We start from the raw sequence: 228,672 nt of genomic DNA, 5'->3' as shown, positions 1-228,672 counted from the left end.
TGGGAGGACGGCCGACGGGCTCACGGCGAGGCGCGAAATGCGGAAATCGCGCTGGTCTTCGAGGTGGTCACCGCCGCGACGGGCTTCACAGATCACGACCCTATGGCACTTCGGCGGCGTTGTGGTGCCGGGTGCGCGTGCCGCATTTCCTCCTATAGCTACTGTCCAGTAACATTTCCTGCACGGGCTGGGGTTCAGCGTCGAACACAGAGGGAGGTCCTTGCGATGGACGTGCTTGTCACCGGAGGCGACACCGACCTAGGACGCACGATCGCGGAGAACTTTCGCAACGCGGGGCACCAGGTCGTGATCGCAGGCGCTCGCCGCGACGAACTGGACGTCGCCGCCAAAGAACTCGAAGTCGACGCCATCGTGTTCGACAACACCGATGCGGCGAACCTGGAGACAGCGCGGGACCACTTCCCGCACCACCTCGACACCATCGTCAATGTGCCCGCGCCACGCTGGCAGGCCGGCGATCCGCGGATGTACTCCCTCTCCGATCTGGCCACGGCGTGGCGCAATGCGCTCGACTCGACGATTCTCTCCGCCGTCCTGACCGTGCAGATTCTCGGTGACCACCTGCGTTCGGGGGGGTCGATCATCACCGTCGTACCCGAGCACCCGGCCGAGGGCAGTGCTGAGGCCGCCATCAAGGCCGCGGTGTCCGACTGGACGGCGGGGCAGGCTCAGCACTTCGGCATCCGCGGCATCACCGTGAACGCGGTCGCATCGGGCCGGAATGCCGAACCCGGCTACGACGGTCTCTCGCAGTCGCCACTTTCGGTGGCCGAGGAGATCAGCCGGCTCGCTTTGTTCCTGACAACGCCGGCCGCCCGACACATCACCGGTCAAACGATGCATGTCAGTCACGGTGCGCTGGCGAACTTCGGCTGAATATTCCTTCGTTCGCCGGTAGCTAAAGCGGGGTGACCGCTCCGGTTAGTTGTGGTTACGTGAAGGTGTGACCATCAAACTCGGACTCCAGATCCCCAACTTCTCCTACGGCACCGGCGTCACCGAACTTTTCCCCACCGTCATCGCGCAGGCTCAAGAAGCCGAAGCCGCAGGCTTCGACTCCGTCTTCGTGATGGACCACTTCTATCAGCTGCCCGGCCTCGGAACGCCCGACCAGCCGATGCTCGAGGCGTACACCGCCCTCGGCGCGCTGGCCACCGCGACCGAGCGTGTGCAGCTCGGCACGTTGGTGACCGGAAACACCTACCGCAACCCCACCCTGCTGGCCAAGGCGATCACGACGCTCGACGTCATCAGCCAGGGCCGGGCCATTCTGGGCATCGGCACCGGCTGGTTCGAGCTCGAGCACGACTCACTCGGCTACGAGTTCGGGACGTTCACCGACCGCTTCAACAAACTCGGCGAGGCGCTGGAGATCATCCTGCCGATGCTCGCGGGCGAGCGGCCCACGGTGAACGGCAAGTACTACCGCACCGTCGAGGCCATGGCCGAACCCCGCTTCCGCGACCACATCCCACTGATGATCGGTGGCAGCGGCGAGAAGAAGACGATCCCGCTGGCAGCCAAGCACTTCGACCACCTGAACATCATCGCGGGATTCGATGAGTTGCCCCGCAAGCTGGCCGTGGTCAAGGAGCGTTGCGAGGAGATCGGCCGCGATCCGGCCACGCTCGAGACCAGCATGCTGGTCATCGCGCTCATCGGCGACGGCATCTCCGAGGACCTGATTCCCGACGACTTCAAGCAGCAAGCGGTGTACGGCACCGCCGAGCAGGTCGCCGAGCAGATCAAGACCAAGGTGTTCGACGCGGGTGTCACCGGCGTGATCCTCAGCCCGGTGACGAGCCTCGACGGCTACCACCCCGGCCACGTCACCGCCGTCGGCGAGGCGTTGAAACCGGTTCTCGCCGGCTGATTCCACGCGCTGACGTGGGAAACAACACAGCCAAACCGTGCGTGTATCGGAGGTTCGGGCGACTACCGTAGTGGGTAGAAATAGCACGTGAAGCACCGTCGAGGAGCCCGACAATGAGCCATCCCGGAGCCACTGCAACCGACAGGCACAAGGTCGTCATCATCGGTTCAGGGTTCGGCGGGCTGACCGCTGCCAAAGCGCTCAGGCGTGCCGACGTCGACGTGAAGATGATCGCCAAGACGACTCACCACCTTTTCCAGCCGCTGCTGTATCAGGTGGCGACCGGCATCATCTCCTCAGGCGAGATCGCTCCCCCGACCCGGATGATCCTGCGCAATCAGAAGAACGCGCAGGTGCTGCTGGGCAATGTGACGCACATCGATCTGGCGAATCAGACCGTCAGGTCGGAGCTGCTCGGGCACACCTACGTCACGCCGTACGACTCTCTGATCGTCGCTGCGGGCGCGGGCCAGTCCTACTTCGGCAACGACCATTTCGCGGAATGGGCACCGGGCATGAAGTCGATCGATGATGCACTGGAGTTGCGTGCCCGCATCCTCGGCGCGTTCGAGCAGGCCGAACGATCCAGCGACCCCGCCCGCCGCGAGAAGCTGTTGACGTTCACCGTCGTCGGTGCCGGTCCGACCGGAGTCGAAATGGCCGGGCAGATTGCTGAACTCGCCGACCACACGCTCAAGGGCGCGTTCCGGCACATCGATTCGACGACTGCCCGGGTGATCCTGCTCGACGCCGCGCCGGCCGTGCTGCCCCCGATGGGCGAGAAGCTCGGCAACAAGGCCAAGGCGCGCCTGGAGAAGATGGGCGTCGAGATCCAGCTCGGGGCAATGGTCACCGACGTCGACCGCAACGGCATCACGGTCAAGGATCCCGACGGCAAGTTCCGCCGCATCGACTGCGCGACCAAGGTGTGGTCGGCGGGCGTTTCGGCGAGCCCGCTCGGCCGCGACATCGCTGATCAGTCCGACGCCGAGGTCGATCGCGCGGGACGGCTGAAGGTGCTTCCCGACCTGACCGTTCCCGGCCATCCGAACGTGTTCGTGGTCGGCGACATGGCCGCCGTCGAAGGCGTTCCCGGTATGGCTCAGGGAGCCATCCAGGGCGGCAGGTACGCCGCCAAGGCGATCAAGGCCGAGCTCAAGGGTGCCAATCCCGCTGAGCGCGAACCCTTCCAGTACTTCGACAAGGGTTCGATGGCTACGGTATCGCGCTTCTCCGCGGTCGCGAAGATCGGCCCGGTCGAGTTCGGCGGCTTCATCGCCTGGCTCGCTTGGCTGGTGCTGCATCTGGTGTACCTGGTCGGATTCCGGCGCAAGATCACCACGCTGCTGATGTGGACGGTGACGTTCCTGTCGAAGAAGCGCGGCAACCTCACGATCACCGAGCAGCAGGCGTACGCCCGCACCAGAATCGAAGAGCTCGAGGAGATCGCCGCCTTGGTGCAGGATCCGGAAGAGAGAGCCGCCGTCTAGAGCCGCTCGCCCTGCCAGGTCGACAGGCAGCCGCCACGCGCCAGCGCGAGCGTCATGCCGGCGGTGTCAACTTCCGTTTGTGGGTAGTGCAACTCGCTGATGCAAGCCATCGGTGCGGCCAACTCGTCTTCGGCCACCGAACCGCGACCCAGCTCGATCCGATGCCGCAGTAGTGCAGTCCCGTCGACGTCGGCGTGTAGCGATCCGGACCAGAAGCCCTGCCGTTCATCGGTTCTCCCGATCTGGATTCGCTCGCGCAGCTTGACTCGGCCCGTTCCTTCGACTGCCAGCCGTGTCGACGTGAAATGCCGGGAAGCGCCCGCAACCACGGTCGGTTGCGGGTCCAGGTCGAGCTCGCCGGCGACCTCGAGAAGCCAATTCGCGTGTGACTCATGGGTGGCCGGACCGGGCAGCGTCATCGTCGCCGCGGCGGTACGCACGCGCAGCAGCGCGCCCGGTTGCACCACGATGCGCACACATATCGAGTCTCCACCGAGCGGGGTGGCCGCCGCCGACACCAGGTGCACGGTGTCGGGTTCGGTCTCCCGGGCCGCAATACCGCCGCTGGATTCGATTCGCGGCCGGCGGCCTCGATGCGCGACGACGAGGAGGTCGGATCGCATCAGACCGGGACCTTCAACTGCTCGCGCACCCACGTCAGCACAGCCGTCGCGGCGGGGTCTTCGGTCAGCGAGATCAACACCGCCGGACGGTCGCCGCGCACGGTGGCCGCGTCGCGGCGCATCACGTCGAGATCGGCCCCGACGAGCGGCGCGAGATCAGTCTTGTTGACCACCAACAGATCCGAGTAGGTGACGCCCGGGCCGCCCTTGCGGGGCACCTTGTCGCCACCGGCGACATCGATAACGAAGATCTGTACGTCCACCAGCCCGGATGAGAAGGTGGCCGTCAGGTTGTCGCCACCGGATTCCACCAGGATCAGGTCGAGCCGCTCGTTGCCCGCGATGAGATCGTCGATCGCGTCGAGGTTGGCGGTGATGTCGTCGCGGATCGCGGTGTGGGGGCAACCGCCGGTCTGCACCGCGGCGATGCGGACGTCAGGCAGAACGGCGTGGCGGCGCAGGAAGTCGGCGTCTTCTGTGGTGTAGATGTCGTTCGTGAGCACGGCCAACGACAGCTCGTCACGCAGTTGCCTGCACAACGCGGCGACCAACGCCGTCTTGCCCGAGCCGACGGGTCCGCCGATGCCGATGCGCAACGGCTCCCCCGGTGTCCGCCGGCGCTTGGGGCGGTCGGTGTGACCATGTGGCTGGCCGTCGAGGAAATGCGGTGGCTGGGGCGGCATTGGGCGAACTCTCTTTCAGGATGCGAACAGCGGTCGCTCGCGTTGGCTGTGCTTCTGGGCCAGCAGGTCGAGCAGCGGATCGGACAGGTCGGCCAACTCCTTACAGGCCATAGCCGAGGTCTGGTCGCACAACGCGGCCAGCTCGAAAGTCAGCGCCGCGACGTCACCCGGGTCCAGCGCCAGGAGCCGTTGCGCGGCCGTCGCCGATCCGGTCATCGTCGTGTAGACGACCGTCAGCGCCGTCTGTTGGAACTCGAGCCCACTGGCCGCACCGACGGCACCGGCCACGGTGGCGAGGTGCGGCGCGGCACCCAGTGATTCCCAGCGTTCGGCCGGCCAGACCCGTCGGGCGAGCCGCAGCAGACCGCGCCCTTGCGCCCGGGATGCCTGACGTGCGGCGGGTGCCGGTGTGCGGGCGTCGATCTCGGCGTCCGCACCGTTGACCGGCAGGCTTCCGCTGTGCACGGCCGCGGCCACCGATGCGGTCACCAGCCCGGTGGTGCGGATTCGCCGGATCAGGAAGGCCCGCAGCGTGACGAGGTCGCGGACCAGACCCAGGGTGACGGCCTCCTCGACACCTCCGGAGTGCACGTGGCCGCCGGTCGGCAGCCGCGAGTCCGACAGTGTCAGCAGTGTCGCCAAGTTCATCGGAACAACCTGTCAGAACAGGAAATAGCGTTGCGCCATGGGCAACTCGACGGCGGGGTCCTCCTGCCACACGTCGCCGTCGATACGGACGGTGAACGTGTCGGGGTCGACCTCGATTTCGGGCAGCGCGTCGTTGAAGGGCATGTCGACCTTGCCGACATTGCGGACATCCTTGACCGCGACGAGCCTGCGGTTGACGGCGAGTCGGTTCGCAAGCCCTTCATCTATGGCCTGGGACGAGACGAAATGCACCGAGGTCGCCGAAGCCGCGGCCGGAGCCGCACCAAACATCGGTCGCGGCAGTACGGGCTGCGGTGTGGGGATCGACGCGTTCGCGTCCCCCATTGCGGCCCAGGCGATCATCCCGCCCTTGAGCACCGCGTGCGGGCGCACACCGAAGAACGCGGGCTCCCACAGCACGAGGTCGGCGAGCTTACCCACTTCCACCGAGCCGATCTCATGGTCGAGGCCGTGCGCGATGGCCGGACAGATCGTGTACTTCGCGACGTACCGGCGGGCGCGGTTGTTGTCGGATTGATGGACGCCGGACTTGTCCCCCGCCAATGCACCCCGACGTCGCTTCATCACGTGAGCGGTCTGCCAGGTGCGGATCACCACTTCGCCGATGCGGCCCATCGCCTGGGAGTCGCTGCCGATCATCGAGATCGCCCCGATGTCGTGCAGCAGATCCTCTGCCGCCATCGTCGAGGGTCGGATGCGGCTCTCGGCGAATGCGAGATCCTCTGGCACCGAAGGGTTCAGGTGATGGCACACCATCAACATGTCGAGGTGTTCATCGAGGGTGTTGACGGTGTGTGGACGTGTGGGATTGGTCGAACTCGGCAGTACGTACGGTTCCGCGGCGACGCGGATGATGTCGGGCGCGTGGCCGCCGCCGGCGCCCTCGGTGTGGTAGGCGTGAATCGACCGACCGTTGATCGCACCGATCGTGTCCTCGACGAAACCCGCCTCATTGAGCGTGTCCGAGTGCAGGGCAACCTGCACTCCGGACGCCTCCGCGACGGAAAGGCAGGCGTCGATCGCCGCGGGGGTGGACCCCCAGTCTTCGTGCAGCTTGAAACCCGAAGCGCCGCCACGTAATTGCTCCCACATCGATTCGGCGCTGACGGTATTGCCCTTGCCGAGTAGCGCGATGTTCATCGGCCAGGCGTCCAGCGCCTCCAGCATGCGGCCCAGATGCCACGCCCCCGGGGTCACGGTGGTGGCCTTGCTGCCCTCCGCGGGTCCGGTACCACCGCCGATGATGGTCGTGATGCCACCGCCCAGGGCTTCCGCCATGATCTGCGGACAGATCAAATGGACATGGCAGTCGATGCCACCGGCCGTGACGATTCGACCATTGCCGGCGATGATTTCGGTTGACGGACCGACCACGAGATCGGGGTGCACGCCGGACATGATGTCGGGGTTGCCGGCCTTGCCGATCGCGACGATCCTGCCGTCGCGAATACCGATGTCGGCCTTGATGATTCCCCAGTGGTCGATGATCACCACGCCGGTGATCACGGTGTCGGGTGCGCCGTCGGCCCGGGTTGCCCGGCCCTGCCCCATCGACTCGCGCAACACCTTGCCGCCACCGAAGACCGCCTCGTCGCCGGCCAGACCCGGCCCGCCGCTGCGATCCTCGGTGATCTCGATGAACAGATCTGTGTCCGCCAATCGGATGCGGTCGCCGGTCGTCGGCCCGAAGAGCGCTGCATACCTGGCTCGGGAAATGGCGCTCATCGCTGCCCTCTGTTCTTCGCGCAGGCGCTCATCGGCGTCCTCTGTTCTTCGCGCAGGCGCTCATCGGCGCCCTCTGTTCTTCGCGCAGGCGCTCATTACGCATCATCCAATCGCCCGGGCGGTCGCAGGCTCAACCCATACACCTCGCGTGATCCGCCCAGGGGTACCAACGAGACCCGCTGGGCAACACCGGGTTCGAACCGCACCGCGGTGCCGGCGGGGATGTCGAGCCGATGTCCATGGGCGGTTGCACGATCGAATTGCAGGGCGGCGTTGCTTTGCGGTAGGTGCACGTGGCTACCGACCTGGACGGGACGGTCGCCGGTGTTGAGGATGTCCATCTCGACCCGTTGCGCGCCTTGGTTGAGCTCGATATCGCCGGTGCCGTAGACGATCTCGCCGGGCACCCACGATGCATGTTCGGCCGTCATGGGATCGGGTGGTGGACGGTGACGAGTTTCGTCCCATCGGGAAACGTCGCCTCCACCTGGACGTCCTCGAGCATCTCCGGAACGCCCACCATCACGTCGTCGCGGCTGAGAACCTCGCGGCCGCTGGCCATCAACTCCACGACCGTGCGACCGTCGCGCGCCCCTTCGAGGAGGTGATCGGTGATCACCGCAACGGCCTCGGGGTGGTTGAGTTTCAGCCCGCGCGCCTGGCGCCTGCGCGCCAGTTCCGCGGCGTACGACAGCAGCAACCTGTCCTGTTCATGCGGCGTTAATCGCATAGTCGGGGATACTGCCACGCCCCGCACCCCTCAGCAGCGCGAGAAAAGCGGCGGTTACTCGGGAGGCAGATTCTGCAGCCGCACCTGGCCTCTCGCCACGACGCGCTCGGTGTCGTCGGTGATGGTGATCAGCCACAGTTGCTGGCGTCGGCCGCGATGGATCGGAACCGACACCGCCGTCACCGTGCCCGCGGAGATGGCGCGCAGGAAGTCGGTGTTGTTGTTGACGCCGACGACGTGACCGCCGCCGTTCTCGCTGAGCCAGATCTGCCCCGACACGCTGGCCAGGCTCTCGATCACCGAGCAGTACACGCCGCCATGCACGATCCCCCACGGCTGCAGCAGCTTGTCGTTGATCTCGATACGGGCAGTGCCGCCGTCCGGGGTCAGCTCGAGGAATTCGAGGCCGATCTCCTTGTCGAATCCGGCGCCGAGACCGGTCGGGATTTCTGTGCTCACCCAGATTTGTCTACACGGTGACGTTCGGACCGCTGTGGTCGAGACCTGAAATGCGGAAGGGCCCCGCACAGTGTGCGGGGCCCTTCCTTCGTGTGGACCGGGAGTCTCTGCAGCCCTCAGGACTCCGGTGCGGTCCGGTGGTTCAAGTTCGTTCTGCAACAGCATAGGCAAGGCTGCCCTAATTTAGCAATACCTTCCCTGCCGCTACTGGCGGAATTCTCGTGGCGCCCCGCACGGGCAGCCCGAATCCGACCAGCGCGTCGAGCACAGCCTGGCCACGACGCATGCTCGTGAGCTCGCTGGACCCCGCCAGCAGGGGCACTTGCGTCGCGGCGCCCACCACCGCGGCACCGACGATGTGCCACATGGCCGCGATCGAGATCGCCGAATCGCTGACCTCGGCGAGCTTGCCGAACAACGGAGCAAGAGTGCGATGACTGCGGTGTGCAATCCACGTCGTCAGCGCGGCCTCGTTGGGCAGGGCGACGATTCCATCCCGGATGGCGCTGTGCGACCGGGTATTCGGACGAGCTCCGAAGAAGGGGTCATCGGGCAGTGCGCGCAGCGTGGGGTCGACGACACCGACCCAGTCGATCGCGCCCTCGGAGTCCACGTGCACCCACAGGTTCTCCAAGCCCGTGTCCCATGCGCGACCCTCGAGCACGAGCAGCGGCACCACCCGTCCGACGACCACGTGCGCCAGGGTCGCGGCGAGCTGCTGGGCCACCGCGGCACGACTTTCGGTCTCCTGGGCCGCGAGCTTGAACATCGAATGCAGCCGATCGGTCATCAGCGCCTGCGTCAACGGCCACCAGCGTCGCCGTGACAGATCTCCGATGACCGCGACACCGTAGACACGCGGACATTCGGGATACAGCTCGCGCAATCGGCGGCTCGATTCATGCAATGGCAGCGCCTGCGCAATGGCCATGCTCGAGATGAGCGGGTCGTCGACGACAACCGTCATAGGACCTCCCGATGTTGAGTTAGGTTAGCCTTACTATAATCAGGTCGACCGTTGGAGCCATACCCTGTGACTCGACTCACAAGGCCAGGCGAAGGCGCGGTGACCTGGAACGAACCAAGCCGGAACATTCCGTCGGGCGTGCGCGACAACGCGCCGAGCGGGGTCGTCCTGCGCGATACGACGCACGGTAGTAAACCCGTAGTAAGCTGGACCTACCGTCTCTAGGAGATGAACGAAGATGGCCAAGTTGACGCGTTTAGGGGAGCTCGAACGCGCGGTGATGGACCACCTGTGGTCCACGCGCGAGCCCCAAACCGTGCGCCAGGTCCACGAGGCACTCGCCGCCCAGCGCGACCTCGCCTACACAACGATCATGACCGTCCTGCAGCGGCTGGCAAAGAAGAATCTCGTCGTCCAGCACCGCGATGACCGGGCCCATCGCTACGCCCCGACCCACGGGCGCGACGAACTGGTCGCGGGGTTGATGGTCGATGCCCTGGACCAAGCTGCGGACTCGGATGACCGCGAGGCTGCGCTCGTGCATTTCGTCGAGCGCGTCAACGCCGACGAGGCGGCGGCGCTGCGTCGCGCGTTGTACGAGTTGGAGAGCAAGCACCGGATATCGCCACCCGCTGGCGAGCCGGGCACCGGCTGAGAGACACTTACAGCGTGTCGGCGCTGGCCTTCTCCATCATGGCGCTGGTCCTATCGGGACCGGTGCCGGCGATGCTGGCGCGGGCAAAGTGGCCGTCGCGGGCACCGCGGGCCGCGATCGTGCTGTGGCAATCCATCGCGCTGGCCGCCGTACTCTCGGCCTTCTCCGCCGGAATCGCCATCGCGAGCAGGCTTTTCGCGCCCGGACCCGACGGCAGGCCGACGTCGACGTTGGCCGGCGAGATCGATGCGCTCGGCTGGCCGCTGTGGATCACGTACGTGGCGGTGTTCGCGCTCACGCTGATGGTAGGGGCGCGTCTTGCGGTGGCCGTCGTCCAGGTCGCGATAGCGACGCGGCGCAGGCGCGCACACCACCGGATGGTCGTCGACCTCGTCGGCAAGTCCCATAAGTCCGGATTGCGCATCCTCGACGTCGACGAGCCCCTTGCCTACTGTCTGCCGGGCGTGCGCAGTCGCGTGGTGGTCAGCGAGGGCACCCTCACGACTCTGGCGGACAATGAGATCGCCGCGATCCTGTCGCACGAGCGCGCACATCTGCGGGCCCGGCACGACCTGGTGCTCGAGATGTTCACCGCGGTGCATGCCGCGTTCCCGCGTTTCGTCCGCAGCGCCAGTGCGCTGGATGCCGTGCGGTTGCTCATCGAGATGCTGGCCGATGACGCCGCGGTGCGTGCGGCCGGTCCAACTCCGTTGGCTCGCGCGTTGGTCGCCTGCGCCACGGGCCGCACACCCGCGGGAGCGCTGGCCGCGGGCGGACCCACGACCGTGACCCGCGTGCGCCGTCTCGGCGGCCGCGGCAACAGCCTGGGTGTGGCTGCGTGCGCCTACGTGGCCGCCGCCGCCGTTCTCGTGGTGCCCACCGTCGCCGTGGTCCTGCCCTGGTTGACCGAGTTGAATCGTTTGTTCACTGCGTAGCGCTTCTGTGTAGTAGGCCATCCCTGCACAACCAAAACGAAAGGCTGCCCGAATGAGCTCGTCTGAAAATCCCGCGAACGGCACCGCTCAGATCGGGGTCACCGGCCTCGCGGTCATGGGATCCAACCTCGCGCGCAACTTCGCCAGTCACGGATACACCGTGGCGCTGCACAACCGGTCCGTCGCCAAGACCGACGCGTTGCTCGCCGAACACGGCTCCGAGGGCAATTTCGTACGCAGCGAGACCATCCCGGAATTCCTTGCCGCGCTGGAGAAGCCACGCCGGGTCATCATCATGGTCAAGGCGGGCGACCCGACCGACGCCGTCATCAACGAGCTGGCCGATGCGATGGAGGAAGGCGACATCATCATCGACGGCGGCAATGCGCTCTACACCGACACCATCCGCCGCGAAAAGGCGATCCGCGAGCGAGGGCTCCACTTCGTCGGCGCCGGCATCTCCGGTGGTGAAGAGGGCGCGCTCAAGGGCCCGTCGATCATGCCCGGCGGTCCGGCCGAGTCGTACACGTCGCTGGGCCCGCTGCTCGAGGAGATCTCCGCGCACGTCGACGGCGTGCCGTGCTGCACGCACATCGGACCCGACGGCGCAGGGCACTTCGTGAAGATGGTGCACAACGGCATCGAGTACTCCGACATGCAGTTGATCGGTGAGGCCTACCAGCTGCTGCGTGACGCGCTGGGACTGAGCGCACCCGAGATCGCCGACGTCTTCGCCGAATGGAACTCCGGCGACCTGGACAGCTTCCTCATCGAGATCACCGCCGACGTGCTGCGGCAGACCGACGCCAAGACCGGCAAGCCGCTTGTCGACCTCATCCTCGACGAGGCCGAGCAGAAGGGCACCGGACGGTGGACGGTGAAGTCAGCGCTGGACCTCGGGGTGCCGGTGACCGGGATCGCCGAGGCGGTGTTCGCCCGCGCGTTGTCGGGCTCGGTGGCGCAGCGCAAGGCCACCACGGGTCTGGCGTCCGGCGATCTCGGCGAGAAGCCCGCTGATGCAGCACGATTCATCGATGACGTCAGCAAGGCACTGTATGCGTCCAAGATCATCGCGTACGCGCAGGGCTTCAACCAGATTCAGGCAGGCAGCGCCGAATACGACTGGGGCATCACCCCGGGTGATATGGCCACCATCTGGCGTGGCGGGTGCATCATCCGGGCCAAGTTTCTCAACCGCATCAAGGAAGCGTTCGACGAGACGCCCGATCTGCCGTCACTGATCGTCGCCCCGTATTTCCGTGAGGCGATCGAGGCCGCGATCGACAGTTGGCGCCGCGTCGTGGTGACCGCGACCGAGCTGGGCATCCCGATTCCGGGCTTCTCCTCGGCGCTGTCCTACTACGACGGGTTGCGCACCGAACGGTTGCCCGCGGCGCTCACCCAGGGCCTTCGCGACTTCTTCGGCGCCCACACCTACGGCCGCATCGACGCCGATCCGTCCGCGCGGTTCCATACGCTGTGGAGCGGCGACCGCAGCGAGGTCGAGGCCTAGAATTGGCCTGACATGAAGTTTCTCAATGGCCACCAGCCCGCGTTCGACCTGACCTACAACGACGTCTTCATCGTCCCCGGACGCTCCGATGTGATGTCGCGGATGGATGTCGACCTCTCGACATCGGACGGCTCGGGCACCACGATTCCGGTGGTGGTCGCGAACATGACCGCGGTGGCGGGTCGGCGGATGGCCGAGACGGTCGCGCGTCGCGGCGGCATTGTCGTACTGCCGCAAGATCTTCCGATCTCCGCGGTGCAGCAGACGGTCGACTTCGTGAAGAGTCGCGACCTGGTGGTCGACACTCCGGTCGTGCTCTCCCCCGACGACTCAGTGTCGGACGCGATGGCGCTGATTCACAAACGCGCGCACGGTGCCGCGGTGGTGCTGTTCGAGGGCAGGCCGATCGGCTTGGTCACCGAGGCGGGCTGCGTGGGGGTGGACCGGTTCACCCGAGTCCGCGACATCGCCATCACCGACTTCGTCACCGCGCCCGCCGGCACCGATCCACGGAAGGTGTTCGACCTGCTCGAACACGCGCCCGTCGACGTCGCGGTACTTACCGAACCGGACGGCACCCTGGCCGGTGTGCTCACCCGGACCGCCGCCATCCGCGCGGGCATCTACACACCTGCCGTGGACGCGACGGGCCGGTTGCGGATCGCCGCCGCGGTCGGCATCAACGGCGATGTGGGCGCGAAGGCGCGCGGTCTGGCCGAGGCGGGCGTCGACCTGCTGGTGATCGACACCGCGCACGGACATCAGCTGCGCATGCTGGAGGCGATCAAGGCAGTCGCCTCACTGGACCTGGGGCTGCCGCTGGTGGCGGGCAACGTGGTGTCCGCCGAAGGAACCCGCGACCTGATCTCAGCGGGCGCGTCGATCGTCAAGGTCGGCGTGGGGCCCGGCGCGATGTGCACCACCCGGATGATGACCGGCGTAGGCCGGCCACAGTTCTCGGCGGTGCTCGAATGCGCCTCGGCGGCAAGACAACTTGGCGGCCACGTGTGGGCCGACGGCGGTGTCCGTCATCCCCGCGACGTCGCGCTGGCCCTGGCCGCGGGCGCCTCGAACGTCATGATCGGCTCATGGTTCGCCGGCACTTACGAATCGCCGGGCGACCTCATGCGCGACCGCGAGGATCGGCCCTTCAAGGAGAGCTATGGCATGGCGTCAAAGCGCGCCGTCGCGGCGCGTACCGCCGCCGACGACCCGTTCGACCAGGCCCGCAAGTCGTTGTTCGAGGAGGGCATCTCCACGTCGCGGATGGGGCTGGACCCGTCCAGGGGCGGGGTGGAGGACCTGCTGGACCACATCACCTCCGGGGTGCGCAGCACGTGCACCTATGTGGGCGCGGGCAACCTCGTCGAGCTACACGAGAAGGTTGTGCTGGGTGTGCAGTCGCACGCGGGGTTCGCCGAGGGTCATCCATTGCCGACCGGCTGGTGAATCCGCCGGCCGGTCACCAACGGCTAACATGGACCCCACTCTTGACGTGTCTACTCGAAAGGGACCCAGTGCCGCAGGCACCCGTTGAGGCCGCGAGCTTGGGGGCAGAGCGGCCAGGCGACGAGCCGAACGACGCCGAGCCATCCCCTAGTCGGCCGGGCAACAGGCCCGGCGCCCCATCGGTGTGGACGCTGAATTCTCGATGACCCTCACGATGTCCTTGCTCTCCATCGGCGCGATCGTGCTGTTGACCGCCGGAACGGCGGTGTTCGTCGCCGCGGAGTTCTCCCTTACCGCGCTCGAGCGCAGCACGGTGGAATCCAATGCGCGCAGTGGCGCCCGCCGTGACCAGATGGTGCGACGGGCCCACCGGACGCTGTCGTTCCAGCTCTCCGGCGCCCAGGTCGGAATCTCGATCACCACCCTGGCCACCGGTTATCTGGCCGAACCCGTTGTCGGGCGGCTGATCCGGCCCGGCCTCGAGGCGATCGGTGTGCCCGACCGCTTCGTAGGCGGGCTGTCCCTGTTCGGCGCCGTCGTGATCGCCACGTCGTTGTCGATGGTGTTCGGCGAACTGGTACCCAAGAACCTGGCGGTCGCCCGCCCGGTGCAGACGGCGCGCTGGTCGGCGGGTCCGCAGCTGCTGTTCTCCGCCCTGTTCACGCCGTTGATCCGCGCAACGAACGGAACCGCCAACTGGATTCTGCGCAGGCTGGGCATCGAACCCGCCGAGGAACTGCGCTCTGCCCGCTCACCCCAGGAGCTGGTGTCGCTGGTGCGCAGCTCCGCGCGCAGCGGCGCACTGGACCCGGTCACCGCCGTGCTCGTGGACCGCTCTCTGCAGTTCGGCGAGCGCACCGCCGAGGAATTGATGACTCCGCGATCCAAGATCGAGGCGCTGGAATCCGACGACACCGCCGCCGACCTGGTCGCCGCAGCCATCAAGACCGGCTACTCGCGCTTCCCGATCATCGAGGGCGACCTCGATGAAACCATCGGCATCGCGCACGTCAAGCAGGTGTTCGAAGTGCCGCCGGAGCGGCGGGCCACGACCCCGCTGGCTCGCCTCGCGCTGCCGGTCGCCACGGTGCCCTCCACGCTCGACGGCGACGCGGTGATGGCCCAGATCCGCGCCAACGGCCTACAGACCGCGCTGGTCGTCGACGAGTACGGCGGCACCGCCGGCATGGTCACCATGGAGGACCTCATCGAAGAGATCGTCGGCGACGTGCGCGACGAGCACGACGTCGAGCCGCCCGATGTCGTGCCCGCGGGACGAGGCTGGCAGGTGTCCGGGTTGCTGCGCATCGACGAGGTCGCCGACGCCACCGGTTTCCGTGCGCCCGAAGGAGATTACGAAACGATCGGCGGACTGGTGCTCGAAAAACTGGGGCACATTCCGGATGAATCCGAGTCGGTCGAGTTGACGGCATTCGACCCCGACGGCGTCGCGCTCGACGATCCCATCCGATGGCTGGCCACGGTCGTGCGCATGGACGGCAGGCGTATCGACCTGCTCGAGCTCACCGAACTGGGCCGCCACAACTCAGGAGATGACGGCTGATGGGTGGCGACATCTTCGGTGTGCTGCTGACCTTCCTGCTGCTCGGCGCCAACGCGTTCTTCGTCGCCTCGGAGTTCGCGCTGATCTCCGCGCGCCGCGACCGCCTCGAAGCGCTCGCAGAACAGGGCAAGAAGAGCGCGGTGACCGTCATCCGCGCCGGCGAGAACCTGTCGCTGATGCTGGCCGGCGCGCAGCTGGGCATCACGATCTGTTCGATCCTGTTGGGCCGTGTCGGCGAACCGGCGGTCGCACACCTGCTGGAGAAGCCGTTCGGGCTCGTCGGCATTCCCGACACGGTGCTGCACACGGTGTCCTTCTTCGTCGCGCTCGGCGTCGTGGTGACGATGCACGTCCTGCTCGGCGAGATGGTGCCGAAGAACATCGCGATCGCAGGACCGGAGTCGTCAGCGATGTTGCTGATTCCGGTGTATCTGGTCTACATCCGGCTGGCCCGGCCGTTCATCGCCTTTTACAACTGGTGCGCCAACACCACGCTGCGGTCCTTCGGCGTCGAGCCCAGGGACGAGCTCGATGTCGCGGTTTCGACGGTCGAGCTCTCCGAGATGATCGCGGAATCGCGATCCGAGGGTCTGCTGGATCAGGAGGAGCACGGGCGGCTCACCCGCGCACTGCAGATCCGCGATCGCGTCGCCAACGACGTCGCCATGCCCCTGAGCAAGATCCGCGCCGTCCCGGTCGCGCGCGCGGGGTCCGGCCCCACCCTGGGCGCCATCGAAGACGCACTCGCCGAAACCGGCTATTCGAGGTTCCCGGTCAGCGATCCGGCCGGCGACTACGTAGGGTACCTGCACATCAAGGACGTCCTGCCGTTGGTCCACGACCCCTCCAACGAACAAGAGGTGCTGGACGCCTCGATGGTGCGGCCGCTGCCACGGGTGCCGGCATCGATGTCGCTGCCCGACGCGCTGTCGAGGCTGCGGAGGGACAACGCGCACCTGGCACTCGTCACCGCGCCCGACGGCAGCGTTTCGGCGATGGTGGCACTGGAGGACCTGGTGGAAGACCTGGTCGGCACCGTGCGTGACGGAACACATCGTGTGTGAGTCTGCGCACACCGACTGCCGATGCCGGGTGCTCGACGAGCACGACTGGACCCGCCGAGAGCAGCGTCATCGTGAGCGGGTCGACGGATTCCTGCGGTCGTTCCGCGCACCGGCCTCCGCGCCCCATCCGGTCTGGGATTTCCTGTTCACCTACTACAGCCTGCGTCCCCGACAATTGCGTGCGTGGCACCCAGGGTTCGGTGTGGCCCTCGCCGGCGATGCGGCGGCGCGCTACCTGGGTCGCAGCGGCTATGGACGTACGTCCGCCGGTGTGACGGTGAGTCGTGAGTACCTGACCGGCCGCGCCGACACCGTGCGCTTCATCGCCGGGTTGCTGCGCGCGACGGCGTCGCGGCCGGCGCGACTGAACTGCTTCGGACTGCACGAGTGGGCGATGGTCTACCGGGCGCCCACGGTGCGCCACGAGCGCGTCCCCCTGCGCCTCGGCGCCGCCGGAACAGATGCGGTCGTCGAATCAATGCCGTTGCGGTGCAGCCATTTCGATGCGTTCCGGTTTTTCACCAAGCCGGCCACCGAACGCAACAGCGAGCAACTGACCCGGGACGGCCAGGTCGGCTCCGAACAACCCGGCTGTCTGCACGCGGCCATGGATTGCTACAAGTTCGCCTACAAGCTGGGACCCCTCGTGGACTCCGCGCTGGTGATGGATTGCCTGGAGCTCGCCACCCAAGCCCGTGAGCTCGACATGCGTGCCAGTCCCTATGATCTTCGCGACTACGGATTCGAGCCGATCGCGATCGAAACGCCCGCCGGGCGTTCCGAATACGTTCGTATCCAGCAGCACGTTGCCGAGCAGGCAGCACCGCTCCGAGAGCGCCTGACCAAGGCGTGTGAGCAGTTGCTCGCGGCGGTGGACCCCGCTTCGGTCGAAGCGGAAGGCACCGGCGTGGTGCACGAGGGAACCGGAGCCGCCCCGGCGGCGACATCAGAGTTGGGCGCCGTTACCCGCGGGTAAGCTGGATCGACGGCACTGCGTTCGACGCGCCTTTGCGGCGAGGGAGGAAATATGACCGATCGCGTGAAAGTGGGCAACCTGCGTGTTGCCCAGGTGCTGTACGACTTCGTCAACGATGAGGCACTTCCCGGCACCGGCCTCGATCCCGACACCTTCTGGTCGGGCGTCGACAAGGTCGTCGCCGACCTGACACCGAAGAACCAGGAACTGCTCGCCCACCGGGACGATCTGCAGGCACGTATCGACAAGTGGCACCGCCAGCGCGTCATCGAGCCGATCGATCCCGAGGCCTATCGGCAGTTCCTCACCGAGATCGGGTACCTGCTGCCCCAGCCCGACGACTTCACGATCTCCACCGCGGGCGTCGACGACGAGATCACCACGACTGCGGGCCCGCAGCTGGTGGTCCCGATCCTGAACGCACGCTTCGCGCTGAACGCCGCGAACGCCCGGTGGGGTTCGCTGTACGACGCGCTGTACGGAACCGATGTCATCTCCGAAGACGACGGGGCCGAGAAGGGCACCAGCTACAACAAGGTCCGCGGCGACAAGGTCATCGCGTACGCCCGCCACTTCCTCGACGGCGCGGCTCCGCTGGCCAACGGCGCCTGGAGCGATGCGACCGGCATCAAGATCGACGAAGGACAGTTGATCGTCGAGCTGGGCAACGAGGGGTCGACCGGCCTTGCGACGCCCGAGCAGTTCGTCGGCTACACCGGTGAACTCGGTTCGCCCGCCTGGTCGGTGCTGCTGCGCAACCACGGCCTGCACGTCGAGATTCTGGTCGACCCGGACTCCCCCGTCGGCTCCACCGATTCGGCGGGCATCAAGGACGTCGTCCTTGAATCCGCGATCACCACGATCATGGACTTCGAGGACTCCGTGGCCGCCGTCGACGCCGACGACAAGGTGCTCGGTTACCGCAACTGGCTGGGTCTGAACCGCGGCGACCTCACCGAAGAGGTGGCCAAGGGCGACAAGACGTTCACCCGCGTGCTCAACGAGGACCGCACCTACACCACGCCGGACGGCGAGGGCGAGCTGACGCTGCCCGGTCGCAGTCTGATGTTCGTGCGCAACGTCGGTCATCTGATGACGAACGACGCGATCGTGGACGTCGATGGCAACGAGATCGGTGAGGGCATCCAGGACGCGCTTTTCACCAGCCTGATCGCGATGCACGGTCTGAAGGCGGACGAAGACGGCGTCACCAAGAACGGCCCGAAGGTCAACAGCCGCACCGGCTCGATCTACATTGTCAAGCCCAAGATGCATGGGCCCGACGAGGTGGCCTTCACCGTCGAGTTGTTCGGCCGGGTCGAGGACGTGCTCGGTCTGCCGCCGAACACCATCAAGGTCGGCATCATGGACGAGGAGCGACGCACCACCCTCAACCTGAAGGCCTGCATCAAGGCGGCACGCGACCGCGTGGTGTTCATCAATACCGGCTTTCTGGACCGCACCGGCGACGAGATCCACACGTCGATGGAGGCCGGCCCGATGATCCGCAAGGGTGCCATGAAGACGCAGCCGTGGATCCTGGCCTACGAGGACCAGAACGTGGACGTCGGCTTGGCCACCGGGTTCTCCGGGCGCGCACAGATTGGCAAGGGCATGTGGGCCATGACGGACCTGATGGCCGACATGGTCGAGCAGAAGATCGGTCAGCCCAAGGCCGGCGCCACGACCGCGTGGGTGCCGTCGCCGACGGCGGCCACCCTGCACGCGATGCACTATCACGAGGTCGACGTGTTCGCCGTGCAGAAGGAGTTGCAGGGCAAGACGCGGACCACTGTCGACGAGCTGCTGACCATCCCGCTGGGCAAGGAACTCGCGTGGGCGCCCGAGGAGATCCGCGAAGAAGTCGACAACAACTGCCAGTCGATCCTCGGCTACGTGGTGCGCTGGATCGACGCGGGCGTCGGCTGCTCCAAAGTGCCCGACATTCACAACGTCGCGCTGATGGAAGACCGTGCCACCCTTCGCATCTCGAGTCAGCTGCTGGCGAACTGGTTGCGCCACGGTGTCATCACCGAGGACGACGTGAAGGCCAGCCTGCGGCGGATGGCCGCGGTGGTGGACCAGCAGAACGAGAAAGATCCGGAATTCCGGCCCATGGCACCAGACCCAGACGGCAGCGTGGCGTTCGCCGCCGCGCAGGAGCTGATCTTGGCCGGAGGGGCTCAGCCGAACGGTTATACCGAGCCGATCCTCCACCGCAAGCGCCGAGAGTTCAAAGCAGCAAACAACGGTGGTTGATCCGATGACCCGTCGACGTAGCGAGCACAAGGGCTTCCGTGGGCAGGCATAGCATTCCCGACCCCGAGGATTCGGCCGGCGAAGAGCAGCACGAAGAACCGGAGACCACGCGCTTCGGCCAGTCCGGCGACTACCAGTCGGATTTCGGTCCTGGCTACCGAGAACCGGACTACGACGCACCGCAGTACCGCGAGTCCGAGCAGGATGCACCGGGGTTCTCCGACACCGGTTATCGCAGCGAGGATTTCAGCGACGCCGAATTGTCGCGCGCGGACCCCGACGAGTACATCTTCTACGAACCGGCTTCGTCGACCCCACCGCCGCCCAGTCGTCCCCGCTCGGGCCCGGCGCACGGCGGTGAGTGGGAAGGCGGCGAATGGACGGGCAGTCACCGCGCGGTGACCCCCGGCAGGCGGGGCGTCAGTATCAGCGTCATCGCTGCGCTGGTCGCAGTCGTCGTGGTCGTCGGCGCGGTCATCCTGTGGCGCTTCTTCGGCGATGCGCTGTCCGATCGCAGTGATGTCGCCGCCGCCCGGTGCGTGAACGGCGAACTCGCCGTCGCCGTGGTCGCCGACCCTTCGGTGTCGGACCAGATAAAGATCCTGGCGGACGATTACAACCGCAGCGCTGCGCCGGTGGGTGACCGCTGCGTGAAGGTCGGTGTCACGTCCGCAGATTCGGATCAGGTCGTCAACGGATTCATCGGCCAATGGCCCGCCGAACTCGGCGAGCGCCCGGCCCTGTGGATCCCGGCGAGTTCGATCTCGGCCGCCCGCCTCGAGGCCAGTGCCGGCGAGAAGATCATCAGCGACAGCCGCTCGCTGATCACCTCCCCCGTGGTGCTGGCAATGCGGCCACAGCTCAAATCCGCTCTGGGTCAACAGAACTGGGCCTCGTTGCCGACGCTGCAAACCAACCCCACCGCGTTGGACGGGTTGGGGCTTCCGGGCTGGGGTCCGTTGCGGTTGGCGCTACCGCTGTCCGGTGACAGCGATGCGTCATATCTGGCGGCCGAGGCGGTGGCGGCGGCATCAGCACCGGCCGGGGCACCCCCCAATTCCGGTATCGGCGCGGTGAACTCGCTGGTTGCAGGCCAGCCCAAACTCGCCGACAAGAAGGCCTCGACGGCCATGGACGCGCTGCTGAACGCCGACGATCCCGCGGCCGCGCCGGTGCACGCGGTCGTCGCCACCGAACAGCAACTCTTCCAGCGCGCCGCCGCACTGCCCGATGCGAAGAACGTGTTGGCGTCGTGGCTGCCGCCGGGACCGGTGGCGATGGCGGACTACCCCACGGCCCTGCTGGCAGGCGATTGGCTGTCGCAGGAACAGGTGTCCGCGGCCAGCGAGTTCGCCCGGTTCATGCGCAAACCAGAGCAACTGACCGAGCTGTCCGAAGCAGGCTTCCGCACCGAAGGCACTACACCGCCGGACAGCGATGTCACCGACTTCCCACCGCTGGGCGCCCCACTGTCGGTGGGTGACAACGCCGAGCGCGTCGCGCTCGCCAACTCGCTGACCGCGCCGGTGACCAGCCCCGCGGTCACGATCATGCTGGATCAGTCGATGCCCACCGACGAGGGCGGCGAATCGCGACTGGGGAATGTGGCGGCGGCACTCAACGCCCGACTGCAGGCGCTGCCGCCGAATTCCGCGGTCGGCCTCTGGACGTTCGACGGTGTCGAGGGGCGCTCGGAGATTCCGATGGGCCCGCTGTCGGATCAGGTCGACGGCAGGCCCCGGTCAGCGGCGCTGACCGCCGAGCTGGACGGACAGACGGCATCGAACGGCGGCGCCGTCTCCTTCACCACGTTGCGGCTCGTATACGACCAGGCCAAGCAGAATTTCCGTGCCGGCCAAAGCAATTCGGTCCTGGTCATCACCACCGGTCCGCACACCGACCAGTCGTTGAACGGTCCGGGGCTCGAGCAGTTCATCCGCGGAGCGGTCGACCCCGCCCGTCCGGTCAAGGTGAACATCATCGACTTCGGCCCCGACTCCGACCGCGCCACATGGGAGGCGGTCGCCGAGATCAGCGGCGGCAGCTATCAGAACCTGGCCGGCTCGACGGGCCCGGAGTTGACGTCGGCGGTCGCGACCTTCGTCGGCTAATGCGCGGCCAGCAGGCTCAGCGCGGCCCGGGTGAACTCCTCCGGCACCTCCACCTGCGGGTAGTGGCCGACACCGCGAAGCTCGATTACGGGAGCGGCGGGGCGCAGCTCGCGTAACCCGTCGAGCACATTCGCCGTCGCGACTGGGTCGTCGAGTGCCCAGACGAAGCTCAACGGTTTGGGCCAGTCCCGCACGGCGCCGTGCCACCGCGACGCGTACTTCACCCGCTCGTCGAGATACGCGATCAACAGATGTGCGATGCGGTGCCCGTCGTTGGCCGACCACAGCGCCCACTGCGCCTGCGCCTCTTGTTCGCTCATCGGATGGTCGGCGCTGAACAACCTGCCGAAGGCGCGCTGGAACGACGATGCGTTGGAAAGCCGGCTCAGGATCGGACCAAACGGACCGCGAAGCAGCTTCTGGGCCGGGCGCAGGCTGGCCCGGTGCAGGATCACGCTGCCGTTGCCGATCACGGCGCGTTGCAAGTCGAACGGCAACTGCCCCTGCAGATCTCGCGCCAGCAGTTCGGTGGCCACCGAGGTGCCCATGTCGTGCGCTATCAACTCCACCGGCCCCGAGGTGGTCTCCCCGACCACGGTCTGCACGATGTCAGCCTGCTCGAGCAGGCTGTAGCTGTGCGGACGCGGCTTGTCCGACAGTCCGAAGCCGAGGAAGTCCAGCGTCACCCAGGCCCGGTCACCCAGGTGCGGCACCACCCGGTGGTAGTCGTAGGAACTCGACGGGTAGCCGTGCAGCAGCAGGATGGTCGGGCCCTCGCCCGGCGCCGAGCGGACGAACACCCGACCGGCGGGCGTGTTCATCGAGCTGCCGCCGTCGCGCCACTCTGTCACGCTGGGGGGTAACACCTGACGAACCGTAATCAATGACGTCTGCGGAGGGATCGAAATTGCCGAGCGAGTTCACACCTGACCCTGAGCTGTACCCGTTCTCTCCGCGATGGTTCGACAGTTCACGCGGCCGGGTGCACTACATCGATGAAGGCGCCGGTCCGGTGATCGTGTTCTTTCACGGCAATCCGACATGGAGTTTCCTCTACCGCAACATCATCGCCGGGCTGCGCGATCGGTTCCGGTGCATCGCGCCCGACTACCTCGGCTTCGGGCTCTCCGAGCGCCCGTCGAAGTTCACGTATCGAATCGACGAGCACGCTTCCGTGATGGGTGAGCTCGTCGACCACCTCGAACTCGATCAGTATCTGAGCATGGGCCAGGACTGGGGCGGACCGATCAGCATGGCCGTCGGCACCGACCGCGCCGATCGGGTGCGCGGTGTCGTGCTCGGCAACACCTGGTTCTGGCCCACCTCCGAGTTGTCCACGAAAATTTTCAGCCTGGTGATGGGCTCTCCGCCGATGCAGTGGGCGATCACCAAGCAGAACTTCTTCGTGGAGCGGCTGATTCCGGCGGGCACGAGCACATCATTGGACGACGCGGTGATGGAGCACTACCGCGGGGTCCAGCCGACGCCAAAGGATCGTGCCGGGGTGGCGCGCATGCCGAAGGAGATCCTGGCGGCCCGTCCGCTGCTCGAAAGGCTCAGCCGCGACGTGCCCGCCAAACTCGGATCGAAACCGGCGCTGTTCGTCTGGGGCATGAAGGATTTCGCGTTCCGGCCCGGACCGAACCTTCCGCGCATGCGCGAGGCATTCCCCGATCACGTCGTCGTGGAGTTGGCCGAGGCCAACCACTTCATGCAGGAGGACGCACCGGGGCAGATCGCCGAGGCGATCATCGACCGCTTCACCTGACGCGCCGGGCGAACGTGGGTTACCCGCACACTGTTCGCGCGGCGGGCGTGCATCAGTCCCACACGCGGCCAAGTGCCAGCTAGGCGAACGCCTCCACCGGCGGGCATGAGCACATGAGGTTGCGGTCGCCGTACGCGCCGTCGATGCGACGTACCGGCGGCCACACCTTCGGGCGGTAGTTCTTGCCCAGCGGGTAGGCCGCCTGCTCCCGGGTGTAGGGATGGTCCCAGTCGGACACCAACAGGCATTCTGCGGTGTGTGGCGCACCGCGCATCGGGTTGTCGTCCACCGGCCAGGTGCCGACGGCGACGGCATCGATCTCGCCACGGATCGCGATCATCGCCTCGCAGAACGCGTCGACCTCGGCCAGGCTCTCGCTTTCCGTCGGCTCGACCATCAATGTTCCCGCCACCGGGAAGCTCATAGTCGGTGCGTGGAAGCCGTAGTCCGCCAGCCGTTTCGCCACATCGTCGACGGTGACGCCCGTCTCCTTGGTGATGGTTCGCAGATCGAGGATGCACTCGTGCGCGACCATGCCGTTCTCGCCGGTGTAGAGGACGGGGTAATGCTCGCCGAGTCGACGGGCGATGTAGTTGGCCGAAGCGATCGCGGTCAGCGACGCGGCACGGAGACCGCCGGCGCCCATCATCCGGATATAGGCCCAGCTGATCGGCAGGATCGACGCCGAACCATACGGCGCAGCGGACACCGCATATTTGTCCGGTAGTTCGTCGGCCAACGGATGGCCGGGCAGGTACTTGGCCAGGTGGGAGCGCACCGCGACCGGTCCGACGCCTGGGCCCCCGCCGCCGTGCGGAATGCAGAATGTCTTGTGCAGATTGAGGTGGCTGACGTCGCCACCGAACCGGCCGGGCCGAGCGAGGCCGACGAGCGCGTTCAGGTTGGCGCCGTCGACGTACACCTGACCGCCGGCGTCGTGCACGGCGGCGCAGATGTCGGCGATGTCGTGCTCGAACACACCGTGCGTCGACGGATAGGTGATCATCAACGCGGACAACCGATCCGCATGTTCGTTCACCTTCGCGCGCAGATCATCGAGGTCGACGTCGCCGTTCGCCCGGCACGCCACCACGACGACCCGCATCCCCACGAGCGCCGCCGATGCGGCATTGGTGCCGTGCGCGCTCGACGGGATGAGGCACACGTCACGGTCGGGTTGGCCGCGCTCGGCGTGATACGCCTGGATCGCCAGCAGTCCGGCGTACTCTCCCTGCGATCCGGCATTGGGCTGCAAAGACACCGCGTCGTAGCCGGTGATCGCGACCAACCACGTCTCGAGGTCGGCGATCAGCTTTCGCAGCCCGGGTGCGTCCGATAGCGGGGCGAACGGATGCTGGCGCGCGAACTCCGGCCACGTGATGGGCTCCATCTCCGCGGCCGCGTTCAGCTTCATCGTGCACGATCCCAGCGGAATCATGCTGCGGTCCAACGCAATATCCTTGTCAGCCAGCGACCGCAGATATCGCATCATTTCCGTCTCGGTGCGATACTTCGTGAACGCGGGATGGGTCAGGAACTCCGAGGTGCGGGTCGCGATGTCCGGTCCCTCGAACGCGCGACCGGCCGCGGCTCCGAAAGCCGACAGCACGGCGTCGACGTGTTGCGTGGTGGTGGCCTCGTCGCAGGACACCGACACGTGGTCGTCGTCGACCAACCAGACGTTGACACCGTGGGCCTTCGCGGCGTCGCGGATCTCCGCCGCCCTGCCGGGAACCCGCGCGAGCACGGTGTCGAAGAACGCGCGGTGTACGACCTCCACACCGCCAGCGGTCAACCCCGCGGCGATCGCGCGGGCACGCCCGTGCACCCGCCGCGCGATCGCCGACAATCCGTCCGCGCCGTGATAGCTCGCGTACATCGCCGCGATCACCGCGAGCAGCACCTGTGCAGTGCAGATGTTGCTGGTGGCCTTGTCGCGCCGGATGTGCTGTTCGCGGGTCTGCAGCGCCAACCGGTACGCCGGTGCGCCGTCGACGTCGAGCGAGACTCCGACCAGGCGGCCGGGAAGTTGCCTGGCGTGCTTGGCGTGCACTGCGAGATACCCTGCGTGCGGTCCGCCGAATCCCATTGGGACACCGAATCTCTGGGTGGTGCCGAAGGCGACATCGGCTCCGATTTCACCGGGCGGTGTGGTGAGCGTCATGGCGAGTAGGTCGGCGCCGACGGCGACGAGCGCGCCGCGGTCATGCGCCTGTGTCACCATCTCGCTCCAGTCGACGATCGCGCCGCTGGCCCCCGGCAGCTGCGCGATGACTCCGAAGAACGCACCCTCCGGCAGGCCCTGCGTGAGGTCGGCCTGCACGATCTCGATGCCAAGCGGCTCGGCACGGGTGGCCAATACGGCGGCGGTCTGCCGGTACACGTCGACGTCGACGACCAGCCGGTTCGACGATCCGCGGACCGCGCGGTGCATCAGGGTCATCGCCTCGGCGGCCGCGGTGCCCTCGTCGAGCATCGAGGCGTTGGCGACCTCGAGTCCGGTGAGGTCGCAGACCATGGTCTGGAAGTTCAGCAGCGCTTCGAGCCGGCCCTGGCTGATCTCCGGCTGGTAAGGCGTGTAGGCGGTGTACCACGCTGGGTTCTCAAGTATGTTGCGGCGCAACACCGGTGGCGTGAGGGTGTCGAAGTAGCCCTGCCCGATCATCGACACCGCGACGGTGTTGGTATCGGCGAGCGCGCGCAGTTCTGCCAGCGCTTCGTCCTCGGTGGCGGCCGGCGGCAGCTGATCCAGTCCCGGTGCCACCTGGGCTGTATCCAGCGAGTCGAGAATGCCGGCCGGCAGCGCCTTCTTGGCGAGTTCGTCCAACGAGCCCACGCCGATGGTCGCGAGCATGGTGGCAACGGCGTCAGCATCAGGTCCGATGTGACGTGCGGCGAAGGCGAAGTTCTCGGAGTCGGACACCTGCGTTTGCTCCAGACGCGTGAGGGTTGACGAACCGTTGGGTTCCTCTCCCTCTGTCGTCGGTGCCTGAGAGATTCGGCGACCCGCGCTGAACGCGGGAAATGCCTTTCCCCATGGGCGGGTAGGCGTGGACCTACCGCTTTCCAGAGGCATCGGGGCCATGTGCGGTCCTGGGTGCCTGAGAGGTTGACGGAGAGGTGTTGCTCCTTCGGCGTCCGTGGCTGGCAGCTACGGAACTCTCCCGCACAAGGGCGATGCGCTCACGAGTTTACCGGGACGGGGCTCATACCCACGCCGAGACTGCGGGTACTCGAGAGAAAGTCAGCCGATCTTGCGGTCGCGGTGCTTGCGCCGTGACGCCAGTTCGTCCTCGGGTGCGGCGATGGACTCGCCGCCGTCTGCCCGCTCACCTGGGAAGTCGGCGATGGCGCCGGTCAGCTCGCGCATCGCGCCGGACACCGCAATGCCGAAGACGCCCTGGCCACCCTGCAACAAGTCGACCACCTCTTCTGCCGAGGTGCACTCGTAAACCGTGGTGCCGTCGGAGAACAGCGTGATGTTGGCCAGATCCCGAACACCGCGCTGACGCAGGTGGTCGACGGCGACCCGGATGTTGTGCAGCGAGATCCCGGTGTCCAGCAGCCGCTTGACGATCTTGAGGACCAAGATGTCTTTGAACGAATAGAGCCGTTGGCTACCCGAACCGGCAGCGCTGCGGATGGACGGCACCACCAGCGACGTCCTGGCCCAGTAGTCCAGCTGCCGGTACGTGATGCCGGCAATCTGACATGCGCTGGGACCGCGGTATCCGACGAGCTCGTCGGGAACCGAGTCATCGGGGAAAAGACCCCCCTGGACGGGTGCGCTGGTAACGGTGATTCCCGATTCGGCGGGACCGCTGGTCGAGGACAGATCGAACTCCTCTTGACGTGGCGTGTCTCCCACTTTCGAATCCTCTCGCCGGTCGAACTCGCGTCTGTGACCTGCATGGCAGCACGTTTGCCCAAGCCCGAATGTGTCGAGCATACGCTTCCGCCGGGCCCGCGACTGCCCATCAGCAGGTCCGACCACCAAAGTATGGCTGCCCGATTAACGGTTTGAGGAAACCCGCGCCGCGTGTCGAGGACTACGAGACTCTTCCGTGACAAAGCTCACTGAAAGGCCCGCGCAAGGCGTCCCCGAAACGCTAGGTGGCCTTGAAGTCGTCGGGCGACACGCTGTCGAGAAACTCCTTGAACTTCTCGACCTCGTCCTCACGCACCGCACCGGTGGCTTCGTCGTCGTTCTCATCGGGAATCAGCAGGCCGGCCTCGGCGAGCACCGCCTCTTCGACGTAGATCGGCACCCCGACCCGCAGTGCGATCGCCACGGAATCCGACGGCCGCGCCGACACCTTGATGTCCCGATCGAAGATCAGGTCTGCGTAGAAGGTGCCCTCTTGCAGGTCGACGATGCGCACTTCCTTGAGCGAATGGCCAAGGGCCCCAATGACATCTCTGATCAAGTCATGGGTCAGCGGTCGCGCCGGTTCGACGCCCTGCTGCTCGAGTGCGATGGCCGCGGCCTCCGACTGACCTATCCAAATCGGCAAGTAGCGGTCGCCGTTGGACTCGCGCAGCAGCAGCACTGGCTGATTCTGGGGCTGCTCCACGCGAATGCCGACCACACGAACCTCACCCATCTGTGTCCGCCCTTCGCGCCGATAGCCTGCAAAATTTGAGTCTAATCCTCAGCGATCAAGAACGTCGCGCACCGCCGACTTGATCAATGACGTGTGCAGCGTGATGGCGAGCGCCGCCACTTCACGCGCCAGATCGTCGGCGCGGTCCCTGGCACCTGCCTTACCCGCCTTGACCACCGGCCCCGCGATCTGTGCGATCAGGTCGGACTGACGGTCGGCCGCCGATCGGAACGCGCGCAGGTGGCGCGCTTCGACGCCGTACTCCGCCAGCGCGCGGGCGCACTGGGCGATCGTCACGGAGTGCTCGTCGAAGAAGCCGGCCCGGCCGGGAGTGATCACGCCCGCCTTGACCAGTGCGGTGAGGAGTTCGTCATCGACGCCAGAGCGGTTCAGCAAATCTTCGCGTGACAGCCGTACCTGCGTCGGCGCGACGCCTGATACTCCGGCGCTGGAGTCTGGATCGTCGCCCGATACCGGCACCAAACGCGGTACCGCGTAAGCGGATCCGGCGTGCGGCAACTCGCCGTCGGGGTGGGCGTCCAGCTGCGCCTTGATGACTTTCAAGGGCAGGTACTGGTCGCGCTGGGCGGTCAGGACGAACCGCAGACGGGCGCAGTCGTAGGCGGTGAACCGCCGGTAGCCCGATGCCGTGCGCTCCGGCGTGACCAGTCCTTCGGCCTCCAAGAACCTGATCTTGGAGATGGTCACGTCCGGGAAGTCCGGTCGCAGCAGATCGAGGACCGCTCCGATCGACATCCCAGTCAGAGCGGGGGTGTCGGGCTGACTCATTTACTCGTCGCGAGTGCGCTCATCGGCCATTAGCCGGCGCCACCGTCGTCGTCACCCTTGGGCCCGGTCAGGAACACCAGGCGGAACTTGCCGATCTGCACCTCGTCACCGTTGGCGAGCACGGCGGAATCCACGGGCTCCCGGTTGACGTAGGTGCCGTTGAGACTGCCGACGTCGACGACCTGGAACTCGTTGCTTTCGAGCCTGAACTCGGCGTGACGACGGCTCACCGTCACATCATCGAGGAAAATGTCGCTATCGGGATGTCGACCCGCCGACGTGGTGGGCTGGTCCAGCAGAAATCGTGAACCGGCGTTGGGCCCGCGCTTGACGACCAGCAGGGCAGAACCGACGGGCAGGCCCTCGACCCCCGTGACCGCGCCTTCGGCGCCCGCCGCTGCCGGGGCGTCCAACTCGTTGAGAAAGTCCGCGCGGAAGACTGATGTCGTTTCCACGGTGACATCGTCAGACGTCTGGTCTGCCCCGGAATTCGGGTCCTTGTCCGTCACCCGCTGCTCCTCACTGGCCGCTGTGGCGATATGGCGATATCAGGCCAACCCTCAGCCGAAAGTTCGTCTTGTGTCGACCGTACCGCGAGGCGGACGTCGTTGTGTCCACCACCGCCGGATCCGCCTCTGGTTGGTTATCCGGTCTGCAGAACCCTAACAACCCGTCATTCGCTCACTGTGGCGCGGTAGCCGTCGGCGTCCAGAAGCTTGCCGAGGCCGTCGGCCAGCGCACCGGAGTCGACCTGCAGGTCCAGCAGCCAACCTGCGCCATAGGGGTCGGAGTTGACGAGCTGGGGATTGCCCTCCAGATCACCATTCACCGCAAGCACTTTCGCGCTGAGCGGCGCGTACAGATCCGACACCGACTTCGTGGACTCCACCTCGCCGAACGACTCGCCCGCGATCACGTCGGCGCCGACGTCCGGCAGCTGGACGAAAACGACGTCGCCCAACGCGGACTGCGCGTAGTCGGTGATTCCGACCCTGACGGTGTCGTCACCGGTGCGCTGCACCCACTCGTGTTCCTCGGTGTAGTGCAGGTCGGCTGGGATTTCGCTCACGGCGCTCCTCATTGTCTCCGGCTCACTTGACTGGCTGAGCGTATTGGCGAGGTTTCGGTTGCCGCAAGGCGGTGATGTCCACTCGGTCGGACTGCTGCACGTCCATCGCGCCGCCGACCCGCTCGACGCTGTCCTTTGCGCCGCCGGGAATGTTCATCGCCGCAGCCAGTGTTGGCGGATCACCAATCGCCAGAACTGAATACGGCGGGTTGAGCGTCACACTGTCGGCGACCAGCGCGCCGGGGCTCCCGACGACCCAGGTGTCCAGGCCGACGCGCACCGCCGATCCTCCCCCGCGGATCTCCATCGCTTCGGCCCCGGCGTTGCGCAGCTCGTTGATCACATCGAGCATCGTTTCGGCCGGCACTCCCGGGGTGGCGTCGGTGATGGTCAGCGTCACGCCCGGGCCGGTCGCGGGCACCGTGCCGATCAGGATCGACAGGGCGGCCAGCCGGGCCTGCGCGTTCTCGATCGCCGCTTGATCGCTGCTGCCGGAGGCCTGCAGTTGCGTCAGGGTGCGCTGCAGGTCGGTCACTTCGGTGTTCAGCGCCGCCTCGCGTTGCTGCAGGGAGTCCAGGAGCACCAGCAGGTCGGCGGGGCGGGCGGTCTCCAGCGAGTCACCCGATTCGGTCTGCCGCACCTGGGTGATGATCGCCAGCCCGAGCAGCACGCACAGCACCACAGCGAGCGCACCGAACACGATCTGCGACCGACCCCGCGCCGCGACGCCGACCACCCCACCGCGATGCAGCTCGCCGATCTCGGGCGACGGCGCATCCGGCGGCAGTTCGTGGCGGCCGTGCTGATCGGGCTCGGCCGAGTGCGCAGGGGTGTCGTCGGTCAAGGGGTCACGCACCGAACAGTCTGCGCCGCAGCGCGGCCGCGTTGCCGAAGATTCGGATGCCGAGCACCACGATGATGGCGGTGGACAACTGGGTACCGACCCCCAGTTGGTCTCCGACGTAGACGATCAGCGCGGCGACCAAAACGTTGAACACGAAGGACACCACGAACACCTTCGAGTCGAAGATGCGTTCCAGATAGGCGCGCAGACCGCCGAACACGGCGTCGAGTGCAGCGACGACGGCGATCGGCAGGTACGGCTGGACGAATTCGGGCACGTCCGGGTGGAACACCAACCCGAGGACGATGCCGATGACGAGTGCGGCAATCCCGATCACGACTGTGGGTTCATCTGCTGATCACTGCCCAATCTCCTTGGCGAAGTTGACTTCCCGAATCGGACTCGCCGGCAGGGTGAGCGCCTCTGAGGTGCTCACCTGGACTCCGACACCGTACGACGTTTCCAACAGCCGAAGCCGGTGCAGTCCGGCACTGCGATCGAAGATGTCCTGCATCGCGTGGGGCGGTCCGACGGCGAGAATGACGTATGGGCTGCTGATCGGTTGATTGTCGACGAGGATGCTGCCGCCCGCCTGACGGATCGTCACGTTCGGCCCGATGCGCACACCGCCGACCGAGACCGCCTCCGCGCCGCTGAGCCATAGCGAGTTGACCACCTGCTGCAGGTCGCGGTCGAGGATCACCTGTTGACTGCCGGGCACCCGCTCCTTCGACACGTCGGACAGGTCCAGCGACATTCCCGGATCGGTGACGGTGATCTCGAGTCCGGGCCCGATCACGGCGGTGGCCGCGGCGGCGAGGTTCGACTCGTCGAGTTGGCCGAGCAGTTGTTGACCGCGCGCGTCACCCTCGAGGCGTTGGCGCTGTTCGGTGTCCACCTCGGCGGCCAGGGCATCGCGTCGGCTCGACGCGTCGGCCACCGCCGCCTCGGCGGAACGCACGCTGCCGGACAGCACGTGCTGGGTCTCCCGCACGCCGGGTGCGGTGGACCGGGCCTGGCCGACCGCGGCGACGAACACCAGCGCAATCAACACCGCGCCCGTGATCTGCCACGCCCACGACTGCCACCGCTTGCGCTGCTGCCCCTGTTCTTTCGCCTCAGCGGCCGCCTGGTAGCCGGGATCCAGGTGGTCCGACAACAGGGAGCGCAGCAACGACGGCACCGGAATCAATGTCGGCCGATTCGCCACGTGGGCGCTTCGTCCGGCTTCCGGGTCGTAGCCGCCGAGCTGACTCATCATCACCTCCGGTGGCCTCAACGCCCCACTTTGGGCATTTGACGCATCACCATCGAAACCTGGATCAGGTACAGCACGCCCGACCACAGGTACATCAACAGACCCCAGATCAGGAACGCCCAGCCGCACGCGAGAATCACCCGGCTCCACAACGCATCCCACTGCCCGAGCAGAATGAGCGGAAGCCCCGACATCAGCGCGAACGTCGCCGCCTTCCCGATGTAGGTGACCGGCAGCGCGGTCAGCCCCCGAGTGCGCAACAGTGGCAGTGTCGCGGCCAGCACGACGTCGCGACCCAGCAGGGTCAGCACGATCCACCACGGCACCGATCCGTGAATGGCCAACGCGATCGGGATGGCGACCATGTAGATGCGGTCCACTGCCGGGTCCAGCAGCTCACCGAGCCGCGACGACTGATTATCGACCAGACGCGCGATCTTGCCGTCGGCCCAGTCCGAGAACCCGCTGAACATGAGCACGGCCACGGCCCATGCGTTTTCGTGCACCACCAGCAGCAGCCAGAGGAACACCGGCACCAGCACCAGACGTAGCGCGCTGAGCACGTTGGGCACCGTCAGTACCCGGTCGCGCGGCTCCTGCATGGATAGAACCTAGCGGAATACCCCCGGCAAACTCAGCGCCGACAAGGTGTCGTCGGCCAGCGGGTTGTCGTGCACCATGTATGTCCACGTCGAGGTCGGCCGGGCCAGCTTGGACAGGTCGACGCCCGGTTCGTCCTCGATCGAGGCCGCCGTGTCGAAGGTCTGCTGTGCGGCCTCGATCGCGTCGGCGGCCAGCGAGGCGAACGCGTCGACGGCCATCCGGTGGAATTCGTCGAGCGGGTTCTGCCTGCCGAGAGCCCGCAGATGGATGCTCTCCCGGATGTCAGCGAGGAACGCCAGGTGATCGGCCCAGCCGCGGTCGAGGTGGTAGAGCATGATCAGGCGGCAGATCTTCTCGAGTTTCTCCTCGCCGACCTGCTCCACCAGCTCGTCGTAGCGGTCCGGCGACAGCTCTTGCAGCTCGTCGCGCGCGGTCGGCGTGCGCAACAAGGTGTCGCGGCGCTCCACCAGGATGGCGCGCTGCTGAGCGATCAGCTGGTTGTAGCGCCACGTGTTGGCGTGCACGTCGAGCATGCGGCCCTCGGCGATGCGCTGCGCGCTGTCCAGGTAGCTGGCCGCCTTGGGGCTGACGATGCGGCCGTCTTCGTCGGTCTGCATCGGCAGTTTGTTCGCATCGAGGTGCGCCGCCACCACGTCGTCTTCCCAGCTGGAGAAGAACACCGACGATCCGGGGTCGCCCTGACGTCCGGCGCGTCCGCGCAGCTGATTGTCCAGCCGCTCAGTGTTGTGCCGCCCGGTGCCGATGACGTGCAGCCCGCCCAGCTCGGCAACGTCGTCATGGTCGGCTTCGTCGGACCCGCCGAGCCGGATGTCAGTTCCGCGACCGGCCATCTGGGTGGACACCGTGACCGATCCGAGCGCGCCGGCCTCGGCGATGACCGCGGCCTCCTCGGCGTCGTTCTTCGCGTTGAGCACGACGGCGGGCACCCCTGCCTTGACCAGTCGCTCGTGCAGGTCCTCGGACTCGGCGACGTCGCGAGTACCGACCAGCACCGGCTGGCGGGTCTGGTGCACCTCGACGATGTGCTCGACGATCGCGGCGGCCTTGGCCGCGGCAGTGACGTAGACGCGATCCTCTTCGTCCTCGCGAATGTTGGGAGTATTCGGCGGAATCGGCGACACACCGAGTTTGTAGAACTGGCGTAGCTGCTCGCCGGCCGCCAAGGCGGTTCCGGTCATGCCGCACACCGTCGGGTACCGGTCGATGAGGGCCTGCACTGTGATCGTGTCGAGCACCTCGCCGGTCTCGGTGGTCTCGATGCCCTCCTTGGCCTCCACCGCGGCCTGCAGTCCGTCAGGCCAGCGCTGCAGCTGGGCGATGCGGCCACGCGAGGAGTTGATGAGGTGTACGGCATTGTCACGAACGATGTAGTGCACGTCGCGTTGCAACAGCACGTGGGCGTGCAGCGCGACGTTGACCTCGGTGAGGGTGGAGCCGACGTGTTCCTCGGAGTACAGGTTGATACCGCCGAGCTTGGCTTCGAGCTTCTGCGCACCGCTCTCGGTGAGGTGCACGTTGCGGCTGTCGGAGTCGGTCTCGTAGTCCTTGCCCTCGGTCAGTTCGCCGACCATCCGGATCAGTTCGACTTTGGGCGTCTCGCGGTGCGTGGTGCCCGCCAATACCAACGGCACCAACGCTTCGTCGACGAGCACCGAGTCTGCCTCGTCGATCACCGCGACATCGGGGTTCGGCGACACCAGATCGTCGACGTCGGTGACCAGCTGGTCCCGCAGGACGTCGAACCCGATCTCGTTGACCGAGCCGTAGGTGACGTCGCATTTGTAGGCCTTGCGCCGCTCGTCGGCCGTCGAGTCGGCGGTGACCCAGCCGACGGTCAGGCCCAGCGCTTCGATCAGCGGGCCCATCCACTCGGCGTCGCGGCGAGCCAGGTAGTCGTTGATCGTGATGACGTGCACGTGCCGGCCGCCGATCGCATACCCCGCTGCGGCTATGGCACCCGAGAGGGTTTTGCCTTCACCGGTGGCCATCTCGACGACATCGCCCGCGAGCATCCGCAGTGCGGCCTGCAGCTGCACGTCGAATGGCCGCAGTGAGGTGGTCCGGACGGATGCCTCGCGCGCGATCGCCAGGAATTGCGGGATGTCCGCGGAATCGGCGAGGTCGTCGAGATTCAGCAGTTTGGCGGCTTTGAGCAGTTGCTCGTCGTCGAGGTCAGCGGCCTTCGCGTCGAATTCTGCCGATTCGCTCACCTGGGCCATCGACGAGGCCTGATCCCTGTCGGTGCTCGCGCCGAGCATCCGCCAGAACCGACTGCTGACACGACCTGAGGTGCGGGTTTTGGTCTTCGCCACAGCTTTACGGTACGCGGCCCGCCCCGGCGGGCGTGACCACACGTCGGCCGCCGGACGCCCGGGAGTCAGCCCGGGAGCCGGAAGTCGATGCGTACGGAGTCAGCGACCGCTTCGAACCCGATCCGCTGATAGATGGCGTTGGAAACAGGGTTGGCGAGATCGGTGAACAGCACGACGTCGGCCGTGCCGCTGCGATGTGCCAGTTCGACGGCCGCAGCGGTGACGGCCGATCCGTAGCCGTGGCCGCGGCGCTCGGGCGGCGTGAACACGGGGCCGATCCGCGACACGTCCGCCGCCGGCGCGCGGAGCATCGCCATGCTCACCGGAACGTCATCGACGGTCCACAGCGTGAAGCGGTCCCCCTTGCGCTCCGCGGCGTCGACGAACCGCCTGCCGGCCTCGTCATCGCGCGGGTGACCGAAGGTCTCGGCGTAGAACCCCTCAACCCAGTCGACCAGCAATCCGCGATCTTGGTCGGTGGCTCTACATGGGTCGCCCTGAACGCCGACCGGCGGCCGAAGCGAGCGCAACCGATAGAGCCGCTCTTCGACCGAAACGTGTCCTTCACTCCCGGTGAGCGCATTCCAGGCAGCTGCGAAACCCGCGGTCGCCGCGCGTGCGCCCCTGGCGCCGGCCAACTCTGGATTGACTCGGGCTACTTCCGCTGCGACGACGCCTGCGCTGTCGATCGGAAGTGCATTGCACGCCAGTGGGTACGGCGGCGTCTGGATCGCCGCCCCGATCAAGTCCCCGCTGTCCCACACGGTCAGCAGCAACGAACCGTCGGGAAGTTCGCCTGCCTGGAGCAGCGTCAATTCAATGGTGTTGGTGATCGGGTCGCGGCGATACAGAGGGCCCGCCATCGAGTTGAACTCGTCGATGGAATCGTGAAGCCGGACTTCCATCTGTCCAGCATGTGTGCCCGCCGCCCGGCGCGTCGAGTCAATTTCCGCGTGGTCGAGCGCGCTGAGCGACCGCATTTGTACGGATTGACCCGGCGTGTCGTGTACAGACACGGTCGCTCGCGCGGGGACGGGGCCGCCGGACGCCCGGGAGTCAGCCCAGATTGGAGCGGCGCGGGTATGCCACCGCCGGATCGGTCAGCGTGTTGACGACCGCAGGCAGGCCGGCGGCGAACGCCCGCTCCAGCGCCGGCCGCAGCTCGCCCGGCGTCGTCACCAGTTCACCGTGGCCGCCCAGTGCGGTGACGACCTCGTCGTAGCGGGTGCCGGGCCGCAACTCCGCCACCACCGAGTAGCCGTACAGCATCTCCATGGGGTGTTTTTCCAGCGCCCAGATCCCGTTGTTGCCGATTATCGACACCACGTGAACTCCGTGCCGCACCAACGTGTCCCACTCCATACCCGAGAACCCGAACGCACCGTCGCCTTGCAGCAGCACGACCTGCCGGTCGGGTCGGGCCAGCTTCGCGGCCAGCGCATAACCCGGTCCCGACCCCAGACAGCCGAAGGGGCCGCTGTCCAGCCAGGCGCCGGGCACATAGCTGTCGATGACCCGGCCCGCGTAGGAGCCGAAATCACCCGCGTCGATCACGACGATCGCGTCGCGGTCCAGCAGCTGGCTCAGTTCCGCGTAGACCCGCATCGGGTGCAGGGGCGTGCGATCATCGGCCAACTCGGCGGCCTCTGTTGCCCGCCCGGCGGCTTCGGTGGTGCGCAGCTCGGCGATCCAGGCCTCGTGATCGGATCGCGTCGCGCCCGCCAGCGCGGCCAGGGTGGTCGTCAGATCCCCGTACATTTCGGCGGCGACCTCGCGAGGATGCGGTCGGTCGGGTTGGACGCGGTCGGCCACGAGCAGGGTGGTCTCGGGTCCGAACACGCCGCCGAAGCCCAGCCGGAAGTCCATGGGCACTCCGATCACGACGGCAACGTCGGCCTCGCGCAACGCTTTCGACCGCGCTCGCGAAAATGCGAGGTCGTGATCGGCGGGCACGATGCCGCGCGCCATGCCATTCATCAGCACCGGGATACGCAGGGTTTCGGCCACGCGCAGCAGTGCGGTCTCGGCGTGGCCCCACCACACGTTGGTGCCCGCCATGATGACGGGCCGCTGGGCCTCCCTGAGCAGCCGGACGGCCATGTCGACGGCATCGGCGTCGGGCTGCACCGGCGCGGACGGACCTGCCAGCGCGCCCGGAGCGCCGTCGTCATGTGCGGTGCCGAACACGTGGTCCATCGGGAAGTCGACAAACGACACCCCCGTCGGCTGGCCGCCGAATCCCGCGGCGGCGCGCAATGCGTCGTCGATCAGCGAGCCGACGGCGTCCGGCGACTGCGCGGTCGCCGCGAACCGGGTCAGCGGCGCCACGAACGGCACGTGGTCGATTTCCTGCAGGGAACCCTGTCCCCAGCGCGCCGCGGGTGCGCGGCCACCGAGCACCACCAGTGGCGATTGGTTCTGCTGAGCGGCGGCCATTGCGCTCATCCCGTTGGTGACACCGGGTCCGGCGGTGAGTGCCGCCACGCCGGGTACGCGGGTCACCTTCGACCAACCTTCCGCGGCGAACGCCGCGGTCTGTTCGTGTCGGGTGTCGATCAGGCGAATGTTCTCGGCCTGGCAGCCGTCGTAGATGGAGAACAGATGTCCGCCGGACAGCGTGAAGATGGTGTCGATTCCGCTGGCCCGCAGTCGCCGGGCGATGAGGTGCCCGGCGTTGACGGAAAAGGCTTCGGATGTGGGAGCGTCGATGCTCATGGAGGCAGCATAATCAGCGCGTGCCGAACTCTGCGCATACGCAAGTACTCATCGCCGGCGCCGGCCCGGTCGGACTCGCCGCAGCCGTCGAGCTGACCCGCCGCGGTGTCGACTGCCGCATCGTCGATCCGCTACTGGAACCGGTGCAGTATGCGAAAGCTGTTGGTGTGCAACCGCGTACGCTCGAAGTTTTCGAATCGATGGGTCTGCTGGGACGCATTCTGGACGCCGCCATCGAGGTGCACGGGCAGATCGTATACGTCAACGGCGAGAAGGTCGGCCAGGTCGAGTTCGCGATTCCGTCCGACGTGCCGTTCGGGTTCATCGCGATACCGCAGTACGCCACCGAACGAATCCTGCGCGAGGAACTGGCCCTGCGTGGCGTCGAGATCGAGCGGGGGATCAGCGTCGCCGGTATCGAGCACGACACGGACGGTGTGAGCGTGACACTGTCCGGCGACGGTGGTGAGCGCACCGTCGGCGCCGGATATCTCATCGGTGCCGACGGTGCGCACAGCATCGTTCGCAAGACCCTTGGCCTGACGTTCGAGGGTGCAGCGTTCGAGGAGCAGTACATGCTCGGCGACGTCGAGGTGGACTGGTCGCTGCCACGAGGCTGGGCGCTGCGCGCAATGCATCAAACGGACGGCGCGACCGACGACCTCCTGGTCTGCATTCCGCTGCCCGGTCGCGGCCGGTACCGCATGTCGATGCTCGTGCCGCCCGAGCTGTCCGCCGCGCCGTCGCAGGGCATTGCGCACGGCTTCGAGGGCGACCGCAAGCCCGAGCTCAGCCATGTGCAGGCGGTGCTCGACCGGCTCTCCCCCGAGCCGGCAACTGCACGAAACATGCGCTGGTCCTCCGTCTTTCGGATCAGTCACCGCATTGTCGACGCCTACGGCCGGGGGCGGGTGTTCGTCGCGGGCGACGCCGCACACATCCACCCCCCGACGGGTGCGCAGGGTATGAACACCGGAATTCAGGACGCGCACAATCTGGCGTGGAAGCTGGCGCTCGCGGCAGCCGGCCGTGCGGCGCCCGGTCTGCTCGACAGTTATGACGCTGAGCGGCGCCCCGTCGGCGAGGAGGTTGTGGGCCGGACCGTGCGCAGTGCGCGTAAGGGCATCGGCGCCGACTCCACGGACGTCGATCACGTCATCCGTCGCGAGGCTCAGCTGCTGATCAACTACGCCGACAGCCCCATCGTGGGAGCCAACGCCGGCGGGCGGGCGCCCGATGCAACCGGTCTGACGCGCGCCGCGGTCACGGGGCCGCTGCGGCTTTTCGCCCTGTTCGGTCCTGGCCACACCCTGCTGCTGTACGCGGATGGCCGCGCAGGATCCGCCGACGTGGAGCAGTTCGAGCGGACCGCCGATGCCGCAACGGCCATCGCCGACGGCCATCTCGACGTGTATCTGGTCGCCGCGCCCGGCGCCGACGTCGCGGGCACGGTACTGCCGTTGGTGCGCGATGCGGGGTCGAATTTCGCGACGGCGTACTCGGCGACCGGTCATTCCAGCTTCCTCGTCAGGCCCGACGGATACCTCGGATTCGCCGGTGCGCACGATGATGTCGACAATCTGACGGCGCACCTGCGGAAGACGTTCAACTGAGCGCCGGGGGGTGTGGCTCGTCGTGGTCTTGGTTCTCGTCGGCCGCATGACGGAGTGGCGGCGCCAGTTCTGGCGTATCACGTCGGGCTACTCACCGGCAGGCAATTTGTTCACGGCGGTTCAGATCGGGTTTCAGGCGGTTCCGACGGCGCGGCACGGGCATCCGCGCCGGGTGCTATCTCGTGGGCCTGCTCACCGAGATGTACGTCGTTTCATCATGCGGTGGCGAATCTGGTTGCGCCACCGCTACATCGGTGATTGGCTCAGCGACTTCGCATACTCCCGTGCCCAGTTCACCCGTCGGCGGCATGGTGCCGCCCAAGGCGCAGTTGTGGATCGTGATCGCCTACGTGTTGGTGGTGACGATCGTCGCCTTCGTCATCCGCCGTCCGCTCGAGTTAGTTCAACGGACTGCGCACGTCGAACAGTTCCACGGCCGGCGACTGGAACTGATGGGCGAAGGCGATTGGCGGCTCGACAGCCTCGCCACCGAGACTTGAGACCACTAGTAACGCCGGTAACAGGCTGGCGCGGTACCTTGCCACAGTGGAAGAGGGAATGTTCGTCCCCACGATGGACTGGGGCAATGAGCTCCTGACATCGCTGCAGTGGGTCGGCCAGGCATGGTTGATCGCTGCGGTGGCGACGCTGTTGATCTGTGTCCTGATCGCCAAGTACACGGTGTGGGGTAGGCAGTTCTGGCGGATCACCGGCGACTATTTCAAGGGCCCGGACAGTGTCAAGGTCTGGCTGTGGCTGGCGGTGATTCTGCTGTCGGTGATGGTCGGCGTTCGGCTGACCGTGCTGTTCAGTTTCCAGGGCAACGACATGATGACCGCCCTACAGGCCGTCGCGGGCGGGTTGGCGACGGGCAACGACGAAGTCAAGAATTCCGGGCGCGACGGCTTCTACATGTCGATGATCGTGTTCTCGGTGCTGGCATTCCTGCACGTCGCACGGATCATGCTCGATCTGTTCATCACTCAGCGCTTCATGCTGGCGTGGCGCAGGTGGCTCACCGATCGGATGACGGGCGACTGGCTCGACGGTAAGGCGTACTACCGCGGTCGCTTCATCGACGACACGATCGACAACCCGGATCAGCGAATCCAGTACGACATCGACATCTTCACCGCGGGAGTGGGTGGGCTGCCGAACACACCGGGCAACACGTCGACCTCGACGCTGCTGTTCGGCGGGGTCAACGCCATCGCCTCGATGATTTCGTTCACCGCGATTCTGTGGAACCTGTCGGGGACGCTCACGCTGCCCTTCGTCAACTACGAGCTGCCCAAGGCGATGTTCTTCATTCTGATTGCCTACGTGCTCTTCGCATCGGCCATCGCATTCTGGGTGGGTCGGCCGATCATCTGGTTGTCGTTCCGTAACGAGAAGTTCAACGCGGCGTTCCGTTACGCGCTGGTGCGGCTGCGCGACGCGTCGGAGGCCGTTGCGTTCTATCGCGGCGAAGCCGCCGAGCGCACCGGGTTGCGCAAACTCTTCGCGCCGATCGTCGCCAACTACAAGCGCTGGATCAACAGGATGCTGGGGTTCTACGGCTGGAACCTGTCGATGAGCCAGATCATCGTCGTGCCGCCGTACCTGTTTCAGTTCCCCCGGTTCTTCGCTGGTGAAATCACACTCGGCGCCATGACGCAGACGGCGTCGGCCTTTGGCGCCATCGAGGACGGACTGTCCTTCTTCCGCAACGCATACGACGCGTTTGCGGGCTACCGCGCGTCGATCATCCGCCTCGACGGGTTGCTCACCGCGAACGAAGAGGGCAGAGCGCTCCCCGAGATCACGACCACGCCCTGCAGGGACGGCACCGTGGAACTCAAGGACATCGAAGTACGCACCCCCGACGGCAAGCAGCTTCTCAAACCACTCGGCTTGCGCCTCGAGGTGGGCGATACCCTGGCGGTCAAAGGCGAATCCGGCTCCGGCAAGACGACCCTGTTGCGCAGCCTCGCCGAGCTGTGGCCGTTCACCACCGGCACCTTGACCCGCCCGTGCGGACCCAACGAGACCATGTTCCTGTCCCAGATGCCGTACGTTCCGCTCGGCAATCTGCGCGCGGTCGTCAGCTATCCGAGCGAGGAAGGCGACATCGACGACCCGACCCTGAAGCGCACGCTGGAACAGGTGGCACTGCCGCACCTGGTCGATCGACTCGACGAAGTCGAGGACTGGGCCAAGGTGCTCTCCCCGGGCGAACAGCAGCGCATCGCGTTCGCCCGCATTCTGTTGACCAGGCCCATGGCCGTGTTCCTCGACGAGTCGACCTCGGCACTCGACGAAGGTCTGGAGTACCTGCTGTACACCCTCATTCGCACCGAATTGCCCGACACCATTCTGGTCAGCGTGAGCCACCGCAAGGCGCTCGAGCAGCACCACACTCATGAACTCGAGCTGCTCGGCGAGGGTGAATGGCGGTTCGGCCGGGTCGGAGGCGAGGAACCCGCGCCGGTCTAGGCCCGTGCGGCGTGCGTACCCGCACGGCGGCCGAAGAACGAACCTTCGCCGAGTTGGGTGCCGCTGGCATAGCCCTTGCCGTCCTGGGCGATGTTCGACGCGCAGGCGCCTGCGGCATAGAGGCCCTCGATGACGCTGCCATCGGAGCGCAGCACCTGTCCGTCGATCGACACGTCGAGACCGCCCATGGTGAATCCCGAGTACATCGCCACGCCCAGTGACAGATCGAACGCAGCCCACGGGCCGTTGTCCTGTGCCGCAACGTATTCCGGCTGTTTGTGGAAGTCCGGGTCGTCGCCGCGCGCGGCATTCTCGTTGTAACGGTCGAGTGCGGCGGCGAGCTTGCCCGCCGGAATGCCAAGTGCCTCTTCCATTTCCGCGACCGTCTCGAATCCGTCGATGAACTTGATCAAAGGCATCTCGGGCATCTGCATGTGTGCTTCGTCGACGATCAGGTATGCCTGCTGGTCGGGTTGTTCCAGGACGTACGCCGATGTGCGTGAGTGGTAGGAATCCTCGGCGACGAACCGCTCGCCCCGGTTGTTGACGATGACACCGGTCAGCAGAATCTCCGGCGGGTACGCGGCGGCGGTGATGAACAGCCCGTCGAGGTTCTCCGCCACGCCACCGGCCGATACGCCAAGGGCGATGCCGACTCCGTCGTCGTAGGGGTTGCCCAGGATGTAGGGCTCCACCTCGCCGTGGTGTTTGGTTTTCCGCTTCTGGCCGAGGGCCGGAGTGTGCTCGGCGACCATTTCGGCGTTCATCGCGAATCCGCCGGCGGCGATGACGACGGCCTTGGCTTTGATCGCCCCGGTTTCGCCGAAGTGCTTCCAGCGCACCCCGACCACTTTTTTTTGCCGGCCGTCGTCGGTGACTACCAGATTGGTCACGCCGGTTTCGTAACGGATCTGCACGCCTTGATCGGTCGCACGTTTCACCAGCAGGTCGATGACCATCGCTGCGCCGCCCAACTCCCCCGGAACCGGAACCGAATGTCCGCGCGGCGCCGGTTTGGCCTGCTCGCAGTACGGCCATACCTTCTCGTTACCGGTATAGGACAACCCCTCGGTGCCGGGTGGCACCACCACTTTGCCTTTCCAGAAACTGCGTTCGAACTGAAAGTCAAGTGCCTCAAGCCAATCGAAGTGTTCGACGCTTTGGTCGCAGTAGAGGCGAATCTTGTCGAGGTCCGGGGCGGCCGAGACGGCCACGAGATACTTGTACATCTCTTCGGCGCTGTCGTCGTGTCCGGTGGCCTGCTGCACCGCTGTGCCGCCGCCCAGATAAAAGTGGCCACCGGCCATCGCGCTGGTGCCGCCTGCCGCGGCCGCCTTCTCCAGCACCAGAACGTCGGCTCCCGCCGCCGCGGCGCTCACGGCTGCGCAGCCGCCGGCCATGCCGAAGCCGATGACCAGGACATCGACCTCGTCAGACCATGACTGAACATCGGCCGCGTCGACGGTGTCCGGAATGTCGAGAGCGCTCACTGTTGCTCCTGTTTCACATAGTCGAAAAATGACTTGATCTCGTCGGGGATGACGGCGATCTCGATGTAGGGCACGCCGGCGTCGGCAGCCGACAGGTAGGCGAACCGCATCCCGCCGGGCATGATCCCCTGCTGCACGACGGGGGTCCCGTTGGCTTCTGCGTCGCGCAATGCAGCGTCGAACGCCGCGGAGTCGGGTGCCTCGACACAGATGTGGTGCAGACCGGGTCCGCAGGTGTCGAGGAACTCGGTGTACACGCTCGGGCCGCCGCCGATCGGTGCGATCAGCTCGAGCTGGGTGTCACCGGCGTAGCTGAACGCGATGTCGGCGGTGAAGTCGGCGGGCGCTCCCCGGAAGGTGCACGTGTCGGGCGCGAAGTGGACGTTTGGTATCCGCACCCACTTCTTGGCACCCAACATCGTGGTCAGCGCCTTTTCGGTGACGTCGAGGTCCCGCGTCACCCACGCAATCTGGACAGGTGTCTGGGCATGCATCGGGTCGAGGATATCCCCGGCCGCCCCAGATGGCTAGAACGTGTTCTAGTTTTCCTCGCCGAGGTACGCCGCCAGGCATCGCCGTGCCATCTCGCGCGCCGTCGACGGGTCGGTTCCAAATGCGATGTTCGCGTCACACCACCTCTCGCCGGACAACGTGAGGAACCGCCGACCCTCGTCGGTGACGATCCACCGCTGACCGAACGACGGATCGATGGCCGCCCCGGTTGCGATGTGGATCGCGAGCCCGAGCACCATCGAATCCCAGCCCATCCCGACCGCGCCGGGCCCGAACTGGTCCCAGTGGTCGTCGACGTGGGCGATGTGCTCGATCACCAAGCGCGACCGGGTCGGGCCTTCGGCGCTGACGGTGACGTCGATCCAGCTGACACCTCCGCCGAATTCCCAAGTCGCAGTGAAGTTTTTGGGCGGATCGCAGGTCAGGACGGTGCCGCCCGCGTGACCCTCCAACTGGTAGGAACCGCCGACGGTCAGGTCGCCGGAAATGGGCATCAACCACCGGGGAATGCGCTCGATGTTGGTGACGGCGTCCCAGAGGTCGTTCTGCTCGGTGGCGTAGGACTGGCTGATGGTGACGACGTGCGCTTCCTCGGCATCGATGATGCGCGATCCCAGCTTGCGCTCGACGGCGTTGATTTGATGCTCGATGTCGACCTCAGTCATGGTGCCTTCCTTGGCTTCTGCGTTGTCGTTTGCCTCGTGCGATCTCGGTAGCAAGGGCGTCGAGTCGTGGCGCCCAGAACCGGCGGAAGCCGTCAAGCCACTCGTCGACGTCGCGTAGCGCCGCGCCGTTGACGGCGTAGAGCCTGCGCTGCCCGTCCGGCCGTACCGAGGTGAATCCGTTCTCGCGCAACACCTTGAGGTGCTGCGACACCGCCGGCTGGCTGATCGCGAACTCTTCCTGAATCTGCGCACCGATGGTCCCCGCCGACTGCTCGCCCCCGGCGAGTAGTTCGAGAATGCGCCGACGCACCGGGTCACCCAGGACGTCGAACGCGTGCACGGCTCTAAATTAAAGTAGCAGCTTATATAAGTCAATACTAAATTATCGGGTGAGCATCTCGATCAACAGGTTGACCTGGAGATCGAAGGCATCCCCCGGGTCGGTCAGCGTGTCCGCCCCGTACTGGCCGAACACCTCCAGGCTGATCGCCCCGATCAGCCCCGCCCACAGCAGGAAGCATTTGGCCACCGCGGAGTCGTCGCCGGAAAATTCGAACTCCTCGCGCACCCGGTCGAAATCCGACGACAACCGCTGCCCCACCGCGACTTCGGAGGTCGAGACATCTCCGGCCGCGATGCCCGCGGCCACGGCGCCGAACAGCGCGCCGACGACCCGCGTGCCCGGGCCGACGGTTCGGTCCGCCGGAGCGCGATACCCCGGCACCGGACTGCCATACAGCAGCGCCCAACTCGCCGGGTGATCGACGGCCCACCGCCGGGCGGCCTGCGCCATGACGAAAAGCCGGTCGCGCCACGACGCCTCGGAAGCGCCCGCGTCGTCCACCGCGTCGGCCAGCTCCGAGTAGGCGTCGACGAGTAGCAGCGTCAGCAGTTCGTCGCGGCTGGCCACGTACCGGTAGACCGCCGACGACACCATGCCGAGGTCGCGTGCGATCGCGCGCAGCGACAACCCCGCGGCACCTTCGGTGACCAGGTGGCGACGGCCGAGCTCGATGATCTGGCTCTCGATGCGGTCGCGCGTGTCCTGCCGCTTGCCCATGCCGCCAGTGTCGCACGAAACGAGATCACTGCTCTTGCTTTTCACGCTGAAGCGTGCCACCCTCGAAAGAGAGCACCGCTCTCGAAACGAAGGGGAATGTGATGTCCGCGCGCTACGACCAGCCCACACCCGCTGCCCGCGCCTTCAACGAACTGTTCCGTCTGCTCGCCGAGGCCGGCATCAGCATCGCCGGCACGGTGGCGGTGCGGATCCGGGGCCGAAGGACGGGCAAGCCTCGCGGAGTGGTCGTCAATCTGCTGACCGTCGACGGTCGCGACTACCTGGTTTCACCGCGCGGCACCACCCAGTGGGTTCGCAACGCCCGGGCGGCGGGTGCCATCGAGATGGGTCCGCGCTGGCGCAGCCACGAGGTGCACATCACCGAGGTCGCCGACGTCGCCAAGCCGGAACTGTTGCGGCGCTACCTTGATCGGTGGTTCTGGGAGGTGAAGGGACACGTCGGCGGACTGACACCCGAGTCCTCGGACGCGGAGGTGAGTGCGACAGCGCCGTCGATTCCCGTGTTCGAACTCCAGCGTTAGGGCACCGGCGCCGACGCCGCGGAGATGACGTCCTGGCTCGCCTGCTGATTGGCGACATGCCAGGACACCGCGGCGGGGAACTGGCCCCAGGTGCTGTTGAACATCCCGACCATCGCGGCCCTGCCGTCAGGCGTGATGAAGTAGACCGGCCCGCCGGAGTCGCCCTTCTGGCTCACCACACCGTTGGCCATCGTGAACCAGCCGTTGTAGACCGCCTGGATGTTCCCGCAACTCTCGCCCGTGACGACCCCGAAATGGCACACCGGCAGACCGGGTGTGGGCGTGACGCCGGGGTCGGACACGAGCACCAGGCCGCGCGGCAGAACGTTGTTGACAGCAACGTCGGGTGCGAGGCTGATTGCCTCCCAGTCGGTGATCTGATGGTTGGTGTCGATGGTGGCGCCGTCGGGGGTGTTGTCGCGGAACGACGCCTGCCGCCCGATGTATCTGCGGCCACCGTCCTGCACCGTGCCGTCGCCGCGGCAATGCCCCGCGGTATAGGCGACGCGTGCTCTGGGGTCGACGAATCCCAACGTGCACGCGTTGGTGCCCTGAATGATTTCCATGCCCGGGAACACGACGACGCCCGGATCGGCTTGCACCGGCACACCGGGGAGTACGAGCGCGCCGAGTGACGCCGCCACCGTCGCGAATACGCGTAACGAACGTCGGCGCATCGCCGCCCCCTTGGGTCTCAAGTGTGTAAAGGGTACCGGCGTCATGAGATGCCCACAGGCCGAGTGCGAGAAGTGATACCCGCGCCCGACCAGGAGCAATCACACAACTGGCGTACCTACTTCAGCCCATCGGCAAGGATCACAGAAGCGTTACAGAGTGGCAACGGCGGCCATTAAACAAGGGGGCGTCAGGAATCGAAGCCGAGGCCCAGCGCGTCGAGTGTCCGAAGAAAAATGTTGCGGCGCCCCGCCGAATGATCGGCGCGGTCCAGAGACCATCGCGTCGCCTGGACGCCGATGCTCGCGATCGGTTCGGGTGGGAACGGCAGCGGGCGTCGGCGCACCATCTCCAACTCGGTGCGCGGGGTGGGGATTCCGTCGAGCAGATCCAGGCACACGTCGGCCGCGAACCTCGCCGCGCCCACGCCAAGGCCGGTGAATCCGTTGACATACGCGACCCGGTCGTCGTGGGCGAGACCCCAGTGCGCGCAGAAGCGAGTGTTGGTGTCGATGGCACCGGCCCACCGGTGCGAGAACCGGACGTCGTCGAGTTGGGGAAACGTGATGAAGAAGTGCGCGGCGAGGCGCTGATACGTGTCGGCCCGGTCCTCGTAGGCGGGATCGACCTTGCCGCCGAAGTGATACACCGCGTCATAACCGCCCCACACGATGCGGTTGTCCATGGTCAACCGGTAGTAATGAAACTGGTTGGCGCAGTCGCCGATTCCCTGCCTGTTTCGCCACCCGATGCGGTCCAGCTGCGCGTCGGTCAGCGGCTCGGTCGCCAGCACGTAGTCGTAAACCGGAATGGTGTGCAACCGGTTGCGGCGCAACAGGCTCGGGTAGACGTTCGTCGCCAGCACCACCTGGCCCGCGGTGATGGCCGCGGCGGCGGTGTGGACGTGCAGCGCAGGGCCTTCGGACTCCAACCGGGTGGCGTTGGCGCGCTCGTAGATCTGCACGCCCGCGTCCGTGCACGCACGGGCGAGCTCGAACGCCAGCTTGGCCGGGTGCACGATGGCGCACGTGTCGGCACTGAACAGCCCCGCCAGGTAGGTCGGTGAGTTCGCCTCGGCGCGCACCTGCTGCGTGTCGAGGAAGTGGCCCTCTCCCCCGTTCGCGGCGTCCCGCAGCCAGTCGACCTGATGGGGTTCGGTGGCGACCGAGAGCATCCCGGTCCGCTGCCACTCCGTATCCAGCCTCAGACGTTCGATGTCGGCCTGCATGCCGTCGAGATTCTGGATGCCCATCTCGTCCAGAGCGTGGATCTCGTTGGGCCAGCGCGCTTTTCCGTTCTCGGCTCCGTGAGTCAGGCTGGCGTCGACGAATCCGCCGTTTCGTCCCGACGCCGCCCACGCGATGCGGTTGGCCTCGATGAGGACGATGCGCCGGTCCGGATTGCGCTCGGCGGCATGCAGTGCCGTCCAGAGCCCGGTGTAGCCGCCGCCGACCACGAGCAGGTCGCAGGTGATCGGTGCGGTCAGCTGAGGGTAGGCGGGCCGGGGAATGTCCAGCCACATCGAACTGAAGGAGCTTGCCGCAAGCGAACGTTCGATCAACCGGGGATCTACGGGGGCATCGAACACCGTGTGCACACGGCGGAGACTACGGGGCCGATGGCGGCGGTGTCGAAGAATCCGTTGCCGGGCCGGTGAGGATGACTGCGTGGCGCTCGTGGTCTCGGTGCGAACGGGCGCAATACGACGGTGCCTACAACGGCCGCGACACAGCTCGGGCGTCCTTCGAGGCCGTCGGGTTGCACCTCCTCGACGCCGCCCGGCGATTCGCGACACCGTGCGGGTCAACGGATGGCCGAGCGCGAGACGGGTCCGCTGTGCAGCGATGGTATGGCGACCTTATTGCCGATCGGTCGCCGGTGTTTCGCCAATCTGCCTGACGGCAGGGCGCAGGCCGCCTCCGCTGAAGCGGGTCAACACGGGTCCGACAATCGCGAGGATGAATACGTAGGGAGTCGCGACCGCACCGAGCTGCGGGATCGACATCGCGACCAGACCGATGATGACGAGTGAGAATTCCCCACGGGCGATCAGCGCCATACCCGCGCGCAACTGCCCGGGCCTGCCCACCCCGTCACGACGGGCGGCGAACCGGCCGGTCAACGCCTTCGTCACGGCTGTCACCGCCGCGAGCGCCAGAGCGGCGGGCAGCATCGGAATCAACTCCGCAGGGTTCACGGAGAAGCCGATTGCCAGGAAGAAGATTGCCGCGAACAGATCCCGCAGCGGGCTCAGCACAATCCGCGCGCGGTCCGCGGCGTCACCGGTCAGCGTGAGACCGACCAGGAACGCACCGACCGCGGCCGACGCATGCACGAACTCGGCCAGCGCGGCAACGATCAACGTCAGGCCCATGATTCGCAGTAGAAGCTGCTCGTTGTCAGGATGCGCTACCAGGCGGCCGAGGTGATGTCCCCAGCGAAGGGAGGCGATGAACGCCACCAGCAACGCGGCAACGGCGAACGTGACGCCGAGAATCGCCTGCCACCAGGTTCCGCCTGCCGCGAGGACCGCCAGCAAGGGGAGGTAGGCCGCCATCGCGAAGTCCTCGAGCACGAGAATTGACAGGACGGCCGGGGTCTCGCGGTTGCCGAGCCGGCGCAAGTCGGAGAGCAGCCTGGCGATGACGCCTGACGACGAAATGTACGTCACGCCGGCTAGCGCCAGGATCCCGACGCCGTCGAGCCCGAGCAGCCAGCCCGCGATCGCCCCGGGTGGCGCATTGAGAAACAGGTCTACCGACGCCGACGGCAGATGTCTGCGCAGGCTGCTGGCGAATTCGCCGATCGAGAACTCCAGCCCCAACACGAGCAGCAGAAGGACCACACCGATGGTTGCCCCGGCGTGAACGAATTCCCCGGCAGCGGGTATCGGTGCGACGCCGCCGTCTCCGAGCGCCAGGCCTACCAGGAGATACAGCGGGATTGGCGACAGTGCGAACCTGCGCGCAGCGCTGCCCAGCACAGTGAGCACCGTGAGGATGACGCCGAGCTCCAGCAGCAATGTCGCCGAGATCTGCACTGGTCAGCCTCTGGCGACGATGTCTTCGACGCCAAGGATGCCTTCCGCGGTGCCGATCACCACCAAAACGTCACCGGCGCGGAGAGTTTCGGCCGGACCTGGCGAAGCGAGGACCGCGTCGTCGCGCACGATCGCAACGATGGACGCGCCGGTGCGCGTCCGTGCCCTGGTCTCCCCGAGGGGGCGATTCGCAAATGGACTTCCGGGCTCGAGGACAACTTGTCCGGCGTCGAGGCCCGGGACTTCGCGGGTGAGGTCGGCGAATCGTTCCGCGATTCGCGGCGCACCCAGGATCTGAGCGAGGGCTTCTGCCTCGTCCTCGGTCAGTCGGAACACGTGCTGTGCCTGGTCGGGGTCCTCCTTTGGGTACACGACGATTTCGAAGTCACGGGTGCGTCGTGCGACCACGCCGATCCGGTCGCCGTCACGATTGTCGAATTCGTAGCGCAACCCGACGCCGGGCAGCAAAACCTCTCTGACATCCATGGCTCCATACTGCGGGCTGGAGCGCCGATCTATACGCGAACCTTTGCCGACCCTTCGTCGACGCGGCGTTCGGCGGGCAGCCAACCGGGCGGGCCGAAGGCGTAGCCCAGCTTGTCGCGGAACTGCGTGGCCCGCCGGACATCGCGGAAGATCGACACGTACTCGTGGGTCTGCAGCGTCCAGATGTTGTAGGTGTCGACCTGCTTGGTCAGCCCGTAGTTCGGGCGCACGTTCTCTTCCTTGAAGCTGCGGAACAGCCGGTCCCAGAGGATGAAGATGCCACCGTAGTTCTTGTCGAGGTACTGCTCGTCCATGCCGTGGTGAACGCGGTGATGCGACGGCGTGTTGAAGACGAATTCGATTGGCCGCCAGAGCTTTCCGATGCGCTCGGTGTGGATCCAGAATTGGTAGATGAGGTTGATGGAGAAGCTGGCGAACACCATCCACGGCGGCACACCGAGCAGTGGCAGCAGCGCCCGCAGGAACACGTCGCCGCTGATGTTCCACTTCTGGCGCAGTGCGGTCGCGAAGTTGAAGTACTGGCTGGAGTGATGGGCTTGATGGGTCGCCCAGATCAGACGGACGCGGTGGGCGATCCGGTGATAGAAGTAGTAGAGAACGTCGACGCCGACGATGGCGATCACCCAGGTGTACCAGGCGGTGGACGGCAGCTGCCAGGGTGCCACGTAAACGTAGAGCGCGGCGTAGGCCAGCAGGGCGACGGCGTTGAGGACGCCACTGGTGAGGATCGAGACCAGCCCCATCTTGATGCTCGCCCACGCGTCGGGCTTCAGATAGGCGCCCGCCGGTGCCCGTTCCGCCTCGTCATGCATCAGCTTTCCCGCACTCACCCACTCGATGATCAGCATGATGAGGAAGAACGGGATCGCAAACGTCACCGGGTCGTGCATGAGCGGCGGTAGCACGTCGGCCAAATTCGGAGTCCAGGCCCCATTCACGTCCAAGGTGACACCTCCGGTGGGAAAGTTTACGACGAAGCGGGGCGAGCGATGGGCCCACGCCCGAAGGGCAGGGGACGAAGGGAACTCGGAGATGCTCAGCGGAAGCTGAGCACCTCGTCGCCCCAGGCCAATCGCAGGTCACGGTCCAGATCGTCGACCACCCGCTCGGACGCGTCGATGATCAGCGACGCCCGATCCTCTTTGCGGTACGGACGCCACTCGGGATCCCCGGCCGACGCGGACGGCGTACCGTCTACCGCGAAGCTCATCCAGCGCCTGCGCATCCGCGCCGACACCGCCTTTCCCGCCTTGAGCCCGCCCAATTTGAACGTCGGGTCCTTCGGCCCGCCGACCAGGTTGCCCCACACATAGGGCAACTCGGTGGCGTGCGCCGCGCCGAGGCGCAACAGCCGCAGCATCGGGGGCGCAAAGTCGAACCGGTAGAGGTAGACGGGTGCGACCTCCCGATGGCCGTCGGCGAACCAGATCGACGGCATCCGGAAACCGATATCGCGGGCCACCCCCATGCCGATCGTCTTGGGCCTGCCCCGGTATGCGGTGCGGATCTGCGCTTCATCGGGCAGCTGCAGTGCCGGCTGCTCGGCGGCGATCTCGGTGAACATCGCCCGCAGCGCCTGCGGCGAGATCGGCATCAACGGCGACTTCATCCACCGGAACAGCGCGGCCTCGTGCTTGTTCGTGCCGATGATCAACGGGACCGGATGCGTGCGTCCTTCTCGGGCTAGCTTCACCGGGTGCGCGGGAACGATGTCACCGTCGATGATCGGCGCGAAGGCCAGTGTTCCCGGCCACCGGGCAGGCACTTCGTCGAAAACCTTCTTGGCGGCCGCCAGCACGGCGTCGATCGGAACCGAGGGCAGGCGCTGGACGTCGCCCCGCGCGAGATCCAGCGCATCGAGGAACAGCTCGGCGAAGCGGCGGCCGCGCTCAGAGTCGTAGATCGAAGTCGCCGGCGAACTCTGGGCGATGGCCGCCGAGAACAGTCCCGCGGCCGCGGGGCTCGCCAGCAGCGTGGTCACCATGCCTGCGCCGGCGGACTCGCCGAACAATGTGACCCGGGCCGGGTCGCCCCCGAATCCGGCGATGTTGTCGCGCACCCATTGCAGTGCGAACAGCGCGTCGCGCAAGCCGAGATTGGTGTCGAACCCGGCGCCGAAGGAGGACAGGTCGAGGAAACCGAGCGCGCCCAACCGGTAGTTGACCGTGACGATCAGCGCGTCGCCGCCGCTCGCCAGTGCAGCACCGTGATACAGCGATTGCGCCGATGAGCCGAGGATGTAGGCGCCGCCGTGCAGCCACACCATCACCGGTTTGCCGTCACCGGCCTCGGTATCCGACGACGCCCACACGTTCAACGTCAGGCAGTCGTCACCCTGCGGCGCGCCGAGGTCGATCGGGATCCTCGGATCGGTGGGCTGCGGGCAGACGGGTCCCACCCGCGTCGCATCTGCCGGCTCCGACCACCGTTGGGGCGCCTGAGGTGCCCGCCACCGCAGGTCGCCGGTCGGCGCCGCGGCATAGCGAATGCCCTTCCACACCTTGACCGTTCCGTTGTCGACGCCGCGTACGGGTCCGTAGCTGGTGTCGACGACCAGGGGCTCGACTGCCGGCACCGCCGGTCGCCGTTCGTCGGCACCGTGTCGCGTATTGGGCTCTGCTGTCATCGATGGACCTCCTCGATGGGAAAACAACCACTCCACAGTACGCGCGCGTACCGCATCTCCACCCGCGACGATGGTATATATGGTCGTGTGAGTGTCACATTCATACCGAAGCGGCTCCCCGCCGCCGAGAAGCTTCGCAACCGCATCGTGCAGGATTTCGAGAAGAGCGCTGGTCGACACGATGATCCGGCGGTCTACGGGGGGCCACCCGGCGATCCCGGGCTGATCGGGCCCGGCAGCATTTCGTGGGAGATCAACGCCGACCTGGCATCCGTCTCGCAGGCCGGTTTGCCGGCGATCGTGCTGGAGATCCTCCATCCGTCGGTGGTGGCGGGCGTTCAGGATCTGTCCAACTACCGCGAAGACCCATTCCAGCGGGCCCGCGCCACCCTGGGCTATGTGCTGACCACGACGTTCGGCAACACCGAGGCCGCGACCCGCGTCATCGAACGCGTCAAGCACGTGCACTCGTTCGTCAACGGCACTCGCCCCGACGGCGTGCCGTACCGCGCCCTGGATCCCGAGCTGATCGCCTGGGTGCACACGTGCATCCCGTGGATGATTCTGCGGACCTATGAACACACCAAACGCCCGCTGAGCCGCGAGGAACAAGACCGGTATCTGGCCGAGCAGGCGGTGATCGGCAGGTTGGGCGGCGCCGACTGGGTGCCGACAACGGCCGCCGAACTCGACGATTACGTCGACACCATGCGACCGAAGCTGAGCGTGAACGCGCAGACGCGTGAGTTCATCGACTTCTTGGCGACGTCGCCGTTCTTCCCCGACCTGCCAGGGCCGGTAGACCGGCAACTGCACCGATTCGCGATCTACGCGGGCATGAGCCGCGCCCCGGCGTGGGCACGCGAGCTCATCGGCTATGACCGCCCGTCCGCGCTGACCCGCCGGCTCATCGAGCCCGCCCTGCACCTCGACGCCCGGCACTTGCGGTGGGCATTCGGGACGCCGCGGTTCGCCGAGCTCGCCCGCCACCGTGCGGCAGGTGCGCGTCCGAAGGTCGCGGTGTCGTGATCCACGCCCAGCTCATCGAGGTCATCGGCGGCGCCGCGTCCGTCGGCAAGGCGGGCGGCAACGTGGACGAAGCGGCCGACCGGACCAGCCAGCGCATACTCGACTCCGCCCTGCAGGAAGCGGCAGCAGTTGGGCTGCAACGGATTACGGTCGAGGACGTGGTGCGCCGCGCCGGTGTGTCACGGATGACGGCTTACCGCCGCTACCCGCGTCGCGACGATCTGGTGGAAGCACTTGTTCGCCGTGAGACGCAACGGTTCCTCGGCGCCGTCGCCGATGCCATCGATGCCACCGAAGATCCGAACGAAGGGGTGGCCGCGGCGTTCATCGCCGCGGTCACGTTCGCCCGCGAGCATCCGATGCTGCGCCGCGCCGGTCACGTCGAGCCCGCTCCGATCGATTCGGCGGAACTGCTGAAGATGGGGTCGGCGTTCATCGCCAACTACATTCACGGTGACACGCCGGGCACGCCGCCACGGCAGGTCCGCTGGGTCGCCGACGTGTTCGCCCGGTTGTTCATCACTTATATCTCGACGCCGCCGGACGACCCCGACTTCAGCGATGACGCCGAACTCCGGCAGTTCGCCCACGAGGTGCTCACACCCATGGTCGAACGCGCAGTCTGAGGCCCATGGCATAGCTTGGTGCCGTGCTGAAGTGGGCGCTACTTGCGGGCGCAATCTCGACCGAGGTCGCCGCCACGCTGTCTCTGCGTGCCGCCCAGGATCATTCGGCGTGGCTCGCGGTCGTGGTCGCCGGCTACCTCACGTCGTTCGTGTTCTTGACGATGGTGCTGCGCGCCGGCGTACCCGTCGGCATCGCGTACGGAATCTGGGGCGCGCTGGGCACCGCGGTCACCGCGGTTCTGGCCGCCGTACTCTTCGGCGACCCGTTCACCTGGCCGATCGTCGCGGGCATCGGGCTCATCATCGCCGGGGTGCTGCTGATCGAGTTCGGTTCGCATCGCGCCGTGACCGCCGACTCATGATGTGGCTCGCGCTCGCCGGCGCCATACTCGTCGAGGTCGTCGCGACCCTGTCGCTACGCGCTTCGGAGGGTTTTCGCAAGAAAGCGTGGATCGCACCGATCATCGCCGGCTACCTCCTGTCGTTCTATCTGCTGTACGTGTCGCTGGGCCTGGGCATGCCGGTCGGCATCGCGTACGGCGTGTGGTCGGCGTGCGGCATCGCGCTGGTGGCGGTCATCGCGCGGTTCCTGTTCGACGAACCCCTGACTCCGATGATGGGGCTGGGCATCGTGCTCATCGTCTTCGGCGTGCTCACGATCGAGATGGTCACCGCCGGCTGAGCCGATGATTCAATCGGGGTCGCGCACTGAGCGCTCCGGCCAGTGCGATCGCCACCAGCCCGGCGACGGGCACGGACAGCAGGCCGATCCGCAGGCTCGTCGCATCGGCGATGACGCCGACGACCAGAGGCGCGCCGAAGAAGCCGATCCGCATCAGCCACGTCAGCACCGTCAATCCGCTGCCCGGGCGCAAGCCAGGCAGCTGGTCGGCGCGGTGCATCGCCGCCGGGATCAGGGTCGCTACTCCGAATCCCGCCGCAGCGAATGCCGCGATGGTGCCCGGAATCGAGGGGAAGGCCAGCGCGACCCCCATTCCCGCGGCCGCGAGGAGGCCACCGGCGCGAACCACCGCGCGTTCGCCGAACCTGTCGACAAGACGGTCCCCGATCAGCCGGCCGACGAACATGAACCCGACCAGTGCGACATAGCCGAACACCGCGACCGCCCCGGGCGCACCGAGGCTGTCACGCAAATACAGTGTTGCCCAGGAACTTCCCGCATCCTCGACGGTCGCTCCCGCGATGGCGAGCACGACGAGCGCGACCAGTGTCCCGCACACCGCTAAGCCCGCACCGGATCCCTGCCCTGCCGGCCGCGCCGGATGGTCGCCGTGATCGGCCCCCTTCAACAGGTACGGGTAGGCGATCAGCACGACGCCGCCGAACAGGACCGCCGCGATCGCCAAATGCGTTGCCCGGGATATGCCCACCGCGATCGCGCCGGCACCCATCACGCCGCCGATGATGGCTCCCCCCGCCCAGACCGCATGCAACGAGTTGATGATCGACCGGCCGTAATTGCGCTGCAACCGCAGCCCGTGCGCGTTCTGCGCCACGTCGGTGACCGCATCGCACGCTCCCGCCATGAACAACGCCGCGGCGAGAATCAGCGGGGTTCCTGCCAGGGCTGCAGCGACAACGAATCCCGCGAGGCCCAGGGTGCTGACGACTGCCACGCGCGACGATCGGTACCTGCGGATCAACGCCGCCGCGGAGAGGCCTGCCACCAACGCGCCCGCTGAGAACGCCGCGATCGCGATCCCGAACATCGTGTTGGACAGCTGCAAGTCGGTCTTGATCTCCGGGTAGCGAGGCAACAGGTTGGCGAACAACGCTCCGTTGCTCAGGAACAGCGCCGCGACCGCGACTCTGGCCCTTCGATGCTGCGCCACAACGGCGTCGAGCGATTCGGGCGCCATGTCCGGCGACACTACCGACCCCAGGACTCTAGGCTGACTGGTCGTGGCAGTGACCGACGATCACGAGGATCTGGACTATCGCTTCACGCTCGCCAACGAGCGCACCTTCCTCGCGTGGATTCGCACCGCGCTGGCACTGATCGCCGGCGGCGTCGCGGTCGTGCAACTGGTGCCCGCCCTGACCATCCCCGGAGTGCGCCATGGCCTGGGAATGACGCTGACCGCATCTGGCGGCGTCCTTGCGGTGCTGGCGGTGCTGCGTTGGCGTGCCGTGCAGACCGCCATGCATGAGGGCGGCGACCTGCCCCGATCCCGGATGCCGGCGCTGCTTGGCGGCGCCATCGTCGTACTGACCATCGCACTGATCGTCGTCATCGCGGTGCAGCCGTAAATCATGCCATCTCAACCGGAGAAGCCAGGATTACAGGCCGAACGCACCCAATTGTCCTGGGAGCGAACCGCGATCAGCTTCCTGGTCGCCGGAGCGCTGCCGTTGTTCGGCCGAGGTCCATTGGACGACGGGCGGATCGCACTGCCCGTGGTGGGAGCCTTGTTGGCAGTCCTTGTCGTCTGGCTGGCTCGCCGACGGGCGCACAGTTTCACGGTCGCGCCGAAGGCCGAGATCGTCCTACTTGGCTGCGCGACCGCGGGGTTCGCCGGGCTGGTCCTGATGATCGGTGCGCTCGAGTAGTTGCTCGCTGGTCTCCCACAGGTCGAGCGCCTTCTCACGGTCGTAGGAGTCGGTCGACGATGCGATCGGCCGCTTCCCTTCGAAGTACGACCCGGTGACGTCGTCGAACCGGGGATCGCAGACCAACGCCGCCAGGCGCGCGCCCGAGGCCCTGGTGCTGTTGACATTCGGCAGCACCCGCAGCAGTGGAAACAGGTACCGCCAGGCCCACCGCCCGATCGCCGAGTAATTGCGGGCCAGGCCGGAGCCGGGCATCAGGCCGGGATCGAACGCGTTGACCGTGACACCGTTGGCACCGCAGCCGAGCCGACGGTCGAGTTCGTACGCGTACAGCAGGTTGCACAGCTTCGACGTGGTGTACCGGCGGCGGCCGTCGACCGGTTCGTCATCCGCGGGATGCGCGAGGTCGGCGGCCCTGGTGTACCGCGGTGCGGGCATTCCCGTGGTCTTGGCCGGATCGTGGGTGCCGCTGGCGACGACCACGATGCGCGCCGGGTGGGCCAGGTCCGCGAGCAGGTCCCGCACCAGGGCGAAGTGTCCGAGATGGTTCACTCCGAAAGTCATCTCCACGCCCTCGGCGGTGTGTTCGGTGCCCGACACGACCTGAAGGCCGGCGTTGCAGACGATCGCGTGCAGCGGCGGCAGTCCGCGGCCGCGGAAGTCTTCGGCGAAGGCGTGGACCGACGTCAGCGACGCGAGGTCCATTTCGAGAACCGTGCACCGCGCCGGGTGGCCGGCCTGTTCGACCGCGTGCGCGCCGCGCGCCACGTCGCGCACCGCGAACACCACATGCCAGGTTGGGTCGCTCGCGAGAAGCGCTGTCGCGCATTCCAATCCGAGCCCGGCACTGGCACCGGTGATGATCGCTGTCTTGTTCGGTGTTGCGGTCACTTCTCCTCCAAGAGAGTCGGGATCAGGGCGGTTACGGTCTGATGCAGCCGCCGGTACATCCGGTCGACGTCGGTGGTCTCGGGCTCGAGATGGACCGCGAGGAAGATCCCGTCCGACAGCGCGACCGCCACCGCGGCGAGTTCATCCAGGACGCGCTGCGCCGTGCGGTCGGGAATGTCGGCGGGAAGCAGTTGTGCGATCGCGTCGCGAAACCGCGCGATCGCGGTGTCGCGGACCCGTCGCACCACTTCGGCGACCGCGGGATCGTCGCTGCGCTCCAGTGACAGGAGCAGGAACAGCCGCAGGAAATCCGGATGCTGTGATTGCTGGCGCACCACCGCGTCCAGCTGTCGTTCGACGGTGGCGTCGGCGGGTATGGCCGCGAAATACCGCTGGGCGCCGCGTTCCATGACGGCCGCCAGCACGCCGTCCTTGGATCCGAAGTGCCAGTAGATCGAACTCGCCGGCAGGCCGCAGGCCTTGCGGATGTCGCTGATGGACGTCGCGGCGTAGCCACGTGTGGCCATCAGCTTTTCCGTCGCGTCGAGGATCTGCTCGCGGGACTGCTCGCCCTGCTGCTGCTTTTTCGTCAACGTTCTATCTGTAAGGATCATTACAGACATACCGTAGGCGAGTTCACGAACTTTGTCGACCGCATTCACGCGCGCACATGCGGGTGAGACGCTGAGGCGATGACGGTGGACGGCGATGAGCGCTCGCGAGACGAGCAGAGAAAAGCTGCGGCCGATGCGTTGGTCGGCCTCTTCCCGCCGGGCACCCGCACCGACAGCGACGGGACCCTCGTGGTCGGCGGATGCCGCCTCGACGACGTGGCCGCGCAGTTCGGCACGCCGGCCATCGTCGTCTCCGAAGACGCGTTGCGTCAGCGGGCCCGCGACTACCTCAGCGCCTTCCGCAGTCGCTGGCCGCGCTGCGACGTGGCGTTCGCGTCGAAGTCATTCCCGTGCACGGCCGTTCAGCGGGTGATGGCCCATGAGGGTCTGCACCTCGACGTCGCGGGCGGCGGCGAGATCCGGACCGCCCTCAAGGCGGGCGTCGACCCGGCCCGGATTCTGCTGCACGGTAACGCCAAATCTGACGACGAACTGGGCATGGCTGTGAAGCACGGAATCGGACTGGTGGTGGTCGACAACTTCGACGACATCGACCGCCTCGAGCGCATCGTTCCGACGGGACATCAGCAGCCGTGCCTGGTCCGGGTCATCCCGGGCGTGGAGGCCGCCACACATGCCTCCCAGGCGACGGGGCACGCTGGGTCGAAGTTCGGCCTGGCGCCCGATGATGCCCGTGCCGCGATCGCGCGGATCGAGCGCAGCGCCAAGATGCGCCTCGACGGCGTGCACACCCATGTCGGCTCACAGCTGCTCAACGTCGAGCAGCTCGCGCAGGCGGTCGAGCCCATCGCGAAGCTGGGCACCTTCGAGGTGTACGACCTGGGCGGTGGGCTTGGCGTGCGCTACACCTACGCCGAGCACCCGCCGACCCTCGACGACTACGCCGACGCGATGGTGACTCAGGCGACGGCGCTGCTACCGGAGGGCAGCCGCATCATCGTCGAACCCGGCCGCAGCATGGTCGCCAACAGCGCATGCACGATCTACCGCATCACGACCCTCAAACGCGGCGTCGTCACGCACGTCGCGGTGGACGGCGGCATGGGTGACAACCTCGAGGTCTCACTCACCGGTCAGCGGTTCGAGGCAACGATCGTCAACCGGGTCGGTGGTGGCGAAACCGTCAGCGTTGTGGGACGGCACTGCGAATCGGGCGACCAACTGGTCGACGGCGTCGCGCTACAAGAACCATCGATCGGCGACCTGCTCGCGGTGCCCGTCACCGGGGCCTACTGCTACACGATGTCCAATCAGTACAACGGCGCCCGCCGGGTTCCGGTGGTGTTCACCCGCGCCGGTGCGGCGCGGCTGGTGGTCCGCCGCGACACCTGGGATGACCTGCTGATGCGTGACGTCGACTGATTGCGGGCAAGATAGTCGCATGACCGAACTCCCCGAGTCGCTCGTCGAGTTGGCGCGACGGTACGGCGTCGCAACGGAATACGAAGACTGGACCGGAAGGCGCATCACGGTCTCCGAATCCACACTGGTCGGTGTGCTCGACGCCCTCGGCGTACAGGCCGCCACCGACGATCGGCGCACCGCCGAATTGGCAGAACACGATCGTGACCATTGGTCTCGCGCGCTGCCGCCGGTGATCGTCGGCCGCGCCGGGTCGACGTCGTCGTTCTGGGTGCACGTCACCCACGGCGATCCGGTGAGGTTGTGGATCCGGCTCGAGGACGGGTCGGTCCGGATGGGTTTGCGCCAGCTCGAAAACAACCGGCCCCCTTATGATCTCGGTGGCCGACTGGTCGGCGAGGCGAGCTTCGAGTTACCCGCCGACCTGCCGCTCGGCTATCACGAACTGCATCTACAACTGGGAACGTCCGACATCAGTTCACCGATCGTCGTCTCCCCCGCATCGTTGGAACCGCCGACGGGACGGACGTGGGGGCTGGCCACCCAGCTCTACAGTGTCCGATCGCGAACCTCTTGGGGCATCGGTGATTTGACCGACCTCACCGATCTCGCCGTATGGTCGGCGTCTCGGCACGGTGCGGGCTTCGTCCTCGTCAACCCGCTGCACGCCGCCGCGCCCACCCCGCCGATGGAGCCGTCGCCCTACCTGCCGACCTCACGCCGGTTCGTCAACCCGATATACCTGCGGGTGGAGGCGATCCCCGAGTTTGCGTACGTCGAGAACCGGGGCCGCATCGTCAAGGCCCGGGCGAATGCGCAGGCGCGCGCACACAAGTCGCGCCTCATCGACCGTGACCGCGTCTGGAAGTACAAGCGCGCCGCCCTCGAGGCCGTCTACCGTGTGCAGCGATCCGCGGGCCGGGACCTGGCATACCAGGCCTACCGCGAGCGGCAGGGTCGCAACCTCGATGATTTCGCGACGTCGTGCGCCCTGGCCGAGAAACACGGCGGCGATTGGCACGAGTGGCCCGAGGAGCTGCGTCATCCCGAAAGCCCGGCCGTCGCCCGGTTCGCCGCCGACAACGCGGCGGCCGTCGATTTCCACCGCTGGCTGCAATGGCAACTCGACGATCAGCTGACCGCGGCGCAAGCGACGTCGGTGGCGTCGGGCATGGGGCTGGGCATCATGCATGACCTTGCCGTGGGGGTCGACCCGAACGGGGCCGATGCATGGGCCCTGCAGGACGTGCTGGCGTTGGGCGTCACCGCAGGCGCGCCGCCGGACGAGTTCAATCAGCTAGGCCAGGACTGGTCGCAGCCGCCGTGGCGACCCGACGAACTCGCGAACCAGGCCTACGAGCCGTTCCGCGCGCTCGTCAACACGCTGCTTCGGCATGCGGGTGGCGTGCGGATCGACCACATCATCGGACTGTTCCGGCTGTGGTGGATTCCGAAGGGCGCCCCGCCGACCGAGGGCACCTATGTGCGGTACGACCACGAGGCGATGATCGGGATCGTCGCACTGGAGGCCCACCGAGCCGGCGCCGTCGTCGTCGGCGAGGACCTGGGCACTGTCGAACCCTGGGTACGCGACTATCTGCGCGAGCGCGGCTTGTTCGGCACATCGATCTTGTGGTTCGAGTTCGACCGAGACGGTGACGGCGCGCCGCTGCGGGCCGAGCACTGGCGTGAGTTCTGCCTGTCCTCGGTGACCACCCACGACCTCCCCCCGACCCCCGGCTACCTCGCGGGCGAACATGTCCGGCTCCGCGACGAGCTCGGGCTGCTGACCCGGCCCGCCGAGGAGGAACTGGCCGCCGATCGTCGCCAACAGGCCGCGTGGCTCGACGAGCTGCGTCGGGTCGGGTTGTTGAGCGGCGATCTGGACGAGGTCGGCGTCGATCAGGTGGTCAGCGCGCTCTACAAGTACCTGGGCCGGACGCGGTCGCGGCTGCTGGCGCTATCGCTGGCCGACGCGGTCGGCGACCTGCGCACCCAGAATCAGCCGGGGACGACGGACGAATACCCGAACTGGAGGGTGCCGCTGACGGGCCCGGACGGCAGGAAAATGCTGCTCGAGGACGTTTTCGCCGACCCGCGGGCGGCCGCGTTGGGCCAGGTCATGCGGGCCGCGGTGAACGCCTAGGGGTAACCCCAGATGTAACGCGGAGCGCTTCTTCTCCGGTTTCACATTTGTCACGTCTGCGATATGTTCGCACCGCATCGACATAGGGAGACATTTCACGTGAAGAAGCTCGTTGTGCTGAGCGGAGGGCTCGTCGCAGTCGGCTCCGCCGCGCTGGTCGGAGCGGGAATCGCCATGTCCCAGCCGGGCGGCTCGAACTACATGAACGTCGTCGGTGAGCCCTATAACAAGGCGCTGCAGATCTTGAAGTCGCAGGGCTACAAGGGCTACTTCGGCGGATCTTTCGGCAGCGTGCTCTCCCAGGCCAACTGCCTCGTCGACAGCCAGAAGGTCACCTCGAGCGGTCGCATCCTGCTGATGCTCGACTGCAGCCAGGCAGCAGCCGACCAGCTCGAGCAGATGGGACCCGCGGGCGGTCCCCGGGTCGGCGGTAACGGCGTCACCACCGTGACCCCGACGCCGGTCGTGCCGATCCAAGGCGCCCCTGGCGCAGGTGCTCCGGCCGCGCCGCCGGCCTAGCCTTCGACCATGTGACGCAGGTTCTTCAGCGTCGCACCCATGTTGCGGCCGACCTGGCCGGCGGCCACGCGGTCCGCGATCAGCCCGAGGACGTTGCCCGCTGATTCATAGGCCAGCCGGAAGGTGACTTTGGTGCGGCCGTCGGCCGTTTCGCGCAACCGGAACCGTCCACGCTGTGAAACTCCGGTGAGCCCCACCCACGACAACTCGCGCGGCGGATCGAACTCGACGACCTCGATGACGCCGCCGATGGGGACCGACCCCACCTTCCAATGCACGGTGTAGCGGGCGCCGAGACTGGCAGGCTCGTCGTCGGCGGTCTCCCACCGTTCGAGGCTGGCCATGAATTCCGGGTAACAGTCGGGGTTGCTGACCACTTTCCACACCGCTTCGCGGTCGGCGTCGACCACGCACTGCCGTTGCACCCTCATCAGCCCAGCACCGGGAATCGTCGTTCGGCCGCCAGCCGGTCCACCCCGGCCTGCAGCGCGGCCTCCACCTTCTCGTGCACGACGTCGTCGTCGCTGCCGGCGATGTCGTCGGGCTCGATGGGGTCCTGCACCTCGATCGCGATCTTCGTCGGGAGGGGCAACCGCGGCACCATGTCGCTGACCGTCAGACCCCACGGCGGCGCCAGCAGAATCGGGACGCTCTTCAACCGGGCCATCTTGTCGACCATCAGCAGCTTGGCCAGCCACTGCCCGCGGTCGAGGAACAGCGCCGCCTCCTGGCCGCCAACGCTGGCGATCGGCACGATCGGGACCCCAGCCTCACGGGCGAGCTTGACGTAGCCCTTGCGTCCCCCGAAATCCACCTCGTGCCGCTGCCACGACGGCCGGAAGACTTCGTAATCACCGCCGGGGTACACCAGCAGCGCGGCGCCGGACTTCAATGCCAGCTCGGCGTTTTCGTGGTTGGCGGCCACAGTGCCGAACTTGCGCAACGAGCCGAGTCCCGGCATCGAAACGACGAGGTTGTGGGCGAGTTGATAAAACGGTCGCTCGACGCCGAAGTACGAACAGAACGCCAGCGTGAAGACGAACGTGTCCGGCGGGAGGTTGCCGCCGCTGTGGTTGCCGACCATGAGCACGGGGCCGTCAGCCGGAATCCGGTCCAGGCCGCGGACGTCGGCGCGGAAGTACAGCGATGCCAGCAGCCACAGTCCGGGTAGCTGCTCGCGGATGTAGTCGGCGTCGCGTTGATCCAGGTCGGCTTTGGGGACTCGAGAGACGACCTGGCTCCGGGTCCAGTTCAGTAGGTCGCCGACGCCCGCCATAGCGGTGTTATTGACCGTGTAAGCGAGCTTGAAACGCAATGCACCGATAAAACCCAGTACCCGCGTTCCCACCTACTTCCGGTAAGCTCCCGTGCACAACCTTCTCGTGGAGGAGTCCGCCATGGCAGCGTTGCCCGCTCCGGAGATCGACCCGGGACCGGTGCAGATCCAGGCCCGCAAGGTGCAGTTCGACCTCGCGGAGGTCCCGCTCGAGTGGATCCCCGGTCACCCGGTGGCGTCCACCATGATCAACCTCTTCAACGTCGTGCTGCCCTCCGCCGAACACTGGTTCGTCGAGACGTTCAACGAAGCGCTGCCGTTGGTCAAGGATCCCAAGCTCGCCGAGGACATCCGCGGTTTCATCGGCCAGGAAGCCACGCATGCCGCCGCCCACGACGACGTGATCCGCGACTTCCTCGTCGGCAACGGCGTAGACCCAGCGCCGATCCTCGAGATGGTCGAGTATCTGTTCGGAAAGGTCTTGGCGCCAACGACTTCCACGAATCCGAAGCGTCGGCTGACCAACCTCTGTGAGCGCCTTTGGATCATCGCCGCCATCGAGCACTACACGGCCGTCCTCGGCGACTTCGCGCTCAACTCCACCTGGGACGAGCACCGGGCCGACCCGACGATGGTCGACCTGTTCCGGTGGCACGGCAGCGAGGAGGTCGAGCATCGCAGCGTCGCGCACGACGTGGCGGTGTACTTCCACGACAGCTACCCCGCCCGCATCAAGGCCATGGCACTGTCCGCGTCGGCGATCTTCGCGTTCTTCCAGCGCGGTACCTGGTACCTGTTCAAGTCCGATCCCGCGAACGACATGTCGTGGTGGAAGATGCAGCGGCTGCGGATGCGCGACTCCGAACTCGGGCTGCTGCCCAAGTTCCGCGTGCTGTTCGGCTCGCAGACCCTGACCTACTTCCGGCGCGCGTACTCACCGGAGGAGATGGGCTCCACCGCGCAGGCCGTCGCCTATTTGGCCTCCTCTCCCGCGGCCCGCGCGGCGCACCTGTGATGGGGCTGCGCGAGCGCTACCGGCAGCTGCCGACCAACCCGCTCCGGCCGGGGCGCCGTGACGTGATGATGGGCGTCGCCGGTGCGGTCATCTCCGGGATGGATGCGCTGTCCGGAGTCACCCGACGGGTCAGGCTGCCGGAAGCATCCGACCGCACGCGACTGCTGCGCGTGGTCGACAGGCAGACGGTGGCACACGACGAGAACGTGGTGGCACTGACGTTCGCCGCCGCGGACGCCGGGTCGCTGCCCCGTTGGCATCCCGGTGCCCATATCGATGTCGGCCTACCCAGCGGACGGCTGCGCCAGTACTCGCTGTGCGGAGATCCCGACCGCACCGACGTGTACCGCATTGCGGTACGCAGGATTCCTGACGGTGGCGGGGGCTCGATCGAGGTGCATGACGCTCTCGAGGTCGGTGCGACCGCGACGACGCAGGGTCCCCGTAACGCGTTCCCCCTGACGGTGCCGGGTTACGGTTCGCCGACGCGGCAATTCCGTTTCATCGCAGGCGGTATCGGGATCGCGCCGATCCTGCCGATGCTGGCTGTGGCGCGGCGCCTCGGCGTCGACTGGTCCATGGTCTACGCCGGACGCACCCGCGACAGCATGCCGTTCCTCGACGACGTCGCAAAATTTGGCGCCGAGGTCACCATCCACACCGACGATGACGACGGGCTGCCGTCGGCGTCGGATCTGCTCGGCGACTGCCCTGACGGCACCGCGGTCTACGCGTGCGGACCCGCCCCCATGCTCACCGCGATCCGGTCCGAACTGGCCGGCCGCGACAAGGTCGAACTCCACTTCGAGCGGTTCGCCGCGCCGCCGGTGGTCGATGGCAAAGAGTTCGACGTCACGGTCGCGTCGACCGGCCAACAGATCCGCGTGGCCGCCGACGAGACCCTGCTCGCAGCGCTGAAGCGCGTCGATGTCGACGCCCCGTACTCCTGCCAGCAGGGGTTCTGCGGGACGTGCCGCACGCGCGTCCTCGACGGAACCGTCGACCACCGCGACACCCTGCTCACGGACCCCGAACACGAGAACCGGATGATGTTGATCTGCATATCCCGGGCCGCCGACGGGTCCCGTCTCACACTCGACCTCTAGCGGTATCTCGTACTATTCGCCCATGCCGCTGGCCGATGGCGCGATGTTCGCCGGTTACACCATCGTGCGACTCCTCGGCGCGGGCGGTATGGGAGAGGTCTACCTCGCGCAGCATCCGCGGCTGCCGCGCCGCGACGCGCTGAAGGTGCTGCCCGCGTCGGTGTCGGCCGACCATGAGTACCGGGAACGGTTCGACCGCGAGGCCGACATCGCGGCCACGCTATGGCATCCACGCATCGTGGGCGTGCACGACCGCGGCGAGTTCCAAGGCCAGCTCTGGATCTCGATGGACTATGTCGAGGGCACCGATGCGGCATGCCTGCTGCGTCAGAGCTATCCCGACGGGATGTCCAGAGGCGAAGTCGCCGAGATCATCTCCGCCGTGGCCGAGGCTCTCGACTACGCCCATCAGCGCAACCTGCTGCACCGCGACGTGAAACCCGCCAACATCCTGCTCGCCAATCCCGAGGCCAGCGATCAACGAATTCTGCTGGCGGACTTCGGAATCGCCCGCTGGACCAACGACATCAGCGGCTTGACGGCGACCAACATGACGGTCGGCACCGTGTCCTACGCCGCCCCCGAGCAATTGATGGGTGAGCGGCTCGATGGCCGGGCCGACCAATATGCGTTGGCAGCCACCGCGTTTCACCTGCTGAGCGGTAGGCCACCGTTCCAGCATTCGAATCCCGCAGTCGTCATCAGCCAGCACCTGTCGGCGACGCCGCCCGCGATCGGCGATCAGCGCCCGGAGCTGGCCGGGCTGGATCCGGTGCTCGCCAAGGCACTGGCGAAATCCCCGGCCGACCGTTTCGAGCGTTGCGCCGATTTCGCGCGAGCGCTCGCCCATCAGCTCGGGTCGAACACACCGGCGGATGTGGGCACCAGCCTCGCCGCCCCGGTGCCGACGCCCGCGAAAGCGCCCCGACGATCCCTCATGCGCGCCGGAATCGTCGTCCCGGCCATCCTGGCGGTGCTGCTGCTCGCAGCGATCGTGGTGGCTGTGTTCGAGGCCGGGCGTGCCGACAACGAAGATCGACCGGCATCCGCTGCGACCACCACCTCACCGACGCTCGCCAGGCCGACGTCCACGCCACTGTCCCCACCGCCGGAGCCGCCGTCGTCAACCCCGACAACGCCGCCGTCCCCGACGCCGACCACCACAGCCACGATCACGCCTGCACCCGCGGTCGTCGGCGCGAACTGCTCCCCCGTCGGCAGCACTGCCACGACGGCCGACGGCTCCACTGCGTACTGCTCGACCCTGCAGCCCACCGGCGACTCCGTCTGGTCACTCACCGAGGGCGACGTACCGAGTCCCACGGTCACCACCGAGCCGACCGAGGAACCGCTTCCATACGCCGAGGAGAACCCGGTGCGACTGTGCATGCAACAGACCGGCCAGACCCGTCGTGAATGCCGGATGGATATCCGGGAGAGCAACGGTCTGCCTCCGCTGCCATGAGCCTGACCACTGCCGACCGACTCGCGCTCGCCGACCTGGTGCATCTCTACGCATCGGCCGTGGACGACCGACGCTTCGATGACGTGGTCGAATTATTCACGCGCACAGCCGAACTGCGGCTACCTGATCCACCCCGCTCGTTAGAGGCGGTACGCAGCCACCATGGCCGCGACGGTGTGCGGTCCGCGATGGCGGCGCTAGCCGCCGTGACCCGCACCGAGCACGCGATTGTCGGCGAGGTGTACGCGCCCGGCGACCGCGCCGACTACGCGCTGGGCCGGATCACCTGCATCGCGCACCACTGGACGGTCGCGGGAGATCAAATCACCGACCTGGTATGGCATCTGCGCTATGACGACGAATACCTTCGGACGCCGGCCGGGTGGCGAATTCACGGCCGCGCGTTGACCATCAACGCGATCGAGACGCGGCCGGTTCGTCGCCTTCGAGCACCGAAACCAGACGGTCGAGCAGCGGCCGCTGACCCTTCAGCAGCTTCGACCGAGCCTGCGCCACGGGAAACCAACCCACCCGGTCGATTTCGGGAAACTCCCTGACCTTGCCCGAACCCTTTGGCCACTCGAGTTCAAAGGTGTTGGAGAAGGTGCCTTCCAGCTCGAGGTCGCCGCGGACGGCGAACGCGGTGATCACCTTGCCGCTGGGCTGTTTCACCGGCTGAAGGTCGATGCGCGGGCCTTCGGGTGCCCGTTTGCCCAGCTCCTCGGAGAACTCCCGCTGCGCGACCGCCCACGGGTCTTCGTCCTCGGTGTACTCCCCCTTGGGTATCGACCATGCACCGTCGTCCTTGTGCACCCAGAAGGGCCCGCCGGGATGGCCGATAAGTACTTCGAGTTCACCGTCGACGACGCGGTAGAGCAGCAGCCCCGCACTGAGTTTGGGCACCGCTCAAGCCTAGTGAGTACTCGCGCCAGTCAGTATTTGCGGTCTCCCTCGCTGCTGTCGAAGAACGCCCAGTCACCGTCATCGGACTTGACCTCCATGCGCCATCCGAGTTCCGGCTCGGCCTTCTGGTCGACGAACCACGCGTGTGCGTCGTCGGCGCTCTCGATGTCCTTCGTGTCGACAACGTCACCCTTGGGGTTCAAAACGCGATATGTAGCCATACCGGTTAACGTTCCCGCTCCGGGCGATTCCAATCAGTCCGGTTTGGGCATCGGGATGCCCTCGCTGGAGGAGAACCGCGCATCCTCCTGCGTCGAGAGCCCGAAGGACACGACGGACCTGTCGAAGAACACATCCGTCAGATAGGCCAGCGATACCGCCCACCGATTGACAAATCGCGGGATCGCGTAGATGTGGTAGACGCGGGTCACCACCTTGGCCGGGAAGCCGGACAGTTGCACGTTGAGTGGGTTGGCGACGGCGTAGCGCGGTCCGAGGTCGACCACCAGGCCCATGTTGCGATGCTTGTATGGCTTCGCTTTCCCATAACCCAGACTCGCTGCCACGTTGCGGGCCAACGCTTTTCCCTGCCGAGTGGCATGCTGCGCGGTCGGCGGGGTGATCTTGCCTGGCTGCGTGACGTCCGGGACCGCTGCCGCATCGCCCGCCCCGAACACGTCGGGGTGGCCGGGAACCTGCAGTTCAGTGGTGACCTTCAGGCGACCACGCTCGGTCGGTAGTCCGAGCTTCTCGATCAACGGCGCACCGGTCACTCCGGTCACCCATGCGACGGTGTGGGTGCGGATCAGCGAGTCGTCACTGAGCACAACGTGTTCGGCGTGGACTTCGGAGAGCGTGACACCGAGCCGCACGTCGATGCCGCGTGCTCTGAGCACCCGCTGCGCCGCCGCGCCGAGCTTCTCGCCGACTTCGGGCATGACCTGCTCGGCCAGGTCCAGCAGGACGAACTTCACCGCGGACGGGTCGAACCCCATCTGTTTCGCGGCCGAATCGGCAAGAGCTCGCAGCTGTACGGCCAGCTCGGTACCCGAGTACGACGCACCGACCACCACGACCGTGCGTCGCGCCTCGGCCCGGCCGGCGTCGTCGTCGACGTCGGCCAGTTCCAGTTGTTCCAGCACGTGGTCGCGCAAATACAGCGCCTCTGCCGTCGACTTGAGACCGCGCGCGTGCTCGGCCAGCCCCGGGATGTCGAACAGCCGGGTGACCGAGCCCGGCGTCAGCACCAACCGGTCCCACGCCAGGCTGCGCACGCGCTCCTCGGGGTCGGTGAACGTCACCGTCCGTCCCTCGAAGTCGACTTCGTCGACCCTGCCCCGGATCGCCTGCACGCCGCGCAGCGCGTTGGCGAGCGGTATGGCGACGAACCGCGCATCGACGAGTCCACCTGCCACGTCGGGTAGCAGTGGCGTGTAGAGCATGTAGTCGACTGGCGAGATGATCGTGATGTCGACCGAGGCCCCGGCTTGTTTGCGCATCTTGCGCGCTAGCTGACGGGCGCATTCGAAGCCGGTGAATCCACTGCCGACAATCACCACAGAAGTCATTGATTCCCACCTTACGGAACGAGGTCGCAGTGCCTAGTACCCCTGTTGCCGCTCATGATTCGTCCAGAGTCCCTTTCATTTCGCAGCACGGATAGCGGATGCTTGTTGACATGACGGGTCCCCTGCGCCGGTTCGATCCGTTCAGGCCGATCGACATGCTGACGTCACTGTGGTCGTCGGCAGCGACGGGCCCGGTCACCAGTGGCGCGGCGATGGCGTACCGGACGCTGTTCACGACGGTGCGCAGGCTGGTGGTGGGCCGCCGGCTCGCGCTGCGACTCGACGACGGCGTGCTCACGGTGACGGTCACGGAATTCGACTCCCGACTCGACGTCCGCGGCCTCGCGGTGGGACAACTCAACGACGTCCGCGTCGCTGTGCGCGACATCCGCTGGGGGGACCAGACGTTCGACAATGCGACGGCGGTGCTGCACAACGTGCACATGCGGCCTACCGCGCCGCCGGTCATGGTGGCCGCTCCTGTCGACCTGACGCTCGAGGTCCCCACATCGGCCCTGCACGATCTGTTCCGCTGGGCGGCACCGCGGCTGTCCGGTGAGGTCGGCAGCGACGGCATCGCGCGGCTGCGAATGGCCCGCCGCCCGATGCTGGGACACCTCGAGATCGACGCGCGCCTCGACGGTTCGACACTGTGGCTTCGTCCGCGTGTCCTCGTCGTCCGGCGTTCTCGGGTGGCGCTGCCGGCCAAGACACCGGCCTATCCGGTGCACCTGCCCGAGCTGCCGCACGGCTTGCGGCTCACCGGCATCCGCTTCGCCCCCGATGCGGTGTGCCTGTCGGCGTCGGTGTCGGAATGGCAGATGGATATGCCGCGCTCGCGACTGGAGGACATTCTCGGTCAGCTCAGCGTTGCCGGGGTACCGCTCAACCTCACGAGATTGACGCGCCTTCTCTAGCTACTCGTCAATGCCGTTGACGCATAGGCGATTCTGCCAACCACGGATCAAATTCTGCCAGCGGAATTAACACGCTGAACCGCCGGTTTAAGCATTCAGAGTTCACCTGAGTAACTCGGAGAGCAAGAAAGAAGGCAGTGTCGTGAACAGGATTGGATATGCCACCGCAGTCGTCGGCGGGTTCGCCGCCGCGATCATCGGAATGGCCGCCCCGGCCGCAGCCGCACCCAGCGGCTCGGACAAGCCGTACAGACCATCGGTCAGTTGCGGTCGCAGGGTTACACGGTGATCGTGAACCGTCTCGGAAACACCCCGCTGGATCGGGCCGAGGTCGTCGCGGTTCGCCAGGGCCAAACCTATACCCACATCAACGCAGGTCAAGCGGTTTACGGTAGCAACACCAACTACTCCACGGTGGAAGACAACATCGTCTACGTCGACGTGAAGTAACCCGTAGAACACCAGGAGGGGCATCCCATCGGGTGCCCCTCGCTTATTTTGCGACAATGCGTTTCTTGTGACCGAAATCGCTCGCTACCGAGAAGGGCCCGTGGAGGTCACGGTGTCGCTCGACGGCGACCATCTGACGTTCGCCTCGGCGTACGAGGATTTCGGCAGGACCATCACCGAGGAACACCGCATCGCGGAGCGCGATTTCGTCCTCAAAGGAATGGGGCCGTGGCCGTGGTTCGACCTCGGTTCCCGACGTGCCGGCGCGCTGACGGTGCTCGACGCGCTCGGGGCGGGTCGCCCCGCGTGGACCGAACCACTGGCGAGCAGCGACCTGGACCTGTTCGAGCGCGCGCATCGCGGTGACACCAGGGTCATCGAACTCCTGGCCATGGGTGCGGATCCCGACCCCGTCGACCCGTGCGGAGCGACCCCCCTGTGGTACTCGCTGCGCTCACTCGCCTCCGGCATCTCGGTTGCCCTCATCGACGCCGATGCCGATCCCGGCCGCCGTATCGAATTGTCCGCTCGGGGTGACAAATTCACCACGATTCTCCATGAGGTCGTGCGATGCGGTCGCACCGTGGCGCTACCACGCCCTCGCGCACGGTGTCGATCCGGGCCTCGTCGATTCCGAGGGGGCCACCCCGCTGCACGTGCTCAACGACGCGGCCGACACCGTCAACCCGGAGATCGTGCGCGCATTGACGCGTGCGGGCGCGTCGATCAACGCGCCGTTGCCGAGCGGGATGCAGCCGATCGAACTCGCGGCACGCAAGGTTCTGCCCACCACCGTGGCCGCGATGGTCGAGCTCGGTGCCGATCCGGCACGTGGCCTGGACGCGCTGCTGGCGTGGTGGGCCGTCGGCGCCACGTTCAACGCGTACCGGGCCGCCGCCGTCGCCGACATGGTCGGCCTGCTCCGCGCCGGTGGGGCCGCGGTGTCGCAGCGACACCGCGAACTCGCGGCGCAGGCCGGGGCGTCGGAGGTCGAGACGGCACTTCGCCGCTAGAGTTCCGGTGTGCCCGGGTACTCCCGATATGTCGCGATCGGCGACAGCCAAACCGAGGGGCTGTGGGACGGTGATGACGCCAGCGGCCTGGTCGGCTTCGCCGATCGTCTCGCCACGATCCTCGACTCCCATCACCCCGGTGTGACCTATGCCAACCTCGCCATCCGCGGGCGGCGGATCAGGGACCTGCTCGACGAGCAGCTGCCAGCGGCGCTGGCGCTGCAGCCTGATCTGATCTCGGTGTGTATCGGGATGAACGATGTGACGCGCCCCGGCCCGTATTTCGGCACTGCGCTCGCCGAGCTGGACGACCTGTACACACAGCTTGCCGCGTCGGGCGCGACCGTCGTGACGACCACGTTCCCGGACATCGCAAAGATCTTGCCGATCGGACGGGTGATCGCCGCACGCGTGCACCAGATCAACGACGATATCCGCAAAGCCGCAGTGCGGCATGGGTTCAGACTCGTCGACCTCTACGATGCGCCGTCGATGACGATGCCGGACACGTGGAGTCCGGACCGGGTACACGGCTCGGCCAAGGGGCACGAGCTGTTCGCCGCCGCGGCCGCCGAAGCGCTGGAGCTGCCCGGCAGCAACCACGACTGGGCGCTGGTCGACGGTCCCGTACAGCGTCCGTCGCTGCGGTCGCAAGCGGTGTCACAGATGTTGTGGACGCAGAACATGCTGATGCCTTGGCTTTGGTACCACGTTCGCGGCAGACCGGCCGGCGACGGCCGCGGCCCCAAACGTCCGCGGCTCGAGAGCGTGCCCGCCTAGCTAGAGCCCCAGAATCGACAGTGGGATCGGCAGTGAATCGAGCGAGCCCGGAGTTCCGATCGACGACATCATCGCCGGGCAGAACATGGAGATCGCGACGCCGGTGAACATGGTCGCCGGCCCGAGCGACATTCCGCCCGCCTCGGCCACCTTGCTGGTCACGTCGGCGGCGGTCTGACCGGGATCTGCGAGCATCGGGCAGACCTGCTGGCCGAGCGCCGCGGCGCTGGCCGGATCCACCGCGGTGACACCGGCCTCGGCCAGTGCCGCCACGAACGCGCCGTCGACCGGTTCGGTCTGGGCCGGAGAGGCCGCGACGACGGCGGCGGTGAGTAATCCCGTGGACAGGGCGAAGGTGGTGGCGAGTCTGCGATGCACGGGGCGAGCGTACGTGGCCCGAACGTCACATGCTCGACCAGGCGCCGTCGATGCTGTCCGCGACGTCGATGATCTTGGCCTTCTCCGAGGCCGGGCTGTCGATCTCCCCTGCGACGTGTGCCGCGATGAATCGCCGGATCTCTGCGTCGATCCCCCCGAGTATCCGCACCAGCTCCCCGCGCAGCGACTTGGACGTCACGTGGATCGAGATGTCGGACGCCCGGGGTTTTTCCACGTCGAGGATCAACAGCAGCGGTGCCGCAGCACGCGCGGTCGCACGCAGGGCGATCTCGCCGAAAACCATGAACTTGGGCTTGTCGATCCGCAGGTCGACAACCAGGTCGATCTCGATCGGGATCCGGATGGCGAAAGTGATCTGGTCGCCGACGTCGCGGGTCAGGCGGGGCTCCTGAATCCTGACTTTCGCCGTCACCTTGGCGACCTTGCCGGGCCCCTGGGCCATTGGGCCCATCTCGAATTCGTCGCCGGCGATGGCGGCGATCGCACCGCCGACGCGCGCTTCGGTCACGGCGATCTCGAAGAACTGGCGACCGAATTCCTCGTAGGTCATCTCATCGTCGACGGGCATGGTGCTCATACCGTCTCACGTCCGGTATTCGCACCGCGGCCAACGCGACCGAATCGAGACAACACCGCTGCTAGCGCTCCGCTTCGCTACGCGCTTCGGCTCCCGTCTCCCCCACATCCAGCGCGTCGTCGGAGGCCGTCTGACCGACATAAGCGCCGTCGTCTGCGCCGTCCTTTCCCGCGCGCGACCCGGCGACGTGGTCGTCGTTGTCGACGTCGGATTCGGACTTGTTGTCGTCTCGTGGGCTCATGCGCTGCGGTTACCCGGCGTCGACGTGCTCAAACGGTGTTCGGCCCGACCTCCGCAGGGTGAAACCAGCTCAGCCGTCGACGGGGTCCTCGGTGAAGTACCGGATTCTGCGGATGGCGAATGGTTTGGCGGTCACCTCGACGATGAGCACGTCACGGCGCCCGTCCCGGTCCAACCCCACGACCACGCTGTACCCGGAGGCGATCATCTTGCGGGGGCGCGCGGCTGCAATGCGCGACAGCAGTTCCGCGGTCGTCAACGGGAGGTCGTCACCGCTCGTCACGCGTGCTCCCTTGCCGAGCCAACGGCGCACCGCGACCTCGTCGCCCGCGCGTGCGTCGTCGAGGAATTCCTGTATCCGCCGCTTGCCCTGCGGACCGGTCCCCCGCAGACCTCCCAGGTAGCCGAGGACTCCGACGACGCCCTGATTCACGAGCAGGGCCCTCGACAGTTGCAGACCGGCGGGAAGGCCGCCGAACCCGGCACGCATGAACTGACCGACCATGGCCGGCAGCTCCCAAAAGGCCGACAGTGCAGCAATTTTCAGCCCGTCACCGCCCTCGCGTACGTCGTAGCGGATGTAGACCGGCACGTGCAACTGCACCGGTCCCATCGCAATATCGAGTTCGCCGTCGCGGAGGACCGTCGAGCCGGTGACGATGTCCGCGTCAGGGCGGTAGGTGATGTGGCGGGGCCCGATGAACGTGTCGAAGAATGCTCCGATCGCGCCCAGGCCCTGGTGGGGCTGCGAGCCAACCGGATCTTCAACTCGTCCGTCGGCGGTGAACAGGCCCACCCACTCGTTCTTGTCGCGGGCACCGGCTGCCGCCGGCGACCGCTCGGCGGTCGCCAGCACGTCCGAGCGTGTGAAAGCCATACCGTTGCCTACCACCCGTGTCGGCCCTAGTCGACTACTTCGCCACCTGCAGGCACACTGGGAATACGCCGTGCCGGAGCGCACGGGCGTGAGGAGGAACCGCTATGAGCAGGAACGGGCCGTTCGGGATCGACCCCGAGGAGTTCGACCGCGTCGTCCGCGAGGCGGGTGAAGGGCTGCGTGACGCCTTGGACGGTGTGGGCAGGTTCCTCAGTACCTCCGGCGAACGCGCAGGTTGGGCCAATTTGGTCGACGAGTTCACCCGCTATTCGCGTCCGAAACGGGAGCCGGAGACCACCGGCGAGACCGGCGACGGGGTTTGGGCGATCTACACCGTTGACAGCGACGGCGGCGCCCATATCGAGCAGGTGTATCCGTCCGAACTGGATGCGCTACGCGCGAACAAGAACAACACCGACCCCACCCGCAAGGTGCGCTTTCTGCCCTACGGCATCGCGGTCAGTGTGCTGGACGCATCCGAATCCCCGGCGGATGCCGGCGAGCCGGGTCCGGCGGAGGACGCCTAACCACCGAAGTGCCGGCGAATGCCCGCCAGCATCTTGGTGTGCGCCTTGACCGCTTCGCGGAGCGTCGTCGCGTGGAGGAGTCGCGGCGCGTCGATCGTCAGGCGCTCGACGAGCCTGGTTCCGATGTCGAGGGGTTCGAAGGACACCACCCCGTACAGGCGGACGCGGGGGAACTGGCGTGCCTGAGTGATCACCGGTCCGACTGACGCGACTCTGAGGTGGGCGGTGTAGCTCGTCGGCAGGGTCAATGGACCAAACGGGATTCGGTCTTTGACGCGGTAACTCTGGCAGTAGCCGTCGACCAGTTCCGTTCGCCCGGTCCTGTGCACCGAGACGACGAGCGGATGGACGGTCTTGATGTTGTCGAGGTCGATGTAGAACGCCCGCACGTCGTCAGGCGGCGCAGGTATGTCCTCGGACAGGATCCGCTCTGCGCGCATGGTCACCTACCGTCCGAGTCCATCGCGGCAACTCAGGTCCGGCTCGTGTCGCTGACACCCAGCACCCGTTGCATGTCGGGCTTCATCTGCTGCAGCTGCTGTCCCGCGTAGCCCCAGCTGTGGATGCCGTCGGGAAAGTTGAAGACGCCGTTGCTCCCGCCCGCTGCGACGTAGGCGTCGACAAACGCGCGGTTGGATGCGACCGCAAACCCCTCGAGGAATCCGAGTCCCGCGATGGGAGCCTCCGGGCTCGCCAGTGCCGGGTCTGTCGGTGTGCCGTTCCCGCAGTAGATCCACACACGGGTGCCGTTGGCAGCGAGTCTGCCGGCCTGAACGGTGGGATCGTTACGCGCCCACGCGGGGTCGCCCGGCGGTCCCCACATGGCTTCCGGATTGAAGCCACCGTTCCACATCATGGCCGTGCTGACCTGGCCTGGCTGAGCGGATAAGTTGAGAAAACCGGACAGTGATCCCGCGTAGACGAACTGCTGCGGATGAAAGGCGGCCAGGACCAACGCCGACGAGCCTCCCATCGAGAATCCCACGGCGGCGTTACCGGTCTGCCGAACCTGCTTGTTCGCGGCGAGCCACGCCGGAAGTTCCTGTGTAAGGAAGGTTTCCCACTTGTAGGTGGCGTTTTGCCCGTTGCCGACGGCGGGTCCATACCAGTCGCTGTAGAAGCTCGACTTGCCTCCGACGGGCATGACGACCGAGAGTCCGGAATCGCTGTACCAGTCGAATGCCGCGGTGTTGATGTCCCAGCCGTTGAGGTCTTCGCCTGCTTCCATGCTGTCCAGGAGGTACAGGGCCGGCGTATCCGGACCGCCGGAGAGAAACTCGACGCGGATGTTGCGACCCATACCCGCCGACGGGACCTCGAGTTGTTCGACCGGCAGATTCGGATTCGAGAAGGCATTCGCCGACGCGGATCCGCCCACGATGTCGACTAGGCCGGCTAACAGCACGGCCGCCGCCAATGCGACCGTCGAGCGCCTGACGCGGCCGGCTGAGTGTTTCTCGGCGCGCATGATCGGACCATACGCGGGCACGCCCACCCACCAGCGGTTTTTGACATACCGTCGCTATCATTATAAAAATAGGCAGATAGTCCACCAGGCGACGACGCAGGAATGGTGATGGACCGCGACCAGTTGATCGATCTCACTCGCCGCGCAGTGAAGCTCGCGCGGGACAAGACCACCGACCTCATGCCCACGGAGAGCACCGTCGCCGCCGAGACGTACACGTCGGCAGAGCGCCATGCCCGAGATGTGGCGATGTTGATGGCAAGCCCCCAGCTGGTCGGCTACGTCTCAGAACTCCCCCGGCCCGGCACGTATTGCACCAAGACGGTGATGGGCCGGTCCATTCTGCTGACCCGTGCTGCCGACTCGGTGGTACGCGCATTCGAGAACGTGTGTCTGCACCGGCAGTCGCGCATCACCGACGGATGCGGAGCCGCCCGCCGGCTCGCCTGCCCCTATCACTCGTGGAGCTACGATCTCAGTGGCAATCTAGCCGGTGTACCAGGCAAGGAGGGATTTCCCGAAACATCATCGGGCACAGCACGTTTGACCGAATTACCGGCCGCCGAATGTGCAGGTTTCCTGTGGGTCTCGCTGGATCGCGACGCCACACTGGACATTCCCGCGTTCCTCGGACCGCTGGCCGAGGAACTGGACTCGTGGGGCATCGGCCGCTGGTCGCCGTTGGGTGAGAAGGTGCTGGACTGCCCGATCAATTGGAAGCTGGCCATCGACACCTTCGCCGAGAACTACCACTTCGCCACGGTGCACAAGACGACGTTCGCGACGATCGCCCGCAGCAACTGCACAGTCTTCGACTCGTTCGGGCCTCATCACCGACTTGTGTTCCCGCTCAACGGTATTCTCGACCTCGACGAACTCCCCGAGGAACAGTGGGAGCCGCTGCAGGCGATGGTCGTCATCTACGCTTTGCATCCCAACATCGTCATCTCGTGCACCGTGGCCAACGGCGAGCTGTTCCGCGTCTATCCCAGCGATGTGCCGGGCCGTTCGATCACCGTGCACCAGAACTCGACGCCGCTGGATCTGTCGGACGAATCGACGGCCGCGGGCGCGGCTGCGGTATTCGATTACGCGCATTCGACTGTCCGCGACGAGGACTACGCGCTCGTCGCGGGACTGCAGGCCAACCTCGAGTCAGGAGTGCGCGAGCACCTGGTCTTCGGTCGCAATGAGCCCGGTCTGCAGCACCGCCACACGATGTGGGCCGAGGCGATCAGCGAGACAGCGCCACGATCAGATCGTCGACAAGCTCGGTGATCCCGGCTCCCGACGGGAGGATCTCGTCGCGCAGGTGTGCCACGGCTTCGTCACGTCGGCCGTCCTCGACCAGCGTGCGCAGTGCCGTCACGCGCTCCTCACCCACGGCGCTGGCGAGGACATCGACCAGTTCCCAGTCGCGGTAGAGCGCCAAAGACCTTTCGTAGAAGGCGAACCCACTCACCGGCTCACCGCGAAACGTCCCGCGATAGTGGAACGGGCCCTCCATGTATTCCAGGGGCAGGCCGTGTCCCGGCGCCGGCACCATCGGCTCACCGGTCAGGTCCAGATCGAGCTTGCGCGACGTCAGTCGGTGCCGGTCCGGCAGATATCTGGCCTTCGCCGGGGGCTTGTACAAAGTCCGAACCGCTTCGGGCCAGCGGACGTAGCTCTCGATGGACACCTCGATGTCGTCGGCGAACTCGGGGTCGACGCCGGGCTCCGGCGAGCTGGTGGTGGCGCCCGAAAAGGGTTGCAGCGAATTGCGATCGGTTCGATCGAACTGTCGCCAGATGCTCATGTCCACGCCGTTGTCGAGATTGATCGTGCGCCACTCGTGGGCGCGCCAGCGGACATCGCCGTCCGCACCACCGCTGTTGGCGATCAGCGGGAACCACTGCCGGTCGACGTGGCCCGCGGTGCCGCTGACCGGCTCGCTCGACGAACCCCACGTCAGCGTTCCCGTCATCGTCAGGCCCGTCTGCAGATAGGAGTAGGTGTCGGCCTGGCCGAAACATTCGATCCTGCCGCCGAACTCCGCGGCGCCCAGCGGCACCGGCGCCCGCGTCGGGGTCACATGCAGGTCCACCCTCATCTGGGCACCGGCCGCATCGGTGCCGACGAGCGTCACGTCATAGGTGTAGGGCACCAGGTCGCCGTTGTCGTCGCGACAGGTACGCCAGACCGCGCGACCGGCCCCGCTGTCATAGCTGATGTCGAGGCATTCGTCGACGAAGGTCATTTTGGGGACGGCCCCGGGTTCCATGTTCGCGGGCGGCATGTCGTAGTCGGTGTACGTGCCGTAGGTGCCTGCGTCGAGATCGAACAGCGCTAACGTGTAGAAGTCGGCGACGATATCCCCGAGCCCAGGGCGGTTCTTGTTGAAGATCGACAGGAACGCGTAGCCGCGGCCGCTCCGACCGGTCAGTTCGCCTGCCAGAAACCACGTGTCGGACTCGCACTGCGGGTGGTTGGCCTCAGCGGCCGGGAAATCGAGCTGACGGTCCTCCGGTACCAGCGCGAACGGGTATCGGCGCCAATCGTCTGATTGCGGGTGGTTCACGGGCCCTGCCTTTTTCACTATGTTTATATTAATAGCAACTTTAGGCGGTAGGACAGGCGGCGACATGCGATCCCTCAACTACGACAAGCTCTTCATCGGCGGCCGCTGGCTGACACCGTCGACGGATCAGCGACTCTCCGTGATCTCCCCACACACCGAGCAATCGATCGGCGAGACCCCGGAAGCGGCCCCCGCGGACGTCGACAAGGCGGTCGCCGCCGCCAGAACCGCGTTCGACGAGGGACCGTGGCCCCGACTCAGTGTCGGCGAACGCATGGAGAAGATCGAGAAGCTCGCCGCCATTTACATGGCCGAGACCGACGCGATCGCCGACCTGATCACCGCGGAGATGGGCTCACCCAAGAGCTTCAGCAGGCTGGGGCAGGGCGCCGGTGCTCTCGCCCAGATGCACCTCAACATGGCGACGGCCAAGGAGTTTCCGTGGGTCGAGCGACGCCCGGGATTGTTCGGCGATGTGCACGTACGGCGTGCTCCCGTGGGTGTGGTCGGTGCGATCGTGCCGTGGAACGTGCCGCAGTTCCTGATCATGCCGAAGATGATCCCGGCGCTGATCGCGGGTTGCACGGTCGTGGTCAAGCCCGCCCCCGAAACGCCTTTGGACGCCATGTGGTTGGCCGAGATGCTGGAGGAGATCGATCTGCCCGAAGGTGTCGTGTCGATCGTCCCGGGCGGTAGGGAGACCGGCGAAACTCTGGTCCGTCACCCCGGCGTCGACAAGATCTCGTTCACCGGATCGTCGGCGACGGGCAGGCACATCGCCGCCCTGTGCGGCGAACAACTCAAGCGGGTTAGCCTCGAACTGGGTGGCAAGTCGGCCGCCATCATTCTCGACGACGCGGACATCGACCACACGGTCAAGCATCTGAAGATGGCCAGCCTGATGAACAACGGGCAGGCCTGCGTCGCGCAGACCCGGATTCTGGTGAGCGAGCGCAAGCACGACGAGGTCGTCGACGCGCTCGCCGGCATGATGACCGGCCTGCAGGTGGGCGACCCCGCCGACGACGCCACCGACATCGGACCGCTGGTTGCGCAGCGCCAACAGCAGAAGGTGCAGGGTTACATCCAGGCGGGGCTCGATGAGGGTGCGCGAATGATCCTGGGCGGCAAGGACAAACCCTATGACCGCGGCTGGTACGTCCAGCCGACGCTGTTCGCCGACGCGACCAACGATATGACGATCGCGCGGGAGGAGATCTTCGGTCCGGTGTTGACCGTACTGAAGTACCGCGACGAGGCCGACGCCGTGCGGATCGCCAACGACACCGACTACGGGCTGGCCGGCTCCGTCTGGACGGCGGACGTGACCCGTGGTCTGGAGATCGCAGCGGAAGTCCGGACGGGTACGTACGGCATCAACATGTACACGCTCGACACGACCGCGCCGTTCGGCGGATTCAAGCAGTCAGGGATCGGCCGCGAATTCGGATCCGAGGGACTGTCGGAGTACGTCGAGTTGCAGTCGACGGTGAGCGCGAGCAAGCTGCCCGATCTCGCCTAACTCTTTTGCCGAGTGTCGTGTTGTGCCACGCTTCACGCCGGCGGTTTCAAGCGGTAGATGCAACAGCGGGTGGTTTGGACGGGTTGGACAGTAGTTCGTCGAGGGCTTCGGCGGGTGTTTTCCAGCTCAAGGTTTCGCGGGGCCGGCGGTTGAGTTTGGTCGCGACGTAGTCGAGGTAATCGGCCGGAAAGACCGATAGGTCGGTGCCTTTGGCAAAGTATTGGCGCAGTAGGCCGTTGGTGTTCTCATTGGTGCCGCGCTGCCACGGGGAGTGCGGATCGCAGAAGTAAATATTGAGCTCGGCGGCTTGGGCGATCGCCGCATGGTTGGCCATCTCGCTGCCCTGATCCCAGGTCAGTGTTTTGCGCAGGATCAACGGCAGTTGCGCCATTTTCGCCACGATCGCTTCCTGCACGGCCACCGCGGTGTGATCGTCGGGCAGATGCAGCAGCATCACAAACCGGGTCATCCGTTCGACCACGGTGCCAATCGCTGAACCCGAGGCAGTACTGCCCAGGATCAGATCGCCCTCCCAATGCCCGGGCACCTGCGGTCTTCAACCTCGGGTGGACGCTCACTGATGTTGACCATGTCGCGGATGCGACCACGGCGTTCATCGGGGCGGCGCTGGGGCTTACGCAACGCTCGCCCGGTGCGCAGACAGGTATGCAGTTCGCGACGCAGACTGCCTTTGCCCTGGACATAAATCGAGGTGTAGATGGTTTCGTGCGACACCCGCATCTCCACATCGTCGGGAAAATCCAGCACCAACCGCTTGGCGATCTGCTTGGGACTGTGCTCGTCGAGCAGCCGGGCCTGCACTTCATCGTGCAGCTTCTCGCTAACAGCCAGCTTGCCCGCTTTCGGGCGACGCGCCCGCCGATCAGAGTATGCCTGCGCCGTCAGCGCGCAGTAGCCCCGCGGCGCTGCGTACTCTGGCGTGCCCCGAACGCATGCTTTCGCCGATACCCTGAGTTGCGGTCCGGGTGATCGACGGTATGTCGGCCGTTGTTATCGATTTCGCGTTTGATTGTCGACGCCGGCCGAGGAGGTAACAGCCGGCTACCAATCGCACGCAGCGACTCATTGGTCGCCACGCCGATTTCGATCTGAATCCGATCCTGCAGCGTCATCCGCGGCTTCAGGCCCGATGAGCTGGGCACTACCGATCGTGGTTTCACCCCGCCAGCGTCGCGGAACCAGCGAAATCCCGTGCGCCTCGACACGCCGACAGCCCAGCTTGCCTCCTCGACAGTATGGCCATCACTGACATGCCTCCAGAACTGACGAACAACAGAGCTCAAAGTCAAAACAGACAACGCAACACGCCTCCACACGAATCAGAGACTGTTGCATCGACCCCTAGACCCCAAGGCCCGAAAAGCGTGTAATAACCCAACATTCGGCAATGAAGGAGCGACATAAAGCTAGCTGATCTCGAGGGTGACCTCTGCGGGACAACATAATTCGTCGCGCTGGTTGTAGACCGCGATCTCGAGGTCGACGAGCTGTCGGTGCACGTCACCCGTGGATTCGACGCGCTTGCCCACCACCCGGCCGCGGCCGACCATCGAATCGCCGGCATAGAACGAGCCCAGTAGCGAAACCTTGCGCCGCACCACCCTGCTGTAGGGCCCGGCCCACCCGGTGGCAATCCGATCGACGAAGCCCGCGGTGTGCATCGTGTTGACGAAAATCGTCGGCTGGCCGTGCCGTCGCGCGTAGTCCGGGTCGTAATGACCGGGAAAGTAATCCCATGTCGCCCCGGGGTTCATCACGACACGCTGATAGTCGATCGGGTCGACGACCTCCGCGAGCTCGGTCGGCACGACGATCTCGTCCCACGTCAGCCCGCCATACGGTGTCATGACGTTACCGCCGGGGTGAACCGGAACAACGTGTTTCGGTTGATGGCGACCAACGCCCCGTCGGCGCGGTGGAACCGATCACAGGTCTGCACGAAATGTCCGGTGCCGACACGCGTGGTCTTCTCCGGCGACACCGAGACGACCTCCTCGACGACGTGCAGGCGATCTCCTTCGAGGATGGTCGTGGGAAACTCGACTTCGTTGGACGCGTTGATGAATGTGGTTCCGGGCAGGGGCACGCGGATCGCGATCGACGGCCGCGGTGGCTCGCCGGTCGGCAACCACGGGGGCGGGATCAGCCAGCCCATCAGCAATGCCGGCGGCGCGAGCAGACCGCCCCACACCTCGCGGGCGAAGTCGGCGTCCCAGTAGGCGGGGTTCGGATCATGCACCATCGAGGCGAATTGCTGAATGCGCGCGCCGCTGACCGCCGTCCCGGCGTATCTCGGCTCCGTCCGGATGCCGACCATGCGCAGGGCGTCCTCGTAGGTGCCGTACGCGAACTCGTACCGAATGCCGTCGTTCACACGGGTAGCGCACTTTCGTGCGGCACGTGATCCCAATCGAGTTCGCGTGACGTGAAGTACCAGCCGCCGCGCTCGTAGATGAGCCGGTCGGTGAAGGTTCCGGAGGCCTGAAGTCGGTTGTCGCGCAGCAGCAATGCCACACATTGCTGGGTCGCGTCGACCCCATCTACGTTGATCTCGTGGTCCACGGTCACCAGCCGCGCCCCGCCTCCGCCGTCGAACGCCTTGCGCAGGTCGGTGAACGCCTCCCCCGCCCGCACGTACGTGGCGCCCGCGTGACGGAATGTCGTGATCCAGCCGACGAGATCGCCGTCCGAGTACAGCCGGTTGTGGCGTGCGTCCAGGTTGAGGATGGCTGCGCGTCCCGCGAGTCCGTCCATCACGAACTGCTGTTGGTATGTCAACGACATTTCATCTCCTACCGGGTGAGCACGTAGCCGTGCGCTTCACGGTCCCAGGCGCCAGGGCCCAGTCCCCTCCTGCGGAGCACATCCTTGCGGACGCGTCCGATGACGTTCTTGGGAATCTCCTCGACCGTCTCGAGGTAGCGCGGCACGCAGAAGTACGGCATGCGCGCCGAACAGAAGTCCAAGAGTTCGGTGAAATCCACTGTCGCACCGTCGCGCAACGTCACGACCACCAGGATGTCGTCCTCGCCGAGGTCACTCGGTATCGCGACCGCCGCCGCCTCGGCCACGGCCGGGTGGCCCATCACGGTCTGTTCGACCTCGACGGACGACACGTTTTCGCCGCGGCGGCGCAACGAATCCTTGGCGCGATCCACATAGGTGAGGTTGCCATCGTCGTCCAGCGAGCCCAGATCACCGGTACGTAACCACTCCGGGTGCGGATCGACGCTCAAACCGGTACTGCCGGGCGCCGACGACACATACCCCTCGCTCATCGCATGTGTCACCCGCGCTCGGCAGGCGATCTCGCCGACCGTACCGGTGGGCACTGGTCGCCCCTGACCGTCGATGATTCGCACCTCGAACGCCGGGTTGACCCGACCAGAAGTACCCGGTTCGCCATCATCGGAAACGCCCTTGTAGGCGATCGGGAACGCTTCGGTCATGCCGTACATCGTCACGATGCGGCAGCGGTAGCGTTCCTCGATAGCGTGGTACATGTCGGCGGTGATCGGCGCCGCCGAGATGAAGCGAATGCCGAGCTCGGCGTCTCGCGCCTCCGGGGGCAGGCGCGTGAGCATCGACACCATCGCGCCCGCGCCCGCGAAACCCACTGCACCGCAATCCCGTATCTCATCCCAGACTTGGCCGGGGTGAAAGGCCGCGGCCAGCACGCTGGTGCCGCCGACGAGCATGGGCGCCAGCACGGTGGGCGCCGCGCTGAGATGGAACAGCGGCATCGCGGTCCACAGTGTGTCGCCCTGCCGCAGTTCCCACGACGATGCGACGGTCGCCGCCGCCGTGAACAGGTATCCCCAGGTGGTGGCGACGGCCTTCGACGGTCCGGTGGTACCGGAGGTGAAGAAGAGCGCACCGATCTCGTCCGGTCCGACGGGGTCGACGTCGGGCGCCGTCACCGGTGCGGCCGCCAGCGCCTCGGTGAGCGAACAACCCTGCACGAGAACCGATCTCAGGGTGACTACGTCGTCCGCGACCTGGGTCAGTCGATCCCGGCGGTCAGCGTCGACGATTACCACCGCGGCCCGGGAAAGGTTCAGTGCGCGCGCGAGGAACTCGCCCTTGCTGGCGGCGTTCACCGCGGCGGAGATCGCGCCGACGCGGGCGGCGCCCAGCCAGAAGTACACCCACTCCGGACATGTCCCGGTGAACAGCGCCACCGTCTCGCCGCGCCTGACCCCGAGGTCGTAGAGGACGTGGGCGGCCGCGCACGAACGGTCGCGCATCTGCGCGAACGAGACCGGGCTTCCGGCGATCGACATCATCACCTGGTCGCCGTACTGATCTGCACGACGGTCGAGCACCTCAGGGACGCTGAAGCACTCAACGCCGAAGGCCGCGGGGTTCAGCGTGGCGTCCCGGCCACGGGGCATCACGCCCCCGCTGCCGCCGGATCGGGCTCACCGTCGACGGTGTACCCGAAGTCGATCGGCGATGGCTCTTCACCCGGATAGAACCGGTGCGCCCACCGCCGCAACGCCGCGTAGTCGCGCGCCTCCTCCGGTGCCAGGTTGGGCTTCTCGAGGTACTTCATGTTCTCCCAGGTGAAGAAGTCCTGCTTGATGACCTCCTGTTGCAGCGCAAGGAATTTCGCCGCGCGGCCAGCCGGCTTGTCGCCGGTGTCGCCGGGCTCTCGCACCGAGGCCTGGGTGTAGAAGTAATCGGTGTAGTCCTCGTCGACCGGTGTCTGACCCGTGACCTCGATGGTCGCGACCAGCTCCTTCGGAAAGCGCACGATGCCGAGGCCCAGCGAGTAGTTGTCGTAGATGATGTTGGCGTCGACGGGCCCGTCGGGGGTGAGCCACGTCGACGGGCGTCCGCCGCCGAAATTCGCGGTCACCGTCGCATGCAGGTGGTAGCCGTTGGCGTCGAACGACGTGGTGTTGGCGGCGCTGTCGGCCTTGTGCACGAACTGCACGTGATACGGATCGGCCGCGTTCTCGATGATCATCTGCGCGTGCACCTTGACCCGATTGAGCATCCGCGAATGTGGGTGCAGCGGGTAGTACTCGTCGGTTTCGAGTTCGGGCAGCACCGGTGGCTGCCAGTAGGGGGCGCGGCCGTGACGCTCGTGCCATACGACGATGAAGCCGTACCACTCCTGGGTGGGATAGGACTTGATCCTCACGTTCTGCTTGCAGCCGATCTTGCTGTACGGGATCAGTGCGTTGGTGCCGTCACCGCGCCACTCCCAGCCGTGCCACGGGCAGACGATGTGCTCACCCTCGACGGTGCCGCCGACGCCCATGTTCGCTCCGAGGTGCAGACAGTAGGCGTCGAGCACGTTCACCTTGCCGGACTTGGTGCGGAACATCACCAGTTCCTCGCCGAAGTAGTGCGCGCGCTTGACCTGACCGGGTTTCAGATCCGAGGCGAAGCCGACGATGAACCAACCCGTCGGAAAGCGGTACGTCGAGAGGCTGATCCCACTCGGGCCGAACTCGCGTTCAGATGGATCGATCTGCGGGTCGTGAACTTCTTCTTGTTGAAAAGACCCTGCCGTCATGCCGTATCTCCATCCGAGCGCACGATAACCGCAGGTCGTCAAACCTGCCCGTTGCCTATTTTTACTATTTTAGGCATTCTAGGTCAAGGACGGCGACGCGAGGAGAAGGCATGCCCACGACCACCCCGGTCGATCTGTCGAATTCGGCACTGTGGCAGAACGGTTTTCCCGACGACTTGTTCACCGAATTCCGTCGTGAGATGCCGATCTTCCACCACGAGCTGACCGACGGCGTCGCCAGCACGGTCAAACGCGACTTCTGGATGACGACCAAGCATCGCCACGCGCAGCGCATCCACCGGGATACCGACAGTTTCACCGCAGCCGACGGACCCCTGATTCAGGGAATTGGTCCCATCGGGTCGTTTCCGAATGTCATCACCATGGATCCGCCCGTGCTCACCAAGCGCCGTCGGGTGATGTCGCACGCGTTCACCCCCAAGGCCATCGGAAAGCTCGAGGACGGCATTCGGCGCCGCGCCGCCGCGATGGTCGACGGGTTACTCGAATCCGGCGGCGGCGACTGGATCACCGACGTCGCCGACGTGCTGCCGATGTCGGTGATCGGCGACATCGTGGGGATCCCCGACGAGGACCGGCCCCGCATCTTCGACACGCTCGATCGCATCCTCAAGGCCGGCGCGGACGGGAGCGAGACGACTACCGAGCAGCAGGAGCACATGGCGCTGTTCGGGGAGATCTTCACCTATGCCCTCGAACTCACCGCGGAGAAGCGGCGCAACCCCACCGACGACATCTGGAGCACGCTGACCACCGCGGTGGTCACCGACGAGAGCGGCGAAGAGTTGTCCATCCCGGCGAACGAACTCGAGATCTTCTTCTTCGTCCTCACCCTGGCGGGCAGTGACACGACGAAGAACGCGCTGGCCGCCGGACTTCAGGCCTTTGTGGCCAATCCCGTTGAGATACAGCGCTATCGCGACGACGAGTCGATCCGCGGGCGCGCGGTCGAAGAGGTCTTGCGGTGGTCGTCACCCGTCGCGTTCTGGACCCGCACCACGAAGGTGGACGTGGAGATGGACGGCATCACCATTCCCCGGGGCGAGCGCGTGGTGTCGATGCTGCGCTCGGCCAACCGGGATGACGAGGTGTTCGCCGACCCTTTCGCGTTCGACATCGGCCGCACCGATAATCCCCACGTCACCTTCGGGGGCGGCGGGCCGCACCACTGCCTCGGCGCCATGCTCGCACGCGCCGAGATCCGCGCAGCGCTCGACGAGTTGCTCCTGCGCGCCGACGACATCAGGCTCGGCGCCCCCAAGGTCACCTACCCGACCCTGGCCAACAACATGTCGATCTTCGACGCGATGACGATATCGCTGACGCCCCGCTGAGAGTCAGAGCCCTTTCGGTCTGGTGCCGATGACGCCCTCGGCCGCAAGGCGTTTCAGATCCTCGTCCGTCTGCGCGCACAGGCCTGTCAGCACCTCGCTGTTGTGCTGGCCCAGCCGTGGGGGCGGACGGTACAGCCAGGCGTCCATGCCGTCGAGCCGAGCGAACGGCGGACACGGGTACAGACCGGGTCCGGTGCTCGGATGGGTGAGCGGCTCGAAGAAGCCGCGGTGTACCAGCTGCGGGTTGTCGATCACCACGGACGGCGAAATCACCACGGCCGCAGGAATGCCGGCCGCGACCAGCCGCTCGACGACGGCCACGGCGTCCTGCGTGGCGAGCCATGGCGCGGGGTCGCCCTGACCGTTCATCAACGCGGCGAGCGCGTCCCGTTCGGCATCGGTGCGAACGGTCATGGCAATCCAGCTGTCGTCGCCCGCGCACCGGTAGATGTCCTGCATCTCGCCGGGGTGGTGCCCCTTGTTGCCGCGCCGCTCCAGGATCGTCCCGAACATCTCGAATTCCATGGGCTGCACGGCGGTCACGTTGAGCACACTCTCGACCATCGGCACCTCGACAAGTTGACCGCGACCGGTGCGTTCGGTGAACTCGAGTGCCGCCACGAGCGCGAACGCCGCGTGCGTCCCCGCCAGCGGATCGCAGGCGCCACGCGGGGCGACTGGGAGTCCGTCCGGCATGCCGGTCACCCAGGCGAGGCCCGCGATCTGCTCCATGGTGGGCGCGAAGCCCACCCTGTCGCGCCACGGCCCGGTCAGCCCGAAAGCCGGCATACGCACCATCACCAGCCGCGGGTTCAGTTCGAGCAACGCGTCTGCGCCGAGCCCGAATTGATCCATCACTCGCGGTGAGAAGTTCTCGATCACCACATCGGCCTGCGCGATCAACGATTTGATCAGACCGAGTCCGGCCTCGGACTGCAGATCGAGGGTGACCGACCGCTTGTTCGTGTTCATGGCGTGAAAGACCCAGCCGTACTCCCACCAGTCGTCGACGTCCTTGCGCATCCCGCCGGAGTAGCGGATGCCGTCGGGCCGCTGGATCGACTCGATCTTGATCACCTCGGCCCCGAACGCCGCCAGCGAATGCGTCGCCGATGGTCCAGCCCAGAACGCGGTGAAGTCGATGACCCGCACACCGGCCAGGGGGCGACCCGCCGTCGCGTCAGGTGTTGATCGCCTTGGTTCCCAAAGAGGTTCGTTGTCCGAGTCGCCGACCCCGGGTGCGGTCCGGATCGGCGACGGTGCGGCGACGGACATCAACCACGGCGGACGCGGTTGCGCAAACCCGGCCGGGTTCTCGACGTACACACCGCGCTCCCGCAGGTGATCCATCTCGCGGACGGTGGCGCCGTTTCCCAGCGCGGCGAGCGGCAACCTGAACAGTTGCCCCAGTTCGACGATCTCGGCGACGGTGCGCTCACGCATCCAAGGGTCGATGCGCTCGCGGATCCAATCGCGGTAATCCCATCGCCCGATCTGGAATTGCAGCTGGGGCACCTCGGTGAACTCCGGGCAGTCCACCATCGCCGCGAAGTCCAGCCACTGCTGCCCCGTCACCATGCTGATGCCGACGAAACCGTCTTTCGCCGGTTCGATCGACGGGACTTCGACCGAGCGCCGGACGTGCGGGGCGTTCAGCAGTTGCGAATGCAGCCACTCGCCGCTCTGCATCAGCGTGATCGCCTCGAGCATCGACATGTCGAGGTGCGCGCCGCGACCTCCTCGGCTGACCCCGCGGCGAGCGGCCAGTGCGCCGTAGGCTGCCCACACCCCGCCCTGGTACTCCCCCAGGTCGCCGCCGACGGAGATCGGTGGGCCCGCGGGATCGCCGCGAAACCCGGTGAGCCCGGAGTCGGCCTGCAAGGTGAACTCCGTTGCGGGGCGTTCGGCCCATGGACCCGTCCAGCCGAAGTCGGAGATGGTGACGATGACGAGGCCGGGCGACTTTTCGAGCAGGCGCTTCGGGTCGATCCCCTGCGCGGTCGCCGCGGCCCTGGTTCCCGTGACGATCACGATGTCCGCGCCGGTCAGCAGCTCCTCGGAAATGCCTGTCACGCTGCGCTTCCCGGCGTTCAGGTACGCGAACAGCGGCGCGTCCGCACCGTCGTGCGGCACGGAACCCGACGCGGTGAAACGGCGCAGCGGGTCACCGCCGGCCGGTTCCACCTTGATGACGTCGGCCCCCGCGTCGGCCATCAACTTCCCGCAATACGCACCCGCGATACGATCGCTGACCTCGACGACGCGCAGATCATGCAGCGGCGTAGGTGCTACATCTTCGACGTCACTCACCCGCTGAAGGCCTCCCTGGTTTCTTTGTCATATTAGTAACTTTTGTCAGATAGCGATTGCGTACACCCCAGGTAGCGGACGTTTCACTGTTAGCATTATCGGCGATATGACCACGCTGGGAATTGGCCCCGAGGCCCGCCGCCGGTTGGGATCGCGGCGGACGGCCGAGATCGTCGCCGACGAGCTCCGCAGGCAGATCATCGACGGCGAACTCGCCGACGGTGACTTGCTGCCCCGCCAGGAGGTACTCGTCGAGCAGTTCAGGGTGAGCCTGGTGTCGTTGCGGGAAGCCTTGCGGATCCTCGAAACCGAGGGTCTGGTGTCGGTGCGCCGCGGCAACCGGGGCGGTGCCGTCGTGCACGCGCCCGCCAAGGCCAGCGCGGCCTACATGCTCGGACTCCTGCTGCAGAGCGACACCGTTCCCCTCTCCGACCTGGGCGCTGCACTGCAGGAACTCGAGCCCATGTGCGCGGCGCTGGCGGCGCGGCGTCCCGACCGCGGCGACGAGCTCGTTCCGAAGCTCAAAGAGATCAACGCGCTGATGGCCGAGCGTATCGAGGACGGACCGCAGTTCACCGAGATCGGTGGGCAGTTCCACGACGAGGTCGTCCGCGGCTGCGGCAACCACACGATGATCGCCGTCGTGGGGAGCCTGGAGACACTGTGGACCGGTCACCTGAACTGGTGGGCCCAAGAGACCACGGCGCGCGGCGAATACCCGTCGATCAGTCAACGCCGCATCGCAATGTCGATTCACAACAAGATCTCCGACGCCATCGAAGCCGGCGACGGCGAGCGTGCCCGCAAGTTGTCAGCACGTCACATCGCCGACACCCAGACCTACTTCAGCGCCGTCGATCCCGAGCAGCGGATCGTGGCGCTGTCGCCGCAGGCACTGGCCCGACGCAAGCTCTGAGAGACCCGCGTGCGTAGTGCCTTGGTGACCGGCGGCAGCGGTGGAATCGGAAACGCGTGCGGGCGCAAGCTCGTCGAGCTCGGCTACGACGTCGTCCTGACTGCCAGGCGCGAAGAGCCCCTGCGCGCCGCGGCCGCGGCCATCGGTGCGCGCTACGCCGTCGCCGACGCGGCGCAGCCCGAGACGTTCGCCGCCGCAGTGGACGCGCTCGACGAGATCGATCTCGTCGTGCATGCGGCGGGAATTCTCGGCGGAACCTATGCTCGCAAGCAGACTTTCGATCAGTGGCGCGCGACGATGTCGGCGAACCTCGACTCGTGTTTCGTGGTCACGTCGGCGGCGCTGCCGAAGATGCGGCGGGGCTCACGCTTCGTGTTCATCTCGTCATCGGCCGCCCACGAACCGATGATGGCGCGGACGGCGTATTCGGCGTCGAAGGCCGGCATGAACGCGTTCGCGGGCGCGCTGGCGCGCGAGGTCGACCGCGACGGCATCAACGTACACATCGTCACCCCCGGGCCCGTCGAGACCGAGATGCTGCAGGAAGTGCCGTTCGAGATGTACGCGATCCGCGCCGCCGATGTCGCCGACGCCGTGGCCTGGCTGGACACCCTCGACCCATCGGTCGACCTGCCCGAAATCCGTTTGCACGCAATCACCCGCGGGCCGCACGCCCGCGAGCCCGTGGTCCCGCTGGAAGCCGAGCGACGCACCGCCAAACAGTGATTTCGGTGCGCATACGACCGCTCAGCGATCGCCAGCGCACCGAGATCACTCGCCAGGCAACGCCTTGACGGTGGCGGGCAAGCCGTAGAGCGCCGTGGCGTTACCGCGCATGATCCGCTCACGCTGGTCCGCCGGGAACCGCCTGATCGCCCAGTCCGGCGAGTCGTAGCTCCAGTGCGGATAGTCCGTGGAGAACATGATGTTGTCGCCGAGATCCATCATCTCGAGGTACTTGCGGTACTCGCCGAGGTCGACCTCCTCGAGTGGCTGGGTCGTGAACCGCACGTGCTCGCGGACGTAGTCGGAAGGCTTACGACGCACCTGCGGCAGATCGGCCTTGCGCTGCTCCCAGATTCGGTCCATCCGCCACATCGCGGGCAGCGCCCACGTGAAGCCACCCTCGACGAACACCACCCGCAAATCGGGATGACGGTCGAAGGCGCCGTCGAACACCAGGCTCATCAGATGCGACACATACAGGAGCGGCCAGGACGCGAAGAAGTCGTGCCAGTGCGCCGGGTTGCCGACCGGGTAGATCGGAATCAACTCGAACGGTGTCTGCCCCATGAGGTGGGTCGCGACGGGAAGACCATGGCGTGCCGCCGCCGCATACATCGGATCGAAGTGCGGGCTACCGAACGGGATCCCGCGGGTCTGCGGCGTCATGAGCACTTCGGCCATGTACGGATGCCCGGCCCACCGCTCGATCTCACGTGCCGCCGCTACCGGATCCTGGGCGGTGACGCTGATCGCGCCCCGCCAACGGCCGTGCCAGTTGGCCCCGCCCAGCCACACGTCGGCGAGCCAGTCGTTGTGGGTGGCCTTGAGGACGTCTTCAGCCTGCGGCAGCTGCGCGTCGCACATCGGTTCCAGCACAGCGATACTCACGCCGGCATCGACCAGCAGTTGCTTGGCTGCGAAATCCGGATCACTGCCGGCGACACCGCCGCCCGGCGGGCTGGCGTCAACCCGCAGTGAGTTCGTCTTGTACGAGTCCGGCGTGTCATAGAAATGCGGCACCGGCGAGACCGCATTACCCGACGGCCACAGCTTGTTTTTCCACTCCGCGGGCGCATACGACTTCAGCACGTCGGCCGACACCGGCAGCGGATGGACATCCGTATCGACGATCGTCACCGCAATGTCACGTGCGGCGGTCTTGTCCTGGACGTCCTCGACAGTCGTCATGTCAGGCTCCCTTCGACTGAGACGACCCCGTAGAGGTCACTTGCATTGCGCCACAGCACTTTCTCCCGTTGCACATCGTTGAGACCCACGACGGCGGCGTCGGGGCCGACGGCGGACCAGTGTGGGTAGCTCGACCCGTACATCAGCAGGTCGGCCTTGTCGGTGAAGTCCATCCACTGCTCGGCCTGGCTCTCGTCCGTCGGCCCGTCCAGCGCCGACGAACAGAATCGCACATGGTCGCGCAGGTACTCGCTGGGAAACCGGTTCACCCACGGAGTTTGATCCCGCATCGACATCCAGAACGTGTCGAGGCGCCACATGAGCGGCGTGAGAATGTCGTAGCCGCCATCGGCGAAGACGAATCGCAGATCGGGGTGTCGACCGAACATGCCCTCGACGATCAGCGTCGCCAGGTGGACGAACGAGTTCAGCGGCATGAATGCGGCATAGCCAGGATAGGTGTAGGCATGACCGGCGAACGTCGGCGCATGGTCAACACCGTTGCCGCCGTTGATGTGTACGGCCACCGGCAGCCCGTGTGCGGCGGCGGCCTCCCAGATCGGCTCGAACATCGGTTTGCCGTAGGGCTCACGCGACTGCATCGGGACGCCGACCTGAACCATCTTCGGGTGGCCGGCCAGTCGCTCGATCTCGGCGACCGCTCCCCTGACGTCTTCGGGGTTGACCCGGATCGTGCCGCGGAACCGGTTCGACGTGTCCGGATCCAGCCAGCGGTCGAGCAGCCAGTCGTTGACCGCCGCGCAGATCCGGCTGTTCAGCAGATAATCGGCGATGTTGCCGCGCGTCAGCGGATTGAGAATCGCGAACGCAACGCCGGTGCCGTCAAAGAGATGATGCGCCACGGTATCTGGATCCGATCCTGGATAGCCGTCGCCGTAGAGATCCTGGCGGTAGTCCCCGCCCGGCGCCTGGTACCACTGCTGCTCCACGTCGGGGATAGCGCGCAGCTTGTGCGGCGCCGACAGATACCGCCGGATCTCGGAGTTGAACCGGAAATGCGGCTGCACATTCGCGTCGATGATCGTCATGCCGTGAGATACACCTGTCCGTCCGCGACGTCCACCTCGTACGTGCGCACTCGCTTCTTGGGATCGGCGAGGCATTCTCCCGTGGTGATGTCGAACTCCCATTGATGCCAGGGGCAACGCGCGATCTGGCCTTCACGTACATGGCGGATCTGGTCGGGCATCGCCGGGTCGTACTCGGTGGTGCCCCTGACGTAGCCCAGACACAGCGGTGCGCCCTCATGGGAGCAGTAGTTCGCGATCGCGTAGAGCGACCCGTCGATGTTGTAGACCCCCACGCCGAACTTTCCGGCCTGAACTAGCTTCATCGTTCCCGGAGGCAGGTCTTCGACCGCACACACCGGTCGGCGCTGCATAGGACCTCCTCTCCCTTGACCTAGAATACTAAAATAGTAAAGATAGAGCGAACGACTTGCTAATGCTTGCCCGGGAGGCATGTGTGACGACCAGCACGGATTCGCATGATCAGCCGACCGCCCCCGATTTGGTGAACGATCCCTACCCCTACTTCGAGCACATGCGTAAGACGTCGCCGGTGTGGCGCGGGGCGCTCATGGAGAGCGACCTGATGCCCGAGGAGCTGAAGAACCCGGAGAACTGGACGTTGTTCGACTTCGACAGCGTCTTCACTGCCTTTCGCGAAGACACGGTGTTCGCCTCCGAGATGTACAACCAGACGATCGGGTTGGTGTTCGGGCCGACGATCCTCGGCATGGCGGGCAAGCAGCATCACGACCATCGCAGCCTGGTGAGCAAGGCTTTCAAGCAGAGTTCGCTCTCCAAGTGGGAACCCGAGGTGATCGACCCGATCTGTGATCAGCTGGTCGACGAGTTCGCCGACGACGGCCAGGTCGATCTCGTCAAGGCGGTGACGTTCGAGTTCCCCACCAGGGTCACTGCCGCGCTGCTCGGGCTGCCGCAGGAGGATCTGGATTTCTTCCGGAAGCTGTCGCTGGATCTGATCTCGATCACCGAGGACATCGAAGCGGGGCTGACGGCGTCGGTCGAACTGGGTACCTATTTCCAGCAGCAGGTGGATCAACGGCGAAGCCAACCGACCGACGACGTCATCGGCGACCTCGTCGCCGCGGAGATCGACGGGGAGAAGCTCACCGATGAGGCGATCATCTCGTTCCTGCGCCTGCTGCTGCCCGCTGGACTCGAGACCACCTACCGATCCTCAGGGAATCTGCTGCAACTGTTGCTGACCCATCCGGACCAACTCGAGGCGCTGCAGCGGGATCGCAGTCTCATCCCGGCCGCGATCGAGGAAGGGATCCGCTTCGAGACCCCGCTCGTGCTGGTGGCGCGCAACACCACCCGTGATGTCGAGATGCACGGCATGACGATCCCGGAGGGCGCGTCGATCACCTTGTGCATGGGCGCGGCCAATCGTGACGACAAGCGGTGGGAGCACCCCGATGTGTTCGACATCCACCGTCCGCGTCGGGCTCATATCTCGTTCGCCGGCGGCATTCACAGCTGCCTCGGGATGCACCTGGCCAGGGTCGAAACGAAGGCGATGTTGACGAGTCTTTTCGACCGTTTGACCGATTTCCAACTAATCGAAGACGACGATACGAAGATTGTCGGCATGCCGTTCCGCTCGCCCAAGCATCTGCCTGTCACGTTCCGACCGGTCGCATGAGGACTCGCGCAGCGATCCTGCACGACATGGGCCAGCAGTGGTCGGTCGAGGAGTTCGAGCTCGACCCGCCGAAGGCCGGTGAGGTGCTCCTCGAAATGGCGGCAGCCGGGCTGTGCCACTCCGACGAGCACATCCGCAACGGCGACATGTCCGCGTCCAACGAGGTGATGCAGTCCTACGGGCTGCCGTCGATGTTCCCGTTGATCGGCGGCCACGAGGGCGCAGGCGTGGTCCTCGAAGTCGGCGAAGGCGTCACCGAGTTCAAGCCGGGCGACCACGTCGTGACGTCCTTCGTCGCAGTGTGCGGCCGCTGCCGGTGGTGCAACTCCGGGATGGAGTACATCTGCGATATGGGCGCCCAGGTGATGATTCCCGGCATGCCCACCGACGGCACGTTCCGCCATCACACCTCCGACGGCCGCAATCTGGGCCATCTCTCCAAGGTCGGTGCGTTCTCGAAACACACTGTGGTGTCACCGGATTCGATCGTCAAGATCGACCCGCACCTGCCGCTGCTACCGATGGCGCTGCTGTCCTGCGGAGTGCCCACCGGTTACGGCTCCGCGGAGAACCGCGCGAAGGTGCGCACCGGCGACACCGTCGTCGTGATCGGGGTCGGCGGTATCGGCACCGGAGCCATCCAGGGCGCGCGCATCAACGGCGCCGCCCAGATCATCGCCGTCGATCCGGTCGAGTTCAAACAGAAATCAGCACTAGGGTTCGGCGCGACACACAGCGTGGCGTCCACCGAGGAAGCCGCCGATCTGGTTCGCGATCTGACCGCCGGCGTGATGGCCGACAGCGTCATCGTCTCCCCATCGCTGATCACCGAGGACGATGTACAGCCCGCGCTGAGCCTGACGCGCAAGGGTGGAACCTGCGTGCTGACCGGAATGACCAGGCAGCTCACGAGTTCCATCGGAATCAACCTGCAGGAGTTCATCCTGTGGAACAAGAACCTCGTCGGCACCGTGTACGGATCATGCAATCCCCGGGTGGACGTGCCCCGCTTCATCAAGCTCTACGAATCGGGGCAGCTGCAACTCGACGAGATGATCACCCGGCGCTACCGGCTCGACGAGATCAACGACGGCTACCGCGACCAGCTCAACGGCGAGATCGTGCGCGGCATCATCGATTTCAGCCTGGATTGAGTCACACGATACGTGACGTGCGGCCCTGCCAGTAGCGGTCGCGGATACGCCGCTTGTAGAGCTTTCCGTTGGGATCGCGCGGCAGTTCCGGGTCGAATTCGATGGTGCGAGGGCACTTGTAGGTCGCCAGGTTGCTACGGCAGTAATCGATCAATTCCGCTTCGAGTGCGGGTCCCGCGTCGACGCCACCGATCGGTTGCACAACCGCCTTCACCTCCTCGCCGAACTCGTCGTTCGGGACGCCGAACACCGCGGCGTCGACGAGCTTGGGGTGCATCACGAGGAGGTTCTCCACCTCCTGCGGGTAGATGTTCACCCCACCGGACACGATCATGAACGTCGACCGGTCGGTGAGATAGAGGTAGCCGTCCTCGTCGACGAACCCCATATCGCCAAGTGATCGCCAGCCGCGGTCGTTGGACACCGAGGCGGTCTTGGCCGGGTCCTTGAAGTATTCGAACGCCGGTCCCCCCTCGAAGTAGAGTTCCCCGGCGGTGCCGACGGGAACTTCGATCCCGTCGGCATCCAGCACATGCACGGGGGTGATGGGCTTGCCCACCGAACCCGGGTGCGCTAGCCAGTCCTCGGGACCGATCCCGGTGCCCGCGAATCCTTCTGTGCCCCCGTAGTACTCGTGGATGATCGGCCCGAACCACTCCATCATCTTGTACTTGACGTCCACCGGGCACGGCGCGGCGGCATGGATGACGCAACGCAGGCTCGACATGTCGTAGGCGGCACGGACCTCTTCGGGCAGCTTGAGCATCCGCACGAACATCGTCGGCACGAACTGCGCATGCGTGACGCGGTACGTCTCGATGTGCCGCAGTACGGCCTCGGCGTCGAACTTTCGCATCAGGATCGAGGCGGCGCCCACCCGGTGCACCGCCATCGTGTAGTTGATGCCCGCCGCGTGATACAGCGGTGCCGGTGAGAGGTAGACGCTGGACGAGGTCATGTCGTAGCGCTGGCCGAGCGAGTACTCGAGGACCTTCTGCGCCCACGACCCCTGGCCGTCGGTCGGCAGAGGGCGGCGAACGGCCTTGGGCCGCCCCGTGGTTCCCGAGGAGTAGAGCATCTCGGTACCGTCGCTGATCGGCGGCGCGTCGCCTGCCGATGCCAGCGCCGCGCCGTAGGCCGTCCAGCCCGGCAGCGCGGCACCCACGCTGATGTGCGCCACGACGCCCGGGTTTGTCTCCAGAATGTGGGCCGCCAGCTCAGGCATCGACTCGTCGATGAATACCGCCTTGGCCTCGGAGTCGTCGATCACGTAGGCGACCTCGTCCGAGGTGAAGTGCGTGTTGACCGCGCTGTAGTAGAGCCCGGAAAGCTGGCAGCCCCAGGCGATCTCGAAGAACTCCGGACGGTTCGGCAGTACCAGGGCGACGCCGTCGCCCGGCCGCAACCCGGCCTCGTGCAGCAGGGCGGCCACCCGCCGGCTACCCGAGTAGAGGTCGCCGTAGGTGATGGTTTCACCATCTGCGACGATCACGGCCGGTGAGTCCGCGGCCTCCGTCGCATGGTCAGAGATGTTCAACGGACACCCTTAGGTGGCGGCGTCGCCGTTCTTGGATGCGGCCGCCTGACGCTCGGCCATCTCCGAAGGCAGAATCTTGTCCGCGAAAACCCGCTGGATGAGTTCCTGGACGTCCCTACTGACCGACGCGAGCGCGACGAGGTCGTTGGAACTCTGCCAGTGCACCCGCATGCCCATCATCTCCCACGCCCGCTTGATGTTGGCCTTGGTGGCCAGCAACGTGGTGAGCGGTGCCTGGGCGATGTGACGGGCGATGGCCTCCACGCGCGCGTCCAGATCTTCCCGCTTGACGACCTCGTTGATGAGGCCGTACTCGAGTGCCTTGTTCGCGTCGACCGTTTCGGCGGTGTAGAGGTAGTAGGAGGCACGCCGCCAGTTCATGAAAACCCATGGCTCGATCGAGCATTCACCCGACGGCATCCCGAACCCCTGCAGCGGTGGATACGAGAAGTAGGCGTCCTCGGAAGCGATGGCGATATCGGTGGTCAGCCCGTAGTGGGTGCCGCCACCGACGCAGTACCCGTGGATCGCAGAGATGGTGGGCTTGGAGAACTCCCACAGATTCAGGATCGGCTTGACGAACAAGTCGGTCTGGGGTTTCCACGGCATACCGGTGGCCTTGAAGCCCTCGACGAACTCCGGGTAGTCGACGGCGTTGTTGCCGATGGCGTGCCCCGAGCAGAAACCCTTGCCGTTGGCCTTCAGGATCAGAACCTTGATGTCGTAATCGCGGTCGGCGTCCCGAAGCGCATCGTCGATCTCCTCGACCTGCTTCTGGTCCTGCGCATTGGCCTTCTCGGGCCAGTTCAAGGTGATGGACGCGATGGGACCCTTCTTTTCGAAGATGATCCGTTCGCGAGTCTCGTTGACGTCCATGGAAGAACAACCTTTCTGTGGTTCACGATGACGTGATGACGCCGATTTCAGCGCCGATGTCGTAGATGGTCCCTATCTCGCCGGTCCAGTTGACCGTGCCCGATGCGCCCGCTTCGATCTCCTGTTCCACCTTCTCGGTGGCCACCGTGAAGAGTGGGGCACCTTCCTGCACGTGCTCGCCGTCGTCGACCAGCAGCTCGGTCAGCTCCGCTTCGGACACCGCAACCGACGTGCGGGGGATGCGAATGACGAACTCAGCCATGCGCGCCCGCGGTGGCCAGTGTTTGCTGCGCGGCGTCGACGATCCGTGCTGCCGACGGAAAGATCTGCGCCTCCAGCGCCGCCGCCGCCGGCGTGGGAACGAACCGTGCGCCGACACGCTCGATCGGGGCGGTGAGTTCGCCGAAGCATTCGGCTTGCAGGGTGGCGACGATCTCCGCACCCGGTCCCGCGAACTGAACGGCGTCGTGCACGACCACCGCGCGGCGGGTGCGCCGCACCGAATCGACGATGGTCTCGACATCCAGTGGCACCAAGGTCCGCAGGTCGACGACCTCGGCGTTCACGCCCTGGCCCTGCAACTGTTGGGCGGCGGTCAGACATTCGAGCACGCTGCGGCCGTAGCTGATGAGCGTGACGTCGGATCCGGGCCGCTTGACATCGGCCTGGCCGAGCGGAATGGCGAAGCCAGGATCTGTTGGTACGGAGCCCTTCTGACTCTGCAGGCGGATCGTTTCGACGAACAGGCACGGATCTGGATCGAAGATTGCAGATGTCAGCAGACCCTTACCGTCGCGCGGGGTCGACGGGACGATGACCTTCATGCCGGGTATGTGCATGAACCAGGCTTCCAGGGTCTGCGAATGCGTTGCGCCGGTGGCCAGCCCGCCGTACACCTGGGTGCGCACGGTGATCGGCGCCGTCGTTCGCCCCGCCGTCATGAACCGCAGTTTGGCGGCGTTGTTGATCAGCTGGTCCGCGGCGATGCCGATGAAGTCCATGATCATGATCTCGGCGACCGGCAGCAGTCCGTCGATCGCGGCGCCGATCGCCGCGCCGACGATGGCCGCCTCCGATATCGGGGTGTCGAGGACGCGGTCGTGTCCGTACTTCGTCGAGAGTCCGGCCGTCGGGCCCGAAGCCCCCGGATCGGCGATGTCCTCGCCGAGCAGGAACACCCGGTCGTCGGCCGCCATCGCCTGGTCCAGCGCGAGGTTGAGCGCCTCGCGCATCGTCATTTCCTTCTCGTCCATTGGCGCCTACCTCAGACGGGATAGCGGATCGGGGACGCGTACACGTCGCGGTCGAGTTCGTCGATCGACGGCGCCTCGGCAGCGATCACCGTCTCGAGCGCCTGCTCGACCTTGATGAGGGCGCCCTCGTCGATACCGCTGAGCTCGTCGTCGGAGCAGATGCCGTTGTCTACCAAGTGTTTCCGGAACCGCGGCACCGGATCGGCCTCCATCGCCGCGGACAACTGATCCTTGGGGATGTAAGGCATCCGGTCGCCGAAGTAGTGGCCGCGGAAGCGGAATGTCACACACTCGACGAAGGTGGGACCATCGCCGTTGCGTGCCTTGCCGATCGCTTCGGCGAGCACATCCAGCACGGCGAGCGGGTCATTGCCGTCCACCTGAATACCGGGCATCCCGTATCCCGCGGCACGGTCGGCGACACGGCCGAGCTTCATCGTGTCGTGCGTGGGCGTCATCTCCGCGTAAAGGTTGTTCTGGCACACGAACACCACCGGCAGGTCCCACAGGGCCGCCATGTTCGCGGCCTCGTGGAACGATCCGGTGTTCGTCGCCCCGTCTCCGAAGCTCACGGCCGTGACGCGGTCGATGCCTTTGCGTTTCGCCGCCATCGCCAGCCCGACCGCAACCGGTGGACCGGCCCCGACAATGCCCGTGGACAGCATCACGCCCTTGTCGGGTTTCGCGATGTGCATCGTGCCGCCCTTACCGCGGCCCGCCCCGACGGTTCGCCCCATCATCTCGCCGTAGATTTCTTCCAGCGGAACGCCTTTGCCGATCAGGTCGTGCAGCCCGCGGTAGGTCGTCACCAGCTGATCGTCCTCACGCAGCGCGACACCCATGGCGGCCGCGATGGCCTCCTGGCCGCGCGACGGCCAGTACACGCACATGAACTCCCCGGTGCCGATGCCCTTGGAAAGCCTGTCGTCGGCGGCCTTCATCAGCACCATCAGCGCATAGATGCGGCGCTGCACATCTGCTGAATGAGTCACGGGCCCAGCGACCCGATCTCGCGGTACACCTTGGGAATCGGCTTCGGATCCATGGCGAGGTTGTCCAATCCCGTCATGGTCCCGGTGGCGCCGAGTTCTCCGAGACGCTGCACGGCGGCGTCGAGGTCGTCGCAGTCGAGCTCGTAGATCGCGATGAAGGGGCCGTCGCCGTCGTTGGGCGCGAACCTGCGCGCCGACACGATGCCGTCCACCGAGAGGATCTGCGCCAGATGTGTGTCGTTGTACCACTTGTGGTACTCGGCTTCACGATCCGGCGACGCCGGCATCGTCTCGACGTACATGATCCCTCTGGGCACCTGTGCTGCTCCCCTCTCCTACGGGCCCGACCACGGCTTGATTTTCAGCAAGCCCCCGCGTCGACGAATGCCTGTGGGGATAGCCCCGCGCTCATCGGGCAGATCCCGGCGCTGGCGATCTCGGTGTAGGCGCAGATGTCGACGGCGATGATGTCGGCGCCCTCGGCGGCCAGCGTTCGCGCGTGTGACCGTCCTTGACCACGCGCAGCTCCGCTGACCAGGGCCACTTTGCCCGTCACCCTGCCCATGACCGAACCTCTCTGCCTGTTCGCCAGCGGTCGCTATACTACCTAAAATTATAAAGAAACCAATCAGCGCCAAGAGGACGCCGTGGACTTCTCATATCCAGCGGAGGTAGAGCCCTTCCGCAAGGAGTTGCGGACATGGTTATCCGCCAACCTGACCGACGAGGTGAAGAGCGCCGACCGGCATCGCGGGCGCGATCCGCAGGCCTTCGAGACGCTTCGGAGGTGGGATGCGACCCTCGCCGATGCGGGCTGGGGCGCGGTCTCCTGGCCGCAGGAGTACGGCGGCCGTGGAGCGACGGTGCTCGAGCAACTGGTCTATGCCGAGGAAACCACGCGAGCGCGAGCACCCATGCCGCTCAACGTGATCGGCATGAACAACATCGCGCCCGCGATCATGCAATACGGCAGCGAAGACCAGATGCGCCGGTTCCTCCCCAGAATGATGCGCGCCGACGACATCTGGTGTCAGGGCATGTCCGAGCCCGAAGCGGGATCCGATTTGGCGTCGCTGCGCACCCGCGCCACGCGTGACGGTGACGATTTCGTCGTCAACGGCCAGAAGATCTGGACCTCGCTGGGCCACCGGGCCGACTGGTGTCAGCTGTACGTGCGCACCGATCCGGACGCTTCGAAGCACAAGGGCATCTCCTGCCTCATTGTCGACATGAAATCGCCCGGTATCGAGGTCCGGCCCCTGGTGACCATCAACGGTGCCGCCGATTTCGCCGAGGTGTTCTTCACCGACGTCCGCGTGCCCGCCAACGCCCTGCTCGGCCCGCTCAACGCGGGATGGCAGGTCGCCACGACGACCCTGAGCCACGAGCGGGCAGGTGCGGCGAGGCTGTACGCACAGATGGAGATGCAACTTGCCGACCTCGTCGCCGACCTCGCCGAACACGTCGTCGACGGCAAGCCGGCGCTCGACAACAGCGCGACGCTATGCCGGCTCGGCGACGTCGCGGTCCGCATCAAGTACCTCGAGTTGTTGTGCAAGCGCTCGATATCGGCGATGTTGCACGGCGGCGATGCACTCGGCTCGGCCAGCCTGGCAAAGAGTGTGTGGGCCGAACTGGGGCAGGACCTCGCCGAGCTGGCGTTCGACGTGTTCGGGCCGCTCGGCAGCGGCGGCCGATGGATGGACCGTCGACTCTCGTCGCGCTCGTTGACCATCGCAGGTGGGACGACCCAGATCAACAAGGGCATCACCGCGACCCGCGTGTTGGGGCTGCCAAGGCGATGAATCTCGAACTCACCGACGAGCAGACCGCCCTACGGGACACCCTGCGGCGCTATCTGGCCGAAAAGGCAAGCCTGGCAACATATGTCCGACCGATGCTCGGCGACGAGGTCACCGGAGCGGATGGGGTCTGGCGTGGGCTGGCGGCGATGGGCGTGACGGGCTTGCTGGTCCCCGAGGAGCGCGACGGCGCGGGCATGACGATGGTCGAGGCCGGGGTGGTCGCCGAGGAACTGGGGGCCGCGTTGTACCCGGGTCCGTGGATTTCCACCGCCGTTGCGTCGACGCGAGCCCTGGTGCGGACCGGTGCCGACGGGAATGCGGCCGTATTGCTCGCCGGCATCGCGGACGGTTCCACCGTCACGACCATCGGGCCGCTGGTCGGTCCCCGCCCGGCAGCGATAGACGGCCCCAGACTGCACGGCAGCGTCACCGGCCTGCCGGACGCCAACGATGCCGACGTCATCCTGGTGTTCGCCGACGAACCCGACGGCATCGGGTTGTACTCGGTCGACACCTCGTCCGAGAGCATAACGATGGCGTCGTGCGTGCACGTCGACCCGACCCGCGTGCTGGCGGACGTCACGTTCGACGGCACGTGCGCCCGGCGGCTCGCGTCCGTGCCCGCGGACGTGCTGCGGGCGGTCATCGACGACGTCGTGATCGCATACGCCGCCGACGCGCTCGGTGCGGCGACCACCGTGATGAACCTCGCCATCGAATACGCCAAGGTGCGAAAGCAATTCGATCAGCCGATCGGAAGCTTTCAAGCCGTCCAGCATCTGTGCGTCGACATGTACGAGGCGACCGAACTCGCGCGTAGCGGAGTCATCCACGCGTTGTGGGCCGCCGATGCGGCCGATCCCGCGGAGCACCATCTGGCCGCCCTGCGCGCCAAGGCGTTCGCCGGCCGGCTGACCGCGGTCGGCGATACGGCGATTCAGGTGTTCGGCGGTATCGGCTTCACGTGGGAGCACGACGCGCACCTTTATCTGAAGCGACTGTTGGGGTGGAGCGGATTCCTCGGTGCACCGGACCGGTATCTCGAGGAAGTTGGAAAGGAGTTGGTGTGACCGGAGTTCTCAGTGGTGTGCGTGTCGTCGAATTGGCTTCGTGGACATACGTTCCCTCGGCCGGCGCGGCGCTCGCCGACTGGGGCGCCGACGTCATCAAGGTCGAGGACGTCAAGGCGGGCGATCCGGGTCGGGCACTGGTCATCGGTGGATTCACGAAGGAGAACGCCAGGGCGCACATCGATTTCATCCTCGAGATCGGCAACCGGGGCAAGCGCAGCATCGCCGTCGACATCAAGTCCGACACCGGCCGCGAGTACTTCGGACGCCTACTGGCCACCGCGGACGTCTTCCTCACCAATTGGCTGCCCGGGGCGCTGGAGCGGGCCCGGCTGACCGTCGATGACATCCGCTCGTTCAATCCAGACATCATCATCGCTCGCGGCACCGGAACCGGAGTACGCGGACCCGATCGTGACAAAGGCGGTTTCGACGCGGCCACCTACCTATCCCGCGGCGGGGTGTCGTACACCATGACGCCGTTCGGCACGGAGACGCCCGCGGTGCAGGGGCCCGGGTTCGGTGATCTGCAAGGTGGGATCACGCTCGCCGGGGGTGTGTGTGCCGCGCTGTTCCATCGCGAGCGCACCGGAGAACCGAGCATTGTCGACTCGTCTCTGCTCGCGCAGGCGATGTGGACCATCGCGCCGTCGATCTCGGTCGCCGACCTCTTCGACATCGACGGCATCCCCGGCGCGCCACCCGGCCTGGCGATCAACCCGCTCGTCAACCGTTACAAGACCCGTGACGGCCGGTGGATCCAGATGGTCTTCCTACAACCGGACCGGTTCTGGGCGGGGTTCTGTGAGCGGATCGGCCTGCCGGAACTCGCCACCGACGAACGCTTCGTCCCGTCCAGCAATCTGATCGCCAACGCCACCGAGGCTTGCGCGCTCGTCGGAGACCGTCTGGCCAGCGAGGATCTGGACCACTGGCGCAAGGTGCTCGCCGACGAACCCGGTGTGTGGGCCGCGTTGGCCACGCCGAAGGAGACACTCAACGATCCGCAGGTCAGGCCGAACGGCTACGTCGTCGCCAACGTGGATGACCAAGGCAACGAGTATCAGATCGTCGCCGCGCCAGTGCAATTCAACGAAACCCCGCCGCAGGGGGCGCGGGCTCCCGAACATGGACAGCACACCGAGGAGATCCTGTTGGAGCTCGACCTCGACTGGGACGACATCTCGGCGGCCAAGGACAGCGGAGCGATTCTCTAGGAGACGCCAATGAAGCTCGAAGCGGTCATCTACGAACGTGAGCCGCCGATCGCGCGGATCATTCTCAACCGCCCGGACAAGGCCAACACCAAGGACGCGCAGCTCGTGCAGGAGGTCGACGCCTGCCTGCGGGAGGCCGACCGCGACAAGGACATCAAGGTCGTCATCCTGAAGGCCAACGGCAAGGGGTTCTGCGGCGGGCACGTCGCACGGTGGGGTCCGGACGAGAATCCCTACCCCGATTTCGGGGACACGTTCGAAGATCTCTACAAGGGCACCGCCGACTTGTTCCTCTGGCCGACGCTGTACCTGTGGGAGTTCCCGAAGCCGACGATCTCGCAGATCCACGGCTACTGCATGGGCGGCGGCATTTATCTCGGCCTGCTCACCGATTTCTGCGTCGCATCCGAGGATGCGTACTTCCAGATGCCGCTCGCGCAGAGCCTCGGCGAGCCCGGTGGCCACACGATGATCGAGCCGTGGCTGCTGATGAACTGGCATCGCACCATGGACTGGCTGCTGCTGGCGCCCACGCTGTCCGCGCAGGAGGCTCTGGAGTGGGGCTTGCTGAACAAGGTGGTGCCCCGCGATCAGCTCGAGGACACCGTCGAGGAGATGGCCCGCAAGATCGGCCAGATTCCGCTGACCACGTCAATGGCGGTGAAGAACAACGTCAAGCGGGCCTACGAGCTGATGGGTATGCGGGTGCATCTTCAGGTGAGCCACATCCTGACGAACATGGTCGGCGCGGCCACCGACGTTCAGGAACGACGGCGTTTGTTGATCGAATCCGGCAAGAAGCCAAGGGATTTCATCGAGGAGCAGACGTGAAACTTCTTCTCGCGAACAGACGTAAACCTGCCCTTTTCCCGTCGAAAATGGGCAGGTTTGCGTCTGCTCGGCGGTAACTACTGACCGGCGGCGTGGCGGGCGGCGACATACCCGAAGATCATCGTGTTGGCGATGCTGCCGCCTGCGCCCAGATAGTTCCGGCCCATCACCGTCGCGGTGATATTGCCTGTCGCGTAGAGACCTTCGATCACCTGGTCCTGCTCGTCCAACACCTGGGCGTGCTCGTTGGTGATCACTCCCCCGCACGTCCCGACGTCGGCGGGGAACACCCTGGTCGCGTAGTACGGCGCTGTGTCGAGCGGTCCGACCGCGGCGTTCGGCTTGTAACCCGGATCGCCGAGGCAGATGTTGTAGGCCGACTGCCCACGTCCGAAGTCGGGGTCAAGGCCCTTGGCGGCGAATTCGTTGAACCGCTTGACCGTCTGCTCCAACGCGTCGGCAGGCACATCCATTTGCCGTGCCAGATCGGCGATCGTTGAGGCGCGCTTGACCGCGCCCTGTTCGATCAGGGACTCCGACAGGCTGCGCTTCTTCAGCGGATTCGCCCCCGACACGTAGCGCCGGACGTAGCCCTCGTCGAACACCTGCCAGCAGGGCACCGCCTTGTTCGCGTACATCGCCTTGCCGACTTCGACGTAGGAGTTCGACTCGTTGCAGAACCGCTTGCCGGTGCCGTCGACGTAGATGGCGCCGGGCCGCTGCCGTCCAGATCCCAGCGACGCCGCCCCGGGATCCTGAATGAAGACCATAGGTAGCCACCATGCTTCGTCGAGCAGGTCCGTCTTCGCACCCAGCGCCATTGCCGTCTGCAGTACCTCCCCGGTGTCGCCGGCGTTGGCGATCGACCACTTGCCCTCGTTGGGCTGGTCGCCGCTGTATCGGCGGCGCATGTCGGCGTTGCGGCTGAACCCGCCGGCGGCGAGCAGCACCCCCTTGCGCGCCTGGATGTTCATCGTCGTGCCGTCGCGCGTCACGCGCGCGCCGACCACCCGCCCGTCTTCGACGATGAGGTCGTCCATGGCGGTGTCGGTCCAAATCGGTGGCTGGCCGCTTACTCCCACTGACGGCTTACCGTCGAAGTTCATCAGCGCCTTCAGGATCTGCCCGATCAGCGACGCACCGTTGGTCAGGATTTCACGGTTTCGGAGGCGGGCCGCCCTGGTGCGCAGGAACACTCGCATCGCGATCCCAAACGCCCGGGACGAACGGTTGAAGTACTGCACCGCGCGCAACTCGTTGGTCTTGATCACGAACCCGTAGTTCTTGGCCATCGACGGCTGGATCTTGTCACTCCAATCCCCGAGCTGCGCTGCGTCATACGGGATGCCCTCAACCGAGCGCCCGGCGGCGTTGCCACCCTTGTGGTTCGGGTAGTAATCGCTCCAACCGGGGCACCGCACCAGCCGGACACCGTTGTCGACAAGCAGGTTGATCATCGCGCTACCGGCGGTCAGGAATGTCTCACGGCGCGCGACCGACGACGCCTCCCCGATATCGCCGACCACGTCATCGAAATAGGCCATGCCGTCCTCGTGGGAGTCGGCAATTCCGCATGCACGCATCAGCGGGTTGTCGGGCAGCCACACCATGCCGCCCGACATTCCGGTCGATCCGCCGACGAGACTCTGCTTTTCGACCACCAGCGGTTCGATCCCCGCATCGAGCGCGGCCAGGGCAGCGACCATTCCGCCACCGCCACTCCCCGCTATCAGTAAGTCGACGGACGCGTCCCAATTCACCATGCGCGAACCTTCTCCGACAGCCCGAGCTCGGCGACGGGCACGTCGATCGTCGTATTGGTGCGCTGTATGGCGGGCACCAGCTGGTCGTACGGCAGGCCGGCGATGAAGCCATCGATGACTCGCTCGAAGTTCGAGATCAGGCCCTCGATCTGGTCGGACAGCCGCATGTACTCGAATCCCTTGGCGTGCAGCCCCTTCTGCTGCCGAGGCAGGTTCGAGAAGTCCTGGGCCGGAATCATCGGCCAGCTCGGATCGTCGGGAGCCAGCGGTTGCGGCGCGGCGGGCTTACCGGGCGCTCGATCGTTCGGGTAGCGGGTGAGCGACCAGACCTCGAACAGCGTCTCCTCCGGCCCTAGGGGACGAATGCGATACGACGACGCGCTGCTGTACTGGGGAAGGATGAAGTAGTGCGGGAAGCAGAACCCGATCGGGTCGATGACGCGTCGCCGCTCCAGATCGTTGAGGTCGGGAAAATCGCAGTCGCGCGCCCTGTGCCAACTGGTGACCGCATCATTGACCGCGCCGCGCCAGGTCGCCATCGCTTCGGCGGGATCGTCCGGGAGCGACATGTGTTGCAGGCCTTCGGCAATGCGGATGTCGTTCTCGTGCGTCATACCGCCCATGCCGGACCCCAGCGTTCGCATGAAATACAGGCTCGCCTGCACCACCGGATGTACCGACGACGAATCCGGGCTGTACGCCGACGGCAACAGCTGCGGGTGCGTTTGGGGGACGTGGTAGCCCTCCATGAAGGCCGCCGTGGCCAGCTTCCAATTCACGGGTAGCAGGCAGGATTTCCACCACTCGGTGCGTAGCGCCTCCACCTTGAATTCGTCGTGGCGGGACCCGAACGGCTCGATGCAGTCACGCAGCGGGGGCGCATCGTCGTCGAGATTGATCCACGCGCATCCGCCCCACAGCTCGCATCGCACCGGCGTCAGTGCGAGATCATCGGCGTCGAGGTTGGCGTCGTCGAACATTTCGGAGCGCAACACGAAGGTGTTATTGCCGTCGAGTCCCCAGCACCACCCGTGGAACGGACAGACGAAGCTGCGACGGGTCCCGCTACCCTCGATGAGCTTCATGCCGCGGTGTCGACACGCGTTGTAGTAGGCACGCACGGTGCTGTCGTCGACGCGAACGACGATGATCGACTGGTCGAGGATCTCGTACTCGACGAAATCGCCCGGCTTGGGGACCTCTTCGAGGCGGCACGCCATCTGCCAGACCCTCGGCCAGAACAACTCCGTCTCCAGCGCATAGAAGTCCGGGTCGAAATACCGCTGTTTGGGGATGCGGTCCACGCTGCGCACCGCCCACGGCACCGGCAGCGGTGTCCACTCCACATCGGTCATGCACTCACCCCATCACGCCCCCGCGGACAGTTTTCCTATCTTAGCAAAAATAGCAAGACGGGCCGGAGCGCACGGCAACGGAGTTGAGACCGCCGCGCCTCAGTTCAGGGAGTAGAACCGCTGGGCATTCAGCCCGCCGATCTTCGCGCGGGAGTCCTCGCCGATATCCGGCCGACTTCTCAAATGCTCTGTGCTGTGCGGCCATTCACCATCCCAGTGGGGATAGTCGCTGGCGAACATGATGAAGTCGTCGCCGAGTACATCGATGACGCCGGGCAGGATCGGCTCCTCGGGCTCGCACGTCGTCCAGATATTCCCCGCGCGCAGGTACTCTCCCGGGTCGCGCTGCCAGCCGCCGTCGATCCAATGGCCGCGCTTCTCGAAGTGTTCGTGCAGCCGGTCGATGAAGAACGGCACCCATCCCACCCCGGCTTCGAGAAACGCGACCCGCAGGTCGGGATGCCTGTCGAAGACGCCACCGGAGATGAGCGCGGTCATCGCCGTCATCTGGTCGAACGGGAAGCTCACACAGTGCACCTGGATGTAGTTGGTGAACCGGTCGACGCCCACTTTCGGCAAATGCATGCCCGGGGCGCCGTGGATGCCCAGGGGCATGTCGAGTTCGACGGCGGCGGCATAGAACGGATCGAGGTCGGGATGGTCGAGGTTGCGTGTCTTCAGCGCCGGCGGGACGTGGCTCGCGACGAGTCCGAGGTCCTTGGCCTCACGCATCACGTCGACCGCCACAGCGCCGTGTTCGATCGGGGTCACCGCGATTCCGCGCAACCGCCCGCCCGACGAGCGGCAGTAGTCGGCGATCCACTGGTTGTACAGCCGCGCGAAACCCGCGGCGAACTCGGGGTCTTCCAGCGTCGGCACGCACAGTCCCAGGCTCGGGTACAGCACCATCGTGTCGATCTGGTCTCGGTCGGCGTCTCCGAGCACGCCTTCAGGAGATGAGTAGTCGATGCCCGGCGCCGTCGACAGACCGTGTTCCCGGGGACAGCCGGCGCCCGGACCGTCGGACTCCGGGTAGTTGCGGCCCTCGATGACGAGGGCTCGTCCGTCTTCTCTGGGCACGATGAGTTCGGGCCAGCGCCGCATCGCCTCGACCGCAAGCGATGCTCCCTCGGCGACGTGACCGTCGGCGTCAATGATCCTCATTGGTGGATGCTAGAACTACCACCATGCCAAGCGAGACCATCCAGCAATTACTTCGCGAACGCGCGACGTCGGACTCCGTTGCGGTGAAGTACGGCGACGCCACGTGGACCTGGCGTGAACATCTGAGCGACGCGTCGGCCCGCGCCGCCGCGCTGCTCGCCATCGCCGACTACGACCGCCCACTGCACGTCGGCGTCCTGATGGGCAACAGCCCGGAATTCCTGAACCAGATGGCTGCCGCGGGCATCGGCGGCTATGTGCTGTGCGGCATCAACTCGACAAGGCGAGGCGATGCGCTGGCGGCCGACATCCGGCGCGCCGACTGTCAGATCGTGGTGACCGATGCCGAACATCGGCCCTTACTCGACGGTCTCGACCTCGACGGAGTGCAGGTCCTCGACACCTCGACCGACGACTGGGCGCGGATGCTCGAGTCCGCCGGTGACCTCACGCCCTTCCGCGAGGTCGAACCGATGGACACCTACATGTTGATCTTCACGTCGGGGACGAGCGGCAACCCGAAACCCGTACGAGTGTCGCATTTCATGGTGTTGATGTCGGGCCAGGCCCTCGTCGAGAAGTTCGAGGTCTACGAGGACGACACCTGCTACCTGTCGATGCCGCTGTTCCATTCCAATGCGTTGGTGGCGGGCTGGGGCGTGGCGCTGGCCAGGGGCGCGGCGATGGCGCCCGCGAAGTTCTCGGCGTCGAGCTTCGTCGAGGACATCCGCCGCTACGGCGCCACCTACATGAACTACGTCGGCAAGCCGCTGGCCTACATCCTGGCCACGCCCGAACAACCCGGCGACGCGGACACGACGTTGCGCATCGCGTTCGGCAACGAAGCCAGCGACCGGGATATCGAAGCGTTTCAGCGGCGCTTCGGCTGCACGGTGTGGGACGGGTTCGGCTCCACCGAGAACGCCGTGATCATCACGCGCGAGGAGGGCACGCCGAAAGGCTCACTCGGTAAAGGGTTTCCGGGGGTGGCGATCTACAACTCCGAGACCGTCACCGAATGTCCGACGGCACAGTTCGACGCCGACGGTGCAATCATCAACGCCGACGAGGCGATCGGTGAACTCGTGAACACCGACGGGCAGGGCTTTTTCACCGGTTACTACAACGCCGACGATGCGACCGCCGAGCGCATGCGCCACGGCATGTACTGGTCGGGCGACCTGGCCTACCAGGACGCCGACGGCTGGATCTATCTCGCCGGCCGCAGCGGCGACTGGTTACGCGTCGATGGTGAGAACATGGCCGCCGCTCCGATCGAGCGCATTCTCATCCGATTGCCCGATATCAACCTGGTCGCCGTCTATGCGGTGCCGGATGAAAGCGTCGGCGACCAGATCATGGCGGCGATCGTGCTCAACGACGGCGCGACGCTGACCCCCGAGGATTTCGCGGCTTTCCTTGCCGCGCAGTCCGACCTGTCGCCCAAGGGTTGGCCGCGATATGTGCGCATCGCAGGCGAGCTGCCGACGACCGCGACGCACAAGGTCCTCAAGCGGGAACTCGCGGCGCAGGGCCCGACCGCAGGTGACGGCGAACTCTGGGTGCGGGACCCGCGCGGCACCCGCTACGAGCGCGCCTAGACAGCGACTTGTGCACGTTTAGGCGCGGTGAGCGCTCCTAAACGTGCACAAATCGCAAGTTTTAGTACTGGCCGAGCGGACGGCAAAGGTTGGTGATCGGGTTCCAGTACTGACCGGGCGCACAGTTGAGCGGCACCGAGTTCTTGCAGGTGTTCGAACCTGGATCCCAGTACTGCCCCGGCGGGCAGTTGAGGGGCTGCGCCCCACCGGAGGCTGCCGTAACGACCGAGAGAATGGGCGCGCAGACAGCCGCGACGATTGCCGGACGAATTAGCTTTGACATGCTCATCAGCTTTGCCCGATTTCGGCGCTTTCAAACCGAAAGCAGTTCCGCTCAGCCCACGACGATCCGCAGCTTTTCCCAGCCGCGAACGGTCGATGTCGGTGCGAGCTGCGCGGTTTCGTAGTCGATGTCCCACTCCGGCCACCGGTTGAGCAGCTCGTCGAGCGCGACACGTCCCTCGAGCCGGGCCAGGTTGGCGCCCAGGCAGTAGTGCAGACCCTTACCGAATGTCAGATGCGAACCGCTGCGGTGGATGTCGAAGGTATCGGGATTCTCGTAGCGCTCCGGATCGCGATTGGCGGCGCCGAAGAGCAGCAGCATCGCACTGCCGGCGGGCACCGTTTGTCCGTAGGCCTCGAAATCCTTTGCCATGTAACGGGCTACGTGCGGTCCCGTCGGCTCGAAGCGCAGTGTCTCGTCGATCGCGGGGATCAGCAGCGAGCGGTCAGCCGCGATCTCGCGGCGCTGATCCGGATGTTCGGCCAGCACCTTGGCCAGCCAGCCGATGAGCCTGCCGGTCGTCTCGTTGCCCGCGCCCGCGACCACCTGGGTGTAGTGCAACACCTCCTTGCGATGCAGCTTGCGCGTCACCCCGTCCTCGTCGGTGAACTCGACGTTGAGCAGCGCCGTCATCAGATCGTCGGAAGGGTTCTTCGAACGCCACTCGACGTAGTCGGCGTACATCCTGCCGTCGGCGATGGCGTCGGCCTTGGCGACCTTCATCGGCGCACCCGGCTTGGTCCGTAGGTTGGCGTCGTTGCGGTCCCGGAAGCCGACCTGGTCGGATTCGGGGATGCCCAGCAGCATCCCGATCACCCGCATCGGCATCATCGCGGCGAGTTCGGCCACGATGTCGAAGCTCTCGGAACCGACAAGGGGGTCAAGGCAATTGATGCAGTAGTTGCGAATCTGATCTTCGATCTCGGCCATTCGCCGCGGCGTGAAGACCCGCGACATCAAGCCGCGCAGCATGGTGTGGATCGGCGGGTCTTCGAACATCATCACGCCCTTGGGCATGTCGAAATCCGACTTCACCAGTTCGAGGATGTCGCTGCGCTGATTGGAGAACGTTTCCCAGTTGTTCAGGGATTTCTCGACGTCGACGTAACGCGACAGCGCCCAGAAGTCGTAGCGCTCGTTGTAATAGAGCGGCGCCTCCTCGCGCAGCCGCGAATACGTCGGATACGGGCTCGCCACGATGCCGACGTCGTAGGGGTCGTAGTACACCTTGGTGTCATCAGCGGTTCTCACGTCAATTCCCTTATTTCAGAAGGCTGCCGGCGTCGACGGGCAGGGTGACGCCGGTGATGTAGCGAGCTTCGTCGGAGGCCAGGAACAGCACCGCATTGCTGATGTCGACGGGCTCGACCCACGGGATCGGCAGGAAGTGGAACGACTGGCAGATCGGCGCCAGGTCGTCGGGGCCCGGGTTTTCCAGGTCGGGCCGAAACAGTTTGTAGGTGGGCTCGTTCATCAGGAGCGGCGTGCACACATGGGTCGGGTGCACGGTGTTGACGCGAATGTTCTTGGCGCCCAGTTCGACTGCGAAAGTCCGCATCAGGCCGACGACCCCGTGTTTGGCGGCGATGTAGTGGCCGACCTGAGGGTAGGCCTTCGTGCCGCCGACCGAACTGGTGATGATGATCGAGCCGCTGCCGCGGGCGAGGAGGTGCGGCACCGCGGCCTTGACCGTCTTCCACACTCCCCCGAGGTTGATGTCGATGGTCTCGTCCCAGATGTCCTCGCGCATCTTGTGCAACTTGACGCCGGTGGTGCCGATGCCGGCGTTGGCGACGACGATGTCGAGCCCGCCGAGTTGTTCGACGCCGCTGTCGAGGGCGGCCTTCAGCGCGTCGTAGTCGCGGACGTCCACCTCGGCGGTCACGATGCGACGGTCCAGATTCTTCACCATGTCCGCGGTCTCGGCGAGGTCCTCGGGCGTGGCGGCCGGCGCTGTCGAATCGTCGAAGCCCCGGCAGATGTCGATCGCGATGATGTCGGCGCCCTCCTGGGCCAGCCGTACCGCGTGGCTGCGGCCCTGGCCGCGCGCCGCACCGGTGATGAACGCGACCTTGCCTATGAGTCGACCAGCCATCCAGACGCTCCTCGATCGTTGGGCGAACCCTCTGTGGATAACTTGTTGGGCGATCGCCCAACATCTAGACTGCGGCCATGTCTAGCAGCACCACAGGTGAGCGGTCAAGGGGTGGACGCACGTCGGCGACTCGCGATGCCCTTATCAAGGCGACTGCCCAAGTCATGATCGAGGAGGGCTACGCTGCGGCGACGTCGCGGCGGGTGGCGGCCAAGGCCGGCGTCAAGCCCGCACTGGTGCACTACTACTTCCCGAGCATGGACGATCTGTTTCTCGCCGTACTGCGTGACGGCGCCGAGACCAATCTCGAGCGCCAGCGCCAGGCCCTCGCCGATGACGAGCCCCTGCACGCACTGTGGCGCCTGAACAGCACCCACGGGGCACGGCTGTTCATGGAGTTCATGGGGCTGGCCAATCACCGCAAGGAGATCAGAAGCGAGATCGCGGCCTATGCCCAGCGATTCGGCGACGTGGAGGAAAGCGCGGTCACGCTGGCGATGCGCGCCCACGGCGTCGACATGGGGGCCTTTCCGCCGGTGGTGATGTCTATGATCGTCACCAGCCTGGCGCGGATCGTGTTGCTGGAACGCGGGCTCGGCATCACCCGAGGTCACGACCAAGCCGAAGCCTTCATCGAGCGGTATCTGGAGCGGTTCGAACTGCCATCAATGTGACGGGAGTCACACCGTCCAGACGGTGGTGGGCAGCAGCACAAAAACTTGAGATAACCTGTGCCGGGTGAGAACTTATACGGGCTAAGTTACGCACATCTGATTCACAGCGACGGATACGAAACTAGAGGGCGCATATATGGGTGGCACGGGTCGGGGGCGATCGGCATGATCGGCCTCGCCAAGAAAATCTGGATCCCGATTGTCATCGTGATCGTCGTGGCCGTCGCAGGGTTCACCGTCCACCGCATCCGCACCTTCTTCGGCGCTGACGGCATCATCGTCACCCCGAAGGTCTTCGCCGACGATCCTGAGCCCTTCGACCCCAAGGTCGTGAAGTACGAGATCTTCGGTACCGGCTCATACGCGGACATCAACTACTTGGATCTGGACGCCAAACCTCAGCGCATCGACGGCGCCGGGCTGCCGTGGTCACTGACGCTGCAGACCACCGCCCCGTCGGCAGCCCCGAACATCGTCGCCCAGGGCGACGGGTCCTCGATCACGTGCCGTATCACCGTCGATGACGAGATCAAAGACGAAAGAACGTCGAACGGCTTGAACGCACAAACCTTCTGCTTTGTTAAGTCCGCATGAGCGCGCCCACGAACGAAACCCCGACCGACGCGTTCCGACGTTCCAATCACGCTGCGAGGCCGTTCATCCCGCGGATGATCCGCGCCCTCGCCATCCCGATCATCCTGGGCTGGATCGCCGTCATCGCCGTGCTGAATGTGGTCGTGCCGCAGCTGGAAACGGTCGGCCAGATGCGAGCGATCTCGATGAGCCCGGATTCCGCGCCGTCGATGATCGCGATGAAGCGCGTCGGGGCGGTGTTCGAGGAGTTCAACTCCGACAGCTCGGCGATGATCGTGCTGGAGGGCGACAAACCCCTCGGTGAGGACACGCGCGCCTTCTACGGCGAGATGATCAAGAGGCTCGAAGCCGACAAGAAGCATGTGCAGAGCGTTCAGGACTTCTGGAGCGATCCGCTGACCGCCGCCGGCGCACAGAGCAACGACGGCATGGCCGCCTACGTCCAGGTCTACCTCGCGGGTAACCAGGGCGAGGCGCTGGCCAACGAGTCGGTCGAGGCCGTGCAGGACATCGTCGACGGCATGCAGCCACCACCGGGCGTCAAGGCGTTCGTCACCGGCCCGGCCGCGCTGGCCGCCGACCAGCACATCGCCGGCGACCGCAGCATGCGCATGATCGAGGCCGTCACGTTCACGGTCATCATCGTGATGCTGTTGCTGGTCTACCGATCGATCGTCACCGTGCTCTTGACGCTGGTCATGGTGGTGCTGCAGCTGTCGGCCGCTCGCGGTGTGGTGGCCTTCCTCGGCTACCACGAGATCATCGGGCTCTCGACCTTCGCGACCAACCTGCTGGTGACGCTGGCGATAGCCGCCGGTACCGACTACGCGATCTTCCTGATAGGCCGATATCAGGAGGCCCGCGCGGCCGGCGAGGACAAAGAGCAGGCCTTTTACACGATGTACCACGGCACAGCCCACGTGGTGCTGGGCTCCGGCATGACCATCGCCGGTGCCACCTTCTGTCTGAGCTTCACCAGGCTGCCGTACTTCCAGTCGCTGGGTGTGCCATTGGCGATCGGTATGACGGTTGGGGTCCTGGCCGCACTGACACTCAGCGCCGCGATCATCACCGTGGCGGGCCGGTTCGGCACGACGCTCGATCCCAAGCGCGCGCTGAGGGTGCGCGGATGGCGCAAGATCGGCGCTGCCGTCGTGCGGTGGCCCGGCCCGATCCTCGTGGCGACGATCGCCCTGTCGCTGATCGGGCTGTTGACCCTGCCCGGGTACCGCACCAACTACAACGACCGCAATTACCTGCCTGCGGACCTGCCCGCGAACGAGGGCTACGCGGCGGCCGACCGGCACTTCTCGCAGGCCCGGATGAACCCCGAGCTGCTGATGATCGAGAGCGACCACGATCTGCGCAATTCCGCCGACTTCCTCGTGATCGACAAGATCGCCAAGGCGGTGTTCCGGGTACCTGGCATTTCGCGGGTTCAGGCGATCACCCGGCCCGACGGTAAGCCGATCGAACACACGTCGATCCCGTTCCAGATCAGCATGCAGGGCACCACCCAGCAGATGAACCAGAAGTACCTTCAGGACCGCATGGCGGACATGCTCGTCCAGGCCGATGAAATGAATAAGACGATCGCGACGATGGAGAGGATGTCCGCCCTCACCAAGGAGATGGCGGCAACGACACACTCCATGGTGACGAAGATGAAGAGCATGACAGTCGATGTGGCGGAACTGCGGGACAACATCGCGAACTTTGACGACTTCTTCCGGCCGCTTCGCAACTACTTCTACTGGGAGCCGAAGTGCTTCAACATCCCGATATGTTGGGCGCTGCGGTCGATCTTCGACACCCTTGACGGCATCGACACGATGACCAAAGACATCCAAGAGCTGATCCCCGATATGGAGCGCCTGGATCAGTTGATGCCGCAGATGGTCACGTTGATGCCGCCGATGATCGACACGATGAAGACCATGCGCAGCATGATGCTGACGATGTATGCCACCCAGAAGGGCATGCAGGATCAGATGGCGGCGATGCAGGACAACTCGTCGGCGATGGGCGAGGCGTTCGACGCTTCGATGAACGACGACTCGTTCTATCTTCCGCCGGAGGTCTTCGACAACGCCGAATTCAAGAAGGGCATGGAGAACTTCATCTCCCCCGACGGCAAGTCGGTGCGGTTCATCGTCGCCCACGACGGCGACCCGATGACGCCGGAGGGCATCGAGCGGATCGATGCGATCAAACAGGCGGCCAAGGAAGCGATCAAGGGCACTCCGTTGGAGGGGTCGACGGTCTACCTGGCCGGCACTGCGGCGGTGTTCAAGGACATGTCCGACGGCAGCCTTTTCGACTTGATGATCGCGGCCATCGCGTCGCTCGGCCTCATCTTCGTGATCATGTTGATCATCACCCGAAGCGTGGTCGCCGCCGCCGTCATCGTCGGCACGGTGGTGATCTCGCTGGGCGCCTCGTTCGGGCTCTCGGTGCTGATCTGGCAGCACTTGATCGGCATCGAGCTGCACTGGATGGTGCTGGCGATGTCGGTGATCATCCTGTTGGCGGTCGGCGCCGACTACAACCTGCTGCTGGTATCCAGGCTCAAGGAAGAGCTTCATGCCGGCATCAACACCGGCATCATCCGGGCGATGGGCGGCAGTGGATCGGTCGTCACGTCGGCTGGCCTGGTGTTTGCTTTCACCATGATGTCAATGGCGGTCAGCGAACTCACAGTCATCGGACAAGTCGGAACCACCATCGGACTGGGCCTGTTGTTCGATACCCTGGTGATCCGGTCGTTCATGACACCGTCCATCGCGGCATTGATGGGCAAGTGGTTCTGGTGGCCACAACGAGTGCGAGCACGACCGGTACCGTCGCCGTGGCCCAAACCGCCACAGCAGATGGCACAGGTAGGCCCGGAGGGAGGACAGCAGTGAAGCGTTTGTTAGCCGGAATCGGTGCCGTCGCAGCAGCATTGGTGCTCGCGTCGCCCGCGCACGCCGACGTGGACACCGATTTCACCAACGAGCTGCACATCTACGGCATCTACGGGCAGAAGGACTACAACGCCTGGATCGCCAAGATCACGTGCAAGCGGTTGAACAAAGGCGTAGACACCACCGCGGCCGAGTCGGCCAAGTTCGTCCACGATCAATTGGTGAAGGACACCACCACCGAGCAAGCGTGGCAGTTCCTCGGAGCTGGTTTGCGCCTGTACTGCCCCGACAAGCTGCCTCTGCTCCAAGCCGGGCAATAGCGAGGAGAACGAAGTGTTACGCAAAGCGAGCATTGCGGCTACCGCGCTGAGCTGCGCCGCCATGATCTTTCCGGGAGTTGCCTCGGCGGACGCGACCGACGAGTATCCGATCCCGAGCCGGATCATGAAAACGACCTGCACCGTCGATCAATACATGGCGGCCACCCGTGACACCGACCCGGTGTACTACGAGCGTTACATGATCGACTACAGGAACCGGCCCGCGGATGTTCAGACGGGGGCCCGTAACCGGATCTACTGGTTCTTCTCCCTCGATTACGCTGGTCGCAGGCAGTATTCGGAGAACACGGCCACGAACGTGTACTACGAGCAGATGGCTACGCGCTGGGGCAACTGGGCGAAGTTGTTCTTCAACAACAAGGGCGTCGTCGCACACGCCACCGACGTCTGCATGAACTACCCGCCGAACGATCCCTCCGTCTGGACCTGGACTACCACCTAAGGCAGCGCGGCCTGCGCGGGCAGTGCGCTAAGGGGTTGATCGCAACCGCGCGATCAACCCCTTAGGACACAGACCGCGCGTTGCGAAAGCCGATCAAGGCAGCGCGGCGAAAAACGGGCTGGCCGGTGCCTGCGTGGGTGGCGGCGACGGCGTCGCCGTCTGGGTGACCGGCGCCTCTGCTGCGAGTACCGGAGCTGCCAGTACCGGGGCTACCCCAGGTAGATGCAGGCTGTCCTGGTCCGGCAGATGCTGGGTCTGCTCCGGCAGGTGTGGGACCTCAGCGGGCACCGGCAGGTGCGCGACCTCGGCCGGCTCCCCCGCGACCGGCGCCTCGGGAATGTCGGTAACGGGCGCTTCCGGCGCTTCCGTCATCGGCGCCTCCGATGCGTCCGGAACGGCCAGCGGCTCGGCGGTGACGGGCGCTTCGGGTGCCGGCACCTCCGCGACAGGCCATGGCGCACCGGCAGGGAGCGGCGCGGACTGTGCCATCCGCTTCATGACGCTTTTGGCCGGCTGCGGCTCGACGGGCACCGTGACAGCTTGGACAGTCTCCAACGTCGTCGACGAATTGGCCCCCGGCTGGTTCTCCGGCGACGTGGCACCTGGCTGGTTGATGAGCACAGGCACCGGTACGAACAGCACGCCTGCGACGAGTACGACGGCAGCGCGGGCAGGAGAACTGAACCAGGACAGCTTCTGGCCGAGTCTTGGGGCATCGATGTGCTTATGCACCAACGGTATTGCGGCCGTCGTGTCAGTTGACCGCACCGCGAGCGCGGCCCCACGCGCGAGCACCAACTGTGCTTCGTTGGTCGTCACGACCGACATGGGCAATGCGTCACTGAGCCGTCCCGACATCAGCTCGAGGTCCCCGCGAGAGCCGACGAGGAACAGATGCTCGGGGTCCAGATGATTGGTTTCGAAAGCCTCCTGCAGCCACCGACTCAGGCCGTCCTCGTTTTCCCGTGTGTGGGTCGCGAAGGTACGAACGGCGCCATATCCGAAGGACAACAGAGTCGCGGCCGACGGCTCGACGACGCAGACTGCCGCCTTCTCGAACCCCAGAGCTCCGGCGTAAGCGCACGCCCACGTCCTTGCGGCTTCAGAGAGGCGGACCGACGCGATGTTTTCGAACCCCAGGTCGGGCAGCGCCGTCAGCAGCTGGCTCGCCGTCGCGGCGGCGTCGGGGGTCCAGGTCAGCCCCATGGATGTCAGCTCGTGGCCGCTCGCGGCTGCGATAGCCAACACGCCGCGGACCGCGGTGACGTGGCTCGAGATGTCTACGGACTCTCCTGAACCGGTGGCGACATCGAACACGTCGTGATCGAGGGTGTTCGCGTCTACGCCGAGCCCGTCGAGCAGAACCCATCCGACGCTGCTCGACGTCACGGAAAGCCCCAGTACCGTTTCCACCGCTTCCCCACCACCTTCGTCGGCGAACACATCTGGCCGGTCCAACCTGGCCACCACCCGTCGCTGCGCCCCCGCGCGAAGCTAACCGGGTAGTATTTGCTTGTACCTGTGCGACGCAGTCGACACGAGCTGCGACAACTCACACGCTAAGGCATATGGCGTCGTCTCGCGCGGTGTATTGCCAGGTCGGGGGCCCGATCAGCACCTCAGCGCCAAAATCAGGCGCCCCGTGGGCCCCGCGTTAGCTATTTCAAACCATGCAACGCGGCAGTCCCGGCTGTCACGCAAGATCACTAACGGAACAAATCGAAGTTTGCTGCACAGTGATCTTGTTAACGCATGCGTCAGTTTTTCGGGTGATTCGCAAGGACCGATTGTGACATCTCGGCGTCCCGGAACGACGTAAGAGTATGACGACGATTCTGCGCATTCTCGGGCTCCTGGGCCTCACCGCCACCGCCCTGCCACTCACTCTGGCGACCGCGCCAACCGCGGCCGCGGCTCCTTGTCCCGACGTCGAAATCGTGTTCGCTCGTGGTACCACCGAACCGCCCGGCGTCGGCGGTATCGGGCAGGCGTTCGTCGACTCGCTGCGTTCACGCCTCGGCGAGCGCTCTGTGGGTGTGTATGCGGTCAACTACCCCGCGAGCCGGGACTTCGGCCGCAGCACGCCCGCGGGCCGCGACGACGTGAGCGCTCACGTGCAGTCGATGGCCACGACGTGCCCGAATACCCGGATGGTGCTCGGCGGCTACTCCCAGGGGGCCGCAGTAGTCGACCTGGCCACCGCCGCGATGCCACCTGCCGTCGCCGACAACGTCGCCGCGGCCGCGATCTTCGGCGGTCCGAGGAGCAGCTTCGCCGATTCGCTGTCACCCGGTCCGCTACCCCGCGTCGCGCCGCTCTACGCCGGGAAGACCGTGGAGATGTGCGTGCCGAACGACCCGATTTGTTTCGAAGGCGGACGGGATTGGGGTGCGCACGGCGCCTACGTCCGGTCGGGAATGGTCGATCAGGCGGCTTCGTTCGCTGTGGGGCTGCTGTGAGTGGCCGCTGGCGGGCCCGATCTGGTAGGAACTAAGGCAAGCTTAACAATCCAGGGAGGAGCTCCGCGAGGTGCCCAACTGTGTTCAGGCTGGGCTCATTAGCAGCGGAAGCGCCCCTTCGCGCGCGACGACACTCCGATGAGCGCTCCGACCCAAGATCCGCTGGCCCCGCACGCGCAGAAGCGCCGCAAAGGCCTTGCCAAGTGGATCCGCATGTTCTCCGTGCCGATCATCATCGGGTGGGTCCTCATAGTCGCCCTGCTCAACGTCACCGTGCCGCAATTGGAAGTGGTCGGCCAGATGCGGTCGGTGTCGATGAGCCCGGCCGAAGCGCCGTCGGTGATCGCGATGAAGAAGGTCGGCGAGGTCTTCGAGGAGTACAAATCCGATAGCGCGGTGATGATCCTCCTCGAAGGGGACAAGCCGCTGGGCGCGGATGCGCACAAGTACTACGACGAACTGGTCGACAAACTCGAGGCCGACACCAAACACGTCGAGCACGTTCAGGACTTCTGGGGCGATCCGCTGACGGCGGCCGGCGCGCAGAGCGCCGACGGCAAGGCCGCATACGTGCAGGTGTACCTCGCCGGCAACATGGGCGAGGCGCTGTCCAACGAGTCGGTGGAGCAGGTCATCGAGCTCGTCGACGGGCTGGAACCGCCGCCGGGCGTGAAGGTCTACGTGACTGGCGGCTCGGCGCTGGTCGCCGATCAACAGATCGCGAGCGACCGAAGCGTCCGGGTGATCGAACTGGTCACCTTCGCGGTGATCATCACGATGCTCTTGCTTGTTTATCGATCGATACGAACCGTTCTGCTCGTACTCGTGATGGTGGTCCTCACGCTGTCTGCGACGCGAGGGGTGGTGGCGTTCCTCGGCTATCACGAACTGATCGGGTTATCGACGTTCGCCACGAACCTGCTTGTCACACTCGCGATAGCCGCGGCGACGGACTACGCGATCTTCCTCATAGGCCGTTATCAGGAGGCGCGCACTCTCGGTGAGGACCGAGAGTCGGCCTTCTACACGATGTTCCACGGCACCGCGCACGTCGTGCTCGGCTCGGGTATGACCATCGCGGGGGCGACCTTCTGCCTGTCCTTCACACGGTTGCCGTACTTCCAGACGCTGGGCGTTCCGCTGGCCGTGGGCATGGCCACCGGCGTGCTCGTCGCCCTGACGTTGGGGCCGGCGATCATCACCGTGGCGAGCAGGTTCGGCCTGCTGGAACCCAAGCGCGCCATGCGCATTCGGGGCTGGCGCAAGATCGGTGCCGCCATCGTCCGGTGGCCGGGTCCGGTTCTGCTCGCGACGATCGCGCTGTCCCTCGTCGGACTCTTGACGTTGCCCGGGTACCAACCCAACTACAACGACCGCAAATACCTCCCGCCCGACCTGCCCGCGAACCTGGGCTTCGCGGCGGCCGAACGCCATTTCTCGCCGGCGACCATGAATCCCGAGCTGCTGCTCATCGAAACCGACCACGACCTGCGCAACTCCGCGGACTTCCTGGTGATCGACAAAATCGCCAAGGCCATCTTCCGGGTGCCCGGAATCGGCCGCGTTCAGGCGATCACCCGCCCCGACGGTAAACCCGTGAAGTTCAGCACGATTCCGGCGCAGATGAGTCTGGGTGGCGTCGGCCAGGACCTGAACCGCAAGTACCTGCAGGACCGCATGGACGACATGCTGAAGCAGGCCGACGAAATGCAGGTCACCATCGACACGATGACCCGCATGTCGAACCTGATGGGCGAGATGAGTGCGACGACGCACAGCATGGTGGAGAAGACGCGCACCATGACCGTCGACATCGCCGAATTGCGGGACTACATCGCGAATTTCGACGACTTCTTCCGTCCCATCCGCAACTACTTCTACTGGGAACCGCACTGCTACAACATCAACCTCTGTTGGTCGATGCGGTCGGTGTTCGACACGATCGACGGCGTTGACACCACGACCGAGGCCGTCCAGGACCTGCTCCCCGATCTCGAGCGGCTCGATTCGCTGATGCCGCAACTACTGGCGTTGATGCCGCAGCAGATCGAGACGATGAAGACGATGAAGAACATGATGCTGACGATGCACGCCACGCAGGGAGGCATGCAGGATCAACAGGCTGCGCTGTCGGAGAACCAGTCGGCCATGGGCGACGCGTTCAACGACTCGTGGAACGACGACACGTTCTATCTGCCGCCGGAGATCTTCGACAACGAAGAGTTCAAGCGCGGCATGGACAGCTTCATCTCACCGAACGGTAAAGCGGTTCGGATGATCATCCAGCACGAGGAAGATCCGCTCAGTGCTGACGGCATCGAGCGCATCGAGGCCATCAAGCACGCGGCCAAGGAAGCGATCAAGGGCACGCCCCTCGAGGGTTCCACGATCTACCTCGGCGGAACCGCGGCGTCGTTCAAAGACATGCAGGACGGCAACAATTACGACCTGATGATCGCGGCGATCCTCGCACTTGCACTGATCTTCACCATCATGCTGATCATCACTCGCGCCGTCGTCGCGGCGGCGGTCATCGTCGGCACCGTGGTGCTGTCGCTGGGCGCATCGTTCGGCCTGTCGGTGCTGATCTGGCAGCACGTGCTCGGCATCGAACTGCAGTTCATGGTCATGGCGATGGCGGTGATCATCCTGTTGGCGGTGGGCGCCGACTACAACCTGCTGCTCGTCGCGCGTCTGAAGGAGGAACTGCACGCGGGCGTGAACACGGCGATCATCCGCGCGATGGGTGGGAGCGGGTCGGTCGTCACCTCAGCCGGTTTGGTGTTCGCCTTCACGATGATCTCGATGACGGTGAGCGAGCTGACAGTGGTGGCGCAAGTCGGATCGACGATCGGAATGGGCCTGCTGTTCGACACTCTGGTGATCCGCGCGTTCATGACCCCGTCGATCGCGGCCCTGATGGGCAAATGGTTCTGGTGGCCGCAGGTGGTGCGTGCCAGGCCGCGCCCGGTGCCGTGGCCCAAGCCCCCGGAGCAGCTCGCCGAACGTTAAACGGTTGTGGTCGTTGCGGATTGGGAAGACTTCGCTCCGGCGCAGATCCGCGCGGCAGCGCCCGCGGTGACGAAGCACGCAAGGGTGACGAGCCCGTAGAGGTCGCCCAGACCGTTCTTGGCGAGCAATACCAGCGACACTCCGGCGAGGACGATCAGCACACCGGCGGCGGTCGACCGGGCGCCGGTGGCGGCGACGGGCGCGTCCCACCACGGCAGTCGGCGATGTTCGAGCGGCGAGAGCAGCATGAACATGGCGAGCATCACGACCGCGAACACCACGGCACGCAGCGCAAGCATGGCCCAAAAGTACGGGGCGTCAACATCATAGGCGTCCAGACCGAAGGCGTGCAGCGTGAAGGTGGCCACCGCGATCGCGGGGATGTGCCAGAGATACAGCGTCATCGCTCCCGCGTTGCCTGTCGCGACGATGTACCAGACGCGCGGACGCTGAGCCCAGCGCCGAATCGGGCCCGCGAGGGCGATGAACGCGAACGACATCCAGGTGCAGTGCAGCGCGAGCAACAGCGTCGGCGGCGACACGTTCGAGATCCGTTCGGTCCCAGTGACAACCAGGGAGACCTCGTAGGGGCCGACGGCCGCGATCACGAGTTGCGCGGAGAATGCGGATGCGGCGACGACGAGCGCTGTGCGCGCGCGGATCAGGTGTCGTGCGTAGGCCACCCCGATCACCATCGGGATCAGCCAGACGATGACGAAGTTCGCGACGCCCGCCATCGGTGCGCCGACCGCGAATCGAATCGCGTCGAATCCCGCGGAGACGGCTATCAGTACGCCGACGATCGCGGCGACCGCGCGACCGGTCGACATCCGGGTCAGGGCGGGGACGAAGGCCAGCACCACGAGGTAGACACCGAGGAACCACAGCAGGGCCACGCATTCGCGGCCGATGCTCGCCGCGGAATCGGCGCCGAGCACGTAGTAGGTCACCACAATCCCGATCGACCATGCGGCGAGATACCAGAAAACGGGGCGGCACAGCCGCTGCGCGCGTTTGACCAGCCAGGTGCCCCACGACGAGCCCGAATGCCAGCCGTAGGCGCCCGCCGCACCGCCTGCCAGGAAGAACAGCGGCATGACCTGCACGATCCAGGTGACGGGCGCGATCGCGGGCAGTTCGCCGAGCAGGTTGCCGATCCGCAGCCCGCTGTCGATGGTGGCGAGCAGCAGTGCGCAGTGGCCGAACATGACGACCACGAGGGCGGCGAGCCGGGCGACGTCGACAGCGCGGTCACGGTCGGCCGGCGTCTCGGCAGCGACCCTGCCGGCACGGGACCCGGGCTTGGTGAGCGTCATGCGTACAGGATGCCGTGCCGTGGACAACCGCGGATGAGTAGTACTACGCGCTCGGCGCCAACACACCGCGATCGAGAACTTTTTGGGATTGTCGGTGGCGTAGAACTTGCTGGCCGTCGGGTCGTCGGGGCCTAAGAGAACATTACGAGAGCACGAAGACGGCACTACCGTGTCAGAGACGACAGTAAAGTGCTCTCCCGTGGCGAGAAACCTGTTAGCTAACGGCCGTGGCCGCTGGTTGGCGATCGTGGTTTCGTTGGTCGTCTCCGGCGCCATGCTGTACGCCCAGAATGCCGATGCGCCGCACAGCGAGAAGCCGGTGGCGGTGGCGCCGATGTCACCCGAATCCACTCCGCCCGCTGCGCCGAGGGTCCCGGTGCCCGCGGAGGCCGAACTGCTGGCCGCGAGCGCGCCCGCCGCTGCACGAGAGCTTCCGTTCGAGCTGCCCAAGGGCGTCGCGCCCGAGAACGGTTTGCAGGTCAGGACCATTTGGGCCGCCCGCGCGATCAGCGTGATGTTCCCCGAGATCACCACCATCGGCGGGCATCGGCAGGACCCGTTGCGATGGCATCCCGAAGGTCTGGCGATCGACGTCATGATCCCGAACCACAGCAGCGAAGAGGGCATCGAACTCGGCAACCAGATCGCCGGGCTGGCGTTGGCGAACGCGAAGCGCTGGGGAATCCTGCACGTGATCTGGCGGCAGGGCTTCTACCCCGGCATCGGCGCACCGAGTTGGACCGCGGACTACGGCAACGAGACCGCCAACCACTTCGACCACGTGCATATCGCGACCGCGGGCGGCGGATATGCCACCGGCGACGAGACGTACTACATCAGCTCGATGAGCCCGACGCCGAAGAACTGATCACAGCGCCAGCGCTTGTTTGACGTCGGCCTGGGTCTCCGCCAAGAAGGTCTGGAGCTCGTCGCCGATCATGAAGGTCGTGGTGAAGTGTCTGTCCTTGGCGATCTGCTGCCAGGTCGGCGATTCCACCATTTTGCCCAGCGCGTTCTGCCAGAACTCGACGGCGACCTGCGGCATCTCCGGCGGTCCGTAAAGGCCGCGCCAATTGGAGAGGGTGACGTCGAACCCTTGCTCCCTGGCGGTCGGCACATCCAGTTCGGGCAAGCGCTCCTCGGATAACACCCCCAGCGCCTGCAGGGTTCCTGCCTTCAGCAGGTCGACGAACTCGCTGACACCGCCGATCGCGACGCTGATGTCGCCCTTCTCCAGTGCGCTGATCTGGTCACCACCGCCCTCGAACGGTACGTAGTTGATGGTCGAGGCGTCACCGCCGGCCGACGCGACCAGCAGGTCGAAAGGTGCCTGATCGTCATTGGCGGCGCCGACCACGACGCGCTCAGCGTCGGACTTGATGGCCGACAGAACGTCACCAAGGTTGTTGTACGGGGAGTCGGGACGGGTGACGACCACGTAGTACTCGGTGATCAGCCGCGCGATCATCATGACGTCGTCGTAGCCGTACGTCGACTTGCCGAGCAGTTCGTTCATCATCATCGACAGCGACGTGACCGAAACCTCGTTGTCTTTACCCTGATATCGCTCTACCATCTCGGCGAGGAAATCTGCGCCACTGTTTCCCGGCCGATTCTCTACGGGTAACGGCACATCGACGAGCTGTTCGCGCTGCAGCGCCTCGACCACCGCGCGGATCGTGATGTCGAATCCACTGCCCGGGTTGGCTCCCGCCGTCATCGTGATGGGTCCGCTCGGATAAGCCGGTTCCTCGGAGGTCTGCTCGGACTGCTGACAACCGGTCAGGGCGAGTGACGCGGCGAGCAGCACGCTGAGTGCGAATCGGAACACGAGGCAGTGGACTCCTTATTTCTAGCGACATCTGCTTATACCAACGTGAACGGTCGGTCGGGCTCAGGCTCGCAGCAGTTGCCTCACGCGTGCGGCCTGCCGGGTGAGATGGTCGCGCTCCGGGACGCTGGCCGCGGTGCGGGCCGCCTCGGCATACAAGTCGGCGGCCTGCTCGAGGTCGCCGGCGCGTTCGCGCAGGTGCGCCGTCACCGCGGCGTACCGCGGCATGTCCGGACTCACGCCGGCCAGCGCCGTTAGCCCGGCCTGTGCTCCGTCCGCCTCGCCAACCGCGACCGCGCGGTTGAGCCGTACCACCGGGCTGTCGGTGAGCTGCAGCAGTTCGTCGTACCACTCGACGATCTGCACCCAATCCGTCTCGGCAGCGCTCCTGGCGTCCGCGTGCAGGGCGGCGATCGCGGCCTGTGCCTGGTACTCGCCGAGGCGGTCGCGGGCCAGCGCAGCCTGCAGAATCGTCACCCCATCGGCGATAAGGGTTGTGTCCCAACATGATCGGTCCTGTTCGGCAAGCGGAACCAGCCGGCCTCCCGGGCCGGTGCGCGATGCTCGACGCGCATGGTGCAGCAGCATGAGCGCGAGCAGGCCGGCGACCTCGGGCTCGTCGGTCAGCGCGGCGAGCTGACGCGCGAGGCGGATCGCCTCGGCGGCGAGGTCGACGTCTCCGCTGTAGCCCTCGTTGAAGACGAGGTAGAGCACCCGCAGCACCGTCGGAAGGTCGCCCGGCTGGTCCAGCGCGAGCCCTGCGATCTTGCGCTTGGCCCGGCTGATCCGCTGCGCCATGGTCGCTTCGGGGATGAGGTACGCCGTCGCGATCTGCCGCGTGGTCAGGCCACCGACCGCGCGCAGCGTCAACGCGACGGCTGCGGACTCCGGCAGGGTGGGGTGTGCGCACAGAAAGTACAGTCGCAGCGTGTCGTCGGTGGCGGGCACCTCGCCGGCGGGCGGCTCGGCCTCGACGGCGATTTCCCTTCCCCGCCTCGATGTTTCGGCACGGGTGACGTCGACGAACTTGCGCCATGCCACCGCGACAAGCCATGCCTTCGGATCGCGAGGAGGATCGTCGGGCCAGGTTTCCAGCGCCCGAATCAGAGCCTCCTGCACAGCGTCCTCGGCCGACGCGAAGTCGGCTCCGCGTCGGACGAGGACACCGATCACCGCGGGCACGAGCTCGCGAAGCAGCGACTCGTTCACTCGGTGAACTTGGATGTCTCGGTGAGGAACGGCCGCACCTCCAGCCACTCGTGGATCGGCTTGCCGTCAGCGCCCGGTGCGGCGGACAACTCCCCCGCCAGTTCGACCGCGCGCTCCCACGACTCGACGTCGATGATCATCCAGCCAGCGATGAGATCCTTGGTCTCGGCGAAGGGACCGTCGGTCACCGGCGGGCGCCCTTCGCCGTCATGGCGCACCCACGCGCCGTCGGGGGTCAGCGCCTGGCTGTCGACGAACTCCCCGGTCCCCTGCAGCCGCGCGGCGAAGTCGCGCATGTACTGCACGTGCGCATCGACCTCCGCTGGCGTCCACCGGTCCATCGGCACATCGTTGACCGAGGCCGGGGCTCCGCGGTAGTGCTTCAGCAGCAGGTACTTCATGGTCGTTCTCCTTCTTGGTCAGGCGACCGTTGGTGGCCGCTCATCCCTAGGACGGAGCGGGCACCTCATTCTCGACAGGACCCCACGGAGCGACCGTGAGGCCCGGGGGCCGAGGCGTCAGGTGGAGTCGACGATCCGCTGCGCGAGTACCCGGATTGGAGTGTTCGAGTCCTGCGACAGCTTCGTCATCATCGCGAAGGCGCGCACCGCGTCGACCTTGAACCGTTCCATCAGAACGCCTTTGGCTTGACCAATGACGTCGCGGCTGGCCAGCGCGGACTCGAATTGTCGTTGGCGGTCGGCGGCCACCAGCGCGGTGGCGGCGTGGGTAGCCAGCATCCCGCCGAGCGCCTGGTCCTCCAGGTCGAACTCACATTGGCTGCGGCTGAACAGATTCAGAGCGCCTCGGCCTCCGATACCACGCGGTGTCGCCTTGGGATAGGTGTAGAGCCGAAACGCCATCATGCTCGCAACACCCCGGCTCGCCGCCGCCTCCGAAAAGCGGGGCCACCGCACTTCGTTGGCGAGGTCCGGAGCCACGATTGTGGCGTCCTCTACCAGTGCGCCCAGGCACGGTCCTTCTTGCAGGTCGAGCTGCAGCGAGTCCAAGTCAACCGCCAGTGGGTCGGTCGGAGCCACCGTTCGGTGTTCGTGCTCGTCGACGAGAAGGACGTCGGCGAAGTCCACCGCGGGAATGAGTTGGACCGCCAGCGACGTAACCGCCTCCAGGACCGCGGTGATCTCGGTGGGCGTCGACAGGTTGGCGGCCAGTTCGGCCATCGCCTTCCGGACGATTTCGGTGTCGTCGTCGCAGCGCACGATTTCTGCCCCCGTGGAAGGTGGACTTTCGGTCCCCACAGTAGTCGTTTTGGGTGTGGATCAGGTGTCGATGCGTGGAGGACCTCCTCCCCGTCTGACCGGTCGACCTCATGAGTCGAGCTCTTCATCGCCGTTGAGGCCGGAAAATGACAGTCGCCGAGCGACCACATCGGCGGCCAATGTGAGCAAGGACCTGTTCTGCGCATACGCGTACGCCCGCAGCCGGTCGAGCGCATCGCCGGTGGTAATCCCCAGCTGCACCGCCACCATGCCCGCCGCGACGTGTACCTGGAATCTGGTGAACGCATCCGCAGTCGTGTCGGACCCCGCCTGCTCCGCGATCGCATCCAGCGCGGCATCCTCAGAAGTGCTGCGCTGCAAGTGTTCACGCCAATTCTTCGCCAGCGTAGTTCGCAGCGCGGCCGCGCATAGCTGGGCGGACTGATGTTCGGGCTCGCCCAATGGACCGCTCGTGTGACGGTACAGCTCCAGCACGCCCATCGGTCGCGGCTCTCCAGGTACCGGATAGGCGAACACCGCCAGCACTCCGAGCGTCGCAAGCTCGGCCGTGAACGCCGGCCACCGTTGCTGAAATTCGTCGTCGTCGATATGGGCACACATCTGCGGTTCGACTCGCTGATACGCGTCGAGGCACGGGCCCTCCCCGAGAACGAACTGCAGTTCGTCGAGCTGCTGGGCCACCGCATCGGTGGCGTGGACCAATTCGCGGATGCCGCGGACGGTTGTCAGCACGGCGAGCGCGGCGCCGTCCACGCCGGTCAAGCGCGTGGCGGTGTCACAGATCGCCGCGATACCGAGGAACAGCGGATCGCGGCCGCGGGCCAATCGCTTGGTGACGGCGTCCGCGTCGTCTCGACCGGGTGCGCGTCCTCGATCGGACGCTTCACCCTTCGACGAATCGCTCACGCCCGTTCCTTGCCCAACCCACAGTTCGCTCAACGTAGTCATATGTGCTTCCGCCCTTGGATTACCACCGAGCGGGATCGAAAACCTGCCACAAATCGGAATCCAGGATCTGGTCGGTGAGCGGGCGATCTTCCGGCGAGAACAGCGGTGGGTTTGTCGGCGAACGCCCACCAGGACCCGATTTGTCTTGGCCTGCCTGCGTTCATGATCAGACCTGTACGGTCGCCTAATGCGCGATCTCTGCGGCCTGCGCAAAGGCGATGCGGTGCCTGGGTAATGGGCCGGCTGTGAGCAAGAGTGCTGAGCGAGTCGTGTCGCCGGCCAGCGTGCGCCGGTCGTTACGGCTGGCGGGTATGCGGCCGTTGCCGCGCCGACGGAATCGTGCCCCGATTGATCTGCGCGGCAAACGGATTCTGCTGACGGGAGCGTCGTCGGGTATCGGTGAGGTGGCCGCCGAGAGACTCGCTGCGCACGGCGCGATGGTGATCGTGGTGGCCCGACGTGAACACCTGCTGGCCGCTGTCGTCGACCGGATCACCGCCCGCGGCGGCAAGGCGATCGCGATCCCGACGAACTTGGCCGACCTTGACGCAGTCGACGCGCTCGTACGCGCCGCCGGACCCGTCGACATTCTCATCAACAACGCGGCCCGGTCGATCCGCCGGCCATTGCTCGAATCGCTGGACCGCTGGCACGACGTCGAACGCACCATCTTGCTGAACTACTACGCGCCGCTGCGGTTGATCGGCGGGCTGGCACCCGGAATGGTCGAACGCGGCGACGGGCACATCATCAACATCTCGAGCTGGCGCGTGATGCCCGAGTCGTCGCCGTACTTCGGTGTGTACAACGCCTCGAAGGCCGCGCTGAGCGCGGTCAGTCGAGTCATCGACAACGAGCTGGCCGAATCCGGCGTGCATTCGACCACCATCTACTACCCGCTGGTGGCCACCCCGATGATCGCGCCCACCCGCGCCTACGACGGCCTGGCCGCCCTGAGTGCCGACGAGGCCGCCGAGTGGATGGTCGTCGCCGCGCGCACCCGGCCGGTGCGCATTGCTCCGCGCAAGATGCTCCCGTTGCGCGCGCTCGACCTTGTGTCGCCGCGTCTGCTCAACGGTGTCATGAAGCGCTCGACACCACATTTGGGACCTGTTACCGGTGGGCACTGAGAACGTCGGCTACCGAGACGAAAACCTGCTTCTAGGAGCGCTGCTCACCACCGCGGCGTTCTTTTGCGTGGCCTTGGTCGGCGTGCTGGCGAAGGTTTCAGGTGACTACACCTCGACCGGCGCGCTGCTGTTGTTTCAGAATGCGATCTGTCTGGTCTTCATCCTCCCGGTGGCTTGGCGGGGCGGTGCCGCCGCGCTGCGTACGAAAAGGCTTGGCCTGCACCTGCTGCGCGCGGCCACCGGAACAGGATGTTGGTATGCGCTGTTCGTCGCGATCAAGCACATCCCGCTGGCCAACGCGACGTTGCTCACCTACAGCGCGCCGCTGTGGATGCCGCTGATCGCGTGGGCGGTGACGCGGCGACGCGTCGCGGTGCCGACCTGGCTGGGTGCCGGAATCGGTTTCGTCGGAATACTTCTGGTGCTGCAGCCGCAAGGGCACGGGTTCTCGGCCGGTGAGTTGTCGGCGTTGGCCGGCGCCTTGCTGCTCGCCGTGGCCATGATGTCGGTCCGCTGGCTCGGCGCCACTGAACCCGTCACGAGAGTTCTCTTCTACTATTTTCTACTCGCGACCGTGATGTCCATCCCGATCGCGATCGCAGACTGGCAACCGGTCGCGTCGCAGGGCTGGCCGTGGCTCATCGCTCTCGGCTTCGCGCAACTTTTTTCCCAAGCGTTGATCGTCGTCGCCTACCGCTACGCCTCCGCGGAAAAGGTGGGGCCGTTCATCTACACCGTCATCGTCTTCACCGCGGTGATCGACTGGATCGTGTGGGATCACCGACCGACCGTGACCACCTACCTCGGGATGACGCTCGTGATCGGGGGTGGTCTGCTCGCCATGCGTGCCAAAGCGAAACAGCCACAATCCATGTCGACTGCGCCGACATCCGAATAGCGTCGCCGGGGCCCCATCGCTATCCACATTGCGAAGAACGTCGGGGCGCTTACCCTGTGAGACTCTTACGGATCGCCGACGAAGCTGTCTGTTTGACCCCCGCTGAACCAGCGGCCGCCTTGACGTCTGGCGTGATTTCCCTACTATGGCGGGCGGAGGGGAGTACCCGCCCCGCTTCAGATCGTCATTACGGCAGCTCCATGTAGCTGCCCGGTCTGAGCGCCACGTTCACGTCACGAGCGTGGTTGGGAAGACCTCCGGTTCACCGACCGGAGGTTTGATCTTGACTGTTTCACTGTGGGCCTGGGTCGCCGTTCTGGCCGTCATCCTGGTCATGCTCGCCATTGATTTGTTCGCCCATCGCGATGCCCACGTGGTCGGCATGCGTGAAGCAGCCGTGTGGTCCGGCATCTGGGTCACCTTGGGCTTGGCCTTCGGCGCGATCGTTTGGTGGGTCTGGGGTGCCGAATTCGCGGGCCAATACCTCGCCGGCTACCTCATCGAGAAGTCGCTGGCGGTGGACAACGTGTTCGTCTTCGCGATCATCTTCAGCTACTTCGCCGTACCGCGGGAGTACCAGCACCGTGTGTTGTTCTACGGTGTGTTGGGAGCGTTGGTGTTCCGAGCGGTGTTCATCGCGGCCGGCTCGGTCCTCATCGCAAGCTTCGCCTGGATCCTGTACGTCTTTGGAGCATTTCTCGTCGCGACCGGATTGCGGATGGCGTTGCATCGCAACGACACCATCGATCCCGAGCGCAGCGTCGTGCTGCGGGCGTTCCGCCGGCTGATCCCGGTCACCGATGAGTATCACGGGCACAAGTTCCTGATCCGACAGGCTGGCCGATGGGTCGCGACACCCCTGCTGGCCGTGCTGGTCCTGGTCGAGGTCACCGACATCATCTTCGCGGTGGACTCCATTCCCGCCATTTTCGCCGTCACCCAACAGCCCTTCCTGGTCTTCACCTCCAACGCCTTTGCGATCCTCGGTCTGCGTGCCATGTACTTTCTGCTCGCCGATTTGATGCATCGCTTCATCTACCTGAAGCTGGGCCTTGCCTTGGTTCTCGTCTGGGTGGGCATCAAGATGTTGCTGCTCGAGGTCTACAAGATCCCGACGGGTATCTCTCTGGCGGTCGTCGTGGCGATACTCACCGTCGCTGTCACCGCGAGTTGGATCCGTACGCGACCTGTCGAACGACCGGACGAAACTCTCTCGCCGACAACACACCTCAGCCATGATTGAGTCTCGGCGGGCGCGGCTAGCGCCAATTCCAGGCGGGCATACCCAGAGTCCGGTGATTACAGCGCGACAACTCCGTACTCACCCAACCGACCGGTGAGGTATCGCAGGTGGTCGGTCGCCGAGCCGAAGGTCTGATCGATAGCGGTTAGCCTCGCCGCGTAGTGAGCGATCGGGTACTCGGCGGTCACGCCTATGCCGCCGTGCATCTGGATCGACTCCTGCGCGATGTGCTTGCCCGAACGGCCGATCTGCATCTTGGCCCGCGCGGCCGCCATCGGGTCGAATCGTCCGTCGGCGACGCACACCGCCGCGTAGTAGTTCATGCTGCGCGCCAGCTCCAGCGAGACGTACATGTCGGCGGCGCGCTGGGTCAGGGTCTGGAACGTCTTGAGCGGCACACCGAACTGCTTGCGTGTCTTGAGGTAATCGGTGGTCAATCTCAAGGCTTCGTCCATTGCCCCAACCGCTTCGGCGCACAGCGCCGACTGGAAGCGGATCACCGTCTCGTCGATGATCGCCGAGGCGTCGCCGCCCGCACCCAGCTGCTGGGCGACCGCATTGTCGAAGGTGATATCCGCCCCTCGCTGCCCGTCGAAGGTGCGGTAGCGAGTGCGGGTCACCCGGGAATTCTCTTGCGCAGAAAAGTCCACGAGGAACAGACCCGAGCCGCCGTCCGGTAACGCGGCGCTGACCAGGATCACGTCAGCGCTGTCACCGGCGATCACCGGGCTCTTGCGGCCGGTGATCGTCCACGCGTCGCCCTGCCCGGAAGCCTGGGTGCTCAGGGCCTTGGCGCTGCGGCGGTCGCCCTCCACGTGGGCGAAGGCGAGCAGCTGCTCCCCCGCGGCGACGCCGTCGAGAAGCGCGCGTTGCTCATCGGTTCCGTGCGCGGCGATCACCGCACCGGGGACGAGCGCGGCGGCCGCGACCGGTTCGGGAGCCAGCCGACGGCCGATCTCGGTCATCACGACCATCACCTCAGTGGGGCCGGAGTCCTCGTCGAAACCCATTCCGAGGATGCCGATCTCCGCCAGCTGATGCCACACCTCGCGGCTCCAGCCGACCTCGGATTCGATCACCTTGTTCCGTGTCTCGGTGTCATAGGTCTGCGCAAGGACGTCGCGGGTGGTGTCGGCCAGCATCCGCTGTTCTTCGGTCAGATCAAAGTTCATGGTTCACAGTCCAAGGATGGTCGAGGCAATGATGGTTCGCTGCACCTCGTTGCTGCCGCCGTAGATCGAGGTCTTGCGATAGTTCAGGTACTTCGGTGCGGCGTGCTGCGCCCAAGCGGGCGATGCGGCTTCGGCCGCGCCGAAGGGCAGCGAGTTGGGACCGGCGACCTCCACCATCAGATCGGTGACCGTCTGCTGCAACTGGCTACCGCGCAGCTTCAGGATCGACGACGCAGGGTTCGGCTTGCCGGTTCCTTCGTCGCCGCTGACGCGCAACTGTGTGAGTTCCAGTGCCAGCAGCTCACATTCGGCCTCGGCGACCCGGGACGCAAAGATCGGATCCTGCAATAAGGTGGTGTCGCCGTCGCCGATAGGTAGGGCGGCCGCGTATCGCTTGATGTCGTCGAGCCAGACTTTGGTGGTGCCGATCCGGGCGATGCCGGTGCGCTCATTGGACAGCAGGAATTTCGCGTAGCTCCAGCCCGCGTTCTCCTCACCGACGAGCTGATCGGCAGGGACTCGGACGTCTTCGAACCAGACCTCGTTGACCTCATAGCTGCCGTCGATCAGCTTGATCGGCCGCAGGGTGATGCCCGGGGTGCTCATCTCGGCCAGCAAGATCGATATGCCGGCTTGTTTCTTCGGCGCGTCGGGATTGGTACGGGCCAACACGAAGATCCAGTCGGCGAACTGGCCGAGCGTGGTCCAGGTCTTTTGGCCGTTGATCACGTAGTCGTCGCCGTCGCGCACCGCCGTAGTGCGTAGGCTCGCCAGGTCCGAGCCGGCCTCTGGCTCGGAGAACCCCTGAGCCCACCAGATGTCCAGGTTGGCCGTCGGGGGTAGGAACCGCTGCTTCATCTCCTGGGAACCGAACTGTGCGATGACCGGACCGATCATGCTGGCGTTGAAAGCCAGCGGTTCGGGGACACGCGCCATCCGCAACTCGTCCGACCAGATCTGGCGCTGCAACGGAGTCCAGTCTTTGCCGCCCCACTCGACCGGCCAGTTCGGCACCGCCAAACCGGCGGCGTTGAGGATCTGCTGGGTGATCACCAGGTCCTCGGGAAAGCTCAACTCGTCGTTACGCGCCCGCTCGAGAATCTCGGCCGGAATCTGGGTGGTGAAGAAATCCCGCAGTTCGTCCCGGAACTTCGCATCCTCGTCGCTCAGAGCCAATCGCACGATCGCGACCTCGCTTTCTCTCGTGGCCTCGTCGCACTCACGGTAGGAGCTAATGAGGGCCGTCGCACCGCGTTCCCTCGACGATCGACAAGGATGTGTCCGCAGTTGGTGCCGGTGTCCATGCGCCACGTCATCGGGTCACCTCCTTCGCGTTCCACACTCGTGCGCTCGGGTGGCGAATCGACGATACTTCTACGAAGATTCGCGCAAGACCTGGGTCTTGGGTTCCTGAATTCCTTCAGGACGGCACGATGAAGGCATGGACACGCCTGCGGCCACCCACCCTGCGGGTTATCGAGCGTTGGTGGTCGACGACGAGGTGGCTCTGGCCGAAGTCGTGGCGAGCTACCTCAGACGCGAGCATTTCGATGTCAGCATTGCTCACAGCGGGGCCGACGCCCTCACGCAAGCTCGTGAGATCGACCCGGACGTTGTCGTTTTGGACCTCGCATTGCCGGGCATCGACGGCTTGGAGGTATGCCGCCAACTGCGCTCGTTTTCCGATGCCTATGTAGTGATGCTCACCGCACGCGATACCGAACTGGACACCGTCGTGGGCCTGTCGGTCGGTGCAGACGACTATGTCACCAAACCGTTCAGTCCCCGCGAATTGGTCGCGAGGATCCGGGCCATGCTGCGTCGGCCTCGCACCGTCGCAACGCCGACACATGCCGCGGGAACCGTCGCCGAACCCCCACCGCGGGCGTTCGGGCCATTATCCATCGACGTCGCGGGCCGCCGAGTGTTCCTCGACGACGAGCCAGTCCTGATGACCCGCACCGAGTTCGACGTCCTGGCCGCATTGTCGTCGCGGCCGGCCGTGGTCTTTACTCGCCGCCAGCTCCTCGAGGCCGTCTGGGGAGACTACTGGGGTGGCAACGAGCATCTAGTCGACGTTCACATCGGACATCTGCGCCGCAAGTTGGCGGATGACCCCGCCGATCCCCGCTACGTGATCACGGTCCGCGGTGTCGGCTACCGAATGGGAAGTGGCCAGTGAGGACAGTAATGAGCATTCAGCCCGGGTCACGGCGCAGTCCTGGAGTCGGCGCCCGGCTACTGCTGGCGCAGGCCTTGGTGCTCCTCGCCGGCGGCGCAACCACATGGATCGTCGCTGTCATCGTCGGTCCACCGCTGTTCCGGGACCACCTGCAACAGGCGGGGCTCCCCCATTCATCCAATGAACAGTTCCACGCCGAGCAGGCCTACCGGTACGCCACAGCCATCTCCATCGCGGTCGCCATCGGGGTGGCCGCATTGACCGCCCTTCTCGTGACGTGGTACTTCAGCCGCCGCCTGCAGCGCTCAATTGCCGAAGTCGCTTCCGCCGCCACTGCGGTCGCTGACGGCCGCTATGACATCCGCGTGTCGCCACTGCACCTGGGGGAAGATTTCGCGAATCTGTCCGGCGCGTTCAATCGGATGTCTGAGCGGCTCGAAACGGTCGAGACCACCCGGCGCCAACTCTTCGGTGACCTCGCCCATGAGATCAGGACACCGGTCTCGGTGCTCAAGGCCTACGTCGAGGCTGTCGAGGACGGAGTGAAAACGCTAAACCCCGAGACGGTTGCAGTGCTGAACGATCAAGCGGGACGGCTGGTGGGCTTTTCCGATGACTTGGCCGCGCTCGCTCAAGCCGAGGAAGGGCCCGGTGCGGTCGCCCCTCAGTGGATCGATCCTCGGGCTGCGATCTCCGCCACCGTGGCTGCGGCAGCTGATCGATATGCGGACAAGGGCGTCGAGTTGTCCTTCGATGCCGTCAACCCGCTGCCCAAGGTGTGGGCAGATCCTCTGCGCCTGGCACAGGTGGTCGGAAACCTTCTCGACAACGCTCTCCGTCACACCGCCCCGCGTGGTCACGTCGAGCTGAAGGCGGCGGCGCAGCCCGGCGGACTGATCATCACGGTGAGTGACAATGGTGATGGCATCGCTGCCGCGCACCTCCCGCACGTGTTCGAGCGCTTCTATCGCGCCGATGTCGCTCGCGACCGGGGCCACGGCGGCGCCGGGATCGGGTTGGCCATCGCCAAAGCCCTCACCGAGGCCCACGGCGGCCGCATCACGGCAGCCAGCCGCGGAGCCGGGCTGGGCAGTACTTTCACAATCGAATTACCCATCAACCGCTGACACCCTCGCGGCTTTCACGACCTAACCTGGCTGCTACAACGAGGCCAGGATCGTGTTCATCGTGTCGATCTCCTGTTGCTGGCTGGTGACGATCGAGCGCGCCAAGGCAATCGTGTCGGGGTACTGACCATCCTTGATCTCGTTCTGCGCCATGACAATTGCACCCTCGTGATGCTCGACCATCTGGGTCAGGAACAATTTGGCGGCTGTCACCCCCTGGGCGTTCTGCAGTGCGGCCATGTCCTCCTCGGACATCATGCCGGCCATCCCTGGCATGCCGTCCATCCCTGGCATGCCCGGCATCCCACCGTGACCCGGCATCCCACTGTGACCCGGCATATCCATCCCGGGCATCATCGGCATCGCGGGCACGCCCCACTGGGTGAGCCAGGCCTGCATCGTTTCGATCTCGGGACCCTGAGCAGCCTTGATCTGCTTGGCGAGATCTAGAACTCGCGGGTCGATTCCTTGCTTGGCCAACACTATGTCGCTCATCTCGATTGCCTGCTGATGATGAGGGATCATGTGCTTGGTGAACATCACATCAGCCTGATTGTGGGCTTCGGTGGCCGAGGCCGACGGTGCCGACACCGACGACGAATCAGCTTCCTGCGTAGTGCTGGTACTGCCACACGCACCGACGGTGACCAGTGCGGCCAGGGCGGCCGCACCGACGGCCAGCGTCTTCCTCTTCATCACAGACAAGTCCCTTCTGGTTTTCACGGTCGACGCGGCTGCAGCGCCCTGATTGACGCATGGCCCATCCCGATGTGTGTTCGAGCATCCGCGCCGCCGGTATGGCCCCACTAGTCGTTCTGTGAAGATTCGATAAAGAACGACAACCGTACTCGGCTCGCCGACGCCGCCGCGCGAAATGCCCTCACACAGCAGCCGTTTGGGCTGCTCGGCGAGCACGGCGACTCGGCCTCAGCCCGACCGCGGACAACAGTTACGCGTCAGTCTCGGTCAGGTTGAGATGTGATGTCGCATAGCCATTGTGGAGTTCGGCGCTGTCATCATCAGTCGAGTGGCACGTAGAGCAGCGACGAAGACCGACAGCAGGTTGGCCGCACGTCTGGCAGCAATGGCTTCACTCGGCGCAGCGGTCGTCCACTTCGCCGTCGCACCGACTCATTGGCAAGAGTGGATGCCGTCAGGACTGTTCTTCGTCTCACTTGCACTGTCTCAACTGATTTGGGCAGCAGCGATGCTCGTTCGGGCCACAACGCCCGTGCTCGCCGCTGGGATCCTGCTCAATATCGGAGCCGTCGCGCTCTGGGCCCTTTCACGGACGGCAGGTGCGCCCTTCGGCCCACATGCCGGCGAACCTGAGTTGATACAAGCCGCCGACCTCTGTGCTCTGCTGCTTCAGATCTACGTCGTCATGGGAGCTGCCTGGGTCTGGTACCGCGGCCACGAAGGGGAGCCGATACCGGCGTTTGCAAACGCGATGGTCTTTCTCGGCGTGTGTGCTGTCGTCGCTTTGGCCTCCACCGTGGGAGTGGCCTCGGGTGTGCGACACGGCCACCACGGGCCGACCGCTGCAGAACCAGATCATCATGGGCCGACGGTCGGACATGCAGATGGCCATCATGATCATCCAGTGCCGACCACGTCACCGCCGATCATCGAATCGGTCGGCACGCCCGCTGTACCGGCACCTGTCGAAGCTCCGCTGCCCCCGGCACAGCCTTTGGACGACGGTCACGGTGATCATGAGCATTAAGAGTGACATCTGATTCAGCTCGAATACTGTTGGCTGGGTCAACCTTCGGGAGGGGCCTGTCGCGGCTCGCCGATAGCGCTCAGGGTCAACTGTTGACGGTGGTGGTCGTAGTGCCGGCCCGGATAGTCGTAGACGTCCGCGAGCGTCATGTAATCGCGAAAGTACGGATCCCACCGGCGCGGGTAATGCATCCCACGGCGGAAGGCGTCGACGCTCTCCCGGGCGAGGGATCCCTCTAGCTTGTCGATGACGCGGTCCATCTTCTTGCCCATGCGTCGGCGATTGAAAACCAGTGCCGCAGCGCAGGATCCGTAGTAGTTGATCGCATGGAACGGCCGTGTCGCCGCGTCGAGAAGCCGGGCGAAGCTGCGGCTGGCGCCGTCCGGTAGTCGCCCGAACACACGCACGAGAAACAGTAGCCGTCGCACGACCATGTATCCGAACACCATGTGGAAGAGCAGTTGCTCGTTGTTCCAACGAGTGCCCGACGTTCGCTTCTTCCAGTCGAGGACGTCCGCGCTGGACAAGAGGTGCTGAAAATCGGCGCGCGCTCGTTCCAGGTCTGCCGCGAGTGCTGCTCGATCGGTCATTGGTTCCGACATAGCTCACCTTGATCCGCGAAGTTCGCAGTTCAAGCCTATGCCGTTCGACGCCGCTACGAGCCCATCCCCCGAACGCCACCTTCACAACGCAGCCAAGCTCCCAGCGGCGAGGCAGATCCAACTCTGCAAATCCAGGGGTCCTTTTGCCCGGGGGCAATTACGCTCTGGTGTGGGGCTGTTCTGTTTGCAAGGCGAAGTTAGTTTCAGGGGCGGAGCGTGATATGCGTGGATTTCTTCTCAGTACGGCCGCATTAGCGCTCATCTTGGGCGCAGCTCCGGTTGCCTCCGGTGACGATGTGCCGGGTATCGACGATAACGCGGTGCTCGACGCGCCTTGCTATAGCGCAGACCGATATATCTTCGGGCGCGGCCCTAATGGGGAGCCCCTTGCCTGCGTCGCCTCCGATGGCGCCGGCCAATGGGTTCAATCCGTGCCTTTAGTTGGTGTCCGTGCTGTCGGCTCGCCGTGCGTTGACGAGAGTTACGGTGCCGCGCAGTCCCCCGACGGGTTGGGCCTATTGTGTGTCCCCGACCTGGGATGGCAGCCCGGCCCCTAGCTCCCGCCGATGAACAACAAGGCTCGCGGCAGTCATGGCCCCAGCCATCTGCCCAGGGTTCGCCAGCGACGCAGGGACAACCCGCCTACCCGAACCCGGGCAGACCGACTAATGACGTTCGAAGCCGACGCGATCGCCGCCCTCGAGAGTGGTCGGCGCGCAGAGTTCGCCGCGCTGAATTCGAGTCGCCTGGAAGGCGAGATCAACCGGGTCGGTCCCTCTGGCCTCGCTGTCGCGGTCCGAATGTACGAAACCCACCCGGGTGCAGTGCAACCCGACACCGACCCAGTCTGAGTTCTACGCAAAGCCGATGTCCCCGCGATGGCATCCGTTAAGACGAGGTGCATTCTTGAGAACAAGGCCGTGATGCCGTGTCTCGAGATCTCGGGGTCGAGGTCAAGCGCCGAACAGTAGGTACAGGCCGGCGAAGGTATAACCGACCATTGTCAGCATCATCGCGAGCTGGCCGGTCAATTGATGGCCCACTGGCAGCACCCGCAGTGCCTTGTCGTGCGCGGCGATCACAGCCAATATGTGTCCGATGACCACGGCGGCGACCTTGATGGTCCACAACAATGTCGGGTTCAGAGATAGGAAGTACTGCACGTCACCGGAGTCCAGGCCGAGTAGGTGCCAGCCCCTGCCGAGCGGGTCGGCGAGCCGCACAATGGTCTCCTGGCCTCGCTCGACGAGGTAGGAGAGGTAATGGGCGAAAATGTATCCCACGACAATGGGAATGAGGCTGTGAGCGAGTAGCGCGGGTAACTCGCGACGTCGTTCACGACTTACACCGGCGGCCGCGCGAGCCGCAACGGAGAATGTCACGCCGACTGCAAGCACGAAGAGCAAGAGCGTGAGGGTTCGAAGCACCGTGCCGCCCGCGGAATCGTCGACCAGAGGAATGGCGGCGGCGTTGCGATTGACGAAGTTACCGAAGGTAGCGGACTGGGAGAAGCTGTCGAACGCGGTGGATCCGAGCAGCACCGCGATCACCGCTACGGTGCCTGGACGCACCGGCATGCTGGGCAGATGATCGAGCGGATTTCCGACGACAATTCGCCCTGTGACGCGATTTCTTCTAAACGGCGCCAGCCGCGAGACTGTCACGCTGTACACCTCGAAGGGGTCGGCTCGAGCGAACCACGTCGTTCCGAATAGTGCTGCGCCGGCCAGCATCGCGACGAGGTAGATCAGAGTCCAGATCTTGATCGCCGTGAGCGAGCCGGGATCGGAACTTGCCAGTTCCAGCCACACAAAGGCAAACAGCCCCAACACCGCCGGCCAGTATCCCCAGCCCGGCCGGTACTGCACACGGCCCTGAGAGGCCGCGGCGTCGCGCCGTCCGACCTGCACCAGTCGCCATACAGTGCGCACCGGCGAGATCACTCGCCAAATTGGGCCCACGACAACTGAAATGACGACGAGTCCGACCCACAGCAGCACATAGAACACACCCGGTAGCGCGTTGTCACTGTCTTGGGGTCCCCAGATTGCGGCGACGGCCACCCAGATGGAGAAGATCGCGGCGGCACCCGCGACGATCCATCGTACGACCGGGGAGTCGACGGCAGCAGTCACCCACGCGGGTAATTCGCGTCCTGGCTTGTCTGGGTCGAATCGCGGCGTCTTCCAGGCCACAGCGACAACGGCGAATGTCGCAGCCAAGGCCCAAGCGGCCCCAATCAGCGCGTACGACAACGGCACTGGGAGATCGGTCGATCCGCCTACGCCGTGCGCGAGGACCGTCACCGCGGCTTCGGGCGTCAAGGCCGGACTTCGATGGTGACGACTGTGACGTGCAAGTCGTGCAGCTCCACAGCGACGCGGCCCGGAATGTCGACGGTGAACTCGAAGCGCTGGTCGGGGGCGGCGGCCACGTCAAAGACGTGTTCGGGCACCGAGTGCACGTGCAGGCTGTCCTCGGCGTCGCTGGTCACCTGAAGCACGATTGGCTCGCCCGCGACGGCCTGAACCGTCGCGTTTGTGGGTGTCGCCACGCCCTTGTCGACGGTGACATCGATGACCATCCCGGCTTCAGCGCTCGTCGAAGGTGTCGCCGCAGAGGTTTGCGCAGAAGGCGACTGCGCAGCAGAGGAGTTGGAAGGCGAGGGCTCCGAACCACACGCCGCCAAGACGGCGGCAGCCGCTCCAATTGCGCTCGCCCTTAGCCAAACGCAGCTTCTACTCATGATCAATTTCTTCGGAAGTCCGGTCGTTCGGGCCGTGGCTACTCTGTGTCCGTGGCGCGCTGGGGAGTCGCCTCCGCACCAGGTAGCACAGGATGGGCGGATCGTCGGGCCCGGTCTATCGAGAAGATCCCTAACGCGACGGCGATCACCGCGAAGCCCAGAGCGGTCCAGGCAATGACCGAAGTAATACCGGTGCCGCCGGACGCACCGTCCGAAGTCGCACCGAGATTCACTGACGGCACCGGGTACTCCGGGTCGCTGCCTTCGGGCACCGGTTCCGTCCAGGCGTCGGTGGTCCCATCGGCGAAGGTCTGATACGTGGGCAAGGCCAGAGTCTCGATATCCGGCAGCGGCCCGGCCTCGAGGACAAAGTCGTCGAACTGGCCCGGCAGAATTCCCTGGCCTGTCGCAGTCCAGGTCACCGAACTGACCACCTCGTCGACCGGCGTACCGTCGTCTCGGTAGATCGGTGGATCCGTTTTCTTCTTCTTGATATCCAGTTTCCAGCCCGGAACCGGCTGAGCCAGCACGGTGCGGATCTGAATGTCGTCGGGGATGCGCACTTCTACCTTGGTGGTGGCTGGGTTAGCTGATTCGCCGGGAACGCGCAGTGTGATTAGACCCGTCTCCCCTGGTCCCCCACCCTCGAGGATGGCGTCGACATGAGCGGCCGCTGAAGGGCTTGCCAGCAGTGCCGCCACGCCACTGACTATCAATGTTCCGACGATGCGCACAAGAATCTTCAACACCGACCACCTCCGCTTGTGAATAGCAGTCTTCGAATCGACATCGAAAGTGCCTGCCTCAGCTCGGAATTGCCGTTGAGCAACGTACGGTCGCTCACGTCCACACCATCTCTCCCATACGTGCCCGAGGCGCTCTTCCTCACCGCGGGCACAGTCTACGGGGTAAGACCGTAGATGAGCGGAGATGAGATACGGCGGGTCGCGTATTCCGAATGATTGCGTCGCCGACCTGCCACGCCGGTCGCGGTCTGCTCAAATCCGGGTCTTGGCGACGCAACCCGTGCATCACGCGTGCGTGTCACAGCCGCTTGACCCAGACGACAGTTAGATTGTGTCGAAGAACAGTCGAGTGACGCGGTGGACGTCGGACCGTGTCGATGCGGAGTACGACATGCAACAGCGAGCTTTCGGTGACCTGGAGGCCGTCATCATGGACCTCGTTTGGGACTACGAAGATCCCGTGACAGTGCGCCAGATATTTGACGAACTCTCCGCCGATCGCCAGATCGCCTACACCACCGTGATGTCGACGATGGACAACCTCCATCGCAAGGAGTGGCTGAGCCGTGAACGCAGCGGCAAGGCGTAATTGTATCGCCCTGTGATGAGTCGCGAAGAGCGTTCCGCGCGACTGATGCGCGCTGCATTCGAGACGGGCGGCGACACCAATGCGGTGTTGGCCTTTTTCGTCGAGCAGATGAGCGCTGAAGAATCTGCGCAATTGCGCTCAGCGTTGCGCCGTGGAGGTACCCGGCGCCGATGACCACTGGCTTATGGCTGCTGCTCTACGGCGCCGCGCTGGCCTGGCTTCTACCATCACTTCTGCGACGGCTCACCAAGTCCGGCGTCAGCCCTCAGCTGGGAGTGGCGGCCTGGTTGACGGCGATCGCAGCGACGCTCATCGCATGGGTCATCGCCGTGGTGCTCATCGGTGCTGCAGCTATCGACGGGGTCTTCGGCACGTCGGCGGTCACCTTGTGCCTCGAGTTGTTCGGGCTTTCCGAGCACGGGGGGCTCCCCGGCCTAAGTGGCTCAATAGCGTTGACGATCGTCGGCATCAGTGTGTTGATCATCTTCTTCGTGAGAACCAGTCGATCGGTCACGCAGCTGAGGTCGCGAAGCCGCGAGCACGCCAACGCAGTGCTGCTGGTGGGTCGGCGGACCACGCGCCCCGGCGTTGTCGTCGTCGACGCCCAGAGATCGGCGGCCTACTGCGTGTCCGGGCGCCCTCCTGCGATCGTGGTAACCAGTGCTGCGTGGTCGTCTTTGGCCAGCTCCGAGCTTTCCGCTGTCTTGGCGCATGAGCAGGCACATATCGCCGGTCGGCATCACCAGCTACTGATGGTGCTGCGAGCGATGGCGGCGGCCCTTCCGCGACTGCCCTTGATGCAGCAGGGCGCTCATGCGGTTGCTGAACTGCTGGAGATGTGCGCTGACGACGCTGCCGCTCGCCGACATGGGGTCAACCCCATCCTGGGCGGTCTGCTTGCCATGGCAGAACCACACAGTTCCGTCCCCGCCGAAGGGTTGGCGGCGGCCGGCACCGCGGTAGCAGCGCGCGCGATCCGACTTGCTCAGCCTGCGCGCGGGCGAGCCAAGTGGAGCCAGAGACTTATGCTCGCAATGAGCATGACGATGATGCTCGGCGCGCCTGCCCTTATCCAACATCTGTGTCACCACTGACGGCGTCGAGATATTAGCCAGGGACACGCGTCGTCCATTCCCACCGCGAGTCACAAGACCCCTGTGTTGAGTCGCTTCCACATGGATGTTGCGGCAGCATCACGTGTGATTCCCATCACAACAGGGCGATGCATGGGATGCACCGGCGCCGAACAGAATGCACTGCGAGCGCACGGAGCCATCGCATCGGCAGGATGTCTAGATTCGGTAAGCAACCGCCAATCTACGGAGTGAAACCGTAGATAATCAGCATGTATGCCCGTGCGCGGAAGATAAACATTTCGTCAAAAGCATTAGCAGTCAATCACACTCGACTGCGTATCGAACTGACTGCCAATAGCGGAAGCCGCCAACACGCGTTCGTCGCGGCACGATCACAACATGGCGTCGAATCGACGGGTCCCCAAAACGAGCTCGATCCGCTGCTACAGTCGGCTGCATTGTGAGGTACAACGACGCTCCCTTTAGTGCGCGACGGCACGCCGTCATCGCGCTACTGGTCGCGCTTGTCGTGCTGGTTGCCGGTACCGGATGGAAACTCACCGAGCACAACCCCCTGGCGCATCATGGCCCGCACGCCCTGTCGTCGTCCATCTCGAACGACTTTGCTGCCGTCATAGAGCACCCGCACGTGCAGGACGGTTCCGTCCCCATCGCGCCCAACGCGTTCGCCGAAGCCCCCTTGCCGCGCACAGTGACGCTACTGGTCGCAATCGGCCTCGTCGCCGTCATCGGCGCGGCATTCTCCATGTGGGCAACGGGTTCGCCTGCTGTTATCCGAGGCCCTCCAAGACGGGGTGGTTCCGTCGCCGGGCAGCAGCTGCTGCTTCGACTCTGCATCGCGCGCCGCTGATTCGGTAGCGCCAGATTCGCGTCCCTTGGCGCGAGTCGGTGAACGCTATCCATGTCAGCCGCCGCGGCAAAGAACGTCGTGGCATCACCGAAAGTGACCCACGTTCATGAGCCATGCTCTGTCCGTTCACTCGCCACACCACTACGCCGTCCATCATCAACGCCTGCGTCGCTTCGACAAGCCCGGCACGATGGTCGGAAATACACCTGTACTGAGGATTGCGGCGCCGTTCACAGACGGCAGTCGCGGGTTTTGGGCCAAACTCGAAGGGTTCAACCCCGGCGGAATGAAAGACCGTCCCGCCATCCACATGGTCGAACGAGGCCGCGTCCGCGGCGACTTGGGGCCCGGCAGCCGTATCGTCGAATCAACAAGCGGCACATTGGGACTAGGGCTGGCCCTGGCCGGCACTGTCTATGGCCACCCAGTGACTCTCATTACAGATCCCGGACTCGAGCCGATCATCTCGCGGATGCTGACCGCGTACGGCGCCGACGTCGATGTCGTCACCGAACCGCATCCCGAAGGTGGGTGGCAGCAGGCGCGACGAAACCGCGTGATGGAGATCCTCGAATCCGACCCCGACGCGTGGTATCCGGATCAATACAACAATCCCGACAACGTCGACGCCTATCGGGGTCTGGCAGAAGAGCTGTCAGCGCAACTGGGCGCGATCGACGTACTCGTCTGCTCTGTCGGCACCGGAGGCCATTCGGCCGGCATAGCGCGGGTACTGCGTGAAACCAATCCCGAACTGCAGCTCATCGGCGTCGACACAATCGGCTCAACCATCTTCGGTCAGCCGGCCCGGCCCCGATTGATGCGTGGGCTGGGGTCGAGTATCTACCCTCGCAATGTGGACTACGCCGCCTTCAATGAAGTTCACTGGGTCGCTCCCGAGGAAGCCGTATGGGCATGCCGCACGCTGGCCGCTACCCACTACGCCACAGGTGGCTGGAGCGTCGGCGCGGTCGCTCTGGTAGCCGGTTGGGTCGCACGGACCAATTCATCCAGCGCAACCATTGCGGCGGTCTTTCCCGATGGGCCGCAACGCTACTTCGATACCGTCTACAACGATGACTACTGCGGCGTCAACGGGCTGTTTACCGGCACTCCGCCACGCGATCCAGAACTCATCACCGATCCACGCAATCACGTCGTCACATCCTGGACACGAACGTCATCGATCACAGATCCGACAGCGGTCTCGCGATGAGCTTCACCGGACAGTTTCGTAGCTTCGGCTGGCCCAGCCGGATGTTGATGGTCAATCAGTTCGGCATCAACCTGGGTTTCTACATGCTGATGCCCTATCTCGCCGGGTATCTCGCCGGTCCGCTTGGACTTGCCGCGTGGGCGATCGGTCTCGTGCTGGGCGTACGGAACTTCTCGCAGCAGGGCATGTTCATTGTGGGCGGCACACTCGCCGACCGCCTCGGGTTCAAGCCGCTGATCGTCGCCGGGTGCATACTCCGCACCGGCGGATTCGCCTTGCTGGTGGTCGCCGATTCGCTACCTGCGGTGCTGATCGCTTCCGCAGCAACAGGTTTCGCGGGTGCTCTGTTCAATCCGGCTGTTCGCGCCTACCTCGCCGCCGATTCAGGACCACGACGCGTCGAAGCGTTCGCGACATTCAACATCTTCTATCAAGCGGGAATACTGGCCGGGCCGTTGGTTGGGCTTGCACTGTTGGCCTTCGACTTTCGCGTAGTCGCGGCGTCGGCTGCGGTCGTGTTCGCGATTCTGACCGTCGCCCAGCTGTTCGCATTGCCGCAGCATCGGGCGACGCCGCAACTCGAGAAGACCACCGTTCTGCACGATTGGCGGACGGTCCTCGCAAACCGATCCTTCCTACTTTTCGCCACCGCGATGATCGGCTCCTACATTCTGTCCTTTCAGGTTTACCTGGCGCTGCCGTTGCACGCTAAGAACCTCGTACCCGCCCATGAATCGCTTGTCGTCGCAATGGTCTTCGTCGTGTCGGGACTTGTGGCCGTTGCAGGGCAGCTGCGCATCACCCGATGGTTCACCAGGCGCTGGGGGTCGGGGCACTCGCTGGTGATCGGCATGCTGATCCTTGCCACCGCCTTCACCCCACTGATCGCGTTCCCCAGCGCAGCACGGTTCGGCGAGCTTGCCGCAGTCGGCGCCCTGGTCGTTGCCGCAGCAGTTCTTGCTGTCGGCTCCGCAGCAGTGTTTCCCTTCGAGATGGACACCGTCGTCTCGTTGGCCAAGAACCGATTGGTCGGGACACATTACGGCTTCTACAACACGATTGTGGGCATCGGCATTTTGGCAGGCAATCTGGCCACCGGCGCGCTGATGCAAGCCGCCCGCGCCGCCGGGCGTGAAGAACTCATCTGGTTCGCGTTGACAGCGGTCGGGCTGGCAGCTGCCGCGGCGCTCTACCGGCTCGACCGCACGGGCCGACTGGACCCGGAATTATCCAGCGCCCCAACGCACGCCGCCTAATCGCGGATAACAGCCACCGAGAACTTTTCACCGTCGAACGGGATTGCTGAACTTTTCCAGCACGGTGTTCGCTTGCGACGGCCTCGGTGGGGCGCCACGGCCGCATCGGCCGCGCCGACCGGGCCGCGGACGGTTACCGCGGCTTACCGTTTCCCACTATTTCCGTTCGCGCTCCCGTTGTTTCCGTTCGCGCTCCCGTTGTTTCCGTTCGCGCTCCCGTTGTTTCCGTTACCGGTCCTTCGATCGCCAGCACCCCTGGTGCCGTTGATGTTGCCTTTTATGTCGCCGCGGCTGACACTGCCGTAACCATTCCCGCTGCCGCTGTTGCCTGAGCCGCCACCGCTGAAGCTGCCCGTGCGGCGTGGTTGGGGTGGCCTCGTTTGCTCCACCACGCGTGTTGGCGAGGGCTGTTCCGCCTCCACCAACACCACCACGGGCACAGGAGAGGGAGTAACGGTCAGCGTTGTCGGCTGCGGGACTTCGGTCACCCCAATCGGGGAAGGCACAGGGGTGCTGACGCTGAAGGTTCCGGGTGCGGTCGTGGGTGTCGTCGACGACGGATTCGACGTAAAGGCAAGCACTGCCAGTGCCATCGCCCCTAATAGAACTCCGGACCCGGCAACTTTGAGCACCCGCTCCGGTGAGCGTTTGACCGAGGTAGCCGACACCGCCTTCACCGGTGGTGAGCTCTTCCGTCGAATTCCTAATATCCTCGGCGATCGCCCATGAGCAATTGCCGGGACGGGGCCGACGAGCGCAATCGCTTCTCCGTCCAACGCCCTCCGCATCGCATCGGCGCTACCGAAGCGCCGGAGCGGATCTGGTGACATCGCACGCTCGATCACGTCGGCAAGTAATGGATCGATGTCTGGACGTAAATCCTTCAATGGCGGTGGACGGCCCTCGACGATCGCATGGGCCAGCGGCATTATGTCCTCTTGCGGAAACGGCTTTTGACCCGTCAGCGCCTCATACCCGACGACACCGACGGCATAGAGATCGTCATCAACGGATGCAGGCTTGCCGCTGACCCTGTCGGGGCTCATGTAAGCCAGCGTGCCGACGACATGACCAGTCGTCGTATGGACAGATGCGGCGGTCTTCACGATTCCGAAATCGGCAACTTTGACGGTGCCCGATGGCGCGATCAGCAAATTACCGGGCTTGATGTCACGATGCAGCATTCCCGCATCGTGCGCGACGGCAAGAGCCGCGAGCACGCCGCGCAGCGCCGCACAAACCTGCGCCGGAGGGAGCGGTCCGAGCGCAATCTGGTCGCCGAGGGTGTCGCCCGGCAGACGCTCCATCACGATAAACGGAGTCTCGTTGTCGTTGCCGATGTCATACACCCGGACGATGTTTGAGTGGTTGAGAGCGGCCGCAGCGCGCGCCTCGATTTCGAACCGTTGCCGGATGTCGGCTTGCGAGCTCAGACCTCGGCGAAGGAGCTTGATAGCCACGGGGCGGCTCAAGCGAGTGTCCCAACCGTCACACACTTCGGCAGTAGCGCCGTAACCCAGCACGTCGCGAAGTTCGTAGCGCCCGCCAAGTAGCCCGACGCCGTTCATGACCGTTAGGTATCCGTAATGTGTGCAGCACAAACCCTCATCAAACAATTAATTGACGGTGCCGCCGTTAACTGGCCTCCGGCGTGCAGGACCGGCCCCGACCAAAAGAAAACCCGCTCGGCTGCGCCGGCGGGTCTTTCGCTTTTGTCGGGCTGACAGGATTTGAACCTGCGACCACTTGACCCCCAGTCAAGTGCGCTACCAAGCTGCGCCACAGCCCGTGGTGCTGCCGGGATCGCCGGCAGCAGATCGAAAGCCTACCGCAGCGCGCCGTCACAATTGCAATCGCTCGGGCCGGGTACTCGCCACCCGTGACCGCGCACGATGACACGCCGCTGTGGCTCTTCGCCGACCAGTTGGGGCCCGCGGTCTACGGCGGAGAACACGCCCACCGCGAGATCCTGCTCGTCGAGGCCACCTCTGCGCTGCGCCGTCGCCGCTACCACCGGCAAAAGCTGCACCTCGTCCTGTCCGCGCTCCGCCACGCCGAGCGCGACCTCGGCGACCGCGCCACTTTGCTCAAGGCCGACGATTACACCGACGCGCTCGAGCGCTTCGGCCGCCCGGTCCTCGTCCACGAGCCGACCTCCCACGCCGCCGAGCGGTTCGTCCACCGCCTCAAGAAGCACGGTCTCGTCGCCGATGGCCTGCCCACGCCGACCTTCGCGCTTCCCCGCGCCGAGTTCGCCGAATGGGCGGGAAACCGCACCCGCTTCCGCATGGAGGACTTCTACCGCGACCAGCGCCGCCGCTTCGACGTGCTGATGGATGGCGCTGATCCCGTCGGCCGGCGCTGGAACTACGACGAGGACAATCGCGAATCTCCACCCAAAAAGCAAGCGACACTTGGCACCCCGAAGCCATACCGTCCTCGCGAGGACGACATCGACGACCAGGTGCGCCGCGACCTCGACCGCATGGACATCGACACCGTCGGCGTCGACGGCCCGCGACTCTTCGCCGTGACGCCATCGGAAGCCAAGCGGGCGCTGACCCGTTTCATCGACCATCGCCTCGAACTTTTCGGCCGCTACGAGGACGCCATGATGGGCCAGGACTGGGCCATGTCGCACTCACTGCTGTCCGTCCCCTTGAATCTCGGCGTACTACATCCCCTCGACGCCGTCCACGCCGCTGAACAGGCTTACCGCCAACAGCAGGCGCCGCTCGCCGCCGTCGAAGGCTTCATCCGCCAGATCCTCGGCTGGCGCGAATACATGTGGCACCTCTATTGGCACTTCGGCCCGGCCTACCTTCGCAACAACAAACTCGACGCGCGGGCCAAGCTGCCGGACTGGTGGACCGACCTCGAGGCCGACGCCGTGACCGCCGAATGTCTGCGCCACGCCCTGATGGGTGTCCGCGACCGCGGCTGGACGCACCACATTCAACGGCTCATGGTCCTGGGCAACCACGCACTGCAGCGCGGCTACCACCCGCGCGAGCTCACCGAGTGGTTCGCCACCACCTACGTCGACGGCTTCCGGTGGGTCATGCCGACCAACGTCATCGGCATGAGCCAGCACGCCGACGGCGGCAAGCTCGCCACCAAGCCCTACGCGTCCGGCGGCGCCTACATCAACAAGATGAGCGACCACTGCGCAGACTGCGCCTACGACCCGAAGAAACGGCTCGGCGACGACGCCTGCCCGTTCACCGCGGGCTACTGGGCATTCGTGCACCGCCATCGAGACCTGCTCGCGAAAAACAACCGCACGCAGCGGGCGGTGTCATCGATGGAGCGACTCAAAGATCTCGACGCGGTACTCGAACAGGAGAAGGCGCGGACGCACTTCTAGATCGTCAGCAGCCGCCACAGCCCGATCAGGCCCACAACGACGATGAACGCGCGCAGCGCAGTGGGCGACAGCCGTCGTCCATAGTGCGCGCCGAGGAACCCGCCGATCGTCGACCCGAGTGCGATCAGCCCGGCGGCCAGCCAGCTGATCCGGTCGAATGCGACGACCGTGTAGGCCACTGCCGCAACGATGTTCACGACCAGCGAGAGCAGATTCTTGGCCGCGTTCATCCGCTGCATGTCCTCGGGAAGCAACGCACCCATCGCGGCGATCAGCAGGATTCCCTGTGCGGCGGTGAAGTACCCGCCGTAGATGCCCACCGCGAATGTCGCGATGACGAGCATCACCATCTTCCGCGGCGACACGTGCTCCGCCGACTCGCCGGCCGCCTCCGACCGCCGCCGCGCCCAGTCCTGGATGCGCGGCCCGATCACGACCAGCACCAGCGCGAGGATCAGCAGCACCGGCACGATCTGCTGGAACACCTTCTCGGGCAGATGCAGCAGCAGCCACGCACCCAGCCCCGCACCGAAGAACGACGCCGGCAGCTGCCACCGCAGCCGATGCCACTGTCCGCGCAGTTCGCGTCGGTAGCCCCACGTTCCCGACGCGCTACCGGCCACCAGGCCGACGGCGTTCGACATCGTCGACGTGACCGGCGGATAACCCAGCGCGACCAGCGTGGGGAACGTGATCAGGGTGCCCGACCCCACGACCGCGTTGATCGCCCCCGCCCCGACGCCGGCGAGGGCGATCAGGATCATGTCGAGAACGGGCACCGGAGCGAGCCTAGTGCCCGCGAATCAACGCCTGATCAGCGCGCCTCGTCGATCGGATCCACTCGCTCGGCGTCGGCGACCTCGGCCTCGAGTTCCGCTGGGACGAAGGCAGGCGCCTTCGACAGCCTCCACGCCAGGTAGACGAACGCCGCCCAGGCCACCACGATGCCGGCGTAGATCAGCGTCGACCACGGCGACGTGATGCCGAAGTACTTCACCAGCTTCTGCGAGTTGGTCAGCACGATCACGCCGCCGACCGCGGTGCCCAGCAGCGCCGGGCTGATCCGGCTGACCAACCATGCCGCGAACGGTGCGGCGATCACGCCGCCCAGCGCGAGCCCGAGCACGATCGGCAGGTTGTGCAGGAACTCCTCCCGCAGTCCGATGACGAATCCCAGCGACGCCGACACCGCGACGAGGAACTCCGATGCGCTCACCGAGCCGATCACGGTCCGCGGCGCGGTCTTACCGTTGGAGAGCAACGTGCTGGTGGTCACCGGGCCCCAACCACCACCGCCGGACGCGTCGATGAAGCCGCCGAAGATCCCCAGTGGTGTGAGGAACTTCGCGCTCAGCTTGCTCCCTCCTCCGGTCACCGCCGGCGGGGTGCGCAGCGAAAAGCGAACCAGCACATAGACACCGATGGTCAACAGGATCGCCGCCATCAACGGCGCCGCGTCCTCCGTCGACAGCGACGACAGCAATGTCGCACCGAGGAACGCGCCGACCGCTCCGGGCACGCCCAGCTTCGCCACGATCGGCCAGTCGATGTTCTTGAATTTCCAGTGCGACAGGCCCGACGCGAAGGTGGTGCCCACCTCGGCGAGATGGACCGCCGCACTGGCTTGGGCCGACGCGACACCGCTGAGCACCAGCAGCGTCGAGGCCGTGACGCCGAAGGCCATGCCGAGTGCGCCATCGACCAACTGTGCGCCGACGCCGACCAGGGTGAAGATCAGAAGAGAACGCATGAATTGGGCTGCTTTCGAGTCAGTCGCCTAGGGCGACCAGGGTCATCGGACGCGTAGTCAGGGACGCGGACAACACCAACGGTCAAGCACGTAACCGAGGCTAGCCAGCGACAGCGGCGCCGGGCAGGGTTGAAATCAGCGTGATTTTGAGGGATTTGGGTGCGCATACGACCGCTCAGCGACCGTGGGCGCACCGAAATCGCGAACTATCGAGAGCGCGCGCCACGCTTTTCGCGCACCCGCACGTTGATCCGGATCGGGCTGCCCTCGAATCCGAACGTCTCGCGCAACCGCCGCTCCAGGAACCGGCGGTATCCGGCCTCCAGGAATCCGGTGGTGAAAAGCACAAATGTCGGCGGCCGGGCCGTCGCCTGGGTGGCGAACAGGATCCGCGGCTGCTTACCGCCGCGCACCGGTGGCGGGGTCGCGGCGACGATCTCCTTGAAGAACGTGTTCAAGCGGCCGGTGGGCACGCGGGCGTCCCACGATTCCAGTGCCGTCTCCAGTGCGGGCACCAGCTTCTGCACCGCGCGGCCGGTCATCGCCGATATGTTGACCCGCGGCGCCCACTGCAGCTGCGACAGTTCGCGGTCGATCTCCTTTTCCAAGAGATAGCGGCGGTCCTCGTCGACCAAATCCCATTTGTTGAACGCCAGTACCAAAGCCCGGCCGGCCTCGATCACCATCGACAGCACGCGCTGGTCCTGCTCGGTAAGCGGCACCGACGCGTCGATCAACACGATCGCGACCTCGGCGGCGTCGATGGCACCGTGCGTACGCACCGACGCGTAGAACTCATGCCCGCTGGCCTGCCCCACCTTGCGACGCAATCCCGCGGTGTCGACGAATCGCCAGAGCTTGCCGTCCATCTCGATCAGCGAGTCGACGGGGTCGACGGTCGTGCCCGCGACGTCATGTACCACCGAGCGCTCTTCTGCGGCAAGACGATTCAGCAGCGAGCTCTTGCCGACATTCGGCTTGCCCACCAGCGCGACCCGGCGCGGCCCTCCCCCGCCCGACGCGATCTCGGACACCGTCGGCAGCTCTTCGATCAGTTTGTCGAGCAGGTCGGCCACTCCGCGGCCGTGCATCGCGCTGATCGGATGCGGCTCACCCAGCCCCAGCGACCACAGCGCGGCGGCGTCGGCCTCGCCGCGTTCACTGTCAACCTTGTTGGCCGCCAAGAAGACTGGTTTGCCGGATCGCTGCAGCAGTTTCGCCGCGGCCTCGTCGGCCGCTGTCGCGCCGACCACGGCATCGACCACGAGGATGATCGCGTCGGCGGTGCGCATCGCCACCGACGCCTGCTCGGCTACCAGCTGTTGCAGTCCCTTGGCGTCAGGTTCCCATCCTCCGGTGTCCTGGACGACGAAGCGGCGTCCCAACCAGTTCGCGTCGTAGGAGACCCGGTCCCGAGTGACACCGGGAACGTCCTGCACCACCGCCTCGCGACGGCCCAGAATCCGGTTGACCAGTGTCGACTTGCCGACGTTGGGCCGCCCGACCACGGCCACCACCGGTGGCGGCGCCGCGGCCTCCTCGATCGCCTCGGCGACATCCTCGGCGCCGAGCTCCCAATCACTCTCGTCAGACCACGTGCCGTCGCTCATTTCGACGCACCGGCGCGCTGCTCGGCCAACTCGGTCAGATGCGCGACGACCTGGGACTCGGTCATGTCACTGGTGTCGACCACCACCGCGTCCTCGGCGGCCCGCAGCGGGGACACCGGGCGGGTCGAGTCCAGATGGTCCCGGCGCTTCACGTCAGCGAGCACGCTTTCGTAGTCATCCTCACGTCCGGCGGCGACGTTCTGGTCGTAGCGACGCTGCGCCCGCTTCTCGGCCGACGCGGTGAGGAAGATCTTGAGATCGGCATCGGGTAGCACCACCGTCCCGATGTCGCGGCCCTCGACAACAACGCTGCCCGGCCCGTCCGCGAGCTCGCGCTGAAGCCCGACGAGCCGCGCGCGCACCGCGGGCACCGCCGATACCGCGGACACCGCCTTGGTCACCTGATCACCACGGATCTCCCGCGAAACATCCTCTGCGTCAAGGTAAGCCTTGTCCTCGTCAGGGTCGTAGCCCACCGACAGCGGGACATCGGCGGCGACCACCTCGATCGCCGGCGTATCGGTCAGGTCGACACCGGCTCGCACGACGGCCAGGGTGACGATGCGGTACATCGCTCCGGTGTCCAGGTAGCGCGCATGTAGGGAACGCGCCAAACCCCTTGACACCGAGGATTTTCCGGTTCCAGCGGGACCGTCGACCGCGATGATCAATCCGCTCACATCCCCACCGCCTTGTACAACGTGCCGAGCTCCTTCTGGGTCAGCACGCGGATGGTGCCCGGCCGCTGGTCCCCCAAGGACACCGCCCCGATTTCGGTGCGCACCAACTCTTTCACCGGGAAACCGACGGCCGCGAGCAGCCGACGCACGATCCGCTTACGGCCTTCGTGCAACGTGACCCGCACCAACGTCTTGCCCGGCACGGTGTCCACGACGGCGAAGTCGTCGACGCGCGCGGGACCGTCGTCCAGTTCGATCCCGTCACGAAGCTTGCGCCCCAGGCCGCGCGGCACCGTGCCCATCACGGTCGCCAGGTACGTCTTGGGCACTTCGTACGATGGATGCATCAGGCGGTGCGCGAGCTCGCCGTCGTTGGTCAGCAGCAGCAGGCCCTCGGTGTCGGCGTCCAGCCGGCCGACATGAAACAGCTTCTTGTTACCGCGAACCCGGTGCTCGACCAGATCGCCCACGCACGGGCGCCCCCGGTCGTCGGACATCGTCGAGTGCATGCCCTTGGGCTTGTTGATCGCCAGGTGCACCAAGGTGTCGTCGACGGTGATCCGGGCACCGTCGACCCGGATCACCGAGACGTCGGGGTCCACGCGGGTGCCCAGTTCGGTCACGATCCGATCGTCGACCTCGACGCGCCCGTCGAGGATCATTTTCTCGGCGACCCGGCGCGATGCAATTCCGGCCTGCGACAACACTTTCTGTAAGCGCACGCCCTCGGTTTCAGCCATCCGCGTCTTTGTCCAAATCGAAGTTCGCCGGCGCCTGGGCCGCAGGCGCACCGCTGAGCTTCATGAAACGCGGCTCCTCGTCGAGTGTTTCGCTCAGGTCGTCGATCACGTCGACGTCGGGCAGCAGCGGCGCGATGTCCGGAAGGTCGGCCAACGACGTCAAGCCGAGCCGCTCCAGGAACAGTTCGGTGGTCGCGAACGTCACCGCACCGGAGTCGGGGTCGACGCCCGCCTCGGTGACCAGTCCACGCGCGAGCAGCGTCCGGATGACCGCGTCGACGTTGACCCCGCGCACCGCGCTGACCCGCGCGCGCGTCACCGGCTGGCGGTAGGCCACCACGGCGAGCGTCTCGAGCGCGGCACGCGTCAACTTGGATCGCGCACCATCGAGCAGCAGCCGCTCCACGTACGGCGCGAACCGCGCGCGGGTGTACATCCGCCAGCCACCGCCTGCCTCGCGCAGATCGATCCCGCTTTCGCGGTCGCGCAGTTCCCCGGCCATCGACTGCAGCTTGGCCCCGACCCGGTAGGCGGGCTGCTCGGTCGCGGCGGCGAGCTGCTCGATCGTCACCGGCGTGTCCACCACCAGCAGCAACGCCTCCAACACCGACCCGAGCTCCGAATCCTCCAACTCCGGCGCGTTGGCCACCTCGATGCCGAGATCCAGCCCCTCATCGAGGTCCGTCTCGACGGGGGTGTCGGTCGCGACGTCGGTCGGAGTGTTATCCGTCATATTGGTCTTCTTCCACCGCCAGGTGTTGATGGGTAGGCCGTTCGCCGGTCCACGAAATCTGGAGCGCACCAAGCGGTTCTGGTTGTTCGAATGCTACTGCCCTGGCCCGGTACAACTCGAGCAGCGCCAGGAAGCGGCCGACGATCTCGATCGGTGCCGCACAGTCCGCCACCAGGTCGCCGAACGACGCCCACTGTCCGACGCCGCGGCCCTCCAGCAGCGCCATCAGATTACTAACCTGCTCGGGCACCGACACCGCCACCTGGTGCAGGTGCTCGAGCGCGACGGTCGGCACCGGACGCGGGGTGAGCGCCGCAGCCGCGAGCTGGGCGAACGTCTCGGCGTCGACGCCGATCATGACCTCGGGCAACAGCTCCTGGAACCCCTCCTCCAGCGCCACCGCCCGCGGATAGCTGCGTAGCGCCGCGGACTCGAGTTCGGCGAACATCTCCGCGACGTGCTTGAACGCCCGGTACTGGAGCAGCCGGGCGAACAGCAGGTCACGAACCTCGAGCAGCGCCAGATCGTCCTCGTCGTGCACCTCCCCGGCCGGAAGCAGCCGGGCCGCCTTGAGGTCCAGCAACGTGGCCGCGATCACCAGGAACGTCGTCGTCTCTTCGAGCTCGAGCTGAACGCCGATTTCCTTGGTATACGCGATGAAGTCATCGGTCACCTGGTGCAACGCCACCTCGGTGACGTCGAGGCGATGCGCGAAGATCAGCTGCAAAAGCAGATCGAACGGGCCTTCGAAATTGCTCAGCCGAACCTGAAAGCCCGCCTGCTGCGACCGGTCGGCATCTGGTGTCGCAGTGTCGTCGGTTCCGGCCTCGGTCACCGCTTCGATCACGCGCCGAACCGGTCGATGACCTCGCGCGCCAATGCCCGATATGCCTCAGCACCAACGGATTTCGGCGCCCACGAGGTGATGGGTTCACCGGCGACGCTGGTTTCGGGGAAGCGCACCGTACGGGTGATGACGGTGTCGAACACCAGGTCGCCGAATCTTTCGAGGACTCGGGCCATGACTTCGCGCGAGTTCACGGTGCGCGGGTCGTATCGGGTGATCAGGATGCCACCGATGGACAGCTTCGGGTTCAGCCGGTCGTGCACCTTGTCGACGGTATCGGTCAGCAGCGCCAGTCCGCGCAGTGAGAAGAACTCGCACTCCGTCGGGATGATCACCACGTCACTGCACGCCAGCCCGTTGACGGTGAGCAGACCCAGCGAGGGCTGGCAGTCGATCAGGACGTAGTCGTAGCGGTCCAGCACCGGGTAGAGCGCGCGGGCCAATGACTGTTCGCGGCCCACCTCGTTGACCAATTGGATCTCGGCGGCCGATAGGTCGATATTGCTCGGCACGAGGTCGAGATTCTTGACGCGGGTGTTGATCAGCACGTCGTCGATGGACACCCGCGGTTCGATCAGCAGGTTGTGGACGGTGTGCTCGAGTTCGTAGTGCGGCACGCCCAGGCCCGCCGACAGCGCGCCCTGCGGATCCAGGTCGACCAGGAGCACGCGGCGCCCGTACTCGGCGAGGCTGGCGCCGAGGTTGATGGTCGACGTGGTCTTGCCCACCCCGCCCTTCTGGTTGCACATCGCGATGACCTTGGCCGGACCGTGGGAGGTCTTCGGCTCGGGCATAGGAATGGCTCGCGGTGGACGGCCGGTCAAGCCGACGCCGGCGACTTCGTCGTCGTCAGCCACGCCGACCGTCGCTGGTCAGGCAGGACGTAGGCATGGCGGACATCCGGGCAAGTTTAACGGGAGGTGACTGCCTGGTCTGCCAGACCCGCAGGCGACTTTCTCCCCGAGATTCCGCCTAGGCTGGTCCACGTGAGCCTCAAGCGCCGCATCCCCTTCCTGCGTTGGTCGTTCCTGCGGCTGGCCGTCGGGTCCCGCAACATCACCAGGACCGGTCAGATCGGCGACGGACGAGAACAGGCCGCCGCCGACTACGTGGTGGCCAATGCCCGCCCCGGCGACATCGACGACGTGATCGCCAAGATCGACGAGTTCGCCTACGAGAAGTCGTTCCTGATCAACATCGGGGACGAGAAGGGCGAGCTGCTCGACGCCGCGGTGCGTCGCGCCGACGCCAAGTTGGCACTCGAGTTGGGCACGTACTGCGGCTACGGCTCGCTGCGGATCGCTCGCGCGGCGCCGGGAGCGAAGGTGTTCTCCGTCGAGCTTTCCGCCGCCAACGCCGCGGTGGCACAACTTATCTGGGAGCACGCCGGAATCGCCGACCGGATGACGTGTGTGGTCGGCACGATCGGTGACGGTGGTAAGACACTCGACGCGCTTGCCAACGAGCACGGCTTCACCACGGGATCGCTGGATCTGCTGTTCGTCGACCACGACAAGTCCGCCTACCTGCCTGACCTGCAGGCCATCCTGGACCGCGGCTGGCTGCACAAGGGGTCCATCGTGGTCGCCGACAACATGCTGATCCCGGGCTCCCCGAAGTACCGCGAGTACATGCGCGAGCAGCAGGGCAAGCTGTTCGCCACGGTCGAGCACAAGACGCACGGCGAGTATCAGACGCTCGCCCCCGACCTCGTGCTCGAGTCGGAGTACCTGGCCTAGCCCGACCTCACTGCGCTCGCGGGTGCGCTCCCGCCCATACCTCGCGCAGCGCCGTCACCGTGACCATCGTGTAGATCTGCGTCGTGGTGACCGACGCGTGGCCGAGCAGCTCCTGGACGACGCGGACGTCGGCGCCGCCGTCGAGCAGGTGCGTGGCGAACGAGTGCCGCAGCACGTGCGGTGACACCGCCGACGTGATGCCCGCCCGTTCGGCGGCGTCCTGAAGCACCTGCCACGCACTCTGACGTGAGAGCCGTCCGCCCCTGGCGTTGAGGAAGATCGCCGGGGTTCCGCGTCCGCGGCGGGCCAGCTCGGGCCGTCCGCGCACGAAGTAGGCGTCCAACGCCGTGACCGCGGGCCGGCCGACGGGCACCAGACGTTGCTTGCCGCCCTTGCCGCGCAGCAGCACCGACCGTGCCTGCGTGTCGATGTCGTCCACGTCAAGGCCGACGGCCTCCGAGATGCGCGCCCCGGTCGAGTAGAGCAGTTCCAGCAGTGCCCGGTTGCGCAGCGTGAGCGGCCCGTCAGCCTCACTGTCGCCGCCGGCGCCGTCCAGCAGGGCGAGCACCTCGTCGATCGACAGGCTCTTGGGCAGCCGTCGGCTGGGCGTCGGCGGTTTGACGGCCGACGCCACGTTTAGCGCGGTGAGACCTTCGGCCTCTGCGAAGCGGTGCAGCCCCCGGACCGCGATCAGCGCTCGGGCGGCCGAAACCGCGGACAGCGGGACAGTCCCGGCGTCGGGGTCGCCACGGCGCAGCGCGACCAAGAAGTCGCTGACGTCAGACTCGGTCACCTTCGCCAGGTCGTCGATGCCGCGCAGGGTCAGGTGTTCGGAGTAGCGCCGCAGATCTCGGCGGTAGGAGCTCAGGGTGTTGGCGGCGACGCCGCGCTCGATGGTCAGGTGGTCGAGGTAGCCCTGGAGCTGGTCGTCGAGGGCAGGGCGAAAGGTCGTCATTGCGCGGCCTTGCGTTCCGCCAGCCTGTGCGGCCGGTCTATCCACGGCGCGTCGACGGACCGCAGCTCGCCCGAGTTCGGCATCGCGTGTGCGGCCAGGATGCCCGCCACCGCAAGCGAATTGACGATCTCACCGGAGAACACCATCTGCACCGCTTCAACCAGCGGGAACCACTTCAGCTGCAGATCGGCTTCCTCGTCGTGGGCCTCGGGCCGTCCGATATTGGTCAGCCCGGTCGCCAGATAGACGCGCACACTCTCGTCGGTGAAGCCCGGCGTGGACACGAGATCGGCAAGAACCCGCCAATCCGACGCCGCGAGGCCCGCCTCCTCCGCAAGTTCGCGCGCCGCGGTCAGGTGGGGCGCTTCGCCACCGAGATCCAACAGGCCCGCGGGCAGCTCCCACAGCCGACGGCCGATCGGGTGCCGATACTGATAGACCATCGCGACGTTGTTCTCGTCGTCGAGCGCGACGATGCCGACCGCCCCGTAGTGCTCGACGACTTCGCGCTTGGCGATGTTGTCGCCGGGCATGCGCACTTGATCGGCACGTAGTGCGAAAATACTTCCGACGTAGAGGATTTCGGAGTCAACGGTCTCGAAATCGTGTTCAGCCACGGGCTTCCGTTTTTTGCAACTCGGTATCGCGCAGCTGTTGTCCGACCTCGTCGGCGTGCTCCGATCCGTTCGCGTGCTCCGGAATCTCCATCCCGGGAAGTCGCTCCTCGGCCTTGTAGTCCAGCGCCGCGCCGACGAATGCGACGAACAGCGGATGCGGCCGCGTCGGCCTGCTCTTCAGCTCCGGGTGCGCCTGGGTGCCGACGATGAACGGATGCACGTCGGCACCGTACTCGACGAACTCGACGAGATGACCGTCCGGCGACGTCCCGCTGAACCGCAGTCCGCTCTCGGCGATCCGGTCACGATACGAGTTGTTGACCTCGTAGCGGTGCCGATGCCGTTCGGACACCTCGCGCACGCCGTAGGCCTGCGCCACAATCGAATTCGGCTCCAGCACCGCCGGATACGCACCGAGGCGCATGGTGCCGCCGAGGTCGGCCTCGCCGGCGACGGCGTCGCGCTGGTCGGCCATCGTGGAGATGACGGGGTCGGGGGTCTTCGGATCAAACTCCGCCGAGTTGGCCTCGGTGATGCCCACCGAGCGCGCCGCCTCGATGACGATGCACTGCAATCCGAGGCACAACCCGAAGACCGGCAACCCCCGTTTGCGCGCGTACCGGATGGCGCCGATCTTGCCCTCGATGCCCCGGATACCGAAACCGCCCGGAATCAAGATGCCGTGGACGTCTCCGAGTGCTGCGGCCGCACCGCCGTCGGTTTCACAGTCGTCGGAGGCGACCCACCGCATCTCCACCTTGGCGTGGTGGGCAAAGCCGCCCGCGCGCAACGCCTCGGCGACCGACAGGTAGGCATCGGACAGGTCGATGTACTTGCCCACCAACGCGATTCGCACCGTCTCACGCGGCTCGTGCACACGGTGCAGCAAGTCGTTCCACTGCGTCCAGTCGACGTCGCGGAACGGCAGATTGAGGCGACGCACCACATAGGCGTCCAGTTCCTCGCGGTGCAGCACCTTGGGAATGTCGTATATCGACGGGGCGTCCGGCGTGGAGATGACACCGTCGATGTCCACGTCGCACATCAGCGCGATCTTGTTCTTCAACGGTTCGGGCACGTCGCGGTCGCACCGCAGAATCAACGCGTCGGGGCTGATGCCGATGCTGCGCAGTGCGGCCACCGAGTGTTGCGTCGGCTTGGTCTTCAGTTCGCCGGACGGCGCCATGAACGGCACCAGCGAGCAGTGCAGAAAGAAGCAGTTCTCGCGGCCGACCTCGTGGCGTACCTGGCGGGCGGCCTCCAGAAACGGCAGCGATTCGATGTCGCCGACGGTGCCGCCGATCTCGGTGATCACCACGTCGGGACGGTGCCCGGCGGGATCCGGGTCGGCCATCGCCAGGATGCGCCGCTTGATCTCGTCGGTGATGTGGGGAATCACCTGCACGGTGTCACCGAGGTACTCGCCACGGCGCTCCTTGGCGATCACCGATGAATAGACTTGCCCCGTCGTGACATTCGCCGACCCGTACAGGTTGCGATCGAGGAACCGCTCGTAATGGCCGACGTCGAGGTCTGTCTCGGCGCCGTCCTCGGTCACGAAGACCTCGCCGTGCTGGAAGGGGTTCATGGTTCCGGGGTCGACGTTGAGGTACGGGTCAAGCTTCTGCATCGTCACCTGCAGGCCGCGCGCCGTCAGCAACTGTCCGAGGCTGGATGCGGTCAGGCCTTTTCCGAGGGAGGAAACCACACCGCCGGTGACGAACATGTGTTTCGTGGGGGCCTGCGGGTGCTTGCGTAGTGCTGGCAAGAGCAACCTCCGTGACAACGCGGCAGGGGCTCGCTGTGAATAGCTGGGGCCTGCCGACCCACGGAACCCAACCCTAACACCGACGCCGACAAGCCGTCGCTGACGCGCCGCCCACGGATTATTGCGGGATGGTTACCGATGCGGCGCCCTGGCCGATGCCGTACTGACCGGGCTTGCCGCCGGCGATCAGGTCGCCGAGGGCCAGCACGGAGGTGATTCGGCCGGACTCCGAATCGATGTCGTCGACGGTGCTGACGGCGGTGCCCAGCGAGGCATCCGATCTCGCGACGGCCACCGCGGCGGTACCGGAGGCCGACCCGTCGCGTCCGGCCAGCACGGTGCCCGAGCCGTGCGGAGCCATCCCGGCGGCGAACCTGGCGACGGTGGAGCCCTGGTTCCCGGCGTCCTCGGGCAGCGCGCCGCCCGTCACGATCAGTGCGGTGTCGGCCGGGCCGATGCGCTCGGTGCCGTAGGTGATGAAGCCGGTGTCGCGCAACGTGGCCAGCACGGTGTCACGCTGGATGTCGTCGACGACGGACACCTTCGGGTCCCTGTTGATCAGCAGGCTGATGCCCAGCAGATCACCGGCCTGGGAGCCCTGATCGACCGACGTGGTGCTCAGCTGTTTCCCCGCGGGCACGATCGGCGAGTTGACCACCGACAGCAGTTTCTCGGACGAATTGGCGTTGACGAACTCGGGTGTCAGGCCCACGGTCCCGGCGACGGTGCCGCCGGCCTCGGACACCAGGCGCGCCAGTCCCTCGACGTCGTCCTGTGCCGCATCCGGCGTACGGAAGATCACCACCGACTTTCCCTTGAGCGAGTCGCGCAAGATCCGGGGCGCCATTTGGGAATCGAATTCCCCTGCTGCGCTCAGCTTTTCGTTGATGGCGTTTTTGTCATCGGTGAGCGTGTTGATCTGGTCGTGGAGCTCGGCCTTGTCGGCACGCAGGCCCGACAACACCGTGTCGGAGAGCAAGCCGGATCCCAGCGCGACCCCGATGGCCAACGCAAGGAACACCGCTGCGAGCGAGATCGCGTGTGAGCGCAGGGAAATCATTTCATCCCCTAAGTGACCCAGCCCTGAACCCAGAGCGCGAACCGGTTCCAGTAGTCGACGACCCAATCGACCAGCGCAGTGTCCGCGCGGGACACCCACAGCGCGACGATCACCGCCACAAGCATGGCAAGGACGAGCAACGCGATGGCCCCGCCGGAGACCCGGCTGCGATACAGCGTGGCGACGGCCCTGGCGTCGACCAGCTTCTCCCCCACCTTCAGACGCGTGAGGAAGGTCGACGGGTTGCTCTGCTGGCGCGACCGGTCGAAAAATTCCTCGATGCTTGCGCTGTGGCCCGCGGTCACGATCAGCGACGCACCGTGGTGATCACACAGCAGCAGCGCCAGGTCGGCGGCCGATCCGGCGGCCGGGAACGTCATCGCACCGACACCGAGGTCCTGGATCCGCTCGAGACCCGCGGCGTGCCCGTCGGCGTCGGCGGGCAGCACGACCTGCGCGCCGCAACGCAGCGCGTCGGCGCTGATCCGGTCCGGGTCACCGACGATGAGCTGCGGACGGTAGCCGGCCTTGCGCAGCACGTCGGCTCCGGTGCCGACACCCACCAGCACCGGTTGGTACTCCTTGATGAATGGCTTGAGGGCTTTCAGGTCGGCGGCCGAACTCGGCTCCTCGGCCACGATGACGACGTGACGGCGGTTCATGTCGACGTCGATGTCGGGGATACCGATGCCGTCGATCAGCAGCGGGCTCTCGCTGCGGATGAACTCGATGGTGTTGCCCGCGAAGGCCTCCAGGTGTGCCACCAGCCCGCTCTTGGCCTCGTGCATCAGCTCATGGATTTCGTGGTCGGAGCGCTCGGCGCCGAGGATCAGGCGACGGTCACCGGAGTAGACACCGCCCTCGTGCAGGCGCACCCGCGCGCCGTCCTTGACCTTCTTGAAGACCTCGTCGCCGGTGTCGTCGATCAGGGTGACACCGTTGACGACCAGCACCTCGGGACCGAGATTGGGATACCGCCCGGAGATCGACGGCGACGCGTTGACGACAGCGGTGACGCCGGCCTCGACGAGAGCGTCCGCGGTGATCCGGTCCAGATCGAGGGCGTCGAGGACGACGATGTCCCCGGGGTTGATGCGTCTGAGCAGTCGATCGATGTCGCGGTCGACGCGGGCTGTGCCGGTGACGCCCGGGCGAGAGCTGGCATTGCGGGATAGCAGTGCTGACATCTTCATGCGGCGATTCTGTCGATAGCCGCGGCGTCTCTGTCGGAGGCGCGCCGTAACATGCGCCTCAGAGTTCACTTCAGTCACAACTGCAACACAATTACGTGTACGGCTGAAACACCTCGACAAGGTTGCCCGCCGGGTCCGGCACGAGTGCCTGCCGTCCGCCCCTGCCGTCGATCACATCGATCCTGAAGTCCGCGCCGACCTTTCGCATACCCGAAACCGCCTCGTCGAGATCGTCGACCTGAAGCTGAAATCGGTTCCAGCCACCCGGTTCTGGTCGGCTGCCATCCGCGAGCGTCTGGCCGGCGCCGCCGGCCCCGGGCGAGTTGAGCAGCAGCCGCAACTCTCCGCGGGTGAGCATCGCAAACCCAGGCGCCGGCCGCATCGCGACCTCGAACTGGAATACGGATGTGTAGAAGTCCACCGCAGCATCGACGTCGTCGACGATGTAGCGAACGCTGATCTTGCCCATCTGTGCACCTCCTACGGTTTATGATACAGATATGTCCCAGAGATCGCAGCCCGATCCGCGCGTTGGCCACTCGCGACGGGTGATATGCCGGGCCGCCCTCGAAGAATTCGCGGAGATGGGATACGCGGGCTTTCGGATGGAGTCGGTGGCTGCGCGAGCGGGAGTCGGACGCAGCACGCTGTACCGGCACTGGCCCGATAAGGCCGCTTTGATAGCCGATGCGCTGGAGACCCTCAATGTGCAACCGAATCCCGACCGCGAACTCGTCGCCGGCACGGCCCGGCAACGCGTCGAGTTGCTGCTGAGCCATCTGGCCCGCGCACTCAGCGATTCACCGGTGGCAGCGTGTATCCCCGCCCTGATTCAAGCGACGGAACACGAACCGGCCATTCGCGAGTTCTTTCACCGCTATTCGGCTCAGCGGCGCCATCGTCTGACCGACGCCATCGCCGCCGGAGTGAACGATGGGCAGTTCCCGGCACGCGTCGATGCTGAGGCCGCCTCCGCGGCGCTCTCGGGCGCGGTGTTCTACCGACGACTGATGACGGCTGACCTAGCCGATGCCGAGTTCATCGGCGCATTGCTCGAGACCGTTCTCGGGGACTGACCCCCTAGCCGCTATCGCCTCGGTCTTGCTGCGCCGCCTCCAGTAGTTCACGGGCATGCGCGCGGCCGCTGTCGGATTCGCCAAGGCCCGCCAGCATCCGCGCGAGTTCGGCCACGCGGTCGTCGTCGTCCAGCCGATGCACGCCGCTGGCCTTGCCCTTTCCGCCGCTGGAAACCATCAGGTGCACGTCGGCGTAGGCGGCCACCTGCGGCAGGTGAGTGACGACGATGACCTGGTGCGTTCTGGCCAGCCGGGACAGTCGACGCCCGATCTGCACCGCCGCCCGCCCGCCCACTCCCGCGTCGACCTCGTCGAAGACCATCGTCGTGCCCTCGGTCGAAGCGGCCAGCGCGACCTCGAGCGCGAGCATGACGCGTGACAGCTCACCGCCGGACGCGCTCTTGTTCAGTGGAAGCACATCCATGCCGCGGTGCGCGGCGAAGCCGAACTCGACGGCGTCGACGCCGTACTGGCCGGCGTGCGCCATCACACCCGGGGACACGGTCAGTGGTGCGGTGTCGTCGACGCGCGCGGCGAGCGGCGCCACCGAGACAGTGAACTCGGCGTCGGCCATCGCCAGCCCGGACAGTTCGGCGGTCACCGCCTTGGACAGCCCCTTGGCCGCTTTGGTCCGCGCCTTGGTGAGGTCATTGGCGGCGAGGACGACCTGGTCGTGCAGCGCGCGGACCTGACGTTCCAGATCGGCGAGCGCCTCTTCGGACACGTCGAGTTGCGTCAGCCGCTCCCGCGACTGTTGCGCCCATTGCAGCACACCGTCGATGTCGGCAGCGTACTTACGCGTCAGCGTGCGCAGCTCGCTCTGCCGCAGCAACTTCGCCTCGAGGGTGCTTGCGTCACTGGGCAGCGCCGCCAGATAATCGCCGAGTTCGCTTGCCACATCGCCGATTACCGCAAGGGCACCGTCGAGTTGTGCGCCCAGCGCCCGCAGCGTCGTGTCCTCGGTCGCCTCCAATGCCGACTTCGCCTGTCCCGCGGCGCCGAACGCGGACACGGTTTCGGGCGACGGATCGTCATCCCCGGTCAGCGCGGCCCGTGCGGTCTGCGCCGCTTCCCGGACCGCGTCCAGCTCCGACAGCCGCTGGATGTCGGCGACCAGCCCGTGGTCCTCACCGGGCTGCGGTGCAACGGTGTGAATCTCGTTCAGGGCGAACTCGAGTTGGTCGGCTTCTTGGGCGAGTTCGCGCGCCCGTTGCGTACGGTCGACGAGGTCGCGGCGCGCGGCCAGCCACTCTTCCCGCAGCTTCTGATATCGCTTGAGCTGCTTCTCGATGTCGACGAAACGGTCCAGTGCCCCACGTTGCTCGTCGGGCCGCATGAGCCGCAGCTGATCGTTCTGACCGTGCAAGGTGAGCAGTTCGGTGGTGAACGTTCCCAGCGATTTCGCGGGCACGCTGCGTCCGCCGAGGAAGGCCCGCGACGGCCCGTCACGAGCGACGGAGCGGGCAGCGATGACGCTGCCGTCGTCGTCGCGCTCGGCCCCGGAGGAATCGAGGATCTCGTCGATCTGGGCCGTAACATCTTCTCCCAGTTCACTTGTCGTGAACCGGCCCTCGACGACAGCGCGGGGCGCACCCGACCGTACCCGCGTGGCGTCGGCGCGCGCACCGCCGAGCAGATGCAGACTGGTGACCACCATGGTCTTGCCGGTGCCCGTCTCGCCGGTGAGCACGGTGAGACCGCGACCGAACTCCGCGGTCGCAGTGCTGATCGCGCCGAGCGACTCGATGCGTATCTCGGATAGCACTACTGCCCGCGCCACCCTGTGACCGGCAATCGGAACTTGCGCACCAGGCGGTCGGTGAAGGGCGCGCTGTCCAGACGCACCCATTTCAGCGGTGTACCACAGCGGGTCACTTCCAGTCGGCCACCCGCAGGCACCACCATCTCCCGACGGCCGTCGCAGAACACCAATGCGTCGTGGCCAGTCGCCTCGACCTCTATCGCGATGGACGCGTCGGGGCTGGTGACCATCGGTCGGGCGAATAGCGCGTGAGCGTTGTTGGGCACCACCAGAATTGCCTCCAGATCGGGCCACACGATCGGCCCGCCCGCGGAGAAGGCCCACGCCGTCGATCCGGTGGGCGTCGCGACGAGCACGCCGTCACAGCCGAACGCCGACACGGGACGTCCGTCGACTTCGAGTACGGCGCCGAGCACGCCCAGTCGGGGACCCTTCTCGAGGCTGGCTTCGTTGAGGGCCCAACCGCGGTCGATGATCTCGCCCTCGGCGCGCACGACGACGTCGAGCGTCATCCGCTCCTCGACGCGGTAGTCACGGTTGATGAGGTGGTCGAGCACGGAATCGATGTTCTCGGCTTCAGCCTCGGCGAGAAAGCCGATGCGCCCCAGATTCACACCCAGAACCGGGATTTCGACGTTGCGAGCCAGCTCGGCCCCGCGCAGGAAACTACCGTCGCCACCGAGGACGAGAACCAGTTCGCAGCCTTCGGCGACCCCCTCTTCGGCGTCGACGACCTCGATTCCGGATCCGAGGGCCCGCGCGTCGTCGGGCGACAGGTGTTCCGGTGCGCGGTCCACAGCCTCCGCAGACAGCACTCTCAATCGAATCCCGTTGTCGCCGAGTACTTTATGAACGCGGCGCGCGACGTCGGTGGCCTCGTCGCGACCGGTGTGCACGACCAGCAGGATGTTGCGTTCGGCACTCATTGCGGGCCCTCGGCAACGGCTTGGAGCACCGCCTGTTCGAGCGACTCCCCCTGCAGTGGATCGTCGGTCCGCCGTCGCAGTCGCAAGAAGTATTCGACGTTGCCGGACGGACCGGGCAGCGGGCTGGCGGTGACGGCCACGGTGTGCCACTGCAGTGCGGCGGCGCGGGCGGCGACGGTGAGCACCGCTTCGCCACGCAACTGGGGATCGGCGACGACGCCGCCGGCGCCCACGCGATCCTTGCCGACCTCGAATTGCGGCTTCACCATGGGAACGATATCGGCGTCGGCTTTGGCGCATGACGTCAGTGCCGGGAGCACTGTGGACAGCGAGATGAACGACAGGTCGGCGACCACCAGGTCGACCTGGCCACCGATGGCGTCGGCGGTGAGTTCACGCACGTTGGTCCGCTCCATGACGGTGACGCGTGCATCGTTGCGCAGCGACCACGCAAGCTGCCCGTAGCCGACGTCGACGCCGACGACCTCGCGGGCGCCGCGATCGAGCAAGACTTCGGTAAACCCACCGGTGGAGGCGCCGGCGTCCAGGCACCGGCGGCCGTCGACGTCGATCCCGAAGGTGTCGAGTGCGCCGATCAATTTGTGGGCGCCGCGCGATACCCAGGCGCGTTCGCCGGAGTCGTCGACCGTGAGTGCGGCGCTGATCGCGATGGCGGTGGCGGGCTTGGCGGCGGGCATGCCGTCGATGCTGACGCGCCCCGCGCCGATCAGCTCGGCTGCCTGCTGGCGGGAGCGGGCCAGGCCGCGTCGCACCAGCTCGGCGTCAACACGTGCCCGCCGTGCCACGACGGGTCAGCCCTTCTCGACCGATTCGAGCGCGTGGACCAGCAGCTCGTGCGCCTCCTCGAGCCGCGCGGCGATGACGTCGATCTCGGAGTCGGCGATCTCGACACCCTCCTGAGCGGGGTCGGGCAGGTCTGCCAGCAACTCCGCGATTTGGGCGCGAATTTGGTCCGGGTCGGTACTCATGTCGATGTTCACGCTAGCCGATCGGCGGGGGTGAGCACGGACCATGGCTCCAGGGCCTGTCGCGCGGTGTCGTCCCCCGCCGAAATCGTGAAGGGACGGCCGTCGAGGTTCGCGTCCCAGACTGCGCTGGCAGTCGCACGGACGACCGACAGCGCGTCGCCCCGGTCCTGACCCGTGGCATGAACCACCACGTCGGATGCGCCGATGTCGATGCGCCACGCCGGATGGGGTTCGACACGCAGAATGTCGGCGCGGGCGTACAGCGAGCGCAGGTCGGCCGCCAGGTAGTCGGGCCGCTCCGAGGCCCCCGCCCGGATCATGTCTTCGGCCGTGCTGACACCGGTCAGGACCATGAGACTCGGCAGGTCAGCCGCCTTGGCCCCGGCGATGTCGGTATCGAGGCGGTCCCCAACGACCAGCGGCGCGGAGAAGGTCCCGCGGGCCAACGCGTCGTTCATCAGCGTCGGCTGCGGCTTACCCGCCACCTGGGGCTTCTGGTTGGTCGCCGCCCGCAGGGCCGCGACCATCGAGCCGTTGCCCGGCAGCAGACCTCGCTCCGACGGCAATGTCAGATCGACATTCGCCGCGACCCAGAGTGCACCGTTGCGAATCGCCAACGCCGCTTCGGCAAGGTCGGACCAGCCGGTCTGCGGGGAATGACCCTGCACGACGCCGACCGGCCCGTCGGAGAACTGCCGCACCGGTTCGAGCCCGGACCGTCGCACCTCGTCGGCGAGCGCGTCGGTGCCGACGATGAGAACCGCTGAGCCGGGCGGCAATTGGGCCGCCAGTAGATTCGCCGCGCTCTGCGCACTGGTGACGACGTCGTCGGGTTTGGCGGCGAAGCCCAATTCCTGTAGGTGCTGGGCCACCTCGGCCGGGCTGCGGGACGCGTTGTTGGTGACGTAAAGCGTGCGCGAGTTGACGGTCGAGAGTGTTTCGACCGCGCCTTCGGTGGCTTCGTGCCCGCGGAACACCGTGCCGTCGAGGTCGAGCAGCAGGCAGTCATGGTCCTGCACAAGGGCGCTCACGTCAGCTCAGCTCCGTGATCCGCTCTTCGGCGTCGGTCAGTCCCTCGACGTCCGCGGCGGCGGCGCTGATGAACCATTGCAGCGCTTCCTCGTTTCGGCCCAGCGCCAGCAGCGTCTCGGCATACACGTAGAAGAGCCGCGCGGCGGTCTGACCCTTTCGCGTCCGATCCAGCTGCGGCGCAGACAGAATCGCGATCGCCTGTTCATGTTGACCGAGGTCCGAACGGGCGCCGGCGGCGACAATGCGCATCTCGTCGGCATCGTCACCGGTGAGTTCGGCGGCCTCGGGGCTGCGGGCCAGTTCGATGGCCTTCTCTGGACGTCCGACACCACGTTCACAGTCGGCGATGAGCGGGAGCAGGGCCGACTTACTGCCCATGCGGCGGGCCGCGCGCAGTTCAGCCAACGCCTGGGCCCAGTCGCCACATTGATAGGCGGCAATTCCGACGGCTTCGCGGACCGCGGCGATGCGACCGGAGCGGGCGCGTGCCGCGCGTGCGTGAGCCAGGGCGGTTTCGGGATCCTCGTCGAGCAGCAGGCCGGCGGCGATGAGATGTCGGGCGACCGTATCGGCGGTGCTCTTATCCAAAGTCGTGAGTTCGCCGCGGATTTCGGGTGCCAGCTGTTTGGCTTCGATGTCGGCGGGGATCGGCGGGCCGTCGTCCCGCGGCGTCTCGCGCGCCTCGGACCGCGGTTGGGCGCGGCGGGCCCGGTTGGGACCCGATGAGCGCGGCGGCGAAGGCCGAGGACCGCGTCCGCGGTTGTCGCCGTTTCCGTCGTGAGCCACGTATGCCTTTCTACCCGATCACGCGACTATTGAGAATTCGAAATCAATTGTCGCAAATAGAATCACCCCCCACGCAATTGTGGGGGGTGATCCTAATTTGTGTTCGGCGGTGTCCTACTTTTCCACCCGGGTTGGGTAGTATCATCGGCGCTGGCAGGCTTAGCTTCCGGGTTCGGGATGGGTCCGGGCGTTTCCCTGCCGCTATTGACCGCCGTAACTGTATTCACTTGTCAAAGTGACCCACTGGTGGTGGGAGTTCTTGTGTCCCCGTGGTTATTTGGTGGTGGGGTGGGTGTGGTTTGTGGTTGGGTGTGGTTGCGAGTGTGTGTAAGTTTTCGGCCGGTTAGTGCCAGTTCCCTGCATTCATTGCTGAACTTGTAGGTCTGGTCTATTGATCCCGTGGTCTGCGGGGGGCCTTATCCCACTTGATGGGTGAGAAGCCTGGTCTTGGAGGGGGTTTCCCGCTTAGATGCTTTCAGCGGTTATCCTGTCCGAACGTGGCTATCCAGCGGTGCCCCTGGTGGGACAACTGGTGGACCAGAGGTTCGTCCGTCCCGGTCCTCTCGTACTAGGGACAGGTTTCCGCAAGCTTCTGACGCGCGGCGGATAGAGACCGAACTGTCTCACGACGTTCTAAACCCAGCTCGCGTGCCGCTTTAATGGGCGAACAGCCCAACCCTTGGGACCTGCTCCAGCCCCAGGATGCGACGAGCCGACATCGAGGTGCCAAACCATCCCGTCGATATGGACTCTTGGGAAGATCAGCCTGTTATCCCCGGGGTACCTTTTATCCGTTGAGCGACACCCCTTCCACTCGGGGGTGCCGGATCACTAGTCCCGACTTTCGTCCCTGCTTGACATGTACGTCTCGCAGTCAAGCTCCCTTGTGCACTTACACTCAACACCTGATTGCCGTCCAGGTTGAGGGAACCTTTGGGCGCCTCCGTTACATTTTAGGAGGCAACCGCCCCAGTTAAACTACCCACCAGGCACTGTCCCTGAACCGGATATACGGTTCGAGGTTAGAGGCCCAATACGATCAGAGTGGTATTTCAACAACGACTCCACACACACTGGCGTGCGTGTTTCACAGTCTCCCACCTATCCTACACAAACCGTATCGAGCACCAATACCAAGTTGTAGTGAAGGTCCGGGGTCTTTTCGTCCTGCCGCGCGTAACGAGCATCTTTACTCGTAATGCAATTTCGCCGAGTCTATGGTTGAGACAGCTGAGAAGTCGTTACGCCATTCGTGCAGGTCGGAACTTACCCGACAAGGAATTTCGCTACCTTAGGATGGTTATAGTTACCACCGCCGTTTACTGGGGCTTAAATTCTCCGCTTCACCCCCGAGGGGGTTAACGGGTCCTCTTAACCTTCCAGCACCGGGCAGGCGTCAGTCCGTATACATCGTCTTGCGACTTCGCACGGACCTGTGTTTTTAGTAAACAGTCGCTTCTCACTGGTTTGTGCCACCCCCTCCCGCTGCCCCGGGCAAGCCGGTTGACGGTGTGGGGGTCCCCCTTCTCCCGAAGTTACGGGGGCATTTTGCCGAGTTCCTTAACCATAGTTCACTCGTACGCCTTGGTATTCTCTACCTGACCACCTGTGTTGGTTTGGGGTACGGGCCGTGTATACGCTCGCTAGAGGCTTTTCTCGACAGCATAGGATCACCGAATTCGCCTCACTCGGCTATGCATCACCTCTCAGGGAATACGACATCCGGATTTGCCTAGATGTCCCCCTACGGGTTTGCCCCAGTATTACCACTGACTGGTACGGCTGCCTTCCTGCGTCACCCCATCGCTTGACTACTACCACCGAAGGTTCCACGCAGCCGGCACACCCCATCACCCCGAAGGGATCTGGTGGTCTGCCATTTGGGTGGTTAGTACCGGTGATTCATCAGGGACGCTTATACACGGGTACGGGAATATCAACCCGTTGTCCATCGACTACGCCTGTCGGCCTCGCCTTAGGTCCCGACTCACCCTGGGCGGACTGGCCTGGCCCAGGAACCCTTGGTCTTTCGGCGGGCAAGGTTCTCACTTGCCTTATCGCTACTCATGCCTGCATTCTCACTCCCACACCCTCCACCACAAGATCACTCTGTGGCTTCACCGGATGCAGGACGCTCCCCTACCCAACGTCACCTCCAAAGGGGGTGGTCGTTGCCGCGGCTTCGGCGGTGTGCTTGAGCCCCGCTACATTATCGGCGCACAATCACTTGACCAGTGAGCTATTACGCACTCTTTCAAGGGTGGCTGCTTCTAAGCCAACCTCCTGGTTGTCTTCGCGACTGCACATCCTTTTCCACTTAGCACACGCTTAGGGGCCTTAGCCGGCGATCTGGGCTGTTTCCCTCTCGACGCACGGAGCTTATCCCCCGCCGTCTCACTGCCACACTCTTCGACTTGTCGGCATTCGGAGTTTGGCTGACGTCAGTAACCTAGTAGGGCCCATCGGCCATCCAGTAGCTCTACCTCCAACAAGAAACGTGTAACGCTGCACCTAAATGCATTTCGGGGAGAACCAGCTATCACGGAGTTTGATTGGCCTTTCACCCTACCCACAACTCATCCCTCAGTCTTCAACCTAAGTGGGTTCGGGCCTCCACAACATCTTACTGCTGCTTCACCCTGGCCATGGGTAGATCACTCCGCTTCGGGTCCAGAACACACCACTACACCAATTCCTATGAATTGGATACGCCCTATTCAGACTCGCTTTCGCTGCGGCTACCCCACCCGGGTTAACCTCGCGACATGTCCCTGACTCGCAGGCTCATTCTTCAAAAGGCACGCCATCACCCCACACATAAAGCGAGGGCTCTGACGGATTGTAGGCACACGGTTTCAGGTACTCTTTCACTCCCCTCCCGGGGTACTTTTCACCATTCCCTCACGGTACTAATCCGCTATCGGTCACTGGGAAGTATTCAGGCTTACCGGGTGGTCCCGGCAGATTCACAGCAGATTCCACGGGCCCGCTGCTACTCGGGGACAGTTCCACGAAAGCCATCAAGTTTTCGGTTACGGGGCTCTCACCCTCTACGACAGGCCATCCCAGACCACTTCACCTAACCCAATGGTTTATCACTTTCGCCCTGGCCGGCGGACCAGAGAAGAAACGCCCCACAACACCGCACACACAACCCCCGCCGGGTATCACATGCACACGGTTTAGCCATCCTCCGCTTTCGCTCGCCACTACTCACGGAATCACACTTGTTTTCTCTTCCTACGGGTACTGAGATGTTTCACTTCCCCGCGTTCCCCCCCGTTACCTATGTATTCAGTAACGGGTGACACGACATCACTCGTGCCGGGTTTCCCCATTCGGACATCCTCGGATCAACGCTCGGTTGACAGCTCCCCGAGGCATAACGCAGCCTCCCACGTCCTTCATCGGCTCCCAGTGCCAAGGCATCCACCATGCGCCCTTAAACACTTACAACACAAAACAGTTAAAAATTCTCGGAAGAATCAAAAATTGCATTATCAATCCCAACAGCCCAAAAGACTGCCGGATCGATGCTCGCAACCACTATCCACAAATCAAACACCACACCCCACCACCAAAGCAGGGCGACAACCACGCCGCTACCCCCGGTTTCCCACACTCGGGACGAAGAGATAGACGGGCCTGTTGCCTCAAAGCCCAATAGTGTGTCTGGCAATCCATCACCGGCGTTCGATCACTCGAAACCCGTACCGGCTCACATGTCTGTTGTGCACCAGACCCCCACCCACTACAGGTGCGAGGCCATCCAACGAATCCGTCTGGGACACCGGAGAATCCGCAATCTGCGGGCCGGCCCAAACATCGTGGTGCTCCTTAGAAAGGAGGTGATCCAGCCGCACCTTCCGGTACGGCTACCTTGTTACGACTTCGTCCCAATCGCCGATCCCACCTTCGACGGCTCCCTCCCACAAGGGGTTAGGCCACCGGCTTCGGGTGTTACCGACTTTCATGACGTGACGGGCGGTGTGTACAAGGCCCGGGAACGTATTCACCGCAGCGTTGCTGATCTGCGATTACTAGCGACTCCGACTTCACGGGGTCGAGTTGCAGACCCCGATCCGAACTGAGACCGGCTTTGAAAGGATTCGCTCCACCTCACGGCATCGCAGCCCTTTGTACCGGCCATTGTAGCATGTGTGAAGCCCTGGACATAAGGGGCATGATGACTTGACGTCATCCCCACCTTCCTCCGAGTTGACCCCGGCAGTCTCTCACGAGTCCCCACCATTACGTGCTGGCAACATGAGACAAGGGTTGCGCTCGTTGCGGGACTTAACCCAACATCTCACGACACGAGCTGACGACAGCCATGCACCACCTGCACACAGGCCACAAGGGAACCGACATCTCTGCCGGCGTCCTGTGCATGTCAAACCCAGGTAAGGTTCTTCGCGTTGCATCGAATTAATCCACATGCTCCGCCGCTTGTGCGGGCCCCCGTCAATTTCTTTGAGTTTTAGCCTTGCGGCCGTACTCCCCAGGCGGGGTACTTAATGCGTTAGCTACGGCACGGATCCCAAGGAAGGAAACCCACACCTAGTACCCACCGTTTACGGCGTGGACTACCAGGGTATCTAATCCTGTTCGCTCCCCACGCTTTCGCTCCTCAGCGTCAGTTACTGCCCAGAGACCCGCCTTCGCCACCGGTGTTCCTCCTGATATCTGCGCATTCCACCGCTACACCAGGAATTCCAGTCTCCCCTGCAGTACTCAAGTCTGCCCGTATCGCCCGCACGCCCACAGTTGAGCTGTGAGTTTTCACGAACAACGCGACAAACCACCTACGAGCTCTTTACGCCCAGTAATTCCGGACAACGCTCGGACCCTACGTATTACCGCGGCTGCTGGCACGTAGTTGGCCGGTCCTTCTTCTATGCCTACCGTCACTTGCGCTTCGTCGGCACTGAAAGAGGTTTACAACCCGAAGGCCGTCATCCCTCACGCGGCGTCGCTGCATCAGGCTTGCGCCCATTGTGCAATATTCCCCACTGCTGCCTCCCGTAGGAGTCTGGGCCGTATCTCAGTCCCAGTGTGGCCGGTCACCCTCTCAGGCCGGCTACCCGTCGTCGCCTTGGTAGGCCATCACCCCACCAACAAGCTGATAGGCCGCGGGCCCATCCCACACCGCAAAAGCTTTCCACCACACGACATGCATCGCGTAGTCCTATCCGGTATTAGACCCAGTTTCCCAGGCTTATCCCAAAGTGCAGGGCAGATCACCCACGTGTTACTCACCCGTTCGCCACTCGAGTACCCCCGAAAGGGCCTTTCCGTTCGACTTGCATGTGTTAAGCACGCCGCCAGCGTTCGTCCTGAGCCAGAATCAAACTCTCCAAACAAAAACAACCCATCAACAGACAGGTGAATTCGAATCAGAACAAGCCTGACACTCAAACACGACACCAAAACTGGCATCAAAAAAACAGCCCACCCCTAAACGGGAAAAAGAGGCAGACCAAAAACAACAACAAACAAAAACCACCAAACACACTATTGAGTTCTCAAACAACACACCCGCTCGACCGCGCAACCAACCCGCGGCAAAAGCCGCGGGCTCGTATGCGGACAATCAGGAACCCAACCGAAGTTGAGGCTTCCCTCTGGGAGCCGCCGCGCTCGCCGGGTTTTGGCCCGTGTCGCAGCGACTCCGATAAGTTACGTGAGGGATAACTCTGAGTCAAATGGGCTGATGGGGCGTGTCTTTCGATCCGCGTCCATCGAGCGCACAGACAGTGCGTCGACTCGTTGTTCATAGGGCTCAACGCGCCACCCGCGGAGTTTGTTCCCGAATGACGACACCAATCCCCGCCGGGCCGCAGTCGCAGCCCGACCACCTAGCCAACGCGTTGGACGCCGGCGATATTCCGTTTGCCCCGTCGCAGCACCAACCAACGGCCGTGCAGGAAGTCCGACGGCTGCGGCACCCACTCTTCGCTCTCAATCCGGACGTTGTTGACGTACGCACCGCCCTCGCCGATGGTGCGACGGGCCGCCCCCTTGCTCGCCGACAGGCCGCTGGCCACCAGCAGGTCGGTGATCGCGTCGGGTCCCCCCGGCGCCAAGTCGGCGACCGACGCCTCGCGCAGAGCCGCGGCCAACGTCGACTCGTCCAGCTGGGCGAGCTCACCACGCCCGAACAGGGCCTGGCTGGCGTGCTCGACCGACGCCGTGGCCGCCTCCCCATGGACCAGGTTGGTGAGCTCGCGGGCCAACCGACGCTGACCTGCACGTTCATGGGGCCGCTCGGCGGTTGCCTCCTCCAGCGCCGCCAACTCTTCGGGCGACAGGAACGTGAACCATCGCAGGTAGCGGACGACGTCCGCGTCTGCGGTGTTCACGAAGTACTGGTACCAGGCATAGGGGCTGGTCATCTCCGGGTCGAGCCACAGGCTGCCACCGCCGGTCGACTTACCGAACTTCTGGCCCTCGGAGTCCGTCACCAGCGGGGTGGTCAGCGCGTGCACCGTCGCCCCTGTCTTCTGGCGGACCAGCCGGACTCCGGCGATGATGTTCCCCCACTGATCGGACCCGCCGATCTGCAGTCCGCAGCCGTACCGCTGGTGCAGCTCCACGTAATCGTTGGCTTGCAGAAGCATGTAGCTGAACTCGGTGTAGGAGATGCCGTCACCGTCGAGTCGTCGTCGCACCGTGTCACGGTCGAGCATCACGTTGACGGAGAAATGTTTTCCGACATCGCGGAGGAATTCGATGGTGGGCATCTGGCCGGTCCAGGTGAGGTTGTTCTCCACCACTGCGCCGGTGGGCGAATCATCGAACTCGACGAAACGCTCGAGCTGGCCACGTATTCGGTCCGCCCACTCGGCGACGGTGTCGGCGTTGTTGAGCGTGCGCTCGCCGACGTCGCGCGGATCGCCGATCATGCCGGTGGCGCCGCCCGCCAGCACGATCGGACGATGTCCGGCGCGTTGAAACCGGGTCAGCGTCAGGAGCGGGATGAGGTGCCCGGCATGCAGGCTCGGCGCCGTCGGATCGAATCCGGAGTAGACGGTGACAGGACCCGCGGCAAGCTCCGTGGCCAACGCGTCCCGATCGGTGGACTGCGCGATCAGCTTGCGCCATTCCAGCTCATCGAGGATGTTCGGCGTGTCCTTAGACGTCACGCAATCGATCTTCCCGTACAGACTCGCAACGGCCATAACCGGTGCCGCTAGCATCACGGACGACTTCCTTCGCCGATGAAAGAGAGCCAGCACCGCATGACTCCGCCGCGGCCCAATCCAGTGGAGATTCGCAAAGGAGCGGCTTTTTACAACGCGCGCGGGCTCTTCATCTACAACCTCTACGTCTTGAGGTTCAACAACCGATTTCTATGGCGCTGTCCCCGACGTCGACTTCTCCGTCACTACGATCAGCACATCCGCTGCAATCACCTCGACGTCGGGCCTGGCACGGGTTGGTATCTGCAGCACGCCACGTTTCCCTGCCGGAACCCCAGCGTCACCCTGCTTGACCTGAGCCCGGACAGCCTCGCGACGGCGAGCAGGCGCCTACGCAAGCTCTCCCCGGTGTCGGTCAACGCGGATATCTATTCGCCGATCCCCACGGACGAAAAATTCGACTCCGTCGCCGCCAACTACGTCTTCCATTGCATTCCTGGTGACTGGGAGACCAAATCATCGGCGATTGAACACATCGCCGCTGTCCTCTCACCCGATGGCGTGTTCTTCGGGTCCACCATCCTGGGTCAGGGCGTACATCACAACCGGCTGGGTCGGCGAACGATGGCCCGGTTCAACGCATCCGGCACCTTCCACAACCAGACAGACGACCTCGCCGGCCTACAGAAGGCGCTGGACACATACTTCGACCAGTACACGACGACGATGGTCGGCAAGGTCGCGCTGTTCAGTGCCACACGACCTCGCACGGCGACGTAAGCCGGAGGACTAGTCGCTTTCGCCGGGAGCCGGTGCCCGTGGGCTGCGGCGATACAGCGACACCTCGGGACGTCCGGCCAGCCACAATCGCCACGGGCGATCGGCCGCCTTGCTGACACCCACCCGCGGCCCGGCGACTCCGTCGCGCTTTTCCCCCAACATCAGTTGGATCGGGCTGTTCTCGTCAAACAGGTCAATCCCGTTGTCTTCCATCGTGATTCCCATTGCCGAGCACAGATTGCCGGGACCGCGAGCGAGTGCCGCGGGGCGGACCGTTTCGCCGCGGCGGCCTTGCGCAACGTCGGCTCCGGATTCGATCGCGGTGGCCCGCAGCAGCACCGCACCCGCCACCTGGTCGGTGGCGCACACGACGTTCGCGCAGACATGGATGCCGTGGCTGCGGTAGGTGTAGAGCCGCCCCGCCGGACCGAACATGACCGCGTTGCGCCCTCCCCTGCCGCGATACGAATGCGAAGCCGCGTCGGGCCATGGCCCGTCTTCGGGCCCGCCGTACGCCTCGACCTCCACGATCATCGCGCTCACGCCGCGGCCGACCAGCGTCGCTCCGAGTAGGCGTCGCGCCGCGGTCAGCGGGTCCACGGACAGCCGGCGCACGCTCACCGCTGCGATTCTGCCCGGCACCCTTGACACCACCATCGGCCGGGGAGCATTATTCACCACATGATGAGTTCATCGAACGGTGAATTATCCGGCGGAGCTGCCGACGCCGCGATCGACGTCGAGAACCTGCGGGTCATCAGGGGTAAGCGCGTCGCATTGGAGGACATCACGGTCCGGATCGCGCGCGGCACCATCACCGGACTGCTCGGTCCGTCCGGATGCGGCAAGACCACACTCATGCGCAGCGTCGTCGGCACGCAGATCATCGAACGGGGCACCGTGACGGTGTTGGGCCGCCCGGCCGGATCGGCCGAGCTGCGGCACCGGGTCGGATACGTCACCCAGGATCCGACGATCTACGACGATCTGAGGGTCATCGACAACGTCCGGTACTTCGCGGCATTGACGGGAGTCGACACCGCCAGCGCCGACGAGGCGATCGCCACCGTGGGGCTCGACGATCATCGAACTGCGTTGTGCGGCAACCTCTCCGGTGGCCAACGCACTCGCGCCTCACTCGCCTGCGCACTGGTGTCGCACCCCGATCTGCTGGTGCTCGACGAGCCCACCGTCGGTCTTGACCCCGTGCTGCGAGTCGACCTGTGGGAGCAATTCCACCGGCTCGCCGCCGGGGGTACGACGCTACTCGTGTCCAGTCACGTCATGGACGAAGCCGATCACTGCGGCGACCTGCTGCTCATGCGCGAGGGCCATCTCCTCGCACACACCACACCCACGAAGCTACGAGAGGACACAGGATGCCAGTCACTGGAGGAAGCGTTCCTGTCCGTCATCCGGCACAGCACCGCAGCCTGAAGAGTCCGAGCCGGCTGAGCCCGCAGGCCTACCTGGCCACCACCACGCGGATCCTGCGCCAGCTCGCCGCCGACCACCGCAGCGTGGCGATGATCCTCGTCGTGCCGAGCCTCATCATCGCGTTGATGTACTTCATGTTCCAGAACGCACCACATCCGCCCGGCGCACCGTCGCCGTTCAACAACGCCTGCCTCATCATGCTGGGCGTGTTCCCGCTCATCGTGATGTTCCTGATCACCTCGATCACCATGCAGCGCGAACGGGTTTCAGGCACGCTGGAACGGATCCTGACGACCCCCCTGCGCCGTGTGGACCTGCTGGCCGCCTACGGCACCGCGTTCTCGATCGCCGCCGCCGCGCAAGCGACGCTGGCGTGCATCGTGTCGTTCTGGTTTCTCGGGCTGGACACCGCGGGCAGCCCCATCCTGGTGTTCATCATCGCGATCATCAACGCGGTTCTGGGGGTTGGGTTGGGTCTGCTGTGTAGTGCGTTCGCCCGCACCGAGTTTCAGGCGGTGCAGTTCATGCCGCTGGTGATCGCTCCGCAGCTGTTGCTGTGCGGCATCATCGTGCCCCGCGACGTGATGCCCGATTGGCTGCAATGGATCAGCAACGTGTTGCCTGCCAGCTACGCTCTGGAGGCGTTGCAACAGGTCGGTGCGCACGCGGAGCCGACGTTCATCGCGGTGCGGGATATCGTCGTCGTCATCGGCTTCGCGATCGTGGCACTGTGCCTGGCCGCGGCGACGCTACGACGAAGGACACCGTAACGGGATTGACCACCAACGCAGAACGTAAGCGTCCCGGGCGACCACCCGGCACGTCCGATACCCGCGAGCGCATCCTCACCAGCGCGCGGGAGTTGTTCGCCCGCAACGGGATCGACAAGACCTCGATTCGCGCCATCGCCGCGGACGCGGACGTAGACCCCGCGCTGGTACATCACTATTACGGCACAAAGACGCAGTTGTTCGCCGCGGCGATCCACATCCCGATCGACCCGATGCAGATCATCGGTCCGCTGCAGCAGATCCCCGTCGAGGAGATCGGCCACACGCTCCCGTCGCTGCTGCTGCCGCTGTGGGACTCCGAGTTGGGTAAGGGGTTCATCGCCACTTTGAGGTCGATTCTGGCCGGCAATGACATCTCGCTGTTTCGATCGTTTCTGCAGGACGTTGTCGCCAGGGAAGTGGGCTCCCGCGTTGATGATCCGCCCGGCAGCGGGATGATCCGAGTGCAATTCGTCGCATCGCAATTGGTCGGCGTGGTGATGGCGCGCTACATCCTGGAGCTGGATCCGTTCAAATTGCTTCCGGTCGAGCAGATCGCCGAGACCATTGGCCCGAACCTGCAGCGCTACCTCACCGGAGACCTACCCGGCCTGCCCTGACGCCCGCTCCAGCAGGCGGTTGTGTTCGGCATCGTCGGTGATGGTGACGGCTTCGTCGATCAGCAGGACGGGAACTCCGTCCTCGATGCGATACGCACGCCGCAACCGCGGGTTATAGAGGAATTCGTCGCCCACTAGGAGCAGCGGGCCGCGGTCCTCGGGGCAGACGAGGATGCTCAGGAGTTTTTCGTCGAGCACGGCCGCGCGTCAGCCCAGCGGGATGGTCATGGTGCCGGGTCCGGCCGGCGCTTGCACGGACGAGCCCGGGAGAACCGCCACGGGTCCGGCCACCGGCCCCTGCTGCTGAGCCATGATCTGCTGTTGCGCCTGCAGCTTGCGCTGATAGGCAAGCGTCGCCTTCAAAGCCTCGACCAGCGGCGTCTGGTTCGGCCGGTATTCCAGCGCGTCCTGGATGGCCTGCTTGTTCGCATTGGACGGCTTGAAGCCCTGGGCGCGCATGTTCAGTACGTCGTCGATCAACTTCGACAACTGACCACCGCCATCACCGAGGTTGTACTCGTTGTGGATGATCATCAGCGCCTGGTCAGCGGTCATCGTCGGTTGCTCACCGCCGGCGGCTTGCGCCTCGCCGTCGTCCCGTTTCTTGCAGTCGTCGCCGGTGCAGCTGCGCGGAGCCGGGTCGGTCGGCTCCGCAGGCTGGGCGAGCGCTGTGGGAACCCCGAATCCGGACATCAGACCCGCGACGAGCACCCCGCCAACGATGGCGCGACGCCATTTGACGTCGGCATTTCCGGCCTGCGATGTCATCAATCCTCCAGCGCGATAGACCACTGATTCCCCGGCCCGGTGGCGATTTGCCGCCAGCGGGAGCCTAACAGCGAGTCGACCGCATGGCACGGCCGTCACAGTCACCCACCAGCGATCTCGGCGCGCACCGCGACGGTCAACCGCTTGTACCGATTCGTATCGGTGTCCAGATACCAGGCGTTACGGGACGCCTTGGGGATACCGGCTTCGCGCAGCGGACTCAACAGCGGCCGGAACGATGCACTGAGCGACATCTCAGGCACCACGTGGACGAGGTCGGGCGGGTTGCCGACCGGCAAATCCGCGAGCGCTTCCGACAGATCCGCCGACGGAATGGTCCCGCCCGGCCGCAGGGCCAGCGCCGTCACGGCGAGGCAGTGGCCGTCGGTCTCCACCCCGTAGGTGACCGCCAGGTCCACGGCGTTGAGGCGGCTGACGGCGTCGTTCACCGTCGAGGCGTAGACGACACCGCGCAGCGTGTGGATCAGCTGACCGCGGCTTTCGACGAGCCAGTAGTCGCCGTCATCGTCGCGCCGGAACAGGTATTCGCTGGACACCCACGTGTCCGCGGGTGCGAACACCCCGCGCTTGACCGACGCCGTCGGATCGATCGGTCCCCGCGGACGGGCAAGCAGCACCCCCACCTCGTTGACCTCTGCGCGACGGACGAATCCGCGCTCGTCCTCGAGAATCAGGTCGTCGTCGGGGTCGTAGGCGGCCAGAGCGATCTCGCCACTGCCGGGCAGCGGCCTACCCTTGCTGCCGACCTTGGCGCCGGACACGTTCGCCAAGACGGCCTGCCCATCCGAGGTCGCGAAGAACTCGACGATCTGGGCCGGTTCGAATACGTCGGTCACCCGCTTCCACAGACCGGTCGGCATGCCGGAGCCGATGAACAATCGGACCGGGTGGCTGCCGGTGAGCGAGAACGACGGGTCGTCGATGACGTCGCGCAGCATCGCCCAGGTGTAGGAGACGACGGTGACGCCGTACTGGCGGATCTCCTGAAGGAATCGGTCCGGACGCAGACCCCGCGACAGTGCGATGCGGGATCCGCCCACCACCGCGCCCCCGAGCGCGACCAGCAGTCCGGATTGGTGGTGCAGCGGGGTCAGGCAGTACACCGTGTCGCCCCGTCCGAGGTTCGCGGCCGACGCGGTGCCAATCGCCGACAGTGCCCAGCGGTAATTGGTGATCTGCCGCGCGACGAATTGACCGCCGATCGAGCTGAACCCGATGAAGGCCAAGTCCCGCGCGAGTCCCGGATTCGGCCGGTACCAGCCGGGCAGGTCGACCGCGTCGGGATCGATCTTCTCCATGTCGATGACGTCGGCGTCTTCGGGCAGATCCAGGTCGCGCACCTCACCGCCGCCCAGCACCAGCACGCGCATGTCGAGCCGTCGGGCGGCCTCGAGGTTGCCGGGGTCGGTGATGATTTCGGACACCGAACCCAGTCGGGCGGCGATCGGCAGGTCGGCGTCGGGCGGCATCAGCACCGCCACCGCGCCCAGGCGCGACAGCGCGGCGATCGCGACCAGCGCGCTTGGCCGGGTCTCCATCAGCACGCCGACATGCGCACCCTGCCGAACTCCCACCCCGATCAGACCGCGGACCACATTGTTGATGCGGCGATCGACCGCCTCGTACGTGTGGACCCGGCCGTCGAAGAGCAACGCCTCGCCGTTGGGGAGGTCGCGGGCCTGCTCGGACATGATGCGGCCCAACGAGATTCGGGTGTGCTCGTTGATCTGACCCAACCGAGCAAGACGGGGCAGGGTGCGATACGTCTCGACAGCTATGGCGCGCGCTGATTTGTTGGCCGCAACCAGCGCGCCGGCGGCCGACCGAGCCATGCTGAACGCCATTTCCGTCGCGGCATTCGCGCCGTGCGCCACCCGCGAGCTCAGCGAGACACCAGTTTCACTGTGCTCCTCAGGCTGCAACGCCATCGGTGTCACACCCTCGGGCATATCCCCGGCACTGTCGATCCACTTGACCCACTGAGCGACTGCGGGCCAGGTCTGCGTCGACGCCTTGGAACCGACAACAAGCCCGAAATGTCCTGCGCGAATGAGGAATTCGTAGACATCCGCCTTCGGGGCCGCGCGCTTGATCCCGCGCACCGACGCCGGCTGACCGATGTCGTCGACCTCACCGATGACGGCCAGCACGGGGCAGTCGATGTCGGACAGGGTGACAAGGTCGCCATGAATCGAGAAGCCGCCGCTCATCATGCGGTTGTGGGCGATGAACTGCTTGAGCAGTTCGGCGATCGCGGGTCCCGACCACGCGATCCAGCCCTCGGAGGCGAGGAAGCGACGCTGTTGTTCGCGGGGCAGCAGCGCCTCGCGGTCGTGCAACTGGCGGAGGAAGTCGATACGGGACTGCGCGGTCTTGATGGGGTCGAGCATCTGGAAACCGGTGCGGGCGAGCCAACCCGGGATGTCCATGCGGCTGAAGACATGGTCGGCCATGAAGTCCGCGGCGGCGGGCGCCAGGCTGGCCGGCAGGTTCATCGGCAGCGCGGCCAGCGTGTCCACGGGTGAGCCGAAAGCCACGATGCTGGCGAGGTCCTTGGACCGCCGGTAGGCGGCGGTCTGGTAGGCGAACATGCCGCCCTGCGAGTAGCCGGCCAGGTGGACGTCACGGCCGGTCACCTCTTTGACGGTGTCGATGGCCTCGCTCAGCGCGACGACGTGGTCGGCCAGGTTGCGGTCCATCCCGCCCTCGACCTTGTCGGGCGACCCGAAGTCGATGACCCATGGGTCGATGCCCGCCTTGTGCAGGATGCCGACGGCGCCTTCGTCGCGGGTGACGTCCCACATATCGGCCGACATCATCATGGGATGCACCATCAGCACGGGCGGCCCGGGTTGCTTTGCTCCCGGCCTGGCGTCGGGTGGGAAATACCTCCGCAGCCGGTACATGGGCACGCTCTGGATGATCTGAAACGGCGACGGCACGGCTCCGGTCTCCAGGCCGCCGTAACGCAGGACTTCCAACCCGTTTTGCGCGGTCGCGACCAGTCGTTCCACTGGTCGGGTCAATCCGGACAGGTCCACCAACGCACGCTCCCCTAGCTCGCCAATCCCCCGACTGCTGCCAATGATCATGGCATAGCACGAGTTGATGACCGTCAGGTTCGACGGTTGCCCTCGAGCGACGGCTTCGGCGCACAGCGGGCCACCTATCATCGGGCGCGATGGCGAATCTGATCAATGTGGAACGCGCGAGCGTCGGGTACGGCACCCGCACGCTGCTCGACGCCGTCAGCCTCGGAGTCGACGACGGCGACGCGATCGGGGTCGTGGGACGCAACGGCGACGGCAAGTCGACGCTGCTGCAGGTACTGACGGGCACCCGTGCGCCCGACTCCGGCCGGGTGACCCACACCTCGGGGCTGTCGGTGGGGTACCTGCGCCAGAGCGACGACTTCAGCGGCGCGACCATCAGGGACGTGATCGTCGGCGGCCGGCCCGACCATGTCTGGGCCGCCGAATCTCGCACCCGCGACGTCGTGTCCCGTCTGCTCTCGGACGTCGACCTGGACCGCGAGGTCGGCGGGCTGTCCGGCGGTGAGCGGCGACGGGTGACGTTGGCGACCGAACTCATCGCCGGTCACGACGTCATCGTGCTCGACGAGCCGACGAACCATCTGGACGTCGAGGTCATCGGTTGGCTGGCGGATCATTTGAAGGCGCGACGCGCCAAGGCGTTGGTGGTGGTGAGCCACGACCGGTGGTTCCTCGACGCGGTGTGCACCAAGACGTGGGAGGTGCACGACGGCACCGTCGACGCCTACGACGGCGGATACGCGGCGTATGTGCTGGCTCGCGCCGAGCGTGCGCGGTTGGCCGCCGGGGTCGAGGCGCGTCGCCAGAATCTGATGCGCAAGGAGCTGGCGTGGTTGCGGCGGGGTCCGCCGGCGCGGACATCGAAGCCGAAGTTCCGCATCCAGGCGGCCAACGACCTCATCGCGAACGAACCGGAGCCGCGGGATTCCCTTGCTCTGCAACGCTTTGCGACCGCCAGACTGGGTAAGGACGTCTTCGATCTGCACCGTGTGCGCCTCGAGGCCGGCGACAAAGTGATTCTCGACAAGCTGGACTGGTCCATCGGGCCTGGCGCGCGCATCGGTCTCGTCGGCGTGAACGGCACCGGTAAGACGACCGTGCTGAAGCTCTTGGCCGGCGAGCTCACCCCCACCGCCGGCACCTTCAAGCAGGGAAAGACACTCAAGATCGGCTACCTGAGTCAGGCCCTGATCGAGTTGGACCCCACCGACCGCGTGCTCGATGCGGTCGAAAGGTCACGCCGTTCTACGGAACTGGCGGGTGGCCGGGAGGTCAGTGCGTCGTCACTGCTCGAGGACTTCGGGTTCACCGGAGACAAGTTGACGACGCGGTTGGGGGACCTGTCGGGCGGCGAGCGGCGGCGGTTCCAGTTCCTGCGGTTGCTGCTCGACGAGCCCAACGTGCTGCTGCTCGACGAGCCCACCAACGATTTGGACATCGACACCCTGACCGTGATCGAGGACTATCTCGACGGCTGGCCGGGGACGCTGATCGTCGTGACGCACGATAGGTACTTTCTCGAGCGGGTCTCCGATGTCACGTACGCGCTGACCGGCGGTGGACGGTGTGATCTGCTGCCCGGCGGTGTCGAGCAGTACCTCTCGGAGCGGGCGGCCGCGGTCTCCCCCGAACCGGTGCGCACCGAATCGCAGCGCAATGAATCGGCGTCGGCGCGGGAACGGCGGGCGGGCAAGGAGATGGCGCGCATCCAGGGTCAACTCGCCAAGCTCGACGAGCGGATCGTCGCGGTGCACGAATCGATGGCCGAGGCGGCCGCCGATCACGTGCGGGCCGGTGAACTCAATGCCGAGTTGCAGGAAATGCTGGCGCGCAAGGAATCTCTCGAAGAGGCTTGGCTGGCCGCCGCCGCCGCCGACGACTAACGCCGCAGCCGCAGCCGCAGCCGGTCGCTCGTCGCGCGGACGGCACCGAGCTGTTTGGCGACCTGGATGGGCGCGGTGCCTCCCCTGGCGTCCCGGGAATTCACCGACCCGTCGATGGTGAGCACCTCGCGAACCCGAGGTGTCAGCTCCGGGTGAATGCCCGTCAGCTCGACGTCCTCGAGATCCTCGAGGCCGACGCCGCGAGCTTCGGCGGCACGTACGGCGGCGCCTGCGGCCTCGTGCGCCACCCGGAACGGCACTCCCCGCTGCACCAGCCATTCGGCGACGTCGGTGGCCAGCGTGTAGCCGAGCGGGGCCAGTTCGGCCATCCGGTCGACGTCGAACCGTAGCGTCGCGACCAGGCCCGCCATGGCAGGCAACAGCAGTTCGAGTTGGAGAACGGAGTCGAACACCGGCTCCTTGTCCTCCTGCAGATCCCGGTTGTACGCCAGCGGCTGCGCTTTCAGGGTCGCCAACAGCCCGGTGAGGTTGCCGATCAGGCGGCCCGATTTGCCGCGGGCCAGCTCTGCGATGTCCGGGTTCTTCTTCTGAGGCATGATCGAGCTGCCCGTGGACCAGGAGTCGTGCAGCGTCACGTAACCGAATTCGGTTGTGCTCCATAGGATGATATCTTCGGCGAGGCGCGACAGGTCGACGGCGATCATCGAGAACACGAACGCCGCCTCGGCGGCGAAATCACGCGACGCCGTGGCGTCGACGGAATTGTCGGCCGCCGCGTCGAAGCCGAGTTCCTCGGCGATCGCGTCGGGATCCAGCCCGAGCGACGATCCGGCCAGGGCACCCGATCCGTACGGCGACACGGCGGCCCGCTTGTCGAAGTCGGCGATGCGGTCGACGTCGCGCAGCAGCGGATGTGCGTGCGCGAGCAGATGATGCGCCAACAGGATCGGCTGTGCCGACTGCAGATGCGTCTTTCCCGGCATGATCGCCGTCGGATGCGCCGCGGCTTGAGTCGCCAGCGCCGAAACCACCTCGAGCGCCCCGTCGGCGACGCGCCTGACTGCGTCGCGCAGCCACATCCGGAACTGGGTGGCCACCTGATCGTTTCGCGAACGTCCCGCGCGCAGCCGACCGCCCAGTTCCTCGCCGACCCGGTCGATGAGGCCACGCTCCAGGGCACCGTGGACGTCTTCGTCGGTCACCAGCGGTCCGAAGCTGCCGTCAGCGACATCGGAGGCCAGGTTGTCCAGGCCGACGAGCAGGCCGTCGCGCTGCTCCTCGGTGAGCAGCCCGGCCCGGAAGAGCACACGCGCATGCGCCTTCGACGCCGCGATGTCATAGGGCGCCAGCACCCAGTCGAAGTGCGTCGACTTGCTCAGCGCCGCAAGGGCGTCCGATGGACCGTCGGCAAACCGGCCGCCCCACAGTGAGCCCTCGTTGGTGCTCATGCCTACCGGCCTGCCAGGTCCCGTTGCGCGGAGATCTTCGACGACAGTCCATGCACGTGCACGAAGCCCTTGGCCGACGACTGGTCGAAGGTGTCGCCCTCGTCGTAGGTCGCGAGGTTGAAGTCGTACAGCGACTCGGCACTGCGCCGCCCATTGACCGCAATGTGCCCGCCGTGCAACACCATCCGGATCTCGCCGGACACATGCTCCTGGGTCTTGGCGACGAACGCCTCGAGCGCCGCCTTCAACGGCGAGTACCAGAGACCGTCGTACACCAGCTCCCCCCACTTGCGGTCGGTGCCGCGCTTGAACCGTCCCAGTTCGCGCTCCAGCGTGACGTGCTCGAGTTCGGTGTGCGCGGTGATCAGGACCATCGCACCCGGGGCTTCGTAGATCTCCCGGCTCTTGATGCCGACCAAGCGGTCCTCGACGACGTCGAGCCGGCCGACGCCCTGCTCACCTGCGCGGTGGTTCAGTTCCTCGATGGCCTGCAGCACGCTGACGTCGCGGCCGTCGATCGAAACCGGAACGCCGCGTTCGAATCCGACGATGACCTCGTCGGGCGTGTTCCAGTTGACCGTAGGGTCCTCGGTGTAGTCGTAGACGTCCTTGGTCGGCGCGTTCCACAGGTGCTCGAGGAAGCCGGTCTCCACGGCGCGGCCCCAGACGTTCTGGTCGATCGAGAACGGCGAGCGCTTGGTGACGTTGATCGGGATGGCGTTCTCCTCGGCGAACGCGATGGCTTTCTCCCGGGTCCAGGCATAGTCGCGGACCGGGGCGAGCACCTCGAGATCCGGTGCCAGCGAGGCGAATCCCACCTCGAAGCGCACCTGGTCGTTGCCCTTGCCGGTGCAGCCGTGCGCGACGATACCTCCGCCGTGCTCGCGTGCGGCCGCCACGAGATGCTTGACGATCAGAGGGCGGCTCAGTGCCGACACCAGCGGGTAGCGGTCCATGTACAGCGCATTGGACTGGATCGCGGGAAGACAGTACTGCTCGGCGAATTCGTCCCTGGCGTCGACGACGACCGCCTCGACCGCGCCGCAGTCGATGGCCCGCTGCCGGACCACCTCCATGTCCTCGCCGCCCTGGCCCAGGTCGATGGCCACAGCAACCACCTCTTTGCCGGTCTCCTTGCCGATCCAGCTGATCGCGACCGAGGTGTCCAGACCACCGGAATACGCCAGGATGACGCGCTCGGACCCCGGTTTCGACATACCTAATCTCCTCTGTGTTGAATGCTTTCAAGCTTCGCCGCGAGTTCGGCACCGGTCATCGGCTCACGTGCGATCACCAAGATGGTGTCGTCGCCGGCCACTGTGCCCACAACGTACGGCAGCGCAGCGCGATCCATCGCGCTGGCAAGGTAGTGCGCGGCTCCCGGCGGCGTTCGCAGCACCGCGAGGTTGGCGCTGGCATCCGTGGAGACCAACAGATCGGCGAGCAGTCGCGACATCCGTTCGGTGCCACCGGAGATGCCGCGAACCGGGCTGCCGTCCTCGGGCACGACGTACACCCCGACGCCACCGTCGGCGCCGCGCAGCTTGACCGCACCGAGTTCCTCCAGGTCCCGTGACAGCGTCGCCTGGGTGACGTCGATCCCTTCGTCGGCGAGTATCGACGCCAGCTCACTCTGGCTGTGGATCGACTGCGACGACAGGATCGACACGATGCGAGCCTGCCGACCTGCGCGGGTAGCGGCGCTAGTCACCCGACCGCTCCATCAACCAAACCAGCAGGGCCTTCTGGGCGTGCAGCCGGTTCTCGGCTTCATCCCACACCGCGCTGTGCACGCCATCGATCACGTCATCGGTGATCTCGTCTCCACGGTGCGCCGGAAGGCAGTGCAGAACAATCACATTCGGCTTCGCACGTTCGACGAGACCGGTGTTGATCTGGAAGGGTCGAAACGGTCCCACCCGGTCCAGGCCGTCGTTCTCCTGACCCATCGACGTCCACGTGTCGGTGACGAGCACGTCGGCACCGTCGGCGGCGGCCTCCGGATCGGCCGTCACCGTCACCGAGGCGCCGGTGTCGGCGGCCCGTTCGTTGGCGGCCGTGACAAATCGCGGGTCCGGCTCGAAACCGGCTGGAGCGGCGACGGTGACGTGGACGCCTGCGGTGACCCCGCCCAGCATCAACGAGTGAGCCATGTTGTTGGCACCGTCGCCTAGATAGGTCAGCCGCAGACCGTTCAGGGTGCCCACGCGTTCGTCGAGCGTCTGTAGATCGGCCAGCACCTGGCAGGGGTGGAACTCGTCGGACAGCGCATTGACGATCGGCACCGACGCCCCAGAAGCCATGGTGGTCAACCGATCCTGTCCGAATGTGCGCCAGACGATCGCCTCGACATACCGTGACAGGACCCGCCCGGTGTCCTCCAGTGTCTCGTCGCGACCGAGCTGCGTGCTGCGGCCGTCGACCACCACCGCGTGACCGCCGAGTTGAGCGATGCCCATCTCGAACGAGAACCGCGTGCGCGTCGAGTTCTTGTCGAAGATCACCGCGACGCCGCGCGGACCCTCGAGCGGGCGCCGGCTGAATGGCGCCTTCTTCAGCTCCGCGGCCAGCGCCAGCACCTCGGCCTGCTCGTCGGGTGTGAGGTCGTCGTCGCGAAGGAAGTGGCGGATCATCGCGCAGACCCCGCGGCTGTGTCGAGCACACCGGGAAGCGCACCGAGGAAGTCGTCGACCTGCGCGTCGGTGAGGATCAGCGGTGGGACGAGTCGGATCACGTTCGCGGCGGGGGCGTTGACGAGGAACCCGGCCTCCCGTGCCGCGACCTCGACCGGCTTGGCCACCTCGGAGGTGAGGACGACGCCGAGCATGAGCCCGCGACCACGCACATGGTCGATGGCCGGATGCCCAAGCGACTCGATTCCGTGGTGCAGCGACTTGCCGAGAACACCTGAGCGCCCGACAAGGTCGTCGTCGGCCAGCACCCGCAACACCGCCAGTGCCGCCGCCGTGCAGACCGGATTGCCGCCGAACGTGCTGCCGTGCATGCCCGGGGTCAGCAGCCCGGCGGCCTCACCGGTCGCGATGCAGGCGCCGATCGGCAGTCCGCCACCAAGACCCTTCGCGAGCGTGACGACGTCGGGCGTGATGCCGTCGTGCTGATGCGCGAAAAATGCTCCGGTGCGGCCCATTCCGGTCTGCACCTCGTCGAGCACCAGCAGCGCGCCGTGTGCCGCGGTGATCTCCCGGGCGGCCACCAGGTATCCGGCGGGTGGAGTCACGACGCCGCCCTCGCCCATGATCGGCTCGAGGAACACTGCCGCCGTCTGGTCGTCGACCGCGGCGTCGAGCGCTTCGACGTCGCCGTACGGCACATGGGTGACGTCGCCGGGCAGCGGAGCGAACGGCTCCTGCTTCGACGGCTGGCCGGTCAAAGCCAGCGATCCCATCGTCCGGCCATGGAATGCGCCCTGTGCGGCAACGAGTTTCGTGCGCCCGGTGAGCCGCGAGATCTTGAACGCAACCTCGTTGGCCTCAGTGCCGGAGTTGCAGAAGAACACCCGCGCATCGTCGACACCCAGCAGTCCGACCAACGCTTCGGCCAGTGCGATGCCGGGCTCGGTGGCATAGAGATTCGACGTGTGCCCCAGCGTGTTGAGCTGGCGGGTGACGGCCTCGATGACGGCGGGATGCCGATGACCGAGGATGTTGACCGCGATACCGCCCACCAAGTCGAGATATGACCTGCCGTCCGCGTCGGTCACCACGGCACCGTCTCCGCTGACCAAAGTCAGCGGCGGCGTTCCGTAGTTGTCCATCATCACGGCTTCCCAGCGCTGCGCGAGGGTCATGCGCTCACCACCTTGGTCCCCGTCCCCTCATCGGTGAATAGCTCAGCCAGCACACAGTGCTCGACGCGGCCATCGATGACGTGTGCGCTCGGCACACCGCCCGATACGGCACGTAGGCAGGCCTCGATCTTGGGCACCATGCCGGCTTCCAGTTTGGGTAGCAGCTGAGTCAATGCGGCCGTGTCGATCTCACTGACCAGCGAACCGCGATCGGGCCAGTCGGTGTAGAGGCCCTCCACGTCGGTGAGCACCACCAGCTTCTCAGCTCCCAGCGCCTCCGCCAGCGCGGCCGCCGCGGTGTCGGCGTTGATGTTGTGCACCACGCCTTCGGCATCGGGTGCGATCGTCGAGACCACCGGGATGCGGCCTGCGTCGATGAGATCGAGCAGCGAATCCGCGTCCACCTTTTCGACGTCACCGACGAGGCCGATGTCGGTCGCCACCCCGTCGACGGTCACGTCGCGCCGCACGGCGGTGAAAAGATGCGCGTCTTCGCCTGTCACGCCCACGGCGTACGGACCGTGTGCATTGATCAGGTTCACCAGTTCGCGGCCGACCTGTCCGAACAGCACCATCCGGGCCACGTCGAGCACCTCGGGTGTGGTGACGCGGAATCCGCCCTTGAAATCACCTGCGATACCGAGCTTTTTGAGCATCGCACTGATCTGCGGACCGCCGCCGTGGACGACGACGGGATGGATGCCGCAATTGCGCAGGAACACCATGTCGTCGGCGAACGCGGTCTTGAGGGTGTCATCGGTCATCGCGTTGCCGCCGTACTTCACCACCACGATCTTGTCGTGCAACTGCTTGAGCCACGGCAGGGCGGCGGCGAGTATCTGCGCCTTGACGGGCGTCGCGAGTGTCATGAGCTGTAGGCCGAGTTCTCTTCGACGTATCCGTGGGACAGGTCGGTCGTCCGGATCGACGCCCGGTCATTGCCGACGCCCAGATCGATGGTGACGTCGATCTCTTCGCCGGACAGGTCCACGTCACGGGCACCTGGTGCTCCGACGCCGTCAACGCACACGGCAAAGCCGTTGAACGACACGCTGATCCGATCGACGTCCAGCACGACCGGCGCCATCCCCACCGCGGCCAGTACGCGGCCCCAGTTGGGATCGGACCCGAAGAGCGCCGTCTTGACGAGGCTGTCGCGAGCCACCACGCGGGCCGCCGTCAGAGCATCCTCTTCGGACTCGGCTCCTGTCACGGTGACGACGATGCGTTTGGTGACCCCTTCGGCGTCGGCCTGCAGTTGTGCGCACAGGTCGTCGCAGACCCTCAGGACCGCGTCGTCGAGATCGCTTTGGCTGGGGGCGATCTCGCTGGCGCCGGAGGCAAGCAGCAGAACCGTGTCGTTGGTGGAACAGCTGCCGTCGACATCGAGCCGGTCGAATGTCATGGCGGTCGCCTTGCGTAGCGCCTGATCGAGGGCATCCGAACTGGCGACGGCGTCGGTGGTGATGACGCACAACATGGTCGCCAGCGACGGCGCCAGCATCCCTGCGCCCTTGGCCATCCCACCCACCGTCCAATTGTCACTATGGTGCAGCGCAACCTGTTTCGGCACCGCGTCGGTGGTCATGATGGCCCGTGCGGCCTCTTCGCCGCCGGTCAGCCCGCCGGCCATCTCATGGACGACCTCGGTGACGCCCGCCAGCACCTTGTCCATCGGCAGCCGGTCGCCGATGAGCCCGGTGGAACACACGGCGACCTCGATCGCCCCGGTCTCGGTGCCCCAGTCGGAAAGCGCCGCGGCGACGGCCTCTGCGGTGGCGTGAGTGTCCTGAAAGCCCAGCGGCCCGGTGCAGGCGTTCGCGCCGCCGGAATTCAGCACGACGGCACGCAGCCGCCCGGTGGTGAGCACCTGCTGCGACCACAGCACCGGCGCGGCCTTCACCTTGTTGCGGGTGAACACGGCTGCGGCGGCGTGGTCGGGTCCCTCGTTGAAGACCAGCGCGAGGTCGAGCGCGCCGGAAGCCTTGATGCCCGCGGCGATTCCGGTGGCCCGGAAGCCGGCGGGGGCGGTGACACCCTGAGTGCGGATGAGCCGCGCGGTGTCGGATAGCTCGGTCACGGCGCCACGCCCACGATCGAAAGTCCTTCCGTCTCCGGCCAGCCCAGCGCAAGGTTCATCGATTGCACCGCGGCCCCACCGGTGCCCTTGACGAGGTTGTCGATCGCCGCGATGCCGATGAACGTCGAGGCGTCCTCGTCGACGGCGACCGCGAGCTGAGCGGCGTTGCTCCCGATCACCGCGCCGGTCTTGGGCAACTGACCCTCAGGGAGCAGATGAATGAAAGGCTCGGCGTCATAAGCCTTCTCGTAGGCGCTGCGGATCTGCGACAGCGGTGTGGTGGTCTTGGCGGTGCAGGTGGCCAGAATGCCGCGCGAGGTCGGGATGAGCACCGGGGTGAACGACACTGTGACGCCCTTGTCGGTGACGGCCTTGAGGCCCTGTGCGATTTCCGGGGTGTGTCGGTGCTTGCCGCCGACGTTGTAGGCGCGCGCGGATCCGATGACCTCGGAGCCGAGCAGGTCTGTCTTGGCGGCGCGCCCGGCACCCGATGTGCCGCTGACGGCGACGATGGTGACCGCGGGCTCGACAAGTCCCTCGGCGATCGCGGGCCACAGCGCGAGCAGGGCCGCGGTCGGATAACAACCCGGAACGGCGATCCGGGTGGCGCCGTGCAGCCGGTCACGGGCGCCGGGCAGCTCGGGCAGGCCGTACGGCCAGCTGCCTGCGTGCGACGACCCGTAGAACCGTTCCCAGGCCCCGGCATCGGTGAGGCGGAAATCGGCACCGCAGTCGACGATGACAGTCTCGCTGCCGAGTTGGTCCGCCAGGGCTGCGGAATGACCGTGCGGAAGCCCCAGAAAAACCACATCGTGGCCCTTCAGGGTGTCGGCGTCGGTGGCCTCGAGCGCGCGGCCAACCAGCGGAAGCAGGTGCGGGTGATGCTCACCGAGCAGGGTGCCGGCGCTTGCGGCCGCGGTGAGGGCGCCGATCGTCAGCCGCCCGTCGGCATACGCGGGATGCCCCAGCAGCAATCGCAGGATCTCCCCACCTGCATATCCGCTGGCACCGGCCACAGCGACGGAAGTCATGCACGCGATTCTGCATGGTTATGCATCCTCATGCAAATTCATATGATTGCGGTCCGTCAGCAGCAGCCAGACCAGCGTCACCAGGGCGATCGCGGTCGCCTGGACGCTGAGCACGAAGGCCGCGAACTCGTGCATCGTCGCTGCCACCCCGCAGGCGGTGCGATCGGATACGACCAGCATGGAAAAGCTCATCATCTCGGCGACGCAGAGCATCACGACGGTCAGGATCGGCGCCGCTCGCTGGCCGAGGGTGCGCAGGGGCGACGACCGCCGCAGGAAACCCAATTCGATGCCGAGGGTCACCAGCAGCATGGGTATGACCTGCACCATCTGCGCGAAGAAGTCGGTCGAAACGGTATCTGCGCACTCCCCTTCGATGTTGAGCACCGGAAACCACAACGCGGATGCGACCTGAACGACCAGCGTGCCGACAAGCAGCGGCAGGATCCAGTCTCTGCGTCCGAGACCGCGCCCGCCGGACGACCCGACGTCCAGGACGGCCACCAGCACGAGGCTCATCGAGACCGTGAACAACATCGACAGCACGATGTCCACCCCGAGATTGAGCGGGAGGAACGCCATCGCGACGTGAAGCACCACCATCAGCGCCGCCCCCAGCGGCCATGGGCCGTGCAGTAACCTCGGCAGGAACTCCTGCCACGACATCGTCCCGCCCAGTTGCTCCCGGGCCTCCATGCGCCATTTGAGCCCGGCGGCACACAACACAATCGCGGTATCGACCAGGAAGACGATCCACCGCGAATACGAGACATAGCCGCCCGCACCGGCGTAGGCGAGGTCGACGATTTCGTCGTTGTAAGTGAAGGCGACCACCATCAGAAACATCGCGAGTATCGCGATGCCGTCTACCGAAGTGCGCGGCCGCTCCCCCGTCTCGACCATGCCGGCCTTTCCTCCGCGACGCCGGCGGAATCAGCCGGCGGCCCATTCCTTGGCTCGTTCGAGGTCGTCGAGGCCGAACACTTCGAGTTCACCGGGCACCATCCAGCCCACTACATGCACGGTGTGCGCGACCCACTCTTTGTCGGTGACGATCGCGATGCGCTTGAACGTCGACCGATGGTTGATGAGGGTGCCGAACCCCTGCTTGAGGTCCTCGACCAGCCCTCCCCGTCCGAAGCCCGCATAGTCGGGCGCGATGACCTCGACGATCCGGACGTCCTCACCGCCGAGCAGCTTCTCCAGTTCGGGCTTGAACTCGATCATCTCCTCGCCGGTCACCTTGCCCGAAACGCGAATTCCCGCAACGCCGGCGGGCATGTCCTGCAGTACCTCGATCATGGCTACGTTCCTACTCCGGAATCGACGGCACCACTCCGAAATCAGCGGCGCTGCTCTGCCCCCACACGATCGGCCGCCGCCTGGACCGCACCGTCCCGGGCGGCGCTCGCCTCGTCCTCGGTGAGCGTGCGGTCGGTGGCCCGGAACCGCAGCGCCAGCGCCAGCGACTTGCGCCCTTCACCGATCTGCGGGCCGGTGTAGACGTCGAACAGGTGTACGTCCTCCAGCAGTTCACCCGCACCCTCGCGAACGGCATCGATCACGGCCTGCGCGGCGACGTCCTCGCCGACGATGAGCGCGACATCCTGGAACACCGCTGGAAACGGCGATACGGCGGGCGCGGGAAGCGTTTCGGTGAGCGGGATCGCATCGAGGTCCAATTCGACGGCACAGGTGCCTGCGGGCAGACCGGACCGCTCGATGACGGCGGGGTGCAACTGGCCCGCATATCCGACGACGGCATCGCCGATGACCACCTCGGCACATCGGCCAGGATGCCAGGGCAGGTGCTGGGCGGATCGCAGTGTGAGCTCTACGCCTGCGGCACGGGCGATGACGCGCACCGCCTCGAACGCGTCGCTGGCGTGCACGGGCCTGCCCCGCCCCCACGGGCCCGCGGGCTCGCGCAGCCCCGTCAAAACCGCGCCGACGTGTTGCGGCTGACGCGGCAGCGAGGCGTCGAGCGTCGCGATCTCGTCGGAGGTCGGCCGACGGTCAATCGGAATACGTTCCACTGCACGGGTTTCCGTTGTCGGCTCGACCACCTGAGCGATAGCGAACAATGCGGCATCCACCGCTCCGCGAGACACATTGCGCCCCAAGGCTTCCAACAGTCCCGGCAGAATAGTGGTGGCCAGATGGGGCCGATCGGCTTCCAACGGATTCAGCACCTGCGTGGTGGACCGGCGCGGGTCGTCGGCGGGCAAGCCCCACTGGTCGAAGATTCCCGCGGGCAGGAACGGGGTCGGCAGGATCTCGACATAGCCGCTCAGCGCCAGCGACTTTCCGATCGCGCGGCGCCGCTTCTGCGCGGGGCTCAGACCGCGGCCCGGCGGTGCGAGCGGCAGCACCGATGGGATGACCTCGAGGCCCTCCAGCCGCAATACCTCCTCGACGAGGTCCGCGGGCTGACGGAGGTCGGGGCGCCAACTGGGTGGTGTCGCGGTCACCTGACCGTCGCTCACGACGACACGGGCGCCGATCTGAGTGAGGCGCTTCTCGGTGGTACCGACCGCGTACTCCACACCGGCCATGCGGTCGGGCAGGTCGACCGCCATGCTGACCGGCGCAGGCGACCAGTCCTCACGAGGGGGATCTCCACGCCAGTCGGTCAACGTCGGTTCGACTGTGCCCCCGGCAATCTCGGCCAGCAGCGTGCTGCAGCGATTCAGTGCGGCGACGGAGATCGCCGGATCGACGGCCCGTTCATAGCGACGGCCCGCCTCACTGGCCAGGTGCAGACGCCGCTGCGTGCGCGACACTGCGGCGGGGTCCCATACCGCGGCCTCGAGCAACACATCGGTGGTGCTGTCGCGAACCTCGGTGGTGCCCGCGCCCATCACGCCGCCGATCGCAGCGGTGGCGACATCGTCGACGATGAGCACGTCGGCAGGGTCGAGGCGACGTTCGATGTCGTCGAGCGTGACGACGGTTTCCCCCGGTTCGGCGAACCGGACCCTGAAGCCGCCGGTGATCAGGCTGCGATCGTGTGCGTGCATCGGATGCCCGATCTCGAGCATCACGTAATTGGTCACGTCGACGGCCGGCGAGATGGCCCGGATGCCGGACAGCAGTAGCCGTCGTTGCATCCACCACGGCGACACCGCTTTCGGATCGATGCCGGTGACCGGACGCAACCCGAAGCGCAGCACCCCGGTGCCCCCGTCGATCGTCAGCGGCAGTGCCTCACCTTCGGCGGGCAGGGGCGCGATGTCGGCCGGGTCGACGTAGTCGAGGTCGTACGCGTTGGCGATCTCACGGGCCATTCCGCGCACCGACAGGCAGTAGCCGCGGTCCGGGGTGATCGCCAGGTTGAACACGGTGTCGTCGAGACCGAGGACGTCGGCGGCCGGCGTGCCGGGCTCTGCCGTACCCTCCGGCAGCACCAGGATGCCGGAATGATCGGAGCCGAGGTTGAGTTCCGCGGTCGAACAGATCATGCCGTCACTGGTGCGGCCGTACGTCTTGCGGGTGGCGATGGCAAAGTCACCCGGCAGCACGGAACCTGGCAGGGCCACAACGACAAGGTCGCCGACCGCGAAGTTGGTTGCCCCGCAGACGATGTCACGCGGCTCGGCTTCACCCACATCGACTTTGACCGCGCGGATGGGCTTCTTGAACTCGGCCAGTTCCTCGATCTCGTCGACCCGGCCGACCGTCAAGGGCCCTGTGACCGGCCCGACGGGAAGGACATCTTCGACCTCATGACCGATGCGGATCAGGGTCTGTTCCAGTTCCTCGGCTGACACGTCCCAGCCGGGAGCACCGGCTTGGACGACCTCGCGCAGCCAGCTGTAGAGCAGGCGCATCAGGCTCCAACCCCGAACGGCAGCGAGAAGCGCACGTCGCCCTCGACCATGTCACGCATGTCGGGGATACCGTTGCGGAACTGCAGGGTGCGCTCCAATCCCATGCCGAACGCGAATCCGCTGTAGACCTCTGGGTCGATACCGCAGGCGCGCAACACGTTCGGATTGACCATGCCGCAGCCGCCCCATTCCACCCAGCCGGGGCCGCCCTTCTTGTTCGGGAACCAGATGTCGACCTCGGCCGACGGTTCGGTGAACGGAAAGAAGTGCGGACGAAACCGCGTACGACCCTCGGGTCCGAATTCGGAACGGGCGAACGCGTCGAGCGTTCCGCGCAGGTGGGCCATCGTCAGCCCCTTGTCGACGGCCAGCCCCTCCACCTGATGGAAGACCGGGGTGTGGGTGGCGTCCAGCTCGTCGGTGCGGAAGGTGCGGCCGATCGAGATGATGTAGACGGGCAGCTCGCGCTCGAGCAGCGCCCGGATCTGGACCGGTGAGGTGTGGGTGCGCAGCACCTGCCGCGACCCGTCGGGCGCGACATGGAAGGTGTCCTGCTCGCTGCGGGCCGGGTGGTCGGGCGGAAAGTTGAGCGCGTCGAAGTTGAACTGCTCGGTCTCGACCTCGGGCCCCTCGGCGAGCTCCCAGCCCATCGCGACGAACGTGTCGGCGACATGCTCGGCCAGGATCGTGATCGGGTGACGGGCCCCGACCGGCTGCCGGGTCGACGGCAGGGTCACGTCGATGCGCTCGGCGACCAGCACGGCGGCGTCGCGCTCGGCCCGCAAAGCCGCGAGGCGCTCGTCGTAGGCCTGCTGCGCCTCGGTACGCGCCACGTTGACCCGCTTGCCCGCGTCGGCGCGGTCGGCCTTGGGCAACGAGCCGAGCGCCTGGCGCGCGAGCGCAATCGGTGAGCGGTCACCGAGCTGCTCCGTCTTGGCGCGGGCAAGAGAGTCGAGGTCATTCGCCGCGTCGAAGGCATGCCGAGCCGCGCTGACAGCCTTCGTCAACGCTTCTTCAGACAGGTCTATTGGCTGATCAGCCACCCGGCGATCATATGCGTGGCAGGTGGGGCTACTCGCCCGAGGGGTAGCCGTCCAGGTCGGCGTCACCCGGTGACGGTCTTCGCGATTTCAGCCGGTACATGACGAGATCGGCGGGCACCCCGTCCTGCTTGTGCGCAAAGACCTGTTTGCGCAGCCGCTTGGCGTCGACCCCCAGGGCGTCGAGGTCCTCAGCCGAAAGACCGTCCAGCGTCGCCTGGGACACCACCAACTCTCCCCTGGTCGCCCGCTCCATCACCCGTGCAGCGATGTTGACGTCGATGCCCAGCCAGTCCGAGCCGATTCGCTGCGGCCGGCCGGTGTGGATCCCGACGCGCATCCGCGGGGTGTAGCCGCCCACGTCAAGGGATTTCACCGCATCCCGCGCCTTGACGGCGGCGGCGACCGCCGTCGTAGGCCGCAGGAAGACCGCCATGATGCCGTCGCCCATGCGCTTGACGATCTGGCCGCCGGCCTCCAGCAGGGGTGGCTCGACTACCTGTGAGACGCGGCGCAGAAGCTTGAGGGTGGCGTCGTCGCCGGCGCTCAGCGACCAGGCGGAGAATCCCACCAGGTCCGTGAAGACGATCGTCGCCTCACGGTAGGCCGGCTTGCCCGACACCCGCTCGGTCAGCGCCTGCCACACCTGCAGCGCGCCGAGGCTCACTTCGCGTGACGCCGCCTCGCGATGCAGCAGTCGATCGGCCGCGCGGGCGGCGGCTCTGGGGCCGCCTTCACCGGACGCCGAGAGTGGATCTCCGAACTCGGGGTCCCCGGGGAGCGCACGCCGGGCGCGGCGCAGGAAGGCGATGACGGACGGGCTGTGGTTGGTGCTTTTCAGCCAGGCGACGGGCCCGGATGACTGCCCGCCAGATCGTTCGTCGATCGACTCGACCTCATCCACGGGCACAAGCCTAGTTTGAGCGGCGAAACGCGAATAAACCAGCTGGTCACAGCCTAGTGGAGCACACGTGGAGGGTGAATAACACTGTGGCCGCCACGCCTGGCAAATCGTAGACAACGTGCGTTGTCAAGTTTATCGTGAGGGTCTAACGGCGGAGGAAACCGATGGCCCTGAAATCGACATCGACGGCAACCAGCATCAGACGGCATGCCGACAACGACCCGCTCGGCCCCGACTCGCTGACGTGGAAGTACTTCGGCGACCTGCGGACCGGCATGCTCGGCGTCTGGATCGGGGCGATCCAAAACATGTATCCCGAACTCGGCGCGGGCGTCGAAGACCATTCGATCCTGCTGCGCGAGCCACTGCAACGCGTCGCGCGCTCGGTGTACCCGATCATGGGCGTCGTCTACGACGGTGACCGCGCCGCGCAGACCGGGCAGCAGATCAAGAGCTACCACAACACGATCAAGGGCGTCGACGCCGAAGGCCGGCGCTACCACGCGTTGAACCCCGATACGTTCTATTGGGCGCACGCGACGTTCTTCATGTTGATCATCAAGACCGCCGAGTACTTCTGCGGCGGGCTCACCGAGGCCGAGAAGCGTCAGCTGTTCGACGAACACGTGCAGTGGTACCGGATGTACGGCATGAGCATGCGACCGGTCCCCGACACGTGGGAGGACTTCTGCGAGTACTGGGACGCCAAGTGCCGCGACGAGTTGGAGATCAACCGCGCGACACTCGACATCTTCTCGATCCGAATCCCCAAGCCGTGGTTCGTGTTGATGCCGACGCCGATCTGGGATCAACTCTTCAAGCCGATGGTCGGCGCGCAGCGCTGGATCGCCGCGGGGCTCTTCGATCCCGCCGTGCGCGAGAAGGCCGGCATGCGCTGGACGCCGGGCGACGAAGTGTTGCTGCGCATCTTCGGCAAGCTCGTCGAGTTGGCGTTCGTCGCGGTGCCCGACGAGATTCGACTTCATCCACGCGCGCTGGCCGCCTATCGTCGCGCCGAGGGCAAGCTCCCCGAAGACGCGCCGTTGGTCGAGGCGCCAAGCTTCATGGCGCCGCCACGCGATCGCCACGGCCTGCCGATGCATTACGTGCCGCCACGCAAGTCCCTGCTCGACCGAGCAGGGTCTTTGGTGCACACGACGTTCTCGTTGGCGGGGCTGCGTCCGGCGCGCGGACGCGTTAAGGCAGCCTAGAGCTCATGCTGGAATGGACTGACGTTGACCTTGCCGTGCGCGATGCCGTACGGGAGTTCGTGGACAAAGAGATTCGACCCCATGTCGACGATCTCGAAAGCGGTGACATGGAGCCGTACCCGATCATCCGCAAGCTGTTCGCGACGTTCGGCATCGCTGACATGGCACGTGAGTCGCTGGACAAGCGGCTGGCGAAGCTTCGCGACGGCGGCGAGTCGTCCGGCAAATCCTCGGGCGGCGGCATGTTCGGCGGCGGTTCCGGCGGCATGGGCTTCGTGGTGGTCAGCGAGCTGTGCAAGGTGTCGATGGGCATCGTCACCGGTATGGGGGTCAGCCTCGGGCTGACGGTGCCGACCATCCAGGGCCGCGGCACGCTGGCCCAGCAGGAACGCTGGCTGCCGGACCTGGTCACCTACGACAAGATCGGCGCCTGGGCGATCACCGAACCCGATTCGGGCTCCGATGCGTTCGGCGGCATGAAGTCCTACGTCGTGCGTGACGGGGACGACTACATCCTCAACGGTCAGAAGACGTTCATCACCAACGGTCCCGATGCCGATGTGGTCGTGGTGTACGCGAAGCTCGACGAGGGTGACGGAGCCGACAAGCGTGACCGCAAGGTGCTGACGTTTGTACTCGATCGCGGCATGGAGGGCTTCGTCCAGTCAAAGCCGTTCAGCAAGATGGGGATTCACAGTTCCCGCACGGGCGAGCTGTTCTTCAACAATGTGCGCCTGGGCCGGGACAGGTTGCTCGGTGAAACCGAAGACAGTTCAGCCGGCGACGGGCGGGCCAGTGCACGGTCGAACTTCTCCGCCGAGCGCATCGGCGTCGCCGCGATGTCACTGGGGGTCATCGAGGAATGCCTGCGGCTGTGTGTCGACTATGCGAAGACTCGAAAGCTGTGGGGTCAGGAAATCGGGCAGTTCCAGTTGATTCAGCTGAAGCTCGCGAATATGGAGGTGGCGCGAATGAACGTGCGCAACATCCTGTTCCGGGTGATCGAGTCGGCGGAAAAGGGTCAGCCGATCTCGCTGCCAGAGGCGTCGGCGATCAAGTGGTACTGCTCGCAGGCCGCCACCGACGTGGCAATGGAGGCGGTGCAGGTATTCGGCGGCAACGGGTACATGACCGAATACCGCGTGGAACAACTGGCCCGCGACGCGAAGTCATTGATGATCTACGCGGGCAGCAATGAGGTTCAGATCACCCACGTGGCGCGGGGTCTGCTGAACGACGCTTAGGCGGCCGGCGGAATCGGAGGGGTCCGCAGTTGCCGGTGGCTGAACGACGATGTAGCGACCTCGTCGTGCAGAGCCCGCACGCGTTGGTAGATCCGGTGTGCGGTCGTATGCGGCATGGTCCCCGGACGGTACCGACCGCGGCGCAACCGCACGGCCCGGCCCTGGAAAATTTCCCAGCGCAACGCTTCCGACACCGACTTCGACGCGCGCCCGGCCGGACGGAAGCCGTGATACGCCAGCGCGTCGACCAGTTCGTCGATTGTCGCGGGACCATGGTCGAACAAATACGCCGTGAGCAGGTACCGAAGATCGGTCCCCCTCACCTCCAGCGAGTCGGTCGTGCGCAGACAATGGCACGGAGGTACGACATGTCCGTTCGCCGATTAGCCTGACTGCGTGGACCTGAAGACCAAGACAGCGTTGATCACCGGATCCAGCGGTGGAATCGGCGAGGAATTCGCCGTTCAGTTCGCGAAGCGCGGGGTCAACCTCGTCCTGGTCGCTCGCCGCGCCCAAAAGCTCGCTGAGCTGCGCACACAGCTGACCGAGCAACATCCCGGCCTGACGGTCGACGTGATCACCGCCGATCTCGCCGTCCCGGGCTCCGGTCCTGACCTGGCGTCGAAGGTCAGCGACCTGGGCAGGACGATCGACATCCTGGTGAACAACGCCGGCGTGGGTCTGCACGGCAAGTTCGTCGGGCAGGACGCCGCCGCCAATGCGGCGCAGATCCAGCTCAATTGCGGCACCCTGGTCGACCTGACGGCGGCCCATCTCCCGGCCATGACGGCAGCGGGGCGCGGCATCGTCATCAATGTGGCATCGACGGCCGCGTTCCAACCGACGCCGGGCATGGCGGTCTATGGCGCCACGAAGGCCTTCGTGCTGTCGTTCTCCGAGGCGCTCTGGCAGGAGTGCAAGGGAACCGGGGTGCGCGTTTTCGCACTCTGCCCGGGTGCGACAGAGACGGAGTTCTTCGCGCGGACCGGAGAGGAGTTCCTCACCGACGGCAGGCAGACCGCCAAACAGGTCGTCGACACCGCGATGGCGGCGCTGGACAAGTCCGCTCCGACCGTGGTCTCGGGTTGGCGAAACCTTCTGCTGGCCAATGGTTACCGGGTCACGCCGCGCAGGCTGATGGTGCAGATCTCCGAGCAGCTTCTGAAGGCCAACTAGCGGCGCTGCGCGCACGCGAGCAGACGTGAATTCCCCCTTTCCGGAGTGAATCTGGGGGTGTACGCGTCTGCTCGCGCTAGGAAGTTCGGTGTGCCCTGGCGCTTTGGTACAGGCAGATCGCCGCTGCCGATGCCACGTTGAGGCTTTCGGCATTGCCGGGCATGGGGATTCGCACCCGTTGAGTGGCCATCTCGGCCAGTTCGGTCGCCAACCCATGCGCCTCCGGCCCGAACAGCCACGCCGTCGCCGCAGTCAAGTCCGCATCGTCCAGCGATACTTCGCCGTCGACGGTGGTGGCCAGCACCGCAAGTCCGGCTGCAGCGATCCCCGACACCGCCGCGGCGGCGTTCGGCTCGGATACGACGGGAATCGAGAAGATACTTCCGGCCGAGGCACGCAGACACTTGCCGTTGTATGGATCGACGCTCTGGCCGGCGAGTACGACGGCGTCGGCTCCCATCGCGTCGGCGATGCGAATCAGGGTGCCCGCGTTACCGGGCTCGGAGATCTCCGCCGCGACAGCCAGCAGCCGTGGGGCATCGGCGAGGACGTCGGCAAGCGAGGTCTCGGGCACCGAGCACACCGCAACCAGACCGACCGGAGTAACCGTGTCCGACAACGCTTTCGCGGCTCGCTCCGTCACCACATGCACGTCGGAATCGGTGAGCAGCGATGCGAACCGGGCCTGCGCCGCTTCGGTGACGAAGACCTCGGAGACGAGTCCGCGCCGCATCGCGGCCTCGACGAGGTTGGGTCCCTCAGCGAGAAAGCGTGCGGCGCGGCGTCGTCCGACGTGGCGGTGCAGCTTGATCGCTGCCGCCACCCGGTCTGCGCGTTCGGTGAGCGTCAGGCAGCCTCGCCCGACGGCGCATTGACATCGCTGGGCAGCGCAGCCTTGGCGACCTCCACCAGCGCGGTGAAGGCGGCGGAATCGCTGACGGCGATCTCGGCCAGGTTCTTGCGGTCCACCTCGACCCCGGCGGCCTTCAGGCCCTGGATCAACCGGTTGTAGGTGATGTCGTTGGCGCGGGCCGCCGCGTTGATCCGGGAGATCCACAGCTTGCGGAACTCGCCCTTGCGGGCACGCCGGTCACGGTAGGCATAGGTCAACGAATGTAGCTGCTGCTCTTTGGCTTTGCGATACAGCCGCGACCGCTGACCGCGGTAGCCCTTGGATGCCTTGAGTATTGTGCGGCGCTTCTTCTGCGCGTTTACTGCGCGCTTTACGCGTGCCATGGGGGTTTTCCTCTTCGTTCAGGTTCGTTCAGGTCCGGACAGGGGGGCCTGTCAGCCGTTGAGCAGCTTCTTCACGCGCTTGACGTCATTGGCCGCCACCTCGGTACGGCCCTCGAGCCGGCGGGTACGGCGGCTCGACTTGTGCTCGAGCAAGTGCCGCTTGTTGGCCTTCTGGCGCACGATCTTTCCGGTTCCGGTGGTCCGGAACCGCTTGGAAGCGCCGCTGTGGGTCTTCGCCTTTGGCATGTGTCCTCAGTTCAGTTCTGTGGTGTTTCGGTCGGTGCGCTCTCGGGCTGTGCGCGTTGCGCGGCGGGAGCGTCGGCATCGTGCGCCGCCTTGGCGCGAGTCTTCGCGCCGCGGTGCGGTGCCAGCACCATCGTCATGTTGCGGCCGTCCTGCTTGGCCGACGTCTCGACGAAGCCGTAATCGGCGACGTCGGCGCCCAGCCGCTGCAGGAGTCGGTAGCCCAGCTCGGGCCTCGACTGCTCGCGTCCGCGGAACATGATCGTCACCTTGACCTTGGACCCCGCTTGCAGGAAGCGGACCACGTGTCCCTTTTTGGTCTCGTAGTCGTGCGGGTCGATCTTGGGACGCAGCTTCTGTTCCTTGACGACGGTCTGCTGCTGGTTCTTGCGAGACTCGCGTGCCTTCTGGGCCGTCTCGTATTTGAACTTGCCGTAGTCCATGATCTTGCAAACCGGTGGTTTGGCGTCCGGGGCTACTTCGACAAGGTCGAGATCGGCATCCGCGGCGACGCGGAGAGCGTCTTCGATGCGCACAATGCCTACCTGCTCGCCGCCTGGTCCGATGAGACGGACTTCAGGTACGCGGATGCGCTCGTTGACGCGGGTCTCAGTGCTGATGGGGCCTCCTATGTTGTCGTCTAGGAACCCCACCCATCAGCATCTGTTCAATGAACAGAAAAGCCCTGCTCAAAGCAGGGCCCAAAGCCGACCAGGACAGGCATCGGATGCCTGTGACCGGACCGCTGTACCGGTATGGTCAGCGGTGGGAGTGGGACTCCACTTGCTGTCCCTGGCGTACGCCGGGACGGTCGCGCATGCCATCCTATCAGGGATGACCCAGGATCCCGCATCGCCGGAACCAGCCGCCGAGCTGCCGACCCGCGAGCTGGCCGATATTCCCGCCGTCGAGGTGATCACCCGGTCCGCCGTCATGTTGATGAGCGCCGCCGCCGAGAAGCTCGGGTTGTCGGCCGAGGACCCCGATGAGAGCCCGCACCGCGACCTCGACGAGGCGCGCCGGCTGATCACCGCGCTCGCGGGGCTGGTGACGGCGTCCGCCGAGTACCTCGGCCCGCACGCCGGACCGGTGCGCGACGGGCTGAAGAGCCTGCAGCTCGCGTTCCGCGAAGCGAGCGCCGCGCCGGAGGAACCGGGTCACGGTCCCGGGGAGAAATACACCGGCCCGGTCTGGTAGCCAGTAACACCAATTTCGCGGGTCGAGCGCATATCCTCGCGCTTTATGACGGTGACTAGTCCGGCCAACTCTGCGAGCACCGCAAAGGCGCGCCGTACCTCCGCCTTCAGGTGGGTGCCCCCCGCGGCCGGCTGGACGGTCGGCATCATCGCCACCCTGTCGCTGCTGGCAAGTGTGTCGCCGTTCGTGCGCTCGCTCATCAAGGTGCCGCGCGAGTTCGTCAACGACTACATCTTCAACTTCCCCGACACCAGCTTCGCGTGGGCGTTCGTGCTGGCGCTGCTGGCCGCGGCGCTGGCGGCCCGCAAGAGCATCGCGTGGTGGATTCTCGTCGGATACATGGTCGCGGCCCTCGGCTGGAACGTCGGCGACCTCGTCTCCGGTGACGAATCGTGGCTCCAGGAAAGCGGCGAGGTCATCGGCCTGGCGTTCCACCTCGCCGCGATCGCCTTCCTTGTGCTGGCCCGCAAGGAGTTCTGGGCCAAGGTCCGCCGTGGGGCGCTGATCAAGGCGGCGGCAACACTGGTCGCGGGGCTGGCCGTCGGCACCCTGATCGGTTGGGGTCTGATCGAGCTCTCCCCTGGATCACTCGCCCGCGAGGACCGCTTCTTCTACGCATTGAATCGGGTAGGTGCTTTCGCGGGTGCCAGCTCGGACTCGTTCACCGGTCACCCGCACGTGTTCGTCAATGCCCTGCTGGGTCTCTTCGGCGCACTGGCATTGATGGTCGCGGCGATCGTGTTGTTCCAGTCGCAGCGCGCGGAGAACGCACTCACCGGCGAAGACGAGTCGGCGATCCGCGGACTGCTCGAGTTGTACGGCAAGAACGACTCGTTGGGCTATTTCGCGACGCGCCGCGACAAGGCCGTGGTGTTCGCACCGTCCGGCCGCGCCGCCATCACCTACCGCGTCGAAGTCGGCGTCTGCCTCGCCAGCGGCGACCCGGTCGGCGACCCCAAAGCCTGGCCCCAGGCGATCGAGGCGTGGCTGCGGTTGTGCCAGGCCTACGGCTGGGCACCCGGGGTGATGGGCGCGAGTTCGACTGGAGCCGAGGCATTTCGCGCCGCCGGTCTCAACGCGCTGCAACTGGGCGACGAGGCGATTTTGTATCCGGACAACTTCCGCTTGTCGGGCCCGGACATGCGCGCGGTGCGGCAGGCGGTGACGCGCGCGCGGCGCGCCGGTGCCTCGGTGCGGATCCGCAGACATCGTGATCTCGACGCCTACGAGATGGCCAAGGTGGTCGAGCGGGCCGACACGTGGCGCGATACCGACGATGAGCGCGGGTTCTCCATGGCGTTGGGCCGGCTGGGCGACCCGGCCGACGGCGACTGCCTACTCGTGGAGGCGGTTCAGCCCGGGGCCGGCGGTGAACAGGTCGTCGCGATGCTCTCCTTGGTGCCATGGGGCGCAAATGGGGCCTCGCTGGACCTCATGCGCCGGTCTCCGCAATCTCCCAACGGCACCATCGAGCTCATGGTCAGCGAGCTGTGCATGCAGGCCGAAGGCATTGGGGTGACGCGTGTTTCGCTTAACTTCGCGATGTTCCGCTCGGCATTCGAGCAAGGTGCCCAGCTGGGCGCGGGCCCGGTCGCACGGCTGTGGCGGGCGCTGCTGGTGTTCTTCTCCCGCTGGTGGCAGCTGGAGACGCTGTACCGCTCGAACATGAAGTATCAGCCCGAGTGGGTGCCGCGCTATGCCTGCTACGAGGACGCGCGGCTGGTCCCCCGCGTTGGCGTGGCTTCGGTGATCGCAGAAGGCTTCCTGGTGCTGCCGTTCTCCCGACGCCACGATCAGCCGCACACCGGCCACCACATCGCGGTGCCGCAGAGCATCATCGACCGCGGTCTGTTGCACCATGACGGCACCGCCCCCGACGCCGACGAACTGGAAGTCGGGCTGGACGAGGAGGAACAGTCCCGTCTGCCCGAACAGGTCCGGGTCCGGATGGCCAAGCTCAAGACATTGCAGGACAACGGCGTCGACGCGTACCCGGTCGGTGAGCAACCCAGCCACACGATCCTTGCCGCGCTCGAATCCGAGGGTGCGAGCACACTGACCGTCGCGGGCCGCGTGCTGCGCATCCGCGACTACGGCGGCGTGCTGTTCGCGCAACTGCGCGACTGGTCGGGGGAAGTTCAGCTGCTGCTCGACAACTCGCAGCTCGACGACGGAACGACCGCCGATTTCACGCATGCCATCGATCTGGGCGACCTGATCCAGGTGACGGGCACCATGGGTTACAGCAAGAAGGGCACCCGCTCGCTGATCGTGCTCAACTGGCGGTTGATCGGAAAATGCCTACGTCCACTGCCAGACAAATGGAAAGGGCTCACCGACCAGGAGGCACGGGTGCGCGCCCGCTACGTCGACCTGGCCATCAACACCGAGGCCCGCGACTTGATCCGGGCCCGCAGCGGGGTTCTGCACGCGATCCGTGAAAACCTTTTCGACAAGGGGTTTTTGGAGGTCGAGACGCCGATACTCCAGCAGATTCACGGCGGCGCCAACGCCAGGCCGTTCCTGACCCACATCAACGCCTATGACCTCGATCTATATCTGCGGATCGCTCCCGAGCTCTACCTGAAGCGTCTGTGCGTGGGTGGTGTCGAGCGCGTGTTCGAGCTGGGCCGGGCATTCCGCAACGAGGGCGTCGACTTCAGCCACAATCCGGAGTTCACGCTGCTGGAGGCCTATCAGGCCCATGCCGACTACAACGTGTGGATCGACGGCTGCCGGGAGTTGATCCAGAACGCCGCTCAGGCCGCCAACGGAGCACAGGTGTTCATGCGTCCCGGTGACGACGGCACGCTGGAACCCGTTGACATTTCAGGTGAGTGGACGGTCAAGACCGTGCACGAGGCGGTCTCGGAAGCGCTGGGCGAACAGATCGGGCCCGAGACAGACCTGACGACGCTACGCAGACTGTGCGACGGCGCGAGGATCCCGTATCTGACCCACTGGGACGCCGGTGCGGTGGTGCTCGAACTGTACGAACACCTGGTCGAGGACCGCACCGAAGCGCCCACGTTCTACAAGGACTTCCCCACGTCGGTGTCGCCGCTGACGAGGCCGCACCGCAGCATCCCCGGTGTGGCGGAACGTTGGGACCTGGTGGCATGGGGTGTCGAATTGGGCACGGCGTACAGCGAGTTGACCGATCCCGTCGAGCAGCGGCGCCGACTGCAAGAACAATCGCTGCTGGCCTCGGGCGGTGACCCCGAGGCCATGGAACTCGACGAGGACTTCCTGCAGGCGATGGAATATGCGATGCCGCCGACCGGTGGCCTTGGCATGGGTGTGGACCGTGTCGTCATGCTGATCACCGGCCGCAGCATCCGCGAAACGCTGCCGTTCCCCTTGGCCAAACCGCGTTAGTCGGCACGCGACTCAGCTCCTAACGCCAGCCCAACAGCCGCATTGATCAACTGTTCTCGGGTCGGAAAATCGCGCAGCCGCGCGCCCAACTGATTGGAGAACAGATGATCCTTCGTAGAGCAACAGGCAGCCTCGCCACGGTGGCCGTACTCACATGTGCGCCGCTTCTATTCGGTACGGCTACAGCCACCGCCGATCCCGGAATCGGTTGGGGTGCACCAGGCCCCGGCATCCTGCCCGGACCGGGACTGGGTGGCTTCGGCGGACCGGCATCCGGACTCGGACTGCTACCGGGGGCGGGCTTCGGGGCACCAGGCCCCGGCCTCCTCCCCGGCCCGGGTCGCGGAGGTTTGGGCGGGCCGGCCTCCGGACTCGGACTGCTACCCGGACTTGGCTTCGGAGCACCAGGACCGGGGGTGTTCTGATGCCACGCGTGATGCTCGGCGTCCTCGGGCTAGCGGGGGCCCTATCGCTGATGACGGCGGGGCCTGCTTCGGCGCAGCCCGCCGGGCCGCTCATCGAAACCACGTGTAGTTACGCGCAGATCGAGGCAGCCCTGCAGGTCGAGGCACCCGAGGCATCGGGACGACTGGCCGAACGTCCCAACGCGCAAGCGAAGATCCAGGAACTCCTGGCGCTGCCGATCGACCAACGACGGCAGCGGGTGAAGTCCTTCATGGACCGCAATCCAGATGTGGCGTCGATGATTGCGCAGAAGCGCAATACGCCCGAGGGACAGGACAAGCTGATGATGATGCAGCGCATCGCTGACACGTGTCACAACTACTGATCGCTCGACCCGACAAACGTGACGGTGAGCCCGCCATCCGGGCGGGCCACCGCACGTACCTCACCGCCGTGCGCGGTGGCGATCGACCGCACGATCGACAGGCCCAGTCCGGCCCCTCGACTCGTCGGGCCACCGTCAGAGGCTCGGTCGCTGACGCTCAAGCGATGAAAGGGCTCGAATATCCCGTCGACTGCAGACTGCGGAATCACCGATCCCGAGTTTTCGACCGACAGCCGGCTTGCCCCCTCATCGTTCGACACCGACACGATCGCCCACCCTGCTTCGGCGCGGTTGTACCGGATCGCGTTGTCGATCAGGTTCCCCACCAAGCGCTCCAGCAGATCCGGATCGCCGGTGATATACGAGGGGGTGAGCCTCGGGATGACCTCGACGCCCGCCTCCGCCGCGGCGGTCTCCGACAGGGCGACCACCCGGCGTGCGATGTCGGCGAGATCGACCCGCACGCGGCGGGCGAGCTGTTGCTGACTGCTCGCCAGCACCAGCAGGCCGTCGATGAGGCGCTCATGGCGGCGATTGACGTCCAGCAACGTAGCTCCCAGGCGGCGCGTCGACTCGGGGGCGTCGGGGTCGTCGATGGCCACCTCGATCAGTGTGCGGTTGATCGTCAGCGGGGTCCGCAGTTCGTGCGAGGCGTTCGCGACGAATCGGCGTTGACCGTCGAAAGCATGATCCAGGCGCTCCAGCATCGCGTCGAACGTGTCTGCGAGGTCCTTGATCTCGTCATCGGGCCCGTCGAGCCCAATCCGCTCGTGCAGGCTGCGATCCGCCACTCGCCTTGCTGTGGTGGTGATCTGATGCAGGGGCTGCAGTGCGCGACCGGCCAGCAGCCACCCGAATCCGCCCGCTGCCAAGCCGACGACACCCAACGATACGAAAGACCACGTCAGCATTCCGCGTTTGATGTCCTCGCGTTGTTGTTCCGCCTGCGCAGCGAAGGCGGACACCAGATTCTCGGCGACGGGAAACTCGCGGAGCCCGCGTTCGGCGAGAAACTGTTTCACCAGACTCTGTGCACCTGCTCCGGGGCGACGGTCCATCGACTGGTCCAGGTAGAAGTACATCAGCGCGATCAGCACCGCTCCGGCGATGAAGAAGGCCGTCGCGTACAGCACTGTGAGGCGCACCCTGATGGTCATGGGATGCGATACCCCACACCGGCCTCGGTTTCGATCACGTGCGGCTCGCCAAGCTTTCGGCGCACCATCATGATCGTGTAGCGGACGACGCCGGTGAACGGATCGATGTGTTCGTCCCACGCTTTTTCCAGCAGATGCTCGGCAGACACCACGCCTCCCTCAGCGCGCAACAACTCAGCTAGCACCGCAAACTCCTTGGGCGTCAACGAAATCGGTCTCTCCTCGCGCGACACTGTGCGCCGATGCGGATCCAGTCGGATACCGGCTCGTTCCAGCACCGGCGAGACCGCGGGCCGCGACCGCCGACACAGGGCATGGACGCGCGCCACGAGTTCGGCGAACGCGAAGGGTTTGGTGAGGTAGTCGTCGGCGCCAAGCTGCAGGCCCCTCACCCGCTCAACGACCGCCGTGGCCGCCGTCAGCATCAGGATTCTGGCCGTCGCGCCCGATTCGGTCAGTTGAGCACATACGAAATCGCCGGAGACGGTCGGAAGATCGCGATCCAACACGATGACGTCATAGTCGTTGACTGCCGCCCGCTCGAGAGCGGCGTCACCGTCGTAGGCCACATCCACGGCGATCGCGTGGCGGCGCAGCCCAGCCGCGATGGCGTCGGCCAGCAGCTGCTCATCCTCGACAACCAGAACGCGCATACCAATATGGTGCACGTCAGACGCGTTAGGTCGCTGTTAGGTGCATGCCCGCAGCTTGCTCACAGCGGAGCACAAGGATCGGCAGTCACTCTTGTGGCCGTGACGCTCCGCGACCTGCTGCGCCACCATTCGTCGCTGCTGCACGGCTGGATCCCGATCACGGTCCAGGTCCTGGCCGGCATCGCGCTGGTGGCGGCCATCTACTGGGGTATCCGACGTTGGCGATACGTCTGGGTGCCGTGGGCGGTGCTGTGCGGGGTGGCCCTGACCGCGGCCGCCTACTGGTATGTCGAATCAGAAGGCCTCGCGGGCAATCCCGCACCCGACGTGCTCTGGGTGTGGATCGGGCTGACGGGAACCGCGGCGGGCGTGCTGGTGGCCGGCTGGCGCGGAGCGCAGTGGTGGCGGCGTGCGGTGGCGGCCTCCGCGGTGCCGCTGTGCCTGCTGTGTGCCGCGTTCTCACTCAACCTGTGGACCGGGTACTTCCCCACCGTCCAGACGGCGTGGAATCAGCTCACCGCGGGTCCGCTGCCTGACCAGACAGATCAGGTGACCGTCCTGGCGTTGCAGCACCGCCATCAGATTCCCGCGAAAGGCACCGTGGTACCGGTGCAGATCGGAGACGGGGCGTCAGGGTTCAAACATCGCGATGAACTCGTCTACCTGCCTCCGGCCTGGTACGCCACCGACCCTCCGCCACCCATGCCGACGATCATGATGATCGGCGGCGAATTCAACACCCCCGCCGACTGGGTACGGATCGGCAACGCGGTGACCGTCGCGGACAACTTTGCAGCGGCCCACCGCGGAAATGCGCCGGTGCTGGTCTTCGTCGACGCCGGCGGCACGTTCAACAACGACACCGAGTGCGTCAACGGCAGCCGCGGCAATGTCGCCGACCACCTCACCAAAGACGTTGTCCCCTTTATGGTTTCGAAGTTCGGCGTGAGCGCCCACCGGGACAACTGGGGCGTGGTGGGCTGGTCGATGGGCGGCACGTGCGCCATCGACCTGGCTGTCATGCATCCCGACATGTTCGGCGCATTCGAGGACATCGCCGGCGACATCGCGCCCAACTCGGGGACGAAAGACGAGACCATCTCTCGGCTGTTCGGCGGCAACGCCGCCGCCTATGCGTCCTTCGATCCCACCACCGTCATCACGCGACACGGCCGCTACGACGATGTGACCGGCTGGTTCGCCGTCAACAGCGAAGCGGCCCCGGCGCAGAGTTCGGCCGCGAACTCGCTGTGCTCACTGGGCGACGCCAACGGGATCAGCTGCGCAGTCGTTGTGCAGCCCGGTAAGCACGACTGGCCCTTCGCATCACACGCCTTCGCGACCGCACTGCCCTGGATGGCCGGTCAACTCCTCACCCCCGGCGCTCCGCATGTGCCGTTGCCGCCACCACCGCCTCCACCGATCGTTCAGGTGGCCGCCAGGTAGCGGGTAGCGTGGACGCATGCCGGACGAATCAGCCCAGGAGCCGGAAGCCATCATCGACGCCGTTGTCGAGCCCGATCCGGCGCCTTCGGCGAGTCCGGCGACGGCGCCGGCAGAACCCGTCGACACGGGCTACACCGCAGGCGGTGTACCCACGTTCGATTCGGTGCGCGAGAAGATCGAGACCCGCTACGGCACGGCGATCGGCGCCGCGGAACTCGATGCCGAAACACCGGAAGGCCGCTCCGTCGAGGAGCAGTACGAAGCGCGGCAGCGTGCCGCGGCCGACCGGCTTGCGCAGATCCGCGAATCCATGCGCAAACCCGAGTCTCAGTAGTCGGATTCGGCGGCCAGGATCTCGGCAAGGTAGGCGTCCTCGGCCGGTGAGGCCAGCCGCGACCGCGCGAAGTCCCGAATCCGCTCGCGCGTCTGCGCCGACTCCCCGCCGCCGGCGCCGACCGTCAGCGTGGTCACGCGCCAATCATGGTCCCACGCTGACGATTCCGATATCGACTGCTGATCGGGGCCCACGACGGGAAACGCCGCACGGCCGTCGGCCCCGAGCACTCCGTCACCTCCGAAAGCGCCGGAGCGCAACCGTACCGGCACGCCACTGGGCGAGCCCAGACCCGACAACTCCACGCGCACAGTGGCGGTCACTGAGTCGTCGGCAGACTCGACGCTCCAATTGACGGTGTTCTCGGCCGCGTCGAAGACACCGGCGGGAACGGCGGACCAGTGCACTGAGCCAACACCCGTCGCAACGGTCGCTGTCGACGTCCGTCCGCCATCCCCGCCCGCAGCCAGCGCGTAATCGTCCCTGCGACTGGAGCGCGCAGGCGTGTCGAAGACGATGCCCACCTCGTCGGCGAGGTCGGTGCACTTCTGCACCAGCTCGACGACGCGCGGGTCACCCTCGTGGACATGGGCGTTAAGCGCGGCGACGTGCGGCCGCAACACCTCGGCCACGTCGGAGTCGAAGGTGTCGTCGGAGAAGAAGTCCTCCGCGGCCACAGTGAGAATCGCGATCTCCGCATCCAGCAACGCGGCGTCGAGCGCCGCGATCCCATCGCGCCGGCTCGCCGGCCACCACCGCCGCAACCAATGACCGAACGCCAACCGCCGCAACGGGTCCAGCGAGCCGGGCAACACATCTACCCCCGCCAGGTCCACCGCCTGCGCATCCTCGGGTGGAGCGTGATCGACCGTGGACGCGACCGCGCGATGTCCGTCCTCGCCGAGCACGCGCCACAGCCAGTCCGCCCTCGCGGGATCGGTGAACGTGATCTGCGGATCAGCGGACGGATCGTCGACGGTCCACGACAGCACCGCACCGCTGACCTCCAGTACGGCGTGCAGCGGAGAAGGTGCCGCGGAGGGTCCCGTACTCCACAGCCCGGAATCCGACATCAACTTCATCCGGCCACTTGCACTTCCAGCATCGTCTTGATGCGCTGCCGGTGGTCGAGACTCACCGACCGCGCGACGCCTTCCAACAGCGCGCGGACGTCGTCGACGTCGGAACAGGATTCCTGCCAGACGTCGCGGCCATGCAAGCGCGCCCACAGTCGGCTCAGATACGGTCGGGCGAACGCAGCGAGGTCGTCGATCACCTGCTGCTGGCGAGGGTGGACCGGCCCGCTGTCGGCAAGATAGCGACGCGCGTGCAGCACGTACGCCTCCTTGCGCAGCCGGGCCTGGATCTGACGGGCGAGGTCATATCGAGTGGTCGCGGTTTCGGACAGCGGCGCCAGGTCTACGGCGACCTCGATGCCGGCGACCAGTGTCGCCTGCTTGTCCTCGCCCATCAGCCCCCATGGCGCGCAGCACCGGTCGACCTCTTCCTCGCACAGCACCGGAACCTCTGGCAGTTCTTCGCGATCCATCGCACGGCGAAGGGTTGCGCGTACCCGGTCGATCACCGACCGATTGAGCGGCCGTTCGCCGTCGGACCCACCGATGACCTCCGGCGGACCCTGCGGTTCCGCGGAGCTCAGGCCGAGCGCGACGATCGACCACGGCAGCTGTGACCCGCGTTCATGCGCGGCCGCGCCAAGGTTGTATGGGGTGACATCGGCGATCAGCGCCTGCCACACCCGCTGCCGCGCCGCAGAAGCGCCGTGCGAATCGGCCGGGCCCAGCACCGTGGTCAACCCGGACAGGAAGGGACCGGTGATCTGGTTGCCGGGCCGAACGTCTTTCCAGCTGGAGCGCAGCTGGTCCGACAGTTCCGAGATGACGAGATGGTCCGACGAATAGGTGTTCAGCACTTCGATCGCGGTGCGGTCGCGGTCGGCATGGATCTCACGCAGCACCGATTCGGCCTCACCGGAATCAGTCTGTGCAGGTGCACCTTTCGTCACAGCAAGCTCGAAGCACACCGGAAAATACAACTCCTGGGCGTTCCCGCTGGTGATCCGCAGCCGACGGCGCTCACGCTTGAGCAGCTCGAACCATGCTGCCGCCGCGCGCATCTGGGCGGCCTGGCCCACGATCGCGTCATGCATGGCCTCGGCGACGTCGACGGCCACGAACGGCGCCGAGAACTGGGTGTTGGAGCGCAACCGAAGCACCAAAGGGTCGATGATCCGCTTCACGGTGCGCCGCAACGGGCCGCCGTCGTCACCACTGAGCACCTCCACACCAGGCCCGATCGCGCGCCACGCGCGGTCGATGACCGCGCGCCGCGGATGGGCGACGGCGATGGCCGTCTCAGCAGTGCTCATAGCAACAGGATAAGAGTCGGGTACCCGGCAAAGTTGGGTTCGGTAGCCGACCGGGTGTCCGAGCCTGGTGGCATGTCCAGCGCGTATTCGATCGCATTAGTCATGTTCCTGCTCGTCGCCACGGCGTTGGCCTACCTGATTCCCGACCGCGACGAGGTCGTCACCCCCGAAGGCGGCGAAGCCGACGAGCGCCTTGCCACCGCCGACGACATGGCGGCCATTCGCGCCGAATTCGACCGCATGTTGGTCGCGAAAGGCCTGGTCACCGATGGTCAAATCGACCTGATCCGACACGGCACCAAATCCCGCGCGGTGATCACCGGCATGCGGACCACCGGGCGCGCGCGGGAGGATTTCCGCGAAGTCGAGCTCGACGTGATGGTGCATCGCCCCGGCGGCGGACAGTTCGCGGCTCACGAGAAGGCACTCATTCCCGAATCGGCCATCACGAAGGTCTCGCCTGGCAGCCTGGTCGACACGTACTACCGCTCCGACGACGAGTCCGCGGTCGCCGTCTGTGTGTCGCCGGCCTGATCACCGGGCACCGTCGACCGCGAAAGTCGCCAACGCGGCCCAGTACAGCGGGCTCGCGGTCGCATCACCGTCGGTCCAGCGGCGCATCCGTTCACGTTGCCAGCTGTTGACCGTTCGCCCGGCATCCTCGGCCTCGTGCGCGCGGTCGACGGCCAGGATCGCGTCAGACATCGGGTCGGCATCATTCGTCGACGCGAACAGCCGGTAGCCAGCGGCCGTCGGCAGCGACCACAGCGTGGCCGTCACCAGCTCCGCGCCGCCGAGAATCATCGCCGCGACCAGACCAGTCGCCTCGTCGAACCGATAGTCACCGCCGGACGCACAGGCCAGCAGGCCGACGCGTGGCGGAACGGGAAGCCTCAGTGCCATGAGATCCGATGCGGTGAGCGGTCGTTCGTCGGCCAGGTGAAGCGCGGCCCGGTCAGCGTGTCCGACGTCGCCGTCGGCCGCGGTCGCGTGGCCGACGTACAGCAGCCGACTGGGCTGCTGCGCCAACAGATCCTCGAGCCAGGCGCGGTCCGCATCGGCACGCCGGAAGAGGTCGACCGACGACGCTACATCGGGCAGGACCTTCCGGCCTCGTATCAGCTCGCCGAAGTGCTTGGCCAGCAACGTATCCGGTGACGGACGCCCGAGTACGGAACCCAACGCCGAATCCGGCCGCTGACCGGGCACCCGGGGATCTAGCACCAGCAGCGGCGGTCTGCCCTGCCGGCCGGACCAGCCAGCGGGTTCGCGCGGTGAGTGCACGATGTTCGGCGGAGCGGCCATTAGGACGTCGACCAGCTCGATGAGTCGGTGTCCGTCGTCACCGGGCATCGCGACGAGACCCCACGGGACCCGGGCCAGCCGCGCGCTGGGCGACACGAACAACACGGCCCGGGGTGACGCGACGCAGTCGAGAAGTAACTGCCAGGCGTCGGGTGCGATCAGCTGCGTGCCGAGTGTGCGGGCGATCGACATTTCGGTGGCGGACGACGCGAAGGCGCCCTTGGTGATTGCGCGTTCGAGGGCGTCGCGTCGGGTCTCGGTGTCGATCGGATCCGGCAACGCGGCGGTCAATTCGTCAAGTGCGGCCTGTAGCGCCGCCTCCTCGATCACCCACGTCACGGTCCTCGACGGCTGCCCTACGACGCGCAGGCTGACATACGTGGCGATTCCGACGTCGGCGAAGCGCAGGACCAGCGTGGCGGTTTCGGCCTGGGTTTCCCCTGGGGTCACGGCCACGTCGCCCATGTCGCGCCGGCGGCGGTCACGTCGCGGCCGTACCGTTCGCGCGCCAGGCTGCGATACCGCGTCAGAATCTGACCTGAGGTCGGATCCATCTGCAGCGCCGGCAGCGGACCCAGCCGCGTCAGCCCCGCACCCGCGACAGACAGCGACTCGCCCGCCGCGACCAGCGCGTACTCGTCGATGGTCTCCAGCGGTACCGCAGCTGTCGCGGTCCCCGTCCATTCAGTGGGCTCCTGATCGGGCTCGGCGCTGAATGTTCCTCGTGCACTGTGATACTCGACCAACTGGCTGACGAGGTCGGTGTTGCCCCACTCCCAGGCCACGGCGAAAGCCCCAGCGAGCATGCGGGCCGACACATGGGTGGCCCAGCGCATTCGGGCGTCGGCATCGGTGATCAGGTGACGCACCGAGTCGACCGCGAGCGCAGCGGGTACCTTCAGTTCGGCCGCCTTCTCAAGCTTGGCCGCCGCGTTATCAGGGTCGGCCAGTGCGTCCGCACGCCAGATGCTGCCGATGTGGTCATGCAGGCGGGCGTATTGCAGCCAGCTGTGCCGCGGCCATGAATCGAGGAGTTCGCGTGCTTCTTCGGTCCGGCGGCGTGCCGCGTCGAAGTCGCCCCGGAAGATGTCAACCCAGCTGCGCTGCAACAGAATACGGTGGATGTGGAGTGGTTTCTCGATTTCGCGCCAGTGCCGCTCGGCGTGGCCGAATCGCTCGTCGGCGTCGTCGAGCTCATGGATGGACAGCGCGATCAGGCCGAAGTAGAGCCAGCACCGCGAGACGTCATGGGCCCGCAGCCCCTCGGCGATCGCCGGATACGACGCGTGCGCCAGGTCCTGCGCCTTGGCGCGGTCGCCCAGCGCCCACGCCGCCGTCGCACGTTCGAATTGCGTTCTCGCCGTGCCTAATGCCCAGTTCCGCGCTTCGGCGCGGGCACCTGCCCGTCGCAGCCATGGCTCGGCCTGCGGCAGCCGACCTGTCTCGATGCAGAACCTGCCGTACGACGTCGCGCCGTTGACAAGGAGGTAGTCGTCGAATTCATCGCTGCCGTCCGTACCTTCGATCGCATCGATCACCTTTTCCCACAGGGGAACCGACTGCACGTGCAGATCGTCCTCACAGAGCGCGTTGGCGCAGAGGATGCGCGCGAAGGTGATGAAGCGTCGGTGTTCGTCGGCGAGATCCGGATAGTCGGTCGTGTCCTCGGTCAGCACCAGCAGCGCCGCCTCGGCGGCTTCGTGGTCACCGTGCGCGGCCGCCAGACCCGTCTGCAGGAACTGCGCGCGGCGCGAGTACCGGCAGGTCATGTGGTCGATCTCGGCGTCCGACATGGTCACCTGCTCCGCCAAATCGGGCCGGTTGCCCGCCCGGACCTGCTGGTAGGTCGCGAGGCATTCGCGGATGCGGCGCACAGACTCGTCGGTCCCGTCGTACGCGGTGCGAACGAGATAGAGCTCGCCCAGCTGTGCGTACACCTCGAGCAGCCAATCGTCACGGTCGGCCGCCTCGATCGCGGGAACCAGTGACAGCAGCAGGTCCTTGGCCGCCTCCTCTTTGGCGGCCAACGACAACTGGCGTGCCCGCTCGAGGTCGGCCACGATCGTCATTTCTGAATCATAGGAAGCGGCGGACGTGGAGGGTACGTCCGCCGCTTCCGGTCGGCGCCCGATCAGGTGCAGTTCACCTTGATGGTGAAGGGCTTGGTGACCATGCCCGCCATCGGATTCGCCATGTCGGCGCCGGTGGCTTCGCCGGTGATGGTGTAGGTGCTGCCGTCGACCTTCACCTCGGCCGAGCCGGTCTTCGCGCCCATCGTGTTGGTGACGCCGAGCGCGTTGCCGTCCACCGACATGGCCAGCGACTCCACGGTCGGGGTCGCCTCGTCGGTCATCACGACGGCGAGGCCGGACTGGCCGTTGATCGCCGCGCTGGCGACGTTGATCTTTCCGCCCTGCTTGACGCAGGTCACCGAGTTCAGGTCCAGGCCGGACAGGTCACTGCCACCGACCTTGACCTCGGTCGAGCCGCTCGTGCTCACCTGCGTGTTTCCGGATGCCTCGCTGTTTGGTGCAGCCGACGGCTTTTCGTCCGAACAGCCCACCAGGACGGCCGCGCCCAGACCCAGTGCAACCACACCCGCGACAACTCGATTCATCGATTTCTCCTTCGTCATACGCCGCCCCACTGGCGTCGTCGTGAGCTCAGTCAAGGCGGCGGACGCGGCTACCGATCCCAAAGTTTGTCGGTATTCGCAGGTAGCGTTCGCAGGCGATGCGGTCATTCACGGTTGCCGAGCGGCGGGCCCGGCTCGCGCGCAGGCACTTTCTCAACGCGCCCGCACAGGACCCGGCTCAGGTCGCAGGCGATGTCGTCGGCCTGCATGCGACCGATCCGGCCACGCCCTATCTCTCGCTGTGGGCGCGGATGCCGGGCTTCACGATCGCCGACCTGGACTCCGAGCTCTACGACCGCCGGACGCTGGTGAAGCACCTGGCGATGCGACGAACGCTGTGGGTGGTGCGCGCCGACGACCTGCCCCACATCCAAGCGGGCGCCAGCGACCGGGTGGCCGACAACGAACGACGCAAGCTCGTTGCCGACGCGCAGAAGGCCGGCGTCTGCGGCGACGGCGACTCATGGCTGGCCGCCGCGTCCAGGGCGGTAATGAAACACCTCGGCAAGCACGGGCCGACCAGCGCCAAGGACCTGCGTGCCGCGCTGCCGGAGTTGGCGGGGCACCACGATCCCGCGCCCGGCAAGCGGTGGGGCGGTGAAACACCGCTGGCACCGAGGATTCTGACGTCGCTGTCGGTGCGAGGTGACATCGTCCGAGGACCGAACGACGGATCGTGGACGGTGTCGCGACCGCGCTGGGCGCCGATGTCCGGCTGGCTGCCGTCGATGCCGAACGCGGTGTCGCCGGACGTCGCGCGCACCGAACTGGTGCGACGGTGGCTGCGCGCGTTCGGCCCGGCGACCGTCACCGACATCAAATGGTGGTTCGGCAACACGCTGACGTGGGCGCGGCAGGCCCTTGTCGACCTCGAGGCGGTCGAGGTGGATCTCCACGGCACACCCGGGTTCGTACTCTCCGACGATCTGGACGTCGAACCGGATGCCGAACCGTGGTGTGCGCTGCTGCCCGGGCTCGACGTCACGACGATGGGGTGGTTCGACCGGGACTGGTATCTCGGCGGGCACCGCGGTCAGGTGTTCGACACCAACGGAAACGGCGGTCCGACGGCATGGTGTGACGGTCGCATCGTCGGCGCATGGGGTCAGGACGCCGACGGGCGGGTCGAGCTGCGACTCCTCGAGGATGTCGACCGTAAAGCGCGGCAGGCGCTGCAGCGGCGGGCCGACGAGCTGACCGACTGGCTCGCCGGCGTACGGATCAACCCGCGCTTCCCCTCCCCGCTGTCAAAGGGGACGTTGGCTAAGCGCTGACCTTGCTGCGCTTGCGCTTCTTCGGTGCCGGCCGCGCGACACCCAGCGCCTCGGCCAGGAAGTGGCCCGTGTAGCTGTCGGGGTTGGCGGCGACGTCCTCCGGGGTGCCGGACGCGACCACCGCTCCGCCGCCCGCTCCGCCCTCGGGACCCATGTCGACGATCCAGTCCGACGTCTTGATCACGTCGAGGTTGTGCTCGATGACGATGACCGTATTGCCCTTGTCCGCCAGGCCGTTGATGACGGCGAGCAACTTACGGATGTCCTCGAAGTGCAGGCCCGTGGTCGGCTCGTCCAAAATGTAGATGGTGCGGCCGGTGGACCGCTTCTGCAGTTCGGACGCCAGCTTGACGCGCTGCGCCTCACCACCGGAGAGCGTCGGCGCGGGCTGTCCCAAGCGGACGTAGCCGAGTCCCACGTCGACCAGCGTCGCCAGGTATCGATGGATCGACGTGATGGGCTTGAAGAACTCCGCCGCCTCCTCGATCGACATGTCGAGCACCTCGGCGATGGTCTTGCCCTTGTAGTGCACCTCGAGGGTCTCGCGGTTGTAGCGGGCGCCCTGGCACACCTCGCACGGCACGTACACGTCCGGCAGGAAGTTCATTTCGATCTTGATGGTGCCGTCACCCGAACACGCTTCGCAGCGGCCACCTTTGACGTTGAACGAGAACCGGCCGGGTTGATAGCCACGGACTTTCGCCTCCGTGGTGGCCGCGAACAATGTGCGGATCTTGTCGAACACGCCGGTGTAGGTGGCCGGGTTCGACCGCGGTGTTCGGCCGATGGGCGACTGGTCGACGCGCACGAGCTTGTCCAGCTTGTCCAGCCCCGTCACGCGGGTGTGCCGACCCGGCACCTGCCGTGCGCCGTTGAGCTTGTTCGCCAGCACCGACGCCAGGATGTCGTTGACCAGGGTCGACTTGCCCGACCCGGAGACGCCGGTGACCGACGTCAGCACGCCGAGCGGGAACGACACGTCGATCTCGCGCAGATTGTGCTCGCGCGCGCCGATGACGGTCAGCTGCCGCTTGCGGTCGGCGGGCCGGCGCATCGCCGGGACCTCGATCTCTTCCTTGCCCGAAAGGTAGGCGCCGGTAATCGAATTCGTGTTGGTCAGCAGATCTTCGTACGTGCCGCTGTGCACGATCTGACCGCCGTGTTCACCCGCCGCGGGCCCGATGTCGACGACCCAGTCGGCGTGGGCGATGGTGTCGAGGTCGTGCTCGACGACGATCAGCGTATTGCCCAGGTCCCGCAACCGGATCAGCGTTTCGATGAGCCGCCGGTTGTCACGCTGATGCAGCCCGATCGACGGCTCATCGAGGACGTACAACACCCCGACGAGCCCGGAGCCGATCTGTGTGGCCAACCGAATGCGTTGCGCCTCACCACCGGACAGCGTGCCCGCCGCCCTCGACAACGACAGATAGTCGAGCCCCACGTCGAGCAGGAACCCGAGCCGCGACTGGATCTCCTTGAGCACCTGGCCCGCGATGGCCTGCTCACGCGAGCCAAGTGTCAACGCGTTGAGGAACTGTGAGCATTCCGCGATCGAGAGTTCGGCGACCTCGGCGATCGATTTCGGCCCGTACTCCCCCGCCGTCATCGTCACCGCCAGGATCTCCGGCTTCAGCCTGGTGCCCTCGCACTCCGGGCACGGCACATCACGCATGAAGCCCTCGTAACGTTCCTTCATCTGCTCGGAGTCGGTCTGCTCCATACGACGTTGCAGGAACGCCATCACGCCCTCGAAATCGGCGTAATAGGACCGGGTTCGACCGTAGCGGTTCTTGTACCGCACATGCACCTGCTCGTCGCAGCCTTCGAGGATCGCTCTACGCGCCTTCGCGGGCAGCTTCTTCCACGGGGTGTCGACGTCGAAGCCGATCTGGTCACCGAGACCGGACAGCATCCTGGTGAAGTAGTCGGCCGTCTGCCCCATGGACCACGGTGCGATCGCGCCCTCGGCGAGCGTCAGGTCCGGATCGGGGACGACGAGTTCGGGGTCGACCTCCTTGCGAATGCCCAGCCCCGTGCACTCCGGGCAGGCGCCGTACGGCGAGTTGAAGGAAAACGACCGTGGCTCGAGGTCATCGACGGCGAGCGGGTGAC

220 protein-coding genes, 1 tRNA gene, 3 rRNA genes, 4 pseudogenes and 1 riboswitch (2 of these 229 only partly in view) are annotated in these 228,672 nt (G+C 65.8%); of the genes and pseudogenes, 86 read left to right on the top strand and 142 right to left on the bottom strand.

The window, feature by feature from the left end; translation table 11 throughout:
* Positions 1–24, bottom strand: the 5' end (the start) of a protein-coding gene (locus G6N36_RS03855; RefSeq protein WP_179964896.1) for an ABC transporter permease. The gene continues 786 nt to the left of window position 1, outside the view; only the first 24 of its 810 coding nucleotides appear in the window; the start codon lies at positions 22–24; the stop codon falls past the left edge of the window.
* 201 nt (positions 25–225) lie between these two features.
* On the opposite strand from G6N36_RS03855, the gene G6N36_RS03850 reads away from it, so the two are divergent.
* From G6N36_RS03850 to G6N36_RS03840, 3 genes are all read left to right on the top strand, one after another.
* A complete protein-coding gene (locus G6N36_RS03850) occupies positions 226–897 on the top strand; it encodes an SDR family oxidoreductase (protein ID WP_163685092.1) in 672 nt (223 codons plus the stop codon).
* A 67-nt stretch (positions 898–964) separates the two neighbouring features.
* The gene (locus G6N36_RS03845; RefSeq protein WP_163685090.1) at positions 965–1,894 is read left to right on the top strand and encodes an LLM class F420-dependent oxidoreductase; all 930 of its coding nucleotides are present in this window, start codon (positions 965–967) and stop codon (positions 1,892–1,894) included.
* 113 nt (positions 1,895–2,007) lie between these two features.
* A complete protein-coding gene (locus G6N36_RS03840; RefSeq protein WP_083127269.1) occupies positions 2,008–3,384 on the top strand; it encodes a type II NADH:quinone oxidoreductase Ndh in 1,377 nt (458 codons plus the stop codon).
* Here G6N36_RS03840 and G6N36_RS03835 read toward each other — a convergent pair.
* From G6N36_RS03835 to G6N36_RS03800, 8 genes are all read right to left on the bottom strand, one after another.
* The gene (locus tag G6N36_RS03835; protein ID WP_163685088.1) at positions 3,381–4,007 is read right to left on the bottom strand and encodes an urease accessory protein UreD; all 627 of its coding nucleotides are present in this window, start codon (positions 4,005–4,007) and stop codon (positions 3,381–3,383) included. The genes G6N36_RS03840 and G6N36_RS03835 overlap by 4 nt on opposite strands.
* Positions 4,007–4,690: an urease accessory protein UreG gene (gene ureG / locus G6N36_RS03830; protein WP_163685086.1), complete on the bottom strand. Its 684-nt coding sequence runs from the start codon at positions 4,688–4,690 to the stop codon at positions 4,007–4,009. The genes G6N36_RS03835 and ureG overlap by 1 nt, the downstream gene beginning before the upstream one ends.
* 15 nt (positions 4,691–4,705) lie before the next feature.
* Positions 4,706–5,338, bottom strand: a complete 633-nt coding sequence (locus G6N36_RS03825; protein WP_163685085.1) for an urease accessory protein UreF — start codon at positions 5,336–5,338, stop codon at positions 4,706–4,708.
* A 12-nt stretch (positions 5,339–5,350) separates the two neighbouring features.
* Entirely contained in the window at positions 5,351–7,084 is a 1,734-nt protein-coding gene (locus G6N36_RS03820) for an urease subunit alpha (RefSeq protein WP_163685083.1), read from the bottom strand.
* A gap of 95 nt (positions 7,085–7,179) precedes the next feature.
* A complete protein-coding gene (locus tag G6N36_RS03815; RefSeq protein ID WP_163685081.1) occupies positions 7,180–7,515 on the bottom strand; it encodes an urease subunit beta in 336 nt (111 codons plus the stop codon).
* Positions 7,512–7,814 carry an urease subunit gamma gene (locus G6N36_RS03810; protein WP_163685078.1) on the bottom strand — a complete coding sequence of 101 codons (303 nt, stop codon included), beginning with the start codon at positions 7,812–7,814 and terminating at the stop codon, positions 7,512–7,514. The genes G6N36_RS03815 and G6N36_RS03810 overlap by 4 nt, the downstream gene beginning before the upstream one ends.
* Before the next feature lie 54 nt (positions 7,815–7,868).
* Positions 7,869–8,273: a PaaI family thioesterase gene (locus G6N36_RS03805; RefSeq protein WP_163685076.1), complete on the bottom strand. Its 405-nt coding sequence runs from the start codon at positions 8,271–8,273 to the stop codon at positions 7,869–7,871.
* A gap of 178 nt (positions 8,274–8,451) precedes the next feature.
* The gene (locus tag G6N36_RS03800) at positions 8,452–9,240 is read right to left on the bottom strand and encodes an iron reductase (protein ID WP_163685074.1); all 789 of its coding nucleotides are present in this window, start codon (positions 9,238–9,240) and stop codon (positions 8,452–8,454) included.
* A gap of 238 nt (positions 9,241–9,478) precedes the next feature.
* Between G6N36_RS03800 and G6N36_RS03795 the strand changes: the two genes are divergently transcribed.
* The 9 genes from G6N36_RS03795 to G6N36_RS03755 all read left to right on the top strand — a co-directional run bounded on the left by G6N36_RS03795 (position 9,479) and on the right by G6N36_RS03755 (position 21,766).
* On the top strand, positions 9,479–9,895 hold the full coding sequence (locus tag G6N36_RS03795; protein ID WP_163685073.1) for a BlaI/MecI/CopY family transcriptional regulator: 417 nt from the start codon (positions 9,479–9,481) through the stop codon (positions 9,893–9,895).
* A gap of 14 nt (positions 9,896–9,909) precedes the next feature.
* Positions 9,910–10,830 carry a M56 family metallopeptidase gene (locus G6N36_RS03790; protein ID WP_163685071.1) on the top strand — a complete coding sequence of 307 codons (921 nt, stop codon included), beginning with the start codon at positions 9,910–9,912 and terminating at the stop codon, positions 10,828–10,830.
* 52 nt (positions 10,831–10,882) lie between these two features.
* Positions 10,883–12,343 carry an NADP-dependent phosphogluconate dehydrogenase gene (gene gndA, locus G6N36_RS03785; RefSeq protein ID WP_163685069.1) on the top strand — a complete coding sequence of 487 codons (1,461 nt, stop codon included), beginning with the start codon at positions 10,883–10,885 and terminating at the stop codon, positions 12,341–12,343.
* A 12-nt stretch (positions 12,344–12,355) separates the two neighbouring features.
* Positions 12,356–13,792 carry a GuaB1 family IMP dehydrogenase-related protein gene (locus tag G6N36_RS03780; protein WP_163685067.1) on the top strand — a complete coding sequence of 479 codons (1,437 nt, stop codon included), beginning with the start codon at positions 12,356–12,358 and terminating at the stop codon, positions 13,790–13,792.
* Positions 13,793–13,994: 202 nt separating this feature from the next.
* Positions 13,995–15,356 carry a hemolysin family protein gene (locus G6N36_RS03775; protein WP_163685066.1) on the top strand — a complete coding sequence of 454 codons (1,362 nt, stop codon included), beginning with the start codon at positions 13,995–13,997 and terminating at the stop codon, positions 15,354–15,356.
* Complete coding sequence (locus tag G6N36_RS03770) at positions 15,356–16,420, top strand: hemolysin family protein (RefSeq protein ID WP_163685063.1); 1,065 nt, start codon at positions 15,356–15,358, stop codon at positions 16,418–16,420. The genes G6N36_RS03775 and G6N36_RS03770 overlap by 1 nt, the downstream gene beginning before the upstream one ends.
* On the top strand, positions 16,413–17,396 hold the full coding sequence (locus tag G6N36_RS03765; protein WP_235689963.1) for a 3-methyladenine DNA glycosylase: 984 nt from the start codon (positions 16,413–16,415) through the stop codon (positions 17,394–17,396). Before G6N36_RS03770 ends, G6N36_RS03765 begins: the two co-directional genes overlap by 8 nt.
* Positions 17,397–17,447: 51 nt before the next feature.
* Positions 17,448–19,655, top strand: coding sequence for a malate synthase G (locus G6N36_RS03760; protein ID WP_163685061.1), 2,208 nt, complete (start codon positions 17,448–17,450; stop codon positions 19,653–19,655).
* 38 nt (positions 19,656–19,693) lie between these two features.
* Complete coding sequence (locus G6N36_RS03755; RefSeq protein ID WP_163685060.1) at positions 19,694–21,766, top strand: vWA domain-containing protein; 2,073 nt, start codon at positions 19,694–19,696, stop codon at positions 21,764–21,766.
* On the opposite strand, the gene G6N36_RS03750 is transcribed toward G6N36_RS03755, so the two are convergent.
* Entirely contained in the window at positions 21,763–22,632 is an 870-nt protein-coding gene (locus G6N36_RS03750) for an alpha/beta fold hydrolase (protein ID WP_163685057.1), read from the bottom strand. The genes G6N36_RS03755 and G6N36_RS03750 overlap by 4 nt on opposite strands.
* A gap of 17 nt (positions 22,633–22,649) precedes the next feature.
* Here G6N36_RS03750 and G6N36_RS03745 point away from each other — a divergent pair, with 17 nt between their 5' ends.
* Entirely contained in the window at positions 22,650–23,534 is an 885-nt protein-coding gene (locus tag G6N36_RS03745; RefSeq protein ID WP_372512225.1) for a haloalkane dehalogenase, read from the top strand.
* Between the two features lie 79 nt (positions 23,535–23,613).
* On the opposite strand, the gene gcvP is transcribed toward G6N36_RS03745, so the two are convergent.
* From gcvP to G6N36_RS03680, 13 genes are all read right to left on the bottom strand, one after another.
* On the bottom strand, positions 23,614–26,457 hold the full coding sequence (gene gcvP, locus G6N36_RS03740) for an aminomethyl-transferring glycine dehydrogenase (RefSeq protein ID WP_163685055.1): 2,844 nt from the start codon (positions 26,455–26,457) through the stop codon (positions 23,614–23,616).
* 155 nt (positions 26,458–26,612) lie between these two features.
* Positions 26,613–26,711, bottom strand: a riboswitch (glycine riboswitch).
* Positions 26,712–26,778: 67 nt separating this feature from the next.
* On the bottom strand, positions 26,779–27,402 hold the full coding sequence (locus G6N36_RS03735) for a MerR family transcriptional regulator (RefSeq protein ID WP_006243654.1): 624 nt from the start codon (positions 27,400–27,402) through the stop codon (positions 26,779–26,781).
* A gap of 241 nt (positions 27,403–27,643) precedes the next feature.
* On the bottom strand, positions 27,644–28,138 hold the full coding sequence (locus tag G6N36_RS03730; RefSeq protein WP_006243655.1) for a bifunctional nuclease family protein: 495 nt from the start codon (positions 28,136–28,138) through the stop codon (positions 27,644–27,646).
* Between the two features lie 48 nt (positions 28,139–28,186).
* Positions 28,187–28,927: a transcriptional regulator FtsR gene (gene ftsR / locus G6N36_RS03725; protein ID WP_163685053.1), complete on the bottom strand. Its 741-nt coding sequence runs from the start codon at positions 28,925–28,927 to the stop codon at positions 28,187–28,189.
* Positions 28,928–28,956: 29 nt separating this feature from the next.
* Positions 28,957–29,436: a glycogen accumulation regulator GarA gene (garA, locus tag G6N36_RS03720; protein ID WP_163685051.1), complete on the bottom strand. Its 480-nt coding sequence runs from the start codon at positions 29,434–29,436 to the stop codon at positions 28,957–28,959.
* A 164-nt stretch (positions 29,437–29,600) separates the two neighbouring features.
* Positions 29,601–29,996, bottom strand: a complete 396-nt coding sequence (gcvH, locus tag G6N36_RS03715; protein ID WP_163685048.1) for a glycine cleavage system protein GcvH — start codon at positions 29,994–29,996, stop codon at positions 29,601–29,603.
* Positions 29,997–30,018: 22 nt separating this feature from the next.
* On the bottom strand, positions 30,019–30,852 hold the full coding sequence (locus tag G6N36_RS03710) for a DUF881 domain-containing protein (protein ID WP_372512224.1): 834 nt from the start codon (positions 30,850–30,852) through the stop codon (positions 30,019–30,021).
* Positions 30,845–31,177 (bottom strand): small basic family protein, encoded by a 333-nt coding sequence (locus G6N36_RS03705; RefSeq protein ID WP_006243660.1) that lies wholly within the window; start codon positions 31,175–31,177, stop codon positions 30,845–30,847. Before G6N36_RS03705 ends, G6N36_RS03710 begins: the two co-directional genes overlap by 8 nt.
* A 21-nt stretch (positions 31,178–31,198) precedes the next feature.
* Entirely contained in the window at positions 31,199–32,098 is a 900-nt protein-coding gene (locus G6N36_RS03700; protein WP_163690370.1) for a DUF881 domain-containing protein, read from the bottom strand.
* A gap of 17 nt (positions 32,099–32,115) precedes the next feature.
* Entirely contained in the window at positions 32,116–32,700 is a 585-nt protein-coding gene (locus G6N36_RS03695; RefSeq protein ID WP_163685046.1) for a CDP-alcohol phosphatidyltransferase family protein, read from the bottom strand.
* Between the two features lie 9 nt (positions 32,701–32,709).
* On the bottom strand, positions 32,710–35,034 hold the full coding sequence (gene secA2 / locus G6N36_RS03690) for an accessory Sec system translocase SecA2 (RefSeq protein WP_163685044.1): 2,325 nt from the start codon (positions 35,032–35,034) through the stop codon (positions 32,710–32,712).
* Positions 35,035–35,099: 65 nt separating this feature from the next.
* Positions 35,100–35,939 carry a GNAT family N-acetyltransferase gene (locus G6N36_RS03685; protein WP_163685042.1) on the bottom strand — a complete coding sequence of 280 codons (840 nt, stop codon included), beginning with the start codon at positions 35,937–35,939 and terminating at the stop codon, positions 35,100–35,102.
* Positions 35,940–36,090: 151 nt separating this feature from the next.
* Entirely contained in the window at positions 36,091–37,749 is a 1,659-nt protein-coding gene (locus G6N36_RS03680) for an acetolactate synthase (protein WP_163685040.1), read from the bottom strand.
* Between the two features lie 20 nt (positions 37,750–37,769).
* Here G6N36_RS03680 and G6N36_RS03675 point away from each other — a divergent pair, with 20 nt between their 5' ends.
* From G6N36_RS03675 to G6N36_RS03665, 3 genes are all read left to right on the top strand, one after another.
* Positions 37,770–39,362, top strand: a complete 1,593-nt coding sequence (locus tag G6N36_RS03675) for an FAD-dependent monooxygenase (protein WP_235689962.1) — start codon at positions 37,770–37,772, stop codon at positions 39,360–39,362.
* Between the two features lie 284 nt (positions 39,363–39,646).
* Positions 39,647–39,862 carry a hypothetical protein gene (locus tag G6N36_RS03670; protein ID WP_163685036.1) on the top strand — a complete coding sequence of 72 codons (216 nt, stop codon included), beginning with the start codon at positions 39,647–39,649 and terminating at the stop codon, positions 39,860–39,862.
* Positions 39,863–39,920: 58 nt separating this feature from the next.
* Positions 39,921–41,837: an ABC transporter ATP-binding protein/permease gene (locus tag G6N36_RS03665; protein ID WP_163690368.1), complete on the top strand. Its 1,917-nt coding sequence runs from the start codon at positions 39,921–39,923 to the stop codon at positions 41,835–41,837.
* Here the strand turns inward: G6N36_RS03665 and G6N36_RS03660 are convergent.
* The 5 genes from G6N36_RS03660 to G6N36_RS03640 are packed head-to-tail and all read right to left on the bottom strand — an operon-like array spanning position 41,834 to position 45,565.
* Positions 41,834–43,327 (bottom strand): FAD-binding protein, encoded by a 1,494-nt coding sequence (locus G6N36_RS03660; protein ID WP_163685034.1) that lies wholly within the window; start codon positions 43,325–43,327, stop codon positions 41,834–41,836. The two genes, G6N36_RS03665 and G6N36_RS03660, sit on opposite strands and share 4 nt — an antisense overlap.
* Positions 43,324–43,821, bottom strand: a complete 498-nt coding sequence (locus tag G6N36_RS03655) for a VOC family protein (protein ID WP_163685032.1) — start codon at positions 43,819–43,821, stop codon at positions 43,324–43,326. The genes G6N36_RS03660 and G6N36_RS03655 overlap by 4 nt, the downstream gene beginning before the upstream one ends.
* A 45-nt stretch (positions 43,822–43,866) precedes the next feature.
* Positions 43,867–44,505, bottom strand: coding sequence for an SRPBCC domain-containing protein (locus G6N36_RS03650; protein ID WP_163685030.1), 639 nt, complete (start codon positions 44,503–44,505; stop codon positions 43,867–43,869).
* Positions 44,498–44,845, bottom strand: coding sequence for an ArsR/SmtB family transcription factor (locus tag G6N36_RS03645; protein WP_163685028.1), 348 nt, complete (start codon positions 44,843–44,845; stop codon positions 44,498–44,500). Before G6N36_RS03645 ends, G6N36_RS03650 begins: the two co-directional genes overlap by 8 nt.
* A gap of 42 nt (positions 44,846–44,887) precedes the next feature.
* On the bottom strand, positions 44,888–45,565 hold the full coding sequence (locus G6N36_RS03640; RefSeq protein WP_163685026.1) for a TetR/AcrR family transcriptional regulator: 678 nt from the start codon (positions 45,563–45,565) through the stop codon (positions 44,888–44,890).
* Positions 45,566–45,666: 101 nt separating this feature from the next.
* Between G6N36_RS03640 and G6N36_RS03635 the strand changes: the two genes are divergently transcribed.
* Positions 45,667–46,107 (top strand): nitroreductase/quinone reductase family protein, encoded by a 441-nt coding sequence (locus G6N36_RS03635; RefSeq protein WP_163685024.1) that lies wholly within the window; start codon positions 45,667–45,669, stop codon positions 46,105–46,107.
* On the opposite strand, the gene G6N36_RS03630 is transcribed toward G6N36_RS03635, so the two are convergent.
* The 6 genes from G6N36_RS03630 to G6N36_RS03605 all read right to left on the bottom strand — a co-directional run bounded on the left by G6N36_RS03630 (position 46,104) and on the right by G6N36_RS03605 (position 52,955).
* Positions 46,104–46,784, bottom strand: a complete 681-nt coding sequence (locus tag G6N36_RS03630) for an Rv1815 family serine proteinase (protein ID WP_163690367.1) — start codon at positions 46,782–46,784, stop codon at positions 46,104–46,106. The two genes, G6N36_RS03635 and G6N36_RS03630, sit on opposite strands and share 4 nt — an antisense overlap.
* A 188-nt stretch (positions 46,785–46,972) precedes the next feature.
* Positions 46,973–48,379, bottom strand: a complete 1,407-nt coding sequence (locus G6N36_RS03625) for an NAD(P)/FAD-dependent oxidoreductase (RefSeq protein ID WP_163685022.1) — start codon at positions 48,377–48,379, stop codon at positions 46,973–46,975.
* A gap of 261 nt (positions 48,380–48,640) precedes the next feature.
* Positions 48,641–49,822, bottom strand: coding sequence for a cation:proton antiporter (locus tag G6N36_RS03620; protein ID WP_163685020.1), 1,182 nt, complete (start codon positions 49,820–49,822; stop codon positions 48,641–48,643).
* Between the two features lie 3 nt (positions 49,823–49,825).
* Positions 49,826–50,308, bottom strand: coding sequence for a cation:proton antiporter regulatory subunit (locus G6N36_RS03615; protein ID WP_163685018.1), 483 nt, complete (start codon positions 50,306–50,308; stop codon positions 49,826–49,828).
* A 29-nt stretch (positions 50,309–50,337) separates the two neighbouring features.
* Positions 50,338–51,219 carry a sterol desaturase family protein gene (locus tag G6N36_RS03610; RefSeq protein ID WP_163690365.1) on the bottom strand — a complete coding sequence of 294 codons (882 nt, stop codon included), beginning with the start codon at positions 51,217–51,219 and terminating at the stop codon, positions 50,338–50,340.
* Positions 51,220–51,365: 146 nt separating this feature from the next.
* Entirely contained in the window at positions 51,366–52,955 is a 1,590-nt protein-coding gene (locus G6N36_RS03605; RefSeq protein WP_163685016.1) for a carboxylesterase/lipase family protein, read from the bottom strand.
* A gap of 87 nt (positions 52,956–53,042) precedes the next feature.
* Between G6N36_RS03605 and G6N36_RS03600 the strand changes: the two genes are divergently transcribed.
* The 4 genes from G6N36_RS03600 to G6N36_RS03585 are packed head-to-tail and all read left to right on the top strand — an operon-like array spanning position 53,043 to position 55,292.
* On the top strand, positions 53,043–53,984 hold the full coding sequence (locus G6N36_RS03600) for an oxygenase MpaB family protein (RefSeq protein WP_163685015.1): 942 nt from the start codon (positions 53,043–53,045) through the stop codon (positions 53,982–53,984).
* The gene (locus G6N36_RS03595; protein ID WP_163685013.1) at positions 53,981–54,610 is read left to right on the top strand and encodes a TetR/AcrR family transcriptional regulator; all 630 of its coding nucleotides are present in this window, start codon (positions 53,981–53,983) and stop codon (positions 54,608–54,610) included. The genes G6N36_RS03600 and G6N36_RS03595 overlap by 4 nt, the downstream gene beginning before the upstream one ends.
* Before the next feature lie 23 nt (positions 54,611–54,633).
* Complete coding sequence (locus G6N36_RS03590) at positions 54,634–54,972, top strand: DMT family transporter (protein WP_163685011.1); 339 nt, start codon at positions 54,634–54,636, stop codon at positions 54,970–54,972.
* Positions 54,972–55,292, top strand: coding sequence for a DMT family transporter (locus G6N36_RS03585; RefSeq protein WP_163690363.1), 321 nt, complete (start codon positions 54,972–54,974; stop codon positions 55,290–55,292). The genes G6N36_RS03590 and G6N36_RS03585 overlap by 1 nt, the downstream gene beginning before the upstream one ends.
* Here G6N36_RS03585 and G6N36_RS03580 read toward each other — a convergent pair.
* The gene (locus G6N36_RS03580) at positions 55,279–56,490 is read right to left on the bottom strand and encodes an MFS transporter (RefSeq protein WP_163685009.1); all 1,212 of its coding nucleotides are present in this window, start codon (positions 56,488–56,490) and stop codon (positions 55,279–55,281) included. The genes G6N36_RS03585 and G6N36_RS03580 overlap by 14 nt on opposite strands.
* 49 nt (positions 56,491–56,539) lie before the next feature.
* Here G6N36_RS03580 and G6N36_RS03575 point away from each other — a divergent pair, with 49 nt between their 5' ends.
* Complete coding sequence (locus G6N36_RS03575) at positions 56,540–56,881, top strand: YidH family protein (RefSeq protein ID WP_163690361.1); 342 nt, start codon at positions 56,540–56,542, stop codon at positions 56,879–56,881.
* 3 nt (positions 56,882–56,884) lie between these two features.
* Positions 56,885–57,181 carry a DUF202 domain-containing protein gene (locus G6N36_RS03570; protein WP_163685007.1) on the top strand — a complete coding sequence of 99 codons (297 nt, stop codon included), beginning with the start codon at positions 56,885–56,887 and terminating at the stop codon, positions 57,179–57,181.
* Here G6N36_RS03570 and G6N36_RS03565 read toward each other — a convergent pair.
* Positions 57,119–58,072, bottom strand: coding sequence for an SDR family NAD(P)-dependent oxidoreductase (locus G6N36_RS03565; RefSeq protein WP_163685005.1), 954 nt, complete (start codon positions 58,070–58,072; stop codon positions 57,119–57,121). The two genes, G6N36_RS03570 and G6N36_RS03565, sit on opposite strands and share 63 nt — an antisense overlap.
* Positions 58,069–58,686, bottom strand: coding sequence for a TetR/AcrR family transcriptional regulator (locus tag G6N36_RS03560; protein ID WP_163685003.1), 618 nt, complete (start codon positions 58,684–58,686; stop codon positions 58,069–58,071). The genes G6N36_RS03565 and G6N36_RS03560 overlap by 4 nt, the downstream gene beginning before the upstream one ends.
* A 78-nt stretch (positions 58,687–58,764) precedes the next feature.
* Between G6N36_RS03560 and lysA the strand changes: the two genes are divergently transcribed.
* The 3 genes from lysA (at position 58,765) to G6N36_RS03545 (ending at position 62,734) form a co-directional block, all read left to right on the top strand.
* Positions 58,765–60,069 carry a diaminopimelate decarboxylase gene (gene lysA / locus G6N36_RS03555; protein WP_163685001.1) on the top strand — a complete coding sequence of 435 codons (1,305 nt, stop codon included), beginning with the start codon at positions 58,765–58,767 and terminating at the stop codon, positions 60,067–60,069.
* A 19-nt stretch (positions 60,070–60,088) separates the two neighbouring features.
* A complete protein-coding gene (gene malQ / locus G6N36_RS03550) occupies positions 60,089–62,215 on the top strand; it encodes a 4-alpha-glucanotransferase (RefSeq protein ID WP_163684999.1) in 2,127 nt (708 codons plus the stop codon).
* Positions 62,216–62,314: 99 nt separating this feature from the next.
* Entirely contained in the window at positions 62,315–62,734 is a 420-nt protein-coding gene (locus G6N36_RS03545) for a hypothetical protein (RefSeq protein WP_163684997.1), read from the top strand.
* Here the strand turns inward: G6N36_RS03545 and G6N36_RS03540 are convergent.
* Together G6N36_RS03540 and G6N36_RS03535 are read right to left on the bottom strand one after the other, a co-directional pair.
* Positions 62,731–63,165, bottom strand: coding sequence for an SRPBCC family protein (locus G6N36_RS03540; protein ID WP_163684995.1), 435 nt, complete (start codon positions 63,163–63,165; stop codon positions 62,731–62,733). The two genes, G6N36_RS03545 and G6N36_RS03540, sit on opposite strands and share 4 nt — an antisense overlap.
* Entirely contained in the window at positions 63,165–64,010 is an 846-nt protein-coding gene (locus G6N36_RS03535; protein ID WP_163690359.1) for a lysophospholipid acyltransferase family protein, read from the bottom strand. Before G6N36_RS03535 ends, G6N36_RS03540 begins: the two co-directional genes overlap by 1 nt.
* Before the next feature lie 121 nt (positions 64,011–64,131).
* On the opposite strand from G6N36_RS03535, the gene G6N36_RS03530 reads away from it, so the two are divergent.
* The 4 genes and pseudogenes from G6N36_RS03530 to G6N36_RS03515 form a co-directional block, all read left to right on the top strand.
* Positions 64,132–65,025 (top strand): metal-dependent hydrolase, encoded by an 894-nt coding sequence (locus tag G6N36_RS03530; protein WP_163684993.1) that lies wholly within the window; start codon positions 64,132–64,134, stop codon positions 65,023–65,025.
* Positions 65,025–66,131, top strand: a complete 1,107-nt coding sequence (locus G6N36_RS03525; protein ID WP_163684991.1) for a PDR/VanB family oxidoreductase — start codon at positions 65,025–65,027, stop codon at positions 66,129–66,131. The genes G6N36_RS03530 and G6N36_RS03525 overlap by 1 nt, the downstream gene beginning before the upstream one ends.
* A 22-nt stretch (positions 66,132–66,153) precedes the next feature.
* Positions 66,154–67,596: a serine/threonine-protein kinase gene (locus tag G6N36_RS03520; protein WP_163684989.1), complete on the top strand. Its 1,443-nt coding sequence runs from the start codon at positions 66,154–66,156 to the stop codon at positions 67,594–67,596.
* A pseudogene (locus G6N36_RS03515) lies at positions 67,548–67,937 on the top strand (nuclear transport factor 2 family protein); the annotation flags it as partial. The gene G6N36_RS03520 and the pseudogene G6N36_RS03515, both read left to right, overlap by 49 nt.
* 70 nt (positions 67,938–68,007) lie before the next feature.
* Here the strand turns inward: G6N36_RS03515 and G6N36_RS03510 are convergent.
* The 3 genes from G6N36_RS03510 to G6N36_RS03500 are packed head-to-tail and all read right to left on the bottom strand — an operon-like array spanning position 68,008 to position 70,067.
* Complete coding sequence (locus G6N36_RS03510) at positions 68,008–68,499, bottom strand: NUDIX hydrolase (protein WP_163684987.1); 492 nt, start codon at positions 68,497–68,499, stop codon at positions 68,008–68,010.
* A 29-nt stretch (positions 68,500–68,528) separates the two neighbouring features.
* A complete protein-coding gene (locus tag G6N36_RS03505) occupies positions 68,529–68,720 on the bottom strand; it encodes a hypothetical protein (protein WP_083127215.1) in 192 nt (63 codons plus the stop codon).
* 33 nt (positions 68,721–68,753) lie between these two features.
* On the bottom strand, positions 68,754–70,067 hold the full coding sequence (locus G6N36_RS03500; protein WP_163684985.1) for an NAD(P)/FAD-dependent oxidoreductase: 1,314 nt from the start codon (positions 70,065–70,067) through the stop codon (positions 68,754–68,756).
* Positions 70,068–70,177: 110 nt separating this feature from the next.
* On the opposite strand from G6N36_RS03500, the gene G6N36_RS03495 reads away from it, so the two are divergent.
* Complete coding sequence (locus G6N36_RS03495; RefSeq protein ID WP_163684983.1) at positions 70,178–70,984, top strand: hypothetical protein; 807 nt, start codon at positions 70,178–70,180, stop codon at positions 70,982–70,984.
* A 285-nt stretch (positions 70,985–71,269) separates the two neighbouring features.
* Positions 71,270–71,434: a hypothetical protein gene (locus G6N36_RS30215; protein WP_308205905.1), complete on the top strand. Its 165-nt coding sequence runs from the start codon at positions 71,270–71,272 to the stop codon at positions 71,432–71,434.
* 43 nt (positions 71,435–71,477) lie between these two features.
* On the opposite strand, the gene G6N36_RS29740 is transcribed toward G6N36_RS30215, so the two are convergent.
* Complete coding sequence (locus G6N36_RS29740; RefSeq protein ID WP_235689961.1) at positions 71,478–71,792, bottom strand: hypothetical protein; 315 nt, start codon at positions 71,790–71,792, stop codon at positions 71,478–71,480.
* 199 nt (positions 71,793–71,991) lie between these two features.
* Between G6N36_RS29740 and G6N36_RS29735 the strand changes: the two genes are divergently transcribed.
* Together G6N36_RS29735 and G6N36_RS03480 are read left to right on the top strand one after the other, a co-directional pair.
* Complete coding sequence (locus G6N36_RS29735) at positions 71,992–72,447, top strand: ankyrin repeat domain-containing protein (RefSeq protein ID WP_235689960.1); 456 nt, start codon at positions 71,992–71,994, stop codon at positions 72,445–72,447.
* 9 nt (positions 72,448–72,456) lie between these two features.
* On the top strand, positions 72,457–73,227 hold the full coding sequence (locus G6N36_RS03480; RefSeq protein WP_163684981.1) for an SGNH/GDSL hydrolase family protein: 771 nt from the start codon (positions 72,457–72,459) through the stop codon (positions 73,225–73,227).
* Here G6N36_RS03480 and G6N36_RS03475 read toward each other — a convergent pair whose 3' ends face one another.
* From G6N36_RS03475 to G6N36_RS03460, 4 genes are all read right to left on the bottom strand, one after another.
* Positions 73,228–73,605: a DUF732 domain-containing protein gene (locus tag G6N36_RS03475; RefSeq protein WP_163684980.1), complete on the bottom strand. Its 378-nt coding sequence runs from the start codon at positions 73,603–73,605 to the stop codon at positions 73,228–73,230.
* A gap of 25 nt (positions 73,606–73,630) precedes the next feature.
* Entirely contained in the window at positions 73,631–74,203 is a 573-nt protein-coding gene (locus G6N36_RS03470) for a hypothetical protein (protein WP_235689959.1), read from the bottom strand.
* 61 nt (positions 74,204–74,264) lie between these two features.
* A complete protein-coding gene (locus G6N36_RS03465; protein ID WP_163684978.1) occupies positions 74,265–74,444 on the bottom strand; it encodes a hypothetical protein in 180 nt (59 codons plus the stop codon).
* Between the two features lie 69 nt (positions 74,445–74,513).
* Positions 74,514–75,320 (bottom strand): nuclear transport factor 2 family protein, encoded by an 807-nt coding sequence (locus G6N36_RS03460; protein ID WP_163684976.1) that lies wholly within the window; start codon positions 75,318–75,320, stop codon positions 74,514–74,516.
* A 104-nt stretch (positions 75,321–75,424) separates the two neighbouring features.
* Between G6N36_RS03460 and G6N36_RS03455 the strand changes: the two genes are divergently transcribed.
* Positions 75,425–75,847 carry an Rv0313 family protein gene (locus tag G6N36_RS03455; protein ID WP_163684974.1) on the top strand — a complete coding sequence of 141 codons (423 nt, stop codon included), beginning with the start codon at positions 75,425–75,427 and terminating at the stop codon, positions 75,845–75,847.
* Here G6N36_RS03455 and G6N36_RS03450 read toward each other — a convergent pair.
* A complete protein-coding gene (locus G6N36_RS03450) occupies positions 75,844–76,287 on the bottom strand; it encodes an SRPBCC family protein (protein WP_163690356.1) in 444 nt (147 codons plus the stop codon). The two genes, G6N36_RS03455 and G6N36_RS03450, sit on opposite strands and share 4 nt — an antisense overlap.
* A gap of 32 nt (positions 76,288–76,319) precedes the next feature.
* Positions 76,320–77,315, bottom strand: coding sequence for an esterase family protein (locus G6N36_RS03445; RefSeq protein ID WP_163684972.1), 996 nt, complete (start codon positions 77,313–77,315; stop codon positions 76,320–76,322).
* A gap of 108 nt (positions 77,316–77,423) precedes the next feature.
* On the opposite strand from G6N36_RS03445, the gene G6N36_RS03440 reads away from it, so the two are divergent.
* Positions 77,424–78,593 (top strand): aromatic ring-hydroxylating oxygenase subunit alpha, encoded by a 1,170-nt coding sequence (locus tag G6N36_RS03440; protein WP_163684970.1) that lies wholly within the window; start codon positions 77,424–77,426, stop codon positions 78,591–78,593.
* Here G6N36_RS03440 and G6N36_RS03435 read toward each other — a convergent pair.
* Positions 78,550–79,875: a lipocalin-like domain-containing protein gene (locus G6N36_RS03435; RefSeq protein WP_163684968.1), complete on the bottom strand. Its 1,326-nt coding sequence runs from the start codon at positions 79,873–79,875 to the stop codon at positions 78,550–78,552. The genes G6N36_RS03440 and G6N36_RS03435 overlap by 44 nt on opposite strands.
* A 64-nt stretch (positions 79,876–79,939) precedes the next feature.
* Here G6N36_RS03435 and G6N36_RS03430 point away from each other — a divergent pair, with 64 nt between their 5' ends.
* Entirely contained in the window at positions 79,940–81,397 is a 1,458-nt protein-coding gene (locus G6N36_RS03430; RefSeq protein WP_163684966.1) for an aldehyde dehydrogenase, read from the top strand.
* A gap of 46 nt (positions 81,398–81,443) precedes the next feature.
* On the opposite strand, the pseudogene G6N36_RS03425 reads toward G6N36_RS03430, so the two are convergent.
* The 6 genes and pseudogenes from G6N36_RS03425 to G6N36_RS03400 form a co-directional block, all read right to left on the bottom strand.
* Positions 81,444–82,716, bottom strand: a pseudogene (locus G6N36_RS03425) (IS30 family transposase).
* A 108-nt stretch (positions 82,717–82,824) separates the two neighbouring features.
* Entirely contained in the window at positions 82,825–83,265 is a 441-nt protein-coding gene (locus G6N36_RS03420; protein ID WP_163684964.1) for a MaoC/PaaZ C-terminal domain-containing protein, read from the bottom strand.
* Positions 83,262–83,735 (bottom strand): FAS1-like dehydratase domain-containing protein, encoded by a 474-nt coding sequence (locus G6N36_RS03415; RefSeq protein ID WP_163690354.1) that lies wholly within the window; start codon positions 83,733–83,735, stop codon positions 83,262–83,264. Before G6N36_RS03415 ends, G6N36_RS03420 begins: the two co-directional genes overlap by 4 nt.
* Positions 83,736–83,788: 53 nt before the next feature.
* Positions 83,789–84,202, bottom strand: a complete 414-nt coding sequence (locus G6N36_RS03410; protein WP_163684962.1) for a nuclear transport factor 2 family protein — start codon at positions 84,200–84,202, stop codon at positions 83,789–83,791.
* Between the two features lie 8 nt (positions 84,203–84,210).
* The gene (locus tag G6N36_RS03405) at positions 84,211–85,812 is read right to left on the bottom strand and encodes an AMP-binding protein (RefSeq protein WP_163684960.1); all 1,602 of its coding nucleotides are present in this window, start codon (positions 85,810–85,812) and stop codon (positions 84,211–84,213) included.
* Positions 85,812–86,945, bottom strand: a complete 1,134-nt coding sequence (locus G6N36_RS03400) for an aromatic ring-hydroxylating oxygenase subunit alpha (RefSeq protein WP_163684958.1) — start codon at positions 86,943–86,945, stop codon at positions 85,812–85,814. The genes G6N36_RS03405 and G6N36_RS03400 overlap by 1 nt, the downstream gene beginning before the upstream one ends.
* A gap of 110 nt (positions 86,946–87,055) precedes the next feature.
* On the opposite strand from G6N36_RS03400, the gene G6N36_RS03395 reads away from it, so the two are divergent.
* A complete protein-coding gene (locus G6N36_RS03395) occupies positions 87,056–88,300 on the top strand; it encodes a cytochrome P450 (protein WP_163684956.1) in 1,245 nt (414 codons plus the stop codon).
* A 3-nt stretch (positions 88,301–88,303) separates the two neighbouring features.
* Here the strand turns inward: G6N36_RS03395 and G6N36_RS03390 are convergent, their stop codons facing one another.
* Positions 88,304–90,610 (bottom strand): CaiB/BaiF CoA-transferase family protein, encoded by a 2,307-nt coding sequence (locus tag G6N36_RS03390; protein ID WP_163684955.1) that lies wholly within the window; start codon positions 90,608–90,610, stop codon positions 88,304–88,306.
* A 106-nt stretch (positions 90,611–90,716) separates the two neighbouring features.
* Here G6N36_RS03390 and G6N36_RS03385 point away from each other — a divergent pair, with 106 nt between their 5' ends.
* Together G6N36_RS03385 and G6N36_RS03380 are read left to right on the top strand one after the other, a co-directional pair.
* Complete coding sequence (locus G6N36_RS03385; RefSeq protein ID WP_163684952.1) at positions 90,717–91,526, top strand: FadR/GntR family transcriptional regulator; 810 nt, start codon at positions 90,717–90,719, stop codon at positions 91,524–91,526.
* A 9-nt stretch (positions 91,527–91,535) separates the two neighbouring features.
* Positions 91,536–92,252, top strand: a complete 717-nt coding sequence (locus tag G6N36_RS03380) for an SDR family oxidoreductase (protein WP_163684950.1) — start codon at positions 91,536–91,538, stop codon at positions 92,250–92,252.
* A gap of 45 nt (positions 92,253–92,297) precedes the next feature.
* Here the strand turns inward: G6N36_RS03380 and G6N36_RS03375 are convergent, their stop codons facing one another.
* Genes G6N36_RS03375 through G6N36_RS03365 form a run of 3 tightly spaced genes read right to left on the bottom strand, consistent with a single transcriptional unit; the run spans position 92,298 to position 94,842 of the window.
* Positions 92,298–93,440, bottom strand: a complete 1,143-nt coding sequence (locus G6N36_RS03375) for an amidohydrolase family protein (RefSeq protein ID WP_163684948.1) — start codon at positions 93,438–93,440, stop codon at positions 92,298–92,300.
* A complete protein-coding gene (locus G6N36_RS03370; protein WP_163684946.1) occupies positions 93,437–94,489 on the bottom strand; it encodes an amidohydrolase family protein in 1,053 nt (350 codons plus the stop codon). The genes G6N36_RS03375 and G6N36_RS03370 overlap by 4 nt, the downstream gene beginning before the upstream one ends.
* Positions 94,486–94,842: a Rieske (2Fe-2S) protein gene (locus tag G6N36_RS03365; RefSeq protein WP_163684944.1), complete on the bottom strand. Its 357-nt coding sequence runs from the start codon at positions 94,840–94,842 to the stop codon at positions 94,486–94,488. Before G6N36_RS03365 ends, G6N36_RS03370 begins: the two co-directional genes overlap by 4 nt.
* Positions 94,843–94,925: 83 nt before the next feature.
* Between G6N36_RS03365 and G6N36_RS03360 the strand changes: the two genes are divergently transcribed.
* Entirely contained in the window at positions 94,926–96,134 is a 1,209-nt protein-coding gene (locus tag G6N36_RS03360) for a cytochrome P450 (protein ID WP_163684942.1), read from the top strand.
* Positions 96,131–97,288 carry a Zn-dependent alcohol dehydrogenase gene (locus tag G6N36_RS03355; protein ID WP_163684941.1) on the top strand — a complete coding sequence of 386 codons (1,158 nt, stop codon included), beginning with the start codon at positions 96,131–96,133 and terminating at the stop codon, positions 97,286–97,288. The genes G6N36_RS03360 and G6N36_RS03355 overlap by 4 nt, the downstream gene beginning before the upstream one ends.
* Position 97,289: 1 nt before the next feature.
* On the opposite strand, the gene G6N36_RS03350 is transcribed toward G6N36_RS03355, so the two are convergent.
* The 7 genes and pseudogenes from G6N36_RS03350 to G6N36_RS30210 all read right to left on the bottom strand — a co-directional run.
* Entirely contained in the window at positions 97,290–98,825 is a 1,536-nt protein-coding gene (locus tag G6N36_RS03350; RefSeq protein WP_163684939.1) for an acyl-CoA synthetase, read from the bottom strand.
* A gap of 9 nt (positions 98,826–98,834) precedes the next feature.
* Positions 98,835–99,701, bottom strand: coding sequence for an enoyl-CoA hydratase/isomerase family protein (locus tag G6N36_RS03345; protein WP_163684937.1), 867 nt, complete (start codon positions 99,699–99,701; stop codon positions 98,835–98,837).
* 22 nt (positions 99,702–99,723) lie between these two features.
* Positions 99,724–99,963: a lipoyl domain-containing protein gene (locus tag G6N36_RS03340; protein WP_163684936.1), complete on the bottom strand. Its 240-nt coding sequence runs from the start codon at positions 99,961–99,963 to the stop codon at positions 99,724–99,726.
* A complete protein-coding gene (locus tag G6N36_RS03335) occupies positions 99,956–100,954 on the bottom strand; it encodes an alpha-ketoacid dehydrogenase subunit beta (RefSeq protein ID WP_163684934.1) in 999 nt (332 codons plus the stop codon). The genes G6N36_RS03340 and G6N36_RS03335 overlap by 8 nt, the downstream gene beginning before the upstream one ends.
* A gap of 11 nt (positions 100,955–100,965) precedes the next feature.
* Positions 100,966–101,904 (bottom strand): thiamine pyrophosphate-dependent dehydrogenase E1 component subunit alpha, encoded by a 939-nt coding sequence (locus tag G6N36_RS03330; RefSeq protein WP_235690227.1) that lies wholly within the window; start codon positions 101,902–101,904, stop codon positions 100,966–100,968.
* Positions 101,905–101,942: 38 nt separating this feature from the next.
* Entirely contained in the window at positions 101,943–102,263 is a 321-nt protein-coding gene (locus tag G6N36_RS03325; RefSeq protein ID WP_235689958.1) for a DUF4286 family protein, read from the bottom strand.
* Positions 102,264–102,319: 56 nt separating this feature from the next.
* A pseudogene (locus G6N36_RS30210) lies at positions 102,320–102,511 on the bottom strand (SDR family mycofactocin-dependent oxidoreductase); the annotation flags it as partial.
* A gap of 82 nt (positions 102,512–102,593) precedes the next feature.
* Between G6N36_RS30210 and G6N36_RS03315 the strand changes: the two are divergent.
* The 4 genes from G6N36_RS03315 to G6N36_RS03300 are packed head-to-tail and all read left to right on the top strand — an operon-like array spanning position 102,594 to position 106,869.
* On the top strand, positions 102,594–103,751 hold the full coding sequence (locus G6N36_RS03315) for an acyl-CoA dehydrogenase family protein (RefSeq protein WP_163684930.1): 1,158 nt from the start codon (positions 102,594–102,596) through the stop codon (positions 103,749–103,751).
* A complete protein-coding gene (locus tag G6N36_RS03310; protein ID WP_163684928.1) occupies positions 103,748–104,821 on the top strand; it encodes an acyl-CoA dehydrogenase family protein in 1,074 nt (357 codons plus the stop codon). Before G6N36_RS03315 ends, G6N36_RS03310 begins: the two co-directional genes overlap by 4 nt.
* A complete protein-coding gene (locus G6N36_RS03305; RefSeq protein ID WP_163684925.1) occupies positions 104,818–106,038 on the top strand; it encodes a CaiB/BaiF CoA transferase family protein in 1,221 nt (406 codons plus the stop codon). The genes G6N36_RS03310 and G6N36_RS03305 overlap by 4 nt, the downstream gene beginning before the upstream one ends.
* Positions 106,039–106,047: 9 nt before the next feature.
* Positions 106,048–106,869 carry an enoyl-CoA hydratase-related protein gene (locus tag G6N36_RS03300; protein ID WP_163684923.1) on the top strand — a complete coding sequence of 274 codons (822 nt, stop codon included), beginning with the start codon at positions 106,048–106,050 and terminating at the stop codon, positions 106,867–106,869.
* Positions 106,870–106,946: 77 nt separating this feature from the next.
* Here G6N36_RS03300 and G6N36_RS03295 read toward each other — a convergent pair whose 3' ends face one another.
* From G6N36_RS03295 to G6N36_RS03285, 3 genes are all read right to left on the bottom strand, one after another.
* A complete protein-coding gene (locus G6N36_RS03295; RefSeq protein ID WP_163684921.1) occupies positions 106,947–108,632 on the bottom strand; it encodes an FAD-binding protein in 1,686 nt (561 codons plus the stop codon).
* Positions 108,626–109,987 (bottom strand): aromatic ring-hydroxylating oxygenase subunit alpha, encoded by a 1,362-nt coding sequence (locus tag G6N36_RS03290; protein ID WP_163684919.1) that lies wholly within the window; start codon positions 109,985–109,987, stop codon positions 108,626–108,628. Before G6N36_RS03290 ends, G6N36_RS03295 begins: the two co-directional genes overlap by 7 nt.
* A gap of 99 nt (positions 109,988–110,086) precedes the next feature.
* Positions 110,087–111,151, bottom strand: coding sequence for an amidohydrolase family protein (locus G6N36_RS03285; RefSeq protein WP_163684916.1), 1,065 nt, complete (start codon positions 111,149–111,151; stop codon positions 110,087–110,089).
* Between the two features lie 23 nt (positions 111,152–111,174).
* On the opposite strand from G6N36_RS03285, the gene fadD1 reads away from it, so the two are divergent.
* Positions 111,175–112,752, top strand: coding sequence for a fatty-acid--CoA ligase FadD1 (gene fadD1 / locus G6N36_RS03280; protein ID WP_163684914.1), 1,578 nt, complete (start codon positions 111,175–111,177; stop codon positions 112,750–112,752).
* A 334-nt stretch (positions 112,753–113,086) separates the two neighbouring features.
* Here fadD1 and G6N36_RS03275 read toward each other — a convergent pair whose 3' ends face one another.
* Positions 113,087–114,286, bottom strand: a complete 1,200-nt coding sequence (locus G6N36_RS03275; RefSeq protein ID WP_163684912.1) for a cytochrome P450 — start codon at positions 114,284–114,286, stop codon at positions 113,087–113,089.
* Positions 114,287–114,296: 10 nt separating this feature from the next.
* Positions 114,297–115,130 (bottom strand): mycofactocin-coupled SDR family oxidoreductase, encoded by an 834-nt coding sequence (locus G6N36_RS03270; RefSeq protein ID WP_163684910.1) that lies wholly within the window; start codon positions 115,128–115,130, stop codon positions 114,297–114,299.
* A gap of 77 nt (positions 115,131–115,207) precedes the next feature.
* On the opposite strand from G6N36_RS03270, the gene G6N36_RS03265 reads away from it, so the two are divergent.
* From G6N36_RS03265 to G6N36_RS03245, 5 genes are all read left to right on the top strand, one after another.
* Complete coding sequence (locus tag G6N36_RS03265) at positions 115,208–115,804, top strand: TetR/AcrR family transcriptional regulator (protein WP_163684908.1); 597 nt, start codon at positions 115,208–115,210, stop codon at positions 115,802–115,804.
* 165 nt (positions 115,805–115,969) lie between these two features.
* Positions 115,970–116,398: an MmpS family transport accessory protein gene (locus G6N36_RS03260; protein WP_083127173.1), complete on the top strand. Its 429-nt coding sequence runs from the start codon at positions 115,970–115,972 to the stop codon at positions 116,396–116,398.
* Positions 116,395–119,304, top strand: coding sequence for an MMPL/RND family transporter (locus G6N36_RS03255; RefSeq protein WP_163684906.1), 2,910 nt, complete (start codon positions 116,395–116,397; stop codon positions 119,302–119,304). The genes G6N36_RS03260 and G6N36_RS03255 overlap by 4 nt, the downstream gene beginning before the upstream one ends.
* Positions 119,301–119,624, top strand: a complete 324-nt coding sequence (locus tag G6N36_RS03250) for a DUF732 domain-containing protein (protein ID WP_163684904.1) — start codon at positions 119,301–119,303, stop codon at positions 119,622–119,624. The genes G6N36_RS03255 and G6N36_RS03250 overlap by 4 nt, the downstream gene beginning before the upstream one ends.
* Before the next feature lie 61 nt (positions 119,625–119,685).
* Positions 119,686–120,087, top strand: coding sequence for a DUF5078 domain-containing protein (locus G6N36_RS03245; protein ID WP_234809779.1), 402 nt, complete (start codon positions 119,686–119,688; stop codon positions 120,085–120,087).
* 93 nt (positions 120,088–120,180) lie between these two features.
* Here the strand turns inward: G6N36_RS03245 and G6N36_RS03240 are convergent, their stop codons facing one another.
* Positions 120,181–121,545 carry a DUF7159 family protein gene (locus G6N36_RS03240; protein ID WP_220096925.1) on the bottom strand — a complete coding sequence of 455 codons (1,365 nt, stop codon included), beginning with the start codon at positions 121,543–121,545 and terminating at the stop codon, positions 120,181–120,183.
* Positions 121,546–121,910: 365 nt separating this feature from the next.
* On the opposite strand from G6N36_RS03240, the gene G6N36_RS03235 reads away from it, so the two are divergent.
* Both G6N36_RS03235 and G6N36_RS03230 read left to right on the top strand, forming a co-directional pair.
* Positions 121,911–122,546: a cutinase family protein gene (locus tag G6N36_RS03235; RefSeq protein WP_163684898.1), complete on the top strand. Its 636-nt coding sequence runs from the start codon at positions 121,911–121,913 to the stop codon at positions 122,544–122,546.
* 138 nt (positions 122,547–122,684) lie between these two features.
* Positions 122,685–125,558, top strand: a complete 2,874-nt coding sequence (locus G6N36_RS03230) for an MMPL/RND family transporter (protein ID WP_163684896.1) — start codon at positions 122,685–122,687, stop codon at positions 125,556–125,558.
* Here the strand turns inward: G6N36_RS03230 and G6N36_RS03225 are convergent.
* The gene (locus tag G6N36_RS03225; RefSeq protein ID WP_163684893.1) at positions 125,555–126,874 is read right to left on the bottom strand and encodes an acyltransferase family protein; all 1,320 of its coding nucleotides are present in this window, start codon (positions 126,872–126,874) and stop codon (positions 125,555–125,557) included. The genes G6N36_RS03230 and G6N36_RS03225 overlap by 4 nt on opposite strands.
* Before the next feature lie 199 nt (positions 126,875–127,073).
* Here G6N36_RS03225 and G6N36_RS03220 point away from each other — a divergent pair, with 199 nt between their 5' ends.
* Positions 127,074–127,742, top strand: coding sequence for a VldE C-terminal domain-containing protein (locus tag G6N36_RS03220; RefSeq protein ID WP_179964706.1), 669 nt, complete (start codon positions 127,074–127,076; stop codon positions 127,740–127,742).
* Here the strand turns inward: G6N36_RS03220 and G6N36_RS03215 are convergent, their stop codons facing one another.
* The 5 genes from G6N36_RS03215 to G6N36_RS03195 form a co-directional block, all read right to left on the bottom strand.
* A complete protein-coding gene (locus G6N36_RS03215; protein WP_163684892.1) occupies positions 127,743–128,705 on the bottom strand; it encodes a Bug family tripartite tricarboxylate transporter substrate binding protein in 963 nt (320 codons plus the stop codon).
* Positions 128,706–128,768: 63 nt separating this feature from the next.
* Positions 128,769–129,914: an RNA polymerase sigma factor gene (locus G6N36_RS03210; protein WP_163684890.1), complete on the bottom strand. Its 1,146-nt coding sequence runs from the start codon at positions 129,912–129,914 to the stop codon at positions 128,769–128,771.
* Positions 129,911–130,315 (bottom strand): YciI family protein, encoded by a 405-nt coding sequence (locus tag G6N36_RS03205; RefSeq protein WP_163684888.1) that lies wholly within the window; start codon positions 130,313–130,315, stop codon positions 129,911–129,913. Before G6N36_RS03205 ends, G6N36_RS03210 begins: the two co-directional genes overlap by 4 nt.
* Positions 130,316–130,432: 117 nt before the next feature.
* A complete protein-coding gene (locus tag G6N36_RS03200; protein WP_235689957.1) occupies positions 130,433–131,134 on the bottom strand; it encodes a GAF and ANTAR domain-containing protein in 702 nt (233 codons plus the stop codon).
* 108 nt (positions 131,135–131,242) lie between these two features.
* On the bottom strand, positions 131,243–132,061 hold the full coding sequence (locus tag G6N36_RS03195; protein WP_163684886.1) for a GAF domain-containing protein: 819 nt from the start codon (positions 132,059–132,061) through the stop codon (positions 131,243–131,245).
* 311 nt (positions 132,062–132,372) lie between these two features.
* Here G6N36_RS03195 and G6N36_RS03190 point away from each other — a divergent pair, with 311 nt between their 5' ends.
* From G6N36_RS03190 to G6N36_RS03180, 3 genes are all read left to right on the top strand, one after another.
* Positions 132,373–133,233: an SDR family oxidoreductase gene (locus G6N36_RS03190; protein ID WP_372512257.1), complete on the top strand. Its 861-nt coding sequence runs from the start codon at positions 132,373–132,375 to the stop codon at positions 133,231–133,233.
* Positions 133,223–134,131 (top strand): DMT family transporter, encoded by a 909-nt coding sequence (locus tag G6N36_RS03185; protein WP_163684882.1) that lies wholly within the window; start codon positions 133,223–133,225, stop codon positions 134,129–134,131. The genes G6N36_RS03190 and G6N36_RS03185 overlap by 11 nt, the downstream gene beginning before the upstream one ends.
* Positions 134,132–134,414: 283 nt before the next feature.
* Entirely contained in the window at positions 134,415–135,374 is a 960-nt protein-coding gene (locus G6N36_RS03180) for a TerC family protein (RefSeq protein WP_163684880.1), read from the top strand.
* 56 nt (positions 135,375–135,430) lie between these two features.
* On the opposite strand, the gene G6N36_RS03175 is transcribed toward G6N36_RS03180, so the two are convergent.
* Together G6N36_RS03175 and G6N36_RS03170 are read right to left on the bottom strand one after the other, a co-directional pair.
* Entirely contained in the window at positions 135,431–136,546 is a 1,116-nt protein-coding gene (locus G6N36_RS03175; RefSeq protein ID WP_163684878.1) for an acyl-CoA dehydrogenase family protein, read from the bottom strand.
* Between the two features lie 3 nt (positions 136,547–136,549).
* Entirely contained in the window at positions 136,550–137,728 is a 1,179-nt protein-coding gene (locus G6N36_RS03170) for an acyl-CoA dehydrogenase family protein (protein WP_163684876.1), read from the bottom strand.
* A gap of 259 nt (positions 137,729–137,987) precedes the next feature.
* On the opposite strand from G6N36_RS03170, the gene G6N36_RS03165 reads away from it, so the two are divergent.
* Together G6N36_RS03165 and G6N36_RS03160 are read left to right on the top strand one after the other, a co-directional pair.
* A complete protein-coding gene (locus G6N36_RS03165) occupies positions 137,988–138,728 on the top strand; it encodes a response regulator (RefSeq protein WP_163684874.1) in 741 nt (246 codons plus the stop codon).
* 8 nt (positions 138,729–138,736) lie between these two features.
* Positions 138,737–139,855 (top strand): sensor histidine kinase, encoded by a 1,119-nt coding sequence (locus tag G6N36_RS03160; protein ID WP_170311105.1) that lies wholly within the window; start codon positions 138,737–138,739, stop codon positions 139,853–139,855.
* A 33-nt stretch (positions 139,856–139,888) separates the two neighbouring features.
* Here G6N36_RS03160 and G6N36_RS03155 read toward each other — a convergent pair whose 3' ends face one another.
* A complete protein-coding gene (locus G6N36_RS03155; RefSeq protein WP_163684871.1) occupies positions 139,889–140,551 on the bottom strand; it encodes a DUF305 domain-containing protein in 663 nt (220 codons plus the stop codon).
* Between the two features lie 331 nt (positions 140,552–140,882).
* On the opposite strand from G6N36_RS03155, the gene G6N36_RS03150 reads away from it, so the two are divergent.
* Positions 140,883–141,581 carry a hypothetical protein gene (locus tag G6N36_RS03150; RefSeq protein WP_179964704.1) on the top strand — a complete coding sequence of 233 codons (699 nt, stop codon included), beginning with the start codon at positions 140,883–140,885 and terminating at the stop codon, positions 141,579–141,581.
* A 38-nt stretch (positions 141,582–141,619) separates the two neighbouring features.
* Here G6N36_RS03150 and G6N36_RS03145 read toward each other — a convergent pair whose 3' ends face one another.
* Positions 141,620–142,183: a DinB family protein gene (locus G6N36_RS03145; protein WP_163684869.1), complete on the bottom strand. Its 564-nt coding sequence runs from the start codon at positions 142,181–142,183 to the stop codon at positions 141,620–141,622.
* 668 nt (positions 142,184–142,851) lie between these two features.
* Between G6N36_RS03145 and G6N36_RS03140 the strand changes: the two genes are divergently transcribed.
* Positions 142,852–143,034 carry a hypothetical protein gene (locus tag G6N36_RS03140; protein WP_163684868.1) on the top strand — a complete coding sequence of 61 codons (183 nt, stop codon included), beginning with the start codon at positions 142,852–142,854 and terminating at the stop codon, positions 143,032–143,034.
* Between the two features lie 102 nt (positions 143,035–143,136).
* On the opposite strand, the gene G6N36_RS03135 is transcribed toward G6N36_RS03140, so the two are convergent.
* The 3 genes from G6N36_RS03135 to G6N36_RS03125 form a co-directional block, all read right to left on the bottom strand.
* Positions 143,137–144,507 (bottom strand): hypothetical protein, encoded by a 1,371-nt coding sequence (locus G6N36_RS03135; protein WP_163684866.1) that lies wholly within the window; start codon positions 144,505–144,507, stop codon positions 143,137–143,139.
* Positions 144,504–144,767 (bottom strand): hypothetical protein, encoded by a 264-nt coding sequence (locus tag G6N36_RS30205; protein ID WP_308205923.1) that lies wholly within the window; start codon positions 144,765–144,767, stop codon positions 144,504–144,506. Before G6N36_RS30205 ends, G6N36_RS03135 begins: the two co-directional genes overlap by 4 nt.
* Positions 144,768–144,967: 200 nt before the next feature.
* Positions 144,968–145,678 carry a YcnI family protein gene (locus tag G6N36_RS03125; protein WP_163684862.1) on the bottom strand — a complete coding sequence of 237 codons (711 nt, stop codon included), beginning with the start codon at positions 145,676–145,678 and terminating at the stop codon, positions 144,968–144,970.
* A gap of 388 nt (positions 145,679–146,066) precedes the next feature.
* Here G6N36_RS03125 and G6N36_RS03120 point away from each other — a divergent pair.
* The 5 genes and pseudogenes from G6N36_RS03120 to G6N36_RS03100 all read left to right on the top strand — a co-directional run bounded on the left by G6N36_RS03120 (position 146,067) and on the right by G6N36_RS03100 (position 150,683).
* Positions 146,067–146,438 (top strand): annotated as a pseudogene (locus G6N36_RS03120) (BlaI/MecI/CopY family transcriptional regulator).
* Positions 146,435–147,358 carry a M56 family metallopeptidase gene (locus G6N36_RS03115; RefSeq protein WP_163684860.1) on the top strand — a complete coding sequence of 308 codons (924 nt, stop codon included), beginning with the start codon at positions 146,435–146,437 and terminating at the stop codon, positions 147,356–147,358. Before G6N36_RS03120 ends, G6N36_RS03115 begins: the two are co-directional and overlap by 4 nt.
* 442 nt (positions 147,359–147,800) lie before the next feature.
* Entirely contained in the window at positions 147,801–148,211 is a 411-nt protein-coding gene (gene lpqS, locus G6N36_RS03110) for a putative copper homeostasis (lipo)protein LpqS (RefSeq protein WP_235689956.1), read from the top strand.
* Positions 148,212–148,317: 106 nt separating this feature from the next.
* Positions 148,318–149,427 (top strand): PLP-dependent cysteine synthase family protein, encoded by a 1,110-nt coding sequence (locus G6N36_RS03105; protein WP_163684858.1) that lies wholly within the window; start codon positions 148,318–148,320, stop codon positions 149,425–149,427.
* A complete protein-coding gene (locus tag G6N36_RS03100) occupies positions 149,424–150,683 on the top strand; it encodes an MFS transporter (RefSeq protein ID WP_163684856.1) in 1,260 nt (419 codons plus the stop codon). Before G6N36_RS03105 ends, G6N36_RS03100 begins: the two co-directional genes overlap by 4 nt.
* A 143-nt stretch (positions 150,684–150,826) precedes the next feature.
* On the opposite strand, the gene G6N36_RS03095 is transcribed toward G6N36_RS03100, so the two are convergent.
* Entirely contained in the window at positions 150,827–152,251 is a 1,425-nt protein-coding gene (locus tag G6N36_RS03095; RefSeq protein WP_163684854.1) for a serine/threonine-protein kinase, read from the bottom strand.
* A gap of 147 nt (positions 152,252–152,398) precedes the next feature.
* A tRNA-Pro gene (locus G6N36_RS03090) sits at positions 152,399–152,472 on the bottom strand.
* Between the two features lie 90 nt (positions 152,473–152,562).
* Between G6N36_RS03090 and G6N36_RS03085 the strand changes: the two genes are divergently transcribed.
* Complete coding sequence (locus G6N36_RS03085) at positions 152,563–154,050, top strand: cryptochrome/photolyase family protein (protein ID WP_179964703.1); 1,488 nt, start codon at positions 152,563–152,565, stop codon at positions 154,048–154,050.
* Here the strand turns inward: G6N36_RS03085 and G6N36_RS03080 are convergent.
* The 8 genes from G6N36_RS03080 to G6N36_RS03045 form a co-directional block, all read right to left on the bottom strand.
* Positions 154,047–154,814 carry a sulfite exporter TauE/SafE family protein gene (locus tag G6N36_RS03080; RefSeq protein WP_083127275.1) on the bottom strand — a complete coding sequence of 256 codons (768 nt, stop codon included), beginning with the start codon at positions 154,812–154,814 and terminating at the stop codon, positions 154,047–154,049. The two genes, G6N36_RS03085 and G6N36_RS03080, sit on opposite strands and share 4 nt — an antisense overlap.
* Positions 154,815–154,864: 50 nt before the next feature.
* Complete coding sequence (locus tag G6N36_RS03075) at positions 154,865–155,800, bottom strand: sulfite exporter TauE/SafE family protein (RefSeq protein ID WP_163684852.1); 936 nt, start codon at positions 155,798–155,800, stop codon at positions 154,865–154,867.
* Positions 155,801–156,006: 206 nt separating this feature from the next.
* Positions 156,007–157,410, bottom strand: coding sequence for a ribosome biogenesis GTPase Der (gene der / locus G6N36_RS03070; protein ID WP_163684850.1), 1,404 nt, complete (start codon positions 157,408–157,410; stop codon positions 156,007–156,009).
* Positions 157,407–158,090 (bottom strand): (d)CMP kinase, encoded by a 684-nt coding sequence (cmk, locus tag G6N36_RS03065; RefSeq protein ID WP_163684848.1) that lies wholly within the window; start codon positions 158,088–158,090, stop codon positions 157,407–157,409. Before cmk ends, der begins: the two co-directional genes overlap by 4 nt.
* Positions 158,087–158,830 carry a pseudouridine synthase gene (locus G6N36_RS03060; protein ID WP_163684846.1) on the bottom strand — a complete coding sequence of 248 codons (744 nt, stop codon included), beginning with the start codon at positions 158,828–158,830 and terminating at the stop codon, positions 158,087–158,089. Before G6N36_RS03060 ends, cmk begins: the two co-directional genes overlap by 4 nt.
* Positions 158,823–159,563, bottom strand: coding sequence for an SMC-Scp complex subunit ScpB (scpB, locus tag G6N36_RS03055; protein ID WP_163684844.1), 741 nt, complete (start codon positions 159,561–159,563; stop codon positions 158,823–158,825). Before scpB ends, G6N36_RS03060 begins: the two co-directional genes overlap by 8 nt.
* Positions 159,553–160,407, bottom strand: a complete 855-nt coding sequence (locus tag G6N36_RS03050) for a segregation/condensation protein A (RefSeq protein WP_372512256.1) — start codon at positions 160,405–160,407, stop codon at positions 159,553–159,555. The genes scpB and G6N36_RS03050 overlap by 11 nt, the downstream gene beginning before the upstream one ends.
* Positions 160,407–161,204, bottom strand: coding sequence for a ParA family protein (locus G6N36_RS03045; RefSeq protein WP_235690221.1), 798 nt, complete (start codon positions 161,202–161,204; stop codon positions 160,407–160,409). Before G6N36_RS03045 ends, G6N36_RS03050 begins: the two co-directional genes overlap by 1 nt.
* 192 nt (positions 161,205–161,396) lie before the next feature.
* Between G6N36_RS03045 and G6N36_RS03040 the strand changes: the two genes are divergently transcribed.
* Positions 161,397–162,149, top strand: coding sequence for an O-methyltransferase (locus G6N36_RS03040; protein WP_163684842.1), 753 nt, complete (start codon positions 161,397–161,399; stop codon positions 162,147–162,149).
* Positions 162,150–162,156: 7 nt separating this feature from the next.
* Here the strand turns inward: G6N36_RS03040 and xerD are convergent, their stop codons facing one another.
* The 6 genes from xerD to G6N36_RS03010 form a co-directional block, all read right to left on the bottom strand.
* Positions 162,157–163,104, bottom strand: a complete 948-nt coding sequence (gene xerD, locus G6N36_RS03035) for a site-specific tyrosine recombinase XerD (RefSeq protein WP_163684841.1) — start codon at positions 163,102–163,104, stop codon at positions 162,157–162,159.
* Positions 163,101–163,721, bottom strand: a complete 621-nt coding sequence (locus tag G6N36_RS03030; protein ID WP_163684840.1) for an NUDIX domain-containing protein — start codon at positions 163,719–163,721, stop codon at positions 163,101–163,103. The genes xerD and G6N36_RS03030 overlap by 4 nt, the downstream gene beginning before the upstream one ends.
* Positions 163,714–165,489: a CTP synthase gene (locus G6N36_RS03025; RefSeq protein ID WP_163684839.1), complete on the bottom strand. Its 1,776-nt coding sequence runs from the start codon at positions 165,487–165,489 to the stop codon at positions 163,714–163,716. The genes G6N36_RS03030 and G6N36_RS03025 overlap by 8 nt, the downstream gene beginning before the upstream one ends.
* 118 nt (positions 165,490–165,607) lie before the next feature.
* Positions 165,608–166,549, bottom strand: coding sequence for a copper transporter (locus G6N36_RS03020; protein ID WP_163684838.1), 942 nt, complete (start codon positions 166,547–166,549; stop codon positions 165,608–165,610).
* A gap of 8 nt (positions 166,550–166,557) precedes the next feature.
* Positions 166,558–167,742, bottom strand: a complete 1,185-nt coding sequence (gene steA / locus G6N36_RS03015; RefSeq protein WP_163684837.1) for a putative cytokinetic ring protein SteA — start codon at positions 167,740–167,742, stop codon at positions 166,558–166,560.
* A gap of 91 nt (positions 167,743–167,833) precedes the next feature.
* The gene (locus tag G6N36_RS03010; protein WP_163684836.1) at positions 167,834–168,211 is read right to left on the bottom strand and encodes a VOC family protein; all 378 of its coding nucleotides are present in this window, start codon (positions 168,209–168,211) and stop codon (positions 167,834–167,836) included.
* A gap of 31 nt (positions 168,212–168,242) precedes the next feature.
* On the opposite strand from G6N36_RS03010, the gene G6N36_RS03005 reads away from it, so the two are divergent.
* On the top strand, positions 168,243–168,818 hold the full coding sequence (locus G6N36_RS03005) for a TetR/AcrR family transcriptional regulator (RefSeq protein WP_163684834.1): 576 nt from the start codon (positions 168,243–168,245) through the stop codon (positions 168,816–168,818).
* A 4-nt stretch (positions 168,819–168,822) separates the two neighbouring features.
* Here the strand turns inward: G6N36_RS03005 and recN are convergent, their stop codons facing one another.
* The 10 genes from recN to tyrS form a co-directional block, all read right to left on the bottom strand.
* Complete coding sequence (gene recN, locus G6N36_RS03000) at positions 168,823–170,583, bottom strand: DNA repair protein RecN (RefSeq protein ID WP_163684832.1); 1,761 nt, start codon at positions 170,581–170,583, stop codon at positions 168,823–168,825.
* Positions 170,583–171,506, bottom strand: a complete 924-nt coding sequence (locus tag G6N36_RS02995; RefSeq protein ID WP_163684830.1) for an NAD kinase — start codon at positions 171,504–171,506, stop codon at positions 170,583–170,585. The genes recN and G6N36_RS02995 overlap by 1 nt, the downstream gene beginning before the upstream one ends.
* Positions 171,503–172,312 (bottom strand): TlyA family RNA methyltransferase, encoded by an 810-nt coding sequence (locus G6N36_RS02990; RefSeq protein WP_163684828.1) that lies wholly within the window; start codon positions 172,310–172,312, stop codon positions 171,503–171,505. Before G6N36_RS02990 ends, G6N36_RS02995 begins: the two co-directional genes overlap by 4 nt.
* A 6-nt stretch (positions 172,313–172,318) precedes the next feature.
* A complete protein-coding gene (locus tag G6N36_RS29365) occupies positions 172,319–172,495 on the bottom strand; it encodes a hypothetical protein (RefSeq protein ID WP_165799820.1) in 177 nt (58 codons plus the stop codon).
* Positions 172,496–172,503: 8 nt separating this feature from the next.
* The gene (locus G6N36_RS02985) at positions 172,504–173,526 is read right to left on the bottom strand and encodes an HAD-IIA family hydrolase (protein WP_163684826.1); all 1,023 of its coding nucleotides are present in this window, start codon (positions 173,524–173,526) and stop codon (positions 172,504–172,506) included.
* 1 nt (position 173,527) lies between these two features.
* Positions 173,528–174,313, bottom strand: a complete 786-nt coding sequence (locus G6N36_RS02980; RefSeq protein WP_163684824.1) for a tetratricopeptide repeat protein — start codon at positions 174,311–174,313, stop codon at positions 173,528–173,530.
* Positions 174,314–174,414: 101 nt separating this feature from the next.
* A 5S ribosomal RNA gene (rrf, locus tag G6N36_RS02975) occupies positions 174,415–174,529 on the bottom strand.
* A gap of 107 nt (positions 174,530–174,636) precedes the next feature.
* Positions 174,637–177,769: ribosomal RNA gene (locus G6N36_RS02970) — 23S ribosomal RNA — on the bottom strand.
* Positions 177,770–178,154: 385 nt separating this feature from the next.
* A 16S ribosomal RNA gene (locus G6N36_RS02965) occupies positions 178,155–179,676 on the bottom strand.
* The 16S, 23S and 5S rRNA genes sit together here, the layout of an rRNA operon.
* Positions 179,677–180,171: 495 nt before the next feature.
* Positions 180,172–181,494, bottom strand: coding sequence for a tyrosine--tRNA ligase (gene tyrS / locus G6N36_RS02960; RefSeq protein WP_163684822.1), 1,323 nt, complete (start codon positions 181,492–181,494; stop codon positions 180,172–180,174).
* A gap of 60 nt (positions 181,495–181,554) precedes the next feature.
* On the opposite strand from tyrS, the gene G6N36_RS02955 reads away from it, so the two are divergent.
* Positions 181,555–182,235: a class I SAM-dependent methyltransferase gene (locus tag G6N36_RS02955; protein ID WP_163684820.1), complete on the top strand. Its 681-nt coding sequence runs from the start codon at positions 181,555–181,557 to the stop codon at positions 182,233–182,235.
* Positions 182,236–182,244: 9 nt separating this feature from the next.
* On the opposite strand, the gene G6N36_RS02950 is transcribed toward G6N36_RS02955, so the two are convergent.
* Positions 182,245–182,892: a DNA-3-methyladenine glycosylase gene (locus G6N36_RS02950; RefSeq protein WP_163690339.1), complete on the bottom strand. Its 648-nt coding sequence runs from the start codon at positions 182,890–182,892 to the stop codon at positions 182,245–182,247.
* Between the two features lie 24 nt (positions 182,893–182,916).
* Between G6N36_RS02950 and G6N36_RS02945 the strand changes: the two genes are divergently transcribed.
* The 3 genes from G6N36_RS02945 to G6N36_RS02935 are packed head-to-tail and all read left to right on the top strand — an operon-like array spanning position 182,917 to position 185,062.
* Positions 182,917–183,672 (top strand): ABC transporter ATP-binding protein, encoded by a 756-nt coding sequence (locus G6N36_RS02945; protein WP_163684818.1) that lies wholly within the window; start codon positions 182,917–182,919, stop codon positions 183,670–183,672.
* Entirely contained in the window at positions 183,615–184,442 is an 828-nt protein-coding gene (locus G6N36_RS02940; RefSeq protein WP_163684816.1) for an ABC transporter permease, read from the top strand. Before G6N36_RS02945 ends, G6N36_RS02940 begins: the two co-directional genes overlap by 58 nt.
* Positions 184,443–184,447: 5 nt before the next feature.
* Positions 184,448–185,062, top strand: a complete 615-nt coding sequence (locus G6N36_RS02935) for a TetR/AcrR family transcriptional regulator (protein WP_163684814.1) — start codon at positions 184,448–184,450, stop codon at positions 185,060–185,062.
* Here the strand turns inward: G6N36_RS02935 and G6N36_RS02930 are convergent.
* The 3 genes from G6N36_RS02930 to G6N36_RS02920 all read right to left on the bottom strand — a co-directional run bounded on the left by G6N36_RS02930 (position 185,045) and on the right by G6N36_RS02920 (position 188,892).
* On the bottom strand, positions 185,045–185,260 hold the full coding sequence (locus G6N36_RS02930) for a Trm112 family protein (RefSeq protein ID WP_163684813.1): 216 nt from the start codon (positions 185,258–185,260) through the stop codon (positions 185,045–185,047). The two genes, G6N36_RS02935 and G6N36_RS02930, sit on opposite strands and share 18 nt — an antisense overlap.
* 9 nt (positions 185,261–185,269) lie before the next feature.
* Positions 185,270–185,830, bottom strand: a complete 561-nt coding sequence (locus tag G6N36_RS02925; RefSeq protein WP_163684810.1) for a hypothetical protein — start codon at positions 185,828–185,830, stop codon at positions 185,270–185,272.
* Between the two features lie 101 nt (positions 185,831–185,931).
* Positions 185,932–188,892 carry an acyl-CoA synthetase gene (locus G6N36_RS02920; protein WP_163684808.1) on the bottom strand — a complete coding sequence of 987 codons (2,961 nt, stop codon included), beginning with the start codon at positions 188,890–188,892 and terminating at the stop codon, positions 185,932–185,934.
* A 140-nt stretch (positions 188,893–189,032) separates the two neighbouring features.
* Here G6N36_RS02920 and G6N36_RS02915 point away from each other — a divergent pair, with 140 nt between their 5' ends.
* A complete protein-coding gene (locus G6N36_RS02915) occupies positions 189,033–190,787 on the top strand; it encodes an ABC-F family ATP-binding cassette domain-containing protein (protein ID WP_163684806.1) in 1,755 nt (584 codons plus the stop codon).
* On the opposite strand, the gene argH is transcribed toward G6N36_RS02915, so the two are convergent.
* From argH to G6N36_RS02850, 13 genes are read right to left on the bottom strand one after another with little or no spacing between them, the layout of a single operon-like run.
* On the bottom strand, positions 190,784–192,196 hold the full coding sequence (gene argH, locus G6N36_RS02910; protein WP_163684804.1) for an argininosuccinate lyase: 1,413 nt from the start codon (positions 192,194–192,196) through the stop codon (positions 190,784–190,786). The genes G6N36_RS02915 and argH overlap by 4 nt on opposite strands.
* Positions 192,197–192,198: 2 nt before the next feature.
* Positions 192,199–193,413 (bottom strand): argininosuccinate synthase, encoded by a 1,215-nt coding sequence (locus tag G6N36_RS02905; protein WP_163684802.1) that lies wholly within the window; start codon positions 193,411–193,413, stop codon positions 192,199–192,201.
* Positions 193,414–193,415: 2 nt separating this feature from the next.
* The gene (locus G6N36_RS02900) at positions 193,416–193,907 is read right to left on the bottom strand and encodes an arginine repressor (protein WP_163684800.1); all 492 of its coding nucleotides are present in this window, start codon (positions 193,905–193,907) and stop codon (positions 193,416–193,418) included.
* On the bottom strand, positions 193,900–194,829 hold the full coding sequence (gene argF / locus G6N36_RS02895; RefSeq protein WP_163684797.1) for an ornithine carbamoyltransferase: 930 nt from the start codon (positions 194,827–194,829) through the stop codon (positions 193,900–193,902). The genes G6N36_RS02900 and argF overlap by 8 nt, the downstream gene beginning before the upstream one ends.
* Entirely contained in the window at positions 194,826–196,004 is a 1,179-nt protein-coding gene (locus tag G6N36_RS02890; RefSeq protein ID WP_163684795.1) for an acetylornithine transaminase, read from the bottom strand. The genes argF and G6N36_RS02890 overlap by 4 nt, the downstream gene beginning before the upstream one ends.
* Positions 196,001–196,873 (bottom strand): acetylglutamate kinase, encoded by an 873-nt coding sequence (gene argB, locus G6N36_RS02885; protein WP_163684793.1) that lies wholly within the window; start codon positions 196,871–196,873, stop codon positions 196,001–196,003. Before argB ends, G6N36_RS02890 begins: the two co-directional genes overlap by 4 nt.
* Complete coding sequence (gene argJ / locus G6N36_RS02880) at positions 196,870–198,084, bottom strand: bifunctional glutamate N-acetyltransferase/amino-acid acetyltransferase ArgJ (RefSeq protein ID WP_163684791.1); 1,215 nt, start codon at positions 198,082–198,084, stop codon at positions 196,870–196,872. The genes argB and argJ overlap by 4 nt, the downstream gene beginning before the upstream one ends.
* Positions 198,081–199,115: an N-acetyl-gamma-glutamyl-phosphate reductase gene (argC, locus tag G6N36_RS02875; RefSeq protein ID WP_163684789.1), complete on the bottom strand. Its 1,035-nt coding sequence runs from the start codon at positions 199,113–199,115 to the stop codon at positions 198,081–198,083. The genes argJ and argC overlap by 4 nt, the downstream gene beginning before the upstream one ends.
* Before the next feature lie 18 nt (positions 199,116–199,133).
* On the bottom strand, positions 199,134–200,018 hold the full coding sequence (locus tag G6N36_RS02870) for a hypothetical protein (RefSeq protein WP_163684787.1): 885 nt from the start codon (positions 200,016–200,018) through the stop codon (positions 199,134–199,136).
* A 30-nt stretch (positions 200,019–200,048) separates the two neighbouring features.
* On the bottom strand, positions 200,049–200,417 hold the full coding sequence (locus G6N36_RS02865; RefSeq protein ID WP_163684785.1) for a SpoIIAA family protein: 369 nt from the start codon (positions 200,415–200,417) through the stop codon (positions 200,049–200,051).
* A 41-nt stretch (positions 200,418–200,458) separates the two neighbouring features.
* A complete protein-coding gene (gene pheT / locus G6N36_RS02860) occupies positions 200,459–202,945 on the bottom strand; it encodes a phenylalanine--tRNA ligase subunit beta (protein ID WP_163684783.1) in 2,487 nt (828 codons plus the stop codon).
* Positions 202,945–203,988 (bottom strand): phenylalanine--tRNA ligase subunit alpha, encoded by a 1,044-nt coding sequence (gene pheS, locus G6N36_RS02855; RefSeq protein WP_163684781.1) that lies wholly within the window; start codon positions 203,986–203,988, stop codon positions 202,945–202,947. The genes pheT and pheS overlap by 1 nt, the downstream gene beginning before the upstream one ends.
* A gap of 28 nt (positions 203,989–204,016) precedes the next feature.
* A complete protein-coding gene (locus G6N36_RS02850) occupies positions 204,017–204,889 on the bottom strand; it encodes an adenylate/guanylate cyclase domain-containing protein (protein WP_163684779.1) in 873 nt (290 codons plus the stop codon).
* Positions 204,890–205,053: 164 nt separating this feature from the next.
* Between G6N36_RS02850 and G6N36_RS02845 the strand changes: the two genes are divergently transcribed.
* Together G6N36_RS02845 and G6N36_RS02840 are read left to right on the top strand one after the other, a co-directional pair.
* Positions 205,054–206,100 (top strand): oxygenase MpaB family protein, encoded by a 1,047-nt coding sequence (locus G6N36_RS02845; protein ID WP_163684776.1) that lies wholly within the window; start codon positions 205,054–205,056, stop codon positions 206,098–206,100.
* A 5-nt stretch (positions 206,101–206,105) separates the two neighbouring features.
* A complete protein-coding gene (locus tag G6N36_RS02840) occupies positions 206,106–207,344 on the top strand; it encodes an acyl-CoA dehydrogenase family protein (protein ID WP_163684774.1) in 1,239 nt (412 codons plus the stop codon).
* On the opposite strand, the gene G6N36_RS02835 is transcribed toward G6N36_RS02840, so the two are convergent.
* Positions 207,341–207,667, bottom strand: coding sequence for a hypothetical protein (locus G6N36_RS02835; RefSeq protein ID WP_235689955.1), 327 nt, complete (start codon positions 207,665–207,667; stop codon positions 207,341–207,343). The genes G6N36_RS02840 and G6N36_RS02835 overlap by 4 nt on opposite strands.
* Positions 207,668–207,740: 73 nt before the next feature.
* Here G6N36_RS02835 and G6N36_RS02830 point away from each other — a divergent pair, with 73 nt between their 5' ends.
* Positions 207,741–208,520 carry an SDR family NAD(P)-dependent oxidoreductase gene (locus G6N36_RS02830; protein ID WP_163684771.1) on the top strand — a complete coding sequence of 260 codons (780 nt, stop codon included), beginning with the start codon at positions 207,741–207,743 and terminating at the stop codon, positions 208,518–208,520.
* Between the two features lie 76 nt (positions 208,521–208,596).
* Here the strand turns inward: G6N36_RS02830 and G6N36_RS02825 are convergent, their stop codons facing one another.
* Genes G6N36_RS02825 through infC form a run of 4 tightly spaced genes read right to left on the bottom strand, consistent with a single transcriptional unit; the run spans position 208,597 to position 210,652 of the window.
* Positions 208,597–209,343: a TrmH family RNA methyltransferase gene (locus tag G6N36_RS02825; RefSeq protein ID WP_163684769.1), complete on the bottom strand. Its 747-nt coding sequence runs from the start codon at positions 209,341–209,343 to the stop codon at positions 208,597–208,599.
* Positions 209,344–209,366: 23 nt separating this feature from the next.
* The gene (rplT, locus tag G6N36_RS02820; RefSeq protein WP_163684766.1) at positions 209,367–209,756 is read right to left on the bottom strand and encodes a 50S ribosomal protein L20; all 390 of its coding nucleotides are present in this window, start codon (positions 209,754–209,756) and stop codon (positions 209,367–209,369) included.
* A 51-nt stretch (positions 209,757–209,807) separates the two neighbouring features.
* On the bottom strand, positions 209,808–210,002 hold the full coding sequence (gene rpmI / locus G6N36_RS02815; protein WP_163684764.1) for a 50S ribosomal protein L35: 195 nt from the start codon (positions 210,000–210,002) through the stop codon (positions 209,808–209,810).
* 11 nt (positions 210,003–210,013) lie between these two features.
* Positions 210,014–210,652 carry a translation initiation factor IF-3 gene (infC, locus tag G6N36_RS02810; protein ID WP_163684762.1) on the bottom strand — a complete coding sequence of 213 codons (639 nt, stop codon included), beginning with the start codon at positions 210,650–210,652 and terminating at the stop codon, positions 210,014–210,016.
* A 181-nt stretch (positions 210,653–210,833) separates the two neighbouring features.
* Between infC and G6N36_RS02805 the strand changes: the two genes are divergently transcribed.
* From G6N36_RS02805 to G6N36_RS02790, 4 genes are all read left to right on the top strand, one after another.
* On the top strand, positions 210,834–211,196 hold the full coding sequence (locus G6N36_RS02805) for a DUF1844 domain-containing protein (protein ID WP_083128917.1): 363 nt from the start codon (positions 210,834–210,836) through the stop codon (positions 211,194–211,196).
* Positions 211,197–211,241: 45 nt separating this feature from the next.
* On the top strand, positions 211,242–214,574 hold the full coding sequence (lysX, locus tag G6N36_RS02800) for a bifunctional lysylphosphatidylglycerol synthetase/lysine--tRNA ligase LysX (RefSeq protein ID WP_163684760.1): 3,333 nt from the start codon (positions 211,242–211,244) through the stop codon (positions 214,572–214,574).
* Positions 214,575–214,714: 140 nt separating this feature from the next.
* Entirely contained in the window at positions 214,715–214,999 is a 285-nt protein-coding gene (locus G6N36_RS02795; RefSeq protein ID WP_179964702.1) for a hypothetical protein, read from the top strand.
* Positions 214,999–215,364: a hemophore-related protein gene (locus G6N36_RS02790; protein ID WP_163684758.1), complete on the top strand. Its 366-nt coding sequence runs from the start codon at positions 214,999–215,001 to the stop codon at positions 215,362–215,364. Before G6N36_RS02795 ends, G6N36_RS02790 begins: the two co-directional genes overlap by 1 nt.
* Here G6N36_RS02790 and G6N36_RS02785 read toward each other — a convergent pair.
* Together G6N36_RS02785 and G6N36_RS02780 are read right to left on the bottom strand one after the other, a co-directional pair.
* The gene (locus G6N36_RS02785) at positions 215,358–216,521 is read right to left on the bottom strand and encodes a sensor histidine kinase (RefSeq protein ID WP_163684757.1); all 1,164 of its coding nucleotides are present in this window, start codon (positions 216,519–216,521) and stop codon (positions 215,358–215,360) included. The two genes, G6N36_RS02790 and G6N36_RS02785, sit on opposite strands and share 7 nt — an antisense overlap.
* The gene (locus G6N36_RS02780; RefSeq protein ID WP_163684755.1) at positions 216,518–217,174 is read right to left on the bottom strand and encodes a response regulator transcription factor; all 657 of its coding nucleotides are present in this window, start codon (positions 217,172–217,174) and stop codon (positions 216,518–216,520) included. Before G6N36_RS02780 ends, G6N36_RS02785 begins: the two co-directional genes overlap by 4 nt.
* Positions 217,175–217,273: 99 nt before the next feature.
* Here G6N36_RS02780 and G6N36_RS02775 point away from each other — a divergent pair, with 99 nt between their 5' ends.
* Both G6N36_RS02775 and G6N36_RS02770 read left to right on the top strand, forming a co-directional pair.
* Positions 217,274–218,620, top strand: coding sequence for an alpha/beta hydrolase (locus tag G6N36_RS02775; RefSeq protein WP_235689954.1), 1,347 nt, complete (start codon positions 217,274–217,276; stop codon positions 218,618–218,620).
* A 16-nt stretch (positions 218,621–218,636) separates the two neighbouring features.
* Entirely contained in the window at positions 218,637–218,954 is a 318-nt protein-coding gene (locus G6N36_RS02770) for a hypothetical protein (protein ID WP_170311104.1), read from the top strand.
* Here the strand turns inward: G6N36_RS02770 and G6N36_RS02765 are convergent.
* A complete protein-coding gene (locus G6N36_RS02765; protein WP_163684751.1) occupies positions 218,948–220,036 on the bottom strand; it encodes a hypothetical protein in 1,089 nt (362 codons plus the stop codon). The genes G6N36_RS02770 and G6N36_RS02765 overlap by 7 nt on opposite strands.
* The gene (locus G6N36_RS02760) at positions 220,033–221,343 is read right to left on the bottom strand and encodes a hypothetical protein (RefSeq protein ID WP_163684749.1); all 1,311 of its coding nucleotides are present in this window, start codon (positions 221,341–221,343) and stop codon (positions 220,033–220,035) included. The genes G6N36_RS02765 and G6N36_RS02760 overlap by 4 nt, the downstream gene beginning before the upstream one ends.
* 72 nt (positions 221,344–221,415) lie before the next feature.
* Between G6N36_RS02760 and G6N36_RS02755 the strand changes: the two genes are divergently transcribed.
* The gene (locus G6N36_RS02755) at positions 221,416–221,877 is read left to right on the top strand and encodes a hypothetical protein (RefSeq protein ID WP_163684747.1); all 462 of its coding nucleotides are present in this window, start codon (positions 221,416–221,418) and stop codon (positions 221,875–221,877) included.
* Here G6N36_RS02755 and G6N36_RS02750 read toward each other — a convergent pair whose 3' ends face one another.
* From G6N36_RS02750 to G6N36_RS02740, 3 genes are all read right to left on the bottom strand, one after another.
* Positions 221,878–223,113 (bottom strand): CHAT domain-containing protein, encoded by a 1,236-nt coding sequence (locus G6N36_RS02750; RefSeq protein WP_163684745.1) that lies wholly within the window; start codon positions 223,111–223,113, stop codon positions 221,878–221,880. It lies immediately after the preceding gene.
* On the bottom strand, positions 223,095–224,717 hold the full coding sequence (locus G6N36_RS02745) for a hypothetical protein (protein ID WP_163684743.1): 1,623 nt from the start codon (positions 224,715–224,717) through the stop codon (positions 223,095–223,097). The genes G6N36_RS02750 and G6N36_RS02745 overlap by 19 nt, the downstream gene beginning before the upstream one ends.
* A 62-nt stretch (positions 224,718–224,779) precedes the next feature.
* A complete protein-coding gene (locus G6N36_RS02740; protein ID WP_163684741.1) occupies positions 224,780–225,265 on the bottom strand; it encodes a lipoprotein LpqH in 486 nt (161 codons plus the stop codon).
* 116 nt (positions 225,266–225,381) lie between these two features.
* Between G6N36_RS02740 and G6N36_RS02735 the strand changes: the two genes are divergently transcribed.
* Complete coding sequence (locus tag G6N36_RS02735) at positions 225,382–226,557, top strand: winged helix DNA-binding domain-containing protein (protein WP_163684738.1); 1,176 nt, start codon at positions 225,382–225,384, stop codon at positions 226,555–226,557.
* Here the strand turns inward: G6N36_RS02735 and uvrA are convergent.
* On the bottom strand, positions 226,547–228,672 hold the 3' portion of the coding sequence (gene uvrA, locus G6N36_RS02730; protein ID WP_163684736.1) for an excinuclease ABC subunit UvrA. 778 nt of this gene lie beyond the right edge of the window; 2,126 of the gene's 2,904 nt are visible here — the last part of the coding sequence; its start codon lies off the right edge, out of view; its stop codon occupies positions 226,547–226,549. The genes G6N36_RS02735 and uvrA overlap by 11 nt on opposite strands.

The organism is Mycolicibacterium gadium, from assembly GCF_010728925.1.
Classification (GTDB): Bacteria; Actinomycetota; Actinomycetes; order Mycobacteriales; family Mycobacteriaceae; genus Mycobacterium; species Mycobacterium gadium.
This window is presented reverse-complemented; position numbering and strand designations above follow the sequence as displayed.

What these genes read in the sequence shown, in the direction of transcription:
- G6N36_RS03850 (WP_163685092.1), top strand. Translation starts at nt 226, where the DNA reads ATGGACGTGCTTGTCACCGGAGGCGACACCGACCTAGGACGCACGATC.
- G6N36_RS03840 (WP_083127269.1), top strand. Translation starts at nt 2,008, where the DNA reads ATGAGCCATCCCGGAGCCACTGCAACCGACAGGCACAAGGTCGTCATC.
- G6N36_RS03835 (WP_163685088.1), bottom strand. Translation starts at nt 4,007, where the DNA reads ATGCGATCCGACCTCCTCGTCGTCGCGCATCGAGGCCGCCGGCCGCGA.
- ureG (WP_163685086.1), bottom strand. Translation starts at nt 4,690, where the DNA reads ATGCCGCCCCAGCCACCGCATTTCCTCGACGGCCAGCCACATGGTCAC.
- G6N36_RS03825 (WP_163685085.1), bottom strand. Translation starts at nt 5,338, where the DNA reads ATGAACTTGGCGACACTGCTGACACTGTCGGACTCGCGGCTGCCGACC.
- G6N36_RS03820 (WP_163685083.1), bottom strand. Translation starts at nt 7,084, where the DNA reads ATGAGCGCCATTTCCCGAGCCAGGTATGCAGCGCTCTTCGGGCCGACG.
- G6N36_RS03815 (WP_163685081.1), bottom strand. Translation starts at nt 7,515, where the DNA reads ATGACGGCCGAACATGCATCGTGGGTGCCCGGCGAGATCGTCTACGGC.
- G6N36_RS03810 (WP_163685078.1), bottom strand. Translation starts at nt 7,814, where the DNA reads ATGCGATTAACGCCGCATGAACAGGACAGGTTGCTGCTGTCGTACGCC.
- G6N36_RS03800 (WP_163685074.1), bottom strand. Translation starts at nt 9,240, where the DNA reads ATGACGGTTGTCGTCGACGACCCGCTCATCTCGAGCATGGCCATTGCG.
- G6N36_RS03795 (WP_163685073.1), top strand. Translation starts at nt 9,479, where the DNA reads ATGGCCAAGTTGACGCGTTTAGGGGAGCTCGAACGCGCGGTGATGGAC.
- gndA (WP_163685069.1), top strand. Translation starts at nt 10,883, where the DNA reads ATGAGCTCGTCTGAAAATCCCGCGAACGGCACCGCTCAGATCGGGGTC.
- G6N36_RS03780 (WP_163685067.1), top strand. Translation starts at nt 12,356, where the DNA reads ATGAAGTTTCTCAATGGCCACCAGCCCGCGTTCGACCTGACCTACAAC.
- G6N36_RS03775 (WP_163685066.1), top strand. Translation starts at nt 13,995, where the DNA reads ATGACCCTCACGATGTCCTTGCTCTCCATCGGCGCGATCGTGCTGTTG.
- G6N36_RS03770 (WP_163685063.1), top strand. Translation starts at nt 15,356, where the DNA reads ATGGGTGGCGACATCTTCGGTGTGCTGCTGACCTTCCTGCTGCTCGGC.
- G6N36_RS03760 (WP_163685061.1), top strand. Translation starts at nt 17,448, where the DNA reads ATGACCGATCGCGTGAAAGTGGGCAACCTGCGTGTTGCCCAGGTGCTG.
- G6N36_RS03745 (WP_372512225.1), top strand. Translation starts at nt 22,650, where the DNA reads ATGACGTCTGCGGAGGGATCGAAATTGCCGAGCGAGTTCACACCTGAC.
- G6N36_RS03730 (WP_006243655.1), bottom strand. Translation starts at nt 28,138, where the DNA reads ATGGGTGAGGTTCGTGTGGTCGGCATTCGCGTGGAGCAGCCCCAGAAT.
- ftsR (WP_163685053.1), bottom strand. Translation starts at nt 28,927, where the DNA reads ATGAGTCAGCCCGACACCCCCGCTCTGACTGGGATGTCGATCGGAGCG.
- G6N36_RS03700 (WP_163690370.1), bottom strand. Translation starts at nt 32,098, where the DNA reads ATGAGTCAGCTCGGCGGCTACGACCCGGAAGCCGGACGAAGCGCCCAC.
- G6N36_RS03695 (WP_163685046.1), bottom strand. Translation starts at nt 32,700, where the DNA reads ATGCAGGAGCCGCGCGACCGGGTACTGACGGTGCCCAACGTGCTCAGC.
- G6N36_RS03685 (WP_163685042.1), bottom strand. Translation starts at nt 35,939, where the DNA reads ATGGAAGTCCGGCTTCACGATTCCATCGACGAGTTCAACTCGATGGCG.
- G6N36_RS03680 (WP_163685040.1), bottom strand. Translation starts at nt 37,749, where the DNA reads ATGAGCATCGACGCTCCCACATCCGAAGCCTTTTCCGTCAACGCCGGG.
- G6N36_RS03665 (WP_163690368.1), top strand. Translation starts at nt 39,921, where the DNA reads ATGTTCGTCCCCACGATGGACTGGGGCAATGAGCTCCTGACATCGCTG.
- G6N36_RS03655 (WP_163685032.1), bottom strand. Translation starts at nt 43,821, where the DNA reads ATGCATGCCCAGACACCTGTCCAGATTGCGTGGGTGACGCGGGACCTC.
- G6N36_RS03650 (WP_163685030.1), bottom strand. Translation starts at nt 44,505, where the DNA reads ATGACTGAGGTCGACATCGAGCATCAAATCAACGCCGTCGAGCGCAAG.
- G6N36_RS03640 (WP_163685026.1), bottom strand. Translation starts at nt 45,565, where the DNA reads ATGGGCAAGCGGCAGGACACGCGCGACCGCATCGAGAGCCAGATCATC.
- G6N36_RS03635 (WP_163685024.1), top strand. Translation starts at nt 45,667, where the DNA reads ATGTCCGCGCGCTACGACCAGCCCACACCCGCTGCCCGCGCCTTCAAC.
- G6N36_RS03630 (WP_163690367.1), bottom strand. Translation starts at nt 46,784, where the DNA reads ATGCGCCGACGTTCGTTACGCGTATTCGCGACGGTGGCGGCGTCACTC.
- G6N36_RS03615 (WP_163685018.1), bottom strand. Translation starts at nt 50,308, where the DNA reads ATGGATGTCAGAGAGGTTTTGCTGCCCGGCGTCGGGTTGCGCTACGAA.
- G6N36_RS03610 (WP_163690365.1), bottom strand. Translation starts at nt 51,219, where the DNA reads ATGCACGACCCGGTGACGTTTGCGATCCCGTTCTTCCTCATCATGCTG.
- G6N36_RS03605 (WP_163685016.1), bottom strand. Translation starts at nt 52,955, where the DNA reads ATGACAGCAGAGCCCAATACGCGACACGGTGCCGACGAACGGCGACCG.
- G6N36_RS03585 (WP_163690363.1), top strand. Translation starts at nt 54,972, where the DNA reads ATGTGGCTCGCGCTCGCCGGCGCCATACTCGTCGAGGTCGTCGCGACC.
- G6N36_RS03580 (WP_163685009.1), bottom strand. Translation starts at nt 56,490, where the DNA reads ATGGCGCCCGAATCGCTCGACGCCGTTGTGGCGCAGCATCGAAGGGCC.
- G6N36_RS03570 (WP_163685007.1), top strand. Translation starts at nt 56,885, where the DNA reads ATGCCATCTCAACCGGAGAAGCCAGGATTACAGGCCGAACGCACCCAA.
- G6N36_RS03560 (WP_163685003.1), bottom strand. Translation starts at nt 58,686, where the DNA reads ATGATCCTTACAGATAGAACGTTGACGAAAAAGCAGCAGCAGGGCGAG.
- lysA (WP_163685001.1), top strand. Translation starts at nt 58,765, where the DNA reads ATGACGGTGGACGGCGATGAGCGCTCGCGAGACGAGCAGAGAAAAGCT.
- malQ (WP_163684999.1), top strand. Translation starts at nt 60,089, where the DNA reads ATGACCGAACTCCCCGAGTCGCTCGTCGAGTTGGCGCGACGGTACGGC.
- G6N36_RS03540 (WP_163684995.1), bottom strand. Translation starts at nt 63,165, where the DNA reads ATGAGGGTGCAACGGCAGTGCGTGGTCGACGCCGACCGCGAAGCGGTG.
- G6N36_RS03535 (WP_163690359.1), bottom strand. Translation starts at nt 64,010, where the DNA reads ATGGCGGGCGTCGGCGACCTACTGAACTGGACCCGGAGCCAGGTCGTC.
- G6N36_RS03530 (WP_163684993.1), top strand. Translation starts at nt 64,132, where the DNA reads ATGGCAGCGTTGCCCGCTCCGGAGATCGACCCGGGACCGGTGCAGATC.
- G6N36_RS03525 (WP_163684991.1), top strand. Translation starts at nt 65,025, where the DNA reads ATGGGGCTGCGCGAGCGCTACCGGCAGCTGCCGACCAACCCGCTCCGG.
- G6N36_RS03520 (WP_163684989.1), top strand. Translation starts at nt 66,154, where the DNA reads ATGCCGCTGGCCGATGGCGCGATGTTCGCCGGTTACACCATCGTGCGA.
- G6N36_RS03505 (WP_083127215.1), bottom strand. Translation starts at nt 68,720, where the DNA reads ATGGCTACATATCGCGTTTTGAACCCCAAGGGTGACGTTGTCGACACG.
- G6N36_RS03500 (WP_163684985.1), bottom strand. Translation starts at nt 70,067, where the DNA reads ATGACTTCTGTGGTGATTGTCGGCAGTGGATTCACCGGCTTCGAATGC.
- G6N36_RS03495 (WP_163684983.1), top strand. Translation starts at nt 70,178, where the DNA reads ATGACGGGTCCCCTGCGCCGGTTCGATCCGTTCAGGCCGATCGACATG.
- G6N36_RS29740 (WP_235689961.1), bottom strand. Translation starts at nt 71,792, where the DNA reads ATGCGCGCGCTCGAACAGGTCCAGGTCGCTGCTCGCCAGTGGTTCGGT.
- G6N36_RS29735 (WP_235689960.1), top strand. Translation starts at nt 71,992, where the DNA reads ATGAGGTCGTGCGATGCGGTCGCACCGTGGCGCTACCACGCCCTCGCG.
- G6N36_RS03470 (WP_235689959.1), bottom strand. Translation starts at nt 74,203, where the DNA reads ATGAGCACCATGCCCGTCGACGATGAGATGACCTACGAGGAATTCGGT.
- G6N36_RS03465 (WP_163684978.1), bottom strand. Translation starts at nt 74,444, where the DNA reads ATGAGCCCACGAGACGACAACAAGTCCGAATCCGACGTCGACAACGAC.
- G6N36_RS03460 (WP_163684976.1), bottom strand. Translation starts at nt 75,320, where the DNA reads ATGGCTTTCACACGCTCGGACGTGCTGGCGACCGCCGAGCGGTCGCCG.
- G6N36_RS03455 (WP_163684974.1), top strand. Translation starts at nt 75,425, where the DNA reads ATGAGCAGGAACGGGCCGTTCGGGATCGACCCCGAGGAGTTCGACCGC.
- G6N36_RS03450 (WP_163690356.1), bottom strand. Translation starts at nt 76,287, where the DNA reads ATGCGCGCAGAGCGGATCCTGTCCGAGGACATACCTGCGCCGCCTGAC.
- G6N36_RS03445 (WP_163684972.1), bottom strand. Translation starts at nt 77,315, where the DNA reads ATGCGCGCCGAGAAACACTCAGCCGGCCGCGTCAGGCGCTCGACGGTC.
- G6N36_RS03440 (WP_163684970.1), top strand. Translation starts at nt 77,424, where the DNA reads ATGGACCGCGACCAGTTGATCGATCTCACTCGCCGCGCAGTGAAGCTC.
- G6N36_RS03430 (WP_163684966.1), top strand. Translation starts at nt 79,940, where the DNA reads ATGCGATCCCTCAACTACGACAAGCTCTTCATCGGCGGCCGCTGGCTG.
- G6N36_RS03420 (WP_163684964.1), bottom strand. Translation starts at nt 83,265, where the DNA reads ATGACACCGTATGGCGGGCTGACGTGGGACGAGATCGTCGTGCCGACC.
- G6N36_RS03415 (WP_163690354.1), bottom strand. Translation starts at nt 83,735, where the DNA reads ATGGTCGGCATCCGGACGGAGCCGAGATACGCCGGGACGGCGGTCAGC.
- G6N36_RS03410 (WP_163684962.1), bottom strand. Translation starts at nt 84,202, where the DNA reads ATGTCGTTGACATACCAACAGCAGTTCGTGATGGACGGACTCGCGGGA.
- G6N36_RS03405 (WP_163684960.1), bottom strand. Translation starts at nt 85,812, where the DNA reads ATGCCCCGTGGCCGGGACGCCACGCTGAACCCCGCGGCCTTCGGCGTT.
- G6N36_RS03400 (WP_163684958.1), bottom strand. Translation starts at nt 86,945, where the DNA reads ATGACGGCAGGGTCTTTTCAACAAGAAGAAGTTCACGACCCGCAGATC.
- G6N36_RS03395 (WP_163684956.1), top strand. Translation starts at nt 87,056, where the DNA reads ATGCCCACGACCACCCCGGTCGATCTGTCGAATTCGGCACTGTGGCAG.
- G6N36_RS03385 (WP_163684952.1), top strand. Translation starts at nt 90,717, where the DNA reads ATGACCACGCTGGGAATTGGCCCCGAGGCCCGCCGCCGGTTGGGATCG.
- G6N36_RS03375 (WP_163684948.1), bottom strand. Translation starts at nt 93,440, where the DNA reads ATGACGACTGTCGAGGACGTCCAGGACAAGACCGCCGCACGTGACATT.
- G6N36_RS03370 (WP_163684946.1), bottom strand. Translation starts at nt 94,489, where the DNA reads ATGACGATCATCGACGCGAATGTGCAGCCGCATTTCCGGTTCAACTCC.
- G6N36_RS03365 (WP_163684944.1), bottom strand. Translation starts at nt 94,842, where the DNA reads ATGCAGCGCCGACCGGTGTGTGCGGTCGAAGACCTGCCTCCGGGAACG.
- G6N36_RS03355 (WP_163684941.1), top strand. Translation starts at nt 96,131, where the DNA reads ATGAGGACTCGCGCAGCGATCCTGCACGACATGGGCCAGCAGTGGTCG.
- G6N36_RS03345 (WP_163684937.1), bottom strand. Translation starts at nt 99,701, where the DNA reads ATGGACGTCAACGAGACTCGCGAACGGATCATCTTCGAAAAGAAGGGT.
- G6N36_RS03340 (WP_163684936.1), bottom strand. Translation starts at nt 99,963, where the DNA reads ATGGCTGAGTTCGTCATTCGCATCCCCCGCACGTCGGTTGCGGTGTCC.
- G6N36_RS03335 (WP_163684934.1), bottom strand. Translation starts at nt 100,954, where the DNA reads ATGGACGAGAAGGAAATGACGATGCGCGAGGCGCTCAACCTCGCGCTG.
- G6N36_RS03330 (WP_235690227.1), bottom strand. Translation starts at nt 101,904, where the DNA reads ATGGTGCTGATGAAGGCCGCCGACGACAGGCTTTCCAAGGGCATCGGC.
- G6N36_RS03310 (WP_163684928.1), top strand. Translation starts at nt 103,748, where the DNA reads ATGAATCTCGAACTCACCGACGAGCAGACCGCCCTACGGGACACCCTG.
- G6N36_RS03300 (WP_163684923.1), top strand. Translation starts at nt 106,048, where the DNA reads ATGAAGCTCGAAGCGGTCATCTACGAACGTGAGCCGCCGATCGCGCGG.
- G6N36_RS03295 (WP_163684921.1), bottom strand. Translation starts at nt 108,632, where the DNA reads ATGGTGAATTGGGACGCGTCCGTCGACTTACTGATAGCGGGGAGTGGC.
- G6N36_RS03290 (WP_163684919.1), bottom strand. Translation starts at nt 109,987, where the DNA reads ATGACCGATGTGGAGTGGACACCGCTGCCGGTGCCGTGGGCGGTGCGC.
- G6N36_RS03285 (WP_163684916.1), bottom strand. Translation starts at nt 111,151, where the DNA reads ATGAGGATCATTGACGCCGACGGTCACGTCGCCGAGGGAGCATCGCTT.
- fadD1 (WP_163684914.1), top strand. Translation starts at nt 111,175, where the DNA reads ATGCCAAGCGAGACCATCCAGCAATTACTTCGCGAACGCGCGACGTCG.
- G6N36_RS03270 (WP_163684910.1), bottom strand. Translation starts at nt 115,130, where the DNA reads ATGGCTGGTCGACTCATAGGCAAGGTCGCGTTCATCACCGGTGCGGCG.
- G6N36_RS03265 (WP_163684908.1), top strand. Translation starts at nt 115,208, where the DNA reads ATGTCTAGCAGCACCACAGGTGAGCGGTCAAGGGGTGGACGCACGTCG.
- G6N36_RS03260 (WP_083127173.1), top strand. Translation starts at nt 115,970, where the DNA reads ATGATCGGCCTCGCCAAGAAAATCTGGATCCCGATTGTCATCGTGATC.
- G6N36_RS03255 (WP_163684906.1), top strand. Translation starts at nt 116,395, where the DNA reads ATGAGCGCGCCCACGAACGAAACCCCGACCGACGCGTTCCGACGTTCC.
- G6N36_RS03245 (WP_234809779.1), top strand. Translation starts at nt 119,686, where the DNA reads ATGATCTTTCCGGGAGTTGCCTCGGCGGACGCGACCGACGAGTATCCG.
- G6N36_RS03235 (WP_163684898.1), top strand. Translation starts at nt 121,911, where the DNA reads ATGACGACGATTCTGCGCATTCTCGGGCTCCTGGGCCTCACCGCCACC.
- G6N36_RS03230 (WP_163684896.1), top strand. Translation starts at nt 122,685, where the DNA reads ATGAGCGCTCCGACCCAAGATCCGCTGGCCCCGCACGCGCAGAAGCGC.
- G6N36_RS03225 (WP_163684893.1), bottom strand. Translation starts at nt 126,874, where the DNA reads ATGACGCTCACCAAGCCCGGGTCCCGTGCCGGCAGGGTCGCTGCCGAG.
- G6N36_RS03205 (WP_163684888.1), bottom strand. Translation starts at nt 130,315, where the DNA reads ATGAAGTACCTGCTGCTGAAGCACTACCGCGGAGCCCCGGCCTCGGTC.
- G6N36_RS03175 (WP_163684878.1), bottom strand. Translation starts at nt 136,546, where the DNA reads ATGAACTTTGATCTGACCGAAGAACAGCGGATGCTGGCCGACACCACC.
- G6N36_RS03165 (WP_163684874.1), top strand. Translation starts at nt 137,988, where the DNA reads ATGGACACGCCTGCGGCCACCCACCCTGCGGGTTATCGAGCGTTGGTG.
- G6N36_RS03160 (WP_170311105.1), top strand. Translation starts at nt 138,737, where the DNA reads ATGAGCATTCAGCCCGGGTCACGGCGCAGTCCTGGAGTCGGCGCCCGG.
- G6N36_RS03155 (WP_163684871.1), bottom strand. Translation starts at nt 140,551, where the DNA reads ATGAAGAGGAAGACGCTGGCCGTCGGTGCGGCCGCCCTGGCCGCACTG.
- G6N36_RS03145 (WP_163684869.1), bottom strand. Translation starts at nt 142,183, where the DNA reads ATGTCGGAACCAATGACCGATCGAGCAGCACTCGCGGCAGACCTGGAA.
- G6N36_RS03140 (WP_163684868.1), top strand. Translation starts at nt 142,852, where the DNA reads ATGACGTTCGAAGCCGACGCGATCGCCGCCCTCGAGAGTGGTCGGCGC.
- G6N36_RS30205 (WP_308205923.1), bottom strand. Translation starts at nt 144,767, where the DNA reads ATGGTCATCGATGTCACCGTCGACAAGGGCGTGGCGACACCCACAAAC.
- G6N36_RS03115 (WP_163684860.1), top strand. Translation starts at nt 146,435, where the DNA reads ATGACCACTGGCTTATGGCTGCTGCTCTACGGCGCCGCGCTGGCCTGG.
- G6N36_RS03105 (WP_163684858.1), top strand. Translation starts at nt 148,318, where the DNA reads ATGAGCCATGCTCTGTCCGTTCACTCGCCACACCACTACGCCGTCCAT.
- G6N36_RS03100 (WP_163684856.1), top strand. Translation starts at nt 149,424, where the DNA reads ATGAGCTTCACCGGACAGTTTCGTAGCTTCGGCTGGCCCAGCCGGATG.
- G6N36_RS03095 (WP_163684854.1), bottom strand. Translation starts at nt 152,251, where the DNA reads ATGAACGGCGTCGGGCTACTTGGCGGGCGCTACGAACTTCGCGACGTG.
- G6N36_RS03080 (WP_083127275.1), bottom strand. Translation starts at nt 154,814, where the DNA reads ATGATCCTGATCGCCCTCGCCGGCGTCGGGGCGGGGGCGATCAACGCG.
- G6N36_RS03075 (WP_163684852.1), bottom strand. Translation starts at nt 155,800, where the DNA reads ATGCGTTCTCTTCTGATCTTCACCCTGGTCGGCGTCGGCGCACAGTTG.
- der (WP_163684850.1), bottom strand. Translation starts at nt 157,410, where the DNA reads ATGAGCGACGGCACGTGGTCTGACGAGAGTGATTGGGAGCTCGGCGCC.
- G6N36_RS03060 (WP_163684846.1), bottom strand. Translation starts at nt 158,830, where the DNA reads ATGGCTGAAACCGAGGGCGTGCGCTTACAGAAAGTGTTGTCGCAGGCC.
- scpB (WP_163684844.1), bottom strand. Translation starts at nt 159,563, where the DNA reads ATGACGGATAACACTCCGACCGACGTCGCGACCGACACCCCCGTCGAG.
- G6N36_RS03045 (WP_235690221.1), bottom strand. Translation starts at nt 161,204, where the DNA reads ATGCCCGAGCCGAAGACCTCCCACGGTCCGGCCAAGGTCATCGCGATG.
- xerD (WP_163684841.1), bottom strand. Translation starts at nt 163,104, where the DNA reads ATGACGACCTTTCGCCCTGCCCTCGACGACCAGCTCCAGGGCTACCTC.
- G6N36_RS03020 (WP_163684838.1), bottom strand. Translation starts at nt 166,549, where the DNA reads ATGATTTCCCTGCGCTCACACGCGATCTCGCTCGCAGCGGTGTTCCTT.
- steA (WP_163684837.1), bottom strand. Translation starts at nt 167,742, where the DNA reads ATGAAGATGTCAGCACTGCTATCCCGCAATGCCAGCTCTCGCCCGGGC.
- G6N36_RS03010 (WP_163684836.1), bottom strand. Translation starts at nt 168,211, where the DNA reads ATGGGCAAGATCAGCGTTCGCTACATCGTCGACGACGTCGATGCTGCG.
- G6N36_RS03005 (WP_163684834.1), top strand. Translation starts at nt 168,243, where the DNA reads ATGTCCCAGAGATCGCAGCCCGATCCGCGCGTTGGCCACTCGCGACGG.
- G6N36_RS02995 (WP_163684830.1), bottom strand. Translation starts at nt 171,506, where the DNA reads ATGAGTGCCGAACGCAACATCCTGCTGGTCGTGCACACCGGTCGCGAC.
- G6N36_RS29365 (WP_165799820.1), bottom strand. Translation starts at nt 172,495, where the DNA reads ATGAGTACCGACCCGGACCAAATTCGCGCCCAAATCGCGGAGTTGCTG.
- tyrS (WP_163684822.1), bottom strand. Translation starts at nt 181,494, where the DNA reads ATGGCCGTTGCGAGTCTGTACGGGAAGATCGATTGCGTGACGTCTAAG.
- G6N36_RS02955 (WP_163684820.1), top strand. Translation starts at nt 181,555, where the DNA reads ATGACTCCGCCGCGGCCCAATCCAGTGGAGATTCGCAAAGGAGCGGCT.
- G6N36_RS02950 (WP_163690339.1), bottom strand. Translation starts at nt 182,892, where the DNA reads ATGGTGGTGTCAAGGGTGCCGGGCAGAATCGCAGCGGTGAGCGTGCGC.
- G6N36_RS02945 (WP_163684818.1), top strand. Translation starts at nt 182,917, where the DNA reads ATGATGAGTTCATCGAACGGTGAATTATCCGGCGGAGCTGCCGACGCC.
- G6N36_RS02940 (WP_163684816.1), top strand. Translation starts at nt 183,615, where the DNA reads ATGCCAGTCACTGGAGGAAGCGTTCCTGTCCGTCATCCGGCACAGCAC.
- G6N36_RS02925 (WP_163684810.1), bottom strand. Translation starts at nt 185,830, where the DNA reads ATGACATCGCAGGCCGGAAATGCCGACGTCAAATGGCGTCGCGCCATC.
- G6N36_RS02915 (WP_163684806.1), top strand. Translation starts at nt 189,033, where the DNA reads ATGGCGAATCTGATCAATGTGGAACGCGCGAGCGTCGGGTACGGCACC.
- argH (WP_163684804.1), bottom strand. Translation starts at nt 192,196, where the DNA reads ATGAGCACCAACGAGGGCTCACTGTGGGGCGGCCGGTTTGCCGACGGT.
- G6N36_RS02905 (WP_163684802.1), bottom strand. Translation starts at nt 193,413, where the DNA reads ATGTCGAAACCGGGGTCCGAGCGCGTCATCCTGGCGTATTCCGGTGGT.
- argF (WP_163684797.1), bottom strand. Translation starts at nt 194,829, where the DNA reads ATGATCCGCCACTTCCTTCGCGACGACGACCTCACACCCGACGAGCAG.
- G6N36_RS02890 (WP_163684795.1), bottom strand. Translation starts at nt 196,004, where the DNA reads ATGACCCTCGCGCAGCGCTGGGAAGCCGTGATGATGGACAACTACGGA.
- argB (WP_163684793.1), bottom strand. Translation starts at nt 196,873, where the DNA reads ATGACACTCGCGACGCCCGTCAAGGCGCAGATACTCGCCGCCGCCCTG.
- argC (WP_163684789.1), bottom strand. Translation starts at nt 199,115, where the DNA reads ATGACTTCCGTCGCTGTGGCCGGTGCCAGCGGATATGCAGGTGGGGAG.
- G6N36_RS02870 (WP_163684787.1), bottom strand. Translation starts at nt 200,018, where the DNA reads ATGGTCGAGACGGGGGAGCGGCCGCGCACTTCGGTAGACGGCATCGCG.
- G6N36_RS02865 (WP_163684785.1), bottom strand. Translation starts at nt 200,417, where the DNA reads ATGATCGAGGTACTGCAGGACATGCCCGCCGGCGTTGCGGGAATTCGC.
- pheT (WP_163684783.1), bottom strand. Translation starts at nt 202,945, where the DNA reads ATGCGCCTGCTCTACAGCTGGCTGCGCGAGGTCGTCCAAGCCGGTGCT.
- G6N36_RS02845 (WP_163684776.1), top strand. Translation starts at nt 205,054, where the DNA reads ATGGCCCTGAAATCGACATCGACGGCAACCAGCATCAGACGGCATGCC.
- G6N36_RS02840 (WP_163684774.1), top strand. Translation starts at nt 206,106, where the DNA reads ATGCTGGAATGGACTGACGTTGACCTTGCCGTGCGCGATGCCGTACGG.
- rplT (WP_163684766.1), bottom strand. Translation starts at nt 209,756, where the DNA reads ATGGCACGCGTAAAGCGCGCAGTAAACGCGCAGAAGAAGCGCCGCACA.
- rpmI (WP_163684764.1), bottom strand. Translation starts at nt 210,002, where the DNA reads ATGCCAAAGGCGAAGACCCACAGCGGCGCTTCCAAGCGGTTCCGGACC.
- G6N36_RS02805 (WP_083128917.1), top strand. Translation starts at nt 210,834, where the DNA reads ATGACCCAGGATCCCGCATCGCCGGAACCAGCCGCCGAGCTGCCGACC.
- lysX (WP_163684760.1), top strand. Translation starts at nt 211,242, where the DNA reads ATGACGGTGACTAGTCCGGCCAACTCTGCGAGCACCGCAAAGGCGCGC.
- G6N36_RS02790 (WP_163684758.1), top strand. Translation starts at nt 214,999, where the DNA reads ATGCCACGCGTGATGCTCGGCGTCCTCGGGCTAGCGGGGGCCCTATCG.
- G6N36_RS02785 (WP_163684757.1), bottom strand. Translation starts at nt 216,521, where the DNA reads ATGACCATCAGGGTGCGCCTCACAGTGCTGTACGCGACGGCCTTCTTC.
- G6N36_RS02780 (WP_163684755.1), bottom strand. Translation starts at nt 217,174, where the DNA reads ATGCGCGTTCTGGTTGTCGAGGATGAGCAGCTGCTGGCCGACGCCATC.
- G6N36_RS02770 (WP_170311104.1), top strand. Translation starts at nt 218,637, where the DNA reads ATGCCGGACGAATCAGCCCAGGAGCCGGAAGCCATCATCGACGCCGTT.
- G6N36_RS02765 (WP_163684751.1), bottom strand. Translation starts at nt 220,036, where the DNA reads ATGAAGTTGATGTCGGATTCCGGGCTGTGGAGTACGGGACCCTCCGCG.
- G6N36_RS02760 (WP_163684749.1), bottom strand. Translation starts at nt 221,343, where the DNA reads ATGAGCACTGCTGAGACGGCCATCGCCGTCGCCCATCCGCGGCGCGCG.
- G6N36_RS02755 (WP_163684747.1), top strand. Translation starts at nt 221,416, where the DNA reads ATGTCCAGCGCGTATTCGATCGCATTAGTCATGTTCCTGCTCGTCGCC.
- G6N36_RS02750 (WP_163684745.1), bottom strand. Translation starts at nt 223,113, where the DNA reads ATGGGCGACGTGGCCGTGACCCCAGGGGAAACCCAGGCCGAAACCGCC.
- G6N36_RS02745 (WP_163684743.1), bottom strand. Translation starts at nt 224,717, where the DNA reads ATGACGATCGTGGCCGACCTCGAGCGGGCACGCCAGTTGTCGTTGGCC.
- G6N36_RS02740 (WP_163684741.1), bottom strand. Translation starts at nt 225,265, where the DNA reads ATGAATCGAGTTGTCGCGGGTGTGGTTGCACTGGGTCTGGGCGCGGCC.
- G6N36_RS02735 (WP_163684738.1), top strand. Translation starts at nt 225,382, where the DNA reads ATGCGGTCATTCACGGTTGCCGAGCGGCGGGCCCGGCTCGCGCGCAGG.